Below are 230686 nucleotides of genomic sequence, written 5' to 3' on the forward strand. Positions count from 1 at the left end.
GACATATACCTTGACAGTTGTGTCTTCAGCTCAAACCTGTCATACACGTCAGAATACTGATACACCTTTCCCGTGTTGTCATATGCCAGCAATGCTCCGTCGGGCAAGTAAAGGAGCTGTATTATCCTTGCCGCAAGGTCACCGTAGTTGTGCTCGTCCGACAGTCTGTAGTTCCTCATATGCTGTCCGTTATATCGGTCTATGCCCGATTTCGTGCTTATCCATATGGCGTGATGCCTGTCTTCCACTATCGAGTAGACACGCTGGCTGCTCAGTCCGTCGGTGTTGCTCATGTGTCTTACGCTTGATACGGTGAGGCTCATGCCGTGGCATAACAGCGGTTTGCAGGCTGCGAGGACGGACATCAGTATGCAGGTTAGTAATATCTTGTTTCTCATATCAGTAAGTATTGACTTGATGTGTGTGTGATTCATGCACATAAGTAGTAATGACAAAGATAATGCAAACGAGCGGAAAGAAAGCTTGCTTTCAATTTCCCGAGTGCCGCTTATCTTATACAAAGATAATGAAAGCGAGTGCAATGAGATCTTGCTCTTGTATTGCCGTGCGCATCTTATCTTATACAAAGATAATGAAAGCGAGTGCAATGAGATCTTGCTCTTGTATTGCCGTGCGCATCTTATCTTATACAAAGATAATGAAAGCGAGTGCAATGAGATCTTGCTCTTGTATTGCCGTGCGCATCTTATCTTTGACAAAGATACAAATAAAATAATTACACAGGCTTCAATGAGCAGAATTTTTTACCCGTATGCGGCGCGGTGACGCTTTAATATGATGTTGTGAGCCGGTGACGGGTGCGTCAGTTGTCGCATCACATCGCTGTACGCGATGGCAGAGCGTATGAAAAAAAGACGGTGTTGTGAGCCGTTGTGCGATATAAAGTCTTACCTTTGCATCCGCAAGTCAGGCGCGTATGCCGTATGGTTACAATGTTTTTATTATCGTTAAAAGTTCAGATTACAGTCATATGTTAAGGGTATTGTTGTTTATAGGAGCCGGAAGCTTTGCGGGAGGAGTGGCGAGATACGTGCTCTCTCACACAGTGCAGACCGGTGTCACCTCCGGTTTCCCGTGGGGCACAATGGTTGTCAATGTGCTCGGATGTTTTGTCATAGGTCTGCTCAACGCACTGTTTGAGCGCGGACACGTCATGAACACCGACCTGCGCATGTTCCTCACCACGGGTTTCTGTGGCGGTTTCACCACCTTCTCCACCTTCATGCAGGAGAACTGCACCCTGCTTTCCGACGGCAGGTTCGTTCATTTCTCGCTCTATTCCATACTCAGTTTTGCACTCGGACTGTTCGCGGCATTTGCCGGACAGTTTGTCGTCAAGGCTGTGTGAGCGTCAGTATGCGGGACGGATGTGCGGCAGGCGGTTTTTCCCGAACATCCCTTTGCCTGCCCGTTTTTTATGTCTTTTTAACAGACAACGTCCCAAAAAGCCTTTCCCATATGTTAAAACGCTCTCCTGTTTTTCTCCTCCCGCATCTCCGTTTCAGAGATTCTGAGGGGCGAGGAATGCGCCTTGCGGTTGAATTAATGACATAAATAGACAATGCCGCTGCCCGTCCCGGTATGCGGAAAAGCCTGTTTCGTGATGCTGGACAGTGCTTGTCATGCCATGAAACAGGCTTTCCTGCGGCACGAAACGGGCTCTTCCGCGTTACAGGAACGGCTCTTCCGAGTCATAACATCGTCCTTTTTATCGTATAAAATTGCATAGTTCCTTGACTGTCAATACTATGCGTGTATTGCTGCAAAAACCGGATATTCCCGGGAGAAAAGCTCCTCCGGGTGCTCACTGCGTTAAATCGTAGTTAATGAATGTTAATCCGTGACGGCTGATAAAAGCCTTTCTTTTGATTGCCAGAAATCAGTCTGTATGTTGCGAGGGTATGTCCTATAGTACTTTTCACGCTTTATCGCGACTATGTGTTGTATTATCTATGAGTCGCTTTCTTTGTGAATTTTACCCTTTATTCATGTTCCTGTCGTACGCATGGTTCATTGCGTATGGTCAGAAGGGGGAAGATGTTTCTGGCATATATTGCAGCACTACTTCATATATGTACGTGTCTGTTTACTGGCTCAGGTATTGCCGTCGCTACACGCATGCTCGGGTGCGGAAGTGAAAAGTTATGCGTGAAATGCAATAAAAGTTAGACTGGTTGGCAATAAAAGAGAGAAAGCGACGTTATTAGTACGTGTTTAAACGCAAAATAATAACATTCATCCTCCTTGCGCTTGCCTCCTTGGGAGCGCGCGCGCAGTATGACGTGTCGTTCAGTCATTATTTCGACATGGAGCCTTCGTTCAATGCGGCGGCTGTGGGCAAGCAGTCGAAGCTGAACATCACGGCAGCCTATGCCATGGACTTTGTCGGTTTCGAGAACAATCCGCAGACAATGTATGCGGCGGCAGACCTTCCTTTCTATTTCCTGAAGGGTCTGCACGGAGCCGGTCTGCAGTTCATGAACGACAAGATAGGTCTGTTCAGCCATCAGCGTCTTACCTTGCAATATGCCTACAAGCATAAGCTCTTCGGCGGAACGATAAGTGGAGGACTGAGCGTAGGACTGCTCAGCGAGAGCTTTGACGGTACGAAGCTCGACGCGGGAGAGGCTGGCGACCCGGCTCTGCCAAGCACAAAGGTGGAGGGAAGCGGCTTCGACCTGGGCGTGGGACTGTACTACATGCGCGGTCCGTGGTATGTGGGAGTGTCGGCGCAGCATCTCAACGCGCCCCTCGTGGAGCTCGGAGAGACCAACGAGCTGCAGATTGATCCGACATATTATTTGACGGGCGGATACAATATAAAACTGCGAAATCCGTTTCTAACAATAAAACCGTCTGCGCTCGTACGCACCGACGGAGTTGCCTGGAGAGCCGACATCACAGGCAGGCTGATATACACCAACGACAAGAAAATGATGTACGGAGGCGTTGGCTACAGCCCCACCAACTCGGTGACATTCATGTTCGGAGGCATGTTCCACGGAGTGATGCTCGGCTACAGCTACGAGTTCTACACATCGGCGATAAGCCCCGGCAACGGCAGTCACGAGCTGTTCATAGGCTATCAGATGGATCTCAATCTGATAAAGAAAGGAAAGAACAAACATAAAAGTGTGAGAATATTATAGGAAATATGAATAAGAAGAACAACAGTTTGACGGCATTGCTCGCTCCGGTGTTCTGCCTCGTGCTCGCCGGATGCTTCGGCGGACGCATGGCATCGTCCGGACGGGGTGGCGAGGTGGTGGGCGTGAGCGGCAAGGCTTTCACAGAACCTACACCTTACGGCATGGTCAAGATAGACCGGGGCTACCTGCGCATGGGACTGGAGAAGGGAGACAGCCTGTGGGGTATGCAGACTCCGGTGAGAGACATCTCGGTAGACGGCTTCTGGATGGATGAGACCGAGGTGTCGAACGCAAAGTACAAGCAGTTCGTGTTATGGGTGCGCGACAGCATCGTACGCACCCGTCTGGCTGACCCCTCGTACGGAGGCGACGAGACATACATGATAACCGAGGATGAGAACGGCGACCCCGTGACTCCTCACCTCAACTGGAAGAAGCCCATACCGCGCAAGCCCAATGAGGACGAACTGCGCGCCATAGAGAGCGTATACACCACCAATCCTGTCACAGGAGAGAAGATGCTGGACTACAGACAGATGAACTATAAGTATGAGGTGTACGATTATACGGCGGCGGCACTGCGTCGCAACAGGCTCAACCCGGAGGAACGAAACCTCAACACAGACAATACGGTGAATCCGGACGAGGTGGTCATGATATCGAAAGACACGGCATACATCGACGACGAGGGACGCATCGTCAGGGAAACAATCAACCGCCCGCTGAGCGGACCGTGGGACTTCCTCAACACTTACATCGTGAACATATATCCTGACACCACATGCTGGGTGAACGATTTCCGCAACTCGGACAACGAGATTTACATGCGCAACTACTTCTCCAACCCTGCCTACAACGACTACCCGGTGGTGGGAGTCACCTGGGAGCAGGCTAATGCGTTCTGCGCGTGGCGTACCGAGTATCTGCTCAAGGGTCTCGGACCGGAGGCGCGATTCGTGCAGAGATACCGGCTTCCCACAGAAGCCGAGTGGGAATATGCCGCCAGAGGCAAGGACGGCACCGAGTTCCCGTGGGAAGATGAGGGCGTGATGAGCGGTGAAGGGTGTTTCTTCGCCAACTTCAAGCCCGACCGGGGCAACTATACAAAGGACGGCAATCTCATCACAAGCAAGACTGGAATATATGCCTCGAACAGTAACGGACTCTACGACATGGCGGGCAACGTCGCAGAATGGACGAGTACGGTCTACACCGAGGCGGGAGCGGAGGCGATGAACGACCTCAACCCGCAGCTTGAATACAACGCGGCGAAGGAAGACCCTTACAAGATGAAGAAGAAAAGCGTGCGCGGCGGCTCGTGGAAAGACCCTGAGTCGTACATCCGTTCGGCATGGCGTACGTGGGAATATCAGAACCAGCCGAGGTCGTACATCGGATTCCGGTGTGTCAGAAGCCTTGCAAGTACATCAAGTGGAAAACAGAAAAAGAAATAAACAGCAATGACTGAATACAGCAAATACAACATTGTCTATCGTCTGCAGAAGTGGATCGACAGCGTTCCGGGGCAGACTTTCCTCAACTATGCTTACAGTTGGGGAGCATCAATCGTTATTCTCGGAACATTGTTCAAGCTGACCCACCTGCCCGGAGCGAACATCATGCTGTTCGTAGGTATGGGAACTGAGGTCATCGTGTTCTTCATCTCGGCGTTCGACCGACCGTTCGACAAGACGGCGATAGGCATGGATCTGCCAACGCACGTGGAGGATGAGTATGAAGGGGACGACGCTGAGAGCGCGGAGAATGATGAGGCAGCCGCTGCCGCCGCGCCTGTACAGCCTGCCGTGCAGGGAGGTACAATCATTATAGGTACGTCCGGAACCGCACCCGCGGCGGCTGTGGCTGATGCCGGAAAAGGCGGAGCTGCGGAGGCAGGAGGCATTGCAGGCACCGCCGTCGTGGCTGGAAACTGGGTGGCAGGACAGCAGCAGAACGGTGAGGAACTGGCTGAGGCGCAGGGCAATTACATCGAAGAGCTGAACCGGCTCACGGAGACTCTGCAGAAGGTATCGGAGCAGAGCGAGCGTCTCACACGCGACAGCGAGGAGATGGAGATGCTCAACCGCACGCTCACTGGCATATGCCGGGTGTACGAGATGCAGCTTAAAGGAGCCAGCCAGCAGATTGGAACCATCGATCAGATAAACGAGCAGAGCCGCAAGATGGCACAGCTCATCGAGCAGCTCAACGGCATCTACGCACGCATGATAGAGGCGATGACGGTCAATATGCGCGCCGCCGCGCCCGACAACGCCCCAAAACAGTAACCGCAGACCGAACCGCCCGAGTCCGGAAAGGACTGCGGGACGTGATATTAAAGTAAAACATAAATGGCAATAAAGAAACGACCGATATCGCCGCGCCAGAAGATGATCAACCTGATGTACGTCGTCCTCATGGCAATGCTTGCTCTCAACATATCCACCGAGGTGCTCAACGGCTTCTCAATCGTTGAGGAAAGCCTCAACAGGACAACCTCCAACTCGTCCAAGGAGAACGATGCCATATACCGGAACTTCTCCGAACAGATGAGGGCGAACCCTCAGAAGGTGAAGGAATGGTTTGAGAAGGCGACGGCGGTGAAGCAGATGAGCGACTCGCTATATAACTTCGCGCAGCAGCTGAAGACCGAGATTGTGCGCATGGCAGACGGGAAAGACGGCGATGTGATGAACATCGTGAACAAGGAAGACCTTGAGGCTGCCAACCAGGTAATGCTCGCTCCCGGCACGGGAAAGGGCAGACGGCTCTACGATGCCATAAACAGCTTCCGCACGCGCATAGTGTCCATGGTGACCGATCCGCAACAGCGGAGCATCATTGAGAGCAACCTTACCACCAGACTGCCTAAGAACGCTGTCACAATGGGTAAGAACTGGCAGGAGTATATGTTTGAGGACATGCCCGTGGCAGCTGCTGTCACGCTGCTCTCCAAGCTTCAGAGCGACGTGCGCTACGCCGAGGGCGAGGTGCTGCATACGCTTGTCTCCAATGTGGATATGAAGGACATACGTGTCAACCAGCTCAATGCGTTCGTCATACCTGAGTCCCGCACCGTCATAAGTGGGGACCTTTTCTCCGCCCAGATAGTCATGGCGGCTGTCGACACCACCCAACATCCGGAGGTATATGTGGGAGGCAGAAGGATAGACGGCAACACTTACCGGTTCACGGCAGGCGGAGTGGGAGAGCATTCGTTCGGAGGTTACATCACGATGAAGAACGCCAACGGCGACATCATACGCCGTGACTTCACGCAGAAGTATACGGTTGTCGGTCCGAGCGCGACCGTCTCCGCCGACCTTATGAATGTACTCTACGCCGGATATGAGAATCCCATAAGCATAAGCATCCCTGGAGTGCCGCTCAGCAGTGTGTCGGCGTCGATGTCGGGAGGCTCATTCCGCTCCATCGGAATGGGACGCTACATTGCCCGTCCTACGACAGTGGGACAGGATGTCACCATCACCGTGTCAGCCAATCAGAACGGACGCACGCGCCAGATGGGCAAGTATGTGTTCAAGGTGAGGAAACTTCCCGACCCGACAGCTTATCTTCAGATTGGTACCGACCGCTTCAAGGAGGGCGGACTGCCTAAGGCTTCGCTCATGGGAGTGAACGAAGTGAAGGCTGCCATAGACGACGGCATACTCGACATACAGTTCCGTGTGCAGAGCTTCGAGACCGTGTTCTTCGACAACATGGGCAATGCCGTGCCGATGGCGTCGGACGGTGCGTCGTTCAGCAGCCGTCAGAAGGAGACCTTCAGGAAGCTTTCGAGAAACAAACGGTTCTATATCTCGCGCGTCACTGCGGTGGGACCGGACGGCATCACGCGCCGTCTGCCGGGCTCGATGGAGGTCATCGTGAAATAGAACTGAACAGGAATAACAGAAAAAGAACATACAACGAGTATATATATTATGAGAAAACTAATGTTCATATTGATTGCGGCATGCCTCGCGCAGAGCGTTTCGGCACAGCCTGAGGCACGCCGCAGGGAACAGCGGCAGGCAGCCGCGGCAAGTGCCAACGCCCTCTCCACGAGAGCGCAGATATCGTTTCCCACGCAGGCTCCTATGAACGAGGATGTCGTATGGAGACGCGACATCTACCGTGAGATAGACCTCAACGATGAAGCCAACGCCGCGCTGTATTATCCGGTTGAGCCGCTCGGGTCGCAGATGAACCTCTTCACCTATATATTCAAGCTCGTGATGCGTCGCAGCGTCACGCCATACGAGTACAGACTCGACGGCAATGAGGTGTTCGACGAGTCGGCGAAGGTGAATCTCATGTCGATTCTCGACAACTACCACATATTCTACGAGCGCACCGACAGGGGCACACGCATCGACGACAGTGACATCCCGTCGCGTGAGGTGACCGCATACTATGTCAAGGAAAGCGCATATTACGACCAGGCGACAGCGACGTTCCACACAAAGGTGACGGCTCTCTGTCCGATACTACGCCGTGAGGACGACTTCGGAGACGCCGCAACCTCCTATCCGCTCTTCTGGATGAAGTACGACGAACTGGCTCCGTTCCTCACCCGTCAGACCATCATGACGAGCAATCTCAACAACGCAGCCACCATGAGCGTGGACGATTATTTCACCCGCAACATGTATAAGGGCAAGATATACAAGACATCCAACATGCTCGGAAAGACTCTTGCGCAGTACTGTCCTACAGACTCGGCTATGTCGAAGGAGCAGAAACGCATAGAGGGAGAGCTGAAGGAGTTTGAGAAGAACATATGGGGCGACCCCGTGCGCAAGGATTCTCTCGACAGCATAGCAAAGCTCGACAAGAAGGAACTGAAGGTTGTGAAGAAGAAAAACCGCAGGTCGGGCGGAACGTCGAAGACTGTGAAGAAGAAGAGCAGAACGTCTTCAGGCTCGTCGGCTTCGTCGTCATCGGCTCGTGTCACGGTGCGCCGGCAGCGTCGCTGACATGTGTCTGACGGCAGACATGCCGTGAGTGAGACAACCATATTATTAACACCATAAACTCAAAGGCTTATGAAAAAGATTTTTATACTGGCATGCATCATGATGACAACCTTGTTTGCGACCGAGTCATCCGCACAGATCAAGTTCGGACTTAAAGGCGGTCTGAACGTCACAAGCATGAACTTCAGCAAGGAAGTACTTGATGCAGGCAACCGCACCGGATTCTTCATCGGTCCGACAGTGCTGTTCACACTGCCTGTCGTCGGTCTCGGCATCGACGCGTCGGCAGTCTACGACCAGCGTGAGGCAGAGCTGAAGTATGGCGGAAAAGAAAGCGACAAACTGAAAACCCAGGCTATCAACATCCCGATAAACCTGCGCTACGGATTCGGACTCGGCAATACCGCCAGCCTGTTTCTCTTCGCCGGACCGCAGTTCGGGTTCAACGTGGGCGACAAGCATCAGTCTCTCTACAACGACGTTGCCTCATGGAGGCTCAGCTCTTCGAACTTCAGCGTGAACGTCGGTGCCGGAGTCATGCTCATAAACCATCTGCAACTGTCTGCCAACTACAACATCGCGTGTGGAAAGACAGGCGATGTGACGGTGATTGACGCTGCAACCGCCGCCACAGAAAGCATCCTTTCGTCGAAAGGACGTTCCAATGCATGGCAGATTTCTCTGGCATATTATTTCTGAAAAAACTTTTTCTCGCATAATTGGAAGACCCGCTCATGTGGGTCTTCTTTTTTATACAGGCATGTATCATGAATTAAACGCCATCGGACTGTGCACTCTTCTGATAAGACAAGGATATTGTCGTATCCTGAAAAAATTATAATGTCGGTTAATTTGATACGGTTGCTTATAACACCGTAATAAGCATACCTCCGTCATCGGCGTGCCGTCCGGAAATAAAAAACAACACATGAGAAAACATGCCTTATATAGTTTGCCGGATTAGCCATAAATAAGTAATTTTGCAATACTTATGGTTTACGCAGACATCATACTCCCACTTCCTCTCGAAGGCGTCTTCACCTATTCCGTGCCCGACGGCATGACAGCCGCCGTGAAGCCCGGGATGAGGGTCGTTGTGCCTTTCGGACCCAGCAAGAAATACATCGGCGTCGTACTCAGGACGCACGGAGAGGAACCGTCGTTCGACGTGAAGGACATACTCTCTCTGCCCGACCAGCACCCCATTGTCACCGGTTTGCAGCTGCGGCTCTGGCAATGGATAGCCGACTACTACATGTCGCCGCTTGGCGATGTGTTCAAAGCTGCGCTGCCTGGCGGACTGAAGGACGAGGACGGATACCGTCCAAAGACGGAGCGTTGCGTCACTCTGCCCGAGAAGATGCGCTCCGGGCAGTCGCTGCATGTGGCTCTCAACATGCTCGTGCAGACACGTGCCAGAAAGCAGAGGGAACTCTTCGAGTGCTTTCTTGCCATGAGCCGATGGGACGAGGCGTGCTCCGGAGGCTCGCGCGATTCCGTGACAGAGCTTACGTGTGAGGAACTGCTGAACGAGGCGCACGCCACCACCACTATCCTGAACTCTCTTGTTACGCGCGGCTTTCTCACCATATACGAACGTGAGGTGGGGCGTGTGGGCAACGGCGGAGAGCCTCATCCCGAGAACATGAAGAAGCTCGGAGACGCCCAGCGGAAGGCTTTTGACGAGATACAGGACACGTTCAGGACAAAGAACGTGACGCTGTTGCACGGCGTGACGTCGAGCGGCAAGACCGAAATATACATCCATCTCATTGACAAGACGCTGCGCGAGGGCGGTCAGGTGCTCTATCTGCTGCCGGAGATTGCGCTCACGGTGCAGATAATGAAGCGTCTGCGCAACGTCTTCGGCGACCGCCTTGGCATATACCATTCCAAATACAGCGATGCCGAACGGGTGGAGATATGGAAGCGGCAGCTGTCCGACAATCCCTACGGGGTGATACTCGGAGCGCGCTCGGCGCTCTTCCTGCCTTTCAGCAATCTCAGACTCGTCATTGTGGATGAGGAGCACGAGACGTCGTTCAAGCAGCAGGACCCTGCTCCGCGCTACCATGCGCGCTCGGCGGCGATAATGCTCGCATCGATGTGCGGAGCCAAAGTGCTGCTCGGCTCAGCCACACCTTCGGCGGAGAGCTACAGCAACGCGCTCACAGGCAAGTACGGACTGGTGAGCATAATGACACGCTACAAGAACATACAGTTGCCGGAGATACAGGTGGTGGACGTCAAAGACCTGCGTCGCCGCAAGATGATGAACGGTCCGTTCTCGCCCGCTCTGCTCGCGGCGGTGCGCGGAGCGTTGGCTGACGGACGCCAGGCTATACTCTTCCACAACCGCCGCGGCTTCGCTCCGATGACCGAGTGCCACGTGTGCGGGTGGGTCCCGCATTGCGACAAGTGCGATGTGAGCCTCACTCTCCATAAGTCGCTCGGACGCCTTACGTGCCATTACTGCGGCAGTGTGTTCTATGTGCCCGACCGTTGTCCGTGCTGCGGCAGTACCGACCTGCGCGCTCGGGGATACGGAACGGAGAATATCGAGGACCGGGTGCGCGACATCTTCCCCGAGGCACGTATCTCGCGGATGGACCTCGACACCACACGCACGCGCAATGCGTACGAGCGCATCATCGGCGAATTCTCTTCCGGACACACCAATCTGCTCATAGGCACGCAGATGGTGAGCAAGGGTCTCGACTTCGGCAACGTCGCCGTGGTGGGCATCCTCGACGCCGACACCATGCTGAACAACCCCGATTTCCGCGCCTACGAGCACGCCTTCATGATGATGTCGCAGGTAGCCGGACGGGCGGGACGCAAGGGCAGCCGTGGAAAGGTGATTCTCCAGACACGCAATCCGGAGCTGCCCGTGATAGGAGAGGTGGTGAGAAACGACTTTAAGACGTTCTACAAGGAGCTCTTCGAGGAACGCCGCATGTTCCGCTATCCTCCGTTCAGCCATATAGTGTGTGTTTATCTGCGCCACCGCGACGCACGTGTGGCTGACGACGCTGCCGCCGACATGGCGCGTCTTCTGCGTGCCGCGCTCGGCGACAGGGTGCTCGGTCCCGACCGTCCGTCGGTAGCCCGGGTGAAGACAATGAGCATACGGAAGATTCTCATAAAGCTTGAGAACGGCATAAGTCTGCCCCGCGTGCGCGAGTGTCTGCGCTCACGGCAGTCTGTTCTGATGCAGAACAGACGCTATGCCACGCTCGAGACCTACTATGATGTGGACCCGCTGTGAGCCTTCGGTCACAGGTACGCGCCACTGACGCGGTGTCCTTTCATGCCGTTTCACGGTTTGTCGGGAGTAAAAAATTTTGACAGCACGGATTCATAAAATAGAAGTGAACGAACGTTAAAAGCGACTTTGTGGCTCACTTCAGACACTCTCCGTCAGGTGAACGGCAGCTGCTGATGCGTAAAAAATAATATACGTGGTAATGAAAAGTATATTCCTGCCATGCTGGAAAGGCTCTTCCGTCATACGGCAAAGCCCGTTCGGTAATACGAAAAAGGCTCTTTCGCATCACGAAAGAGCCTTTTTCATGTTCCGGAACAGTGTGTTTCAGTTCTTTGTTTTGTGCATTATGCTGATATACAGTGTGTTATACTGCTCTTTAATAAAAACGCTTTTATGCCGCCGTTTCGGTGTTTCTGAGTATCACGCGCATTCTCGTGAAGTTGGCGTTGCTCTTTTTCACACCCGCGCATGCTGTTTTCTCGCAATTCCGGACAGGTTTTCACTCCTGCCGTCCTGGCAGAAAGAGCATGCCGCCCGTCGGTTCACAGCTTTATGTCAACGCCCAGACCGATGACGCGGTTGGAGCGTGTGAACGAGTCGCTTATTTTCATCGATGCGCTTGCCTGCACCTTGTCATAGTCTCCGTAGAGCGTCTGGAACCATGCGGCGTTTATCTTCACCTTGTCCGTCACGTTCACCCCGACGCCCAGTCCGTACGACCATGAGCTGACGTTATAGCTTATGTCGTTCATTGCCTTGTCGTTGAAGTCGTAGCATGTGCGCTGTGCTCCCGCGCTCACCTGTATGTATCTGTTGATGTCATACTCCGCTCCGAAGAGATATTCGTTGGTGTCGCCAAGCATGTCCCGGGTGTATTGCTCCGTGTCGGTGTCGAAGTAGCGGTGATAACCAGCCATGACGCGCAGCGATGGAAGCACCTCATACTGCGCTCCCACGGTGAGAAGTGCAGGCGAGTCCTCCGCCACCTTCCTGCCGTCGGCATATTTGTCGAGCATGCTTATGTTCTCTGCGCTGAGGCTGTTTGCCGATTTGTTCTTCAGACGCATGCGGGTCTTGAACTCATACTTGGCTGCGAGGTTCAGCCTTCCAGCCTTGAAGTCCACTCCGATGATGGGTGCCACGCCCCAGCCGCTTTGGTCGCAGTTCAGCTCTATGTCCTGTGTCATCATGGCGTAGCCTGTCATCTGTGCAGCCTGAGCCCTTGCCTCGGCAGCCTTGTCGTCGAGTCCGGCAGCCTCATACATGCCCGCCGCCTGATTGAGCGAAGCCGCGAGCGACCCGAAGAAAGCCGGAGCGGCGGTCATGGAGAGCTGTCCGCCCGTGCTCTGTTGCAGTGAGATGTTCTTCACGTAGCCGTAGTAGTTGGCGGTGCCGTACAGCATCCGCAGTCCGCCATACACCGAGAGGTTGTCGCTTATCTTGTATGAGCTTCCGAGAGTGAAGCCGTAGTAGTACTGCCTTCCGCGCATAAAAGGGTCCATGGAGTAGCCTCCGGTGAGCTGTGTGCCCATCGGTTCGAGGCTGCTGTTGATGCCTGCGGCGAGCAGGGCTGCCGGAATGCCTGCCACGACACCCTCGAACGAGCCGAGACCATTGTCGAACTCACACTTTCCTCCGCCTCCTGTTATGGCGAAACCGAACTGGAATGTCCAGTCGTCCTTGACGTATGCCGCCTGGAACGACGGCACTACCGGCGCGTCGGCGACACCCTTGAACTTGTGGGCGTAGCCGTTGGCGGCTGTCGCCGGGTTGTTCACGTTGTTCTTGAACAGGTCGCCGTAGGCTGTTGTTATGGTTCGTGTCTGGTGCACGTTCTGCAGGTTTATGGACAGATGGAAACCGTTTTCGAGGAAAGCCACGCCCGCCGGATTGCTGTATACACCGTCGATGCCGATGGCGGCGTCGCGCGCCGGATTTCTCAGGAAGATTATGTTCTGGTTTGTGTTTGTGAGTATGCCGCCCGCGAATGAGCTTACGCAACATGCGGCAAAGAGAGCCGCGAGGGCTAATTTTGATTTATTCATCTTAATATTGTTTAAATGATAGGTCGCAAAGTTAATTAAATTGCTCTTTAATACAGTAAAAGATGTTTTGTGTTTAATGAATGTTAACTAAAAAGAAACGGCATGCTGCACAAATGATTGTATATGTGCAACATGCCGTTGTCTTATATGACGTATGTGTGGTCAGCCTCAGTTGTATCCCCACCTGTTCTTCCGTTTCGGACGGTCGGGCGTCTTTTCATACTTCTTCAGCTCCGGATAGGATATCCGTGTGTGGTAGATGGCTTTGAGTCTTTCTATGAGCACCTGCTTCGCCTGCTCTATGTCGTGGAACGTTATGGGGCAGTCCTTGAAGAATCCGTCAGCCATCTGGCTGTCTATTATCTTGTTTACGAGCGCGGATATGCTCTCTTCGGTGTATGTGGGGAGCGAGCGCGAGGCTGCCTCCACGCCGTCAGCCATCATGAGTATAGCCTGTTCGCGCGTGAACGGGTTGGGACCCGGATAGGTGAACGGTGTCGGGTCCACATCCTCGTCGGGGTGTTTGTTCTTATAGTTTATGTAGAAGTATTTTGCCATTCCGCATCCGTGGTGGGTCAGGATGAAGTCTTTTATTATTCCGGGCAGTCCCGCCTTCTCCGCCATCTTCACTCCCTCGGTGACGTGACTTATCACTATGCGCGCGCTTTCCTTGTCTGATATGTTCTCGTGAGGGTTCACCCCAGCCTGGTTCTCGGTGAAGAACACGGGGTCGGACATCTTTCCTATGTCATGATAGAGTGCTCCCGTGCGCACGAGAAGGCTGTTGGCGCCTATCTTGCTGGCTATTTCGGCAGCCAGATTGCCCACGGTTATGGAGTGCTGGAAGGTGCCGGGGGCTGTCGCGCTGAGGTCGTGAGGCAGTCCGCGGTTGGTGTTCGACAGCTCGAAAAGCATGACACTGGATGTGAATCCGAACGTTTTCTCGATGATGAACATAAGCGGATAGGACAGAAGCACGAGCACGCCGTTCACGCAGAAGTGGTAGTACATGTCGCCGTCAAGCATCGGGAAGTCGGTGTCCTGTATCATCTGGAGGGCGAAGTATACGGCTGAGCTGCCCGCGGTGACGAAGAGCGCCGCCTTGAAAACCTGCGAACGGTGGAGCAGTTCGCGCAGTGAGTAGATGGCTATGAGTCCTGACACTATCTGGATGATGATGAACTCATACTGGTATTTCACTGCCGTGGTGCAGATGAGAATCATCGTCACGTGTGTGACGAACGCCGTGCGCGAGTCCATGAACACCCTCACGAATATGGGGACGATGGCGAACGGAATGATGTAGACGCTCAGGAAGTTGTGCCGCATGAAGAACGACACGATGACGGGGAATATCGTTATCAGCGCGTAGAGCATGGCAATGCTTCGCGGTTTGTCGAAATAATCGCGGCGGAACAGTCCGAGATATGCCGTGAAGAGCATTATCATGATGGTCACGAATATGGTCTGACCTATCAGGATTGACGTTATCTGGTTTGCCGATGCGCCCCTCCGCTGCATCTCCCGTTCGAAAGAGCTGAGCACGCGGTATATGTGTTCGTCCACAATGTCGCCCCTGTCTATTATCTTCTGCCCGCTCATCACCATGCCGCTTGCCGACGGTATGCTGCTGAGCAAGTCGCTGCGCTCAGTCTCGTTGCGCTCCTTGTCGTATATAAGGTTCGGTTCTATGTAGTTGTTGAGGTCGCATTTCTGGAGTATCTGCCTCTGTTGGGCAAGCCGTTCGTCCATGAAAAGGAACTCATATGCCGTCATCGTGGAGAAGACATAGGTGATGCGGGTGCTCTGCGCGTTGGTTCCGTCCACTATCCTTACCATGTTCGACGAGTCCTTGTATATCTCGTTGTATTCCGGAGTGTCCATTATTCCCGACTGGTATATGCGGTGCAGCCTGTCGGCTATTATTTTCAGATAGTTCGCCGGAAGCCCCGGTATGCCGTTGCGGAAATCGTTCCACAGCTTCTTGAGCTCAGTCTGCTCCACGTTCTTGTCGTAGTTGTAGTACGGCTGATAGTTTGCGAGCACCGAGTCTTCCTGTTGTTTTATTATCTCATCGGTCTTGTAGATTGGGAAGTCGAACTTTGCTATGAACGAACTGTACATCCACGGCTTGCCGATGTCGTAGCGGTAGTGCTTGCTTTCGGTCCTCGGCAGCGACCACACTATTACAAGTACGGTCACGGCAATGAGCGAAATGCGTATTATTATGTTACGGAGGTTTTTCCCTCTGTTTTTGTTCTGTATGTTCATAATGGGTGTATTAATTTGTTTCCTTTGCGAAAGTAATAAAAAACTGACAACATTTGGAAAATTTATATTACTTTTGCAGGAAAATTATAGATAAATAATTTATTTTGCATTCAATGTCAGAGAATAAAGTCAGAGTGCGTTTTGCGCCCAGCCCAACGGGACCGCTGCACATCGGCGGAGTGCGGACCGCACTGTTTAATTATCTCTTCGCGCGTCAGCATGGCGGCGAACTTGTTTTCAGAATAGAAGATACCGACTCAAACCGGTTCGTTCCCGGAGCCGAGGAATATATCATAGAGTCGTTCCGCTGGCTCGGAATAAAGTTCGACGAGGGTGTGTCCTTCGGTGGCGAATACGGTCCTTACCGCCAGAGCGAGCGCAGGGACATCTACCGGAAGTATGTCGACATGCTGCTCGAAAAGGGCATGGCGTATGTGGCTTTCGACACTCCCGAGGAGCTGGAGAAGAAACGCAGCGAGACGGCAAACTTCCAGTATGACGCCCATACGCGCATGCAGATGACCAACTCGCTCACAATGACACCGGAGGAATGCAGCCGTCGCATAGCCGACGGGCAGCAGTATGTGGTGCGTTTCAAGGTGGAGCCGGGACAGGAGGTGCATGTGGACGACATGATACGCGGTGAGGTGGTCATAAAAAGCGACATCATCGACGACAAGGTGCTTTACAAGAGTGCCGACGAACTGCCTACATATCATCTTGCCAACATCGTGGACGACCATCTGATGAAGATAAGCCACGTCATAAGAGGTGAGGAGTGGCTGCCGAGCGCGCCGCTTCATGTGCTGCTCTACAGGGCTTTCGGCTGGGAGGACACCATGCCGAAGTTCGCTCACCTGCCGCTTCTCCTCAAGCCGGAAGGCAAGGGCAAGCTCTCCAAACGCGACGGAGACAGGCTCGGATTCCCCGTCTTTCCGCTGGAATGGCACGACCCCAAGACGGGCGACGTGTCCTCCGGATACCGCGAGAGCGGCTATTTCCCGGAGGCGGTGGTAAACTTCCTCGCTCTGCTCGGGTGGAATCCAGGCACTGAGCAGGAGCTTTTCACGCTCGACGAGCTTGTCAGTCTCTTCGACATAACAAAGTGTTCGAAAGCCGGAGCACGCTTCGACTATCAGAAAGGAATATGGTTCAACCACGAATATATACTGCGCAAGAGCAGCGAGGAGATAGCAAGGCTCTTCGCACCCATCGTTGCCAACAACGGCGTTGACGAACCGTTTGAGCGCGTGTTGAAGGTAGTGGAGATGATGAAAGACCGCGTGAGCTTCGTGAAAGAGCTGTGGCAGCTCTGCTCATTCTTCTTCATCGCACCGACGGAATATGACGCCAAGACCGTGAAAAAGCGTTGGAAAGCCGACTCAGCAAAGGTTATGGGCGAGCTGGCTGAGGTGTTGGAAGGCATCGAAGACTTCTCCGTGGAAGGTCAGGAGCATGTTGTCATGGCATGGGTGGAGTCGAAGGGCTACAAGCTCGGTGATGTGATGAACGCTTTCAGGCTCACTCTCGTGGGCGAGGGAAAGGGTCCCGGCATGTTCGACATATCCGCGTTCCTCGGCAAGGAAGAGACTCTGCGCCGTATGCGCCGTGCCATTGAGGTGCTGAAATAGGCAGAACAGTCATACCGCCTTGCGCTTGTTGCATGCTGGAAAGGTGCTTCCCGCACACAGAAAGCGGTATTGCCGCGCTACGGGAATTGACATACGAGATTATGATAAAAATGAGAATGGAGAACGTTGTCCGACGTTCTCCATTCTCATTTACGTTCTTTATTGTTGCGGAAGTTCCATTTTTCATGCATCCGGTGTCATATTCTTGTGCGTCATATGTTGAATTCTTATGCCTCGGATGCTGCATTCCCATGTCTCTGTCATGGCATTTCCGTCACCGGTAAGAGATGATGTGGAGAGCCTTACTCCACAATCACCTTGCGCGTCTTTCCGTTTTCGCGTACGATGTTCACGCCCTTCTGCGGCTCGGAAAGCCTCATTCCGCTGAGTGAGAAATACTCTTTCACACTCTCACCGGTGCTTATGCCGCCTATGCCGTCGGTAACATCCTCATTGGTTATGGGTCTTATTATAGGGTCGTCGGTCATTCTGAGCACCCTGCGTCCCGGTCTTCCGGTGAACTCCATCGTGCCTATGTACATCAGACGGTCGTGTACGGACGTTGTGGAATTGTGCGCGTGGAACGCTATGCGCATCTTTCCTTCCTTGTCGGTGAATATGGTGTGGTGTCCTGTTCCCACAAGATCCTCTACCCGGCACAGTATAGGCTTGCTGTATTTGCCCCATGTCGGATTGCTGAGAGATGACGTTGTGGCGCATCCCACGGCATAGTCCTGACTGTTGTAGTCGTTAGCCGAGTAGGTGAGATAGTATTTGTTCTCGAACTTAACCATGTTAGGTCCCTCGCATACCCTGCCGAGCAGTTTCTCCCAAGGCAGTGTTACGTTGATGCATTTCTTCAGTGTTCCGTCTATCGGAGTCATGTAGTCGTCCTCCAGCTCGCACATCCATATGCAGTTGCCGTCGGTGAACCGTACGAAGAAAAGGTAAGCCTTGCCGTCGTCATCGAAGAAAACGTGCGAGTCGATGCACTTCTCCGAGCCCAGAAGATTGTTCATCTGGTATGTGCCTTGCTGCCTGAACGGTCCGAGCGGAGAGTCTGACGTGGCTACGTAGAGATGCTCGTTGGCAGAATAATACATATAGTATTTGCCGTTCTTATGATAAACCTCCGGTGCCCAGAACCATCTTTCTTCGGTCGTCTGGTTCCTGTGCAGGGCGAGTCCCCGGTATTTCCAGACATACAGGTCGTCGGAAGTCCATACCTCGATACCGTTGGCGTTGTGCGTGCCGTAGGCATAATAAGTGTCTCCGTCGAGCAGAACGTAAGGGTCGGCAAGCGGCACCTTGCTCTTGGCTCCGTCTGCGAGGACGTTCACCGCAGACATTAACAATGTGATGAGAGTTGTGAATAAGTACTTCATAAATTAGGTTTTTTAATTTGATGTTTATATAAGATAAGCTTCGGCTCGGCAGTATCAAGTCCGGTAAGACTTTGTCTTCCCGCCTTGCTGTTGCACTCGCCTTGCATTATTTTTGGCAAATGTACGAAAAAAACGCCACAAACAGCTAACTGCCGTGGCGTTTTTACAATTATCGCATGATATTTTATCCGATGCAGGCATTTATTGTCTGTCTCACACGTTCGGCTGAGGTGACTTCCGTCGATGTCTCGTCAGCGTCTTTGCTGCCCATGAACACGCGGCTGTTGATGTAGTCCATGCCGCTTCTCACCTTTGTTCTTGCGGAGAAATGATACTCTCTGAGTGATGTGAGAGAGCGCAGATGCGCAATGTTGTTCTCGTTTACGCCGCATCCGGCGAGCAGTATTATGCGTCCGTCAGCCTGTCTGTCGAGTTCCTTCAGCAGCTGTGCACCGCTCAGGGCGTCGGGTTGCTGTCCGGAGGTAAGTATGCGGTTGAAGCCAAGAGAGATGATGTCCTCGAGAGCCTTCTGCGGATTGCGGCACATGTCGAAGGCTCTGTGAAACGTCACCGACATACCTGCAGCGCACCGTATGAGCTGTCTGTTTGCCTCAATATCCACCTCTCCGTCTTTCGTCAGACATCCGAACACCACACCGTCGGCACCGAGTTCCCTGCACACGCCTATGTCTTCTGTCATGCGCTCGAGCTCGAGCGGAGTGTAGAGAAAGTCGCCTCCGCGCGGCCGTATGATGATGTGCAGGCGTGTGGACGTGAGCAACCGGCGTGCGGTCTTTATCTCTCCGTACGACGGAGTGGTGCCTCCCTCGGGTATGCCGGCGCAGAGTTCCACACGGTCGGCGCCTCCTTCCTGTGCCGCCAGACAGCTTTCCACACCGTTGGCACACACTTCGAATCTGTAGTCCTGTCTACTGTCCATATCCGGCAAAATGTTTGCGGTGAGTGTGTCAGAGCTTTTCTATGACGCGCGCCATGCGCTCCAGTCCTTCAATCATGCGGCTGCGCGGGCACGCTATGTTTATTCTGAGGAATCCCTCTCCTGCGGTCTTGCCGTACATCGTGCCGCTGTTCATCATGACGTGTCCCTCGCTGATGAGCCTGCGGTTAAGCTCGTCGGAGCTCATTCCGGTGCTGCGGATGTCCGCCCATACCAGGTAGGTGCCTTCGAGCCGTGTTATTCCTATTGCCGGCATGCGTTCTCTGAAGAACCGGAGCAGCTCCGTGTAGTTGCCGTAAAGATATTCGTTGAGGCTGTCGAGCCATTCTCCGCCCTCGTTGTAAGCCGCCTGAAGAGCCACGACACCGAAAGGATTGACGTCGCATATCTCGTTTATGTTTATGGCACGGTCTATCGTGCGTCGCACGTCGGCGTCGCACGATATGATGTTGGCAATCTGCAGTCCTGCGATGTTGAATGCCTTCGTGGGCGAGTTGAGCGTTATGGAGTTGTGCAGGCACTCGTCGGATATTGACGCGAAGGGCGTGTAGCTGTTGCCTTTCATTATAAGCTCGCAGTGAATCTCGTCGCTTATCACCTTCACACCGTGCCTCATGCATATGTCGTTGAGGCGTCTCATGTCCTCTGGCAGCCACACCCGTCCCGCCGGATTGTGCGGGTTGCAGAGCAGGAACACCTTTGTGCGCTCGTCGGCAGCCAGCCTTTCGAATCCCTCAAAGTCTATGTGATAAGTGTTGTCCTCATATATCAGCGGATTCTCTGCTATGACGCAGCCGTTGTTGCGTATCGAAGAGAAGAAGCAGTTGTACACCGGTGTCTGTATGATGACCTTGTCTCCCGGTTCTGTAAGTGCCTTTATGGTAGCCGATATGGCAGGCACCACGCCGGTGGTGTAGATTATCCAGCTGCGGTCGATGTTCCAATTGTGGCGTCTGCCGAACCATCCTGTGATGGCGTCGTAGTAGCTTTCGGGTACGATGGTGTATCCGAACACACCGTGCTCCATTCGTTTTCTGAGAGCCTCGGCTATGCACGGCGCCGCCTTGAAGTCCATGTCTGCCACCCACATGGGCAGAACGTCGTCCTCCTTTGCCGTGTCCCACTTCACGCAGTCGGTTCCGCGGCGGTCTATAAGAGTATCGAAATCGTATGTCATAAGTTTTATTTTAGGATGAATGGTATGTCATGCGCCATACCGCCTTGTGCGTCATTGTCTTGTGCGTACGACGCAGTCGGCAGGCTTGCGTATGTTTTCGTCGATGGTGACTGAGCCTATGCTGTCGGCGACTATGAGTCCCGAAGTAGGGTTCTTTATGTTTTCTATGTGTCCTCTGATGTCTGCGCGCACTGTTGAATACTCGAACGCGCGGTCGCATGCGGCGTCGAAGGTGCAGTTCTCAAGCACCAGATTCTCCGCGTAGCACAGCGGTTGCTCGCCCGCTATGTGGCAGTTGACGAGGCGCAGGTTCTTGGAGTGCCACCCCAGATACTCTCCGTCGAGCACAGAGTCGTACACCGTGACGTTCTCCGTCTCCCAGAACGAGTCCTTGGTAGTTATGCGTGCGTTGCGTATCTCGGCGTTCCTCACATACTGGAACACATACTTAGCGTCGCTCTCCAGTCCGTCCACAACTATGTTGCGGCTGCCCATGAAGGGGTAGGTGCCCTCGTGCAGGGTGACGTTGCGTATGTTCAGACCGTCGATGTTCCAGAAAGTCTCGTCGGCATCGTTTATCTTCACGTTCTCGAGAGTGAGGTTCTTCATCTCGCGGAAGAACTTCGGACCGTCTATCACGCTGTCCTTCATGGTCATGTTATCCGAATACCAGATTGCCGATCTTGACTCCGGAGCGAAGTAGCAGCGTGTGATGAGGCTTCCCTTCACGTGCCACCACGGGTACTTGCCGTAGAACCGGCAGTTGTCAGCCTCTATGTCGCTGCAGTGTTTTATTCCCGACTCGCCGTCGGTGATTGTAACGTTCTCGAGACGCACGTTGTGTATTTCGAACAACGGGCGTTCTCCTCCGAAAGATCTGTCCTTTATTGTTTCCATGTCGTGTTGCTTGTGTTTTATGTTATGATATGTTGTTGCGGAGCCTCCGTCGTCTGGCGGCGGCGTTCCGTCTGTGTGTGTTCTCACGGGTGCAAAAATAAGAAAAAACACCGTAAGCGAACATAATTATATTACGGAAAAGGCAACCCCTATTACTGATGTGTGCCGTCGCATGAGGGCGCGGCGTCCTTTATTGGAGAAAAAAAGGTGCGGACAACGCTTCCGCGTCCACACCTTTATACTGTTGTCTGTATGTCCCGGTATTACAGGTTCGGGTTCACCTTGCTCCATTCAGCTATCGGCGGAACGATGTTAAGCGTAACAAGCTCGTCGCGCATCTTGCAAAGGTGCTCGTAGCTTGCGTCGAGCTTGGCGTTCTCCTCGGCTGTTCCCTGCGGCACTTCGTAGTGAGCGCCGGTGGTGTCGAGCGTTGTGTTCATAGCCATCATTATGTGGTTGTACTTGCCGGTGTTGACATATGTGCCTACCGGGAAGCGGAACTTCTCGCCGCCCATCACCGCGCGTATCATCTCTACAGAGAGGTATGCCGGGCTCTGGAACGAAGACCTGCCGCGCAGCTCGATGATTTTGGCGCCGCCCTGTGTCACGTCTTTCTTCATCTGCTCCCATTCAGCCTCGGGGAACTCGTCTGTTCCGATGATGTCGGTGAGCTTTCTGTCGTCTATAGTAACGTGTGAGCCGAACACTGCCATCTGCTCTCCGTGTCCGCCGTATGTGGCGCATCCCTTCACTTCGCTCTGCATAACGTTGAACTTCTTAGCCAGCGCGCTCTGCAGACGGGTTGAGTCGAGGGCAGCCAGAGTGGTTACCTGAGACGGTTTCAGACCTGAGTAGAGCAGTGTGACAAGACCTGTGAGGTCAGCAGGATTGAAGATGATGACAACGTGCTTTACGTCCGGGCAGTACTCCTTGATGTTCTTTCCCAGACCTTCTGCAATCTCGCAGTTGCCTTTGAGCAGGTCTTCGCGTGTCATGCCAGCCTTACGTGGAGCTCCGCCTGAGGATATGATGTATTTCGCATTGGTGAATGCTTCCTTGGCATCTGTGGTTGCTGTGATCTTTACATCGCCGAAACCGCTCTGGCGCATTTCCTCTGCAACACCTTCCGGAGAGAAGACGTCGTAAAGACAGATGTCACTTGTCAGACCCATTGTCAGTGCTGTCTGAACCATGTTTGAACCAATCATACCGGCTGCGCCGACGATTGTAAGTTTCTCATTAGTTAAAAATGCCATGATGAAAATTATTATTTATGTTTGTAATGTTGTTTTTTGGGGTGCTCCGTTTCCGCCTTCCCGGCACGTGTTGAGAGCCGTGCGGCAGCCCCGGTGTATCTACGTGCAAAGATAATAAAAATTGGTCTATCAGCTGTATTTATTTTGTTTTTTAATTGTTGTTTATTCTTAAAAACGGCGGGGAGCGCGGGGCTGCCGTGCCGCGTAGGCTCAGGGACGGGGCGGCAGGCTGTGAGACGGGTGTGCGGCATGCCCTCCGTAGGGATGAGGGGAGGGGTCGCGTCGAGGCAGGGGAGCTGTGCGGAAACGCCGTTATGGTGACTTCGGAGTGCCGGTCATCACTTTGCATAATTATACGGAAAACGCCTCCGCGACATGCATGAATATTCACCGCTGTTCGACGAGAATGGCTTCGCACCGCGCAGGCGACTTTCCGGCTGCAAATACGCGAGTTTTGAGCATGACGGCAAAGTGTCTGATAATAAGCCGTTTGTGCTGTATGAGATGAAAATAAAGCCAGCTCCGGTGTGCGGAACGGGCTTTATGGCGTCGCGGAAGAGGCTTTCCCGCAGTGCGGAACGGTGCTTTCGGATGCATGGACGGTGCTTTCCGGAGGTGTGAGAAAGGCTCTTCCGTGTTATTTTCACGTCGCTGCGGACGTATATCCGTGTAAAAATACGCTTTTTATACATATATTATAATATGTCAGTATCTGTTTCGCGATTTTATTTTGTCAAAACTTTTTACCGACGTTTACGTATATTTATGCGATTTGCGGAAAGGTGCCAGTGTTGCGTCAGGGTGTGTAATGGGGGAAGATTGCGGTGATGGCAGATGGTTTTTTACATCAGTTTATTGGGTATCATTGTGCCTCCTGAGTAAAAAGACGTTGTGATGGCAGGTGGATGTATGCCTTGGTTTATTGCGCATGGTTGCTTGTGAGACGCAAGATTTTGCGTCTCTACTTTGGTTGACTGCGTAAAGTGGCGTGGTGTTTTATTTAAAATGATGACGGCGTCCGCCTTGTAGAGACGCAAAATTTTGCGTCTCCCGAGGGAAAGGTGCGGTGATTGCAGGTGGGCGCATGCCTCGGTTTTATTGCGCATGGTTGCTCGTGAGACGCAAGATTTTGCGTCTCTACTTGGGTTACCTGCGTGAAGTGGCGAGGTGTTTACATGTGTGGGACGGTGCGGGTGAGGGCGGCAGTGCGGAAGAAAGATGAATAGCCGGCAATAAACATTAAATGTACAATCAGCGTACTGATGGCATGTTGGGGTTAAAATAACGTGTGGCAGTATGTCACAACCAGTCGCGCAGCCGCTCACGTATGGCGTTCGACTCGCTCAGCATTCTGAGAAACTCCTGCGCCGAACGCTTTCTGTAGACATTCTTCAGCACGTGCACACATCCTTCCATTCCGTTTCCCGGCATGTCGATGGACACGGCTTTCACGCCCTGCTCGTTGTGGATGGTGGCTTCAGAAAGTATTGTCACCATCTGGCTCTGGCGTATGAGTTTGAGCAGGATGTTCACCTCGTTCAGTTCTATGCGCACGTTGAGCCTGCCCTGAAAGGCAGACGAGATCCTGTCGAAAGCGTTGCGCGCCTGCAGTCCTTTCGAGGGCAGGGCGATGTCGTAGTGGGTGAGGTCCTCGATGGTCGCTATGTCGTGTCCGGCGAGCGGATGGTTGTCCTGCACTACAGCCGCGAGATGGTTGCCGAAGAGCACGTGCGACTCAATCTCGTCGTAGTGCTTGGTGGGCTTGAAGGCGAGTACGAAGTCGAGCTCACGGTGTCCGAGCCTCTCCATGAGGTCGGTCATCGGACCGTAGCATATGTTCAGCTTCACCTGCGGATATTGTTTCATGAACGTTATCAGCGTTTCGGTGAGAATCGGGCTGAATGTGAACGTCACGCCGATGTCCAGTGTTCCCGTGAGCAGATGCTGCAGGTCGTGAATCCGGTCGATGCATGCGTCGGCGGAGTGGAGTGTGTTGCGGGCGTAGGGCAGCAGTTCCTCTCCGGCTTCCGTAAGACTCACGTTGTGGCTGTTGCGTGTGAACAGTTGCGCGTTCATCTCCTGTTCGAGCTGCCTTATCTGCTGCGACAGCGTGCTTTGCGTTATGAACAGAGCCTTTGCGGCTTCGGAGAAGTTGAGTGTTTCGGCTGCCTTTACGAAGTATTTCAGCTGTCTTAGTTCCATGTCGGTTTCTTTTTTCGGTGAGTCTGTGTCGTGTTTGTTAAGACTTGTCTTTTACAAAGATAATGCAAGGTGAGTGCAACGGGAAGACGGGAAAACTGAGTTTTACCGTTCTTGACATTGCTGAACCGAAGCTTATCTTATACAAAGATAATGCAAACGAGCGGAAAGAGAGCTTGCTCTTTGTTTCCCGAGTGCCGCTTATCTTATACAAAGATACAATAATATTTATCTTGTCGCCTGAAAAGACATCTTTTTTAATAAGAAAACCGGTATTGTGGCACCCACCACCATACCTATGATGATGAACGTGCATGTGAATCCGTTGTACGCCAGAAGATAGAGATAATGGTTGAACACCGGCTCCTCGCTGTGGTAGAGACACATGAGCAGAGCCTCTATGGTGTGGTAGGCATACATTCCCGGAATCATGGGCAGCAGGGCGGGGAAGAAGCATGACTCCGCCGGACTCTTCGTGAAGCGCGTCAGGAACACCGCCACGATGCCGATGGCGAATGCCGCTATTGCGCTCGCGGGGATGATGTGAGTGTGGAACACGCCGTTGTTCATGAGCAGGAACCTCACAGAATGCCCCACGGCGGCTGTTATGGCACAGTAGAGATATGTGCGTCGCGGCGGATTGCTTATGCTCGAGAAGCCTATTGCCGCAATGGCTGCGAAGAATCCGTCCTGTAGTATCTGGAATAGCATAATGTTGTTTCTTGTTAAGATTTCAGTGATGTTTTCGGTCTTGTACACCGTCTTCCGGTGTCGGGATGGTCAGGCTGCGCGTGGACGGTCAGAACAGACTGAGGTTCATCAGCAGCAGTCCTGCGCACAGACCAGCCGACAGGCATGCCGTGAGCACGGCGGCGTCGGTAAGTCTGCCGAACATGCATATGTAATGGCCGTCGAGCATGTCGCTCACCGAATTGATGTAAGGAATGCCCGGAATGAGGTAGAGCACGCTCGTGCCTATGGCAATCTCCGGTGTGGCACCCCATCCGAAGAGATGGCTTCCTGTGCATATGACGGATGAGAAGAACGCCGAGCAGAAGAAAGTGAGGCGCACGTCGGCTTTCGCTCCGAGCATTATCTGCTTTAGACGGTAGCCCGCGAGCGTTGCTACGAACACCGTGAGCATTGCCGCCGCGTCGCCTCCGAAGAGACGGCAGAAGGCAGCGTTGGCGAGCGACGCGAGCAGAAGGACGAGCCATTGGTTCTCTGGCGGAGTGCGGCTTATCTCCTCAAGCTCCGTACAAGCCTTGTCGAAGTCAGCCCTTCCGTCGGCAACGTCCCAGCTGAGCTTTGAGAGCCGCGTGTTGATGTTGAAGCTTATGCCACACCTGTGTATCCTTTTTATGTTGCTGTAAGACTCGGTGTGCTCCTTGTCCCACACCGAGAGATGGATGTGTGCCGGCATCACAGCCATGTCAGACTCCATCCCGAACGTCTCCGACATGCGCCGGATGTTCTTCTCTATGCGTGCGCATGTGGCTCCGCAACCCATCAGCCATGCCGCATAGTCGGAAAGAAACATGCATACTTCCTTCGTCGATGGCAGGCTTCCGGGAAGTGCCGAAGTGTTACATACAGTCTTGCTCATCTGCCAGATATTCGTCACCGGGACAATAAAAAAGTTCTGTATCCTTGCTTATCTCAAAGAAGTGAGGGTCGCCCTCCTTGTTGCCGCATTCCTTGCGGAAGTTCTCTATAGCCCTGAAAACAAATGTAAGAGCCAGCACTCCTACGATGATGATCCATGTGATAATGTAGATATTCATAATCGTTCTGTTATTTTTACCGGTGCAAAGGTATCGCCATGAACGGGGGTACGGAATGTTTTGCTGACGGAAAAAACGATAGTCGCTATAGAGAAACGCAATGTTGGTGACTCCGCAATATTTTGCAGGTATGACGATAATATGACAAGTGAATGAGGAAAATCGTGGAACAATTGTGCTGTTTTCTGCAAATTTAAGTCCATGTTCCTCTTTTCATGGTAACAAAAGGCTGTGTCCTGTATTGTGCAAATAAGGATTGCGCATGTTTGTAATAAGAAAAAGTGAATGCCGCTAAAGGCAAAAATGAAGGGCTGGAAGCAGAATCCAGCCCTTCAAGGAGTGTTTTTTCAGAATCAGGTGTAGTCTTGTCGCGTCACAGAGTGATTTTGAGCGACATGTTCTCACCTGTGTTTCCAGCCACGCTCGCTATGTATACGCCCTTGGGAAGACTGCCGAGCGACACGTGCGACTTGTTTCTGACGCTCATTATCTCCTGCCCTGTGGAGGAATGGAGGGCGACGGATTTCAAGGTGCTTCCGTCGTGGGCGCGGAGCGTGCGCGTGGTGTTGTCGAACACTACACGGAAGTCTGCCGCGCCGGTCTTGTCTATGCCCGTCGAGAAGAAAGTGTTGTCGCGTATGCTGTGTATTTCCTCTGCAGAGAGCAGACCCTTGAAGAAGTATAGCTCGTCAATCTTTCCGTGCCAGTAGTCTTTGTTGTTCTTATGTCCTCCAATGCGGAAACCGCCCTGGCAAGCCTCGAAAGCGTTGGTGGCTACAGTGAGGTCGCGCTCACCGTCTATGTAGTAAGTCACGTTGCGGTCGACGGGATTGCACACTACAGCCACGTGCTGCCAGACACCCCGTCTGAACGATCCGTCGGACGCGGGATTGTGTCTGTTGCCGAGGAAATTGTTGAAAAACATTCTGGTGTCACCGCCAGTCTGAGGTGTCTCCAGGCGTGTGTAGAGCAGTATGCGTCCTGTTCCGTTGTGGTCTTTCTGCGCGAGCAGAATCTCGTCGCGGAAAAAATTGCCGTTCTCCGCAGTGCCGGAGGTGGGCACGGCAGTCTCCTCATCATATACCCACGCGCATATGGTGTACTGCGTGTCCTTGGTGTTCACGGTGCCGGTGGTGTTGAAATCCAGATACTGAGCGTTGCCGTTGAGCGACAGAGCCTGTCCGAACCTGCCCTCGGCAAAGCTGTGCCCGTTGGAGGACAGCGGATAGTTGTTGGGCGACTTGTCCGTGAGGTCGCCGTCGAACGGATAATAGAACAGCAGTTCTTTCTCCGTGTCAGCCATCTCCTCCTTAACCTTCAGTCCGACGCTTTTTGCCCAGTTGTTCCACAGAGTCTTCATTTCCCTCACCTTGTCGGGATGCTCGGCTGCCACGTTGTTGGTTTCGGAATAGTCTGTGGAGAGGTCGAACAACTGCCATCCGCCGTTGCGCAGTGACGTCATCTTCCAGTTGCCCACACGCACGGCGCGTCCGTTCTCATGCTCCCAGAACAGAGTGCGCTCACCGTTCCATTCACCCTCACCGCTTATCAGAGGCAGCAGACTGCGTCCCTCGGCGGCGAGCGGCTTAATGGAGTGTCCGTTGTAAGTGGACGGATATTCGGCGCCAGCCAGCGCGATGCATGTAGGCATGATGTCGATGAAGTGGCAAGGCTCGTTCACGATGGAGCCTTTTCCGCTCTTCATGCCTGCGGGCCAGTGCACAATTGTGGGCGCGGCGATGCCTCCGTGGAACGACTCCGCCTTCCAGTAACGGAAAGGCGTGTTGATGGCTCCCGCCCATCCAGTGCCGAGATAGTTGTAGGACAGCTGGTCGCCCGGCGTCCTCGAGTCGTGCGTCACCATCTGTCCGTCGCGCGTGCGGTCGTGTCTGTCGAACTCGCCTATGCCGTAATTCTCTGATGATGCGCCGTTGTCGGAGGAGAATATTATTATGGTGTTGTCGTATTCGCCTGTTTCCTTGAGCTTCTGTATGATGCGTCCCACGCCCTGGTCCACACAGTCTATCATAGCCGCGTGCACCTCCATGTTTGCCGCCTGAAACTCCTTGTCGGTCTCGTTCTCCCAAAGGCGTCCCGACTCATTGCGCGAGACGGGTGTCTGCTCAGGACTTATCAGTCCCAGTTCCACCATGCGTGCGTAGCGTTTCTCGCGCATCACGTCCCATCCTTCGTCGTACATCCCATCATATTTCTTTATGTCTTCCGGCTTGGCGTGCAGCGGCCAGTGAGGTGCGTTGTATGCCACGTACATGAAGAACGGCTCCTCCTTGGCGGAGAGGTCGTCGATGAGGTCTATGGTCTTGTCTGTGATGAAGTCGGTGGAATAGAAGTCAGACGGTATTGCGTCGGTGTATATAGGTTCTTCGTTGTGTACGAGCGAGAACGGGTCGAAGTGGTTCACGACGCCCCATATCGTTCCCCAGTGCTCGTCGAATCCGCGGTTGCACGGATAGGTCTCAATTGGAGCGAACGGCCGGTTGTTGAATGTGTTCTGATGGGAGAGCCATGCCATCTGGTCGGCATTGTTGCCTATGCCCTGCGTGAGCGACAGATGCCACTTGCCGGTCATGGCAGTGTGATAGCCGGCGGTCTTGAGAACCTCGGGTATGGTGACGCATTCGGTGTTGAGACTCTGTCCCATCGCCATGATGCCCGCCTGCTGTGCGTAGAGTCCTGTCATGAGTGCGGCTCTTGACGGACAGCTCCGTCCGGCATTGAAAAACTGTGTGAATCGCATTCCGTTGTTTGCAAGGCCGTCGAGATTGGGCGTGTGTATCTCTCCGCCGAAGCATCCGAGATCGGAATACCCCATGTCGTCCACCATGATGACCATGATGTTAGGCCGCCGGTCCTCAGCCTGTGCGGATGCCACGACAGGCAATGCGGCAGTGGCGGACAATAGCAGTTGTCTGGATTTTCTGATGTTCATAATAGATGTTATAAATTAAATGTGATACGTAGTAGCTTCAGTCAATAATCCGGTTTCGGGTCGCGGACGGTTCGTTAGCGGAATGCCCGCGTATGGTATATATTGGAATATGTATAGTATTGTATGCTATACAATGATAATGTAAGGTTATTGCAACGGCAAGATGTGAAAGCAATGCTTTACCGTACTTGACATTGCCGAGACGCAGCTTATCTTATGCAAAGATAACGAATTATTCGTATAAAAGGATTATTTTCGTATAAAAAAGAACTCAAAGAGACCGGAATTTCGGTAATGGTAGCAACAATTACGTTGTAGCAATAGGGTCATCGGTGTATGCCGTTGCGGTCGGAGGATGCCGGTCAGGGTTAAAATATATTATGCAAGTGGTGTTGATAAGAATAAATTTTGTAAGTTTGTAATTACGGTTAATCAATAAGGAGAATTTATGAAAAACGTGATAGAAGAAAGACTCAGACGACTGCGTGAGGTGATGAGGCGCGAACATCTCGCCGCGTTCGTGTTTCCCGGCACCGACCCGCACGGCAGCGAGTATGTGCCTTCGCGCTGGGAAGGACGCAAATGGGTGTCGGGGTTTGACGGGTCGGCAGGTCTTGCGGTGGTCACGACGGACGCCGCCGCGCTGTGGACAGACTCGCGCTACTTCATAGCAGCCGCAGAACAGTTGCGCGGCACGGAGTTTGTGCTGATGAAAGAGAGAGTGGAGGGCACGCCCGATCCGGCAGAGTGGATTGCCTCCAGACTGAGCGGTGCGACATCTACAGAGGTGGGAATAGACGGCATGAGCAGCAGTGCGGCAACGGTAGAGGCACTCATCGCTGACCTGCGCAAGGCGGGCGGCATCACCGTGCGGACAAATCTCGATGTGCTGGAGGAGATATGGGACGACCGTCCGGCACTGCCGGAGGGTGCCGTGTGCGAGCATTGTATGGAGTATGCGGGCGAAAGTCGTGCGGAGAAACTGCGTCGCATACGAGCCGCGTTGCGCGAGGTGCATGCCGACGGAATGCTTATGTCGGCACTTGACGACATAGCATGGACGCTAAACCTGCGCGGGAGCGACGTACACTGCAATCCGGTGTTCGTGAGCTATCTGCTCATAGCGCACGACAGGGCGACGCTGTTTGTGGACCGCAGAAAGCTCTCGCCCCGGATTGAGGCGGCTCTGAAAGCCGACGGGGTGCGTACGGACGACTATGCCAACGTGGCGCGAGGACTGAAGAAATATCCCGAATACAACATACTTATAGACCCTGATGAGACAAACTACACACTGTATAAGGCTGCGGCGGTTCACAACGTGATAAGACACACGTCACCGGTGCCGGCGATGAAGGCTGTGAAGAACGCCTCCGAGATAGAGGGGTTCCGACGCTCTATGGTGCGCGACGGTGTGGCACTGGTGAGGTTCCTTATGTGGCTGAAGCCTGCCGTGGAGCGTGGCGGGCAGACGGAGATGAGCGTGAGCGAGCGTCTGCGCGGGCTGAGGGCTGCCGACCCGATGTACAGAGACCTCTCGTTCGACACCATTGCCGGTTATCAGGAACACGGTGCCATAGTGCATTATGAGGCTGACGGAGAGAGTGACGCCGCGCTGAGACCTGAAGGTATGATACTGATAGACAGCGGGGCGCAATATGCCGACGGCACTACGGACATAACGCGCACGGTGGCGCTCGGTCCGGTGACAAACGAACAGCGGCGTGTGTATACGCTCGTGCTTAAAGGACACCTGCAACTGCAGAACATGAAGTTTCCCTACGGAGCGTCGGGCACGCAGCTCGACGCGGCGGCGCGCATGGCGATGTGGCGCGAGGGAATGAACTATCTGCACGGCACCGGTCACGGTGTGGGCTCATATCTCAACGTGCACGAGGGACCGCACCAGATACGCATGGAATGGCGTCCGGCACCGCTCGTGCCGGGAATGACCGTTACCGACGAGCCGGGACTGTATCTTCAGGGCCGCTTCGGAGTGAGGACGGAGAACATGCTGATTGTGAAAGACTATATGGAGACGGAGTTCGGACGTTTTCTGGAGTTCGAGCCGCTCACGCTATGTCCGATAGACAAGACGCCGATAATTGTCTCTATGCTTACTGACGATGAGCGGGCGTGGCTCGACGATTATCACCGTCGTGTATACGAAAGGCTTTCTCCGCATCTTCTTCCGGACGAACGCCATTGGCTTGAGAATGCTTGCTCGCCTCTCTGACAGGTATGTGGCTCAGGCAGGTCAGTCGTTTGTCGGACGTGTCTGAGCCATGTTCATACCAGTCTGCGCTTCACTACGGCAGGATTTCCGGCGGCAAGCGAGTCGTCAGGAATGTCGTGCACAACCACCGACCCGGCTCCGATGATGCACCGGCGTCCGATGGTGACGCCCGGACAGATGATGCATCCTCCGCCCAGCCATGTGTCCTCACCGATTGTTACGGGGAATGCAGATTCCTGACACTCGCGCCTCTCTATGTGGTCAATGGGGTGATGGGGAGTGTATATCTGACATGCCGGACCTATCTTCACGTTGTCTCCTATGTGTATATATGCTCCGTCGAGCATCACGCAGTTGTAGTTTATGAACACATTGCTGCCTATGATGATGCCGTTGCCGTGGTCGCAGTGGAACGGCGGGCATACTGTCGACGATTCGGGTATGCCGGGTATGAGTTCCTCTATGACACTGCGGTAGCTGTCATCGTTGATTGTCATTGTCTGCAGACGTGCGCACAGCTTTTTGGCATGAATCAGACTCTCATGTATCTCACCTTTGTCAAAGCGGTACATCTCACCGCTCCTCATCTTCTCAAATTCTGTTTTCATAGTTATGGCATGGGTTTATTATGTGGCAAAGATAATGCAAACGAGCGGAAAGAGAGCTTGCTCTCAATTTCCCGAGTGCCGCTTATCTTATACAAAGATAATGCAAACGAGCGGAAAGAAAGCTTGTTTTCAATTTCCCGAGTGCCGCTTATCTTATGCAAAGATAATGCAAACGAGTGGAAAGAAAGCTTGTTTTCAATTTCCCGAGTGCCGCTTATCTTATACAAAGATAGCGAAACTCGCCCGATTATGGATGGATTCAGGAAAAATAATGTAAACTATTGGGTTTTCAGGGAGATACGCAGCATTATTCCGCATTTGTAAACGTGTGCTTTGAAGCTGTTTTTTGAATAGTTAAGCGGAAAAATTGCTACCTATCCGTTGCCCATTCCAGTTGTATGGAGTTGTTTGAAAATCCTTTTTGCTCCGACCATAAAGAACGCAGTTTTATCATTTTGGCTTAGCGAAGGTACTTATTTTTTTGAGATATGAAAAATATAGGTTCCGGAAGTCAATGGTGATAGCTTTGTCTATGTTTGACGATATTTTACATGCCGATGATTAACTCTGTCTCCGTTAATTTTGCAAACAATGGAACAGATTATGAATCAAACAGATGTAAAGGTTTCGTTCTACCTTAAAAAGAGCGAGGCGGATGCCAAGGGAAATTGTCCCGTAATGGCACGGCTTATTGTCGGCAAGTACTCTGAAACAGCATTCAGTGTTAAGCTTCGTGTGCCACAGTCTTTGTGGTTATCTGGACGTGCCTGTGGGAAAAGCGCTGCGGCCCGAGACATAAATAACAGGCTGGATGAAATACGTGCAGCTGCTTTCAGTATCTATGCGGAACAATCCGCAAACCGTGAAGTTGTTACTGCAGAAGAAGTAAAACACCAGCTTTTGGGAATGGCTTCGGAACAGGAAACCTTGTTAAGCTATTTCAGGCTTTTCATGAGAAATTTCGAGAAACGTGTTGGGATTAACCGGACGGAAAGCAGCTTGAACGGTTATCGAAATTCCTATGATCATCTGGTTCGTTTCTTACAGTCACAATACAAGTTGTCAGACATTCCTTTTGCAGCATTAGACCGTTCTTTCATTGAAAAATTCGATTTGCATTTGCGTACGGAATGTCATTTGGCTCCAGGAACGATTGTAAATCTTACTGTAAGGCTGAAAACAATTGTCGGAGAAGCGATTGCGGACGGTATCATTACAGCGTTTCCTTTTGTGGGTTATGAACCGACGCATCCGCAATCGGAACAAAAATATCTTACAACAGAGGAATTGAACAGAATCATGACCACCCCTTTGCATAGTCGCACCCTTTATCATGTACGGGATTTGTTTTTGTTTTCCTGCTATACTGGTATTCCTTATAGCGATATGTGTATGCTGACAAATGAGAATCTTTCCCTTGCTGAAGATGGCATTTGGTGGATTAGGAGTTCACGCAAGAAAACCGGTGTAGATTTTGAAATACCGCTTATGGAATTGCCGCTTCATATCATTGAAAAGTACCGGGATGTGGCTCCTGAGGGAAAGCTTCTTCCTATGTATTCCAACAGTTCGTTGAACCATTATTTGAAACAGATAGCCGTACTCTGTGGCATAGAACGCAAGCTGGTCTTCCACGTGGCCCGTCATACCTATGCGACCGAAATCACCCTTTCCCATGGTGTACCACTTGAAACGGTCAGCAAGATGTTGGGACACAGCAGAATTGGTACTACACAGCTTTATGCAAAGGTTACAGACAATAAGATAGATACAGATACAAAAGCATTGGATAAAAAAATTGCTGAGAGGTTTTCTGTAGTTATTTGATAATGGCAAAAAATAGGATTATGAAAAGAAATACTGATAATATGGAAATCAAACGTCGCAGTACATTTGCGATATTGTTTTATATAAACCGTACCAAAATCCGTAAAGACGGAACATGTCAGCTGCTGTGCAAGATAAGCATAGATGCCAAATGGGAACAGATAGGAACGAAAGTGTCTGTCAATCCTGCCGTTTGGAATCCGGAAAAGGGACGGGCTGACGGCCGCAGTGAGAATGCTATTACCGTCAACCGGGCCATTGATGATCTGACAAAAGAAATCAAGGAGCATTATAGGCGGATTAAGAACAGTCTGGGATTTATTACGGCAGAGCAGGTAAAGAATGCTGTGATGGGAGTCGGTCAGAAACCGCTAACTCTGCTGGCTCTTTTCAGAGAGCATAACGAGGAGTTCAAGAAGCGTATCGGGGTGGATCGGATAAAGGAAAGTTATGATTCCTACTTGCGCTCATATAAGCACCTTTCTGCTTTTGTGCAGGAAAAACGTGGTATAGAGGATGTTCTTTTACGGAATCTTGATCGTGTTTTTTATGATGACTTTGAACTGTTTCTCAGGACGAACAGGAACTTAAGTCCGAAGACAGTACATGAACACCTTTATAGACTGAAGAAGATGACTATGAGGGCTGTCAGTCAGGGAACAATACGCCGCGATCCTTACTGTCGTCTTCATCCGGAATTACCCAAACGGAAAAGTCGTCATCTGAAATTGGAAGATCTGAAGACACTGCTTACAACCCCGGTCGAGAAGCCACAGCTTCAGTTTGTCCGAGACATGTTCATTTTCTCCACCTTTACCGGACTTGCCTATGCAGATTTGAAAAGACTGACTGTTAATGATATTATACAATCTGAGGATGGTTCGTGGTGGATTCATATCCAACGTCAGAAAACAGGGACATTGTCTTCTGTACGGCTGTTGGATATTCCGTTGAAGATAATTGAAAAGTATCGGGAACAGCGTCATGATGACAAGGTTTTCAATTTATACAAGCGTGAGTATTTCATTATGCTTACCCGTAAGTTAGGTGAGGTATACGGTTTTGAACTCACATTCCATAAGGCGCGACACAATTTCGGAACTCATATAACTCTTTCAATGGGCATTCCAATTGAAACGGTCGGTAAAATGATGGGCCATATGCGAATTGAAACTACGCAGCTTTATGCTAAAGTCACCGACAAGAAAGTAGATGAAGACATGAAACGTCTGAAGGCAGCTGGTCTAAGCCAAACATCCGGCTTATATGAGGAGGATATTATAGTAAGGAAACAGAGACGAAAATCCCAAAGCCAGCTATCAGAAAATAAAGAAACGACCTTGTAACGAGGCCGTTTCTTTTGCATTGTTTCATACCCATCGCTGTTCTTCCCTGCATCTTTTATATGCGTCGTCAAGAACTTTCTGTATGTCTGACTCTTTGTAAAGGGCTTTTCCCTGCACAAGGTAGTAAGGTATCACACCGAGGGTCCGGTATTCCTGCAAGGTACGCCGGCTTACTTTCAACAGCTTTGAAAGTTCCTCGTCCGTGAGGAAATAATCACTGTGGAATGCGGGTCTCGGAGCCGTCCTTATTGCGTCTATCATACGCTCCATGTTTTCCAGCCCTTTGAAAATAGTATCAATCCGCTGGTCCTTTCTGTCTATAAGATCGTAACTCATGGCTTTCTTTTTTGTGGGTGATAACTTGATTCCAACATGTTTTGCACATCTTCCGGCTTGTAGAAGAACTTGTTCTTGACCCGGGTGAAAGGCAACAGCCCTTTCTCACGATATACCTGAAGCGTTCTCTTTGATATGCGGAGAATCCCGCATACCTCCTGATTGTCCATCCATTTTTTCAGTCCTGCATCTTTGGCCGGATTGCATATACCAGTGACTTTTTTCTCTATCATGCTGAATCGGACAACCAGTTCGTCAAATGTCCGTTTGTCTATACATATAATTTCCATACTGCCGTTTTGTTAGAATTGAATACCGAGTTCCTTTTTAATTTTTGCCGGAAGTACCTTTCCTTTCCAGCTCAGGAAGTCCTGGACTTCCGAAGCCTTGTAATAGGTACGTCCGTCAATCATGTAGTAGGTGACGAGTTTCTTCTGGCGGTAGCGTGCAAGTGTACGCTTGGTAACACCAAGGAGCTCGCACATATCCTGGTTGTCAAGCAGCTTGTCACCCTCAAGAGCGGCCGTCTGCCTGTTCATGCGGTTCAGCCTGTCATCTATCCTGTCAAACCGTTCCATTATCTGATGGAGCATCATCTGGAATGTCTCCCTGTTTATCTGTATCATAATGAATTCTGTTTTTAGTGTAATAATTCCATTTTTTACACCGTGTTGCGCAACAGGTTTCATTATGATATAGGCCAAAACATAGACCAACGGAACATATCGCCACATAAAAGCATGACAAGTCATTGAGTAATAGGAAAATAAAAAATCAGCCCCATAAAAATGAGACTGATGGAAGTATTGCAAATGCAATATGTTGCAATGCCTTATTGCAATGTCTTGCAATAAACCAGGCGACAAATTCCGTTTTTGAATGTTTTGGATTTTACGGTTTTCCACTCTCCACGTGGCAGATGTTTTGAGACGGATTTATGGTTCGGACGAGTGGAAGGAAACAGGAAAATGATCATTTCATCTATGAGATGATAAACTGAGAGACCACGCAAAAGTTCTATGCTTTCTTCGTCATGTATCTCGGCTTGATAAAGGATGGATGGGTCTGACATGTCTTTCTCGCACATGAAATCCACAAGCGGATAACCCGGATAGAGCCGGCGGGTACATTTGTCGCGCCCGTATGAGAATCCGTCCTTGTCGTCTCTCATCCATTGTAATAAGGGGTCGTCTTCCGCCGGAATGGAACCGTCTAATGTCATTGCTATCAGAACCTGTAACTTGGCCATACCTTTTTTCCTCTAAATGAAAAGCGTGAAACTCACGCACTATCAGGTAGAGGCTCTGGTAAGCCCATTGTAGAATCATGCATGAGCTCACGCTATAGGACATAGCATAAGCTACACGCAAAAGCCTCTACAATATCAATTTACCAGATTTCTACCTGAGACGTCTTGCGACTTATGTTGTAATGTTCGGCAAGGCTTAAAGCAATGCCGATATTTTCTCCTTATGTTGTGACTGTCATTCCTATATTACAAGGATTTCCAATCATATGCAAATGTAGGCATTTTATTCCAAACAGAAATATGGAATGACGGTTATTTGTCATTCAATCCATATTTTTTCATTTTCCGATATAGTGTGGACGGATCAATATGCAGTATGCCTGCTGCTTGTTTGCGACTCCCATGGCTGGTTTTCAATGCCTGTATTATCGAGTGTTTCTCTTCCGCATCGTTTTCAGGAAAAAGATTGATTTCCTCGGTCGCCGCTTCCTGTTTGATATTCAGGTCGGCGGTTTCAATGAGCGGCTGTTTAGCCATAAGTACCGCCCTTCTTATCCTGTTATGCAGTTCCCGTACGTTCCCAGGCCAGCGGTAAGAGAGAAGCAATTGTTCCGCTTCAGAACTGAAGCCTTCTGTCGGTCTTTTCAGTTCTCCGGAAAACTTTTTTCTGAAATGATGAGCCAAAGACAGAATGTCATCGGGGCATTCATGCAAGGAAGGCAGGACAATCTCAAATTCGCATAGCCGGTGGTATAGGTCTTCCCTGAACCGTTTTTCTTGTATTGCAAGTTGGAGATCTTCATTGGTGGCGGCTACAATTCTTACATTAGCCCGCTTTTCTTTGTTACCACCTATTGGGATGTATGTGCCTTCTTGCAAAACCCGCAGCAGCATGGCTTGGACGTCCAGGGACAAGATTCCTATTTCATCCAGAAAGAGTGTTCCGCCTTTTGCCACTTCAAAATATCCGTCCTTGTTGGCGTCGGCACCGGTAAATGTTCCCTTTATGTGCCCGAAAAAGAGGGAGGGTGCAAGCTCCTTGGGTATGACTCCACAATTCACGGCGACAAACGGCATATCCTTCCGCTCTCCTATATAGTGGATACGCTGTGCAACCGATTCTTTTCCGGCACCGTTAGGACCAAGTATAAGCACAGAAATGTCAAATGGGGCGACTGTACTGACCAGATGTTCGACCTCCTGCATCTGAAGGCTGTTTCTGGGGAGCAAATCCTTGTTTTTGTCGCATATCACAGATTTGGGACGGAAAATATCTTTCAGTTGTCTTTGCAATTCGTCCATCTGTACCGGTTTTGCCAGATAGTCTTTGGCTCCCAGTTTTATGGCTTGTACAGCATCCGGTACTGAAGCATATCCGGTCATGATAATGAAAGGGATATCCATCCGTTCCTTCCGCATCCATTCGAGCAAAGATATACCGTCCCCTTCCGGCAGGCGTACGTCGGACAGCACAAGGTCGAAACTTTCTTTCTTGAGCAGTTTTCGTGCCCCAGGTTCATCTATTGTTATCTCTGCTTCATAACCGGATTTTTCCAACCTTTTTTTCTGTTGCCCGGCAAGCATGATGTTGTCTTCAACTATCAGTATTCTGTATTTCATTCATGTTTTCATTTAATTATGTCCGTCCATTTACGATAATCGGCTTTTTGTCTCAGATATCAGCCGGTCTATTCTTCTGACAATTCTTTCCACATCATTGCGGAATGCTGACTCATCCGTATCTTCCACATACTCTTCATAGCTGTACGATTCCAGCTCATGGGCTATTCCCAATTGCTCCCACATCGGGTACATCCTGTGCAGAGTTTCCCATATCCGCTTCCGGTCGAGCTTTTCCTGACTCAAAGAATCCAGCAAGTCAGAACTGTTCCTATTGGATTCCTCTATAAGAGTCTCCAAAGTCCAGCGTTCGTCTCCTGTAGTGACATACAGAGCCTCGAAATCTGGAGAATGATTATCCATTGTTCTGTCCTGTCCAATGAGTGACGAGAGAAATTCGAGCAGGTCCCTTGTATAGAACGGTTTGTGGATACAGCCGGCAAATCCGGCTTGAATATAGCGGTCTGCATCGCCGTCGTTACGGGCGGTCATTGCAGCTATGGGAATTGTCCGTGAATTTCCTATGTTGGAAAGGCGTAGCAGATGCAACAGGTCAAAACCTCCCGTACCACGCATCTGTATATCGGTCAGCAATAGGTCGTATTCTCCGGTTCTCAATGCCTTGACCACTTCCTGTGCATTGGTACAGGCTCGGCATGAGATACCGTTCCGTTCCATCATTTCAACTGTGTTGCGCAATTGTATCGGATCGTCATCGACTACAAGAACCCGCCGAGGAAGTCTGAGGTTTCCCGTATAAGTTTCTGGCTTGTCTCTTGCAGGCTCATTGGTCTGCCTAAGCGGAATTTCCACCTTGAATTCGCTGCCTTTACCGATCTGGCTCGAAACAGAGAGTCTTCCTCCGAACAGGTTCACCAGCCCTTTCGTAATGGAAAGTCCCAGTCCGAAGCCTTCTGAATCCAAATCAGGAGCAGCCCGTTCAAAGGGCTGAAAAATGCGTTGTGTTGTGTTCTCGCCCATTCCTATCCCCGTATCTTTGACCTTTACTGAAAGAGTATCTTCTTCATAACTTGCCAGAAATTTGATATAACCTGTACGGGTGAATTTTACAGCATTCTCCAGAATGTTGACCACTACCTGCCTTATGCGGTCTGCATCGCCAAGGACGGTGATGCCGCACCCCATAAAAGCCTTGTCAAACATCAATCCTTTGTCGTTCGCCTTGCGTGTGTATTCTTCAGCGATACTTTCCAGAAAGGATTCAAGATGGAAAGGAATTTCGTTCAGGGTTTCTTTAGCATCGTCCAGACGGGAGAGGTCAAGCAGGCTGTTGGCAAGCCGGGTGATATGACGGGATGATTCAAGGATGTTTCCGAGATAGGCATTGCGGCGTTTCCGGTCACGAGTATCCATGGCCAGTTCAGCACTGCCACTGATGGCATTGAGAGGTCCTCGTATGTCATGGGAAAGTGTGATGATTATTTTCTTGCGCATGTCGGAGAGTGTACGGTTTTGTGTTGCCGTATCTTCCAGTTCAGCCTTGTCCCTTTCCCTGCGGTTAAGGTCACGCATGATGATAAGGTGCGAAATGATGAGCAGGATGATGGCCATGCCGATTACTCCTGCCATTAAAAAGAACGACATTTTCTCTGCTTCTGCCATTTTTAACTCTCTTTGTGAGAAGGCAGTCTGTGCCTGTTCGTCAAGGTCGTTTATCAGCTTGTTCAATGTCCTGTTCAATTCCCTATTGCGCATACGCAGGCTGTCGGCATAAATGTCCATTTCGTTCGCCTGTCTTTGATGTATTGCTATCAGGCTGTCGCTGAAATCATGAAGTTCTTTTTGGGATGGCATTACTTGTATTTCTTCTTTTTTCCCGAAGAATCCTGCAATCCCTTTTTTCTTTTGTTCTATGGTACGGATATGTGTTGCACGCCTCGCCACTTCCGGCAACTGGTTTACCAGCACGCTGTCCGCTTCAGTTCGCCGTTCAAACATTTCCATTATGTGCAGCAGGTGTGTCTCCTTTTCGGCAAGCAGAGCACGAAGAGTGTCTATCTGTTCCGGGCGTACATATTCACGGCAGTGTCGTTTAAGCGAGTTCAACAAACTGTCGGCTTGAAATCGGTGGTTACGATAGTACAGATAGTCCGCTTTGTTCCAATTTACCACACCCTCACCCAATGTGGCGAGCCCCGTAATACGGCGATGAGCCGTGTTGATACCACGACGTACAAGGTTTATGTTTGCCGTCTCTGCCTCAATTTCGCGCATCCGCTGCCGTTCATATATCAAAATGGCGGCCATGCTACCGATGACCGCCATAAGTATGGCATAGCCGAAAAATATTTTATATCGCAGCGACACTGTTTGTTGATGAAAAATATAATTGGTTAACTAAATTTCCAATATCACAGGATAGTGATCCCCACCCTTCATATGATATCTTCGTACACATGTTCTTAGCTGTAATCTGCTATCGATAAGGAAATAATCTAATTCTCGACCTGAAAAATGTGTTGGCATACCACAACAAGCAAAATTAGCACTATTTCCCGGCCTACTCCTGGTACCTGTGGTCATTATTCTTAAATATTCTGATAATTCGCTTGGCGTTGAATTCATATCTCCGCCAATGATGAAAGGAGATACTGCATGNCTCTACTTCTGCGTTGGTAGTGCTTTTTACGTTTGATGTATCGGTAACCTCCATCTGGAAATCGACATCCACGCGATCTATGAGCAGGGAAGGAATAGGCACCAATCCTATAAACGGAGCCTTGACACTTTGTGACATTGTTGTCATTTTTCCATCCTGCTGTATCGGTCTTTTAATATCGAATTCCAATACACGAGCTGTTTTACCGTCTTCATCAAAAGCAATTTTCTGGTAGAAATTCCATGCTGTCGCTGCCAATTCCTGTTGWGCTTCGGCTGCTGCAATAAGCGGTGCTGCAATCAGTTCCCGCATGGGAAGCCCCTTAAAATTGTCAGTCACATTCGGATCTCCAAGTACAGGGGATGTACCGTTATTTTTAGTCTCTTCCAATGCAGCGGAYATAATTTCTTTCGCCTGTCCGCTTACATTTTCATTCAAGTTTTCCGCATTTTCTTGTTGCCCTTGGTTCTTTATTTCTTCTGCCATAACATTTGAATTTTAAAATTGTTAGATATTTTTTACAAAATCGTCAATAATTCGGGAAATGCTCTCCGGAGTCTCCTGAACCTTAAAATTGACGCAAACCTCCATGACATCATCCGCATCCGGTTTTATGTTGCTCATCTGCATCTGGAGATTGGCTCTTTGTGGGCTGGATAACAATAAGTTGTTTTCTGGAATCTGTGATTCCACGCTTCCGACCTTCGCCTTGAACTTTATCTGCACATTATCCATCGCAAGATAATGATGGGATATCAAAGCTATAAGTGGAATATCAATAGTCTTGTCTCCAACCATGATTTTTTTCGATTGGAACGTATTTGCGTTATTTGCATTTGTTCCTTCAAAAAGTCTGGTCAGATTTTGTATCTGATGATTCTGRAATGTATCTTGTGCACAGTTTACGGCGTARTGCAAACCATTCATAATATCAGAGAATGAATTGGTTTGAACACTGTCCGGCTCATCGTCATTATTTTTCTTGRCTCTGTGAAAAAGTCCCATGTTTTTTATTTAATTACTTGATTTGTTGCCTTTAATGAGCACCAATCTTGACAATGTCCGGCTTACAGCTTCCATATTTACACTGGAGTCTATATTATTATTAACAATGCCTTGATGCCAAAACCTATATGGTGGATTCTCCGTGTGTTCCATCACATCCTCCTTTTTTATTGGGGTTATACTTCGGTTTATGTTCGTTGCGGGTGGAAATTTTCCGCCCGCAACGGCTTACTGCTTCCTCAAGGTAGGCAATGCTCCTTTAAGTTCGTAACGCCACTTTGAGCCTGCGTTCTGCAAGGCGCGGTTCATGGCATCAACGGCGTTCTGCCAGGTAACGTCAGTGCCGTCCACCTTCGTGGCTCCGGTGCTTTCCCTATTGTAGCCGATGCCTTGTTCATGATTGTTCTTCCAATAGCCGGCGGTCACGGTGGTGTAGTTATTTCCCAAAAAGCCGCCGATATGTACATAGCCAGTGCTACTACCCGTACTGGTTACGTTGCCCGTGGCATAGCAGGCAAGGAGGCTGCTTCCTGCGTTCATTCCCACCAGACCGCCGCCAGCGATATTCTTTGCGGGAGCCATTTCTATGATCACGTTGCCCGTTGCATAGCAAGCGGTCAGGGTGGCACTCGAATTCGTCTGACCTGCCACGCCGCCGACATCGACCATTCCCTTCACTGTGGCAGAGGAACTGCATCCGGTGATGGAACCGTCTATTTGAGCACCCACCACACCGCCGACATACACCGTGCCGCTGACGCTGCCCGACACCGAGCAGTTTTCAATGGTGCCCCAGCTATATCCTACCACGCCGCCAATACTGCCGCCATATATTTGATTGCTTGTTATCTGTACGCCCTCCATCACCACGTTCTTCACCGTACCAGCTCTATTGAGCCAGCCGAACAGACCCGCATATTCGTCATTTGTCGTAAAGGTCAGCCCCGTGATGGTATGGCCGCCACCGTCGAAGGTGCCTTTGTATGAGTTGTCGTAGTCTGTGCCTATCGGCGTCCAGTCTTTGCCTGTGAGGTCAATGTTTTTGTCGAGGGTAATGTTAATGTCGCTCTTACCTCCGTTCACTAATTCGGCTATATTCATCAGACCGTCGGCGTTATAGACCGTGTAGCTGCCGTTGCTCTCTATGGTATAGCCCAGGTCTTTTGCCGCAGCGAGGGAGARGGTGTAGGTATATTCACCGCCCGCCTGCCAGTCGGTAGCYTTCTTCATCTTATAAACGAAGGTCTTGCCGTTAGTGAAGGTGCAGYRYATGAAGGRRGTGCCAGCTGCCACARTTTGCGGGGCTACYATGGCGGTGTAGGTGTTGCTGCCCTTGRRYTACGGGACGATTATATCCGGGTTGTCMCCTTCGGTGGAGAGGCCCGTCAGTCGCACGGATACCAGCCCCTCGGTGTAGTCCGTCAGAACGATGGTCACTCGCGCCGTGCGGTGGGTGAAGCGGAGCGTGGGGCTACCGTAGGTCACCGTCTGGTGGTCTGTCCGTGCTTCAACTGAAAGGCATAGTGGTCAAGACACTCACGGAATGCCCATTGCATTTGCGCTCCCTTGATAGGTCGTAACCCCTTGTTTGAGGTTACGACTTGCTTCTGATATTTCGTTCTTGGTTTCATAACGTGTCGAATAATGATGGTTGGTGTACTTCTGTTTCCGTTCTCTGTGAGGTGCGTTTGGCGGTATCTCTGTTACGCATCTTGTTCATCTGCTCTTGCTGATATTGGCGGATGGCTTCCTGTCTTGCCTGTACCTTCTCCTCCTCTGTGAGTTCGATGTGGTGGTTAACAGACACTTGGCAGTTCAGAGGTTTGCCGACCTCGATGTCCTTCTCCTCATAGTAGTGGATGGCTTGCCCATATATCTCGTCATCGCAAAAGCCGTTGCAACCGCTCTTCTGTACCCAATTAAGGATATAGGTGACGCAATCGTCTATGTTCTTGTCGTGGTTGTCATACTTGGCTGCAAAGAGTTCGTCCTCCATAGCACGCTCCTCCAAATAGGCTTGTATGGTTCTCTTGAAATATTCTGTAGTGTTCATATCTGATGTTGTTAAAGGGTTCGTTACTCGTGATAGATGATGTCGCAGTCCTCAACTTCTGTAGGCAGTCCGAAGAACGGATAATGGCTGAAGTAAGGTTCTGTGCACATGTCCTCGTTGTATCTTGGACTTACTATCTCTATATTGTTCTTGCGCATGGCTTCGTCCACCATACGGATTTCCTCGTCAGTCAGTCCGCTTGCATCGCCATTGATGATGTAGCAGAGTGCCCATGTAGGTATCGCTTCAATGCTTCTGTTCATATCGCTTGCCCATTAAATGGTTTGCTTGATTAGCTCAATCGTATATTTCGGGTTCACCTCGTTGAAGATGAAGTCCACAAAATCACGTCTTGCGTCCTTGTTCAACTCTCTGTAGATGTCCTTGAATGATGTGATGTTACCATTGATGTATGTGTCCACCATATACTCAAAGATGTTGTCCACCTCATAATATCTGCATTGCTGTGATGCAGTCTTTGAATGTCTTTTTGTTCCCATATTCTTGTATGCTTAAAGTGTCAATAACCAAATGAATGTTCCAATCAGTACCACCATAGAAAGAATGGAAATGATGATGCCGAAGATGAACTTCACAATTCCCAATATGACTTCACCGACCATGCAGAGAGCCATATATCCCAACCAAGCCACCAAAGTGATGAGGGTTGAGCCGACTGCGGAGAGACTACATTCTGTTTATTTCTAATTCGTAACCTCTTCTTTTTATGAGATAAAAACTTATCTCATTCTCAATCACTTATAAAAAATACGTACTTTCACATACTGGAATACTGGAGATTATTTCATATCATCCTCATTCATCCGCTTAACAAGGCTTTCTATCAGATGATGAAGATATGCCGTTCGGTCTTTTCTCTCCTTCATGGCTATGTATGAAGCGTAATAATCTCCTAAATCAATGTGGAATATCGTGCTAAGGAAATTCATCATTTCTTTTATTTCCACATTGCCATTGTTTATGTCGCCCGAAGATACAAGAGAATATCCCAGTTCGATAAGATATGACTTTTTGCCTGTGAAGCGGAACGGGTATTTGAAGCATCTTTGTAGGTTATCTTCTATCTGATTATTCGTTACCAGTTTTACCAATCGCTTATTCAAATAAATGCGCAGCATTTCATTGGCGATAATCTTTGCCACTTTATAGTCATATCCGGTTGAGAAATTAGGGTCTTTATCGAATTGTGCGCTATCGGTACATAACCGCAAATCGGCTTTTCCACGAACAAAATAATATTCATCATACACAGTGGAGTGTGAACGGTAATATTGATAACTCGCTCTAATTTGGACTTTGATTGAAAATCAAGAAGTTGGGCGTTTGCCTATATTATATAGGTAACAATATGGAAACGAGCGGACTTCTGCTCGTTTCTGTATTTTGCAATATGCAAAGAACGCCTCAATTCGGGGACAAAGATACGATATTTTTCTTAATATCCCATAATTTGCAAGAAGAGAAATATAGAAATTAGGACTTTTTTACATGAAATCTCAAACTTGTGAACATAACCCCATCATAAAATGAATAGCAAGTATTCCTGCAGAGTTTATCAAATCAGGGCCATTGTTGTTGATGATGACTCTACCAACAGCTCATATATACCTTTCCGACACAAGCATATATTGTTTTCGTTTGTACTCCGAGTGTGTACAGTTTCAAAACATGATTTACATTCTTATATAAGAAAGTGAAGCCGTGACCATTTGTGTATTTTTGCCAAACTAACTCCAGTACATACAACAGATGTAAAAGATTTCTGCAAAATCGACCAAAATCATAAGAAAAAAACACCAAATCAGCAAATTTCTTAAAGATTATATCCGTTTATTAAGATTATTTTTGTATATTTGCAGCATTAGTTTGGTGGTAAAGCCTATTGGCCTGCCACGTGACAATAGGACTTTACGGAGCAAGCCTATATCACAATTCTTCTCCGTAGTAACAGTCCGTTCTCTCTCACTGGTCTCTCCCTGCGCGGCAGAGGCATACGTTTTTATATTTTTCAAACACTCCAAATTGACAGCGCATGATAGATCAAAGTCGCCAACTTAAAATCTCTGGAGCTGAAAAAATCACCGATAAGGTAATAGAAGAAAAGGACTCTAAAAATAATAATACAAAAGATAATAAATAATGGATACGATACCTCTATGGTGCATAATATTTATTAATTGCATAACGCTCTTGAGTAGTGTATGGATACTTATATATTTATACAGAAATAGGAGTAAAAAAAGTTTTTCCACATATATATATGGAATAGCTTCATTGATAGGACTGTTCTTAGGTGTGATAAGTTTTTTTTATTACATCTGTCATGCATTTTGTGCAATATTATTTGGTATAGAAATATTCATTGATACATATATGGAACAGAAAAAGAGTCCTGTTAATAGGACTTATTTCAAAATAACAATTCCTCATCCTTATGTTCTTAAGGGCTACTATTGCGGTATTGGTTTTATGTTCTATGGGATAATGGTGATATTATATTACATGATATAAGCAAAAATATGTTCTACAGTTGCAGGTTATCAAGGATAATTATGCAACCTTTGCAGTGCCGTACAATGGCGAGGACAACAACGATTATGTCGATGGCGAGGCTTCTGCTGCAATGACGGCAGCTTGGAAGCTGCGCAGGCACGAGTTTTGTCGAGAGCTGCAAAGAATAACTTCCAAGAGGGCGACGCATACGAGAAGATGCAGTTCTACTACCACCCAAACCATTTGGGTAGCAGTAGTTACATCACCAACCTTAACGGCGAGGTGGTGCAGCATATTGAGTATGTACCTTTCGGTGAGGTTTTCGTTGAGGAACGCAATAACATTTCAAATAATCCATTAAGAAGAGAGAGAAATGGCAAAAGATAGGATGCTTTATATGAAATTATGTTTTGTAGTAATAGTCTTTGGACTATCTTTTATTACTTGTAACAAGCATTATATTAAGTATAGTGCTTGTTACAAGCTTCCGATACCTAAAACTCCATTTTATCCAGATGCTTATAAATTTGTAAATACAAAAGAAGAGTTTTTGTCAAATATGAAATTAATTAACAATGCAATAAAAGTAGAAGCCATTATTGATACAAATAAACTTGATTTTAACAATCATACATATCTCTTTGTGTTTGGCGCACCAATAAAAAAAATGTACTATAGTTTTAAGACTACATTATTTGACGATAAATCTCCGAGTTACGCAAAGGCTATAAGACATAAGAAAAAATGTGTATTTATAAATTATAATATTCCAACAGGGTACACGTATTTGTATGAAATAAAAAAAGACGAGACCCTTACTGGTTTCAATGGAATATAAGAAATTCATTGAATTGACAAAGAATAGAAATCCGTGGATTATTGTTTATCCACGGATTTCTATTTCTTCGCCTGTATATAAGTATAGGGCGTTATGTGTCTATCAATTTACAGCAAGCACATTGGGGCGCAAAAGCTCTTGATAGTATTAGTGAGAGATTGCAGCGTGAATTACCAGGATTAAGAGGCTTTTCTTCAGGCAACTTGAAGAAAATGCGTATCCTCTATGAGGAATGGCAATGCCTTTCAATTGGTTCGCCATTGGCGAACCAATTACAACAGCTTGAAAATAAGATAGAAGAAGGTGTTGAAATAGGAGAAAAGACACTCCTTTGTATTAACAGACCTATAGAGTCAGCAGACTTACGTATAGAGGATTTTGTGGGCATTAGTTTCACTCATCATATGGAAATTTTGCATAAAACTACCACTTTAGATGAGCGCATCTACTATATACATCAAGTGAACCTGTATCATTGGAACAAGTACGTATTACGGAAATACTTATCAGATGACCTATATCACCATCAAGGCAATATGCCTAACAATTTTCCGAAAGCGATACCAGACATTAAGCAATCAATGAAAACAATATCAATGTTTAAGGATGAATATTTGCTTGATTTCATCAATACTGAAAATTTGGGATTGGAGATTGAGGACATTGACGAACGTGTAGTTGAGCAAGAAATTGTAAGAAACATGCGCGATTTCATTCTTCAATTCGGAAAGGATTTTATCTTTATGGGTAACCAGTATCGTGTCGTACTTGAAGGAGAAGAAATGTTCATAGATCTTTTGTTCTTTAGTCGAGAACTTGCAGCAATGGTAGCCGTAGAACTAAAATACGGTAAGTTCAAGCCTTCATATTTGGGACAACTATGTACATATCTACAGGCATTAGACCTTACTGTTAAAAAGCCACACGAAAATCCTTCTATTGGTATTGTTTTATGCAAAGAAATGAATAAGGCTTTTGTTGACATTGTTGTAAGGAACTACGACAGCCCAATGGGAGTAGCAACATATAAAACCAAACAGGATATGCCTGAAGAATTACAGAAGGCTTTGCCTGATTTGGATAAGATGAAAGATCTGTTTTGCAAATCGTTGTAAATGTGTATTCACATTTTATAAAATACGTATTAAGGAGTAAGGCTATAATGTTCTTACTCCTTTTTTCATTTGTACAACGAGTGAAGCGATTAATAAAACTACAATCACAGCAATAAAACTATTGATTTTACGTTCTTTTCAAAGAAAGGGGTTGTGCAATAGTGACTTAAAGGCTAAAAGCACTACCTTTGCATACAATAATAAGTAACAACACGTTTAAGGTCACAAATTGTGACCTTAAAAATAAAGATAGAAATATGGCAGACATAACGGAAAAGACAGGAAACGGCGAACTGGTCACAAATCGTGACCAGTTGGTTGGTGTTGACAATATAGAGCCTCTAATAAAAATCTTTAGAGGACAACAAGTTATGCTTGACCGTGACCTTGCCACACTTTATGGCGTTGAAACAAAGCGTCTTAATGAGCAAGTAAAACGTAATATTAAACGATTTCCTGAAGATTTCATGTTTCAATTGACCAAGGACGAATGTTTAAGGTCGCAAATTGCGACCTTAAACGAAGGACGCGGGCAACATTTGAAATACATGCCTTACGTATTTACTGAAAACGGAGTCACTATGCTTAGTAGTGTTTTACGTTCTGACACTGCGATTGAGGTGAATATTCGAATAATGCGAGCTTTCACTTCAATGCGTCACTTTCTACAGAACAATGCCGAAGTGTTTCAGCGTCTCTCGACTATGGAATACCATCAATTGGAAATGCAACAACACTTGCAAGAATCCGACAAGCGTATAGAAGAAGTGTTCCGTAGATTGGATGAGGGCAACGCAAAGCCGAAGCAGGGTGTGTTCTACAGAACTATCTTTTGGAAAGGAACTAAACAAAAATTAGTAATGAGATTTTGCGCGATATTAATACTTTCTGTGATTTCAATTCTAAACAGTTTGGAATTGAAATCACAGACTGTTGTAAACATTTTAAGTAATGGTTATAAGTTAGAGAGAAGTTTATTTCTACACGGGAAAAAAATCGGGGTATATAATAAAAAGGGTAGATTGATTAAATTGTCCACAGATGACAAAACGCGTCAAAAGATATTTTTAAATCAATCTAATAGCCTAACTTCCGGATTCATCTTCTCGTCCAGGCTGATGTGTATCTCTCCGGTGGTTTGCTCAATGCCAACTATCGAAAAGTAATCCAATATCTGTGTGGGCAGTACGATACCGGCCAACATATTCAAATAATCTTTTTCCATACTGCAAAGTAAAGGACTTTTCGATTTTCTTACAAATTTATCCCCACTAAATTTCTACTGACCCGAGATTGCCCCAAATGGAGAGAACAAGAGATAGAGCCAAGCCACCAATGAAAAGAAGAACATACTTTGAAGTAGGCTCGAAGCGATGGGTTACGACTTTCTTTTGAGGTGTGTTGTCCATTGCGTTAAGTTTGTCCTGTACAAATTTTGATGTGACATTCTGCTCTTGTTTCACCTGATTAATGGTATCAAACAAGAGTTTGCTTCGCTGTTCATCTTTGCTTGCTTCTTTCTTGGTAAGGTCAACAAAGACACATATCGCCTCTCTTAATTTTGCCAATTTTCCAATAGTTTCCTCTTCTTTTGCAGATACAGAAAGGATGGCTTTTTCAAGTTTGCTTGTATCAATACTTGCAGAGCTGAGAACTGTTTCCGCTCCTGCGTTCTTTGGTGAAGCAGAAAGTTCATCGACTTTCTGCTCCAATCTCTCAACTGTGCCGTAGATGGCTTCCAATAGTTCTTCTTTCATATTTCTTTTGTTGTTTGAATGGTTTGTAACTTGCATCAAAGGCTAAAGCCTCTTCTGCGTTTCTTCTTTTTCTTCTTGGATGATTCATCCTCTGGGAATGGCTCAAAGGTCTGAGCGTTGGCTGGAGCAAAAAGTCCTATGGAAGAAATACCATTCCATGGGTTCTGGTTGCTCTCCGACATGAATGGCAACAGCTCGTCCTTGAAACTACCTTGCTCATATTGCTGAGCAGAGCTGGCTCTTGCTGATAAAAGGTTCTCCGTTCCCTCAAATCTCGCATTCAGCTTGCCAAAGCTATAGCCTCTGCTAATCTGCGTACCCTTGAAGCTATATCCATCCTTGCTGAAACAGATGCCTTGTACCTTGGTTCTCTCCTTGTCCTTATAGACAAGCTCCAAGCAAACACCTCGTTTTGCAAGTTCATTCTTGAACTTTTGCCAATTATCAGCGACTTTCAAGGCATCCTTGACAGCATTGTGAATCTCGTATTTGGCACGCTCAGCATTGCGTAACTTGCGAGTATTAGTATTGCTCTTGTCAGTTCCGTAAGTCAATCCATACTTGGATTTTAGAGCCTTGGTCACTTGCTCATTACGCCTGTAATCATTCCTGTCTGATATGAGTTTGCCCTCGTTATTGATGCGGTTGTACACGACATGACAATGTGGATTGTCCGTATTGTGATGCCTTACGATGATGAATTGGGTATCGTTGATACCCATCATCTGCATGTATTCAAGGGCTATCTTAGCCATGAAATCATCCGTCAAACGTGGCTTGTCCTCTGGTTTGAAGCTCAATGCAATGTGTCCCACAGGCTTCTTAATCCTTGGATTTAGCTGTCTTTGCAGCTCAAAACTTTGTACTATCTCGGCATTCGTGCCGAGTAACACTCCATCGGATGCAAGGATTTTCGCCTCGTCCTTGCCTGTAACATAGCGGATGCAACCACCAAATGAGCTGCCCTTCTTTAGCTTGCCTATCATGTGGTATCCTCCTTTCTGCCCATACCGCTTGGCTTCGGTTTATAACTTGCTTGGCGATACTCGCCAAGGATTTCTTTCAATCTTCTCAACAAGTCCACCACATACACATGGGTTTCATGGAAACCTCTCTGATGCGACAGCTTGGTAAGTTGGTTGAGGTTGTTCGCCATGCCAATGAGGTTCTTGGCGATGGCTACCGTCTCTGCATTGTGTCCGCTGACCACCTCGCCGTTCAAGGCGGACTCACGGATGTACTCCGCCAACTTGCGGTTGGCTTTTCTCGCCCTCAGCCTCAGTGCCTCGTAGCTTGGCTTCGAGAACTTCACCGTGACAGACTTCGACAGCTTGCGAACCCTGCCTGTGGGCGGTCTTCCGCCCTTTTTCTTGTATTGTTCATGTATGCTTGTCATTCGATATACTGTTTACAGTTGGTACACTCACTTTCTGCGACCGTCGGGAGCAAAATTCCTCCGCCCTCATGGTGGAGCGAGGCGTTTTGGGGTTCCCAAAACATAACCTCGCTCCCTCTCAGAACACGTTAGTTGGAACTACAGCCTTTCAGCTATCCACGTCCAAGGTCGCAGACCTTAATTCTCACAATTTGCGCCAAGCCTCGAAGTCCTCTTCATAAAGGCTTAGGTGATGGCGCACGATGTTCTCGATGATGCCCGATACGCTCATGCGTCTCCCTCCGAGGATGCGGACGACACGATCAAGACGGTCTCGTACATCGGAACTGACGAAGACTGGCTTGCGGTCGTCAATCCTTGGAACTTGGAGGAAGGTCTGCTGATACTCCTCCAATGTCGCCTTGCGCTGCTTGCCGCTGATGCGCTTCTGCGGATTCGGTGGCGATTGAGCCTCGTTCGTTGATGTTTCCTCACTATAGGGAGTTGTTGCAGCAACTTTCTCTACAATTGCTCTCAACTCTGGGTTCTCTACATCATCATAGAGAGAATTACAACTACTTGGATTGGCTTTGTTGTCATACGTAGATGGTTTAACAAAATCCAAATACTCTTTTTCCATCAGCTCCTTTTGCTCAGGAGCCAAGACTACATCTTTTGTTCTTGCCATAGCTTATGCTGTTTTATTTGTTAGTATAGTGGTCACGGTTTGCACCATTGACCGATTGTCGGGTGCAAAGTAAGTGTACTGAGTGCAGCCATGCAACTGATTGGGTGTAACGTGGCAATTTAGTTGTGGCTTGCTTATTTGCATACCGAGATAGTTGTGAGAACTTCAACGTATTTCTCAACTCGTCATTGTTCATGTATTCGTTGCAGCCGTGCAAGTTTTTCTTGTTGTTTTTGGCGTTGAAGTCGGCAAACCCCGGCAACATACTGCCACAGAAATTGAAAACGCTTGTTTTTAGATTGCCGTGCCTTATCTTTGCACTCACAAACGTGGAGCACAGCATATGCGTGGAGCTTTGCGACATACAACATAGTATTAACTTAGAAAAAAGAAAAGTATGGGATTCATCGTATTCGAGGAAGAGGCATTCAACTATCTTGATGCCCAGTTGGAGAACTTCGTGAAGCGCATGGACAGAATCCGTGAGCGCAGTGAGGACAAGACCATGAACAAGTGGCTCGACACGCAGGACGTGTGTCAGACGCTCAACATCTGCCCACGGACAGTGCAGACGCTTCGGGACAACGGAACTTTGGCTTATACGCAAATCAGCCACAAGACCTACTACAAGCCGGAGGACGTGATGGCTATCGTAGCAGTAGTGGAGGACAAGAAAAAGGACATGCGCTTTCGCAAGCGCACAGGTTAGGCTGTCAATATACAACAGCCACTTAATCCAAAGCAGCAAGTAAACCGAGTAACGTAAGTATCAACAATAAAACGAGACAACTATGAGCAATGAAGTAATGACAAGAAACAGCGAGTGGATGAACCACATCGTGAACCACCTCAACCGAATGGTTGACAATTTTGAACGTGCCGTGATGAACTACCGCCCCATGCTTGGCGGTGAGCGCTTCATGACGGACAAGGAGCTTTGTGCCAGACTGCAACTGAGCCGAAGAACCCTGCAGGACTACCGAAACAACGGTGTCATCCCGTATATCCAGCTTGGCGGAAAGATACTCTACCGCGAGTCCGACATTCAGAAGATTCTGATGGCTAACTATCGTGAGGCGTACAGAATGAAGGGCTTGTAGGAGAAATACATGTCCTTGATGAGTGGGGTGAAATGAACAAGGCGACAACGTATAACTTACCGAGCGTGGCTGTTATAGGTTGTCGCCTCGTTTTATTGGCTATACCGAGTTGTTCGTGTTTGCCGGGTATCATTTGTGTTACCTGTATAAATCTAATACCATGCTAAAACACACTGCGGTGGTTCGCCCAAGTGGCTGGAGGCGCAAAGCCTCCAAGGAACGTTGCTTTATGGCAGGTCTATGCCATTGCATTCTCTGTAAAGATACAGACCAGTTTAGTGCGGCTTGTCTGTCTGCCGATGACGGACTGCATGATGAACTCCCGAAAGGCTCTGCTCTCAATGCTGTCAATACGGAAGGCTACCGCAATGACGAGTTCAAGGCTATACACATCATAGCTGATGCGGTCGTTCTTCCTGACATGACGGCGTACACCCTGCTCTTTCAGAATGCCATCCTTGAATACAGCCTTGACAGCCTTGCGCACATAGCAGCCGAATACATTATACATGTCGGCAATCTCCTGCATGGTCATCCATACAGTATCGGTCGGCATGGATACCGTTCCGCTCTCGCTGATAGTTATAACACCTCTGTTCATTTTCCAATAGTTTTTTCGTTCGACAATCTGTTCCTTTCTCGCTTGGCAATAAGCTTATCCATGTCATTTGAAATCTTCTGCTCCGTCACCTGCGCATAGACCTGTGTGCTCGTAATGTCTGCGTGTCCCATCATCTTGGCTATGCTGCCGATGGGAATGTCCTCGTTGAGCATCAAGACTCCGAATGTATGGCGGCTGGCGTGGAATCCCAACTTATTACTTATGCCAAGCACCATTCCAAGGGTATGCACATCAAGATAGATGTCTTTCTTCTCACCCAGTGGAAAAACAGGCTTGCTGTCGTCCGTGGTATTGTAGAGCGAAAGAATCTTCTCGGCTATCGGATGGAGTGGCACGAAGAACTCCACGCCTGTCTTCTCTCTTTCCTTGCGGATGAACTTCCTACCATCGGAGTTCTCACTGATATGGTGAGGGTACAGTTTCTTTACATCTATATAGGATAAGGAGGTGAGCGAGGCAAAAATGAAACATCTGCGTGCAAGCTCCGTTCGCTCGTCAGCCATCGGGGTAGAGAGCATCCTGATGAAGTCTGCCTTGCTGATATGGGTCATCTTCGGGGCTGCCTTCTTCTCATACCCTATCTTGGCTATGGGATTGAAGCGGATAATGCTCCTGTCCACTGCCTTGTACATCAACATGTTCAGCCAGAGAAGGCAATGGTTCACGTAGCTGTCGATACGTCCCTGGTCTCGTTTCAGGAACAGCTTGTATTCCTCCCCGAAATTCTCGTCTATGTCCTCAAAGGCGATGTCGTCCTTATCCAACGAATGGACAAAGGCTCTCAGGTTCTTCTGCCATGTCCGCTTGTGCAGAAAGGTTTGTCTGGCTTTTGCGGTTCGATACCATTCCACGATGGTATCACCAAAGTTCAGCAAGAACCTTCCTGTCGTGTCCTTGTCCTTCAACACAGCCTTCAGCATTTCCACGGTGATGATGCCGTTGGCGGTAAGAAGTGAGTTGTATTTATCCTTGACCTCAGCAAGGAAACCTGCCAATCGTCCGTTGTCCCTTGCGTTCCGTACCTCTCCCTTCTTGGCGTTCCACTCCTGTGGTGTACAGGATATGCCTGTGGAAATGGCTGCGCTTTTGCCGTCAACGGTGATGCGGCAAAGTATGTTGGCTGTTCCGTCTGCCTTCACCTTCTGTCTGTTGATGTAAGGCAAAATTGAAAATGTACTTCTGCTCATAGTTGTTGTCCTTATAATATAATAATGTAGTTGAAACTGTAAAAAGAAAAGTTGAAAGCCTTGTTCATAATGCGAGAATAAAGTCCTTCTCGGTTGCAGCGATGAACTTGTCCATGTCCTCAAACAGCTTCTTTTGGGTTACTCTCGCATACCGCTGAGTCATCTTCACATCCTTGTGACCGAGCATCTTGCAGATGGTCTCCATCGGCACACCAGCCTCCAGCGTAATGAGGCTGGCGAACGAGTGTCGTCCCGAATGGTAGGAATAGGTCTTGCTCGTTTCCGCCAACTTGCAGATGGTGATGAGATCGATACGAACACGATTCGTGTTCAGCAATGGGAAAAGGGTATCTCTTGCCCCGTCCTCGTATTTCGCCATCAGCTCCAACGCCTCGGGCAGGAGTTTCACCCTGGCAAGTGTTCCGGTCTTCTTGCGGTTATAGATGAGCCATTTGTCGCCATCCTCCAACACCTTGACATTGGCTTTCGTGATGGAAACGGTGTCTATGAAGGCTGTTCCTGCATAGCAGGCGAAAAGAAACAGGTCACGGCTAACGGATAGTCTCGGCTTGTCTTCGGGCAGTTCCACATCACGGATTTTTATGAAATCAGACATGCTGAGAGCCTTGGGTGTCGTAACCCTTGGAGTGCCAACCCGATAATGGGCGAACAGCAGGTTCTTGCACAAGCCTCGCTCAAAGGCGATGCGGCACATCTTCTTGAAGAGCGACACATAGATGGTGATGGTTCCTGATGAAAAGCCTTTCTCGTCAAGCAGGTAATGGTGAAAGTCACTGATGAAAGGCTCGGTCAGCTGTCCGAAAGCCAAATCAGTCAACCTATACTTCTCCCCGATGAACTCAGCGAGATTCTTGCGAATCTTTCTGTAAGTCCAGACACTGCTCTTCGACATATCGATGCCCTCATGGGTGCTGAGTTCACTGATATGCTCGTCCACGAAGGAGAGAAGGGTGGTCTGTGTCTTGACGCTGCCCTGCAAAGCCTCCTTGACATCCTTAGCCTCGAAGTCCGTTCTCTTTTCCACAAGCACATCGAAAGCCTTTTGGATGGAAAGCAACAACTGCTCGATGTCCTTGTTGGTCTCCACGGCTTCCTTGCTCTTGCCTTCCAATCGGCTGGCACGAGGATTCCAAAGCGATGGAGTGCAAGACAACTTGCAGGAGAACTGCGCCATAGTCCTGTTCACCGTGATGCGTCCCATGATGGGAGCTTTTCCGTTCTTGTCCAATCCGCTCTTTTTTAGGTAGAGCAACACCTTGAATTTTTCGATTTTCATAACGCTTACATTTTGAGTGTGCAAATATAATCATTTTGTAAGCGTTCCTTGATACGCAAAACATTGAGAATCAGCGCAATAAAATCCGTTGATGCACAAAGTTGCCTTTCCGCATTGTTACCTGCTTTGCATAGGTAACTGTGGCTCACGATTTAGTAACTGAACTACTTCAATATTCCTCACTCGCTTGCTTTATGCTGATTTGGCAACTTTGTGCAAATCTGCTCATTCCCAACTGTTTACGTTCCAACCTCTCTTATTCTCCTTTGGCTGCTTTAGAGTTTTATGTTAAACGAATCTAAAAGTCTAAATTACGATTGAAAAAATAGGTCAGATTATCCAGTTCCCGATTGATATAATTTCTAATCACTTCATCACTACCATTAGGACATTGTGTTTCAATCTTATATATTTTATAGAAGAATAGCAACCGACCAAGTAATTCCGGTTTCTGTGTCTTGAAAAATAAGATTTCATCCTCTTTGGTTGGAAATATATAGGTTTGTATTTTTACCCTCAATTCATCAAGAACCGTTTGCAGCTTATGCACCATTGAAAGAGAGGTTTCGATAATATCATAGCCGTAGAGGTCGATTTCAGAAATATCAGCCTCTACTTGCTCTAATATCTTATCTACTACCTTTTTCATCGTATAAGTAGCTTATTTCATTACGCTATTATTCGATTTTACTTCTTTTTCATTCAGTTACTGTTCTTTTGATATATAAGGAGGATAATCATCTTTAGACAACCTTTTTTCCAATGTGTCAGGGGATATATCCCAAAGCGTTGGCAAATATTCAAATACGACTTTCCCGTTATCAAGATAAAAACGAACTTTAGAATTGAAAGCGACAGGTTTATATTTATCTTCTCCTATGGGATTATCTCTATATAACAACTGATTTTCTTGCCATTTCAGCTCTTTCCCGTCAAAAGTCACATCAAATATTCCGCAAACTACGGCTTCCATTGTGGAATCTTGAACTGTTGTTGAAACACAGCGCATATAACCTGTGATTTGCTTTGTGCTTTTTCGCATTGCCAATTCATAACAAAACACACTCGTTCCTGTATAATCTTTGGCTATAGTGGTTCTTGCTCCTTTATCATCCAAATTGTAAACCAATTCTTGGGTAACAGTTGTCATGTCGAACTTGAAACCGTTTCCCGTTGTCACTAAATTTGAGAATGTCATTTTGTCGTTATATACGCCTTCTAAATTTCCGTTCTCTAATTTATAGACTGCACCAGTAAACAATGTTTTACCAATGATGTTCTCTTTTAAAAATTTAATTATTTCGTCTTTCATTTTATCTTTTGTTTTACTTCAATAGGTAAATAGATTTCCGTTACCAATTCTTCCATGCTTGCTTTATCGGGAGTATTGGTATATATTTCAAAAGTCATTTGTTCTCTTAAACGATACTTGCTATTAGGTAACCAATCAAGGTAAATATCCCGATAAATTCTATTTAATTCATGGTATCTTCCTTTTATATTGAATACCGAATATAGACCTGTTTGTATGTTTAGAACACTGAAACCTTTAGGAATTTCCATTGAATAGGGAACAGTTATACCAATCAAAAATCGGCATTTATCTATTTCCGTAATATCAAGGCTATCCAAACTGATACTAACGTATTTGAAGCCTTTATCTGTCAGATTGTATTTCTTGGCAAATTCCATTATTTGCTTCCATAAAGTAGAATATGCTTGCTTATTTCTATGTGTTCGCTCAAATTTCAAATATGCAACTTTAATTTCTTTAATCCTCTTTATTGAATACTCCAGTTGTTTTATAATCTTGTTTTCATAAGCAACATTTGAATATGCTTTTCTGAAAGCAGGAATAGACATCTGAAAATGCTTCTTAAATGCCCTTGATAAAGTATGTTTGTTTTGAAAATTTATCTGTTCAAGTAGTTCCGATACCCTTGTATTCGTTGAAATAAGTTTGAAAGCAATATATTCTAACCTTAACCGCTGAATATAATCACCGACATTCTCTCCAACAACATCTTTGAATACTCTCCGGAAGTGATACATAGACATACAAGCTACATGAGATAAATTGTCACAATTTAAGTCCTCAAATAAATGCCTGTTAATATATTCTTGAACATTCATTATAAGGTCATAGTGTATATGGGCAGTGTTTATCTTTTGCTTCCACCGCTTTAGATTGGGTAACCTGTCGGATAACACATTTCTCAATTCCTCGCTTTTGTAATTCGTACCAGCAATTTGATTATAAGAATCGGGGAAAAGTCCCCAAAGGTAAATGAGGTATTCCATTGAGAAATTAAAAAGATATTTGCCGGAGTTCAAGCAACAAGAACAAAATTCCTGATTGAGTGTACCATCAGAATTTGTTCCATATTCTGTAATATCCTCAATATCTAATGGCATACCACAACTTTGGCAATATTTGGTTTCTATGTCTGTTTCCATTGCTATTTCTATTATTGAGAGCAAAGTTACTCAATCTGTTACGAAATCAGTTACCATAAATAGTCATTTTTGAAATAAGCTGCAAAATCGTAACCTGTGTATATCATTTATAGCAAACTTACTTATACTGCAAATTGTCAATTGCTCTCTGAATCCCGTCCAAAAAGCGGGAAGCGTGCGCCCCGTCCATTTGCGTGTGGTGGAACTGGAAAGAAACGGTAAGTGTCGTTTTCAGCAGGCGGCGTTTGTATTTGCCCCAAATAAGAAACGGATTATTAAAAATGCCGCTATACATCCCGACAGCACCGTCTATTTCATATTGTGCCAATGCGGAAGTTCCGATAACCATGCTTTCCGTCAAGTCGTGATTGACGCAACTTTCAGCCACTTGTTTGGTAAGTTGCAGATAGTGTTGGTTAAACAAAGATACATCATCACAGAAAGGAATATCACACGAACTTACCTCGCCTTTTCTGTTAGCTACAATGGTGTTTACTGCAATGGTATCGTACTGCATCAATTTACCGCCAACGGGCAGCGTATAAAATTCTTTCACGTCCCTTGCGGCTTTGCCGATGCACCAGCACATCAACATATTAAACTTCATGCCCGATTTCCGACTGATTTTCACAAGGCGTGACACGTTGAGTGTCTTAAAGAACGTCACCATTGGCATGGGTGCGTTCATCCACATTTCAAAGGCGTATGCCCGGCTGGTTTCTTGGGGATTTACTTCTTTCATACTTAATGCTATTTTCATTTAATGAATCAGACGGCAAAAGTAGGAGAAGCGTTTGACCCCGGATAGAACAAACGGGACATTTATACGGGATTGGTGAACAAATCGGAATATGGATTTGACACTTTCAGCAAAGACATGGGCGTATATCCGCAGAACTTCTTGAACTCCCGGATAAAGTGCGACTGGTCGGCATAACCGCTGACGTATGCTATTTGTGCCTGATTGATTTCTTTGCCCGCTTGATGCTGCATCTGCGCCAAAGCCTTTTGGAAGCGGACGATACGGGTATATTCTTTGGGATTGATGCCTACAAATGAATGAAACAACCGCTCAAACTGTTTTTTACTTAGGCAGGCAATAGAAGATAATTCGTTTACAGAGATTTGCGGAGTGATATATATTCGCTGTATGGCGGTGTCTATCCTTTCAATTCTGTATGTGGTATCAGTCAAATTATCGGCAATTTGTGACACCAGCCATTTTTCTATATAGCTTATGCAAATAGAATTATTCTCACAGTTGAATATTCGTGCAGCCAGTTCATTCAAACTCTTGTTTTCAAGACTGTAACCGGACACTTCTTGATTGTAAAAGAGTGAAGTCGGTATGTTCAGAAACATACTCATAGCGTGAGGGTGGAATACAACCACTATCATTTCTATATTTCCGTCTGCATATAGGTGTGACGAGAAATTAACTTGTCCGCTGACAGTCAATTTGTCTTGTGTAACATTCAGTTCAGGGATATATAACGGTGCTTGTTTATGGAAAATGATTTGAGGGCAACCGATAGGATAAGTAAAGGCATCCAGCGGTCGATTGCTTTTGAATACCCAATAATATCTTATATAAGGTTGCAGCAACTTACATGGCTTGTAAAATTTGAGTTCCTCTTGAATCATTTTACAAATGTACTTATTTTAGTAGTATCTTGTTTATTACAGGGTAGTTTTTAGTGCAAGGTGCAAGTATATATCTATATATAGCTTGCACCTTGCACTAACCGCAGAATATTTATTTTCAATGATTTGCATATATCAAAAGAAAGCCGTATCTTTGAACCGTAGTTTTAGGCAGACAACGAACAGCCAAAAGGTGACAGAAAAGCGTTATTCTTGTAACCTAAGTTGTACCCCCTAAGGCTTTGACATATTGATAAGAAATTGAATTTCAAGGATATTGGGGAGTAGGTTCATAACCCTCTCTCTCCGCAATAAACCCTGAAAAAACAAGGATATCACGAAATTTGTACACGAATTTGTACACGAAACGCCTGAATTTATTGGAAATTCAGGCGTTTGTTGTTCAAAAGTAAGAAGCTCTCCAAACTTTAGTTACATCTTTCCCATATTCACTTATTTTCCATAGCACTCTTTATATAAATGGTGTTTTAGCAATCTTAAATTATTTTATATCATACTCCAACATTTTCAACCAATAACAAATGCCCAAGTCATATTAATCTAATAACATCCTACATATTTCTCATTTCGAACAGTGTATAAATATAAATAAGCAAAAAACAACATATTTATTGTAGATATATGTTTTTTTATTTATATTTGCAACGAATACACAAAGATAGTTTGCTTTATGTCAAGGGCAACTTCTTTTGATGAACAAAACACACAAATTCATATCAAATAAAATGTATGAAAATCACATGTAAAGTAACATATTTTTTTTAACAAACATCTATCATATGAAAATCAATCAATTATGGATTATGGCAATGGCTGTTTGCACATTGCTTCTCAGCACATCATGCTCCAACGATGATGACTCACCCGAAGTTAAAAATTACAAGCTAGACCAAATTAACCCACTGGTCAACTTTGGCAAAACGGTGCAAGAGCTTCAAGCAATTGCAGTTGGTAAAAACGGTTCAGCCACATACGATGAGAGTTCACGCATACTCAGTGTCACACAAAACGACAATCCGGTGGTGGCAAAAACCGATTACTACTTTGACTTGGAAGGACATTATCAAATTGCTGTCTCCACGTTGAAAGATCCCGATTTGGTCAACATGGTGCTCGAAACCTATCATGCAGCCGGTTTTAAAGATGTAGCATCTGACCAGCAAAGCAAAGCGGGCACTGTGCTGCAGGATCCTACAAACAAGTATTGGGTGGAGGTAAGAAACAACTATGAATATAACCACAAAACAGGTACTATTATTGCAGCACCGATAGATGAGGGTACATGGTCGTTCACAAGACGCTCCTCACTGAGCAATAAAGACGGGTTTATGGCTCCACTGCTTGCCGTGGGTGCACAGCCAGAAGTGATTAAGCTGTTTGAGAGCAGGCTTGGGCACACCTACAACACTACATTGTCATCACCGGAAAAGGGTATAATGTATTTCAATACCTTAAATGATAAATTTCCGTACATGAAGTACTGGCTCGACTTAGACACGAAATCATACTTGGAAGAGGCAGCTGTGGTCGCACCCAAAGGAACCGAAATTAATGCCGATGACGCAGCAATTTTTGTTGAGTCATTGGGATACAAGTATGTTCCGTTGCTCGATAATGACAATGCACAAATTTATTGGAACAAAGAAATGAAGAGTGCCGTATCTCTATCGGTAAAGGCACCAGAGGGAAAAGAAAAAACTTACGAACCCAGAATACAGTTCTATCCCGCTGATTACACCGAATATCTACCATACGACAAAATTGAAATGATTTGGCCAATCACGGAGTTTGGCAAATACACCATTGCCGAAGTTGCAAAATTGTATGAAAGCAAAGACTATTTTGAGGATTATATGGAGGCAGATGAACAGATTGGTTTGCCTGTCGTAATCACCAATGGCAGGGATTTCACCAAAATTTTCCTCTTTGAAGACAAGGGGAAATACGAAGGATTGGCTATGCTGGCACGCAATGATAACGTAATTAAATCGCCAGCGTTGGTACAAGCCCTGCTTGATGCGGGCTTTGAAGCTTATCCCGAAGCAGCTATTCCCACATGGCGAAATAATAAAACCGGTGTAGAAGTACAGATTGACATGTACGACATGCTGGGTATGGGTCCGTTAGTATTTATGCAACGCATTGGTATATAACATTCAGTAATCGGCTTTAGGGAAGAGCCCTATTTTTACATTCAAAACCCGGGTTCCTTCAATCGAAAGGGATCCGGGCTGTTTTAATCAGTAGATATTAATGGCAGAAGAACACCCCAAACTATGAATATGAAAAAATTAACAACCCTTTTAGTTGTCTGCGCCCTATGCAACTGCATACATGCCGAACCGGCACAAAATGTGGTAAAAAAAGTGGTGCAACCGGATGGAACCACTCTACTTTTGACTTTAGCAGGCGATGAACGACTACATTATTATGTTACTTCCGACGGATATCCGGTGCTTGAAGAACACGGTGTGTACTACTATGCAGAACCGACAGCCGACAACCTTGTGTGCACAAAAGTGCCGGCACATGCCCCTGATACGCGCACTACATCAGAACAAAGCATGCTACAAAAGCCGGAGATGATGGCAAAGCGATTGTCTCAAGTACACACAGAGTCATGGCAAAAATATCCTATGGCAGTAGGAAAACCAATGGCAAACTTGCAGGGGACCAAGCGGGGACTGGTGATATTAATGGCATTTAAGAATATGCCATTTGTTACCCCCAACATAAAACAAGCCGTTGAGAATATGTGTAACCAGCCGGGATACAACTACAATCAAGCTTTGGGAAGCGTAAACGACTATTTTAAAGACCAAAGCAACGGAACCTTTGATTTGCAGTTCGACGTAGTGGGACCATTCACAGCCGAGGAAGACATGGAATTTTATGGCAACAACGGCGGCATGGGGAAAGACCAGAATGTCCAGTTGCTAATAACAGAAGCCATAGATGCGGCAGATGCCGACGGTGTGGATTTCAGACAATACGATTGGGATAATGACGGATATGTGGAACAGATTTATGTGCTGTATGCCGGATACTCAGAGTCAGACGGTGCCCCATCGAGCACAATCTGGCCGCACGAAAGTGTATTGCAAACTCCTCGGAAGCGGGATGGTGTGCGCATAAAGACTTATGCTTGCAGTTCGGAACTGACAGGAAGAACCGGTAACACACTTGATGGCATATCCACTATGTGTCACGAATTTTCACATTGTCTGGGACTGCCCGACTTTTACGACGTCAAGAGCAACTCATCGGGAAGTGTGGGTAACTACGGCATGAACCAATGGAGCATAATGGCATCGGGAACAAGAAATGCCGACGGAAACATACCTCCGTCATTTACGGGCTACGAAAAGGCGTTTTGTGGTTGGGATACACCTATTGAACTCAATGAGTCGACCAACATTTCACATCTGCAGCCAATTGCATCTGGAGGCAAATGCTACAAAATTGTAAACCCGAATAATCCCAACGAGTACTATTTGTTGGAAAACCGAAACGGCAATACAAATTGGGACAAGGGTCTGAACACCGATGGAACGGGGGCTGCCGTGAACGGATTGCTCGTATATCATGTAACTTATGATGAAAACATATGGGCAGTCAATGAAGTGAACGCGTCAACAAGAACCATACAAAGAATGGTGCCCATACCAGCTGACGGGAATTTGGAAAACTACTATTCAACTATAGGAGGCTATCATATCAATCCTGACGGATTGGCAGGAGACTTGTATCCATACCGGACTAACAGCGGTTCGTTTAACAATGCCCTTACAGACGGGACATCGCCTGCGGCATCGCTTAACACTCCAAATACAGACGGTACATACCTGATGCACAAAAACATTACCGATATTACAAAAAACACGGACGGGAGCATTTCTTTTTCATTTTCTTCCACCACCACAGATATAACATCGGCAACAGCGCATGAAAATTCAAAAAACAATTACTATAATTTGAAAGGAATGTTTATGGGTACGGACGCAGAGAAACTACCAAAAGGAATTTACATTCTAAATGGAAAGAAAGTGGTGATTGACCGCTGACAATGGCGTATGGCTGCGGTAGCCGTAAAAACCGGTCTAATCCGCTCCCTTGACCAACACTCATACCGGTATACAAAAAAGAAGAGAAGCATACTATAATGTCATGCTTCTCTTCTTTCCTTAACGTCGGGGCGACAGGATTCGAACCTGCGACCGCCTGGTCCCAAACCAGATGCGCTACCGGACTGCGCTACGCCCCGAAAATGCAAGCTTTCAAATTTGCGAATGCAAAATTACTCGTTTTTATTGAATCTTGCAAATTTTATATTCACTATTTTATAATGCCCTGTTCTACAAATATCTTTTTCAGAATCTGCACACCGCGCTCAACCTGCTCTTCTGTATGTGTCGCCATCAATGCGAAACGCACAAGCGTGTCCTGCGGAGCACATGCCGGAGGAATAACGGAATTGATGAACACACCGTTGTCATAAGCAAGTTTTGTAACAACAAAAGTCTTGGTAGCGTCTCTTACATATAAAGGTATAATAGGACTTTCCGTATCGCCTATTTCGAAGCCCTCTTCCCTGAAACGGCGCAAAGCGTATTTTGTTACCGCCCATAACTTCTCAATGCGCTCAGGTTCCTTCTGTATGATGTGCAACGCTTCCATAGCCGCAGCCGTTGCCGCAGGCGTATCAGACGCACTGAATATATAGGTACGGCATGTATGACGCAAATAGTTGATAGTGTCGAAGTCACCTGCGATGAAGCCACCGATGCTTGCAAGAGATTTCGAGAAAGTGCCCATAATGAGATCCACCTCATCAGTAAGACCGAAATAGTCACACACACCACGACCGTCACGCCCGAACACACCTATACCGTGAGCCTCATCAACCATTACAGAACAATTGTATTTATGCTTGAGTTCTACAATTGCGGGAAGATTGGCGAGGTCGCCCTCCATAGAGAACACTCCGTCTACAACAATAAGTTTAACGGCATCATATGGGAGTGATTTGAGAATGTTTTCCAAATCATCCATATCATTATGCTTGTAATGAAGTTGTCTGGCAAATGACAGACGACGTCCGTCTACAATGCTTGCATGATCCCGGTCGTCGCATATAATATAGTCACCACGTCCTACTACCATGGCGATGACACCCGCATTGACAGAAAAACCGGTTGAGAAGCACAAAGCATCGTCCTTGCCTACAAATTCGGCAAGTTCTTTCTCAAGCTGCACATGCAAATCTAAGGTTCCGTTAAGGAAACGGCTTCCCGCGCAACCAGAACCGTATTTGTCCAACGCCGCCTTTGCAGCATCTATCACACGCTGGTCTCCGGTAAGTCCGGTATAAGCATTCGATCCGAACATAAGCACTTTATGGCCGCCCATCTCAACCTCTGTGCCCTGCTTACTCGTAATCTGACGGAAATAAGGATACATTCCAGCCTCCATTATCTTTTGAGGCTCGCGATAACTTTTGTATCTTTCTTGTAATTGTCCCATTTTAATTTAAATAGGTATAAATCCTCTATTTTTTTATTCAGGGTGCAAAGATACAAAAAAGATATTATAATCTGATTATTTTAATAAGAAATGTGTCTGTACGTTATTTTTGTACAACAAGCAGCTTACTCATTACTATTTTTTTATTATATTTGTCCATGCTGTTTTTCGACAAGAAAATCAATGTATTATCAAATAGTACAAAATAATTTACAAATAGATTGAGATACGTCATTAATTCAGACAATAATAATGAAAAAGAAGATTGTTTTCGTAATTAATCTTACATCAGGAACGTCTGACAAGACTTCAATACCACCACTTATTGATGAACATCTCGATAAGGACAAATTCGAATACGAAATTGTAACGACTGAATATGCGGGACACGCTTCCGAAATATCCGCAAAAGCGAAAAACGACGGTGTTGACATTGTTGTGGCTGTAGGAGGTGACGGAACGGTGAACGAGGTGGCGCGCTCTATCGTACATTCGGGAACTGCCCTTGGAATAATTCCGTGCGGATCCGGCAACGGGCTTGCGCGGCATCTGCTTTTGCCCATGAACACAAGAAAGGCGATAGAAATAATCAATGCCTGTGAAATCCACGAGCTCGATTATGGTATAATAAACGAATATCCGTTTTTCTGTACATGCGGCATGGGGTTTGACGCGTTCGTAAGCATGAAATTCGCGGAAAGCGGCAAGAGAGGCCCCATCACGTATGCCGAAAACATACTGCGGGAAGGACTGAAATACAAGCCTGAGACTTACATCATAGAGGATGAGAACGGCACAAAGACATACAAGGCTTTCCTCATATCATGCGCCAACGCATCCCAATACGGGAACAATGCATACATAGCACCGCAGGCATCCATGAGCGACGGACTTATGGACGTTATCATAATGGAGCCATTCGACATGCTGGAAGCTCCTCAGATAAGCATAGACATGTTCAACAAGACACTCGACAAAAACACAAGAATAAAAACGTTCCACAGCAAAAAAATCCATATTCACAGAACGAAACCGGGCGTCATACATTATGACGGAGACCCCGTGATGGCAGGAGAGGACATCAATGTAGAGATAAAGGAGAAAGGCATAAAAATAATAATAAACCCTTATGCCAATAAGAACATGCGAAAACCGAACGCGCTGCAGAACGTTCTGTCTGAAATATTCAACGAAATAAACAGCATGCGTGAGGATATAGCCAAACACAGAGAGGCTACCTACCGGTTCATGGGTAAATCACAGAGAAAAGAAGAATGACAATATGTTTTTACAAAGAAAGCAGCAAGACGGGATGAAGAGCTTTTCTTCATCCCGTCTTGTCCGCGCTCAGGCATCATGCGACAATATTCTGAGCAGATTGCATAATACATCCGGAGCTACATTCTTTTTATTTTATTACAAGCACGAATCTCATGCAACCCTCACGACAAAGACAAACAGAATCATTTGATTCTTTGCTCCGGAAATCATGGCATACACCTTTTATTTGATATAAAAATCCTCAGTAAGACTCCTGTACCATTCAGACTTATTTCCGTCATCATCAAACAGGCACACGTTCTCAGGCACACACTCTCCTACCCTTCGTCTTGCAAACGAGAGAAGCACGCGTTTCGGTGATTTGCGCGGCACTGTCTTTACCACGCACCTCTTTATTTCAAGCATACCGTAAATGCTTGCTTCCGCACAGAAATTCTTTTCAGCTTCTGTGGGTATGACAACACTGAACACACCGTCTTCCGTAAGCAGACGCGCCACACTTCTGAACAAGTCCGAATAAGGAAGCGTGTCTGCATGACGTGCCACCGAACGCCTGGCATCAGGACACTTCAGGCTGTCTGTGAAGAACGGAGGATTTGATACTATACTGTCAAAAGAAATCCTGGCAGAAAAATCCTGCAAACGTACATGCTCTATCTCTATACGCCGCGCAAACGGACTTTCCGATATGTTCTCCTGAGCCTGCCGGCATGCATCCTCATCCGTATCAATGCCGCACACCGTGGCTTTCTCAAAACGCTGAGCCATCATCAGCGCAATAAGCCCAGTACCGGTTCCCACATCAAGAATATTCCTACCGCCTGCAGCCCACGCGCCAAGCAACACACCGTCAGTGCCTACTTTCATTGCGCACTTATCCTGACGCACACTAAAACGTCTGAATGTAAACCCTTGTCCGCTCATTCCCATTCTACGCAAAATCAAAAAAAACATATACTCCTTATTATATAAGGACAACGCCGTAAGACTATTTTTATTTTATCCGTAACGCAGATTTATCACAACTTCAGACTACACACACATCCCTCCTGAACGTCAGCCACCCTCACAATACTGTCATACGCCATCGTCGCCTCCTCATATTAATTAATTATAAATGCCCGTCCATCTGAAATCTTTTGCTTAACTTTGCAGAAAATTTAAAACATATGCGCAAATAAAATACTTTTTCAACAAGGCGCACATTATAATTTTATTCATCAAAACATTCAAAACTAAGGAACGCACTCGGAACAATCGGGAATTTCGGCACATCGTTTGCTGTATATTCACGATAAAACAACACGAATTATGAATAAGAAGCCTAGCACATCCATTCAAATGATAGCAGACTACGAAGGAGATATAACCAATTTGTTTAAAGTAGAAGTGAACGAAGAGATTCCGATTCTTGCGACACGCAATATAGTGCTTTTTCCGGGCGTAATATCACCGATTCTTGTCGGACGCAAGGTTAGTATCAACCTTATAAACCATCTGAAAGAAGCACAAGACACCACATTCGCCATATTCTGTCAGAAGGACGCAAACAACGACCATCCGCAGCAGGGCGACCTTTACGAATATGGTGTATATGCCAAACTGGTCAGAGTGCTTGAAATGCCAGGCAACGACCACAACGTGACAATTATCGTACAGGGACTGGGACGGTGCAGACTCACCGAGCTCACAGACACACGCCCGTTCCTGAAGGGAAAAACCGTCGCCGCAAACGAGGAAATGCCGGAAGAAGGTGACAGCGAGTTCAAGACGGCGCTCGACGATCTGCGCAGTACGACAGTTGATTACATAAAGCAGAACGAGGAAATACCAGATGAGTCGCAGTTCGCGCTCAACAACATACAGAACGATATCATAACCGTAGACTTCATCTGCGCGAATCTGCCGTTCACCATTCCTGACAAGTTCGCGATGCTTGCCACAGATTCCATCAAGGAGCGTGTGCTGCTTACACTGAAGACTCTCCACAAGGAGTTGCAGCTTCTCGAACTGAAACAGAACATCCGTACCAAGACCCGTGAGGACATAGACGAGCAGCAGCGTGAGTACTTCCTGCAACAGCAGATAAAAAACATAAAGGAAGAACTAGGCAACGGTGAAGGCTCACCTGAGTATCACGAGCTGGAGAAAGCCGCCAAGAACAAGAAATGGCCGGAGGAAGTGGCGAAGGTGTTCTATAAGGAACTGGACAAACTCGAGATGTTCAATCCGCAGAGTCCGGAGTTCAGCGTGCAGCTCAATTATCTGCAGACAATGATAAACCTGCCGTGGAACGAATATACAAAAGACAACCTTGACCTAAAAAGAGCACAGAAAGTGCTCGATCACGACCACTACGGCATGGAGAAGGTCAAGGAGCGCATACTTGAATATATGGCTGTACTGAAACTGCGCGGCGACCTGAAATCGCCAATCATATGCCTCTACGGACCTCCGGGAGTCGGCAAGACAAGTCTCGGAAAGAGCATCGCGGCAGCCATGAAGCGCAAATATGTGCGGATGTCGCTCGGCGGACTTCACGACGAGTCTGAGATACGCGGTCACAGACGCACATACGTCGGAGCGATGCCCGGACGCATCATCAAAAGCATACAGAAGGCTGGCTCGTCCAATCCGGTGTTCATTCTCGACGAAATAGACAAGGTCACGCAGAACACAGTAAACGGCGATCCGTCATCAGCTTTGCTCGAAGTGCTCGACCCGGAACAGAACAACGCGTTCCACGACAACTATCTCGACGTGGACTTCGACTTGTCCAAGGTGCTCTTCATCGCCACAGCCAACGACCTGAACACCATTCCACGTCCGCTGCTCGACCGCATGGAACTTATTGAAGTGAGCGGATACATCACAGAAGAAAAGATTGAGATAGCCAAACGCCACCTCATTCCAAACGAGATAGAAAACACCGGTCTGAACGAAGACGGGCACAAGCCGCAGTTCAACAAAGCCGCAATCGAGAAAATAATCGAGCAGTATACACGAGAGAGCGGAGTGCGCCAGCTCGAGAAGCAGATAAACAAGGCTCTGCGCAAACTCGCGCTCATAAAGGCGCGCGACGGAGAACTGCCTTACGAGAAGATCACACCGAGCCAGACCGAGGACCTTCTTGGCAAACCTCCTTTCTATCGCGACATATATCAGGGCAACGCATACGCCGGTGTTGTCACCGGTCTGGCATGGACAAGCGTAGGCGGAGAGATTCTCTTCATAGAGACATCTCTCAGCAAAGGCAAGGCAGGCAAGCTCACACTCACCGGAAATCTCGGAGACGTGATGAAAGAGTCAGCCGTCATAGCTCTCGAGTATGTCAAGGCACACATCGACAGTCTGGGCGTCGACTACCGCATCTTCGAACAGTGGAACATCCACATCCACGTGCCTGAGGGAGCCACGCCGAAGGACGGACCGTCTGCCGGAATAACCATAGCCACATCAATAGCCTCTGCGCTCACACAGCGCAAGGTGCGCAAGAACACAGCGATGACAGGCGAGATAACGCTCCGCGGCAAAGTGCTTCCGGTAGGCGGCATAAAGGAAAAGATTCTTGCTGCCAAGCGCGCAGGCATCACAGATATAATAATGTGTAAGGACAACAAGAAAGACATAGACGAGATTCCAGCCATCTATCTCAAAGGAGTGGAGTTCCATTATGTGGAGAATGTCCAGGACGTGTGGGACTTTGCTCTCACCGACGAGATTGTAAGCCACCCGGTGAAGTTCACCATTGAGGAGGAAAGCCACAGGCAAGACTGACCGACACATGATAAAGAGGAAAAAGAAAAGGAATGACATTCGAACTGCAACACACTGACAACGCCTCTGACGCGCGCTGCGGCATCATAACGACCGACCACGGACAGATAAAGACACCCATCTTCATGCCGGTTGGAACATGCGGCACCGTTAAAGGCGTGCATTTCTCAGAACTTCGCGAACAGGTGAAGGCACAGATAATCCTTGGCAACACCTATCATCTATATCTGCGTCCCGGACTTGAGACGCTGCGTGCCGCAGGAGGGCTTCACAGGTTCAACACGTGGGACAGACCCATCCTCACCGACTCGGGCGGTTTTCAGGTATTCTCACTCACGGGCATCAGAAAACTGCGCGAGGAAGGATGCGAGTTCCGCTCCCACATCGACGGTTCCAGACACATATTCACACCAGAGAACGTGATGGACACAGAGCGCATAATAGGAGCCGACATCATGATGGCGTTCGACGAATGTCCCCCTGGTGAGAGCGACTGGCAGTATGCCAGGAAAAGCCTCGGGCTTACACAACGATGGCTCGACCGCTGCATCAGACGTTTCAACGAGACAGAGCCGCTCTACGGTCACAGCCAGAGTCTCTTCCCCATCGTACAGGGCTGCAAATACAAGGACCTTCGCCGCGATGCCGCAAAATATGTCGCCGACAAGGGTGCCGACGGCAACGCCATAGGCGGACTGGCTGTTGGCGAGCCCACGGAAGTGATGTACGAGATGATTGAAGTGGTGAACGAGATACTGCCCAAGGACAAGCCACGCTATCTAATGGGCGTAGGCACACCGCAGAACATACTCGAGGCGATAGAACGTGGCGTCGACATGTTCGACTGTGTCATGCCTACACGCAACGGGCGCAACGCTATGCTCTTCACCTACAACGGTACGATGAACATGCGCAACAAGAAGTGGGAGAACGACTTCTCCCCCATCGACCCTGACGGATGCGACATCGACCGCATCCACTCCAAGGCATACCTGCACCACCTTTTCAAGGCGCAGGAACTGCTTGCAATGCAGATAGCAAGCATCCACAATCTGGCATTTTTCCTCCGTCTCGTGACCGATGCGCGCCACCACATCATGCAGGGCGACTTCGTCGCATGGAAACGCGGCGTCATCGACAACCTCGGCAAAAGAATCTGACACGACAGTATGGCAACAGGAATGAAAAGAAAACACCGCAGGCTTCTGGTAAGGGCAAGACACACGGCAAGACATCTTGCCTGGCTCGCCGACGCCATGCGGCGGCTCAGACAGCGGCTCGGATTTCTTTCATTTATCAGTCCGTCACGCTACATCAAACGCCTCGACTGGTATATCATAAAGAAATTCATCGGCACATACATCTATTCAATTGTTCTCATCATATCGATATCCATCATTTTCGACATCAACGAGAACCTTGCGAAGTTCACGCAGTATCACGCCCCGCTCAAGGCAATAGTGTTCGACTACTACGCCAACTTCGTGCCTTACTTCGCAAACCTGTTCAGTCCGCTGTTCGTATTCATTGCCGTAATCTTCTTCACAACCAAGATGGCAGGCAACTCCGAAATCATATCCATCCTCGCATCGGGCGTATCGTTCAAGCGTCTCATGCGTCCGTACATGATTTCGTGCGTGCTCATTTCCTCACTGTCCTTTTATCTCAATGCCGAGGTCATACCCCACGGCACCGTCGTACGCCAGAACTTCGAGACGATATACAAGAACAAGAGGAAGAACACATCTGCCGAGAACGTGATGCTGCAGGTGGGCAACGGTGTCATAGCCTACATCCAGCACTACGACAACAACATGAAGAAAGGCTACGGATTCTCTCTCGACAAGTTCGAGAACAAGAAGCTCGTGAGCCACATGACAGCCATGGAGATACAGTATGACACAATCTCCGACTCCAAGTACCACTGGACGGCTACCAACTGGAAGATAAGAGAACTGCGCGGACTGCGCGAGCACATCACGCAAGGAGCGAAGAAAGACACCCTTATACAGATGGAGCCTACAGACCTTGTGTACTCTAAAGGACAGCAGGAGACGTTCACCAGCTCGGAGCTGAAAGACTACATCTCCAAACAGATCGACCGCGGAAGCGGCAACGTGGTGCAATATCAGGTGGAGTACCACAAACGCATAGCGTCGTCTTTCGCGTCGTTCATCCTCACCACAATAGGCGTGTCGCTGTCATCACGCAAACGAAAAGGCGGAATGGGACTTTATCTCGGATTCGGACTGGCACTCAGCTTCACCTACATCATGCTCCAGACCGTATCGTCAACGTTCGCCATCAACGCCGACACTCCGCCGATACTGGCGGCGTGGATTCCTAACATCATCTTTGCCGTAGTGGCTTACTTCTGCTACCGCAAAGCTCCAAACTAAAACAACAGACATGTATTTCGATGAATTAGACTTAAACGACAACGTGCTCGACGCACTGTATGACATGCATTTCGAGACGTGCACTCCGGTACAGGAACAGTGCATACCGGAGATACTCAAGGGAAACGATGTGCTGGGAGTGGCACAGACAGGAACAGGCAAGACAGCCGCCTACCTGCTGCCCATACTCAGCAAGCTCGACGACGGAGGCTATCCCAAAGACACAATAAACTGCGTCATAATGAGTCCCACGCGCGAGCTGGCACAGCAGATAGACCAGGCAATGCAGGGATTCGGCTACTATCTCAACGGTGTGAGCAGTCTCGCCATATACGGCGGAAACGACGGCAACCGCTACGAACAGGAGCTGAGAAGCCTCAGCATGGGCGCCGACGTCATCATCGCCACCCCCGGAAGGCTCCTGAGCCACCTCACCATGGGCAACGCGGACTTCAGTAAGGTGTCGTTCTTCGTGCTCGACGAGGCAGACCGTATGCTCGACATGGGCTTCTCTGAGGACATAAAGAAGATAGCCAAGCATCTGCCGCCCACATGCCAGACCATCATGTTCTCAGCCACGATGCCCGAAAAGATAGAGGAGCTGGCAAAGACACTGCTCAAAAATCCGGTAGAGATAAAGATTGCGGTGAGCAAGCCGGCGGAGAAGATAAGACAGAGCGCATACGTGTGTTATGAGGACCAGAAGATGGGCATCATCAAGGACATTTTCAAGCAGGGCGGACTGAAGCGTGTCATCATATTCTCAGGAAAGAAGCAGAAGGTGAAGCTCATCAACCGCGCGCTGCAGAAAATGAACATAAACTGCGGAGAGATGCACTCCGACCTTGAACAGGCACAGCGCGACGAGATAATGTACAAGTTCAAGAGCGGACAGACCGATGTGCTCGTTGCCACCGACATTGTGGCACGCGGCATAGATATCGACGACATATCAATGGTAATCAACTTCGACGTCCCGCGCGACGCGGAGGACTACGTGCACCGCATAGGACGTACGGCAAGGGCTGACCGCGACGGTGTTGCCATCACATTTATCAGTGAGGCTGATATCGTGTACTTCAAGCAGATAGAGAAACTGCTGGAGAAAGAGATAGAGAAAGTGGCACTTCCGGAGGAACTCGGTAAAGGACCTGAATACCGTATGCCAGGCAAACGCGGAGCAAAAGGACGCGGCAGACAGGACGGCAGACGCGACAACCGCAGTGGCAACGAACGTAAAAAACGGGATGAGGCTGACGGTCAGGAGAGGAAAGAAAAACGCAAGGGACACGGTAACCGCGACAGACACGACAGCCGTAAAGAAAACAAAGAAAACGCAAGACCGGATGCCATCACAGGAAACACTGAGGAAAAGGCACAACAGCGCAACAGAAACAGGAAGCCGAAACGCACAGACACCGACAGGCAGAACACCGCACAGACTGCCGCTACAGCGGAAAAAGCTGTCGCACCATCCGCCACCAACGACAGCAACGCCACTACAGGCAATAAAGAACAGCGCAGACGTCAGAAACGCCGTCCGCAGAAACCTCAGGCACGACACGCACAGAACGCACGCAAGCATGGCGAAAACAAGCGTCAGAGCGAGGCTTCGGCACCCCAAAAGCCTGAGAGCATGCTTAAGGCTATAATCAGCAAACCGCTGAAATGGCTCGGGCTTAAGAAATAAGAGTCTGACTCCATCCATACAAATGCAATTCAGAACAATCCGTATGCCAACGCGGCTGCTGCCGCACAACGGGTTCTGAATTGCATTTTGATTATTAAACCCGGTATCACATATAACGCCGATGTCTCTTTTTCACATGCCTGACGTGTTCCGAGCTGCTGTCGTGTTTTTACCGCTATAGCCCGCCACATCTTCTGAAAAACGGGAGACAACATGTCTGACAGAAGCACGGAATATAGATGAAATCTGACGCGGTTCAGGTTTACTGATATCAATTCACATATCTGTTACGATATTTCCTTGCAGCTTTGCCGGATAATTTCTTTGCATTGTCAGATATAAGCATTATCTTTGCATAAATTGTCTGCAACCATGTAAAAAAGGAATACATACGCTTTTACATTTTGAACCGAGCATGTTTTATGTTCGGTGTGTTATTCCGTTTTCACTATTTTTTCACATCACAAATACTTGAAATAATTATGAGCTTACAAGTTCAAGGCTTGTCTTATGCACATCCCGATAAAGACATTCTGTTCCAAAATATAAGTTTTTCCATATCTTCGGGAGAGAAATGTGCCATCATTGGAAATAACGGCATAGGCAAATCAACTCTTTTGAAAATAATATCCGGTCTTATTGCTCCTGCAAGCGGAAGCGTGTCGTGCGACGATACTCCTTATATGATACCGCAACACTTTGGTCAATTCAATGACACCACTGTTGGAGAAGCGTTAGGCGTAGCCTCTAAAATACACGCACTTTCGGCTATTTTAGATGGCTGCGGAACTGAGGAAGATTTTACACTGCTCAATGATGAATGGGATATACAGGAACGCATCTCTGACGCATTTGTCCATTGGGAGATTGACTATGTGACTCCCGACATGATGATGAGTTCCCTTAGCGGCGGCGAAAAGACAAAGGTGTTTTTGGCTGGGCTGGATATTCATCATCCCTCCATAGTCCTGATGGACGAGCCCACCAACCATTTGGATACAAAGGGACGGACATTGCTATATGAATATATTCATCGGACAAACAGTACTATAATCGTTGTCAGTCATGACAGGACACTGCTGAATATGCTGTCGGCTACCTACGAAATGTCCCCCACAGGCATGCGATTCTATCCAATGAGTTATAGGGAATATAAAGAAACCGTCGATGCGGCTGTTGCGGTGAAAGTTGCCCGTTTGCAAAATCAGCAAAAAGAGTTGGCTAAAGCAGAAAGACTTGCACATAAAACAATGGAACGGCAGCAAAAGCACGCTTCAAGGGGTGAGAAACAGAGTGCAAAGCAATGCGTGGCACGCATTGCCATGGGAAATATGCGCAACAGGTCGGAAGCGTCAACATCGCGTCTGAACAAAGCGCAGCAGGAAAAACTGCAAGACATGCATCATGAATTAAATGAAATAAGGAAATCCATATCTGAATCTACAACGATGAAAATAAATATCGGTAACTCAAACTTGCCGAACAGAAAACGACTGGTGGAAGCCACAGACGTGACATACAGATATGACGGTAGAGAATGCCTGTGGCAGGATGCTCCTTTAAATCTATCCATTTACAGCGGTGAGCGCATCTGGCTGCAAGGCGATAACGGAAGCGGCAAAAGCACATTGCTCAAACTTGTAACCGGAATATTGCGACCTGCCGATGGGGAAATATGGCGGAGCTATCCACTTAATATTCTATACCTTGACCAGGAATATTCGTGTATTGACGGTGAAAAGACAGTGTATGGATTGTTGGAGACCTGCAACAGCAATAAGCCAGAACACGAACTGAAAATGCTTTTGAACCGTTTTCAGTTTCCTGCTCCTACATGGGACAAAAAGTGCGCAAGCCTTAGCGGAGGCGAGAGGATGAAACTTGCTTTATGCCGTTTACTCATTTTGGACAATGTGCCAGATATGATTATCGCAGACGAGCCAACCAATAATATTGATATATCAAGCATGGATATATTGGCGGATACATTGAAGAGCTATAAAGGCACATTGCTTATAGTCAGCCACGACGAGCAGTTCGTTCACGATGTCGGGTTTGAACGTATTTTAAGGATTTGAACGTTTTCGATAAGCCAAATGAGCAGAGGCAAGCTTGCTTGAGCTATGCCATGGCGAGAAAAGGTGCGCGAAAGCGAACGTTTTCGTTAAGCCAAATGAGCAGAGCCAAGCTTGCTTGAGCTATGCCATGGCGAGAAAAGGTGCGCGAAAGCGAACGTTTTCGTTAAGCCGAATGAGCAGAGCCAAGCTTGCTTGAGCTATGCCATGGCGAGAAAAGGTGCGCGAAAGCGAACGTTTTCGTTAAGCCGAATGAGCAGAGGCAAGCTTGCTTGAGCTATGCCATGGCGAGAAAAGGTGCGCGAAAGCGAACAATATAAGAACCAATGTAACTGTATACATGAAATCAAATACCGGGATAATAAGCGGCTGTTCAGAATCTACCGATTCTAATACCTCAAGCGGCATTTGGCTTCATCAGTATTCCGTACTGATGTCCGTACTGTCGGTTTATGACTTTATTTAAGATTTTGCAGCCCGCATAGGACAAAAGCGGAAAACAAGATTACGGCAGCAGAACATAATGCTGATGAAGTATGATGACCGATTCGGGATAAAAAGAAAAATAGAATTTTCCTATTACCGGTTTGTCATAAAGCAGAATGCCAAGTCCGCTCGCATTGATATTATTTAACTTTTCAACCTTCCGATTTTAACACTCAGTTTTCCCTCCTTCTGTAAACGGAATACGCATCTCACGCACAAAATGCTCCGGTTAAACGTCAACAGAAAGCGACTTTTTCGGTGTAAACAACGCGGAAGAGACCGTTCCGTATTACAAGAAAGGCTAATCAGCATGTCAGTAAAGTCTTTTCCGGAGTATGGGAAAGCACATATGGCGATGCGAAAAAGCCTTTACGGCAGTGCCGAGAGACGGTAAGGAAACAGCAGACAAGGGAAAACGGCTGAATATCAGACAGATAATGAAAACGCTGTTTTCAACGTATTTGCAGCCATTGTTCCTGTTGGAAGCCTACAGGCTGATTATGGAGCAGTTGTGGAGGAGTTTTTTAACATTTCCAACATACCTAAAGTACGCTATGAAAGCTGTCCGCGATAAAGGCTGTAGTTCAGGACTGTCGTTTTCTGTATCCGCGCTGTTCAGTGTCCGTGATGCCGTTTCTACCGTTTAACTTAGGGACGCGCCGTATCACTTACAGCGGCTGAGCCGCCGGCAGACCGTATTGTGATGAATCCGTCAGAATCTATGCTGCATGAGTTTTTCTGTATTCCAGCTTCGCTGCTTTCTCCGTCTGAAGAAGTGTATTTCTGCCATATGTCCAGCGCGAAAGGTGTGGGGTGTCCTGTTATCTCAGCCTCCCAACAGTCCCCGATACGCGCCACCGGATATACGTCAATGTTGCGTCCGTCCTTTGTGAACACCCCCACTACGCATTCCGCGTAAGGATATCCATAGCGCGGCTCACTGCAGTCTTTCAGCATAAGGAGGATGTATCTGTCAGCTGTCTCTATTTTGCGTCCTGCTGTCCACAGTGTGCGCATGGGCGCGCAGTCGCAGTCGGGCGCAGGGTTTATGAACGCGCGTACATATGCATGGTCTATCTCTTTGCCCTCCTCCCCTTCATGCAAGAACGAACTGAGTGTTATCCTGTCGCCCTTTATTGGCGTGAACAGTGCCAGCAGTGTGGCAAAATTCTCCTTTGTCGCAGTCATGGTGCTTGCCATAACGGTCTCACTGCGCGGCGCGCCGAGCAAGGTGCGCGCTATGAGTCCGTCCCTGCCAATGGTGTAGCGCGTTGTCGTGACGGTGAACGTGAGGTCTGTCTCCTCCTCTATCATCGAAGGCACAGGCAGGTCACGACGCGTCACAGTCATTATGATACCGTCCGCATCATCCACCACACCTTTCAGTTCCGTGCTCCAGGCGCGTCCGGAGCGTCCTACAATCCGGCTGTCTATAAGGTTTCCGACGGCGTTGTATGTTGCCACAACATGGTCGTAGCGAGAGAGTGCGTTGTTGTGGGAGTCGTCGCACAGCCTGTTCATGAATGCCACCGTGATGCTGTCGCCGAGCCTGACTGTGCTGCCCTTGTACCAGAAGATGTCATCCATCTCCCTGCAGTCGCACGGCAGCAGGGAGGGAACGAACGGAGAATCGCTGCTGATGGAAAGCGCGTCAGCCGTTCCGTGGATGTCAGTGTTGAATATCCCGACGTCGAAAGTCTTATCCTTATACACTATGAAATGCTTCCCGAACTCCTCGAACCGCGCGCTCCTTTCTGTCTGCGCGCAGGCTGCAAGCGGAAATATTGCAGCACAGACTGCCACCAATGCATTTATAATAACTCTCATATACAGTTTGATTTTATATGTTTTTCGTATGCTCAACGCAGAATGTACCTGTATGTAAACGCTTTCGCACATAAACAATATACAGGCAATCGCATGCATCCTATTTATCATGTATCCACGACATACAACAGGAAGGAAGTATGTGAAAAAAAGATTAGCCTCAGCGTCTGTCCCAACGTAAATTCCGGCAGACAGGTCTTTGTTATTTGTCCATAATCTTTGTACTATATCCATATTACAGGTATTAAACTAATAAGACTATGTAAATATAAGCATTATATTCTGTAATTATGATTAAATACATGTTAAATTACCCAAAATGTAACATATGTTACCGTCATAAGGACTTGTAAGGAGTATTTTTGCGGCACATACATCATAAAACAAGTAAGTATATGACAACAATAGAGAAAGCGAACGGACAAGGTCTGAACAAATCGCAGTATAAAAACAAGGTGTTTACACCGAAAGAGATGATAGACTATTCTGATGGCGGCATCGTGAGTAAGGAACTGATACACACGCAGGCAGGCAGTGTCACTCTGTTTTCTTTTGACGAGGGGCAGCAGCTGTCGGAGCACAGCGCACCATTTGATGCGATGGTGACGGTCATTGATGGCGAACCGGAGATTTTCATTGATGGCGTGGCACATTATCCCAAGGCAGGTGATGTGCTCATCATGCCTGCCAACCATCCACATGCTGTCAATGCGAAGACACGGTTCAAAATGATGTTGACGATGATTGGAGGATAGACGGTTATGGCAAAGTGTATTGATTTTAACAAGACAGTGTATGAGCTGGCAGGTGAGTACCCGGAGTTCACTGAGGTGATGGCAAGTGTTGGCTTTACGGAGATAACAAGGAAGGTGATGCTCAATTCTGTCGGGAAACTGATGACAGTCCGCCAGGGAGCCAAAATAAAGAAGATTCCGATGGAGACCGTCATAGCAGCGTTCAGAGAGCGCGGCTTCGAGGTGACGGGCATAGATGAGCCACAGGAGTCATTGCCGCAGACATCGCAGTCAACGCATGCTGCCCATGGTTCCTGCGACAACCGTACGGAACAGATAAAAGCATACTTGCGCCGTCTGTCGGACGGAGAGTCTCTGGAGGCTGTGCGGGCTGACTTTGTGCGTAACTTCAGCGATGTCTCGTCAGAAGAAATAATGCAGGCGGAACAAGGGTTGCTGAAAGACGGTATGCCGCTGAACGAGGTCAAGAAGATGTGCGACGTCCATTCAGCACTTTTCCATAACGAGAGTGTGCATGAAGAGGAGCGCAACGTCGCCATGGCTAAGGATAATGCAGACATGGCATTGAAGCTTGCCGCCATCGAGGGGCATCCCCTTCATACCTTCTACCGTGAGAACGAGCGTTTGAAGACATTGCTTGATGAGGAAGGCGCGCCCAATGATAAGATAAGGAGAGTCCGAGACATCAGGATTCACTATGCGAAGAAGGGAGACCTGCTCTACCCGTTGCTGCGTGTGAAATACGACATCAGCGGTCCTTCGCAAGTGATGTGGACAGTGGACGACGAGATACGCGACGAACTGTCCAGGCTGTCGCGTGCAACAGAGCAGGATGCCACTTGGACAGAGCGGGCAGAAGCCGTGCTGCGACGTGTCGGGGAGATGATTTTCAAGGAGAACAACATACTTTATCCTCTCTGTGCCGCAAACTTCACCACAGAAGAGTGGTATGGCATCTATCGTGACAGCAAACAATATGAGACATGTCTTGACATAGAACCGAACACATGGAAGGATGCGGAAGATTGTCTTTCAGACGACATCACAGCATCTGAAACGTATAAAGATGTTGTTAAAACAAGCGATGGAGATGAAATATCGCTGGCTGGCGGACATCTCACCATAGCACAGCTTTCCGCCATGCTTGACACAATGCCTATGGAGATAACCTTTGTTGATGCTGACAACATTAACCGTTTTTTTAATGACAACGGACATAAAAAGGTCTTCAAACGTCCTCAAATGGCGATTGACCGCGAGGTATTCTCATGTCATCCTCCCAAGATAGAGCCTATGGTACGCGCCATAATAGAGGACTTCAGGTCAGGACGTCGCGACAGCGTACCGGTATGGATGGAGAAGGAAGGTCGCACCATGCTAATCACTTACATGGCAGTGCGCGACAAACAGAGCCGATATCTCGGCACGATGGAACTGGTGCAAGACATGACCTTCGCAAAAGAACATTTTAATTTTTCAAAACAATAAACACACAACACTTTAATTATGAAATATATTGTTAATGACGCTTGCATAGGATGTGGTATGTGCGCATCCACATGCCCAGAGGTGTTTTCCATAGACGGAGATGTGGCTGTAGCCATAGACTCAGAAGTGCCTGACTTGTTGCTTGACTCCGCCGCAGAGGCTCAAGAAGGATGTCCCGTGAGTGCCATTGAGCGAATTTGACCATTCGCGTATGGTAAAGCATATTTACAGCCATGCAAGGAAGCGTAAAGCATAACATCAGACAACTTTGAGTTCCTATTGCGGATACACACTTCCGGATTCTTCTATTATGCTCCTTACGGAGTTTGCAACGGCAACGGGGTGGTGATGCGTATCAATCGAGTATGACAGTTATATGGTTCTGTCATCAGATTATAGATTAAGACCGACCAAAGAGGAGGATAAATGCCTCCTCCTTGGTTTTTCTCAAATCGCGTGAACGCGCACAACTGACAGGCTCTTAGGTGGAGAGAGAGACAACAGTGTCATATTAAATACAATCCGGTCATTAGAACGTCGATTATACATTTAAGATTGATTGTCAGCTCTTCATCCTTCTTCTGCACTGCTGTCGTCATCTTGTCTTCTGCTTTTCCCCGGTATATACCGATGCATTTTAGGTAAAGATGAATACAATATGGCTGACAGCAGCACGAAATAAGAATGTAAGTCCAATGACAAATTATGGTTAAATAATTACAGTAATGCATAAACTGAAGATAAAACGTGTATATGAACAGGTGGAAGAATCAGACGGCTTTCGCATACTGATAGACCGCATATGGCCTCGGGGCATATCAAAAGACGCTGCATGCTTAGAAGAGTGGGCAAAGGACGTCGCTCCCACTCCTGCTCTCAGAATATGGTTTGCTCATAAAGAGGAGAACTTTGAGAGTTTCAAAAAGCAATACGATGCGGAATTGTCTGCCAATCCTGCGGCGGCGTGCTTTGCCAGACATTGCAACGAACTGCTGCAGGAGGCGGACGTCACCTTGCTTTATGGGGCGCGTTCTAAAACATGCAATCATGCAGTCATTCTTAGAGACTGGATTTTAAGTAGAGAATAAACAAATGAGTTTGTCCTCAATGCTGAGGACATCTCACTTTGAGAAAAGGCAAGTATGGCACATTCTATGGATGTGCAAACTTTCCAACATGTAAGTTCATCATAAATCCGTAATGGCGGTTCTTGTTGTTTCACATAACATCAGAACATAAAACCCAAACCTTTCTTTTGTTAAACCCCAACAGGTAATCAGCCCGTCATAACGTTTTTTACCTGACTGCATACCTCTTCATCCTTCTTCCGCACTGCTGCCGTCAGATTGACTCACTTTTCCCGGTGTAGTCCGCTACATACTTGATAAAAGCAGAAAACAATCTGACTGACAGCAGTACGAAATAAGGATGAAGCCTGATAACCGATTCAGTTTTAAACCCGAATCGGTCAATCTATATAGAAACCGGTTTCTTCAACTGACATTACATAAAGTCTAAAAAACGGAAGACCGTCTTCCTCATTCCGACATTGGCACAGAGAAAGAATCCTCTTTGTTGTACGGTTTTGAGGTTTATCGGTTCCCTATGTCGGATTCATCGAAAAAAAACATATATTAACCGTTTGACGTATAGAATTATTTCGTATATTCGGGCATTATTCATAACATAATAATTTTATACTATGAAAAGATTGGAATTAAGCCTGATTTTTATTAGTAGTATACATCTTTGTTCTGCGCAGGAAATATCATTCGCTCACAACATGTATAGAGGAGGAGATGTCCTGATAAAGAAGATGGTGTCACCGGTTGACCCAGGCAGCACAGGCAATAAGAAGGTATGGAGTCTGGAGGATGTCACAATAGAACAAAAGAAATATAAACAAGCCTTTAAAGATAATCCGGATGACATCCATTCTATAAAATCTACTGAGTCAGGAAACCGCAACTACGACATTAAACGATATCCAAGAAAAGTTCGGACTCCCTCTTCCTGGGAAAACAATTGGAATACCAACGGGATTCATACCGACTCATACTATATATGAATTTTTAAAACACAAATTACCTGAGCCATGAGACGTTTATTAATAAAAAGGATGATAGTGGTAGTATCAATATTTACGCTTCTTTATACATGCAAATATGATGAAATGACACATATGAGTGATTATGAAGTTGAATGGGTGACAAACAGACATGAAGGGGAAATAATGTATTTAAAATCTCAGGATGGCGTTGTTGACACTGTAACTATATTGGAAGTTTATGTTGACAATTTGTTGGATCCTATCAACTGGGGGTACTTCAATACAAGCAGTAGAGTCTATATAGCTTCAGCAGGTGTGCGATATTCTATCAATCATGAAAGAGGAGGTATCTTGCAAATATACAAAAGAAGCAATAGCAGACCTATTTGTTTCTCTTCTGTATTAGACGTGGACGAGTGGTTGTATAACATACCGTTGAATACAACGAGTTTACGAATAAGTGGTATTACAATGAACGACATTATGTTTTTTGATATCAGTAAATCAGAAGCCGTCAATCGAAAAGATTCTAATGTCATTATAAGCTATTCATGGAGCAAGAAGTATGGACTTGTACAATACACGCTGAAAGACGGGACGGTTTTTTCAAGGGCTTTAGAAAAATGAGAATATTCATTAAAGAGAATAAAGTTACTCAAGTTTGGTGGAATATGCGCATCCGAATTAGCATAAACGACTCTATAGAATACCTGAAGGTTGTAGACAGTCCGGCAAACCGTAAAAGAATAGTGAGAAAGATATACGGTAATTGGTATATTGCAGAGGCACTGCATTTTTAGGAAGTTGCCCGAGAGTGTTCCGCCTGTATATTTGCCAAACTTACAAATAAATCTGATTAATTATGAAAAAGATTGCAATGTATTTCAAGTTCGCCATAATCTATATGCTGGTTATAATCTGTATCGATATTTTTGTTATATGCAAAAAAAATGTCAGTGATAGGAATGGCAGGGTTTCGATAGTATATCTTATGGATAAAAAAGACATTGCCTCAATGTTTATTGAGAATGTTGAGGCGTTCAGGCTGGCAATATTACAAATGGAGAGAAACCCTATATCCTCTGTAATCGCGGACACGTCATGGTGGGATCCGGCTCCTTTCTTTTCACCTTATGCAATAATATATGATGAAGATAAAAAAAGGTCTGTAGCTTTAGATGTTCCAGTATCTTCAAGACTTAAAGCATATACCGATACCATATTTTATAATAAGGACAGCTTGTTGGCTGTGGCAATAGTAACATTGGAGATGAGGGGGTATATAGGAGACACTGACAAAAAGAATATTTTACGATATGATGCAAGGGCTCTATTCTGTTGCCGTGGCTCCGTCAGTGAGAAATTCTCAATATATCCTTTTACTTTCTGGAATGTGATAGGATATAATAATAAAGAACTTGCTACAAAAGATATGATATACTTATGTACTCATAAAGTCAAGGGAATGGGTATGTCGGCAGATACAGTATGTGAGGGCGGTCTGTATTTGGGTAATGTGGATGAGCCATCTTTTTTCGATTCAATCATCTTCAACAAGAGTTATGACGGACTGTATTTGTTCCAATACTATGTTTATATGGGAGAGGTAGGGTTATATAATTACCACAGTAACATCCGCGCAAAATAATGGTTGTGCCTGCTCTTTGTTTTGCGGTTCTTGTTTCAGAATTAAGATTACAACAGTTGAAACTACAGCTGCATTTCGAGTCTGTATACAGAAACATAGTGAATAAACCACTGATGTCTATTGAGAGCAGTGCTTTTCTTGCAAAACTTGCTTATACAACATCAGTAGAGAATTTGATGAAAAGATGTCAGACCGAAGATTCAAGAATAAATATAATAAAAAATGGTGGGAAAATTATATTAATCAAAATAAATAAGTTATGAAATACAAAATAAATATTCTAATACTATTGTTCATGATATGTTCGTGCGACAATCATGACTTTGAACTCCGTTACAAGGAACAGGCTTTATACATTCATAATATGTTGCACATTTCTATTGAACCTTTAAATAACTTGGATAAAGCTTATTCATATCTTGTTTTTTTGCGTCAATATAAACCGTATGATACTATAGATACCATTCATTTAGAAAAAAGATTATCAAACTCGTTTAGAGTTGTTGAGACATCATCTGATGATTGTACAAGAGTGTATAGAAGTAACGTACACTATATAAGAGTGTATCCCAACACCAGATATAAAATAGAACATCTCGGGATGGGGGCAAGAGTAAGAATTATAAAATATTTCCAATCAGACTCTTCCGGTAAATTACATTCCGTAGAATGATACGGACATGCAGATAGAGGATGGTTTTCCAAATTCTTCATAGTTAGTGTAGCCCGCTGCATTTCCTTTATGGATTATGAAAAGCATCCCCTGAGTAACACACAATCTTACGTAAACTGATTCCGGGTATCTTATTACCGAAGTATAAATTTTAAAAATAGACATTATGAAAAAAACTGTTGCTCAATGTTTCGTGTTAACACTTTTGTTATTCACTTCTTGTATAAGAATAAGTGATGAAGGAATTCTTAAAAATATAGACAAGATATGGAATCCAAAGCTTGTTGATATTTTTGTGGCATATAGAGGTACAAACGGGATTGATGGCACTGATACATATATAATAGGAAAAGCACGTGGAGATGTTCCTCATTATTTTGTCGATTATTCTTATTTCACCGGACAAGTTGATGTTATTGAGAATGAACAGATAAAAAAAACGGGGGCTGGTGACTTTTTTTCCAAACAGGAAATTGCTGATATAATTAAATTCTTTAAAAAAGCAAGAGTTTTTTTATTGTCAATAGACAGTTTGGGGAATATGCGCATCCGGATTAACAAAAACGACTGTATAGAATACCTGAAGGTTGTAGACAGTCCAGCAAACCATAAAAGAATAGTGAAAAAGATGTACGGTAATTGGTATATTGCAGAGGCAATGCATTTTTAGGAAGTTGCCCGGGAGTGTTCCGCCTGTATATTTGCCAAACTTACAAATAAATCTGATTAGTTATGAAATTATTTAGCTTTATAATTGTTGTAATATTGTTTTCTACATCTTGTTCAAATATAGACCATCCCGTATATAAGACAAAACTTTACTATTACGATTATCGTTTGTTTCAAGGAACTCCAGTTTGGCCATTGGCTAAGGCTGCCCATTATGAAGACATGGCAAGTGTAAAAAAATATTGTCAGCCAGTCCTCAGTTAGCCAATATACCTGATTCCGTTTATGGAAATACCATGTTGATGATGGCAATTATCAATCAAGATTACGATTTGTTTAAATTGCTAATTGATAATGGGGCAAATTTCAACTACCACAATACATATGATGGAAGTTCTCCGATAATAGAGGCTTGTTCTTATAGAGAGTATGATTCCAAGTTTGTAAAGGATTTGGTTGCAAAAGGAGCGAATGTAAATGACACTACTGATAATGCTCCTTATGCACAATACAACCCTTTAATGGAGGCAGCCGGGTGTGGCAACTCCTCAATTGTAGAGTATCTCATAAAGGAAGGTGCGGATATTAATTATAGGAATAATTTTGGAGCAACACCATTAGGAGAATCAATCCTTACAGAAAAGTATGATGTCGCATTAATACTATTAAACAGTGGCGCGGATTTTTCTTCTCCAATATATAATAGTGTTGATAGACATGGAAGACCTACCGTACCCGTTAAATTGCCGAAGGCATTAAGAGATGCGATGATAGATTTATGGACTATCAAATATTATAGGAAACGGAAATTAATAAAGTTTCTAAAAACAAAAGGTATTGATTATGATTCTGTCCCAATACCAGATTATATAATCGATATGGCAAAAGAACAATATCCTTCAACATGGAAAGAATATCTTAAACAATATTAATTGTGTCATATTTGTGCTCTGCTGTACAGCCCGAAATATCGGACAACCCGGAATCAAGTGAAAAAACTGTTTTGGCGGCATAATGACTCGGGGTTAATATGAAAGCCTTCCGGTTCGGGGCCATGATAAATTTATTTATTACATAGAGCGAGAACGACACATTGCACACTTCATCCCTGTTTTACGCTACAATTATAACAACATTCATTTTTATATCCGACATAAAAGCATTAACTTTGCATCTGCTCCGGCACAACTGCATGCAGCGACATGCATTTTACAGCAACCCGAATAATATAAAACATAATAAGATTATTAACACTTTAAACAAACCCAAACAACGAAGAAAAATGTCAAACAGCTACATTGCCTCAAAACCACGTTATGAGATTCTTGACGGTCTGCGCGGAGTGGCGGCAGTCATTGTCGTATTGTTCCACATGTTCGAGTGCTATTCTCCCGGCACGTTGGAACAGATAATAAACCACGGCTACCTTGCGGTGGACTTCTTTTTCGCCCTGTCAGGATTTGTCATTTCCTATGCCTACGACAACCGATGGGACAAGATGACGATGACCGACTTTTTCAAACGACGCATCATACGCCTTCATCCGATGGTGGTCTTCGGAACTCTGTTCGGCGCATGCTTTTTCTATATCAACGCGTGCGACAGTTTCCCGGTAATAGAGACAGTGCCGTGGTACTTCTTCCTGCTCGCCATCGTATGGTGTCTCACGCTCCTGCCCATACCGGCATGGCTCGACATGCGCGGCACAGTAGTCACAAATCCGTTCACAGACCCCGTTTGGTCGCTACAGTTCGAGTATATAGCCAACATAATTTACGCCTTCATACTGCGCCACCTGTCCAAGTTGGCAATAGCAATACTGTGCGTCGTGGCTGCCTTCTTCACCGTCACGCTGACCATGAACGTCGACCTGTTCGGATTCTTGGGCACACGCACATGGGCAGCCTACACCGTCATCGGAGGATGGTCGTTTGAACTGCCGCAGATATACATTGGACTTGTGCGTCTTGCCACACCTTTCCTTCTCGGCATACTCGTGGCACGCATAGGACGCTTCATCACCATCGGCAACGCATTCTTCTGGTGCGCGCTCCTGGTAGTCGGTGTGACCGCGTGTCCGCGTCTGGGAGGCGAGGAACACATGTGGATGAACGGCATATATGAGTCGGCGGTCATAATCATCGCGTTCCCGCTCATACTCTGCATCGGCGCGGGCAGTAAGATACGCGGCAGGAAAGCATACAGGCTGTGCAACTTTCTCGGAGATATTTCATATCCGCTCTACCTGACACACATCATATACATATACATGCTGTACAACTTCAAGAACAATCATCCTGACGCACCGCTGAGCATGATAATATGCGTTTGCGCCGGACTCTTCATAGCCTCGCTCTTCACTGCTTACGCAGCTCTGAAGCTGTATGACATGCCTGTGCGCGAGTATCTGAAAAAACGCTGGTTCGGCGGTAAACGGACAGAAAAGAACATAGAAAAGAAATAAAAACAAAAACACAATATCAAAAACAACGATGAAACGAATAGTCTTTCTGGATTACGTACGCGTGTTCGCATGCTTCCTTGTCATGATAGTGCACGCAAGTGAGAACTTTTACGGTGCAGCCGGCTCTACCGACATGGCAGGTCCGCAGTCGTTCCTGGCAAACGAGGCTGACCGTCTGTGGGTGAGCGTATACGACGGATTCTCACGCATGTCTGTGCCACTGTTCATGATAGTGTCGGCGTTTCTGCTCGCCCCGATGAAGGAAGGGCAGACCACGTGGCAGTTCTACCGCAAGCGGAGCCTGCGCATACTGCCACCGTTCTTCGTGTTCATGATACTCTACTGCACGCTGCCGCTGCTCTGGGGACAGATTGACGGAGAGACGTCACTGAAAGACCTGTCGCGCATACTGCTCAACTTCCCCACCCTCGCCGGTCACCTGTGGTTCATGTATCCGCTCTTCAGCCTCTATCTGTTCATACCCTTCATATCACCGTGGCTGAGCAAGGCGACAGCGAAGGAGGAGCGTTTCTTCATCGTGCTCTTCCTCATCTCCACATGCATTCCGTTCCTCAACCGCTGGTGCGGCGAGGTGTGGGGACAGTGTTTCTGGAACCAGTATCACATGCTCTGGTACTTCTCGGGCTATCTTGGCTATCTTGTCATGGCACACTACATAAGGGTGCACCTCACATGGGACAGAAAGACACGCCTCGTCCGCGGCATGGCACTCATGGCAGCCGGAGCCGCCATCACCATATGGTCGTTCTATGTGCAGGCTGTTCCGGGCGTCACCCACTCCACCCCTGAGATTGAGATAGGCTGGGCTTTCTGCACCATCAACTGCGTGATGCTCACTGCCGGAGCGTTCCTCATGTTCACATGCATAAAGGCGAAGAAAGCTCCAAAGATCATAACCGACCTGTCCAAACTGAGCTACGGCATGTATCTCATGCACATATTCTGGCTCGGCATGTGGGCAGGTGTGTTCAAGTCTGTTCTCGCACTGCCCACCGTGGCTGCCATCCCCTGCATCGCCATATGTACGTTCGTATGCTGCTACATCACAGCGAAAGTCATATCGCTTATCCCCGGCAGCAAGTGGGTGATAGGATAGACACAAGTCAGTTAAAGTGTCAATATCTTATCTTTTTGCAGCTTATTCTATAAAAAAGTGTCTTTTTGTTTGTTTTTCAAAATAAAACATGTATCTTTGCAACCGAAAAATTTGAAAGGGAGATAAAAGGAGCCTTCTCCGGAAGGCTCCCCACATATCCGCCTTGGACGACAGGGCAATGTTTTTTCAGGTAACATAACAAATCAAATAACTAACATTAAAGAAATGAAAGCCACAGAAGTTGTAGAAAATCTGAAAAGAAGATTTCCGAATGAGCCTGAATACATACAGGCAGTAAGTCAGGTGTTAGGCACCATCGAAGAAGAGTACAACAAGCATCCGGAGTTTGAGAAAGCAAACCTCATCGAACGTCTGTGCATTCCAGATCGCCTTGTAGAGTTCCGCGTGACGTGGGTTGACGACAAAGGCAACGTGCAGACAAACATGGGATACCGTGTACAGCACAACAACGTGATTGGTCCGTACAAGGGTGGTCTGCGCTTCCACGCATCAGTAAACCTGAGCATCCTGAAGTTCCTCGCATTCGAACAGACATTCAAGAACTCGCTCACAACCCTGCCTATGGGCGGTGCCAAGGGCGGATCTGACTTCTCGCCGCGCGGCAAGAGCAACGCTGAGGTGATGCGGTTCTGTCAGGCTTTCATGAACGAGCTCTACCGCCACATAGGTCCCGACGAGGACGTTCCGGCTGGCGACATCGGTGTGGGCGGCCGTGAAGTGGGCTACATGTTCGGACAATACAAGAAACTGACACACCAGTTCTGCGGCATTCTCACAGGAAAGGGTCTGGAGTTCGGCGGTTCGCTCATACGTCCGGAGGCGACAGGATATGGCAATGTTTACTTCCTCGAGAACATGCTCAAGACACGCAACATCGACCTGAAGGGAAAGACGGTGCTTGTGAGCGGTGCAGGAAACGTGGCTCAATATACAGTGGAGAAACTCATACAGCTCGGAGCTAAGCCTGTGACACTGTCTGACTCGGACGGATACATATACGACCCGGACGGCATAGACGAGGAGAAGCTGGCTTATGTGAAGGAACTCAAGAACATAGAACGCGGACGCATAAGCGAGTATGCGGAGAAATACGGAGTGAAATATGTTGCCGGAGCCAAGCCATGGTTTGAAAAGGCTGACATAGCACTGCCCTCTGCCACACAGAACGAGATAAACGAAGAGGCTGCAAAGGCACTCGTGGCAAACGGAGTGTTCGCCGTAAGCGAAGGCGCGAACATGCCGTCCACACCTGAGGCTATCAAAGTGTTCCAGGATGCCAAGATTCTGTATTCACCCGGAAAGGCTGCGAACGCCGGCGGTGTGGCAGTGTCGGGACTTGAGATGACACAGAACTCTGAGCGTCTGCGCTGGAGCAGCGAGGAGGTTGACAGCAAACTGCACGAGATAATGAACGACATTCACGCCAACTGCGTGAAGTACGGCACCGAGCCGGACGGATACATCAACTACGTGAAGGGCGCCAACGTCGCAGGATTCCTGAAGGTAGCCAAGGCTATGATGGCGCAGGGAATAGTCTGACCCCTGCATCAGAACATAGATTACGGAAATGGAATATAGCACAGCATGGCACACCGGCTGTGCTATATTTTTTTCCAAGCACATGTTCCGAATTAACAAGGTTATGTGTTTTCGTATAAAACCTTCAGACTCATCCCTATTCTTGAAAAATATCCATATTTAAGTTTTTCAACTTTGACATCCACACATTCACTCTTTGTTTATGCCCAGAACCCTATATACATTAGCGTTGCCTGACATTATCCTGTTACCGTTTTCATCATATATGAACAGTGTCGGATAACCGTAGATATCCCATATTCCCTTTAGGCTCTTGCCATTGATGAGATAATGCTCACCGCCGATATACTTTACCATATCCTCCCATTGCGCCATATTGCTGTTGTCCGCAATATACACAAAGTCGTAACCTTGCTCACTAAGACGCTTCTTATGCTTCCTTATTATCTTATGTGAGTTTAAGCACGAACCACACCATGTGTTCCAGAAATCAACCACAACCTTGCGCCCTTTGTGACGGCTCATGATATATCTCTCCAGACCTTCAGCCATGACCGAGTCAACGTCAACTATCTCATACTTCTGTATAGCATTGTCGCTTTGCGCCCATTCGGACAGATTATCGTTGTATTCCAATATCATGTCGGCAACATCTGGGTTTTTGTTTGAATAGAAACGTTTTATATCCTCCTTCTGTTCGGAGGTCAGTGCCTGTATGCTGTCGCATATCTGTCGCACATATGCTGTTGCGAGCAGAAGGTCGAGGAAGGTGTTGTCTTTGAATCTTTTACGCGTCCGAGACTTTTACGTGCATGCTCCATCCACTCCTCAGGTGTCGTATCGGATATGGGCTTCAAGCCGAATTCCTTTATATCAAGCACCGATTTCATGAATGTGTGTATCGGGGAAGGGTCTTCTCTGAACGCTATCGAGGCATAAAGAAAGTCGGGGCTGCCGAATCCGAGACTGTCAAGAAAAGAATAATACTCTATTCCCGGTTCTTTTGGAACAATTGGTTCCGGAACGAGCGAGCGATACGGATTGTCCGGAGAACAAATGTCGTCCTGCTGTCCCTTAATCTGTGTTTGGTATAGTTGAGAAAAAGCTTCGGGACACATTTCACATTGATATAATACTTCATTATTTTCTCTATTCCCGGTGACAGATTCATGCCTAATGAAATAATGTCATAATTCAGTGCCGTGAAAGCCATGCGTTCGTCAAGAAAATCCCTTGGGGAAAGAAAGTATACCCATCTGTTGTCATCATATAAGTCTACCGCCATATCTTCAATCAGATCCGCCTCGGAATCATTTAAACCGAAACCACCCTGTGTGATAAAACGGTCGCTTGCGCCATCATATTCTACGTATGTTGGCTTTTCCTGCGACAATGAGACAATATGTTTCATCCTTAAAAAAAGGGAATCTTACGAGTGATATACAAGTGCGATAGAGATATGATTTAGAACAATTCTTATAAACGGCTTCGCTGTAATAAAAGTCAAAAGAAAACCACTATCGCTCAATTTTTCCAATATTTGAATATCCGCATTCTGTCCATACTTGCAAATATGCAACTATAAAACGCTCTGTTGTGTCCGATTCACGGTATGTGCAATGCCGTGACCTGAAAGAGGCTGTTTGGGGCTACGAAACAGGCTCTTTCAGGAGCTGAAACAGCATGTTTCAGACGCCCGAAAAGCACGTTTTGCAACCCACTGGCAATCAGACAGTTGTCTCAAACAATGTCCGTGGACGCGATTAACATAAAATGTTAACGATGCAGGCGTCCTCCAACGGTCGTCGGGCGTATGGGACATTTGCGGATATTCATATTTAAATCCAGACAGGATTGGGGTTAAATATGATGCGAAATCGATATAAGAATTATGCATAAAGATTGGAGACTGTTCGCGGAACACACCTCCACATTGATATTCCTGCCAGTTTTGGGCATACCGGAAGAATTCCGGTGAAATTCTGCAGATACAACACTCACGATGGGACTGTTCTTTGGTTAACTAAGGTTAAAGACAGTTTATAACCGGAGGGCTCGCGCGTCTTATTATCAGATAAGAATGTTAATTAGCTGTTCAAAATCAACCGATATTATAAGATTACTCATATGTCATATATATCTTTGCCGTCATCCTGTGCGCTCTTCAGGCTTTCATTCCAAAGTCTCATCGGTAGTGTAGCCCGCTACACTCACTCTTCTGACTTTGAAATGCACCACCGGTACAGCACACAACATGATGGCAACCAATTCAGAACATATACTTATAAATAAACAATACATTATTCAACGATAGACGCACTCCTATGAACAATCACAACAAGACCCTACAGGCACTCATAATGCTGACATTACTGTACGTATGTATTACGGCAAGCGGACGCGATGTGACAGTGAGAACACCTGGCACGCTGCATACGACAATAAAAAGCAATGAGAAATATAAGATAAGTGAGCTGAAGATTGAAGGCGCGCTCAACTCTGCCGACATAATGATGCTGCGCGACATGGCGGGATGCGACGCAAAGGAACAACGCACCGAAGGACGGCTGAAAAGAATAGATATGAGTGGGGTGACATTTGTCAAGGACATCACTCCGTTCATAGAAAACAACAAAAGCAGCATCATAAACGACATATACACACTGCCGGCTTACATGTTCAGCAACTGTATAATAGAGGAAGTAGTATTGCCGCACAGCATAAAGGCTATAGGCGTAAGGTCGTTCGGCTATTCTGCCCTGAGAAAAATAACTCTGCCGGAAAATATCGTTGTGAACAACGACGCGTTCAAGGGATGCAGGAAACTGTCGGAAGTGACATTCCCTTATTTCACAAAGGAACTGTGGTCTGAATGTTTCAGCGGATGCACCGGTCTGAAATCAATAACCATCAACAACATAGGACTGCTTGGCTCACGAGCCTTCAGAAACATGGAGAACCTCACCGACATAACCATAAAGGGCGTCATCGGACATGTTGACGGATGGATGTGCCGCGACCTTCCGAGTCTTAAATCCATACACTTCGAAGGTTTTATAATCAACACAGGCAGCTCGATAATAGCGCAGAACTGTCCGCAGCTGAGTGAGATTGTGTTCTCCGGAACATGCATGCCTATGGGATTCGGAAGCGTGAAGGAATGTCCGCTGATGAAAAAGTGCACCGTAACAGGATATGTCATAAAGTCAGGTGACAAGAATTTCATAGAATATGACGAGCCGGTGACATTCAGCAGGCAGATGGAGGAGGCTTGCAGGAAATGTGAGGAGCTCATAGCAAGAGACGAATACTCCAGCATCTTCGGAGTGAAGAACACACTGTACGACATGGTGGTGATACTGACGGACATCGGAGAGGAAAGAAAAGCCGCACAGTATGCCGAGATGGCTGCAAGCTATAAGTATAAGGATCCGCAACAGGAGCAGGAACAGAGCGGGAAGTCATATAGCGGTCTGAAAAGCGAAAAAGACTTTCTGGGCATCCTGAAGGCTTCGAACCATTACGGAGCACACGACCCGGACAACGACAGACGCTTCACTTACGCTTCTGCCGACGACCCCGAACTGAAAAAGATAAAGGACTTCTTCAATCTTGAACACGTAGCAGGCGACGGCGATGAGTTGTCACAGATGAGAAACATCATGTCGTGGCTGCACGACAGGATAAGACACGACGGCTCGGGAGGATTCCCTCCGGGCGCAGAACGCAACGCCATAGACCTTTACAAGGCATGCAAGGCAAGAAACTGCGGACTGAACTCACGCGGTCTGTCCATCGTTCTGACAGAGCTTTATCTTGCCATGGGATGGCAGGCGCGCTTCGTCACATGCCAGTCGATGGACCCGGGCGACAGCGAATGCCATATAGTTGTGGTGGTGTGGAGCAGGACACTGGGAAAATGGATTATGATGGATCCGACATACGACGCCTATGTATGCGACGAGAACGGACTGATACTGCATCCGGGAGAAATAAGAAAGAGTATGATAGAAGGCAGGAAGCTCGTCCTTAGCGACAATGCCAACTGGAACCATGTATTGATGTTCACCGAGAAGAACTATCTTTATGAATACATGGCAAAGAATCTGTATATTCTGAGTGCATACCTTGACAGCTATCCAAACGTCGAATCGGAGGGTAAAAGCACATACTACACTCTGAAGCCGGAAGGATTCGACGCGAATATAGGAGGCACCGCAACATACGACGAGCAATGGTTCTGGCAGAAGCCTTAAACCCGAATTATGCTCCGGACGGTCAACCGCATCATATGCACGGACATGCCCGAATGACAGATTAAGATTAGGGATAGTGCAAACGAGCGGAGTGGAAGCTTGCTCTTAAATTGTCGGGAGCAATATAACATCATAAAACATGAGTTATTATCAAAACATATAAGCAATGACTGGAAACATGAAAATCAGGTACATACTACTGGCTGTAACACTGCTGCTGCATGTTTACGGCATGGCGGCAGAGAGAAAAAGCGTGACAGTGAAAACACCGGGAACGCTGAACTCACTGATATCCGGCAGTGAGAAATATGAAATAACCGACCTGAAGATTTCGGGAAGACTGAACGCAGACGACCTTGCCCTGTTGCGCGACATGGCGGGATGCAATAAGGAAGAGGAATACACCAAAGGTCAGCTGAGACATCTGGACATGACTGCGGCGACATTAGTACCCGGCGAGACGACATACATAGGGAATGGGAAAAACCTTAAGATAACCGATAAAAACTCCATCCCCGCATATCTGTTCAGCAATTGCCGCATAGAGAGGATAGAACTGCCGCAAAACACAAAACGCATCGGGGACATGGCTTTCATGCAATCGGCTCTGAAGAAAATAAAACTTCCGGAGAACATCATTCTGGAAAACGGTGCGTTCAGAGAGTGCCGCAACCTGTCTGATGTGACCTTCCCGAAATTCACAAAGGAAATTGGCGTTGAATGTTTCAGCGGTTGCAGCAAACTGAAGAAAATCAACATAAACGACATAGGATACATTGCCTTCCATGCTTTCAAGCAAATAGAGAATGTCACGGAGATAACCATACATGGAGTGCTCGGCCATGCTGACGGGTGGATGTGCTATGACATGCCGTCGCTGAAGACTCTCAGATTTGAAGACTTTATAATAAGCACGGGCGGTCCTGACATTGCAGAGAACTGTCCCGACCTTGAAGAGATCATATTTCTGGGCGATTGCGTGTCCATGGGATTCGGAAAGGTGACCGGATGTCCGCTTACAGACAAATGCACTGTCAAAGGATATATCATCAGGTCTGCCAACAGAGACTTCATTGAATACGAAGAGCCGATAGTACAGAACGCAAAATTCAATGAGGTATGCGCGACACTTGACAGGCTGACTGACATGCCGCAGTATTCGGAGGTGTTCGGAGTGGAATACGCATTGTATGACATGGCTTGTGTCTACTCCATAACAGGAGAGAAAGAAAAAGCCGTAGCGGCACTCGAGAAAGCCATACGCAAAGGCTACGGCAACTACAAATGGCTGTGTCAGGACAAAGATCTTGACAACATAAGGAACGAAGAAGGATTCAAGAAACTGGCAGAAGAACTGCGGAAAACAAAGGATTATCTGTACGTGCTGAAGCACAGCGGACCTTACGCGACAGCATACACAACAAATAAAGAGAAGTTCACCTACGCGTCTCCTGACGATGAGGATATGAGGAAAATAAGGACTTTCTTCAATCTTGATGTGATTGCAGGAAAAGGGGACGAGATTTCCCAAATGAAGAATATCATGTATTGGCTTCACGACCAGATAAGGCACGACGGCTCCGGAGGATTTCCACGGAACACGAAACGCAACGCAATAGACCTCTACAACGCCTGCAAGGCACAGAACAGAGGACTTAACTGCCGCGGACTTGCCATCGTCCTGTCAGAGATGTACCTGGCTATGGGATGGCAGGCACGTTTCATAACCTGTCAGCCTAAGGACTACATACACGACAACGACTGCCATGTGATAGTCATGGTGTGGAGCCGGACTCTCGAAAAATGGATATGGATGGATCCGTCGTTTGCGGCGTATGTCTGCGACGAAAACGGACTTCTGCTCCACCCTGGAGAGGTAAGAAGACGCCTGATAGAAGGCAAGCCTCTCGTGCTTAACAAAGATGCCAACTGGAATCATCAGAGTATACAGACAAAAGAATACTATATCGACGAATACATGGCGAAGAACCTGTATTATCTGAGTACTTACCTGCACAACGGCTCAAATGTGGAAAGCGGCAACAGCAGCACTTACTTCACACTGAAGCCGGAAGGTTCTGATGCGGAAATAGGCAAAGATACATACGACGAGTCATGGTTCTGGCAAAAGCCATGAATATCATCGGCTAACGGTTATAAGCGGCAGTTCAAACCTGACAGGTATTATAAAAATACCCGTATGTCATATATATCCATGCCATCATTCCGTGCACTCTTTATACAAGGCAAACTGCGCCCGGCAAAAAAAGAGCAGGCTCTATTTGCACTCACTTGCATTGTCTTTGGATAAGACAAGCGGCGCTCGGCAAAAAAAGAGCAGGCTCTATTTGCACTCACTTGCATTGTCTTTGGATAAGACAAGCGGCGCTCGGCAAAAAAGAGCAGGCTCTATTTGCACTCACTTGCATTGTCTTTTACGCTGCGTTACAAAGTATCATCGGTTGTGTAGCTCGCTACACTCAACTTACGGATTTTGAAATGCACGTCTTGGGCAGGACACAATCTGATGGCAACTGATTCAGAACATCAATTTACATCTCAACATCTGTTTTTTTCATATTTAGATTGATTGTCAAAGACCGTTCCTACAACCTGACAGGCAGGAACGGTCTTTTCTGTCATATTTTCCATGCATCGCTTCATAACGTAATGTTTTGATTATAACTATTGAACACCAACCTATAATCATACCGACAAAACTGCATTTTCAACCTGATTGCCGACTCTTCAGCCCTATTATCCACTGCATAAACCATACTGTTTACAGATTATTCTCAATGTGTCACACTACATTTTCACTCAAAACGGAAAATAATATGCCAGACAGCAGTACGAATTAAGGATTAAGTGTAACGGCAGATTAGATTTAAAACACATACATCAATTGTCATACTCTATATAAAGCACACCAGATTTTCACCGCTTCCACAACCGTTAAACAAATCTAAAACAATACCCATAAAGTAAAGTTTACTTGTCTTTTAGAAAAGAATATTTTACTTTTGCAACATAGACATCGCATATTCATCAATCTGATTTAAAACTTACTGTTATGAACAAAATTAATTTATTACCTGTACATGCCAAGATATACGGCTACATATTGTTGGCTTTGTGCCTTGCTTGTTTAGCTGTTATAGTGACCAACGACGCCTGGCTGCCCGACGATTTGGTGAGTATAGCCATGCCGGGATTTGGTGGAGGTATTTTATCAAAATACCGTTTTGTATTCGAGAAAACCGGTATGACACACGAGTTGGTCTTTGTTCTCACGGCAATAGCGTTGTTTCTCATTGCATTTGCCCGCGAGAAAGACGAAGATGAGTATTGCATGACGCTCCGGCTGAAGTCGTGGGTGTGGGCAGCCAAGATTCAAATGGCATTCACCATCGGCATCTTCCTCTTTCTTTTCGACGTGCCTTTTCTCTATGCTTTAGTTGCCAACATGTTTTTGGTGTTTGTGCTGTTCCGTGCAAAGTTCGACTACGAGCTGTGGAAAAGCAGGAAGGAGGCAAGCCATGAAAAATAGAATCAGAGTATTGCGGGCTGAGTTCGACATGACCCAATCGCAATTGGCAGAGCATATAGGTGTGTCCCGCCAATCAATTGTTGCCATAGAAAACAGCAAGTATGTACCTTCCACCATTTTGGCATTGAAAATGGCAAAGCTGTTCAATACCGATGTTTCCAACATCTTCAGCCTTGAAGATACAGATTAATAGCAAACGAATAAATAGCAAAAACCATTAACAAAAGCACCCGGCTTTACATTCTTTGGTGTAAAACCGGGTGTTTAATTTGTAAAAACATTAGTTTTCAGTATTTGTTGCGGTGCGTACGGGACTCGAACCCGTGACCCCATGCGTGACAGGCATGTATTCTAACCAACTGAACTAACGCACCAAGGCTCTTATTTATTTTTGCGAGTGCAAAGTTACACATAATATTTTTTATTGCCAAATAATAAGAAGACTTTTTATAAAAAACTTTGCATCACTATTGAATTCTTATAGTTTTTACCGTCAAACAGCCAGTCGGCAAGTTCACATTGCTCCCTGAATCCCATTTTCCTGAACAACTCCACCGACGCGACATTGCTTTTGTCCACAATCACATATATCTGATGCAGATGCAGTATGTCAAGAGCATATTTCCTTATCTGGTTCACAGCAGCCGTGGCAAATCCGCACCGGCGCTTTTCCTTTTTCACTACAATGCTCAGCTCTGCCCGTCTGTGCTGTGGACTGAAATTAACAAGATCCACCATACCCACCGTAACGCCGTTCTCATCCTCTATCATCAGCCTCACCTGCTTGTCAGTATATATGTCTCCCGCCACATTCGCCACATAGTCATGCAGCACATACCTTGAGTATGGCACATTCGTAGTGCCTACATTCCATATCTCCACATCATTCTCCATCTGATACAGAGTGTCAAGATCCTCCGGCTCCATAGCCCTCAGTCTCACGGACGGCTTACAGTCATTCGCGGTGCTCATTTGAATATCTCTTCAGGAGTAATTATAATCCGGGTATGGCTGTTGTATGTTCCTATATAAACATTGTCCTCCACTCCCTTTGCAAAAATGTTGAGGATGTCATCATAAGAATAGGCATCGACGTCATACACAACATACACTATATTGTTCTTCGGAAGGTCAAGCCCCAGATGCCCCTCTGGATTATCCGTGGAATTGCGCTCATAGAACACCGCCTCAAGACCTTTCCTCCTGGCAATGTTGCGGCATTGAGCCATCGCCCTGCGCGAGCCCAGGAACACGAAAGACGGATCCTTCCTGTTGTTTACAACAAAAAAGCCGAGACTCTTTCTCAGTCTGTTCATCTGCATGCGTCCGAGCTCTACCAGAGCCTTTGCGTATATAGCAAACTTCACGGGGATGCTAAGCAGCAGTCTCATATTGCCGTAATGCTTGTTCAGGAATATAAGCATTGCGCCATAAAACACATGCACATATCGGAAAGACGACTTCTGCGTGCTCTCACCCTTATAATGCAATATGCGCGAGGGCACATACCAGTTCTCAAATCCGCCTTTTATGAGCCTGAACGACAGGTCGATGTCCTCACCATACATGAAGAAATCCTCGTCGAGCGCACCCACCTTGTCTATAGCCGAGCGTCTGAGCATGCAGAAAGCGCCGCTCACCACCTCTATCCTTTCAGGTCTGTCCCACGACAGATAACTCATATAATAATGTGCGAAGCGTCTGCTCTTGGGAAAACGCGCGCACAGACCCGACATCTTGTAGAAACCCGTCATTGGCGTCGGTATGCCCCGCCTCGACTCCATAGCGTCGGCACCGTTACACTGAGCCATCCTCACCCCCACAGCTCCCGACCTCGGATGTTCATCCATGAAGTCTATCACGTCCGCTATGGTGTGTTCGCCGACAATGGTGTCCGGATTGAGCAGCAGCACATATTCTCCGCAGCACCGCCTGATGGCAAGATTGTTCGCGCGCGCGAACCCGAGATTGCGGTTGCTGCTTATTATCCTGACCTTCGGGAAACGGCATGAGAGATAATCCACCGAACCGTCACGCGAATGGTTGTCCACCACATAAATCTCGCACTCCATGCCTTCGGTAGCTTTCCTGAGCGAGTGCAGACACTGTTCGAGATAGAACTTTACGTTGTAGCTGACTATTATTACAGACAGTTTCAATGCATCTACAGTTTTACGCTTCCGCGTTTATCTCCGACATACAGCGTTCCCTGGTCGGCACGATAAAAAACAGGCATAGAAAAAGGATTATGCCCATATATCCGAAAGCAACATTCATAAACATATAATAAAGTACGGTGTTAAGCACCATCGGCACACACAGCATGAGAAGCCGCGTCATTCCCCACACCTTCAGTGACTCTGCTGAAGTAAGCTTTCTGCCGATACGCCTGAAACGGAACAGCCTCATCGCCACCGGTATTATGCATATGGTGAGAAACTCCATCGTGAAAGCCGTCACAAACTCTATGCTTTTGTCCTCAGATATCATTATGCCGCAGGGCAGTATATCAGTCTCGAAAAGCGTCACAATGACAAGTCCCACGCCTATTGCCGTGAGAAATGTGCCCATTAGAAGTCGTTGCGTATGTCTCATTTTTCGTTAACTACTGTCGTGCGGTTGAGTATTGCCCTTCCGAGTGTCACCTCATCCGTATACTCAAGTTCGTCCCCCACGGATATGCCGCGTGCTATGACGCTCACCTTCACATTCTCACCGGCGAGCTTGCGTGATATATAGAAGTTTGTGGTGTCGCCCTCCATCGTCGAGCTGAGGGCAAGAATCACCTCCTTCACTCCGCCTGCCCTCACGCGCTCCACAAGCGAGTCAATCTCCAGATCGCCCGGTCCGATGCCGTCCATCGGTGATATGATGCCTCCGAGCACATGATACAGACCGTCATACTGCTGCGTGTTCTCCACAGCCATGACGTCGCGTATGTTCTCCACCACGCACACCGTTGACGCATCGCGGCGCTTGTCCGAGCATATCGGGCAGATGTCCTCGTCGCTGATGTTGTGGCACAGGCGGCAGTATTTTATGTCATGCCTCAGTTCCGAGAGCGACGACGCCAGTCTGTCCACATCCTCCGTGCTCTGCCTGAGCACATAAAGAGCAAGCCGCAGGGCAGTCTTTCGTCCTATGCCCGGCAGCTTTGCCAGTTCTCCCACAGCCTTGTCCAAAAGCAGGGACGGATATGAGCTGTCCATATATCAGTCTGTGAAAAGATATACGCCCAAGCCTATCTTCAGTCCTACTGTGGAAAAATCGCTGTGTTTCTTGAACGACTGGTCGTAGTATATCGCCGGCTCCACCGTAACGGTGCGGCTCAGGAAGAACGAGTATCCCACCTCAACGCCAGGCAGGACATCGTTGTAGCCATGACTGCCGTGTATGTACTTGCAGTTCACACCGAGGTATATTCCGTTCTGTTCTATATAGTAACGGCCGCCCACACCTACGCTCAGTCGGTCGTCTGACGCCTTTCCGCCTCTATGGTCATACGCCATATGTCCGAGCAGCATGAGGTTGTCGTCAAACATATATCCAGCCTGCGCCTGCAGTCCGAGGCTCAGCTCGTCTAGACCCGAGTATTTGAGGTTGAGACCGGTGAGCGAACCGCCGAGATACACTTTACCCTGCTCAAACTGAGCGTTTGCCGTAACGGCCATACAGAGGGCCGCAATCATCGCAATCAATTTCTTTCTCATAATAATAAAAATAACATTATCAATAAATATGGGGCATACCCACAAGGTGCAATACCTGCCTTACTACTCCGGCTAATGATGTGCCGGTATGCATAAGGAAGCCATTACGATGCAAAAATACACAATATATTTGAGAAACCGAAAAATATAATTATCTTTGTCAAAGATAATGCAAACGAGCGCAATGAGAGATTGCTCTCACATTGCCGAGTGCAGCTTATCTTATATAAAGATAATGCAAACGAGCGCAATGAGAGTCTGCTCTCACATTGCCGAGTGCGGCTTATCTTATGTAAAGATAAACGGCGGCTCCGCAATATCAAGCACGGTAAAACTCAGTTTCAACGTCTTGCAGCCACACCCGCCTTGAATTATCATTGTAAAGAACAAATGAATATCATTTGCAGAAACATACACAATAGCGCACGGCAGCCGCGACACCGGCATACCATTTTAAAGAACGCATCAGATGAACAGACTTTTCACCATTCTGCTGACAATAATCACTGCGGCACTCACCGCCGCCGCACAACCCAAATATGAGGTAAGAGCCGTATGGCTCACAACAATAGGCGGCATAGACTGGCCGCACAGCCATGCAGGCTCAGCACGTTCCATAGAACGGCAGAAGGACGAGCTGCGCGCCATACTCGACCGTCTGCAGCGCGCCAACATAAACACCGTTCTGCTGCAGACGCGCATCAGAGCCACGACAATCTATCCCTCGGCATACGAGCCGTGGGACGGATGTCTGTCGGGCAAGCCGGGCAAGAGTCCCGGATACGACGCACTGCAGTTCGCCATTGACGAGTGTCACAGCCGGGGCATGGAGCTTCACGCATGGGTGGTGGCAATACCGGTAGGCAAATGGAACTCCGCCGGATGTGCCAGGTTGCGCAAACGCCATCCCGGACTCGTACGTAAGATAGGAGCGGAAGGATACATGAACCCTGAGAAACAACAGACAGCCGAATATCTGGCAGACCTTTGCGCCGAGATAACAGCCAACTACGACATTGACGGCATACACCTCGACTACATCCGCTATCACGAGACGTGGCCCATGAAGGTGTCGCGTAAGCAGGGACGCGCCAACATCACAAACATAGTGAGAGCCATAAGCCACAGGGTGAAATCGATGAAGCCATGGGTAAAGATGAGCTGCTCGCCCATAGGAAAATATAAGGACCTGAGCAGGTTCAGCAGTTTCGGATGGAACGCCTACGAACGTGTCTGCCAGGACGCACAGGGCTGGCTGCGCGACGGACTTATGGACGCACTGTTCCCGATGATGTATTTCCGGGGCAACCAGTTCTATCCTTTCGCCCTCGACTGGAGCGAGCAGAGCTACGGACGCATCGTGGCTCCGGGACTTGGCATATACTTCATGTCACCGCGTGAGAAAGACTGGCCGCTCTCCGACATCACGCGCGAGATGCTCACACTGCGCCACTACGGCATGGGGCACGCCTACTTCCGCAGCAAGTTCTTCACCGACAACGTGAAAGGCATATACTCTTTCGCACGCGAGTCGTTCTGCCGCTACCCTGCCCTCATACCGCCGATGACATGGGAGAGCACCGCCCAGCCGGAACCGCCGTCGTCGCTGAGCCGCGACAGTCACGCGGGAGACGTGGAAAGACTGTCGTGGCTGCCGACAGACAGGGACACCACCAAGATAATGTATAATGTGTACTGCTCGCGCGAATATCCGGTGAACACTGATGACGCGCGCAACCTTGTCATGGTGAGACTGCGCAAGACCGGTATAATAATACCTCGCGACCCGTCGCGCTACTATGCCGTGACGGCAACAGACCGCTACGGCAACGAGAGCAAACCGCTTCAGGAGAAACACACTGACTGCGACGCGACGCCAGCAAGACTGCCCGACGGACTACTCGAATGCGACGGAAAGCGGCTCAGCCTGCCAAAGAAGAGCAACGTACTCGACGCATCTTTTGTCACCATTGAGACGCTGCAGGGCGACATCGTAGCCACGCGGCAATACAAAGGCAATACTGCCGACGTGAGCCGTCTGCCTGAGGGGATGTATGTGCTCCGCTCTCTCGGGCGCAAAGGAGTGAGCCACAGACTGGGACATTTCATCATAAGGCGTCACGACGGCATGCGGTGAGCGGTGCCCGTGCGTCAGCATCATCATCCTATAAGAAAGCCTCAACGCTTTATCATTACTGTTTTCATCGCATCTGTGGAATGCCCGATAGCAGACGTTTTATTCATAATACAAATATACAATATGTATTACCAAAGGTGAATATTATACCAACGTCAACTTCACGAGAATGCCGCAGTGGCTCACAACAATCCGATTTGTAGCAAATTCCGGAGTTTTGAGCACATATGCCAACACCCTGTTACTCAGCCGTTTACACCCTACAGATTGTTTTCCTACACTTTGCCGTCCTCTCATAAAGCCCGTTTCGCAGTCCGGTAAAGCCTTTTCCGCACCACAAAACAGGCTTTGCCACACCACAACAACGCCTTTCCTGCAATGCAGGAAAGGCTCTTCCGTGCCGCGACAGTGTTTTTCATGAGCCGAAAATGAATATGAATACGTTTTACATACACATATCACTGTTTCTCTGTCTCTCTTCTGATAATCTCAGCTGTCAATATTTTTTACTTTCATAAGTGCATAAAAATACTTGAAAGTACGCATAAGTGCAACCGTCGAACTGTCGCGGACAGAGCATTATGCGAGAAAGACAATATCTTAACATTAAAGAAAATGTTTTGAAAAAAATAATCTGTACCTTTGTATAAGATAAGCTGCGCTCGGGAAACTGAGAACAAGTTCTCTTTCCACTCACTGGCATTATCTTTGTATAAGATAAGCTGCGTTCGGGAAACTGAGAACAAGTTCTCTTTCCACTCACTGGCACTATCTTTGTATAAGATAGGCTGCACTCGGGAATTTGAAAGCAAGCTTTCATTCCGCTCGTTTGCACTATCTTTGTAAAAGATAAGCGACGCGCGGGAAAGAAAGGGAAAGTGGCACATCCACACCATGTCACCAAGCATGTGCCGGTAAAACGTGCAGGAGACCGCCATCATGTTTTCCCGAAACAGAAAAGAACACACATAAAAACATAAGGATATGAAAGAGAAACTGCTGTTATACCTTTTCCTGACTGTGGGACTCATGAGCATGAAAGCCGGAGACACCACCTCAGTGTCCATCACCGGATACGTGAAAGACGAGGCAGGACGTGGCATAAAGGGCGTAGTGGTGAACAACGGCATCAACTTCACCACAACAGACAGAAAAGGGGCATGGACCCTGCCGACAGACACACTCGCATGCAGATTCATCAGCATAAGCACACCGTCCGGATACGCGCTTCCGGCTGCAAACGGACTGGCACACGGTTTTTATAAAGACGTGCGGGCGGCTATGAGTGATGAGCAGAACGTGTTCGTGTTGCACCGGCGCGAAAAACCCGCGACGCGCTTCCACTACATCGCCATATCCGATCCGCAAGTACGGACTCACGACGACATGAAACGCTGGACGACCGAGACGATGAGGGACATCATGCACAGCGCTGACTCGCTAAGGCGAACAGGAGAGGTTGTGGCGGTGACGCTGGGCGACCTCGTATTCGACAACATGACCTTTCTCAGCAAGTTCGCCACGACCATGCTCAACGACCGGATGACCGTTTTCCAATGCATCGGCAACCACGACTTCAACAAGGCGTATGCCGGAGCGGCAAACATGCAGCCCGGGGCGACGCGCTATGCCGAACAGAACTTCTGCCGGCAGTTCGGACCACTCAACTATTCGTTCAACATAGGCAAGGCTCATGTGGTGACAATAAACAATATCAGCTACAGAGGAAGCCACAAATATGAGGAGACTATCATGCCTGCCGACATGGAATGGCTGAAGAAAGACCTCAGCTACGTGCCCGACAGCGCGCTCATCCTGATAAACATGCACGCTCCGGCATGGAACACCAACGAGAAGCAGGACAACATAACAAATGCCGAAGAGCTGAAGGAGGTGCTTGCCGGACGCAACGTGCACGTGTTCTGCGGGCACACTCATTTCTACGAGAACGTGGAGGTGACCGAACTACTCTACCAGCACAACATCGGAGCCGCGTGCGGAGCATGGTGGACAAGCAACATGAACCGCTGCGGAGCACCCAACGGCTATCTGATAGCCGACATCAGCGGGACAGCCATAAAATGGAGCTACAAGGCGACAAACCGCCCGACTGATTACCAGATGCGGCTTTACAAGCCAGGCGAGTTCCGCACGCAGAGCAAATATGTCGTTGCCAACATATGGGACTGGGACCCTCATTGCCGCGTGGCATGGTATCAGGACGGCAAGTACATGGGGCGCATGGAACAGACCAGCGACGACGATGAGATGTTCATGCGCACAAAACCTCTGCCCGCACAGATGTGCAAGACGGGACACCTCTTCAGGGCAAAGCCCAACGGAAGATACAAGACCATAAAGGTGGTCTTCACCAACCGGTTCGGCAGGAAATACTCACAGACCATCGTGAACGAGGGAAGGCGTCCGGCTATAACCGACTATGACATAAAACAGAAAAAGCCGGTCAACGCAGGGACACGTCCGTATAAGAAGTATTAAACCCAAATCGGTCATTAGAATGCTGATTGTACATTTAAGGTTTATTGTCAGCTCTTCATCCTTCTTCCGTGCTGCTGCTGTCAGCCGGATTGTATTAAGCTTTATCAAAGATGTAGCGGACTACATCAATAAAAAGCTGTCACTGGATTCTACGTACTACGTAATGACACATCCTATCCACTTTCAATACTTCACGATAACGATTCCACGTCATTGAATCAACATCAGCTTTATGTTTCTCATATAATATATTAAATTCCTCCTCTGCTTCCTTGTCCATATGCATATAATGTTTTATAATGATAAGAAACATTTTCATATGCGGATTCCCTTTGGCACTCTTCATCAATAAGGATTCCATATTCAAAATCCTGCGGTAGTAACCGTCAGCCTTAATACTGTCACCAATACCGTCATAAGTCTTACCCACATTAAACAGAACACTGGCAATTTCCTCGACATTGTCTGTTATATGCAGATATCTCTCATAAGTTCTGATAGCTTCCATCTTCCTATTCAGATTAATCAGACAATTTGCCTTGTTAAAGTAAGGAGTAATCAAAGTGGAATCGGTAGCTATAGCCTTGTCTAACAATTCAAGAGCCATCTCCAGTGTGTCCGGAACTAAAGTCATCATCAGTTCCACTCCCTTGTCGTTAAGCTCTATCGCCCGCTGACGTTTGTCTTTACATCCTCATGCCAGAACGATGACAAAGACAATGGGTAGGAGGCATTTGATTATATCAGTTTTCATCATATAAATTTAAATTTACAACATTTTACAATGCAGTCACAAGAAGCCTTTTCAGCACAGGCTCAGTGAAGAATGATTACAGGAAATGTCATTATTGGGAGTCTATCTCGCGCAATACCGCCACGGCATCACCCACAGTCCTTACGCCAGTGACAATCATTATGTGCTTGCCTGAGATTTCTTTCAGATTGCAGCGTCGCGGATTGCCTGCAATGTAACGCAGCACCTTGTCGAAAGCCCGGCTCTTGTAGTAGGCGCTTGACGTGTTGGAGACAAACTGCATACGCATGCTGTCCTGCTTCAGTATGAGCTTCTCACATCCGAGGCGTTTGCCGAGACGCCTCAGCGGCACCACATGCAGGAGTTCCTCTCCCTCATGCGGCACAGGACCGAAACGGTCGATGAGTCTCTTCCGGTAGTCGTCCAGCTCGCGGTCGTCGGCGATGTTGTCCAGCTCGCGGTAGAGAAGCATGCGCTCGCTGCTGCCCGGTACGTAGGTGTCGGGGAAATACATCTCAAGGTCGCTCTCCACGGCGCAGTCCTCCACAAAGTCGTCACCGGTGAGCTGTCTGCCTCCGGCAATCTCCTCGGCATACATGTCGGCGAACTCGTCGTTCTTCAGTTCGGTGACCGCCTGATTGAGAATCTTCTGATAGGTCTCATAGCCGAGGTCTTCCATAAATCCGCTCTGCTCGGCTCCAAGCAGATTGCCAGCACCGCGTATGTCAAGGTCCTGCATGGCAAGATTGAATCCGCTGCCGAGGTCGGAGAATGTCTCGAGAGCCTCAAGTCGGCGGCGCGCCTCCGGTGTGAGCACCGACTTGGGAGGCGCGAGCAGGTAGCAGAACGCCTTGCGGTTGGAGCGTCCCACCCTGCCCCGCATCTGGTGAAGGTCTGACAAACCGAAGCGGTGGGCGTCGTTTATTATTATCGTGTTGGCATTGGATATGTCGATGCCGTTCTCCACGATTGTGGTGGAGAGCAGCACGTCGTAGTCGTAGTTCATGAATCCCATGAGAATCTTCTCCAGCTCGTCGGGGTTCATCTGTCCGTGTCCTATCGCCACACGTGCGTCAGGCACATATTTGTGTATGAGGTTTGCAATCTCCGGCAGGTTTGATATGCGGTCGTTGACGAAATAAACCTGTCCGTTGCGGCTCATCTCGAAGTTTATGGCGTCGGCTATTATCTCATGCCCGTAAGTGGCAAGCTCTGTCTGTATGGGATAACGGTTGGGAGGCGGTGTGCGCATGATGCTCATGTCGCGCGCTCCCATGAGCGAGAACTGCAGGGTGCGCGGAATGGGTGTGGCAGACATCGTGAGCGTGTCCACATTGGTCTTGAGCTTGCGCAGCTTCTCCTTGGTAGACACTCCGAACTTCTGTTCCTCATCTATGATAAGCAGTCCGAGGTCGTGCCACTCCACCGATTTGCCTATAAGCTTGTGTGTTCCCACAAGTATGTCTATCTTTCCAGCCTTCAGGTCTTCTGTCACCTGACGTGTCTGTTTTGCCGAACGCGCACGCGAGAGATAGTCAACGCGCACAGGAAGCCCTTGCAGGCGGTCGCGGAAGGTCTGATAATGCTGGAAAGCCAGAACCGTGGTAGGCACGAGCACTGCCACCTGCTTGCTGTCGCATGCCGCCTTGAAAGCGGCGCGCACTGCCACCTCTGTCTTGCCGAAACCTACATCTCCGCACACCAGACGGTCCATGGGACGCGGACTCTCCATGTCTGCCTTTACCTCCTGCGTCGCCTTTATCTGGTCGGGAGTGTCCTCATACAGGAAACTTGCCTCAAGCTCATGCTGCATGAACGTGTCAGGACTGAACGCAAAGCCTTTCTCATGACGGCGTTTGGCATAGAGCTTTATCAGATCGCGCGCTATGTCTTTTATGCGTTTCTTGGTACGTTCTTTCAGACGTTCCCACGCTCCGGTGCCGAGTGTGCTCAGGCGTGGAGGGTCTCCGGCTCCGTTGCGACGGTATTTTGATATTTTGTAAAGCGAGTGTATAGACACATCCACAATGTCGCCGCGCTGATAGATGATGCGTATTGCCTCCTTGTATGTGTCTCCGGCAGGCACTCTGACAAGTCCACCGAACTTGCCTATGCCGAAGTCCACATGCACGATGAAGTCGCCCGGCTCCATTTCCTGAAGCTCTTTCATAGTGAGAGCCATCTTGCCGGAGCGCGCCGTGTCGCTGCGCAGGCTGTACTTGTGGAAGCGGTCGAATATCTGATGGTCGGTGAAGAAGCATGCGCGCAGGTCGTTGTCGGCGAAGCCCTCGTGCAGTGTCCTGTCCACCGGTTCGAACTTTATGTCATAGTCACGCGCCTTTATCTCGTCGCTGTCGAAGATGTCGCGCAGACGCTTTGTCTGTTTCTCGCTGTCGGCAAGGATATAGAGCTTGTAGCCCATAAGGCGGTAGTCTTCGAGCGAACGTGTGAGAAGATCGAAGTTTTTGTGGAAAAGCGGTTGCGGAGTGATGTTGAACGAGATGGTGGCATCAGGCGTGCCCGTGGCGTTATGGCCTATCTCTATGCGGCGGAAGGATGACATCTCCTCTGAGAAACGCGTACCGCTGACAAGCTGGTTGTCGCGACGCATGTCGCGCATTATCTCAGCCTGCTCAGCCTCGGTGGCTCCCTCAAGCCGCTCGGTTATTGCCTGAGACGAGAAGCCCTCCTGATATATACGCCCGACAGTCTCGCGCAGATAAAGCATATCCTTAACGACAAGAAGCGTGTCGGGGGGAAGAAACGAGGTGAAAGGCATTTTTTCGTCTGCCGTGCGTGTCAGTTCGGGCACAATCTCTACGGTGTCGCGTCTGTCGCGCGACAGCTGGTCCTGCACTTCAAACGTGCGTATTGTTTCTATCTCATTGCCGAAGAAATCTATACGGAAGGGCCATTCAGAACTGAAGGAATAGACATCCATTATGCTGCCGCGCACGGCGAACTGTCCCGGCTCATAGACATAATCGACTTCAGAAAAGCCGAACTCACGCAGCATTCGCTGTATCTCGACAAGGTCGACGGTCTGTCCGGCTGTAAGAGTAAGCGTGCGCTCGTCGAGCCGTGTCTTGGAGACCACAAGCTCGCTCACGGCTTCCGGACAGCTGACGATGTATAACGAAGTCCTCTTCCCTTCCTTCCGGCGCGACAGACGGCTGAGCACCTCAGTGCGCAATATCTCGTTTGCAGCGTCGCGCTGACCGTATTTCACCGCACGCCTATAGGAGGACGGAAAGAAAAGCACGTCGTCCTGCCCCACTATCTGCGTAAGGTCATGATAGAAATAGCCTGCCTCGTCAGCATCCTGAAGGATGAACACTACTGTCTTGCGGAGTTTCTCTGCAATGGCTGAAAACAAAACGGGAGCAGCCGAAGCCGAAAGTCCCTGTAGGAAAAGCGTACGTACAGAGTCGCCCGACAAAGCCTGAAGCACGGCACCGCACTGCGGCAATGCGCCGTATACTGACTTTATATCGTTTATCTTCATTATTCTGCTATCTTCGGATATTTTCTAAACCAGCCGTCCCAGCGCAGACGCATCACGCCGAAGAAAGCCTCGCCGAAGATTCCTCCGCTCATCTTGCTCGTCCCCTCACGGCGATTCACAAAAACGACCGGCACCTCTTTTATCCTGAAACCTATCTTATACGCCGTATATTTCATCTCTATCTGAAATCCGTATCCCTTGAAGCGCACCTCATCGAGCGGTATTGTCTGGAGCACACGACGGCGGTAGCACTTGAAGCCTGCTGTGGTGTCGTGCACCTTGAAACCTGTGACGAAACGCACATAGCGTGACGCGAAATAGCTCATGAGCACACGGCTTATAGGCCAGTTAACGACATTGACACCGCTAACGTAGCGCGAGCCGATGGCAAGATCGTAGCCCTCATCGTGGCACGCGGCATAAAGGCGCGGCAAATCGGCAGGGTCATGGCTGAAATCGGCATCCATCTCAAAGATGTATTCGTAGTCGTGACGCAGTGCCCATTTGAATCCTGTGATATAAGCAGTGCCCAGTCCGAGCTTTCCGGAACGCTCAATGATGAAAAGGCGGTCGGAAAACTCTCCATCCATAAGCCGCCTGACGATTGTCCCAGTGCCGTCCGGACTGCCGTCATCTATAACAAGTATATGGAAGAATTTCTCAAGAGCGGATATCGCCCTGATTATTTTCTCGATGTTCTCTTTCTCGTTGTATGTAGGTATAATTATTACACTGTCACTGTGACTCATCCTAATATCCTTCTTGTTGACACTGCAAACTTACACAAAAAAAACCATAGTATGTGGCTGTAGCGTCATAAAATAAGTTTATATTATGAAATAAACTGTGCGTCACCAAGGCTTTTACCGCCAGTCGGGTCACTGATCAGGATTCTCCACCGTGCCCTGATACTCCGGCACAAGCCCTGACATCACGGCATCATAGCTTGTCTCTTCCGCGTGGCGTATGTTTTCCGGTCCCTGCCCCATCGGCATGATTGGTTTATGAATGGTCAGACGCAAGGAATGGCGGCAGACCCATTTCATGTCTCGGGTGCGGGGCATGACGTTGAACGAACCGTTGATGGTGAGAGGCACGACAGGCAGCTGCAGCTCATCGGCAAGCATGAACGCACCACGGCGGAACACGCCCATATGACCGGTGAACGTGCGCGCTCCTTCCGGAAATACAACGAGCGACATGCCGTCCTTAAGAGTGTCGCGCGCCTTGTCGTAGGTCTCGCGTATCTTGCTCGGACCGCGTTTGTCCACAAATATGTGGTGGGCAGCCTCGCACGCCTTTCCTACAAACGGAACGCTGCGCAACTGGCGTTTCATCATCCACTTGAAATTGCGTCCGAGGAATCCGTAAATGAGAAAGATGTCAAACGCTCCCTGATGATTGGAAACGAACACATAAGAACTGTTCTTGTCGAGATTCTCACGCCCTTCCACCTTAACCGGAAGAAGCAAGATGCGGACAATGAACCACGACCACCACTTTCCGGGATAATAGCCCCAGAAATGTCCGTTACCGACATGACATCCTATAATCACCGTAACGGCAGTAAGCACTGTAAGAACTGCGATAAGGGGAAGTGCGACGCACAGCTGATAGACTCGATATAAATACTTCATGTATGACTTTATTGTTTACTTTATTTTATGCAAAGTTAAAACAACTATTTCGGGAGTGACCCCGAACCGGAACGGCACCAGACCGCCTACGCCTGTAGATACGTACAGGAAATGGTTGCCTTCACGGTATAGTCCGCTGTCTTCTGTGCCTGAAAGCTGCGTGGGACGATAGCCGAACATGCTTATCTGTCCGCCATGTGTGTGACCGCTGAGTGTGAGGCGTACATCCGAACATGGCAATATGTAACGTCGCCATGCGGAAGGGTCGTGCTGTAGAAGCACGATGAAGGCGTCAGACGATACTCCTGCAAGCGTCTTTTTAAGGTCGGATTTTTTAGGGAAAGGGGCTTTGCCTCCGTTTTCCTCACCTGCAATGACGATGGAATCGGAACCGCGGCGTATAACCCTGTGCTCGTTCATAAGAAGCGTCCAGCCATAACCGCGCTCAAGAGCGATGAGCCTGCGCTCGTTGGCATTGCAGACAGAAGTATCGGCTTTCACATATAAGCTGTAGTCATGATTGCCGAGCACAGAGAATACTCCGTCTTTTGCCTTCAGCGAAGACAATTCTCTGCCATAATGGCGGAGTTCGTCCGGCAGCATATTCTGCAAGTCACCGGTAAAGACCACAGCATCGGCATCAAGCGAGTTGATGGTCTCCGCAGTGCGTTCGAGGACCTCCGCCTCTACAGAACCGGCGTGGAGGTCGGTGAACTGCACTATCCTGTATCCGTCGAAAGCCGGAGGAAGATCGTCGAAATAGAGACTGACATGTCTGACAGTGAACTTGCGGACACCTACAGTGGAACCGTAGATGAGCATGTATAAAGAGAAAAGCACGAGCACTATGCCAACGAAGTTGCCCCAGTTGCGCCTAAGCGAGAACAGCCGCCGCAAAAGAAGCCCGACGGATGAGCATGTGACAAACAGCAGTTTGGGCACTATGACAAGACCGCACATGAACAGATAGACATTGAGCCACATCATATTACCAGGTGCGAAATCTCTTATGAGCGAGAGACCGACTGTATATGCCGTCATGATTATGCCCGGAACCCACCACAACATATGCTGGAAGACTCCGAGATCGGTACGGTGTCGCAGATAGCGGACATACAAGTAGACATCTGGCAACACTATTGCCAATACAATAAATATATATATCCTGGCTATCACTATAAAATCACTTTTATATAATCAACACTTCTTACATATCACAAACAGGCTGAAAGAAAACGGCGCATCATCCTTACCGGTATGCCGCGGCGTGACGCATAGTCGCGCAACTGGTCCTCACCAATGCGTCCGACATCAAAGTAGACAGCCTTGGGATGTGCCAGCATCAGACCCGATACAGACGCATGAGGCTGCATAGCTCCGCTTTCGGTCAGACGTATTCCTATCTTAGGCATATCGACAAGTTCTGACAGAATGAAATTCAGACTCATGTCCGGCATTGAAGGATAGCCCACCGCAGGGCGTATTCCGCAATATCCGGCATTCAGTATCTCACTGACGGACAGATTCTCATGCTCTGCATATCCCCAGTAACGACGCCTCACGTCTTCGTGCAGTTTCTCTGCCGTTGCCTCAGCAAGACGGTCAGCCAACGTCTGCGACATCATTTTCAGATAGTCGTCATCGCCATGATATTTCTCCATTCCCGCATCGACAGATGTAGCGAAAACACCTATTCTGTCTGATACTCCGGACGACAGAGGACGGATAAAGTCTGCCATGCACAGGTTAGGTTCACCATCCGCCTTACGGTTTTGCTGCCTCAGGAAAGGAAGGCGTACTCCGTTTATTATGATGTCATCGCCATCACTGTTGGCAGGGAACAGACCGAAAACGGCATGCGTGTGATAAAAATCACCCAAACCAGCAAGTATCGCCTCCGCCTCTGAGCGCAATGCAGCCTTCTCACTTGCCGGTTTACCGGACAGTCCCCACGCATGATAGAAATAAACCCAGTTTATGTAGGGTCTGACATCGTTTATATTATATTCAAACAATGCTGTCATCTGAACATCACCTGTTCACCGCGAATGTTGTCATAGAACGTTCCGTCATCGTAGACAACCTGTCCGTTACAGATTGTCTTCACCACACGCCAGTCGTATGTATGCCCTTCCATCGGACTCCATCCGCACTTGCTTCTGACCGTATCACCGGTCACTGTCCACCGGCGGTCGCGGGCTACGAGCACGATATCGGCTTTATAACCCTTGCGCAGATAACCTCTGCCTCTCACCTCGAATATATCCGCCGGATTATGACACATCAGCCTGACAAGCCGTTCCATGTCCAGCACACCATTATCGACAAGTTCGAGCATCGTGACAAGCGAGAACTGAATCATCGGCATACCTGATGCGGCACGCGCACATCCGCCCTCCTTGTCTTTGAGAAGATGCGGAGCATGATCAGTACCTACGGTGGATATGGCTCCTGAAGAGAGGGCTTTGCGCAGCTCACTGCGGTCGTAGGCGGTCTTTACAGCCGGATTGCACTTTATCCTTGTGCCAAGACGGGCATAGTCCTCATCGCTGAAGAACAGATGGGCAATGACTGCCTCGGCAGTGATGTTGCCGTCATGACCGAACAGTTCAAGCTCTTTCGCCGTACTGACATGAGCCACGTGCAGTCGTGTGCCGTAAGTACGCGCCATCCGGACGGCACGTGATGACGAGGCGTAACATGCCTCCTCGCTGCGGATAAGCGGATGCAGAGCCACATCAGGATCATCGCCGTAGCGCGACTTTGCCTCAGTCATATTGGCATTTACCATGCCGGTATCCTCACAATGCACCATTACCGGCATTGTGGCGTTACTGAATATCTTGCGCAAAGAGTCGTCGCTGTCAACGAGCATATTGCCTGTACTTGCCCCCATAAACAGTTTCACACCCGGCACGACATGGCGGTCGAGCGTCTGCAATGCATCTGTATTGCTGTTGGTAGCCCCGAAGAAGAAACTGTAGTTCACATGGCTTTTCTCCCTCGCAATTCTGAACTTAGCGTCGAGAGCATCAACAGATGTCGTCTGAGGCACAGTGTTGGGCATATCAAAAAACGTCGTGATCCCTCCGTATGCCGCAGCCTCGCTTTCCGTACCAATGTCAGCCTTTGCAGTAAGACCCGGTTCGCGGAAATGCACATGGCTATCTATCACCCCGGGCAAGACAAAAAGCCCTGTGGCATCTATCTTCCTATCATAGTTGCCACAGGGAATTTCCTTACCTTCTATTACCTCGGCAATAACATCGTTCTCCATCACCAGCGAGCCATAATGGCTCCTGTCTTCGTTAACGATTATGCCGCCATATATCAGTGTTTTCATTTTTTGTCTGCCGGTTTAGCCAGTTCGTTGGGTGTAGGAGCCGCGTCCGGCGCAGGCGTTTCAGACATGGCAGCCTCTGCCTCAGGCGCGTCCTTCATACCGTTCATTATCGCCTGGTTTTCCTGAGCCTTGCGATAATAGTCCTTTACATACGCATCATTCTTGAACTTATCGGTTGCCTTGCTCATGATGTCCTCTATCCATGGAGTCAGTTCCGGATAACGCTGTCCGGCAGTGACCATGAAGAACACACCCGGTCCAAGCACATTGTTGAAGTTCTCTGTCACAAATGTGGTGATAAGCTTGTCTTCCTGCACAGAAAGTTTCTGCGCCTCTACCATCAGCTTCGCATTTACCTCATCCATGTCCTTGCCGTCCATTATCGCCCTGTCGTGCGTATGGAGCAGTTCGGCTTTCTGGTTATTGAGCTGGCTGTATTTGCTGAAAAACTTGAAAAGTTCGTCATTGAGTGGTGTTCCGCTGACAGTCTGCTGTGTGGTGTTCAGCTTTATTGTTATATCTCCGTCTTCAAGAACAAGCGGCAAAATGCTTTCCTCATCCATAAAGATGTTTGCCATACACACAGAATCGAACGTTCCAGAGAATCTGAACTGCCCGTGCACCACATCGCATGAGTCAAGACTCTTGAATTCGTTGTCTTTAAGGACTTTCAGATAAAGCATCCTTCCATCCAGTGTAGAAACATTTGATGTGCCTTGAATATCGTATGTGTTCGCACAAGAAGAAAAAAGCACAATAAATAAAAAGTAAGATATCAATTTGTTCATAGAATCAGCGGTTTTACATCTGCGGAATCAAAGATAATATGTATTATTGAAGTTCAAGTTTTTTTTTACTCTATTTAAATGATATAGGTTATCTTTTATAGATTTTTTTCAGCATACTGTCATTCTTTGGATAACTCTGCAGAAATGCGGTGCATTGTATATATCTCAAGGACAGCCGCCACAAGGAGAAGCAACACCCACTTGTTGAACACATACTGGAAATACGCCACATAGTTTGTGAATACCTGTTGCATGAACCTGTATGCATTATCAACCATAAGAATACCGGACAGTACAAAGAAGATGTCTGCCGTTGTCATTATTTTCTTGAGCCTCCTCACAGTGATATTATTGCCTTCATATGTCTGCATCATCTGCATCGTGGCGAACATCACAGCACCTGCAAGATAAATCCAGCACATTACTTCCTGCTGCCACATAAAGGCGAAGCATCCTGCTCCCACCACCATCAGCAGTCCTCCGACAAGGAATATTATATTCTGAGTCCTACTCAACTGTTTCATCGTTATCTGTTTCCGGTTTACTGTCATCGCTCAGCACATATATGTCCTCATCGTCGGCTTTCATGAAATAACGCTCGCGGGCAATTTTCTCAAAGGCTTCAGGATTTGTCCTCAGCTCTCTGAGCTGTTTTGAGTCAGACTCGTATATGGAGCGGTATTTCTCAATCTCCGCATTCATATCGCTTATCTGCAATTCGAGCTGTACCCTCCTGACGAAACTGTTCTCGTCAAGAAAGCCCACGACCAACACTCCCACTACTATCGTAATGACATATTTATAGTGTCCGATGAGATTGATTATTGGTACTAAACGTTTCATTAATGATTATTTGGATGCAAACTTAATTAAAAAAAATCATTTTTGACCAGTTATGATGTAAAAAAAAACATAACTTTACATAAAACGGTTATATATATAATATGTATAAGCTGCCTTTCCAAATTAACCGATATTATAACGGTTCTCAGATGTAATCCATATCTATAGCATCAGATTATAAAGAATCAGTTATTTATTTTTCCTCTTCTGATTTGGCATAATACCGTATACAGTACAATATCTGCGAATATAGAAAAAACAACACTTTTTAATTTGCAATGCGCCAGCCTTTCACTATCTTTGCATAAGATAAGCATCGGTTCGGCAGTGTCAAGCCCAGTAAAACTGCGTTTTCCTGTCTTGACGTTGCACTCATCTTGCATTATCTTTGCATAAGATAAGCTGCACTCGGGAAATTAAGAGCAAGCTCTCTTTCCACTCATTTGCATTATCTTTGCATAAGATAAGCGGCGGTTCGACAATAAAAAGCAAGTCAGCACTGCGACAGCCCGCATCGCATTTGCACTGAATGAATACAATAAAAAAACATAATACGACATATAAAAACAAATAAAATATTTTCACTAACCGTATGGAAGAATACATTGTTTCGGCAAGAAAATACAGACCGGCAACGTTTGACTCGGTTGTAGGGCAATCCGCTCTCACCACAACTTTGAAAAACGCGGTAAAGAGCGGTAAGCTTGCACACGCCTACCTGTTCTGCGGTCCGAGAGGTGTCGGCAAGACCACATGTGCCAGAATATTCGCCAAGGCAATAAACTGCATGCACCCCACTGCCGAAGGAGAGGCTTGCAACGAGTGCGAGAGTTGCCGTGCCTTCAACGAACAGAGATCATACAACATCTTCGAACTTGACGCCGCGAGCAACAACTCTGTGGAAAACATCAAGTCGCTTATGGACCAGACACGGATACCGCCGCAGGTGGGACGCTACAAGGTGTTCATCATAGACGAGGTGCACATGCTGTCCACCGCAGCGTTCAACGCATTTCTGAAGACTCTTGAGGAACCTCCAGCACATGTGATATTCATTCTTGCCACAACAGAGAAGCACAAGATTCTGCCGACAATCATCTCCAGATGCCAGATATACGACTTTGAACGGATGACCGTACAGAACACCATCGACCATCTGAAAATGGTGGCTGAGAAGGAAGGCATAACTTATGAGGAGGAAGCTCTTGCACTCATAGCCGAGAAAGCGGACGGAGGCATGCGCGACGCACTGTCGATATTCGACCAGGCAGCGAGCTACAGTCAGGGCAACATTACATATCAGAAGATAATAGAAGACCTCAATGAGCTTGACTCCGACAACTATTTCCGCATCACCGACCTTGCTTTCGAGAACAAGGTGACAGACATAATGATGCTGCTCAACTCCATAATTGCCAAAGGATTTGACGGAGGCAACCTCATAACAGGTCTTGCCGCACACATGCGCAACGTGCTTATGGCTAAGGACAAGCAGACTGTCACTCTGCTCGAAGTAAGCGAGAAGCAGCGACAGAAATACGTGGAACAGGCGGCAAAATGTCCGATGAAATTCCTATACAAGGCACTGAAGATAATGAACGAGTGTGACATCAACTACCGTCAGAGCAGCAATAAACGGCTGCTTGTAGAACTGACACTCATACAGGTGGCACAAATAACGCAGCCCGACGACGACACACCGGGCGCGGGGCGTAGCCCCAAGCGACTGAAATCCCTGTTTAAGAACATTGTCATGTCCCGTCCAAAAGCGGCTCAGCAGGTGGCTGTGGCGGGGAAAAAGCTCAGTTATAAGACAGAACGGACTGCTGAAGCGGCTGCCATTGCCAGTGAGCCGACAGCGGAAGAGTCTGTCAAACCGAATCCGATGACAAAAAAACTGAAGCTTGACAACATCGGAATAACTTTTGCCGGAATAAAAAAAGCGGAAACCGAAATAAAAGCCGTAAAGGAACCGGAGGTAAAAAACAAAGACGAGAACGAGACTTTCGACCAGGACTTTCTCGAACTGCAATGGCTATCCATGTGCAAGCGGATGCCGCCAAAGATGATAGGTCTTGCGTCACGCATGCGCAACATGACACCACGCATCACCAGACATCCCAACATTGAGCTTACTGTAGACAATCAGAACCTGCTCGATCAGGTGAATGAGATAAAAGGGCGGATACGCGCTACGCTGGCAGAGGCCCTGCACAACGGAAACATACAGATAGAGCTGAAGCTGGCAAAGGCTGAGGAAGTCGGCCCGATGCTCACTCCTAAAGAGATGTTCGATGAAATGAGAAAGAAAAACCCCATCGTCGACAAAATGTGCGCCACACTCAATCTTGAGCTTGCCTGACAAACAGCCGACATGATAAAAGACAGCAGAAACGACGCAACGACGCACACGTTTCTGCTGTCTTTCTCATATTATATCGTACAAACACCATACATAAACAGCAGGTGTTTTCCTTGTCTCCATATAAAAATCGGGCATTGGAAAGCCAATCGTAAATCCACTTTTTATTGCCATCCGCCCATTCCTCCGGCTCTCTGCTGCCGTCATATTGTCTTTCATGTTTTACCGATGTTGTCATCCAAATCCACGATAAAAACAGAAACAAATCCGTATGACAGCAGCACAAAATGCGTATCAAGTCTGATGATTCGGCTCAAATGAGCGGCATACCTGCCTCACGGCACTCTTCACGCATATCCTCAGGCCATATGCTTGCCTGTATCTCACCTATGTGAGCCTTGTGAAGCAGCAGCATGCACAGACGGCTCTGCCCTATACCTCCGCCAATGCTGAGCGGCAGTTTCCCGCCAAGCAGCTGACGGTGGAAATACAATTGCGCTCTGTCCTCCTTGCCTTCAAGAGCAAGCTGGCGCAGCAACGCCTCTCTGTCTACTCTTATTCCCATTGACGACAATTCAAAAGAACGGCCCAACAGCGGATACCATATCAGTATGTCACCGTTCAGACCGGCATGTCTGTCGTCTGTAGGTGTAGACCAGTCGTCATAATCCGGCGCACGTCCATCGTGCTTCTTCCCGTCCGACAGTTTTCCGCCTATACCCATAAGGAACACCGCACCATATTTCCTGCATATCTCATCCTCGCGTTCCTTAGGAGAAAGAGACGGATACATTCCGAGCAAATCCTCACTATGTATGAAGTGTATCTTCTCCGGCAGAAACGGTTTCAGCTCCGGATAGGTCTCACACGTGAGATACTCTGTGCGTAGGATGGCTGAATAAATGCGCTCCACCACATTCTTCAGATACCCGACATTGCGCTGGCAGGATGTTATCACAGCTTCCCAGTCCCACTGGTCCACATAAAGCGAGTGCAGGTTGTCCAGTTCCTCATCCGCGCGTATGGCATTCATGTCGGTATAGATTCCGTATCCCGGCTCTATGCCATATTCCGCCAGAGTGAGCCGTTTCCACTTTGCCAGCGAGTGTACCACCTCTGCCTCCGCCTCACCAAGATCCTTTATGTGGAACGTGACAGGACGTTCCACTCCGTTCAAATCGTCGTTTATTCCGAGACCTTTCAAGACGAAGAGCGGTGCTGTGACACGGCTGAGGCGCAACTCAGTAGAAAGATTCTCTTGAAAAAAATCCTTTATAAGTTTTATCCCCTGCTCCGTGCGTTTCATATCAAGCAGTGCCTTATATCCTTCAGGCTTTATCAGTTTGCTCATATATATCCGTTTTTACATTAACAGATGCAAAGATAAATAATAAAAACCGAAATATGGAAAGAAAACTATAGAAATTTGATTACAAAATGACACATCACCAATACAATCAATTACACGATTACCGCTGGCGGTTACCTCTTTTCCACACAAACATACAAAGACGACAACTGTCTGTCATGAATTGTTGAAGACCTTGCTACAGCCACATAAATCCAATAATCATTATTTTGTTAATATTAATGTAATATGCGCTTATTCAATATATTAAATAACTATCTTTGCATAAGATAAGCTTCGGCTCGGCAATATCAAGCCTGGTAAAACTGCGTTTCACCGCCTTGCTGCTGCACTCGCCTTGCATTATCTTTGCACATTAATATATTTTACACATCACAATATGGTTTCAGGCTTGGCAAATACCAGAACGGACACGCAACCCGACAAGACACTCCGCGTACTTGTTGTAGACATAGTAGCCAGCACACCGACATTCGTATACTCACACGTGAAAATAATCTCGGGTGATGTAATACTGGTCAACGACATGAAAGACTGGCTGAGCAGACACCGCGACAGCGCATGGACGAGATTAGCCTTGCCATTGTGGAGGATGGCTTACAGTTTGAGACGGCGCACAAGAAACGGTCTCTCTCCTTACGACAGGTTGCTCGCAAGATGGATACAGAAAGAACGTTTTGACGTGGTGTTTGCCGAATTCGGTCCTGCTGCGGCAGCCATGCTGTCAGTATGCAAGAAAGCCGGTGTGCCCTTAGTGCCGTGCTTTCATGGATATGACATCACTAAAAGGAAAGTGGTGGAACAGCATCAGGAAATCTACCGGCAGCTCTTCGCATACGCTACGTCCGTCATCTCGGTAAGCCACTTCCTTTCCTGCCGTCTGGTTAAGGCGGGCTGTCCGCCTGAGAAGCTGGTATACTCGCCATGTTTGCCGGAAGAATCTTTTTATGAGATACAGGGACAGTCAGACAGACCGCTCCTTGTGTTCTGCGGCAGATTTGTATACAAGAAATGTCCGCAAGCGTTATTATTGGCTTTTGCCCGTATATGCAAGCAACATCCGGAGGCACAGCTGATCATGGCAGGTTCAGGCGAACTGTTGTATTACACCATGCAACTGTGCCGTTTTTTGGGAATAGACCGTCAGGTGGCATTCCCCGGACGAATCACTCAAGAGAAATTCCGCGAGCTGCTCACGCACGCCCGCGCCTATGTGCAGCATTCCATTACGGCACACGACGGTGACTCGGAAGGTTCACCCGTCGCCATCATGGAGGCACAGGCAGCAGGAGTGCCGGTCATCTCAACCAGACACAGTGACATTCCGACCATTGTAATCCATCACAAGACAGGATTTCTAGTTGAGGAGGGTGACATTGAGGGGATGGCACGACATATGGCATTCGTGCTCGAAAACCCGGATGCGGCACGCCAGATGGGAAGACTGGCTAAAGAACACATGCTAAGAAAATACCCGAAAAGGAGTGAAGCCGACATCATTAACGACACTCTGCATCAGGCTGTACAAACATACAGACAGAATAGACACTGAATGGATTTATCGACATAACATACAATTTAACGAGACATGACACCCCTGATACTTGATGAACCAACGTCCGAAGCGCCTGCTTTTTCCATAATAATCCCGCATTATAACACATCCGGACTGCTCCAACGCCTGCTTGACACCATCCCGTCACGCGACGACACGGAGATTATAGTGGTGGACGACGCAAGCCGGCAAGATGAGCTGAAGGCTGTCCGGCAATGTTGCGGGAACAGGACACGGCAAGCGCGTCTCTTATGCCGCGACACGAACGGAGGAGGCGGTGCGGCACGGAACGACGCGATGAGAGCGGCGCGTGGGCGATGGCTGATGTTTGCTGATGCGGATGATTATTTTTTACCATCATTAGGCACGGTTCTTGACCGTTACGCATGTAATGAAACATACGACGCCGTGTTTTTCCCTCCCACCGGAAAAGGGAGTCACAAAAGCACGGCGGACAAAGTGGCAGAACTGTGCATGAAATGGAAGTCCGATCCACAAAAATACGACAACAGGATGAGATACGGATTTGTGGGACCGTGGAGTAAAATGGTTAAAAGACAGTTCGCACAAGAGAATGGACTCTACTTCTACTCCACCAGAAAACAAAACGACTTTCCATTCAACATAATGCTGGGTAAAAACTTAAAACACTTCACCGTAGACGAGACACCGATATACTGTTGGGACAGGATTAATACAAGCACATCCGACCGATACGACCTACAGGCATGCCGTGACTCACTATGGGTATATGCGCAAGCCATACATTATCTTAATGATATGGACACGGAGCATTTCAAAAGAATCTACATCCATTCGCTTTGCAAATACATTCTGATGCATCCGACATTAATCATCGAAGGTCTCGAGGAACTGCAGCAAATGGGATGCCCTCCGGAAAGAGCGTGCCGTCTCATAACCGATATCTGCATGAAGGAAAACGCCACGCTCTTGAAATATATTATGATCAGCACACCTTCGGAACGTCTGAAAGCAGAGTGTGTCAAGGCGTTGACAAGAGCTAACAATCCGGATTCTGCCGGATATTAGACATGTTGCATTAAAGCCGGATCTGCCATCATACTTTATCCCGATTTTGTTCTGCCGCCATACATGTTGGTCTGCGGACAACCGACAATTGCCTTACATGAAACAAACATCCGGCAACCGGACAAAAAGAGTGTCCGATTACGGATGTATATAAATTTAGATATTATTATATATGAAACAACTTTTTCTGTACAGTATAAGTATACAAACAATACTGCCGGAAAGCAAATTGTCATAACAATGACATAAAAACATATTATGAATATCTGCATTCTGCCATACTTACAAATATGCAACTTAAAAACGTTCTCATTCATTCGGTTCACCGTATGTACCATACCGTGACGTGAAACAGCCTTTTTGGAGCTGCGAAAGAGCCTGTATCATAGGCTGAAACGGTCTGTTTCGGACGTCCGGAAAGCCCGTTTGGCAACGCACTGGAAATCAGACGGTTGACCAATGTGGCATTCCTGGGAGCTGTTAACATAAAAATGTTAACGTAACAGGCGTCTTCCTGCGGTCGTCGCGAGTATGTGTCAATTGCCGATATTCATAAACAGATTATTCAATAGCCTGAAAATACCGGCACATAGGATTTTCCTGTGGGTTTGGGTCACTGAATAGTGGCTGTTATAATATTTTATCTTGAATCATTAGAACGCTGATTATACATATAAGGTTTATTGCCATCTCTTCATCCTTCTTCCACACTACTGCCGTCAGCTTGTATTCAGTTATTTCCAATGTCGCCCGCTACATCTTCGATAAAGCTGAATAAAATCTGACTGACTGCAGCACGAAATAAGAATGGAAATCCAATGCCCTCTAAGCCGACTATATTGGTTATACAGATTAAAATCAATTAGTTTTAATAACGACAAACGTATCTGTAGGTTCAATGCCAAGAGTAAGTATATTGTATCTCTTTGGGTGTATTATTTCATTTGTGGTAATTATAAAAGGAGTAGGGGTATTATATGCAAAGCCATATGATTTTCCTGTCACAACATTTAAGACTGTCAGTCTATAAGTCCATGGTCCGAAAGTTTTGTGAATGATTTTGTAACTTCCAGTAAAATCGATTAAGTCGGGATAGCACCCATAAATATCACTGTTCTGTTTTAATAATGTGTCTTGAATGCATTTGTCTAACTCAGAGAAAGTGCGATATTTAGTGTTATTACAACTTACAGACAGCACACATATTACAAATGCGATAAATAATATATATTTCATATAGATTAACTTAAACGGTAAGAGAAGATAATTGATATGTCATGTTCAATCATTCTCTTCTCTCACCTTTATTCTATTTTTATTCACCCTCACCGCTTGACTTCACGGTACGCTCACCATCGGCATCATACCAATAGTTGGCGACAAAGCCGTTTTCATCACTTGCCAAGAGGCGGTCTCTTCATCCCAACGATACTTCTTCTCGACAGCCTGCTCATCCTCCTTTCCGTCTTTCTTCATATGGATTATATTCATTCTCTTTTGATTCCATTCTTATCTCCTCCTTTTTTGGAGTATGGTTTTGTACATTACCACAAACTTGTATTTGCAACCGGCTCTCCCTCTGAAAAATTCGTAGATGCATAATACGGGTCATAGGGATCGTATCCTCCAGAGCCAGACATGATTGAAAATGATACATTCGTAACAACAACACTTGGGCATTCGTACTTTTTCTTTTTCATAAATTTATCCTTTAATCTTTTACCAAAAACTTTGTCAGCGGACGCAAGAAGAACGTTTTCGTTAAGCCAAATGAACAGAGGCAAGCTTGCTTGTACTATGTCATGGCGAGAAAAGGTGCGCGAAAGCGAACATTTTCGATAAGCCAGATGTGCAGGACGAAGCTTGCTTCAGGCTTGCCAGGGCGAGAAAAGGTGCGCGAAAGCGAACCATTGTTCTTTGGTTTCCGGACGCCGACTTTTTATCTAAAACATGCAGACCGAACAAAAGACAGTCATAAAATGCAAGGGGCAAATATACTCAAAAAGGAGAAACAGAACACAAAAAAGATTTAAAATCCATCGGTCTTAACAAATATTTATTTCCTTTATTCGGAATAATAACAGTCAGAACGAATTACGTACCAATAACTGAGAACATATACCTCATTATAATACTCTGATTAAATAAAATTTCATGCTATTGTCAGGCATACCGGCTTCTGCCTTTTATAGAATATTCAGCGGGCTACATCGGTGAAAAACAAGATGGTGGCAGCAGCACGGAAGACTGATGAAGAAGTGAAAATAAAGTGAAAGCATACAAGCGGTGTCCTTACGGCAAATTAGCAATCAACGCAAGTACAGCCTAAGAGATGCCATCAACCCCACACTATCGCCATTCTTGTCAGAACAAAAACAAGGTAATATTTGTGCGTATCATTTTTTTTATATAATTTTGCACCAATCAAAAAGGAGGTCCCGTAGCTTAGCTGAATAGAGCGTCAGATTCCGGTTCTGAAGGTCTTGGGTTTGAATCCCAACGGGATCACTGCGGAGAAAGAGGTAAATCGCTTGATTTACCTCTTATTTTTATATTCATTCCTCAAAATACGCCATTCAGGCATCAGATTTCCAAATCCACGTTATATTATTTACCGTTTTTTCATCAAGTCACTGACCCAATTCTGTATGTTATCACGATTTTCTCCGTTCAACAACTTGCCGTCATGCCATTTCAACTCTGGATATGTATCCCTTAATTCTTTTACACTACCAGTTATTCCGCTTCCACCTGATGTGGCAAACGGAACGAGCATCTTACCTTTCAGGTCATGACTCTCGATGAATGTATTTATGATTCGCGGAGCCTGGTTCCACCAGATTGGATAGCCTATGAAAATAACATTGTAGGGAGAGACATCCAACTTTGTGTCTTTCAATGCCGGACGAGCCTGCGGATTGTTCATCTCTACAGAACTGCGCGATTGACTGTCGTTCCAGTCAAGGTCATCGGCGGTGTAGGCTTGTTGTGGAACAATCTCATACAATGTACCGCCAGTAACCTCCGCAATCGATCGTGCTGCTTTTTCTGTTGTACCGGTGGCGGAAAAGTATACGACTAATGTCTTACTATCAGTTTCAACAATCTTTTCTCCTTTGTTTTGGGCGCATGCGGCAAAGCTCATGGTCATTACCGCTGCCAGAGTCAATATAATCTTATTCATAAACCGATTATTTTTTAAATGTCACTTGGCATATTCCTCTTTGATGACGCGCAGCGCCTTGATAGCGGCGGGGAAGCCGATGTATGGCAGGCACTGGATGACGGCGGCGGTCAGCGTTTCGGGCGAGTTGCCGGCGTTGATATTGCCGTGATAGTGCGAATGGAGCTGGCTCTCGGCTTCCAATGTGGTCAGTACGCAGTAGCCCAACAGCTCGCGCGTCTGCAAGTCGAGTGCGCCACGGCTGTATATCTCACCGAATAAATAGTCTGTGAGGAACTGCTCCACATCCTTGCCCATATCACTGGGCAATCCCTTCATCACCGAGGCAATACCACCGGGATATTGCTTGTCCTGAATAGCTTTGCCTGCCTCATGGCGTGTTTCCTCCGTCACCGTGCCTTGCTTTTCCAACGGCAGGGAGATGCCCCGTTCCTTAAACACCTCGTTCACCGTAGTAACAGCGTTCAGCATCTTGGGGAAGCCGATGAACGGGGCGGTGAGATACATCACCTCGCGCAGTTCCTCCGGAGTGACGCCAACATTGAGTGCCGCACCTGCATGAGCTTTCAGTTGCGGGAGTGTCTGCATCGTGGCGAGGGTGATGCAGGTGATCATTTCGCGTTGTTTCAGCGTCAATTCGCCCGTTAGGAATACCTCACCGAAGATGAACTTCTGAAGAATGTCCATCATTTCCGGATCTGTCCCCTGTCCGGTCAGAGCTTCACCGCCGAACAGAGTGTGATAATTCTGCTTGCATACTTCAATTCTATCCATATTTTTTGTTGTTTGTGCCGTCGCGGACAGGCTTGCTGTCAGTGCGATGGCGATTATACCTATTACTTTTTTCATATTGTTATCTCGTATTTAGTTCGTAATTCTGTCTCCTTTGACCTGCTCGGACAACCCTTTCAGTATCTCCACTTCGTTATCCTCCAAGGGTATGAATGCCTCTCCGCAAAGGAAATGGCGCAAGAGTTGTTGCGGTGTTACGTGATGGCGGTCTGCGATGAAGCACACCGCCTCGTCCGCGCACAATTCTTCGGGTAATTCTGTTTTCTGTTTCATTGTATTCTCATTTTTATCTGATGCAAAGTTACACCGGAACAAGGAGGAACGTTGTAACTATAAGTGGGGGAAGCGTACCATTTTTACTGAAATTACAGTCGGCGTAACCCATTGTCAGTTAAATATTTTATCTTTGTATTTGCCAAACAGAAAGAAACTATAAATGACATTTATATACGACATACGTCCGATTACAGACCAAGACATCCCGAAATTACTGGAATTGTTCCGTTCAACAGTCCTTACTGTCAATTCCAGGGATTACACAAAAGAGGAAACAGAAGATTGGGCTTCATGCGGAGACAGCATAGAACATTGGAAAGAACTACTTGCAAAGAACGATTTCATCGGTGCACTTGACAGACAAGGCAATATCATCGGCTTCTCCTCTATGGACTGCAATGGTCATCTGCACTCTATGTTTGTACATAAAAACTGGCAAGGGTGTGGAGTAGCGACACAGCTGCTTTCGGAGGTGGAAAAGGTGGCTCAGAAATATGGCGTGGACAAGATACATTCTGAAGTGAGTATAACTGCCCGCTCTTTCTTTGAGCAACATGGATATAGGACAATGAAGGAGCAAAAACAGAAAGCCAACCAACTTTTCCTAACAAATTACAAGATGGAAAAGGTTTTGAAATAGTATAATAAATAGAATTCTCCCCCCTTATGAGCAAGATACTGAAAGTACGAAATGTCAATGACTATGCCAGCTACGTTGGATGCAAAGAACAGCACCCGTTGGTCAGCGTCATCAACTATGTCGAAGTTTCGCCCGTGCGTCACAGTCTGAACGATTATGGCGTGTACGGCATCTTCTTCCACGATGAGGCGGAGATAGACCTGGCATACGGCTGCGGCAAGTATGATTACAAGAAGGGTACGGTCATATGCGTGGCTCCCGGTCAGATAGGCGGCAAGGAGGACAACGGCGAGGAAGTGATGCTGACAGGCTGGGCGTTACTTTTTCACCCCGACCTGTTGCACGGTTTCCCGCTGGAAAGGCGCATCAAGGAATATTCCTTCTTCGATTACCGTATCAACGAAGCCCTGCACATGACCGACGAGGAGCACGACATCCTCGCCTCCCTGATGCGCCAGATGCGTGAGGAACTCGCGGGAAAACCGGATGAGCTTCAGAACGCCATCCTCGTGGGTTACATCGAACTGACGCTCAATTTCTGCCAGCGTTTCTACAACCGCCAGTTCGTCACCCGAAAGATAGAGAACTCCGATATCCTCGTCCGCTTCGACCGCCTGCTCCGCGACTATTTCGAGGATAAACTCCAAATGACCCTCGGTCTGCCCACCGTACAGTATTGCGCCGACAAGCTGTGTATGTCGCCCAACTATTTCGGTGATGTCATCAAGAAGACGACCGGCGATACGGCAAGCAGCCACATTCGCCAGTTCGTCATCCAGCTTGCCAAGAACGGGCTGGCGGCAGGAGAAACCATCTCCCAAGTGTCCGACCGCCTCGGCTTCGAATACCCCCAGCATTTCAGTCGGATGTTCAAGAAACAGGAGGGCGTCACGCCGTCGGAATACTGCCAGAGGGTACGGACATGACGCTCGTGCGTTTTGAATATCATTTCCCCAACCGGTTATATTCCTCTTCAGTCACTGGCTCCAGCCATTCGTTGGACGTGTTTTCTCCTGGCACCTCAAAGGCGAGATGCGCGAACCAGCTGTCCGCCGCAGCTCCGTGCCAGTGCTTCACATTCGCCGGGATATGGATGACATCGCCCGGAAGCATCTGCACCGCAGGCTTGCCTTCCTCCTGATACCAGCCCTTGCCCGCCACGCAGACCAGCATCTGCCCGCCTCCTTTCGTTGCGTGGTGAATGTGCCAGTTGTTGCGGCAGCCCGGCTCGAAAGTGACATTGTTGAACGGTATCTGCTCCTTGGATATGGGAGCCAGATAACTGTTGCCGATGAAATACTTGGCGTAATCGGTGTTCGGCTCACCGATGGGGAATATCATTTCCCGCTGGAAAGCAGCCTTACCGTCCCCTACTGTTTCTGCAATTTTTTCCTGTGCCATAATTCTTTGTACGTTAGTCATTGTTACCATTAATAATAAAAACAATATTCTTTTCATCTTTTCAAATGTTACTCCATAAAGTTATTGATTCTGTTTGCAGGATTGAGCGGTGTCTGATCAGTCAGTTCTAATGATTTGACCATGTACAGCGTCCTTTGCTTGTATTTCCGGAAATGCTCGGAAGCGATATGTTTGTCGTAAGCCTCATTGCTGGCGTATGTTTCAAGGATGGTTATCTTACATGGATTCTCTTTCTCACCGACGGCATACATGGTCAGCACGCCCGGTTCTGTGCGAAGGGATATTTCGCCCACTTCGGTCACATATTCTATATATTCATCGAGGAACTGCGGATAGACTTCGATTTTCGAGAGGCGCACTATGCCGTCGGCAGCCATCCGTTCTTTTTCACACATACCCGAATGTTTGGACGAATGCCCATTCCTCCCTGCCCCGCCGCATGACATAAGTCCGAGCAAGAGCAATGCGGATAATATATTCCGTGCAAAATTAAATTTCTCCATCAATATACTATTGTCTTTAAATTCTTACATTTATATTTTATGTCCCTTTCCTTAGAAGATATTCTATATTAACTGATATTATAAATTTTATCTGATTGCAATTAATTTAGAACACCTATCCAACTTAATGCCTTGCATAATCATTCCTAACCTGTTATTTTCTTTATGATTTTTGCAGGCACGCCACCCACTACCACATTGTCCGGAACGTTTTTATTGACTACCGCTCCGGCTGCGACGACAGCATTGTCACCGACGGTCACGCCTTGCAGGATAGTTGAGTTGGAGCCTACCCACACATTCTTGCCCAACACTATAGGTGCAGGGTAAGTGTGCTTGCGCTCTTCGGGTGACAAACCATGATTCAGCGTAGCGAACACGACGTTATGTCCAATCTGGCATCCGTCACCGATAACAACGCCTCCATGATCCTGAAAATGACAGCAGGCGTTTATGAATACATTCTCCCCGATGGTGATATTCTTTCCGAAATCCGTATAGAATGGCGGAAAGACACGCAACGATGAAGGCACATCACAACCGAACAGTTCTGAAAGTAACTTGCGTACTTCCGCTTGAGTGTGGTAAGCCGCATTCAGCCGGAAGGTGATGCGACGTGCAGCATCACTCATTTCATCCATAAACATATGTATGTCTTCGGTGTCAAGAGCATTACCCGTCTTTACATAATCTTTGAATTCGTTGATTGTCATACTATTTTAATATTTGTTCTTAGAATTGTCTTGTCATTTCCCCATAGTCTCCTTCACTCTCTCCAGCAAATCGGGAATATCCAGATGCTGAGGACATTTAGCCAAGCATTCACCACATGCGACACACGAGGATGCTGGGGCACCGCGCTGGACGGGCGACATCGAGACGGTGTAGTCCGCCATCGCCCTCTCCTTATTGCGGTGCAGGATGTAGTTGTTGTACACATAGGCAAAGATGTAACCGATGGCGACATTGTGCCGACATGGAATGCACTGGTAGCAACCCGTGCAGTCGATGTGTCCCGGTGCGTGACGATAGGCATAAACGGCTGCTCCCAACGCCTCGCGCTCGGCGGGTGTGAGCATGTTGGGACGGGCTTTGGAGGCGTACATCAGATTCTCCTCCACGTCCTCCATATTACCCATTCCGCTCACCGCCACGCTCACTTCGGGAATGTCCCACAGATAGTCCAACGCCCATTCGGTGTCTGGCTTATGGATTCCTGTGGAAGCAAGCGCGTCGCGCATCACTTGCGGAAGAATGGCGAGGAATCCCGTTCGGACGGGCTTCATCACCGCCAGTCCCATGCCGTTGGCAGCGGCATACTTGGGACCGAGCACACCCGCCTCGTATTCATAATCCAAATAATTATGCTGAATAAGGCAGAAGTCCCACGCGGGAGTATATTCCACCACTTTCTTGAACAGTTGCAGACTGTCGTGGAAAGAGAAGCCCATGAAGCGTATCTTGCCCTGCGACTTCAACCGCTCCATCTTCTCTATAAGCCTGTAAGGCAGCACATAGTCATTCCACGCGCGGTGCATTATCATGTGGATGTGGTAGAAGTCGATGACATCCGTGCCGATAGTACGGCGCGACTGGTCGAAGAACTTCTCGAAGTCGTCTGCCGACTGCATCTCCCACCACGGCATCTTGGACGTGACATATACCCGGTCGCGCCAGCCTCCGGCGAGGGCTTTGCCAACTGCCTGCTCACTCTCTCCACCGAGATAGACACGGCCCGTGTCTATATAGTTCACGCCTCCCTCGATGGCACGGCGCACCATCGGAGTGGTCTGGTCAAAGTCCACGTGTCCGTCCTTCATAGGCAGGCGCAGCATCCCAAAACCCAACGCAGATACATTAACTCCCGTGCGCCCCATCGGACGGTACTGCATCTGCGGGTTATAATTCAAAATATCTTTGGCAAGCTGTTCTCGCACCGCTTGCTTTTCAGCCTCCTGCGCTATGGCTTTCGTACCGCTCACGGCTCCTATAGTTGCTGCAAGAAGTCCGCTTTTGATAAAATCACGTCTGTCCATACCTTTATAAATAAATAATAAATAATGACGTATGAATAATCAATCCGGTCCTGTCAGCCGCGCAGGATTACGACGGACATACATGTGGATGTCGCACACGCTATGCAACAGCACATCATTGGTAAACTTGCCGTCGTTCTTCCTGTCTTGCAACTGATTCATCGCCTGTACCGATATTGTATTGTAAGCAGGCAAAGCTACTCTGCTCACGACGGAAGTCCTGATAAAGTATCTTCCGCTTATTTTATAATACTTATTCATACTTGTCCTCTTCTGTTGCAAAAATAGATATATATGATGCAAAAGACCTTAACTATTTCACGGAGAAATGTGACGCTTTTACTGATTTATCAACTAATGGCTCAAGCTACAACGTCAGACATTGCACACTGTGACAATACATGCCCAAGCAATGGAAAAAGTCACGAGGAATGCAAGTCAACCGGCACTTCAGATGGAGATGAATGTTCTTTACTCAGGAATGAAGAACGGCACATAACAAAGTGAGCCGAAGACTAAGACTCACACCACAACCATGTTCTTAAAGACGGATTGATTAGCAACAATTTCCAATAATCTCTATTTATTATACAAAACGTCACAAATAATAGTCTTAAAACTTCATTTTGCCAGAATATCTGTTTATATTTGCAACTGCATTAAAATAACCAAAACTTATTATATGAACAATTTTACATCTCTTGCGACAGTTTTTGTCGCCATTTCGATGAGTATTCCCTCCTTCGGGCAGGGCATAACAATCAATCCTGAGAGAGTGAACCACCAGGATGGAAGCTACGACCCAACGTCGAATACAGTCACCATCACAGCCGAGGCACCTACGATGACTGAGTATGACTGGGATACCTACACGCAGCAGGAACTTCCTTACATATCTTATATAGCCATCCATCGCCACCGCCCCGGCACCGAATGGTCCGATGAGGAACTCGGCAGGATAACGAATCCTGAACCGGGAAAAGTGATAGAGTTTGTTGACAACACGGTGGAGCCGGACAGACAGTATGAGTACGGCATAACCGTACATGTGGACGACCTGCAAAGCCAGCAGGCTTATCTGCAGATATACACCGGCATCACACCTGGCTATCTGAAATCGTTCACAGCCAGAGCCGTGCCGGGCAATCCTAACGCGGTGGAGATGACAGCCGTAGCTCCGGACACCGCCGAGACGGGCGAGTCTCTTGACGGCAGCATTCTGAGCATACACGTGCAGCAATACAGCGGCAGCTTCAGCTATTCGGACATACACACGATAGACGGTGTGAAGCCCGGACAGACCTACAGCTGGACGCTTGACAATCTTGAGAGCGACAAGCTTTACACCTTCCGCGCCATGGCATACGTGGGAAACGAGGGCAAAGGCGGCTTCTCTGAGGCTAATGTGTACTTAGGGCTTGACTATCCCGGCAGCCCGCAAAACGCGACCTGCTCACAGGAGGGTGAAGGTGTGCGCATCACATGGGAAGCACCGGCAGCAGGAGGACGCGGCGGCGACTACGACCCGGAGCACACCACATACACACTCGTGCGTGTCTACTCAGACGGCACCAGAGAGGTGGTGGCAAAGGGTATAACTTCTACGGAATATGTAGACACGCCCGATGTTGAAGAAGAAATGTCTGTCTCTTACGAAATAAGCGCAGTCAATGCGGCAGGCGAATCTACCAAGGCTGCCAGCACAGCCACTGTGAGCGTAGGCAAGGCTGCCTCACTGCCATTCACAGAGTCGTTTGCTTACGGAGCGATGAGCCACAAAGGCTGGCAGACAGAGACAACACAAGACGACGAATACTATACATACGTGGCATGGAGCTTCCCGGAAACAACGTTGATGTACTACTTCCCCACCGACAAAGATCTCACCATTGTGTCTCAGGACACAGACCGCGGAATGGCACAATGCGACTTCTACGGCTTTTCGCCCGAAGGACAGACGGAGAGCATGTCTACTCCGCACATCGACGTGGACGGCATGACCGGTATTGACATCAGCTTCTGGCTCTATTACGTGCCGGACGGAGGTACCGACAACGAACTGCGCGTGTATGCGAGCCGCGACGACAGCGACTGGGAACAGCTCTTCACCACTGACGGATTGAGCGGAAGCCAGCCCGAATGGCGCGAGATAAAACTGAAAGCCAACACCGATGGCTGCAAGAAAATAAAGTTTAAATGGAGCGCGATAGCCCACAACGGCTCGCCTACAGACGTTATAATAGACAACATCAGTATAAAGAACGGCGATACATCCGACGGCATAGCCAAGCCCGAGACCGACAACGGCGAGTCTAATCACCGCACTGAATACTTCAGACTTACAGGCGAGCGCGTGTCAACTCCTGCACACGGAATATTCATAGTGCGCAAGGACGGCAAGACCACTAAGCAGGTGTTCAAGTGATGTGACGTAAAAAAGTCGGACTGATCGAACCTCAATCGTTTAATAAAAAGAACTTGGAGGTCGTCATTCAGGCAATATTTCCATTTCATCTTATTGCCGTCTGCCAAAACTTTCTTGAAGTAAAAAAATAAGGTTGGATTCCTCGCCCAGGATTCAACCTTATTTTTTTACAGTCTGAAAGTTTTGGCAGACGGCAATAATAAAGTATAATGACATATCCGGATTTGCAAAATTCACGACCCGGTTGTGTCGTCATAATTATAAATCACAATTTGATTTTGCGTACGACATCACCCACACGTACAATATAAACATCATGAGGCAACACCTCTGAAGTGTATGTCTTTATGAGCGAACCGCGTCCAATCAACCGCCCGTCTATCCTATGTATGGAGTAAAGAACAGAAACCGAGTGTACTCCTGAATCTTCTATAACAAGCCGGCTGTCTCTTCCATATACCTTGTACCTGCCGGCATTGTCTGTCCGGGCAGATACAATCCCTGTCGGGAAACGGTCTGTCTCAATGTAATTGGTAAAATAACTCCATCCGAAGGCGTTTCTGTATTTCTTTGCCGAACCGTAAGGAACATATACGGGTATGTCTTGGCGTATAGAGCCATAAAACGTGTGACGCTCCGGATCTGACTCTACATGACCACAAACGGGAGGTTCGGGTGACAAGGAATATATTTTCTGAATACTTCCTGAGACAAATGCCGATTCTCCAAGATATTTAACCGTGGCAGGGAACACAAGCGAGTCTAATTGACAACCCTCGAAAGCCTCCGCGCCCACCCTTTCCAAATTTGGAGGAAGCGAGATGTTCTTCAATTTGTGACAGCCACTAAAAGCATACAATCCTATTTCTTTAACGGTCTTTGGAATCTGAGCTTCTTCCAGATTTGGGCAACCGGAACAGACACGGCTGGGTATAGATGTCATCCCTGCGGGAAACACTATTCGCTTCATGTTCACGTTACCATGAAAAGCCGCGCTACCTATTTTACTGACACTGTTGGGCACTATGATCTCGCTGAAACTGGTGGCATAAAGAGAAGCCGTACCTATGCTGTCCAAACCATCGGGTAGGGTCATCTCATCAACTCCTGCAGCATAAAATGCAAGATCAGCAATGGTTTTGAGCGTGGACGGCAGAACCACTTTCTTCAAACGTCTGCACCAGTTAAAGCAATTGACGGGTATTTCAGCAACACCCTCTGGTATTACGATTGATTCTATCCACGTGTCTTCAAAACTGCTGTCCGATAATTTCTTTAAGGAAGCAGGCATATTGATTTGTTGTAATGCCAACCCGAAAAAGGAAAATAATCCTATTTCCATAATGTCATCCGGAAGGATGACCCGGCGTATCGGCATATACTTCTTCTTATTTTCGTACATATCCCAATCAAAAAAAGCCTCGTCAGGAATTCTGTGTCCTTTAACTTGCGCATATTGCAGGTTTACAACCCTCACCCGTCCTTCCTTTGCACAACGGACTATGGTCTTAAAGTCAAGGCTGTCCATCGGACCATGCACTATAAGAGAATCTATACCATTCCATTTGTCACCCAAAGCCTCATCCAACTGTCCGTATTCACTGACCTTGGCATCATAGAAACTTTCCTGCCCGCAAACCTGCCGGGAAGAAACAAACAGCAGCAGAAACAAAGTTAATATAAATGTTTTTTTACACATTGTTATATATATTATGGTTGTAAGTATAAGGCGTCAAGAGACAGGATGCCTACTGACACATGTCAATCATATTTTACTTTGAGAATCATTACACTGTAATGTTTCAATTATATTCACCTGAGAGTCAACAAAAATGAAACATTGCATAACATACATGCTGTCAAAAATAAAACTCTCTTCATGATTACTGTTTTTGGTTTTACATTTCGTTTAAGTCCGTACAAGACAAAAACGGTTGTCTGAAAAGTTAATTGATTAAAGGAATTCCGTCACCTGTCAGACTTCCAAAGAAATGAACTGTAAAGTCTTTTTTATTTCATAGGCTGATGGTTTTAGATTATTAACCGTTCCAAATATATGTATATTATTTCATATATCAAAACATTTTCTGTCCTTTTTTGTATTTTCTTATATCGTGCATGTTATCGGCACATGTTGCTCTAACTTTTCTTAAACCGAATCATCAGACTTCCATTCTTATTTCATACTGCTGTCAGCCAGATTGTATTCTGCTTTATCGAACGTTTTAGTTAAGCCAGATGTGCAGGACGAAGCTTGTTTCAGCTATGCCATGGCGATACAATATCTTTCCTATATCACTCATCATAAAACTCGATACAAATATAAAAGGAGGACGCGGAAACGTCCTCCTTTTATACTCCCGGCATTATGCCTTTACCACAAAGCCACCTTGCCTGCTATTCCCAAGTCAAGCGTAGCCGTTGTTATGCCTAATGCCTTAAACACACGGCTCATCGTTGAAAGGGTTATAGAGCTTTTACCGTTCTCCAACTTGCATATCTGGGAGCGTTTCACACCGACTCTTTCGCCTAATTCCTCTTGAGTGAGATTCTGTCTGAGCCGTGCCTTTTTGATAGCCTCTCCGACAAAGTAGGCTTGTATGTCCTCTTTGAGCTGCGCTTCCATCGCGTCACGCTCCGGAGTGCCGACTTTTCCCCATACAGCATCTATTAACCCGTCTGCTGGTGTAAATTTCATCTTAGCCATACCTATTTGTTTTTATCGGCAAAATACTCTTTTCTATTTGAAACGTTCATGAAAGTTAAAAGTCCTGTCCTTGCCTGCATATTTATGTATAAGATTCCTTATTTCCGGATAAGCCTTCACTTCTCTCCTTGCGCGGTCTGCCCTTATTCCCCATCCTCGGCATTGCCGCCGGTGTGAGTCGCGCGAAACGAATCGACGATACTGATTATCTCTTCTCCGTATTTCTCAGCTCTCTTCGGTCCTATGGACGACAGTCCCACAAGCTCATCGGGCGATTTCGGCATGGTGTCGGCTATGGCTTCAAGCGATTTTGTGTGCATTATACAGTAAGCCGGCATCTTTGTCTCCAACGCTTTTTCTCTGCGCCATGCGACGAGAGCCTCAAGCACTCTGTCGCTGGCGGAACGGTGTCCTGACGCGGCGGAAGAAGCCGTCCGGACGTCAGCCGCGGCTTTCTTTCTTTTTACGGCAGGTGCCTTTCCGGCAGAGGAGCGGCTTCCTGTCCGGCGTTCAGCCGTACGTGAAGACTTGCGGCTGTCAGGCTCCGCGCCCTCCGCACCTATCCTCGTCTTCTCCCGCATATACCTGTTGGCGTCAAATCCGTTTTCCACGACAAAGCCAAGCAGGTGCCGTTTGCTGTCCAGCGATGTCTTCAGCTCGGACATATATTCTTCTATCCGCTGCGAGAGTTCTTTGTTTTCAGTGACAATATCGAGTTTTCTGACGAAGCCGTCAACTTCTGTCAGCCGTTTGAGAAAGTATGACGCGCCCTTTCTTATTCTCTCCGCAAGCGCGGAGTCTTCGGCAAAGCCGTCTGTTGTCATGACCATCCTGACATACTGCTTATGGAACTTGTCTGACACGGCAGCCACCTCCGACACGAGCCGCGCGCTGCGAGCCTTGAACTCCGTAGACGTGCGCGAATAGCGGTGCGACATGTGTTCGGTCATGATGCGTGTCATGGAGTAGAACGGCGAGATGACGGAAGTGAAGTCGAACAGTCCGTCGAGCATAGCCACATAATACTTGCGCTGCATTCCGCCAAGCGTGCGCGCGTCGGGAATGTTGCGGCGCGCGTCACTTACAAACCCGTCCACAGCCCCGTCGCGTATTATGGCGGCACGAGTGAGCGGTGCGCTGAGCACCAGTCCTTCGAGCGTCCGGCAACGGCTGAGAGCCACGTAGGTCTGCCCGTGAGCGAACGACATGGAGGCGTCTATCACGGCATGGTCGAACGTAAGTCCCTGACTCTTGTGTATGGTTATCGCCCAAGCCGTCTTCACGGGGAACTGACGGAACGCCCCGTTCACCACCTCGCTTATCTCCTTCGTGTCGTTGTCAAGCTCGTAGCGAGTATTCTCCCATGTTTCCGGCTCCACCTCTATCTCCGCGCCGCCGTCCTTAGGTCTGACGGTGAAGCCCCTGCTGCCTATCGAGCAGACGGTGCCTATCATGCCGTTATAGTAGCGTTTCTCTGGCGAAGAGTCGTTTTTGACAAACATCACCTGCGCCTTCTCCTTCAGCGTAAGCCGTTCGTCAGTGGGATACATATAGTCGGGGAACACACCCTCTATTTCGGCGTCATAGGTGTAAGCCTTTCCCGGCAGTGCTTCGAGCCTCGCGTTGTTCACCCGTTGCGCCTGGGCGTTGTGTGTTGTCAGGCGTATGCATCCCTCCACGCTGTCTGCATTGAATCCGGGTATATAACGGCTGTTCAGAGTGTCGAGCACGCTCTGGTCGGCTGTATTGTCGCGCACGCGGTTGAGCAGAGCCACAAACTGCGGGTCAGCCTGCCTGTACACCTTGTTCAGTTCCACCACCGCATATTCCGTACGTGCCAGAGCGTTGCTGCTGAAGAAATAAGGCGTGGAATAATACTGCTGCAGGATGGTCCACTCCTCGTCCTTCACCACGGGTGCAAGTTGCCCGAGGTCGCCTATCATCAGCAGCTGCACACCTCCGAAGGGACGCTTGTCGCGACGGCAGAGGCGCAGCACGTAGTCCACGGAGTCGAGCACATCCGCCCTCACCATGCTTATCTCGTCTATCACAAGAAGGTCGATGGCGCATATCACACGTTTCTTCTCCTTGCTCATGCGCACCTGAGAGCCCTGCGTGCCGAACTTGGCTCCGGGCACGTAAGGGGCAAAAGGCAGCTGGAAGAACGAGTGCATCGTCACTCCGCCAGCATTGAGGGCGGCTATGCCTGTGGGTGCCACGACGACGGCGCACTTCGATGTATGCTCCTTCAGATTGCGCAGGAAGGTGGTCTTGCCCGTCCCTGCCCTACCGGTGAGAAAAAGACTCGTACCGGTGGTCTCTATTATGTTCCACGCCAGCTGTGCTTCCTCGTTCATGATGTGCTGTGTTTTTTAAGACAGGCACAAAGTTACGCAAAATAGCTGAAAACCTGCCATCGGCACTCTAACAAAAAATAACGCGCCGCTGTAGGGCATGATACGGAAAATGAGTAATTTTGCATCAGCTTAAAGGTAAACAACATTTCACAGAGTCATGATAAAAGCACTGTTTTTCGATATAGACGGAACACTCGTGAGCTTCACCACACACGCCATACCGCAGTCAACGGTGAAGGCTCTCACACGCGCCAGAGAGAAAGGCATAAAGATATTCATCTCCACCGGACGGCCTATGCCGTTCATCAACAACCTCGGAGCGATAAGCCACCTTATAGACGGATATATCACCACCAACGGAGCATGCTGCACCATCGGCGACAGGACTGTAAGGCTCACACCTATAGCCCGCCCTGACACGGACAGACTGCTGGAGTTTGTAAGGAACGAGCGCACCGGGTGCGTGGTGATGTGCAACGAGGGCACGGCAATGCTCAACAAGACACCCGACACAGACCATGTGCTGTACGACATTCTTAACATAAGATATGACGACATGGCTATGCCGCTCGACGAAATACTGCAACGTCCGGTGTTGCAGATAACACCGTTCATCACCCGCGAACAGGAGAGCGCGCTCATGCATCAGCTCCCTGACTGCGCCTCAACACGATGGTATCCCGCCTTCTGCGACATAACGTCACGCCTTGCCGACAAGAGCCGCGGACTGGAGGCTGTGGCGGAGGCTGCCGGCATAGGCATAGAGGAGACGATGGCTTTCGGAGACGGGGGCAACGACATACCCATAATAAAACGCGCCGGCACGGGCATAGCCATGGGCAACGCCCTCGACAACGTGAAGGATGTGGCTGACTACGTCACCGACCACATCGACAACGACGGCATAGCCAAGGCTCTCGAGCACTTCGGAGTGACCGCCTGACAATGACGGTGTAAACGGACAGTGGGCAAACCGGGCACCACCAAATGTTAAAAGACACCCCTGCCAAAGCGTCTGATACACCCTGAAGTTTTCTCACGGGTGCATTGCGGCGCGAAAAAAGCATTTTTCCAACCTGCCGCGCAACACACTGACAATCAGCGGAAAACACAAAAACGTGCCACACCGGGGCTGAAACAGTCTCGCGGAAGAGCCCGTTCTGTCGTGCCGGACGGGCTCTTCCGCATGACAGAAGAGGCATTATCACATCTCCAAAAAGTCTTTCCGGCAACGCTGAAAAGGCTGAAACGGCAATTTTCCGAGCATTAAAAACCATACATAGACCATGTTCCGGCAGTTCAGGAGGGCATGAATGGGGGTAGAAAACAGGGCACTCACACCTGCTGCGACATGCCGGAAGGATGCGGAAAGTGTTAAACCGCACCGGAGTTTTCGTTAATAATTGTTTACACCGGAGAATAAGGCACGATTTATGCATCCGCATCTTCACAAGCGACATGCCCTGCCACATGCAGGAAACGCACTTCCGCCGCATCCCGACATACTGACAAAGAGAAGCCGGCAACCGTTATTTTTCGTCATTTTTTTCGTTTTTTACAACGATAATTTGTAAGTTTGCAAATACAAACACACTTTGTACGGCATGCCCGTACAGAGGCTGAACACGCACACCGGACAATCAAAAAGAAAGATAAAGACAGGAATGTGCGACAGAATGGAGGATAAACGGAGTTCCACCTTATCCCATACCGCATGACTACAACTTACATTATATAAAGAAAAAACATATTTTAGACAATAACACAAAATGGACATTACCGAACGATTTTTAAACTACACCAGATTCGACACGCAGTCGAGCGAAGAATCGGACAGCGTGCCAAGTACGTCAAAACAGCTTGTTTTTGCCGAATATCTCAAAAAAGAACTCGAGGACGAAGGCTTCAGCGATGTGGAGATGGACGAGAAGGGCTACATCTACGCTACTCTGAAATCGAACTCCAAGAAGAATATACCGACAATAGGATTCATCTCACACTATGACACAAGCCCCGACTGCAGCGGCAAGAACGTCAATCCGCGTATCATAAGAAACTACGACGGAGGAGACATTGTGCTGTCTGAAGGCATCATTTCCTCACCGGCGAAATTCCCGGAACTGCTTCAGCATAAGGGCGAGGACATCATCGTGACCGACGGCTACACCCTGCTGGGGGCTGACGACAAGGCGGGAATAGCCGAGATAGTGCAAGCCATGTGCTGGCTGCGCGACCATGACGAGATAGAGCACGGCGACATCCGTGTGGGATTCAACCCTGATGAGGAAATCGGAATGGGCGCCCACCACTTCGATGTGGAGAAATTCGGATGCGAATGGGCATACACCATGGACGGCGGAGACCTCGGAAACCTGGAGTACGAGAACTTCAACGCCGCGTCGGCTAAGATACACATAAAGGGCATAAGCGTGCACCCGGGCTATGCGAAGGACAAGATGGTGAACGCCAACAGGCTGGCGGCGGAGTTCGCGTCGATGCTGCCGGAGGACGAGACTCCCGAGACCACAGAGGCTTATGAGGGCTTCTACCACCTTCTGGGCATACAGGCAAACATAGAGAACGCTACGCTACATTACATCATACGCGACCACGACCGCGAGCGTTTTGAGGACCGCAAGGACTTCATCGAGGACTGCGTGAGGCGCATGAACGACAAGTACGGCAACGGAACGGTGACGGCAGAGCTGAAGGACCAGTACTACAACATGAAGGAGAAGATAGACCCCAACATGCATGTCATAGACATCGTGCTGAAAGCCATGCAGGACTGCGGCGTGCCGCCAAAGGTGGAGCCGATACGCGGAGGCACCGACGGCGCGCAGCTGTCGTTCAAGGGACTGCCCTGCCCCAACATCTTCGCAGGCGGTGTGAACTTCCACGGTCCGTATGAGTTTGTGAGCATACAGGTGATGGAGAAAGCCATGCAGGTGATAGTGAGGATATGCGAACTCACGGCACAGTATAACGACTGAGCCACTGCATGAGAGACACAAGGCACGGCGCATGGACATCCGCTACGACTGTCCATGCGCCGGTGCATATACAGACACTTATCAGGGAACAACAATGGCAGAGACACCTAATTTCATATCCGACCTCGCGCTGATACTTATAGTGGCAGGCGCGGTCACAATACTGTTCAAGAAACTCAGACAGCCGCTCGTGCTCGGCTATGTGGTGGCGGGATTCATCGTCAGTCCGCACATGCCGTACACCATGTCGGTCATCGACAGTTCGAGCGTAGGCACGTGGGCGGACATCGGAGTGATGTTCCTGCTCTTCTCACTCGGGCTCGACTTCTCGTTCAAGAAGATAATGAAGATGGGCGCGTCGCCCGTCATCTCCACGTGCACCATTATCTTCTGCATGATGACGCTGGGCATCATCGTGGGGCACTCGTTCGGATGGAAACGCATGGACTGCATCTTCCTCGGCGGAATGCTGGCAATGAGCTCCACCACAATAATATATAAGGCATTCAACGACATGGGTCTAAGGCAGCAGAAATTCACCGGTTCGGTGATGAGCGTGCTCATTCTCGAGGACATACTGGCTATTGTCATGATGGTGATGCTGTCGGCTATAGCCGTCGGGAGCGGCGCCGACGGAGAACAGATGGTGGGCAGCATAGCCAAGATAGTGTTCTTCCTCATCCTCTGGTTTGTGGTGGGCATAGCCTTGGTGCCGCTGTTCCTGAGGTCGGTGCGCAGGCTCGTCAACGACGAGACGCTCCTCATCGTGTCGCTCGGGCTGTGCTGTCTGATGGCTGTGCTGTCCACAAAGGTGGGCTTCAGCAGCGCTTTCGGAGCGTTCGTGATGGGTTCCATCATATCGGAGACCATCGAGGCGGACAAGATAGAACGGCTTGTCTCACCGGTGAAGGATCTCTTCGGCGCGATATTCTTCGTGTCGGTGGGCATGCTTGTCGACCCCGCGATACTCGTGGAGTATGCCCTCCCGATAGTGGTGCTCGTCATAACTATACTCGTTGGGCAGGCTGTCTTCGGCACACTCGGGTTCATGCTCGGCGGACAGTCGCTCAAGTCGGCTATGCGTTGCGGATTCTCCATGGCTCAGATAGGCGAGTTCTCGTTCATCATAGCCTCTCTTGGACTCTCGCTCGGAGTGACAGGGCACTTCCTGTATCCTGTGGTTGTGGCGGTGTCGGTCATAACCACGTTCCTCACTCCTTACATGATAAAGCTGTCGGTGCCGTGCTATGGCTACGTGGAACGCCATCTGCCTGAAAACCTGATAAACACTCTCAACAACATATCCATGAACAACGCGCCAGCACAGGAGAGCAAATGGAAGAGGCTCATCACGCAGATGGCATTCAACACACTTGTCTATTCCATCCTGTCCACGGCGTGCATAGTGCTCATGTTCACGTTTTTCCTGCCGTTCATAAGAAAGGTCATGCCCGGCATGCACTGGTGGGCGAACGGCATCTGCGGCTTGCTGACGGTGTTCGTCATATCGCCTTTCCTCAGGGCTATGATAATGAAGAAGAACCACAGCAAGGAGTTCGTGGCTCTGTGGCATGAGAACCGCATGAACAGGTTTCCTCTCATATTCACCATCATCGTGAGAGCCGTCATAGCGATAGCATTCCTTTTCTATATATGCAACTATCTGTCGCGCTTCACCAACGCCCTGATGATAAGCCTGGCAACGGCAATGGTGATGCTCATGGTGGTGTCGAGAAGGCTGAAGAAGCGTAGCATAAGGATGGAGAAGATGTTCGTGCAGAATCTCAGGTCGCGCGAGATAGAGGCACAGGTGCTCGGAATGAGAAAGCCGCTGTATGAGGGAAGACTGCTCGACAGGGACGTGCACATAAGCGACATCGACGTGCCAGCCGACACGGCATGGGCTGGCAAATCGCTGCGCGAGCTCGGACTGAGCAACCTTTACGGTGTGCACGTGAGCAGCATCCTGCGCGGACACAGACGCATAAACATCCCTGGAGGAGACGACAAGGTGTTTCCCGGCGACCGGCTGCAGGTGATTGGAAGCGACGAACAGCTCACAGCGTTCAGCAAAGCGGTGAGCGGCAACGTGGCGGAGGCTGACCCTGACGTGGAAAAAAGGGAGATGCACCTCAGGCAGATTGTGATAGACAAGAACGGAAGATTCAGCGGCAGAACGCTCGGAGAGAGTGGCATAAGAGACAAATACAACTGCATGGTGGTAGGAATAGAGGAAGGAAAGGAGAATCTTTCGGCTGTGAACGCATCCTATAGATTCCGTCCCGATGACATAGTTTGGATTGTAGGCGAGGCTCCCGACCTCGAGGCAGTGGTCAAACAGAACCATACCGCCGTCGCAGACAGACAACAGCAGCCATAAGCCCCAACCCCATAACAATAAAGCCTCACCTCTTCAGGTGGGGCTTTTTGCATCATATGATTTATAGGTAGTGCCTTAATTCCGAATCGGTCTTTATACTCCGGTCTGATTATGCGTTAATGTCGAGTGGATTGCTTGCCGTTTCGACGAGGCGAAGCGGGCTATGCCGGGACGGAACGGTAAGTAAGACGCCGACAGAAACGCATAAGCAGACCAGAGAGAATGTGGAATAATAAATTATTCAAATATATGCGTTCTAATGACCGATTGGGGTTAATACCACTGCACTGCGTTGCTGTAACCGCTGCGCTTGTCGTATTTGAGCGCGTCGGTGAGCGTCGCGGCGTTGCAGCGGAACGTGAAGTTGTAGCTCGTGTAAGGCGCAAGAACCACCGAACAGCTCATGTTGAAGCAGTGGAGGTCGCGCTGGAGCGACGCTGTTGTCATTGATATGTCCTTGCGCTCGAAGTCGTAACCGCTGGAGAAACTGATGTTCCATCCGTCGCTGATGCGTATGTTGCCGCTGCAGTTGAGCGTCTGCGTGAACTTGTAAGGGTAGCGCATGCTCTTGGTGTTGAACTTTCCGGCTGTGTTCTCGCTCATTGTTATACCATAGCCGAAGGTGAGCGACCATGGCATGGAGAACTTCATGTAGCCGTCCTCATCGGTAAGTGCCTTGCCGCCGCCCGATTTCTTTTTAGCCCCGCGCTGCCCTTCTATCATGTCGTCATCGACGTTGCTCTCAATGTCGGTGTCTATTCCTTCTTTCTCCTCGTCCTGTTCGTCACCTTCGTCATCGCCTCCGCCGAACCACTTCTTAAGCTTTTCCGGTGTGAGGGTGAACGATATGTTCTGTGACGTTCCGCGGAAACGGCCGAACCGCCCCTTGCTCCACTCCGTATGGTTTCCAACATACGGTCTGCCGTTGGCGTCGAGCTCATAGGCGTATGTGGCGAATACGGCGGTCATGTTGAAGGTGTAGTTTTTCCACCATTTGAGCCTTATGCGCATGGTAAGGTCGCTCCACGGCTGCACCTTCGCCGCCATATTGTAGCGCAGGTTTGCGCCGAGCTCGTCGATGATGCTTATCTTCTTCATGCCGGTGGAGTCCTTGTCCGACTTTATTTTCATCTCTATGTTGTTGGAGACATCAAACGTGACGCTTCCCGTCTTACCCTTTCCCGGCACACCGTAGAGCCCGTTGCTGAACGGTGAATACTCCACAAGCGACACATTTCCGTCCGCATCGGTCTTCTGATAGGTTTCCCAATAACCGTAGCGCGAGGCTCCGAAGTCCGGCGCATAACTGAAACTTACCGACGGAGTGATGACGTGGCGTATAGCCTGAATCTTGTCTCCGAATATCTTGCGGTTAGGAACCCAGAAACCGTAAAGCTTCGTTGACAGTCCGACACTGAGATTCCAGTTATACACATTATAGAATCCGTATGTGGTATCTGCCACCTCTGTCTGTCGCTCCATGTCCCATGAGCGCATTATCTTGTTGGTGTACATGCGGTCGGTGAAGCTGAACGACGGGGTGACATTGAGATAATTGAACAGCGTGAAATTGCCGCTGATGGGTATTGAATGGTTGAAGCCGTTGCGCCAGTCCTTTATAAGGTTCGACTTCATTATCATGTCTTCCTTCGTATTAATGGAGTTGGAGAGCTGTCCGGTGTAGCTCATCGATATCTTCTCATACCATCGTTCCTTGCCCACGGCGTTCTTGCGCTTGAACGGATAGAACCGGCTGAGCGATATGTTCAGGTCGGGCAGCGTCACGGCAATTGTCGAGTCGACCATGTTCTGCGACAGGTTGGCTGTGGAACTTAAAGAAAGTCCGATGCTTGAGAACGTTGTGCTCCAGCTCACCGACGACGTTCTGGTAGACTGGGTGAGCGTCTGCGGATTGTAAAGACTGCTGAGATTGTTGCGCTCATAGCTCGATGTGGCGAAGTTGACACTCGCGGAGAGCGAGCTGAAAGGGTTCGACTTGGCGTCCTGACGGTGGTTCCACTGTATCTTGAAACTCTCCTGCCGTCCGTAGTCCGGCATTCCTTTTTCTCCCGTACGGGTGTCCTGATAGCTGAAAAAGAAGCTTCCGCTGTACTTGTAGCGGTTGTTGTAGTTGCTCGCGGCAGAGACTCCCCATGAGCCTTTGGTGTAAATCTCTCCCAGAAGTTTAAGGTCCCACTTGTCGCCCATGGCAAAATAATAGCCGCCATCGCGCAGATAGAATCCCCGGTCGCTCTCATCTCCGTACGTAGGCATGATGAATCCGCTCGAATAACTCTTGGTGAAAGGAAAGAAACCGTAAGGTATGGCAAGCGGAAGCGGTACGTCTGCCACCACAAGATAGGCTGGTCCGAACGTCACATCCTTCCCGGGACGCACCTTGGCACGCGACAACGCGATGTAGAAATCAGGATGCGGGGCATCGCAAGTCGTGTAACGGCCGTGCTGAAGATACACATCACCGTTGGCACTGCGCTTCGACAGCTCGCTGCGAAGGAATCCGTCCTGCTGTTCAGTGTACACGTTGCTTATAAGACCTTTCTTCGTCTTGAAGTTGAAAGCCATAGTGTCGCTCTCGTAAGAATCCGCTCCCATGGTGAATACCGGTGTTCCCGTGAGCTTCAGTCCGGTCGTATCAGTCGTATCGCGCACACCTGTAGCATGCACAAGACTGCTGTCGATATTCATGTAAATCTTCTCGCTGGCGAGGTCCATGTTCTCGTATTTGACATTGGATTGTCCGTACAGATAAGCCGTTTTTGACGTCGCGTCATACACAAGCGAATCATCGGCACTGTACTGCACGGGCGAGTTGATGCCCTCAGACTTCTGCCGGTTGAGCGAGTCGAGCCTTATCGAGTCATCGATTGCCTTGTTGTGATGATAGATGGCAAGTTCGAGCGAGTCCATTCTGGTGGTATCCACAACGACATTGCCCAACGAATCACGCATGATAGAATCGCTTTGCACCACCGAATCGCTTACCACCGGAGCCTTTTCCTTCCTGTTCTGAAAGATTGGTATATTCGTATCTGCCATCACAAACATGATGGCAAAAAGCAGAAGGGCTATGATTGACTTTGTCCTCATTCAACCTGCAAAGTTACGTAATATATAAAGAACATGCGTGTTATTTCGTTATTTTAACGTTATTCGAACATTTCCACCCAACGGCGGAAACGTGCAAGTCCTGCCTCTCCGAATGCGGAGATGCTTTTCTCTGCCTGTGCTATCGTCTTCTCGCGCTCAAGATGCGACTTGGAATAGAACTTGTCGGCATAGCATATCACCTGTTCCTCAAGTGTTTCGGGAAGGAAATCGGTGTGCGGAAGAGGCATGTTGCGCGCGCATATCTCCTCTGACGACAACCCCGCTCCGGTGTGACGCTCACACACCCTCGCGTGTCTCGGAAAGCCTTCCGCACGGAGCATCGCTGCCCCGAGTATGCCGTGGCGGATGTAAGGCTCGTCTCCGAAGCAGCAGATGTCAGGCGCGTCACAGCGTATTATGCCTATGTCGTGCAGCATTGCCGCCTCGGCAATGAAGTCGCGGTCGAGCTTCAGCTCCGGATGTAAAGAAACAATCTGTAACGCACGATGCGTTACAGATTGACTATGTGTTAAAAGTATTTCCCTGAGTCTGCCTTCACGGGGATAATACTTGTCTATTATGGTTTTCCAATCCATGAAATATGTTTTACTCGTGAGCACGCTCGATATAGGCAACCACGTCGCCCTTGTTTATCTTCGAGCCCTGTTTCGCGCCTATCTCCACAAGTTTTCCGCCCATAGCGGCAGGCACTTCGACGAATTCGCCCCACGGAGCCTGGATGTAGCAGAACACGTCTCCCTCCTTATATTCCTTTCCTATGTAAGGCTCTACGGACGGTGCGCACTCGCCTTCTCCGTTGAACTCCCAGAACACCTGTCCTCTCACAGGAGCCACAACGGCGTCAGCCTTCGCATGCTTGAATGCCGAGAGCTGTTCCGGAGTGAGCTGGCTGCCGAGCTTGGCGTCCTTTGCCTTCTGCAGGTCTGCAAGGAAATTCTTCTTAGCCTGACCGCTCTTGTAGTTGCGGTACTGCTCCGGATGCATCGCAAGTTCGAACAGTTCCTCGTCGTCCTTGCCGTAGTCCCATCCGTTCTCGTCCATTTCCTTCTTGAATTCGTCAAGGTTGTTAGGAATGAGCGTGTGCGGGTCGGCGTCCGTAAACTCACGTCCCTGCGCCTTGGCAAGCTCAACCAGCTCCGGATCAATGGTTCCGGGAATCTTTCCGCTCTTACCGAGAATCATGCCCCACATTGCGTCGTCCATCATGACAAAGCGTCCCTTGCCCTGCTCGAGAGTAAGAAGGTTCATGAGAGCGATGTTCTTCACATACTGTGAGAACGGTGTCACGAGTGGCGGATATCCCACGCGCGGCCATACATAAGCCACCTCATCGAACAGTTTGACGAGCATATCGTCCATAGAGAGTTCCTCCTCGCCCTTCTTCTTACGTATGTTGTTGATGGTGGAACGTATTCCTCCAAGATCCGCCATCATGCTTCCCATCATTCCGCCGGGCAGTCCGCATCCGAGCAGAAGTGAAGACATGACCTTGTTCTGCGGGTTGATGAAATAGCCGAGCCATTCGTCTATGAACTCCTGAGTGAGCGAGCGGGCCTTCATGTAAGCGTTCATGTTGATTTCAGGAACGTCGAATCCCTCGTTCTTCAGCATGCTCTGGACTGAGATGATGTCCGGATGAACCTTACCCCATGACAGCGGCTCCATAGCGGTATCGATGATGTCGGCACCGTTCTTGCACACTTCAAGGATGGAAGCCATTGAAAGTCCCGGTCCGGAATGGCCGTGATACTCGATGATGATATCAGGATGCTTGTCCTTGATAGCCTTCGTAAGCTGTCCCAACATCGCCGGCTGTCCTATTCCAGCCATGTCCTTCAGGCACACTTCCTTTGCTCCGGCGGCAATCACCTTGTCGGCTATGTCGCAATAGTATTCAACAGTGTGAACCGGAGAATTGGTGATACAGAGAGTAGCCTGCGGCGTCATGCCTGCCTCTGCTGCCCATTTGATGCTCGGGATAATGTTTCTCACGTCGTTCAGTCCGCAGAATATGCGGGTGATATCCACACCCTGCGCGTGCTTCACCTTATACATAAGCTGGCGCACATCGTCAGGTACTGTGTACATGCGAAGCGCGTTCAGACCGCGGTCGAGCATGTGAGTCTTGATGCCGACCTCATTGAACGGCTTGCAGAAAGCCCTCACTGCATCATTCGGATTCTCGCCTGCGAGAAGATTGACCTGCTCGAAGGCACCGCCGTTTGTCTCGACACGGGCAAAGCATCCCATATCGATGATTACCGGAGCTATGCGCTCCAACTGGTCTTTACGCGGCTGGAACTTCCCGGAAGACTGCCACATGTCCCGGTATAAGAGACTGAACTGGATTTTCTTTTTCATATCTTGTATGTTTCTGATTTTTAACTTCGTTCTCTATTTCAAACATGCAAAAATAGACAAAAAATTCCAAATAAGCGAGCATATGCGCTTTTTTTACTTATTTTGACTACTTTCCGATTATGTCATATTCCCTCGGGAGGAGCGCTCCCGACACCAGAAAAGGCGGCGGCACATCAGAATCCGAATCCCAGATTGATGTAGAAATAAACGCCTCGCGTGCGGTTGGACCATCCCAGAGAGCCTCCGAGCGGTCCGAACATGCTGTTGTAATAATAGGCAAGCTGGCATCCCGCCGTGAGAGGCTCGCGCAACAGGTCTGCCGGTTTGTGCGATATGCACGCCGCGGCAAGCTTTAACAGCACATAGTTATTGGTGGCTATGCGCTGGTATGCGGACAGCTGCATCGCCACGAACTGGTTGTCTATATGCTCGGCATGCCCCATTCCGGCAAACGGCATCTGCTGTTCCACATAACTGCCGAATCTGTCTCCGCCTATGATGTTGGCACTGCAAAGCGGTATGGTGCCTCCGAAGAGCATGCGTCCGTACAGCATAGGCTGCAGTGTGAAGCGTCTCGTAAGAGGCAGAGCCGTGCGCCATGACGCGCTCAGTATGCTGTATCCGCGCGAGCCGCCATAACCCACGAAGTTGTCGGTGTTGTAGCTGTAGGTGGCGTTGAAGCGTGAGCCGCGTGTGGGGAAATGCCATTTGTTCTCGGAATTATATCTCACTCCAGCATAATAAGATATGAAATGACCTCCGTCCACCACGGTTTCCACCTGCTCGTTCTCGACGTTCGACAGCATGGTGGTGTAGTCGTAATAATCCCATCGCATGCCGATGTCGAGACTGAAGTTGCGTATGTTGAAATTGAAAGGCGACAGTATTGCCGAGTGTCTGTTGTATGTTATGTTGAAATCGCGGTCACCTTTATAATAAAGGTTGAGGTCGTCGTGGCGGAAGATGTACGACAGCCGCATGCGTCCCGCCTTTATCGGGTCGTAGATAAAGTCGGCACGGCCCATTATGCGCTTGCCAAGCCGCAGCGTGAGTTCGGTCGTCAGAGGTGAGCCGGAGGGCGTAAGCGAACCGTTTATCTGCAGTGCCACAATCTCTTCGGTGTCGAAGCGCACCCCCAGTCCTGCCATGAGCCTCCCCTCCCGTCTCACAGTCTGTGTGCCTGACAACGTGTCGGGAAGCATCGCTGCGGGATGGAGACTTGGTCTCCCGGGCACGAATGTGCTGTCTATCCCTATTTCCTTCTTCACCTCCATGAGCCTGTCCCACTGTCTCATTGCCGCCTCCTCGCCCCGTCTCATCAGCGTGTCGATGGCGGCGGCGGTGAAGCTGGCTGACGAGTATCCTTTTGTGTTGACACATACGGGCACGTCTGTCATAGCCAGATTCTCGTCATACTTGTTCTTACAGTTTATGTTAACAATCTGAAGCAGCACGTCCGACGTACTCTTCAGGTCGTATGCCTCCTTCAGGTCTTCCTGCACCGTTACTCCTATCACCACGTCCGCGCCCATCTGTCTGGCTATGTCGACAGGGAAATTGTTGCGCAGTCCGCCGTCCACAAGCACCATGCTGTCTTTCCTCACCGGCGAGAACACTCCCGGTATAGCCATGCTCGAGCGCATCGCCTCAGACAGCACGCCGCCGCGCATCACATATTCGGAATTGTCCACGATGTCTGTCGCCACACACGCGAAAGGAATGGGCAGCCGGTTGAAGTCAATGGAATCGTGATAGCCGGCGGTGAGTCTGTCGAACAGCTTCTCAAGATTCCTGCCCTCAATCATTCCGCCCGACTTCGTTGATATCCTGTTTCTGTCGAGCATGAACGTCTTCGACAGGAAATAGGTGTTCTGCCTCTCGCGGTTGTCGAGCAGCGGACTGTGAGCCTCCAGCTTGTCGGTGAGCAGAAACGACCAGTCCTGCACGCTCACCATAGAGTCGAGCCTGTGGGCGTCGTAGCCTATGGCGTAGAGTCCGCCCACTATCGCTCCCATCGATGTTCCGGTGATGATGTCTATCGGTATGCCCGCTTTCTCTATCACGCGCAGCGCACCTATGTGCGCCATGCCCTTGGCACCGCCTCCCGACAGCACCACAGCCACCTTCTTGCGGTGGCTGCCGTCGGAAGCGAGCGCACTGCCCTGGCACAGCAGCATCACCGCAGCCATGCCAATGAGAACATATCTCCGGAATATCTTTACCATACGTCAGCTGTTATGTATCATTGCCTTGCCTCAGACATGGGCGGCATGCCATCCGTCCATATCGTGCATGAAAAGCCGCTGTTCGGCAAGCCTCTCATATCTGGTGCCCTTGCGTCCGTAGTTGGCATAGGGATAGATGCTTATGCCTCCGCGCGGAGTGAACAGTCCGGTCACCTCTATGTATTTTGGATCCATGAGTCTGATGAGGTCTTTCATGATGATGTTCACGCAGTCCTCATGGAAGTCTCCGTGATTGCGGAAGCTGAAGAGATAGAGCTTCAGACTCTTGCTCTCCACCATTCTCACGCCGGGTATGTAGGCGATGCGTATCTCGGCGAAGTCGGGCTGACCCGTTATTGGGCACAGCGACGTGAACTCCGGGCAGTTGAACCTCACCCAATAGTCGTTGTCCGGGTGCTTGTTGGCAAACGTCTCCAGCACTTCCGGCGCATAGTCGTCGGCATATCTTGTCTTCGCTCCGAGAGACTTCAGTCCCTCGTCCTTTCTGTTTTCACTGTTGTTGCTCATATGTTGAATATCCTCCATACACTGTAGTTGATTCCTTCGTCATAAACATCGGTGTGCTCGTGAGCCTTCGTCATGCCCACCACCCTCACCGTGACGGGCAGCACCATTATCTCGTAAAGCGTCTTGAGCACCACCTGCGAGATGATGAGCGACGGCATCTCAGCCAACGGCACCACTCCGGAGAGGGCGAGCGGAAAGAATATCAGCGAGTCGGCAGTCTCACCGAACACCGTGCTGAGCACCGCGCGCAGCGAGAAATGACGCCCTCCGTGAGCCACCTTCATGCGGCTCATGACGTATGCGTTGATGAACGAACCGACAAGAAACGCCACGAACGAAGCCGCCGCGATGCGCGGAGCAAGACCGAACACGGCGTGGAATCCGGCGTCGTTGTCCCAGTAGGGCGCGCCGGGAATGGCGTCGGCAAGCGCGCCGAACATCACGAACATGAAGTTCATGGCAAAGCCCAGCCATATGAGCAGCCGCGCCTTGGCATATCCCCACACCTCACACACGCAGTCGTTTATGATGTAAGACACGGGAAACACGAGCAAGCCGCCTGTGATGTTTACCGGTCCGAAGGATATCTGCTTTGTCTCAAGCACGTTTGCCGTAATAAGACAAACGCAGAAGAGCGTGCTGAAAAGCATGAACAGCACACTCACTGTCTTCCTGTTTATGTCCATATTCTTGTTTTTTAAGAGGTTTGTCAAGCACTCTGAATACAAATTCAACGGCAAAGTTACATATTTTTAATTGATTAATTACCGCATTACGGAATAAAATATATATATTTGCGACCGGTTAATTTTTATTATTTTAAATTATAATCATTATGAAGAATACCATCATCACAGCCGCACTCGCGCTATGCAGCATGCCGCTCATGGCACAGACAGGCGGCGGAGACACAGCCTACGACATAAAAGGCACATGCCCGGCAGACATCGCCAAGGTATACATAATAGACCTCATGAAGGGCGTGAAAGACAGTACGGAGACGAAAAACGGAGCGTTCGAGATAAAGGGAACCGACAAGAAGGACGCCTTCCTCGGCATCGCAGGAAAAGGAAAGTCAAGCTACATCGTCTTCATAAACGACGGAAAGCCGCTGAGCGCGGACCTTGCCACAATGACGCTCAAAGGCTCTGAGCTCAACAACAAGCTCAACGCATACGACCGCCAGCTCGATGCCATCAACAGCGAGGCAAGAAAATACGTGGAGCAATTCAACGAGGCGCAGAAGAGCGGCAAGTCGGAAGCCGAGCTGAAGGCTCTCGCCGATGAGCTGACAAACAAATACCTGAATCCTATAATGGAACGGTCAACAGCACTCACAAAGCAGATAGTGCGCGAGAACACCGACAACATCATCCCGGCGGCGTTCATCAACAACATAGTGTACGACTGTGAACTGCCTGAGCTCAAAGAACTGCTCAATCCGGAATATGCCTACACCAAACACCCAATGGCGGCACACGCGAAGGCATACATGGCTGAGCTCGAGAAGAAGATGGCTATCATCGGAACGCAGTTCAAGGACCTCGAGATGAAGGGAACTGACGGAAAGACGCACAAGCTGAGCGAATATTGCGGCAAGGGAAACTATGTCCTGATAGACTTCTGGGCAAGCTGGTGCGGACCGTGCCGTGCGGAGATGCCCAACGTGAAAGCCAACTATGAGAAGTATCATCCCAAAGGTTTCGAGATTGTGGGACTTTCGTTCGACAATAAGGAGGACGCATGGAAGAAGGGAATGGCAGACCTCGGCATGACGTGGACCAACCTCTCCGACCTGCAGGGATGGAACTCCATCGCGGCAAAGACTTACAACATACGCTCCATACCGTCGAGCCTGCTCGTAGACCCGCAGGGAAAGATTGTGGGACTCGACCTCAGAGGCGAACAGCTGGGCAACAAACTGAAGGAGATTTACGGCTTCTGACACATGTCGGCTGACTGAAGGCCTACGCCTTGCCAGATGCTGTCTTAGCATCGGGCAAGGCGTTTTTCATTACAGGCGTAAGAGCGTGCGACCAGCTGAAGCCGTTATCAGCACGGCATTATGACACTCCGCGGAACACACCGCTGACTGGATTACGGACCGGACATCAGTCCGCCATAACTGCCTTTCACCATATTCACAGGCTTTCCCTACCTATTTCTCACCGCTGCCGTCATCATGTTTCGAGCCCTTGTCGTATGCGGCGCGCCACATCTCAGGCAAAATCTGGAGCACGTCTGCCAGATACCGGCACGGGACACGGATGAAGCCGGATGACCGTTAAGTGTCAATGAACCGACAGCCGCCAAAAACGCATGTTTATGCAATGGCTGTCGCATAAACATACACATCATGTCCTGTCAACCCGCTGAGAACAGCTTATTTCCAGCCGGAAGTGATATGGATGGCAAATACGGCAGTTTTGACGGTTTCATACAAGTATCTGACAGTCAGCCGATTGACTGTCTTTATTCATCGGAAAGGATTTCATTGTGGCGCGGAACGGGCTTTTCCGCACCGCGAAACGGTACGTTTCGTGACATAACACAGCATGTTCCGCACCATAACAAAGCCCGTTCCGCACAACAATAAAAGCCGTTTTCCTCATTAATATCCACATCCCTACCCTGCAAAACACCCGCAAAGAACGGATACCACCGCTTTTTCCATTCATATTTTAAGGCTGCGACACACGTCCGTTTCCCTGTTTCGCAATTTTATTCTGTCAAAAATTTTTACTGCGTAAAGTGTATATTTATACATCAGAAAGAATGGATTTATAACTCAGAGTGGATATAATGATGATTCAGAGTGGATATAATTGCGGTTCGTATGGAATATAATGACCTGAATAACACTATTGCATACAGCATCACATCAACGATACTCCGTCACGGCACAATACCCGACGACACCGCATACTTCCTAAGTAGAGACGAAAAATCTTGCGTCTCACAAGCAACAATGCGCCATTTATTGGGATGATGAAATACCTGCCATTGCCGCGTTTTTTGCTCGGGAGACGCAAAATCTTGCGTCTCTACTGGGGAGGATGCGCCATTTATTGAGGCAATGAAATGCCTGTCGTTGCCGCGTTTTTCTACTCGGGAGACGCAAAATCTTGCGTCTCTACTGGCTGACGCCCCAAATACATGACACTGGAAAAACACACGCAATACACCATACTGCCGTTCCCTGTCCGGCATAAAACAAAAAAAATCCCCGGACGCGGACGTCCGGGGACAGCATTTAACGCTATAACATTATGTTTTTTGCCAACCTTTATAATATAACTCTTATATGATTACTCCACTGTAATCTGTCTGCTGATTTTGTGCTCCTCCTTCTTTATCTTGGGAAGTTCCACTGTGAGCACTCCGTCGGCTACTCCCGCCTTAATCTTCTCCTTGTCTACATCGTCCGGAAGGATAAGAGTCTGCTCGAACTTAGAGTAGGCGAACTCGCGGCGCAGATAGTGAGCCTTCTTGTCCTCTTCGCGCTCCTCACGCTTGTTCTCCATCTTTATGGTGAGGTCACCCTCATCGTTTATGTGAACCATGAAGTCTTCCTTGCGCATTCCCGGAGCGGCAAGCTCTACTATGTAGCTGTCTTGTGTCTCCTTGACGTTGATGGCTGGAGCCGTGGCGTTGGTCTTTGGTGAGTTGACAAACAAGTCGTTGAACACTTCTGGTAACCATGAATTTCTGTAAACTGGCATCATAATCAATACCTCCTTATTATTTTTTTAGTTGTTTGTTTTCTTGTTATGCCTTTGTTTAAAGGCTTCACCCATATATATACAACTAACGTACCAAGAGGTGATTTATGACACATTGTCGTACAGATGTGCCATCCTGTCACACCAGCGTCATCTGTTCCACTTCTCCACGAAAGCTTTCACACGTCCGGTGTACTCCTTCTTGTGGTCGCGGTAGGACACGGCATGCGCGCTGCCCGGAGCTATCCACAACGACTTGGGCTGCGGTTTTGCCTCATAGCACGGGTAAACCATCTCCGTAGGCACAAAGTCGTCCTTGCCTCCGTGTATGAATAGCATGGGCTTATGGCTGTTCTTCAACTGTCTCACCGGCGACGCCTCACCGAAGCTCCATCCGTACTTCAGCTTGCAAAGCATGCTCGACACATACAGCAAAGGAAACTCGTGAAGGTCGAAACGCTTCTTCATCTCGTGTGCGAACTCGTCCCACGCACTGGTGTATCCGCAGTCTTCCACGAAGCACTTCACATAACCGGGCGTCCGCTCACCGGCGATGTTCATCGTGGTGGCGGCACCCATTGACACTCCGTGCACCACCATGCGCGACTCGCATCCGTCCTGCCGGAACATCCTTTCAGCCACACCCATCCAGTGCATCACGTCGAGCCGGTCTTTCCATCCCATCTGTATGTCGTCTCCGTCGCTCAGTCCGTGACCGTGAAGGTCGGGCAACAGAATGTTATAACCCATCACCTTATTATATATATAAGCTATGTGGAGCATCCCGGTGGAACGGTCCTTATAGCCGTGAACCACAACGGCGGTGCGTCCGCGAGCACTGTCGGAGCGCGCGAAGATGGCATGTGCCCTCTCGCCGTCGGGCATCACGATGAACGTGTCGCGCAGTATGCCGTTGTGTCTGAGGCTGTCGAGCCATGGGAGTGTCTCGGGATAGTTCTTCATTACATATGCATAGCTTTTCTTTTTTGACCTGTCTGCGTTGGACAGGGCATAGTCGAGCATGTAGAAGCCCGAACCTATCATGACCGCGAAGAGCGTTGACGCCACTATCACAGCCGACCATAACAGTTTCTTTTTCATATCGTCAGTCGTTTGATTGTTTCTTTTATGTTCTCGCGAGCTGTGTCGGGGCGCATGGCATATGCCGTGTCCATGTCAGCGGGCGTCACAGCCTCCACCCGCGCAAAACCGGCTTCGAGCAGACAGGAGACGTCTGCCACACTTCCGGCTATGAGCCATACGGGCACGCCTGCCGCACGTGCACGCGACAGGACACTGCCGGGCAGCTTGCCCATGAGTGTCTGGCGGTCGGCGCGCCCCTCACCGGTTATGACGCACGTGGCGTCATGGAGCATGCCGTCGAAGCCTGCCATGTCGAGCATAAGGTCGGCTCCGCCGCGCACCGTAGCACCGAGATACTGCATGAAGGCATATCCGAGTCCGCCTGCCGCACCCGCACCCGGCTCGCACGAGCGGTCGAACCCGAAGTGGCGGGCTGAAAAACCGGCAAACCGGCGGGCGCGTCCGTCGAGCAAGTCCACATCGTCAGGCGTAGCTCCTTTCTGCGGTCCGTAGACACAGGCTGCGCCTTCAGGACCGTAAAGCGGATTGCGCACATCGCAGGCAATGGTGAACCGGCACTGTCCGAGAACACTGCGGAGCGCGTTGTCGAATGTTCCTCCGTCGGCAAAGGCGTCTGTTAGGGCGCGCAGCATACCCGTTCCGGCATCACTGACGGCACTGCCGCCCAGTCCCACCACAATGTTGCGGCATCCGCGCCTCACGGCATCGGCGACAAGCTCGCCCACTCCATAGGACGTGGCTCTCACCGGACTGCGCAGCTCAGGCTCTATCAGGGTGAGTCCGCATGAGGCGGCTGACTCGATGTAGGCAGTGCCTCCGGCATCTGTCACATATCCGGCTGTGACGGGACGCATCATCGCGTCGTGCACCAAAACCGCATGCCGGCTTCCTCCTGCCGCGCTCATTACGGCATCGAGCATTCCTTCCCCGCCGTCCGACACCGTCAGTCTCGACACCTCAACGTCCGGCACGGCATCACGGAGAGCCTCCTCCGCCGCCGCTCCGGCTTCGCATGAGGACAGGCATCCTTTGAAAGAGTCGATTGCAAGAACATATTTCATATCATGAATATTATATTTATGTAAATATCAATGCAATAAAACAAGTATCTGACAAAGATACGTATTGATTGCGACTTTTAGCGTGAAAAAGGCATAAAAAAGGCACGCGGCGGACAAAATAACGCTTCATGGTGTGAAAAACATGGGATGCATGCGTTCAGAACGCATGCATCCCGGTATATCGTATGGCTGGCATCTTAAGATGTCTCAGCCGGAAACGCACCGCTGAAAGGATTATTCCTCCTTGCGGTCGTCTATATTGTCACCCTCGGTAGGAGCCAGTGCTTCCTTGAAGTCAGTTATACCGTTCTTCACAAGGAGGTTGTACCACTGTATAAGTTTCTTGATGTCACCGTCGTGCACACGGTCGCGGTCGTAGTTGGGAAGCACCTCCGCGAAGAAGGCATGCAGCTCTTCCTTGGAGCATTTTTTATAGTTGAGCCCGCACTCTTTCTTCTCTTCCTTTTCGCCAAGGCTCTCAAGCACCTGCCACAGGGGCACGTCATCGCTGTCGGTATACATCGCTATGTCGGCGAGACTCGTCACACGGTCTGACGCGAACGCCGGCATACGGTGGCGAGCCTCATCAAGAGATTCAACAATAAGATTCATTTTTCCACGCGAAACCAGACGGTAAAGACCCGGTTTGCCTGCGATTGAAAGAATTGTTTCCATTTTTATAATCTTTTGTTTATTTTGTTTATTATGGTGTTAATCTGTAAATCTATGTCATGAAAGCCGTCGTTGACTATCTCGAAATCGCTGCGTGAGACGACCTCATGCTGCGGCAGCTGGCGTCCTATCCATTCGAGTGCCTGCCCGCGCGTTATGCCGTCGCGTGTCATTATGCGCTTTATGCGCAGCTCGACGGGAGCAGTGACACACACGACAAAGTCGAAAGGCACCCGCTTGTAGAATCCGCTGTCGAAGAGAATGGCACTCTCAAGCCACTCGGTGGATGAGGACAGATAGTCGGCGGCGACGGCTGGATGCACTATATCGGCAACGGCACTGTTGTTGGCATCGCTCGCAAGGAGAAACGCGGCAAGCACCTGTTTCTGCAGCACACCGTCTTCATACACCGCGTCGCCTACAAGCCGGCGGAGCGCGTCGCGCAGTTCGGGCGATGTGCGCATCAGTCTTTTGGCGGCGGCGTCACAGTCGTAGACATCAATGCCACGGTTGTTGAGCGACCGGCACACAAAAGACTTGCCGGCACCTATGCCTCCTGTTATCGCTATTCTCATTTTTCAGTATTCTGTTTTCGGTGTCATCACAACGTCAGAAGCGCAATGCCGTTCCGCGCAGACCGCCTTTATGCAGCCTGACGGCCCGTACAACGGTCCTGTCGCGGACAAATGTCTCTACTGCTGTTCAACCAGATAGTCCACCTGATTTATCTCAAGCTGTGCGTTACGCACCATGTAAGGACTCTTTACCAGATGTAGCTCGCACTTGTCTGAAGTCTGTTTCGTCACTTCATTATAATCCACCACAACTACAAACTGATCGGCTTTCACCGTGCGGAACATGCTTGCGCCTACAATGAACTTCACGCTGACATGCGACGGGAATGTGCGCAGCACTTTCCCTTCAGGCAGATTGATGGCTCTGATAGGTACAGATACCCTCTCCTCGGTGAGAATGTCGGGATACAGTCCGATGCGTACTGTGGACGGGACACACTTCACTCCCTGCATTCTGGCTATCGGAACTTCTCTTATGACGGTGTCTTCAAAGTTGACAATGCGTATCGGCTCTGTTTTCACATAGCGTATGCTGTCGAGCATTTTCTTGCTCGCATACACTGTGACCTTATCAGGCCAGAAACGCATTGACGCCAGATAGTATGACTTTCCGGGCGTAACAGAACCGTCCATACGCACAGGAACCGTCTTGGAAGCGCCGAAATTGAAGTAAAAATCAAGTTTGTCGGGATTGACAGACAATATCTTCGACGAGCCCATAAGCTGCTGATATACAAGCTTCTGAATATCAGCCGGAGGCACAAGTCCGTATCCTGTCTGCTTGTTGGCGTATGCTCCGAAATTTATCCTTACCGGACGTATGCGCCTGCTGTACATGTATGTTACAAGCGTGAAGCCTTTATCACGCACCGTAACCTTGACTGTGGAGTCCATCTCCGTGGTAAGCACCACATTCTTCGGGACATTGGTGAGCGACATCGGCACCGTTATCTCACGCTCATAGGTCTCGTTGAGAGCCATCATAAGCCAGAAAATGGCACTGAGAGCAAGAAAAAACAAAAAAATCAGAAACTCCTTGTTCAAGAATCCGAACAAGAAGTTCCTGATGTTTTTATAGTCGTGCGACAACCGCTCCATCCCTTAATCGTTCAAGCTATCATATGTTATAGCGAATGCGCAACGTCACGCATTAGGCATCTGTGAACTGGGATCGGCGAAAACGTAACCCTTGTCTACTGTCACGACAACACCGCGTGATATCTCGACATCAACGGTGTTGGCGGTCAGATCCACACGTTTTACTGTCCCGAATATTCCTCCGCCGGTAACAACCTTTGCTCCCTCGGCAAGAGAATTCTGGAACTTGCGTATCTCTTTCTGTTTCTTCTGCTGTGGACGTATCATGAAAAGCCACATGATAACGAAGATTGCCACCATCATTACCAACATGCCCAAGCCTCCGCCCTGAGCTCCTGCTGCCTGAGCAGCCAATACCATTGTATTCATCTTTTATAGTCTTAGTGATTTTGTTTATTTTCTTTCAATTATCATTCCGCATTCACATCTTCTGCCACAGACGCGCTTCCATCACCGCTCTCCTGCACATCTGCAGCGGTCTGAGCCTTTTTCGAGCGCGGCTCGTCCATCGACTTGAACAACTTGCCCGTACTGATAAGGAAACGTGCGATGGAATCGAGCATTCCGTTAATGTATCCTCCGCTCTTCGGAGTGGAATAAAGCTTCGCCAGCTCCACGTATTCGTTGATGGTGACACTTACCGGAATGTTAGGGAATGTCATCATTTCGGCAATCGCAATCTGCATTATCACGATGTCCATATAAGCCAGACGGGAGAAGTCCCAGTTGCGTGACGTCTCACTCATGTAACGCTGATACTGCTCGGCATTCAATATTGTGGTTCTGAAAAGCTTGCATGCGAAGTTCCGGTCTTCCTCATCCTTATATTCTGGAAGAAGTTCTTGCTTCTGCTTCTTTTTCGGATCAAACCGCTTGATGGTTTTCAATACAAACGTATCGACTATTTCCTTGTCGTCGTTCCAGTACAGACTCTTCTCCTCAAGTATGGAGTCAAGGTCGTCGTTTTCCTGTATAAGCTGCTTGTAAAGCTTGCGCCACAGTTCACGGTCTGCCTCATACGAGTCGTCTTCAGACTGCATATAATTGATGTATGTCTCGCTCTGCTCTATCTGATTGCACAGTTTTCTCACAAACTCAAGGTCCTCCTCCCACGACTGTTTCTGGGTTTCGGCGAACTCGCAGAGCATTTTGTTTTCCTCAAGTTGCACTGCAAACTTGTTGTAAGCAAACTTTGTTGAAGGCAATTCCTTATCTTCACGCTGCGCGCGTTGGGTCAATATCTCGACCCGATGTCTTTCTTCCCGCGTTATGGCAACGATGAGTTCAAGCAGATAATTGTATAAATCATATGCTTTAGAAAGGCTGAACAGGAGTTCCTTCTCAGCATTATCCATATTTTTATTGCCATTCTGATAGTAAGAATAGGTTAACTGGACTATCTTTATTCTTATTAGCTCACGATTAATCATTATCCATTCTTCAAATAAAATTCACTGCAAAAATAGATAAAAATACAGTAACCGCCAAAAAAATACAGACGTTTAATGATTTTTTTTGATATGCTTTGGGCAATCAAAAGAAAAAGAGTAACTTTGCAGCGCTTTTATGAGTACATCGATACAGAAACCCTTTTCTCGTGTGATGGCGAATTAAGGCATGACAATCATCAAACTTAATTTAGAGTAACACATTTATTATGAAAGAAATTAATGTAACAGGTCAGAAGCGCACAGCCCTTGGAAAGAAAGCTTCTAAAGAATTAAGAAAAGAAGGTCTTGTTCCCTGCAACCTCTATGGAGAGGCTACAAAGGACGGCAAACCGGCTGCAATGGCTTTCGCTGTTCCAATGAGCGAACTGCGTAAAATTGTTTACACACCTCACATATACATGATAAACCTCATCATCGACGGTGAGTCTCACACTGCCGTGATGAAGGAACTGCAGTTCCATCCGGTTACAGACGCACTGCTGCACGTTGACTTCCTCGAAGTGAACGAGAACAAGCCGGTGACAATAGGTATCCCTGTGAAGCTCGTGGGTCTTGCACAAGGTGTGCGCGACGGTGGTCGCATGAACCTCTCTATTCGCAAAATAGACGTTACAGCACCTTATACTGTCATACCGGAACACCTTGACATAGACGTGACATCACTGAAGATAGGCAAGAGCATCAAGGTTGGCGACCTCAGCTTCGAGGGTCTCGAGCTCGCTACAAGCAAGGATGTTATCGTTTGCTCTGTGAAGATGACACGTGCAGCCATGTCTGCCGCAGCTGCCAGCACAGCAGAGTAATAAGTTTCCAATAGACAATCTGATGGCGGACAGCAGTGTTTACGCATCATGAGAAAGGCTTTATGACACTCCTGTCCGCAACATTACAGTAATGGACAAATATTTAATTGTAGGATTGGGAAACCCCGGTGACGAATACGCCGGCACCCGCCACAATACAGGATTTATGATATTGGACGCTTTTGCAAAGGCGTCCAATATTGTTTTTGAGGACAAGCGATACGGCTTCGTTGCCGAGACAAGCCTCAAAGGACGCAAACTTTTTCTGCTGAAACCCACAACATACATGAATCTTAGCGGCAATGCCGTGCGCTATTGGCTCAATAAAGAAAATATAGACCAGTCGCGCCTGCTTGTCATCGTAGACGACCTTTCACTTCCACTCGGCGCCTTCCGGCTGAAAGCATCAGGCAGTAACGGCGGCCATAACGGTCTTGGCAACATTCAGCAGCTGATAGGCCAGCAATACGCGCGGCTCCGCATGGGCATAGGAAACGACTTTCCACGCGGCGCGCAGGTCGACTGGGTGTTGGGAAAATACAGCGATGACGACATGAAAGTGCTTCAGCCGTCCATCGACTGCGCCGTCGACATAATAAAAAGTTTCGTTCTGGCAGGCATTGACAACACGATGAACGCCTACAACAAATTAGGGAAGAAACAATGACAGAGGAAGCAAGAATAGACAAATGGCTGTGGGCTGCACGCATATTCAAGACACGTTCCATCGCCGCCGACGCATGCAAGAACGGGCGTGTGACCATGAACAACGTCTGCGTAAAGCCGAGCCGCATGGTGAAAGTCGGAGAGGTGGTGAGCGTGAAGAAACCGCCTGTCACCTATTCGTTCCGCATTCTGAAAACCATAGAGCAGCGCGTAGGCGCAAAACTCATCCCTGAGATATATGAGAACGTCACCGATCCGAAACAATATGAGCTGCTGGAGATGAGCCGCATAAGCGGATTCGTGGACAGGGCACGCGGCACAGGGCGTCCAACAAAGAAGGAACGCAGGGCTCTCGACGCCTTCACCGATCCGGCGATGTTCGGTTTCGACGATGATTTTGACGATGAAACAGACTAACAGAATACGCATATGAAGAATATTGCAATATTCGTTTCCGGCAACGGGACCAACTGTGAGAACATTATAAAACATTTTGCAGGATCGAGAGACGTGCGCGTCGCACTTGTCGTATCAAACCGCGCCGACTCCTATGCCCTCACCCGTGCCGCCCGACACAATATTCCCACGGTGGTGATACCGAAGAGCGAATTCGGCAACGAAGCCGTTCTTATGGACACACTGCACCGCCACGACATATGCTTCATCGTACTTGCAGGCTTTCTTCTCATGATTCCAGATTTTCTTGTAAAGGCATACGACCACCGCATGGTGAACATCCATCCGGCACTGCTTCCCAAATACGGAGGCAAGGGAATGTACGGTCATCATGTGCACGAAGCCGTAAAGGCAGCCGGCGAGAAGGAAAGCGGAATAACAATACACTGGGTGAGCGACGTATGCGACGGCGGAGAAATAATCGCGCAATACTCCACTCCGCTGAGCGAAAGCGACACACCGGAAGACATAGCCGCCAAAGTGCACGCCCTGGAGATGCGCCACTATCCCGAAACAATAGAGAAAGCGCTCGCCTCACTCTGACGTCCGGCCAGACGTCAGCCGCGTGTCCGGCGTCCGGACTTCCTTCCTCCGAACATGTTCATCCTGTATTGCACCCTCAGCATGACATAACTGTTGATGGAGTTATACTCCGTGTCGTTTCTGCTGTTGGCGTTTATCGAACGTGAGAAATTGCTCTGCTCACGCAGTATATCCCTGAACTCAAGCATCAGCCTGAGCTCTTTTTTCTTAAGAAAACTCTGACTTATCTGCAGATTCCATATCAGTTCGTCAGTATTCATCGACTTTTCGTTATATCCGCGTCGGCTGTTCTGATTGATGTCCGTCCATAGCGACATGCCCCACGGAGCGTTTATGCCGACGTCCATTCCGTAAGAATATCTCCACGTGTCCATATTGTTGTTCTCCTGAAGCATGTTCCTCGTCCTGTCGTAAGTCACAGACGCGTGCACTCCCACATCCAGCCAGTCACTCCTGTAGTTGCCGCGTATATTCTCATGCACCGATGTCGAATGCGTCACATTCTTCTCTGACACCGCACTGTTGTTCAGGTTTATGTAGCTCACGAGGTGTCTGTAGTTCAGCCGTGTGTCCGCCCCCACAGTCCATACATCAGCCGTGTCTATCGACGTATTATACCCGAACCTCAGCGATCCGTTCCAGTTGCCGTTGATGTTGCACGGCTGCGTGGTGCGTGCTCCGGTTTTCTCGTCATACGTCACCATGTTGCTTATGCTGTTGCTCGTCGTGCTGAACCACGCGCCCGCGTTTATTGTGCGGTGCCGTTTCACTGAATGGGTCTTGTATTCCATATTGATATTGCTTGTGAACGACGGCTTCAGCCCCGGGTTACCCTTGCTTATGTACAGCGGATTGCTGTCGTCCGTTATGTCGAGCATGCTTGTAATGCTCGGCTGCGAGGTAGAGCCCCGGTAGGTGAGCCGCAGGTCGCTGTACTTGGAGAAACGGTATCTGAAGTTAAGTGTAGGAGATATATTCGTCACCGTACGCACCGTGTCCACGAGCTGTCCCCAATAGTCCTGCACCAGATGCGAGCGTTGCGGTCTCACCACGATGCCCGCGTTGAGGTTGTACTTCTCGTCAACCACCCTCAGCTGCACATTGATGTTGTGGTTATAATTATTGTGTTCGGCATACCTGCTCAGCTCATCGTCAAGATAATATTCCAGCGGCTGGTCAAAAAGTCCGAGCATACTGTCCCAGTCGCGGTATCCGTTCATGACGTCGTTCCACGCCTCTTCCGCAATGCGCTCGAAGTTGTAAGTCCTCCTGTCGCTCACGCTGTGACTGTAACGGTATTCATAGCTCATCTGCAGAAAGACGTTTTTAAGCAGCGGTTCGGTGTATGTGGCTCTCAGACTGTAGTTCAGGTTGTCCGACGGAGCCACGTTGTAGCGGTTGGTCTGATAGGTAGAGTCGTTGCCGTAAATGTCCTGCACCTGATAGAGATGGACGTTGGACGCCGACATACTCTTGCTGTCGCCCTTGCCATAGTTGACGCTTCCGTTGAGCGCGATGTTGCGTCCCTTGCCGTTAAGCTTGCGGAAGAACTGCAGAGACGCGCCCGCCGACCAGTTGCTGCCGTTGCTAAGCGACTTGTTGCGCCTGCGGTTCACCATCAGTCCGTTGTCCTCCATCACCCCGATACCGTCATCGCCGAGCGGGTCGTCAGTGTAGATGAAAGGGTCTTCCTTATAAGATGCCGACGAGGAGAAGCCCCTTCCGTCGTTAACGGAATAGTTGAACGACGGTCTGAAATTTATGTTTGTCATCGTGTCGGGCTTCCACTCCAGACGCATGTTGGCGTTCCATCCGTCGCTGCGCGAGTAGTTCTGGTTCACGCTGTTTGAGAAAGCGCCGGTCTTGTTTACGAAACTCTCCCTGGAACTCTTCGACCAATTGTCGCTGTTGGAGTGGTTCCACCTCACTCCCCCGTCTATTTTCAGCTTGTCGCGTTTCTCATAGCTTATGTTCAGACCGGTCATCTTAGTGTGCGTCTTTCCCCCGTTGCTCATGTTGTTCATGTTGCCTATGAGCGTATAACGGAGGTCGCCATAGAACCGCGCGCCCATGAACCGCCCCCTGTATCTGTCGTGCGAGCCGTAGCCCACGTTCGTATTGACGTTGAATCCCTTCTTCATCTCCTTCTTCACACCGAAGTCGAGCACAGTCACCTCGTTGCCGTCGTCAATGCCTGTAAGCTTGGCAAGGTCGCTCTTCTCGTCATACGACTTTATCTTGTCCACTATGTCGGCAGGCAGGTTCTTAAGTCCGGTCTGCACATCTCCGCCCATGAACTCGCGCCCGTCGAGCAGAAGCCTTGTCACCTGCTTGCCGTTTATCGTTATAGAGCCGTCCTCTTCTATCTTCGCACCGGGGAGTTTCTTCACCAGCTCCTCTATCACCGACCCCTCAGCCACTCTGTATGCCGACGCGTTATATACAAAGGTGTCCTCCTTAACCACCATTTTCGGCACGTTTGCCGTCACCACCGCCTCGCCGAGAAGCGTCACGCTCTGCTCGAGCATTATCTTTCCGGCATCCGTATTCCTGCCCGCCGACACCGTCACATCGTGCATCCGCTCGGTATAGCCCATGTTCGACACCTTCAGTATATACTTTCCCGGAGCGTCCGTCCTGATGTCAAACCGTCCACGGCTGTCGGTCAGCACGCCTCCCACAAACGTGGTGTCGCTCTTTAGCAGCTGCACGGTGGCTCTGAAGAGCACACTGTCGTTTGAGGCGTCGACAACGGTTCCTGTTACTGACGGTTTCTGTGCCGACGCGCTCACGCACGAAACCACCAATATAATATATATAATAATGAGTCGCAGATTCATAATAATAGTCGGTTTAATATTTGACGCGCGCCGCATGATAAGGTTTAAAGACAGTGTAAAAAATACCCGGACACATCGTTCACACGATACGTCCGGGCTTGCAGATATATGTTTCACTGATTACGTCACATTATTGGCATCATAGGGAATCCGCCGCGCTGAGGACGTCCGCCTCTGTTCCCTCCACGTCCGCCGGGTCTGCCCGGTCCGTCATGTCTGCCCGGTCTGTCGGGTCCGCCTCTCATTTCCCTGCGCGTGTTCTTGCCCCCGAACATATTGAAACGGTAGACAACGTGCAGCATGGCATAGCTGTTTATCGAGTTATACTCCACGTCGCTGCGCTGCATGGCGTTGATGGTGCGGCTGAAGTTGCTCTGGTTGCGCAGTATGTCGTAGAACTGAATCATCACCGACAGCGGCTTGCCTTTGAGGAAGCTTTGTGATATCTGCGCGTTCCACACGAGCTCGTCGGTGTTGAACGACTTGTCGCTGAATCCGCGCCTGCTGTTCTGATGGAGGTCTGTAGAGAGGCTTGTGCCCCACGGACAATCAAGAGTCAGCGACGCGCCGTATGCGAACCTCCATGTGTCCATGTTGCTCTGCGATTGCAGTTTGTTGCGCGCATGATTGTAATTGAACGACCCGTCAGCCTCTATCTCAAGCCAGTCGTTGCGGTAGCTCAACGCAAGGCGTTCCTGCAAAGAGAGATTTCGCGTGATGTTCTTGCGCGCCTCCTCGTTCCGGTCGAGTGTGAGGAATCCCACGTTGTTGCTGTAACTCACGTCGGTCGACGTGCTCACGTTCCAGTATCCGGTGCTGTCGATGGCTATGCTGTACATCATTCCTCCGAACATATTCCAGTTGCCGTTCACGTTTACGGGTCTCGTTATTCTTCCTCCCGTGGTATCGTCGTACGTCACTTTGCTCGCTATGCTGTTGCGTGTGGTGTTAAGATTGACGAAACCCGATATAGCCTGCTGGTGATACTCTACGAAGTTGTTGTAGTTTATGCTCAGATTGTTGGTGAACGATGGCTTCAGTCCCGGGTTACCCATCGTGATGTTGAGCGGGTCGCTGTCGTCTGTGATGTCGAGCAGGTCGCTCATTCCCGGCTGTGTTGTGTATCCGCGGTATCTCACGCGCAGGTTGCTCACCTTGCTGAAACGGTAGCGGAAGTCGAGTGTCGGCGTTATGTTGGTCACCGTGCGCGCCGTGTCCTTGAGCACGCCCAGATAGTCTTGCACGAAGTTAGAGTGCTGCGGCTGCAGGAGCACACCCACGTTGAAGTTGTATTTCTCGCCTATCATTCTGAAGGTAAGCTCGATGTCGTGCGTCCGGTTCTTGTATTCAGAATAGCGGCTTAGCCTTGTGTCAAGATAAGACTCATACGGATTGTTGAGCCGCGCGAGGTATTTGTCCCACCCTCTGTACTCTGGCGACAGTCCGGAGAAGAAGTCCTCGCCCAGATTGCTGAAGTCGTAGGTGTTCTGGTCGCTCTTGCTGAAACTGTAGTTGAACTTATAGCTCAGTTGCAGGAAGGCTCCCTTCCACAGCGGCTCGCTGTAAGTTGCCTGCAGCGCATAGTTCCAGTTGCGTGTTGGAGTGACGCGGTAGCGGTTTGTCTGATATGTCGAGTCGGCTCCGGCTTGGTTGAGCACCTGATAAAGATGCACGTTGGTGAGCGACAGACTGTTGCTGTTGCCTTCGCTGTAACGCCCTTCCCCACGCACGGTGAAGTTGCGCCCCTTGCTTCCCAGACGCCGGTTGTACTGCAGCGAACCGCCGAACTGCTTCGACTCGTTGTATCCTATGGACGAGCTGTTGTTGCTGTTCACCATCACGCCTTCCTTGTCCAGCGTCGCGATAGCGTCCTCGTCGAGCGGGTTGTCCACGTAGTTGTAGGGGTCGGAGTTGTATGATGCCGAGCGGTTTGTTGAGCGGCTGTCGTTTGCCGAGTAGCTCACCGACGGTCTGAACATGATGTTTGTCATGGTGTCGGGCTTCCATTCCAGCCTCATCTGTGCGTTCCATCTGTCACCGCGCGTGTAACTCTGGTTCAGACTGTTTGAGAACGAGCTCAGCGTACTCACGAAGTTCTCCGCCGAACTTTTCGATCGCGCGTCGCTGTTGTTGTGGTTCCAGCGCACGCTTCCGTCCAGCTTGAACTTCTCTCCGTCGTCGTAGTTGAAGTTCATACCAAGCATCTTCGACGTGTTCAGTCCGTTGCGCCCGCGTCCGAAGTTGCCCCGTCCGCCTCCACCCGGAAAGCCCTGGTTGTTCACATTGTTGGCGTTGCCCATGAACATGAGCCTCAACTTGTCCGTGAAGTATGCCCCCATGAGCCTCTCGGCATACCGGTCTTCCGTTCCGTAGCTCACGTCGGCGTTGCTGAAGAGTCCGCGGTTCATGCCGCGCTTCAGTGCGAAGTCGAGCACGGTCTCCTCGTTGCCGTCGTCAATGCCCGTCACTCTCGACAGGTCGCTCTTGTCGTTGTATGCCTTCACCTTCTCTACGATGGACGTGGGAAGGTTTTTCAGAGCCGTCTCAGTGTCTCCCGTCATGAACTCCTTGCCGTCCACCTTTATCTTCTTCACCTCCTGTCCGTTGATGGTCACCTTGCCGTCGTCGTCTATCTTTGCGCCCGGCAGACGCTTTATCAGCTCTTCTATCACCGAGCCTTCAGGCGTCCGGTAAGCCGCCGCGTTGTACACCAGCGTGTCTTCTCTCACCACCACCCTTGCGGCATGTCCCGTCACGGTGGCTCCCTTCAGCATCGTGGCTTCCGCTCCGAGCACCACCTCGCCCATGTCGGTGTCCGAGCCGTCCTTCACCTCCACGTTCTTGAAAGCCGGGATGTATCCCACGCTTGAGAATTTAAGTATGTACTTTCCGTCCGAAGGTGCCTTGAGCCTGAATTTTCCGTTTTCACCGGAAGTGGCGCCGGTGACATACGTGCTGTCGGCTGTGAGCATCTGTATCGTCACCTGTGCCAGAGTCTCCTTGGTGTCGCGGTCTGTAAGCACACCCGTTATGCTGCGTTCCTGGGCGTACATCACCGTACACGCCAGCGAGAACAGCATCATCATTACTGTCTTTTTCATCCTATGTGTATGATTGTTTTCATTATGTGTTCACGCCATTTTAGACGGAACATCATTTTTAAGGTTTAATTCTGTTACAGAAAAGTGCTGATTTTTTATTTTTTCTTACAGTCTGTGACATGGCTGTCCTTCCGTCGCTACACCGTGACTCATACATGCCGATTTGCATGAATATGCGGTTTTCGCGGTAAAAAATATTGACATCATTTTTTCATGAAACAGAAACGGGCATGGCGTATTTCATGAATAAACAATGTATATAAATTCATTCGTGCCGTATCAGAAGCCCTGAATAGGCATCGGAAAGCCCGTTCCGCATATCAGAAAAGCCCGTTCCACGCATCCGTAAAGGCATTGCCGGAACGCGAAAGAGGCTCTTCCGCACCACAGGAAAGGCTCTTCGGCAACGCGGCAGGAGACATATCGCCCGACAGAACATCCTAATCCATTGAACATGAACACGTTAACAAAACCTCTCAAAACTCGCGTATTTGCTTCCGGATATGCTTTCACAGATTCCGGCGGCATTCTCGCGAGGTTGACGATGAATGTTTATGCGTTTCCGGAAATGCCTTTGCATATTTATGCAATGCAAAATCCCGCCGCACATTTCACTGTGTTTTACATGAAATAATGATGGCATCCGCCCAGTAGAGACGCAAAATTTTGCGTCTCACGAACAAAAAACACGGCAACGAAAGGCATTCCATCACTCCAATAAATAGCGCATCCTCCCCTGTAGAGACGCAAAATCTTGCGTCTCACGAGCAAAAAACACAGCAACGAAAGGCATTTCAACACCTCAATAAATAGCATATCCATGCTTGTGAGACGCAAGATTTTGCGTCTCTACTTTAGTTTGCTGAGCATACCATCATGCAGTTTCCTATCAGTAACAACAATGGCGTCAGCCTGTAGAGACGCAAAATCTTGCGTCTCACGAACAAAAAACACGGCAACGAAAGGCATTTCAACACCCCAACAAATAGCATATACACGCTTGTGAGACGCAAAATTTTGCGTCTCTACTTTAGTTTACTGCGCATACCATCATGCAGTTTCCCATAAATAACAACAATGGCGTCAACCTGTAGAGACGCAAAATTTTGCGTCTCACGAGCAAAAAGCGCGACAACGAAAGGCATTTCATTGCCCAAACAAATAGCGAATCCTCCCCTGTAGAGACGCAAAATCTTGCGTCTCACGAACAAAAAACGCAGCAACGAAAGGCATTTCAACACCTCAATAAATAGCATATCCATGCTTGTGAGACGCAAAATTTTGCGTCTCTACTTTAATTTGCTGAGCATAATATGGCGTTATTTTCATATATAAAAACAGTGCCAACGGGCGCAATGAAAACTGCTTTCCGGCTGCCGGATGCTGCCTGTTTTGTTCAAAATATAATCCTGTCCGACAGGTTATAATATGAAAGAAAATTTTCTTTTCGCTTGCTGTTGCACTCTCCTTTCATTATCTTTGCATAAGATAACCTGCACTCGGGAAATTAAGAGCAAGCTCTCTTTCCACTCGTTTGCATTATCTTTGTATAAGATAACCTGCACTCGGGAAATTGAAAGCAAGCTCTCTTTTCCACTCGTTTGCATTATCTTTGCAAAATAAAAGCGACACTCGTGCAAACCGAAAAAGCACACTTTAAAAACCGGCAGACACCGGTCTGCCACTGCGTCACATCGCCGTGCCACTGCCGGCGGCATTCATATATACAAACATAAAGCTATGATATTATGAAACAAAGAATCATCTTATCAAAGGATATAGAGAATGAGATTGCCGAAGCAATATCAGAATGCAGACACGACAGGCTGTTCGTGCTTACCGACGAGCACACACGCGAGGCGTGCTGGCCACGGTTGCGCGACTTCCTCTCGCTCAAAGACGCCACTCTCATCACCATAAAGGCGGGCGACACTCATAAGGACATCGCGTCTGTATCAGACGTGTGGCGCAGCCTGCAAGAGGGAGGAGCCACGCGACACTCGTGCCTCATCAACCTCGGAGGAGGCATGGTGACAGACCTCGGAGGATTCGCCGCATCGACATTCAAGCGCGGCATCGACTTCATCAACATCCCAACGACACTGCTCGCCATGGTCGACGCGTCGGTGGGAGGCAAGACCGGAGTGAACTTCGGGGGACTGAAGAACGAGATAGGAGTGTTCTGCGACAGCCGGTTCGTCATTCTCGACACACTTTTCCTCAACACGCTCGACCACGACAACATCTGTTCAGGCTATGCCGAGATGCTCAAACACGGGCTTCTCAGCGACGACCGCATGTGGAGCGAACTGCTTACATTCCCTCTCTGCAACCCCGACCTGCAACGCCTGCAACTCATGCTCGCCCAATCGGTGAGGGTGAAGGAGAAAGTGGTGGAGGCTGACCCGCTGGAGAAAAACATACGCAAGGCTCTCAATCTCGGACACACCGTGGGGCACGCACTGGAGTCGCTGGCTATGTGTAAGGGGCAGCCCGTGCTGCACGGATATGCCGTAGCATGGGGACTGGCATGCGAACTGTTCATCAGTAATATAAAAGAGGGATTCCCTACAGACAAACTGCGGCAGACGGCGGCATTCATTCGCGAGAACTACTCGCTGCCGATGGTGACGTGCGACGACTACCCCGAGCTCTACAGACTGATGACTCACGACAAGAAAAACACCGCAGGCACCATCAACTTCACCCTTCTCGCCGACGTGGGCGACATACGCATAAACCGCACGGCGACAAAGGACGAGATATTCGAAGCCCTCGATTTCTATCGGGAAGGGCTATGACAATATTATATAACACATCAAATAATGGACATAGAAAAACTCAAAAGAGTAAGACTCGAGCAGGACGGACTGTCCAAGACGCTCGGAATGGACTTCATATCTACACCTGAACCCGACACGTGCATGGCACGAATGAAGGTTGGAAGACACAACAGACAGGTATTCGGATTCCTCAGCGGAGGAGCGACGCTCGCACTGGCGGAAAACCTCGCGGGCATAGGCTCGATGGCTCTGAGTCCGGGCAAGATATGCCTCGGCATCAACGTGACAGGCAACCACATGAAGGCGGTGCTCGAAGGCGACACAGTCACCGCATACGGACGGTGCATACACAAGGGGCGGACACTGCACCTGTGGCACATAGAACTGAAAAACAACGCCGGCGAACTCATCTCGTCGGTTGAGGTAACAAACTTCATACTCAACCAGAGAACGAAATGAAAAGTTATGCAATGTACCGTCTGCCGCACGGCAGAGAGATAGTAAGGATAACGCAGAGCACGGGCTTGCCCGAGGAACTGCAATCATACAGCGAGCTGAACGGGCGCAGCGGGTTTGTCTTCGCACCGTTCTGCATATCGCAGTCGTGCCCCGTACTGCTCATAAAACCTGACTCCACAGAGACAATGCCTGCTCCGGAATGCCTGCATACAAACGCTCCCTGCGTTCCGCAACATACTGACGACACGCAGGGACGGAACGTGTATGCGGCTGACTTCGCCGCCTTCCACGAGGCACTCACACGCGGGGAGTTCGACAAACTGGTGCTCGCGCGAAGCACTCAGGTGGAACACGCGCCCTCCATGCAGCCTGAAGAGATGTTCATGAGGGCGTGCCGGCTCTACCCGCGCATGTTTGTGGCACTCGTATCCACACCGCAAGGGGGCACGTGGCTTATGGCTACACCTGAGATTCTGCTCAGCGGCGACGCGCCGATATACTCCACCATGGCTCTGGCGGGCACCATGCGGCTGGACGACAGTCAGCTGTCGTTCGACACACCAGGGCACGATTCTGACACAGACAGCATCGTGTGGGACGACAAGAACACGCTCGAACAGGAATACGTGGCGGCATATATGCGCGAGCGCATAGCGCACTTCGCCTACAACATAAGCAGTAAAGGACCCTATACAGCACGCGCCGGACGGCTGGTACATCTGCGCACGGACTTCACGTTCACGCTCACCGACATGCATCTTCTGGGCGACATCATCGACAGTCTGCACCCCACGCCTGCCGTGTGCGGCATACCCAAGGACGAGGCGCGGCGGTTCATCATGACGCATGAGTCGGCTGGACGCGGATATTACAGCGGTTTCAGCGGTCCGATAAATCCCGACGGTGCCACACGGCTGTTTGTCTCGCTGCGCTGCATGAGCATCGGCGAGAGGACATGCCGTCTGTATGCCGGAGGCGGACTGCTGCGCGAGAGCGACGAACAGCATGAGTGGGAGGAGACTGAATGTAAGATGGACACCATGAGGTGTGTGATAAACAACGGTTGAAATGTACAGCAACAAGGAGAACGTCAACATCCTTACGGCACTGCTCGCCGCCTATGGGGTGCGCCATGCGGTGGTGTGCCCGGGCAGCCGCAACGCGCCCATAGTGCACAATCTCAACGAATGTCCCGGCATAGAGTGTCATCCCGTGACCGACGAACGCTCGGCTGCCTTCTGTGCCATAGGCATCAGTCTGGCGACCGGCATGAGTCCGGTGGCTGTGTGCGTCACGTCAGGCTCAGCGTTGCTCAATGTCGCGCCTGCCGTAGCAGAGGCGTTCTACCGCCACATACCGCTCATCGTCATCTCGGCAGACCGTCCGGCACAGTGGATAGGACAGCTCGACGGGCAGACACTGCCTCAGCCGGGGGCTTTCGGCATGATGGTGCGCAAGGACATAAGCCTGCCTGAGCCGCACAACGATGAGGAGCGGTGGATGTGCGGACGCATGGTGTGCGAGGCTCTCTATCTTTCCACATGCCGCACTCCTGCTCCGGTGCATATCAATGTGCCGATAACCGAACCGCTTTTCACATTCGACAGTGAGCGTCTGCCCGACGTGCGCGCCATAAGACGGTGCCAGCGCGACAGCCGGGACTGCATGTGCGACACTCTGCCCGACGGATGGTTCGTGGCACGAAAGCCGATGGTGGTGATAGGACAGATGCCTTACGGCGCGATTGACAGCCGCACGCTGAAGGAGCTGTCGCGCTCGTTCGTCACGCTGTGCGAGCCGCTCGGAGCCGAGGCTGTGCACTTCGACGAGGTCATACGCGCCATAGGCAATGACCGCGACTACATGCCCGACTACATTATATATATAGGTGACACTGTCGTAAGCAAGGCTGCACGACGCTTTCTGAGACTCTCCGGCGCGCCGTCTTGTCTGCTCACGCCGGACGCAGCGACAATATCCGACCCTCTCATGCATCTCTCCCACATCGCCCAGTACGACAGTGCGGAGGCTCTGAAGAGGCTGCCGGAGATGCTGCGTACAGGCTGCCGCGACACCGCAAAATCTCTTCCGCCAGACGCTGCAGAGGAAACCGAAGTCTCACGCACGCGGTTTCTCCGGCTGTGGAACGCCGCGCTCGACACCGCGCGACGCCATTCGGAGGACTACGAACCGGAATATTCGTCAATGGCTGCGGTGAGATACTTCGAGCAACAGCTTGCCGACATGGAATATGACTGGCACGTGCATTACGCCAACAGCTCGGCGGTGAGGCTCGCCAACATCTTCGCGGCGCACCACGTGGAGTGCAACCGCGGTGTGAACGGCATAGAGGGATGCCTGTCAACAGCGGCTGGGCACTCCATGGCTACGGCTGACATGGTGTTCTGCATCATAGGAGACCTGAGCTTCTTCTACGACCAGAACGCGCTGTGGAACACTTCGCTGAAAGGCAATCTGCGCATCATCATGCTCAACAACGGAGGCGGAAGCATCTTCCGAGGACTGCCGGGACTGAGCGACAGCGCGGCGGCTGACCGTCTGGTGGCGGCATGTCACGCCACGACAGCGGAGGGAATATGCACGCAAAACGATGTAGGCTACATTGCCGTACACAACATGGAGGAAATGCGGATAGGCATAGTGACACTGCTCACACGCCGCTCCTCACGTCCAATGCTGCTCGAAGTGAAGACCGATGCGACGACAGACAACGACGTGATTGACGCATACTTCAATTCTCTTTCACTCTGACACACCGTCCGGACACACTCCTTTCACAACAAACAATACCCGAACAACATCCTCACACTCTCTTCCATCACATCCGTCCGGTGCCGCACCATCCGACTGGCGGCACCAGATGACAGCACGCATACGTCCGTTCCGGACAATAGAAAATACTATACTTGTATACTAAAACACCTTTTAAGTTTTACAAATGTCACCAAAACACATTATAACCCAGCATTTTGCATAAAATAAACGATAAAATATTGTCATATGTAAGATGTTTTCCTTACATTTGTAAAATATTTTACAGCACGTTTAAAATTTATATTTATGAGAAAACTTTTACTTATCGCAGCTGCCCTTTTTTCTTTAGGCAGCATGGCACAAAGACCATTTGAATCACACACAACATTCAACACCCTCAACAAGAGTATGAAAGTGAACAGTCTCATGAGCCGGATGCCGGCAGCACGCATCGCAAAACCGGCGAACGCTCAAGCCAAGGCTCCGGCTAAAGCGCCCGAAGGCGAGTCCCACACTTACTACCTCGACTGCTTCAACTCATGCTTTAAAATAGGCGATATACCTGAAATACACAAAGCCATAGACATTGTGTTTGCAGCCGACAACAAGGTTTATATCAAGAATATGATGTACCCGTCGATGTTCGACACCTACATTGAGGGAGTGCTGAAGGATAATGTCATTACCATCAAAAACGGTCAGCAGATAGGAGAAGTTCAGGGACGTAATATGGTGTTATGCAACATGACATATGATAAAGCAACCAATAAGATAAATACGGACACGTCAAACGACTTCACTCTTACAATAGACAAGGACTACGGAGTAATAACAAGCGAGCCCTCAAGTTATCTCGGAATATGTACCGATGATTACCAGATAACGTTGACTGAAGCCGGAAATATGCAGTTCATACCGGCTGAGCTGTTCCCCGAAGCTGACGAATATGAATACACATACGACTATGAATCGGCAAAAACTCCGCAGCAGAAAGGCAAGAAGGGCACTGTGCAGATAATCAAATTCGGACAATACAGATACATCAAAGGGCTGATGCCGGAAGCTGCTCCGGACGCATGGGTGATGGCAGAAGACAATAACGGCACACTCACAGTCTCCTTACCGCAAGCCATCGGGGAAGACTACGCTGCTGTTTTTGTCGACTTCAGCCAGGGAGGTACCTTCATCTTCGATCCCGTCACATTCAAATATGATGCTGCCTCAGACTCTTATGTGATGTCAAAATATTCACTCATCGATCTGTTCCCGACATACGACGAGAAAACGAATACATATAGCGTTGGCTACAGCACAAGCTACAACAACCTGAAAATAAAGGCAACGACAACCGGAATAAGCAATGTCGGGAACTCTGTCGCCGATGTTGTGTCAACGGAATATTACGACCTCTCTGGCAGAAGGGTAAGCGACGCGCAGAAGGGATTGTACATTAAAGTGATGAAATATGCTGACGGAACGACAAAGAGCGTGAAGACCGTTAAGTAATAAATATGTAAAAGCAGGCAATAACATCAATTGTCCATATACAATTTTACGGCAGGCTTGTCTTATGAAAGGCAAACCTGCCTTTTTTATGTATGTAAGCAGACTCATACTTTTCCAATCCCGAGCCGGTGTGAACTATCCTGTCTCTCATACATACGGTGTCGGCGGATGTATGCAAAACACAGGATGACAGCACTCTTATGCCTTTCCCGACACACTAAAAACGCAAACCCATAAACTAAAAGCTCCGGACCGGATCAAAAAAACGTAAAAACCAGTACAAGAAAAACACAGAACTGGCACACGAAAAATACGAAAGCCATACACGAAAAATACAAAAGCCGTACACGAAAAATACAAAACCGATATTTAAGAAAGACCTAAACTCCACTCGAGAAACATAAAACAAATACTCGAAAAACGTAAAACCGATACACGAAAAACACCGAACAGGCACAAAAAAAACACAAAAGCGACACACGGAAAAGCCTTTCTCATCGTCCAAAAGCCACCAAAAAGAACAATATTTAGGCATTTTGTATAAATTAATCGGTATTTTATTGTAATTTGAAAGATATTTTATCTACTTTTGTAAAAATTTTTTCAACACTTTAAAAACTTATATTTATCCTTAATTCCGCAACACTATTATAAATTAAACTTTTTAAGTACCTGAGCAACAAAAAGTTGCTCAGGATTTTGCCATGTCGAAGAATTCACTTATCTTAGTGTTGCAAAAAATAAACAAGAAAATCCGACGATAGACATGGCAAAAATACAAATTAAATCTGAGAAACTCACTCCTTTTGGAGGAATATTTTCTATCATCTATACCTGTAATAATGCTTACGCAGACATTTTTCAGACTGATTTTGGATAACGCCTACAACTTATGGGTATGATACTGCGTATTGCCTCAAGTCGCATTGTGGGGTAAGGGAATATTGAGGGTTGCAGTGGGGATTTCTACCTCAATTTATCTGCTAATTCAGTAAGAGAGGACATGTACACGCAAGAAGGACGTTGAAGGGCTTAGTTGAGGATTTGAGGTTTATGAGAAAACTTTTACTTATCACAGCTGTCCTTTTTTCTTTAGGCAGCATGGCGCAAAGACCGCTTGACTTCACCAAAAACATCAGGACATTCAACAAGAACCTGAAACTGAACAGTCTGATGAGCCAAATGCCGACCTCACACATCGCAAAACCAGCGAAGGCACAAGCCAAAGCTCCGGCAAAAGCACCCGAAGGTGAGTCTCACACATATTACCTCGACTTCTACAATCAATGCTATGGTGTGGGCATATTTCCTGAAGTTCACAAAGCAGTCAACATCATATTCGGTTCTGAAAACAAGGTTTATATACAGAACATGATGTATCCCTCAGAATTTAATACATACATTGAAGGTGAGCTGAACGGTAACGTTATCACAATAAAGAACGGACAGCTGATCGGTGTGATACAAGGATATAACATGGTATTATGCAACATGGTTCTGGATGAAACGACAGGACAGATAAGCCTTGACACATCAAAAGACTTCACTCTTACCATAGACGAGAACTACGGAATAATAACAAGCGACATAACAGGATTCATCGAAATATTCACCGAAGATTACGAAATGGTTTACACCTGTTCAGGAATGATGCAGTTCACACCGGCAGAACTGTACCCTGAAGCAGACAAACACGAATACACATACGACTATGAAGCATACAGCACTCCGCTTCAGACAAACAAGAAAGGCACTGTCCAGATTATAAATCTCGGTCAGTACAGCTACGTTAAAGGTCTTATGCCGGAGGAAGCACCGGACGCATGGCTTATGGCAGTAAACGAAAACGGCTCGTTATCAATCACCTTACCGCAAATCATTGAGGAAGACCGGTGTGCCGCTTTCGTCGATTTCAAAGACGGAGGATCTATTATCCAGACGCCTGTAACATTCGAATATGACAAGGCGTCAGACTCTTACGTATTGTCAGAATATTCTCTTACAGATTTGTTCGCATCATATGATGAGGAGAGCGGAACCCTTGGCATAGGTTACAGCGAAAACTACGACAATCTGAAGATAAAGGCATATACTACCGGAATAAACAAGGTTGAGGACTCAGACGCCGACATTGTGTCGACAGAATACTACGACCTCTCAGGCCGCAGTCTGAACAATGCCCAGAAAGGCATCAACATCAAGGTGATGAAATATTCTGACGGAACAACCAAGACTGTGAAGGTTGCAAAGTAAGAAACAGATAAAAGCAAGCATACATTATATTATTTATATGTAATTCCGGGCAGGTTTGTCTTATGAAAGGCATGCCTGCCTTTTTTATGGACATACATTTTGTGGTGCGGGAAAGGGAAAGTCAGCCGGTGACGGTTTGCTGTTATGACAAAAAATTGATAACTTTGCGGATATGGCGGCAAAGGGACTGACGGGCGGAAAAGCGTGTCCTGTCATACGCAAGGCGGCACTACGCGGCACGGCATTTCCAAGACACCTTTGCCGACAGCGTTTTAAGACAACAAAAAAGCATAAAGACATGAATAAAAGAGAATGGAAACCGATAGAAGGTTTCGACTTCAAGGAGATTCTTTTCGACGAGTATAACGGCATAGCCCGCATAACAATCAACCGTCCGAGATGGCGCAACGCCTTCACGCCACGCACTACATGGGAGATGTCGCAGGCGTTCGCATGGTGCAGGGAGGCGCAGCGCATAGGGGTGGTGATACTCACCGGCGCGGGCGACAAGGCGTTCTGCTCTGGCGGCGACATGAACGTGAAGGGACGCGGAGGATATGTCGGCGAGGACGGAGTGCCGCGGCTAAACGTGCTGGACGTGCAGAAACAGATACGCTCGCTGCCGAAACCGGTCATAGCGATGGTGAACGGATATGCCATCGGAGGCGGACACGTGCTTCACCTGATGTGCGACCTCACCATAGCGAGCGACAACGCGATATTCGGACAGACCGGTCCCAAGGTGGGATCGTTCGACGCCGGGTTCGGCGCTTCCTATCTTGCGCGCATCGTGGGACAGAAAAAGGCGCGCGAGATATGGTTTCTATGCAGGCAGTACTCGGCGGAAGAGGCTGAGCGCATGGGCATGGTGAACAAGGTGGTGCCATTCGACGAACTGGAGGACACGTGTGTGGAATGGGCTGAAAGGATGATGGAGCACAGTCCGCTCGCACTGAGAATGATAAAGGCGGGGCTCAATGCGGAGCTCGACGGACAGGCTGGCATACAGGAACTTGCAGGCGACGCCACCATGCTCTACTACTTCCTGGACGAAGCACAAGAGGGAGGCAGGGCGTTCCTCGAGAAGCGCAAGCCCGACTTCGGCAAGTTCCCGAAACTGCCCTAAGCCTCTCTGAGAGACCGTGAGAAAGTCATCACCACAACAGAAAAGGAACGACAAGACACCATTATGAGAAAAATAAGCGTCAGACAGCGCACGCTCCACTTCAGACAACCTGCCGGAACGTCGCGCGGAACATACACCACACGCACGTCGTGGTTTCTGGAAATGACGTCAGACGACGCCCCCGGACGCTCCGGAACAGGAGAGTGCGCGCCCCTGCCCGACCTCAGCTGCGACGCCTCTCCGGCTTATGAGCAGACACTGAAGGCATTGTGCCGGATGTATGAGACGAGGCAGTCGATAGACTACAGCCTCATGCGTCCCTACCCGTCGATGCTCTTCGGCATGGAGACGGCAGAGAGAAACTTTGAGCAGGGCGGCTCTGTCATCTTCGACACACCGTTCACCCGAGGCGAGGAAGGCATACCGATAAACGGTCTGGTGTGGATGGGCTCGCTGCAGGAGATGATGAGCCGCCTGGAGGAAAAGATGCAGGCGGGATTCGCATGCGTCAAACTGAAGATAGGGGCTATTGACTTCGACGACGAGATGCGGCTGATAAGGCACATCAGAAACCGCTTCGGAAAGGAATACATAGAACTGCGAGTGGATGCCAACGGTGGTTTCTCGCCCGCCGAGGCTCCGCAAAGGCTCGAACAGCTCGCGGCATACGACATCCACTCCATAGAACAGCCGATAAGGCAACGGCAGTGGACCGAGATGGCACGGCTGTGCCGCGAGTCCCCGCTTCCGATAGCCTTGGACGAGGAACTCATCGGGGTGAACTCAAAGGAGATGAAGACGCAGATGCTCGACTTCATCCGTCCGCAATACATCATCCTCAAACCGTCACTGCACGGAGGCATGCACGGCACGCGCGAATGGAAAGAGCTGGCTGACAAGAGAGGCATAGGCTCGTGGATAACAAGCGCGCTTGAAAGCAACGTGGGGCTCAACGCGGTGGCTCAGCTCGCCGCAAGCGTCTACGGACCGGGCATCACCACGCCTCAGGGACTGGGCACCGGACTGCTCTTCACGGACAATCTGCCCATGCCGCTCGAGATAAGGAAAGACCGGCTTTGGCGCGTACCGTGACAGCCCATCACTTTTATGCCTTTAGCGAAAGGCTACAACAGGCTGACATTTCAGTCCATACAGATTTGTCATAATCAGCAGCATAATATGCCGGAACAATAAAAAAATGTGTCTGCCCGTATATAATGAAACGACAGGCACACATCCGGCAAGACATAAATACAGACAAAAATGACTCTCGAACAGTTTCTTGAAGAATGGAACAATGCCGACGACTGCATCACGGTGCACACGAGCGGCTCTACGGGCAAGCCCAAACCCATGCGCGTGGAGAAACGGCGCATGGAGGCGAGCGCACGCATCACGTGCGCCTTTCTCGGTCTGAAGCGGGGCGACACGGCTCTGCTGTGCATGCCGCTCGACTTCATCGCCGGTAAGATGGTGGTGGTTCGGGCTTTGGCGACAGGCATGCGGCTGGTGAGCGTCACGCCCGGCGGGCATCCTCTGCGCGGTCTGCGGGAGCCGCCGGTGTTCGCAGCGATGGTACCGCTTCAGGTGTACGACAGTCTCGCCGACCCTGAGGAGCGGTGTCTGCTCATGGGCATAAGGCATCTCATCATAGGCGGAGGAGCGGTGGACGACAGTCTGTGCGACTCGTTGAAAGACTTCCCCAACGCCGTGTGGAGCACCTACGGCATGACAGAGACACTGTCGCACATAGCCCTGAGACGGCTCAACGGACCGGAGGCAAGCCGGTGGTACACTCCGTTCCACAACGTAAGCGTGAGCACCGGTGCCGACGGATGCCTCGTGATAGACGCTCCCGCCGTGTGCGCGGAGAGGCTGAAGACAAACGACATAGCCGAGCTCGACACCGACGGCAGACGGTTCCGCATCATAGGACGCAAGGACAACGTGGTGTGCAGCGGAGGGATAAAGATGCAGATTGAGGAGATGGAGCGGTTGCTCAAGCCTCACGCCACATGTCCTTTCATGATAACCAAGGTGAAGGACAGGCGTCTGGGCGAGGCGGTGACGATGCTCGTCGAGGACGGCGACAGCCAGGTAATGCGCCACATATGCGAGGAGCACATGCCGCGATACAGCCGTCCGAAACATTATATATGCGTAGGGCGGCTTCCTATGACTGCCACCGGCAAACCCGCACGTGCCGAAGCGATGAGGATGGCACAGGAAGCCGTCGGAGAGGAATAGGAAGGTGGCGGAGTCAGAGGGCGCGCCGCAGCTCCTCACCTACAATATTCGTCAGTTCCACAAACTCTTCTACAGACAGCTGCTCCGGTCGCCGCGTCATGTATGCGTGCTGCCAGAAAGCGGGATCCACGGCTCTCTCGCCCGTTATCTGACGCAGACTCACGCGCAGCATCTTGCGCCTCTGTCCGAAAACAGCCTTCACTATGCGCCTGAACAACGCCTCGTCGCAACCCAGACTTTCCCTCGAGTTGCGCGTCATCCGTATCACTGCGCTCTTCACTTTGGGCGGAGGGTTGAACACGTTCTCGTTCACCGTGAACAGATATTCCACATCATACCACGCCTGTATCATCACCGACAGTATGCCGTACGACTTGTTTCCCGGCGGCGACGCAATGCGCCAAGCCACCTCGCGCTGTATCATGCCCGTGCAGCACGGTATCAGTTCCTTGTTGTCGAGCATCTTGAAGAATATCTGCGACGATATGTCGTAAGGATAGTTACCCGTCAGCACGAACGGCTTTCCGTCGAACAGGCGCGACAGGTCCATGCGTAGGAAGTCGTCGCCGATGATGTTCTCACGCAGCGAAGGATAGTGGCTGTTGAGCCATTCCACCGACTCGGCATCAATCTCCACCGCCTTCAGCACGCGGTCTTTCTGCATGAGAAACTGCGTGAGCACCCCCATGCCCGGTCCTATTTCAAGCACCGGAATGTCAGGACAGGCGTCCACCGTGTCGGCTATAGCCTTTGCTATATTCAGATCGGTCAGGAAGTGCTGCCCGAGATTTTTCTTTGGTCTTACTGTTTTCATACGGCAAAGATAATGCAAACGAGCGGAAAGAAAGTTTACTTTCACTTTCCCGAGTGCAGCTTTTCTTATGCAAAGATAGTGAAAGGTGAGTGCAATAGCAATAGGAAAAACGAAGTTTTTTAATAAATTGATATTGCCGAACCGCATCCTATCTTATTAAAAGATAGTGAAAGGTGAGTGCAAAGACAAGCGAAAAGAATATTTTCTTTTCAGAGAAGGCTTTGCCGAGCCGCATCCATATATTATAATAAGGTATCAAAACGGCATTCCCTCACTTCCTCCTCATTATTATTCCGCATTCAAACAAAAGTAGAGACGCAAAATCTTGCGTCTCACAAGCAACCCCATACCATAATATCACACAACAAACAATTGACTGTCAACTCATAAAACCATACGGGAGACGCAAAATATTGCGTCTCTACAAGCATGTCAATACCGGACTCTCACACTATAAACATTTGATTTTCAATACATAAACTGCACGGGAGACGCAAAATCTTGCGTCTCTACAGGCATTCCAACACCATACTCTCACACTACAAACGATTGATAATCAAAACATAAATCACCATAAAATCGCATCATATCCCGTCCGTACACCACTGCCGTCAGCGCAACACATCGCAACGACGGCAGTATTCATCCACAATCACACAAACTATCCGGTCACCCCAAACACCTGCCATTGCCTGACGTCATACCCCTCTCCATCGCGTTCCACCATCTCAGCGATACACATGAACAATGCGCACCGCCAACAAGGAATGCAATCGCGGAATGCATAAATATACATTTCCACAGTAAAAAATTTTGACAACAGAAAATCGCGAAACAGAAAACGAAACCGGCGCAAAACCGCTCCCGTAACACCATCCGGACTCATTCGTACATACGTTTATACCAGTATGGCAGACGTCAAGCACACTCCCGACATACCGGACGGTGTTTCCGGCATCGCCAAACAGGCATTATCAGCTCTCGGGAAAGCCTTTCCCGACATGCCGGAAAGCCTTTCCGGCAACATCAAACGGCATGTTCTGCAACGCGGATGAGGTCGTCCCGACACATCAAACAACATAAACAACTGTAACACAGTGCCTTAAACAAAGTTCATAAAAATCGCGTATTTGCATCCTGCGTCTCTGTCGCGCGTAAAAAAACGCCCTATTTCGAGTTACCATACATGGGATTGCATAAACCGTTCCGCATCCATGCATATTTATGCATTGCCTCCACCGCATCACACCATCAGCCGCACATCACGCCACAAGAGCGCAGGCAACGGCTGCGGAAATAATATCCACGCATCATTACATGCCCATTCCATAGCCATTCATACCCACATACATACCGCCCGCACCCCAAAGCAGAGACATAGTAAAAACCCAAAGAATAACGCATCCTGCCAAAGTAGAGACGCAAAATATTGCGTCTCACAAGAAGCCAAGCGCAATAAAACTGCGCAATAAAACATGATATAAACAGGCAAACCTTTACTCGGGAGATGCAAAATATTGCGTCTCTACTGGCTCACGCCATCGGAATGATGCACAAGGAACACTGACTCTGACAATCTATCAGGTCTGCACAATGTGCCATTCAACACTATACGGCGGATAAATACGGTTGTTGCTGAATAAGTGTTTTTTCTGTTCAATATATACAAAAATACATCACACCTCTACGACAGAGGTGTATACATATCGTGATATATATTGTTCTAAACATCATCAAAATTAAAACTATTGTACGAAATAGCAAAGATTACAGCAACATAATTAACCTATTTACACATATATTAACTAATGCAGCTTGGAAATAAATATAAGAATACAATACATATACAACAATACGGACAATAAATTTTGCACTAAACGAAAAACATATACACCTCTGTCGTAGAGGTGCATGGTTCTCAAAGCGGAAACGGTATGTCTTTTCAGGTCCGCAAGGCTGGATGAAGCACCGTGACGCAGAATCTCTCACACGCGTTACCTTACAATATAAGCTACGTTACTCTACATTAAGTTTCATCCATAAACAGACAAATTATCTTATTACAACGAAGCGTACCGGGTCATACGAAACGCCGGACAACCGCATGACGACACCCAAGCGACACCAGAAAGAGAATAAAGTATAAAACCAACGAAAATAAAATGGAAATGAAAAAATTGTATGAAAGACCATCCGTCAATGTGATTGCGATGGAAATGGAGCAAGTGATGGCAAGCTATTCATCAGTAAATCCCGGCAAAGGTTCAGATGATCCGGGCTGTCCAATTATCGAATCAGGAATGCCGGAAGATGATGGAACTGACTTGACAAAAGCCACTAATGAAAATCATGCAAAACCATACAATGTATGGGAATGAGAACGTGAAAGGAAAGAAGAAAACAACAAGAAAAAGAAGAAAGGAAGAACTATAATTATGAAACACTTTAATACTTTACTTACAGTGATGTTCCTGCTTGTCTGGGGAGGGAACATACAAAGTGCAAAAGCACAGAGCTCAGACATTGACTGGACTCAAAACGCAATAAACTTCAGGGATGCCGTCGACAAGAATGTTTATCTTTATAATAAGACCCACAATGGCTTCCTTAACGCCGGTGGCACATATGGCATGCAGGCGGTACTTAACCCGAGGGGTATCAGGCTGACATTGAGGCAGAACGGAGAAATTTATTATCTGGAAGGCCCTGTTAAAAACGAGTCAGAAAACAATAAAGGAAACTGCATCGGAATTATTAATCTAAACAATGATATTTATATCGACCTTGCAGTTCCTACCAAGTATTCCAGAACTGCATTGACCCTTACAGCCTCAGGAACGAATACATTCACTATAAATACAGACGGTCGCTACTACAATTATGACGAAACCAAAAGATATATAATAGCCAACGGCAGAGAATATAATGCCGACGAATGGTGTCTTGTCGAAGCAGATGACTACCAAAATGTAATCTTTAAAGAATCCGAGCAAGGACGTTACAATATCAGCGGTCTTATTCTTAACTCACGTTTCATACGTAACGTCGTTACACAGGAATCAGAGGCATTCTGGTTAACAGAAGGATTGCACTATGATACTGACGATTATTGTACATCTATAGATCCCAAAATGGGAACAGAGAAGAGTAACGACCGTTACGCATCTGAGTTCGGTGCGTTCGGCTGTCTTGAGATGGGTCGCGTGGAAGGAAGGTTCTATCAGAAAATAAGCGGTCTGAGACCGGGACTTTATGCAGTCACAGCACAAGCCTTCTTTGACACAAAAGACAAATGCACTTACAAAGGAGGCGCATATGTCACACCAAATCCTGCTGAAGCTTCTAACGCATACCTATATGCAAATGACGCAGAGACGAGAATCCCTACATTACCAGAGAATGATTATAATACATTCAAGAGATATGTGGATGAGCAATATAATAGCCTCACAAATGATGGTGAAACAAATGATAAACAATATTTCCGTCGTAATGTACCGGCAGCATACTTCCTCGCTCAGGGCAACCAGTTCTCTCCTGACGAGACATTCCACAGGGTCACAACATACGTGACAGTAACCGCTGACGAAGGAAGTGAAACCGGTTCACTTGAACTTGGCGTAAGAAAAGACGCAGTAGGCGGACGTGTATATGTGGACAACATCAGTCTTTATTACATCGGCAATGAGGACGAACATTTATCGTTCGGAGTTGACGCGTACGGAGACGAATCCTCAGTTGACACATACACATATGAAAAGGAGTATTATTTCAAACTCAGCCGTAAGTTCAATCTCAACCAGTGGAGCGCGCTCACACTTCCGGTTGACCTCACTGGACAACAGGTTAAGGAGGCTTTCGGCGATGAAGTGGAACTCTGCAAGTTGTATGGAGAGAACCCGGATAATCATAACCAGATACTTTTCGAGCCAGTAGATATCAACAACACATACAATGCGGTAATCGAAGCGAACATGTGTTACCTTGTAAAGGTTAAGGCTGATGCTAAGTTCAATGAGAACGCTCGATATACATTCAACAGAAGAAACGAAGCTGACCCACAATACGGAAGTGACCCTGAGAAGGTGATTTACGACCATGGATACATCTATGAGTTCACAGGCGTAAGCTGTCCGGGAGGAATCAAGAAACAAGAAACAAAACCATCAACCGACGGGAAACTGAATTATACATATTTCAACTATCATCCCGACTATGCACCTAAAGGCTCATACGTAATGTCCGGAGGCAAAATGTATCATCTTACAGACAATTGGTACAGCCTTATAGGTACTGCATGGTACATCACCGAAGCCAATTCGTCGACAGAATCAAAGACCTTCGTGATAGACAACGGCAACGGGACTACTGACATCAACGGCATCGTGACAGAGACACCTGCCGGGAAGGCTGCCGAGGGAGTATACACCATAAACGGTCAGAAGGTAGCTTCAGACAAGTCGCTCAACGACCTGCCGAAGGGCATATACATCGTTAACGGTAAGAAATACATCGTAAGATAAGAAAGAAATTCATCATGCGTTAATGTTCAACCGTGAGGCTGGATGTTTGCGGCCGGTAATGTGAATCCACATTACCGGTTTTTTTATGCCTCCACACCGATATCGACACATTATTATATATATAGTCAGCCGAATTACATCATGGCGTCTGACCGTATTACATTATTCCCCAGCCCAAGTCATATTATGGCGCCAGCCCAAGTAGAGACGCAAAATCTTGCGTCTCACGAGGGAATGTGCGCAATCAGGCAGTGCAATGAGATGAGGAACTGACAGCGATATGGCTGGACGGGAGACGCAAAATCTTGCGTCTCTACTGGCTGGCGCGATTGGAAGAATGAATAAGGAAAGCAGTGATAATGATGTGATTGGCAAAAGTAGAGACGCAAAATCTTGCGTCTCACGAGGGAGGTTGCGCAATTGGGCAGAGCGATGAGATGAAGGACTGATAGCGGCACGGATGGACGGGAGACGCAAAATCTTGCGTCTCTACTGGCTGGCGCGATTGGGAGGAAGGGCGGGAAAGGAATTTGGGATAAAAAAGTCAGCCACAGGCGATGGCGCGCTTCGGGGCGTCACGGACTGTGGCTGACAGCGTTTATTTCACAGGAATGTTCTCCAGAGTCTTTGTGAGCAGAGTCCAGAACGGCTCTATCGTAGATATGAGACAACGCTCACCCGTTGTGTGCGGCGAACGGATTGTCGGTCCGAACGACACGACATCGAGGTGCGGATACTTGCCCAGGATGATGGAGCACTCCAGTCCGGCATGGTCGACAACGACGTGTGCCTCCTCACCGAAGAGTTCCTTATACTCAGACGTGATGAGGTGGAGTATCTCGCTCTGCGTGTTCGGATCCCATCCGCAGTAGTCGCCGGATGTCTCCACGCGCATTCCAGCCATGTTGAACGTGCTCTGCAGCGTGGTGACGATGTACTCCTTGTAGCTCTCGCGTGAGCCGCGCGCCAGAATCTTTATGCCCGCCTTGCCTCCGCCTATCTCTATTATGGCGAGGTTGGACGACGTCTCCACCACTGTGGGGAACGACGGAATCATACGCATCACGCCGTTGTGGCATCCGTAGATGGCGTCGATGAGATTGTCCTGGATATCCTCCGGCACCTCAGTAGCAGGTGTGTCAACATCCTCCACGAACAGTTGTATGTCGTTCTCAATGCCCGCAAACTCGCTGTTGAACAGCTCGCGGTATTCCTCCGCCATAGCCTTCAGTTCGTCAACATTCTCCTTCGGCAGTGTCAGCACCGTCTCGCACTCAAACGGGATGGCGTTGCGCATGTTTCCGCCGTGCCATGTGGCGAGGCGTGCGTCAAGCTCTGCCACCGCGTCGCGCACAAGACGCACCATCAGTTTGTTGGCATTGGCGCGTCCGAGATGAATCTCCAGTCCGGAGTGTCCGCCCTTCAGACCCTTCAGCACCACACGCACTGCGGCATCGGAGCTGTCGGCAGGCACCTCCTTATACTCCAAGGTGGCAGTCACGTCCACACCTCCCGCGCTTCCGATGCAGAAGTGTCCCCAGCTCTCAGAGTCGAGATTGAGCAGAATGTCACCGTGCAGTTCTCCTTCGGGCAGGTCGTTGGCGCCGAACATGCCGGTCTCCTCGTCTGCCGTTATGAGTCCTTCCACCGGACCGTGCACAAGTGTCTTGTCCTCCATCACAGCCAATATGGCAGCCACACCCATACCGTTGTCGGCGCCGAGCGTTGTTCCTTTAGCCTTCACCCATTCCCCGTCTATCCACGTCTCAATGGGATCTGTCTCGAAGTTATGCGCACTGTCCTTACTCTTCTGTGGCACCATGTCCATGTGTGCCTGCATTATCACGCCCTTGCGGTTCTCCATTCCGGGAGTTGCGGGCTTGCGCATCACGATGTTTCCTGCCTCATCCTTGAATGCCTCAACGCCTGCTTTGGCGGCGAAGTCGAGCAGGAACTGCTGTATTTTATCACGATGTCCTGACGGACGCGGTACTTGCGTAAGCGCGTGGAAGTTTCTCCACACACACTCAGGTTTCAGGTTTTTGATTTCTGTCATAGCTTTTTTGTTGTGTTTAAACGGTTATGTTGGTTATTGTGTCATGCGGCGCATGCCACGGCATTGGTCTTCTTTGATGTGAAAGACAGCGCAATCCACGCCCACACACCCAGCAGCACGACGAGCAGCGTCTGCACCGAGTGTACTATAAGGACGAAGTAAAGCGCGTCGGTCTCGCCCACCCCGTAGAGTATGAGCATTGTCTTCACGGCGAAATGCCACGGTCCGGCTCCGTTGGGTGTGGGCACGATGACGGCTATGCTTCCCACGATGAACGTCACGAGGGCGCACGCCATGCCCAGCGATGAGGTCGCCTCGAAGCAGAAGAACGTGAGATAGTAGTGCAGGAAATAGCTCACCCATATGCCCAGGGTGAACAGAGCGTAGAGCGGCATGTTCCTCACTCCGCGCAGGGAGAACACGCCCTGCATTATGCCGCTTATGGTACACTTCACCTTATTATATATGGAGAACCTGCGCAGAAGCACCCACAGCAGCACCACAGCGGCAACGGCGCACACGGCAGTGACGATGTAGCCCGCCGTGGAGAACCGTGAGAAGAGCGTCTCGATGTTGGTCCCGGTGCGTCTGAAAAAGCTGTCGAACACGCGCAACTGGAAAAACAGCGTGACAAGCGTTATGACGAGCAAGAGCAGCGAGTCGATGATGCGCTCGGTGACCACAGTGCCCAGAGCCTTCGTGAACGACACTCCGTCGTAGCGTTTGAGCACTCCGCACCGCGCGAACTCGCCCACGCGCGGCACCACAAGGCTCACGGCATAAGAGAGGAAAATGGAGTTGACGCTTACCGACGCCCTCGCATGCTCCCCTATAGGCTCGAGGCTCATCTGCCAACGCCATCCGCGCAACATCTGGGCAAGCACGCCGAAGGGAAAGGACAGCAGCATCCAGGTCCAGTCCATTTCGTGAACGAGCACCCTGCCGACATTCTTGAAGTCGAAGTCACGATACATCCAGTAGAGTATCAGTCCGCCAAGCAAGAGCGAGAACAGGACCTTCATTATATCGTTGAATGTTTTTCTGCGTTCCAATGTTTATGTCAGTGTTCTTTATTATTGATATACATAATGCAAATGTACGAAAAAACCACCGTATAATGTAATTATATACGACGAATAAACATTTTTTAGCTTCACGGCAAAACGCTCCCGAAGCCACCTCCACACCGCCTGCATGATGCCCGTGACAAGCCAGAAAGACAGCAGCAGAAAGCATGCGGGGCATGACAAAAAGTCACACATAAGAACAAAATGTCACAATATCGGGCAAATAGTTGACATAATGTCATATTTTCGTAACGTTCAGACGGGTTTCTTTGACGTACGTCAATAAAACCCCGCTTTCATGGAGTTTTAAAGGGAAAGCCATTGTCCGGTACATAATTCGTATTACCTTTGCAGCGTCGAAAAGACAAAAAGGATAACAAATTAAAATTAAAAGAAAGGTAAAAAGACTATGGTAACATTTATCACATTTGCCATCGTGGCAGTAATCATTGCCAAGGCAGTAAGCTTAGGACATAAGATTGATTTACAGAAATAACATCAATCTGATGTCTTCTTCTTTAAGAAGAGATTATTGAACATTTTATATAGAAAGGCGGGGAACCGGCAACAGCCGGCTGCCCGTTTTTTCGTTTATGCCCCATCCTGCCACGCAGGCACTATCGCGGTCACTCCTACGACCGCATGCCACGCCACTTTCCGCGCGCCGCGCCATCCGTCGGAACGTGCCACAACGCTCTCCGAGCAAGTCAGACAAGTGTCTGCATAAATATGCATAAACACGGGCTGCAAAACGCATAAACACGCACGCCAACTCCACGAGAGCCGCGTATTTGCGCACGAACGCACTTTCCGGTGCAAATACGCAGGTATTGTGCCCTTATGATATATCACTGACAATCAATCCATTGCACAAAAACGCGCCATGACGGCAGTCTCACGGCAAGGCGAAACGGTACGTTCCGCATGACGGAAAAGCCTCTTCCGCATCCTCAAACGGTCTCTTCCGCCCCACAGAAAATGCCGTGCGGCAGCGCGAAAGAGCCTTTTCCGCACCACGGACAGCTGCCGACGGCACGTCAGAGTGGCTGAAACGGATGCGGAAAAGGCTTTTCCGCGTGCCGCGGAGGCATTTTCCACGCAACGCCGTTTTTATTTCGCTGATTTGTTTTGTCGTGTTTTTTTACCATGAAAATGTATATTTATGCGTTTTTATGCATGTATAAGATTACATCGGTAAACTTCATTCAGATTAACACGAATAGTGCCCTATGCGCATCAGTTTGATGGCGTCAGCCTGTAGAGACGCAAAATCTTGCGTCTCACGTCCAGCCATGCCGCTTTTAGTCCATCATCTCGTTGCGCTGTTTAATTGTGCTTACCTCCTTGTGAGACGCAAAATTTTGCGTCTCTACTTTGGCAGGATGCGTCAATCTCGGTGATTTTTATGTGCATCTGTTTGATGGCGCCAGCCTGTAGAGACGCAAAATTTTGCGTCTCACGAGCATCGATGTGTTTGTTTCAATCATGATTCATTGCGCTGTTTAATTGGACTTACCTCCTTGTGAGACGCAAAATTTTGCGTCTCTACTTTGGCAGTATGCGTTAATCTTGGTGATTTTTATCTGCATCAATTTGATGGCGTCAGCCTGTAGAGACGCAAGATTTTGCGTCTCACGTCCAGCCATGCCGCTTTTAGTCCATCATCTCATTGCGTTGTTTAATTGGGCTTACTTTCTTGTGAGACGCAAAATATTGCGTCTCTACTTTTGCCAGCCACTCCTTCAGCACTGCTGCCGTCATCTTGCGTTCAGCTTTTTCCCGGTGCAGACCGCCACATCTTCGATAAAGCTGAATACAATCCGGCTGACAGCAGCTCAAAATAAAAATGGAAGTATGATGACCGGTCCGGGGTTAATACAACCGTCCGTCAGCGCACCGCCACCATGCCTCCACCGCTCCGGTCTCAGCCGTACGGGCGCGCCCCGACAGACTTTCAGGGCATAAAAAAACCGGATGCATCGCCTCGATACATCCGGAACTGAGTTGGGATACTCGGACTCGAACCAAGAATGACAGGACCAGAATCTGTAGTGTTACCATTACACCATATCCCAATATGTTTGCTTCTTCATTTCTGAATTGCACTGCAAAGGTACACATTTTTTTTTAATCACAAACATTTTCAGCAACTTTTTTCTAAAAAAAACAAATAAACGGCAGTATTATCTCGTTTTTCAGATTATTAGATGTAACTTTGTGCATCATTTACTAAAGACATCATCTCACAACAGAAACGAAAAATCCGCAATCCGGAAGCCGTTGACGCACAGAAGCGGAGACACCGGTCCGGACCGGGAACAACAAAATTCGCATAAATGGAAACAACAAACAGACTGGTAGACTCAATAACAAAAGGAATTCAGGAAAAGAAAGGACAGAACATAACCATTGTAGACCTCAGAGGCATCGACGGAGCAATAACAAACTATTTCGTGATATGCCAGGGGGGCTCACCGTCGCAGGTGGAGGCTATAACAGACTCGGTGGAGGAGACAGTGAGGACGGAAACGGGCGAGAAACCCGTCAACGTGAATGGTCTGGGCAACAGCCAGTGGGTGGCAATGGACTACATCGACGCCATGGTACACGTGTTCATGCCGGAGGCGCGTGAGTTCTACAACCTTGAAAACCTGTGGGAAGACGCTCCGATGACACGTCTGCCCGACGTTGAGTGATACCGTCGGAGCATGCAAGTATCACATTATTATATATATAACAGACCGGAACAATGTAGTTTCACATAAATATGGACAACAACGAGAAGAAACGTCAGAACGACAATAACCAGCCGAAAATGCCCAAGTTCAACATGAACTGGATATACACGGTCATACTTGTATCACTCGGCATACTCTTCATCACTGGCGGAGGAGACGCCCTCGCCGTGGGAAGCTCGGCAAAACAGGAAGCCACATACACAAAGTTCAAGGAGTATGTGGAGAAAGGCTATGCCAAGAGCGTGGTGGTGAACAAGGACCGCAACATGCTTACCATGTATGTGAACGCCAAGAACATACGCGACGTATTCGGCAAGAGCGCGAAGCAGGTGGGACCTGAGCCGGCGGTGAACGTGGAGTTCGGCTCCGTGGACGAGCTTGAGAAATATCTCACCGAAATGCAGAAGGCAGGGAAGATAGCCGACTTCAGCTATGAGAACGAGAAAGGGAACTCGTTCATGAACCTGCTCATAAACCTCTCGCCATTCATCCTCGGCATCGCGCTGTGGATACTGCTCATGCGGCGCATGGGCGGAGGCAACGCGGGCGGAGGCGTGTTCAGCGTGGGCAAGAGCAAGGCGCGCATGTACGAGAAAGGCAACGACCTGGGCATAACGTTCAAGGATGTAGCCGGACAAGCGGCTGCCAAGCAGGAGGTGCAGGAGATTGTCGAGTTTCTGAAAGAACCCCAGAAATACACCGATTTGGGAGGAAAGATTCCTAAGGGCGCGCTGCTCGTGGGTCCCCCGGGAACAGGAAAGACCCTGCTGGCAAAGGCTGTCGCAGGTGAGGCGGGCGTGCCGTTCTTCTCGATGAGCGGATCTGACTTCGTGGAGATGTTCGTGGGCGTGGGAGCAAGCCGCGTGCGCGACCTCTTCAGACAGGCGAAGGAGAAGGCTCCGTGCATCATCTTCATAGACGAGATAGACGCTGTGGGACGGGCAAGAAGCAAGAACCCCGCCATGGGAGGCAACGACGAGAGGGAGAACACACTCAACGCGCTGCTCATAGAAATGGACGGTTTCGGTACCAACAGCGGCGTAATCATACTGGCGGCGACCAACCGCGCCGACATGCTCGACAAGGCATTGCTCAGAGCCGGACGCTTCGACAGGCAGATAAACGTGGACCTGCCCGACCTCAACGAGCGTAAGGAGATATTCCAGGTGCACCTCAGACCGGTGAAGACAGACGACACTGTGGACATAGACTTCCTGTCGCGGCAGACTCCGGGATTCTCCGGAGCCGACATAGCAAACGTGTGCAACGAGGCGGCTCTCATAGCGGCGCGCCACAACAAGAAGTCTGTGGGCAAGCAGGACTTCCTCGACGCCGTGGACAGAATTATAGGCGGACTGGAGAAGAAGACCAAGGTGATGACCTACGACGAGAAACGCACCATCGCGCTACATGAGGCGGGACACGCCACAGTGTCGTGGTTCTGCGAATATGCGAACCCGCTTGTCAAGGTGAGCATCGTACCGAGAGGACGCGCTCTCGGCGCCGCATGGTATCTGCCGGAGGAACGCCAGATAACGACAAAGGAGCAGATGCTCGACGAGATGTGCGCCCTGCTCGGCGGACGTGCCGCTGAGGAGCTGTGCAACGGGCAGATATCGACAGGAGCGATGAACGATCTGGAGCGCGCCACAAAGAGTGCCTACGGCATGGTGGCGTATGCAGGAATGAGCGACAAGCTCCCCAACATATGCTATTACAACAATCAGGAGTACCAGTTCCAGCGTCCTTACTCCGAGACAACGGCTAAGATAATAGACGACGAGGTGCTGAAGATGATAAACGACCAGTATGCCCGTGCCAAGGAACTGCTCACAAAGCATAAGGAAGGACACCGTGAGCTGGCTGAACTGCTGCTCAAACGGGAGGTGATATTCGCTGAGGACGTGGAGAGAATATTCGGTAAACGCCCGTGGATAAGCCGATCGGAAGAGATAATGGAGGACGACACACCGAAGCTGGAAGACATGCCCGACATTGTGAAAGAGGCACAGGCGGAGCACGAGAAGTCGCTGGAGCGGAAGAATGATGGCAAAGCCGTAACGGCACAGCCCGCAGACAGCGGCGACGGAGAAGGAAAACAAGACTGACAAACATAGAAAAAAGACAGCCCATGAGTGAGAAAATGAAAAACCTTATCACACGTTCTATTACGGGCGTGCTGTTTGTAGCGATTATCGTGACATGCTTTATGTGTCCCGAAGGAATGATAGCTGTTTTCGCACTTGTCACCGGACTGACCGTCTGGGAGTACACCGGGCTGGTGAACAGGATAGACGGCGTGACGGTGAACAGGTTCATCTCCACCGCAGCGGGAGTCTACCTCTTTTTTGCCGTCGCCGGATTCTGCAGCGGCATAACGCCCTCCGCAGTGTTCATACCCTATCTGCTGAGCGTCATATACCTTTTCATAAGCGAGCTGTATACAGAAAGCAAGAACGCCATAAACAACTGGGCATACACCATGCTCTCACAAATGTATGTGGCTCTGCCGCTGTCCACCATAAACATACTGGCATTCAGGGATTACGGCGGACAGGTGGTGTACGGCTACCTGATACCACTCAGCATATTCGTCTTTCTCTGGGCGAACGACACCGGAGCCTATTGCTTCGGCTCGCTCTTCGGCAGGCACAAGCTGTTCCCGAGAATAAGCCCAGGCAAGACATGGGAGGGAAGCGTCGGCGGAGGACTGCTCGTGCTGGCAGTGGCTGCGGTTATAGGATACGTGGAAAACCATAATGCCGACAGACAGACGCTCGGGGCAGTAATGTCCGTTACTGAATGGATAGGCATGGGACTTGTCGTGGTGCTGTTCGGAACATGGGGCGACCTTGTGGAGTCGCTCTTCAAACGCACCATGGGCATAAAGGACAGCGGGAACATACTGCCCGGACACGGAGGCATGCTCGACCGTTTTGACTCGTCGCTCATGGCTATTCCCGCAGCCGTGGTATATCTGTACACACTCACTTTGTTCTGACACGGCAATATGTCTGATGCGGAGCACACCGCATCCGCGTCAGACCTTAAACTGAAAAGACCGGTATATGCCGGAATATAATAACTCAACCTTATTACTCTATTATGAAAAAGAATCTGCTTTTTTTTCTTTTTTACGCTGCCGCGACGCTGCTGTTATGGAACTGCGCGCCGAAAAGCGTGGCAAGTTATTCACCCATTCAGGTCACCGTACCCGAACGTCCTGCCGGACAGACAGACGTGGTGGGGCTCACCGCACCGCCGCTTGACACGGTAAGAGTGGGATTCATCGGACTCGGAATGCGCGGACCGGGGGCGGTGGAACGATGGACACACATCCCTGGAACAAAGATCGTGGCTCTCTGCGACATAGTGAAGGAGCGGGCGGAGAACGCCCGCGACATCGTGACCAAGGCTGGCAGACCCGCTCCTGACATATATTACGGCAGCGAGGACGCATGGAAGAAGATGTGCGAACGCGACGACATAGACCTCATCTACATCGCTACCGACTGGAAACATCATGCCCAAATGGGTGTCTACGCCATGGAACACGGCAAGCACGCGGCAATAGAGGTGCCGGCGGCGATGACCCTCGAGGAGATATGGAAGCTCATAAACACATCCGAACGCACCCGTAAGCACTGCATACAATTGGAGAACTGCGTGTACGATTTCTTCGAACTGACCACTCTCAACATGGCGCAGCACGGCGTGTTCGGCGAGATTCTGCATGTGGAAGGGTCATACATACACAATCTCGAGGACTTCTGGCCGTACTATTGGAACAACTGGCGCCTTGACTACAACCGCAAACACAGAGGCGATGTGTATGCCACACACGGACTGGGACCGGCATGCCAGCTGCTCGACATACACCGCGGAGACCGCATGAAGACACTCGTGGCTATGGACACTAAGGCTGTCAGCGGTCCGAAACTGGTGAGAAAGCTGCAGAACGAGGACGGTTCCGACTTCCGGAACGGTGACCACACAATGACGTTCATACGCACAGAGAACGGCAAGACAATACACATACAGCACGATGTGATGAATCCCCGTCCGTACAGCCGTATGTACCAGCTCACCGGAACAGAGGGTTTTGCAAACAAATATCCGGTGGAACAGTACTGCCTGCGTCCCGAGAAGTCGGCTGCGACAGGCATTCCCGACCACGAGAAGCTTGACATGCACTCGGCTGTATCGCAGGAGGTGAAGGACATGCTGATGAAGAAATACAAGCATCCGATACACCAGGAGCTTGAGGAAACGGCAAGAAAGGTGGGCGGACACGGCGGTATGGACTTCATAATGGACTACCGTCTGGTTTACTGTCTGCACAACGGACTGCCTCTCGACATGGATGTCTACGACCTTGCGGAATGGTGCTGCATGGCGGATCTCACCAGGCTGTCTATCGAGAACGGCAGCGCGCCGGTGGCGGTGCCTGACTTCACGCGCGGGGCATGGAACAGGATAAAAGGCTACAGACACGCTTTCGCGAAATAAACGGGAGCCAGTGAAACGACAGGCGGTGCCATGTGAAGAGAAGTCTCCATGGCACCGCCTGTCCGTTTATCCTTGTCACCCTCTGCGACATCGCCTGTCTGACGTGAGCAGACGGTACATCTCCGCCGCCGCGTTCTGCGATGCGTCGTCGCTGCCGAGACGCCTTCTAACCTCGGCATAGCCGTCAAGCATACGCTGACGCCCCTCACCGCCGGGAAGGACGAGCGACAGCTCGCGCGCAATGTTACCGGTGCTGAACGTGTCGGCTACAAGTTCCGGCACGACATCCGCATCGGCTATGAGATTGACAAGCGATATGTATCTCACATGAATGAGCTTTCTGCGGAGCCATGAAATGAGCTGCGGCAGCGGTGTCTTGTAGCACACGACCTGCGGAACGCCGAAAAGAGCCGTTTCAAGCGTTGCCGTTCCGCTCGTGACCACAGCCGCGTCGGCATTGGCAAGCAGGGCGTAGGTCTCGTCGCGAACACTGTACAGAGTCCCGCCCACCGCGAAAGTGTCATAATAGGAAGACGGTATGCCGGGCGAGCATGCCAGCACCGGCTGGCAGTCAGGGAACTGCGCGAGAGCCTGAAGCATAGACGGCAGATTGTCCTTTATCTCCTGCCGGCGGCTTCCGGGCAGCAGAGCCACAACCGGCTTTGAGCTGTCCAGTCTGACACGACGGCAGAAATCCGCCTTCGTCTCCTTGTATCCGTCGAGAAACGCGCCCACTTCTCCAGCCGTGGGATTGCCCACATAATGTATGGGATAGCCGTGTTTGTCTTCGAAAAAAGGAATCTCGAACGGCAGAATCGAGAACAGTTCGTCCACATCACGCTTTATATCTTTTATCCGCCACTCCTTCCACGCCCATATCTTTGGCGATATGTAATAAAAGACAGGTATGTCCGTGGAAGCGTGCACATACCGCGCTATGCTGAGGTTGAAGCCCGGATAGTCCACAAGAATCACGACATCAGGGCTCCACTCCACTATGTCGCGCTTGCAGAGCGACATGTTGCGCATGATGACGTGCAGATGCGTGATTACCGGAACAAAGCCCATGTATGCCAGCTCACTATAATGCTTCACGCGAGTTCCGCCTACCGCCGACATCAGATCGCCTCCGAAGAAGCGGAACTCGGCATGAGTGTCCTTCTCCCTCAGTGCTCTCATAAGTCGTGATGCGTGCAGGTCGCCGCTCGCCTCGCCCACTATAAGATAATATTTCATCGCTGTCCGTATGTTCAGAAAGTCCAGTCCTTCATCTTCCCTATCATATCATATGCGGTGACATCTATCGTTGTAGGTGTTATTGCCACATATCCGTGAGTCAGAGCCCAGTTGTCCGTGTCCTCGGCTTCGGGCTCATCGTTGGTGTACTCGCCCGTCATCCAGAAATAGTCGTAGCCGTGCGGATGTGTCATGCGCACACATTCGTTGCCCCATGTGCCTTTTGCCATGCGGCATACTCTCACTCCACGGAACTTGTCTACGAGCGGGAAGTTGACGTTCAGGCACACTCCTGTAGGCAGACCGTCACGCAACACCCTCGCCGTGATGCTTCTCACAAGCGGGCGCAACGGCTCGAAATCGGCGTCATCCCGATGGTCGCACAGCGAGAAAGCCACCGACGGGATGTATTTCATGCACCCTTCCGTAGCCACACCCATCGTACCGCTGTAATGCGTATTTACGCTTGCGTTGTCTCCATGGTTTATTCCTCCGATCACCATATCGGGCTTTCTGCCGTCGCATAAGCTGTCGAGGGCAAGTTTCACACAATCAACCGGAGTGCCGTTACACGACCACACGTCAACGCCTTCCCTGCGTCTGCGCAGCTTCAGACGTAGCGGTGTGGTGGCAGAAAAAGCACACGAGAAACCCGAACGAGCCGACTCCGGAGCACACACAAGCAGATCTGCCATATCAGAAAGCATATCCATAAGACAGTTTATGCCCCGTGCATGGTATCCGTCATCGTTTGAAATGAGTATCAAAGGTCTTTTTTCATTCATAAATTTACATTTAATTTGCATGCAAAAATACGAAAAAAGGTTTAAAATATAGGTTTCTCACATAAAATATGTATCTTTGCCAATAGTTTTAACCGGATGCATCACCACGTCATGAAGCAACATTCTGCTACGTGCAAGGCATTCGTGCGACTAACTAAGCATAGGACAGAGATGGGAAAAATTATTGCATTAGCTAATCAGAAAGGCGGTGTAGGCAAAACGACGACAACCATAAACCTGGCTGCATCGCTTGCTACGCTGGAGAAGTCAGTACTCGTTGTTGACGCCGATCCGCAAGCAAACGCATCGAGCGGACTCGGTGTCGACCTCAAGGAAGTGGACTGCTCGCTCTATGAATGTATAATAGACCACGCTGACGTGCGCGACGCCATCTACACAACGGACATAAACGGTCTCGACATAATACCGAGCCACATCGACCTTGTGGGCGCAGAGATAGAAATGCTCAACCTCAACGACAGAGAGAAAATGATTAAACGGCTGCTCGACTCCATCCGCGACGAATACGACTACATCCTTATCGACTGCAGCCCGTCGCTCGGACTCATCACGGTAAACGCGCTCACGGCAGCCGACTCGGTGATTATCCCCGTGCAGTGCGAGTACTTCGCGCTCGAAGGCATCAGCAAACTGCTTAACACCATAAAGATAATAAAGAGCAAACTGAACCAGAAACTGGAAATAGAAGGATTTCTGCTGACAATGTATGACAGCCGTCTCAGACTCGCAAACCAGATTTATGACGAGGTGAAACGCCATTTCCAGGAACTTGTTTTCAAAACAGTCATACAGCGGAACGTCAAGTTGAGCGAAAGCCCGAGCCACGGACTGCCGGTAATTCTGTATGACGCTGACTCGACAGGAAGCAAGAACCATCTTGCGCTTGCAAAGGAAATAATAAACAAGAACAGATAAAGAGTCAGGCAGACAAGAGTTTTTTTTCATAGAGAAGGCACACGGTGAATGCATAAGACGTATCATGACAAGACATGCATGCTGCCGTGACGTCCTTCCGCAACAGCACAACAGACAACCCACATAATAAGAACGCCCCATGGCAGTACACAAGAAATTCAGCAAAAACGTTCTCGGACGAGGACTCGACGATATAGAAAGAGGAAAAGGACTCGATGCGCTCATCGACACAAACGGCGTGCGCACGCAAGGCACATCTACCATCAACGAGATTCCGTTAGACCAGATTGAGCCGAATCCGAACCAGCCGCGAAGGGAATTTGACAGCGAGGCACTGCAGGAACTTGCCAACAGCATACGCGAGATAGGCATCATACAGCCCATCACACTGAGGCAGACAGACGAGCACCGTTTCCAGATCATCGCTGGAGAAAGGCGGTGGCGCGCGTCACAACTGGCAGGTCTGGAGGCGATACCGGCATACATCCGCACCATAAAGGATGAGAACGTGATGGAGATGGCGCTTGTGGAGAACATCCAGCGAGAAGACCTCAACGCCATAGAGATAGCTCTTGCATACGAGCATCTGCTTGAAGCGGACGGCATGACACAGGAGAAAGTGTCTGAACGTGTGGGAAAGAGCCGCACGGCAATAACCAACTATCTGCGCCTCCTCCGCCTGCCGGCACAGGTGCAGATGGCTCTTCAGAAAAAGGAAATAGACATGGGGCATGCCAGGGCACTGCTTGCCGTGGACAGTCCGTCGCTCCAGATAAAGCTGTTCAACGAGGTTCAGAAACACGGATACTCCGTAAGAAAGGTGGAGGAACTGGCACAACAGCTGAAGAACGGTGAGGACATAGAGAGCGGAAAGAAGAAAATAGCGGCAAAGGCAAAGCTCCCAGAGGAGTTCAACATGCTTAGAAGCCGACTCTCCGACTTCCTTCACACAAAGGTTCAGATGAGTTGTTCGCCCAAAGGCAAAGGCAAGATAACCATTCCTTTCGCCAATGAGGAGGAACTGGAACGCATCATGAACATATTCGATAAAATGAAAGAGCAATAGAAGTGAGATTTCATTTATCCGACATATTGCGGGTATGCGTCATCGCATGCATGCCTGTCGCCGTACAAGCCACGGCATGCAGGACGGACACTGTCACCGCCGCAACGTCCGCCACATGGCAGGAGACAAGCCGGAACGACAGCGTCATAAGCGCAGAAAGCATACTCTCGCACGAGGACAGTCTGAGACTCGTGGCGTCAACCGACTCGGTGGCGAAGAAAGCCAGGCGCGACTGGGCAACATGGCGTCCCAATCCCAAGCGCGCGCTGTGGCTGGCTCTGGTTCTGCCGGGGGCAGGACAGATATACAACCGCAAGTATTGGAAGATACCGATTGTATACGGCGGGTTCGTAGGATGCATATACGCGATGCAGTGGAACAACCAGATGTACCGCGACTACTCGCAGGCTTATCTTGACATTATGGACGATGACCCGAACACGCAGAGCTACAACCAGTTCCTGCATCTGGGCAACAAGATAGACGATACGAACATCGAACGCTACAAAAAGCTGTTCAAAAGCCGTAAAGACCGCTACCGCCGATGGCGCGACATGAGCTTTTTCGTGCTCGTGGGCGTATACGCCCTTTCTGTCATCGACGCCTATGTGGACGCCTCCCTGTCAGAATTCGACATATCAAAGAATCTCAGTCTGAGCGTCGAACCGACCATTATGAACAACTACAACGATAACAGGATATCGCTGAAATCAAATTCCATAGGAGTGAGCTGTAGTCTGAACTTCTGACAGACAGTCATTCCACTGTTACGAAATCATCACATAACCATTCAGAAAAATTAAGACAGACATTGATGAAAAGAATAAACTTATTGATAGCCGCAATCGTTATAGGATACTGCAATCCTGCCAACGCGCAATCAGTGAATGACGATACGGAGATAACCGTAACTAACGAAAAAGGAGAAAAAGAAACCATCGAGCTGCCGGGAGGCATGACATGCGAATTCGACAGCCTACTGAGCGAATATCACATCAAGACCTATCTGAAGCCGGACACCACATGCAACATGCCCGACATTAATCCCGTATACGACAAGGAAGTATATAAGGAGAGACTGAGCAAGATGCCCACAATCATAGAAATGCCTTACAACGACGCCGTGCAGCAGATGATAGACCGCTACAGCATCAAGTTGCGCCATTCGGTAAGCATGATGCTGGGAATACAGAATTTCTATATGCCCATATTCGAGGAGGCACTCGAGGCTTACGGACTGCCGCTCGAACTGAAATATCTGCCTGTGGTGGAGTCGGCGCTCAATCCCAACGCCGTGTCGCGCGTGGGCGCAACAGGTTTGTGGCAGTTCATGATTACAACCGGAAAACGTTACGGTCTGCAGATAAACTCACTCGTTGACGAAAGGCGCGACCCCATAAAATCGTCCTACGCAGCGGCACACTACCTGAAGGACCTGTACAAGATATTCGGCGACTGGAACCTCGTGATAGCCGCATACAACTGCGGTCCGGACAACATAACGAAGGCAATGCACCGCTCGAAAGGCGAGACCGACTACTGGCAGATTTATCCTTACCTGCCGAAAGAGACAAGAGGATATGTCCCGGCGTTCATCGCGGCAAACTATATCATGACTTACTACTGCGACCACAACATTTGTCCGATGCGCGCGGACCTGCCCGTGAAGACCGACACGGTGGTGGTGAACCGCGACGTGCACTTCGAACAGATTGCAAGCGTGCTCAACATGGACGTCAGCCAGATAAAGGAGCTCAACCCGCAATACCGCCGCGACATTGTCAACGGCAACAGTCAGGCATCGGCGATAAGGCTCCCTGCCACACTCGTAAGCAGTTTCATAGACAACGAGGAACGCATCTACGCACACAATGCTGAGCAACTGCTGAGCAAGCGTACGGAGGTAGAGATAAACAAGACCGCACCCGTAGCCGCGACAAGAAGGAAGAGCACAAGACGCAGACGAACCACAAGAGCGAAGAGCGTAACCATAAGAAAGGGCGACACTTTGTCTGAGATAGCCGAGCGCAACAATACTACTGTAAGCAAACTTAAACGACTCAACAACATAAAAGGAACAAACATACGCGCCGGAAAGAAAATCAGAGTGAGATAAACCACACACAGGCATTCACCTTAAAACAACATAGTTATGGACGACCTGAATCTTAAAGACAAACAGAAAGAAGCCTCCGAGGCTAAGATGATAGACGATGCGTTCCAGCATCTGCTCGACACCTATCTGTCAACACGTCACCGCAAGAAGGTTGACATAATAACAAAGGCGTTCAACTTCGCCCGACAGGCACACAAGGGCGTGCGCCGCCTGTCGGGCGAACCGTACATACTCCACCCCATCTCCGTGGCGCAGATAGCATGCGAGGAGATGGGGCTCGGCTCTACAAGCATCTGCTCGGCACTCCTGCACGACGTTGTAGAGGACACTGACTACACGGTTGAGGACATCGAGAACATTTTCGGAAGCAAGATCGCACAGATTGTCGACGGACTGACAAAGATTTCCGGCGGCATATTCGGTGAACAGGCGTCGGCTCAGGCAGAGAACTTCAAGAAGCTGCTGCTCACGATGAGCAACGACATAAGGGTCATCCTGATAAAAATATGCGACCGCCTTCACAACATGAGGACGCTTGAGAGCCAGCCGGCAAACAAGCAGTACAAGATTGCCGGAGAGACTCTCTACATCTACGCGCCGCTTGCCAACAGGCTCGGACTGAACAAGATAAAGACCGAACTCGAGGACTTGAGCTTCAAATACGAGCATCCCGAGGAATACGCCTCTATTGAAGAGAAGCTCGCATCGACACAAGCCTCACGCGACACACTGTTCAAACAGTTCACCACTCCTATACGTGAGGCTCTCGACAAGATGGGCATCAACTACCAGATAAAGGCAAGGGTGAAGAGCCCTTACTCCATATGGAACAAGATGCAGAACAAACACGTCACGTTTGAGGAGATATACGACATTCTTGCCGTACGCATAATATACACCCCGAAGACACGCGCCGAGGAGATAAACGAATGCTTCAGGATATATGTCGCGATAAGTCAGATATACAAGTCGCACCCCGACCGCCTGCGCGACTGGGTGAACCATCCCAAGGCAAACGGCTATCAGGCGCTGCACGTCACGCTGATGTCAAAGCAGGGACAATGGATTGAGGTGCAGATAAGGAGCGACAAGATGGACGAGGTTGCCGAACAGGGGTTCGCCGCACACTGGAAATACAAGGAGGGCGACATCAATGTGGACGACGACAACGAACTGAACAACTGGCTGAGCACCATAAAGGAGATACTCGACGACCCGCAGCCGGACGCCATGGACTTCCTCGACACCATCAAACTGAACCTCTTCGCAAGCGAGATATTCGTGTTCACGCCCAAAGGGGAGATAAAGACCATGCCTGCCGGATGCACCGTGCTCGACTTCGCTTTCCTCATACACACATTCCTCGGCACACACTGCATAGGGGCGAAAGTGAACCACAAGCTCGTCCCCCTGAGCCATAAGCTGCAGAGCGGAGACCAGGTAGAGATCCTCACATCCAAGTCGCAGCACGTCCAGCCGTCGTGGATCAACTTCGTGTCTACGGCAAAGGCGCGCGGCAAGATACAGGTGACACTGCGCCGCATCAACAGAGAGAAGCAGAAAGAGGGCGAGCAGATACTCACAGAATGGCTTAAAACCAACGACAGGGAGATGGATATGGCGGTGGTCAGCAAGCTATGCGCGCTCCACGGCATTGAGAAGCCTGACGACCTGTTCCTCAACATCGGAAAGAAGACAATAACGCTCGGAAACAAGGAACTGGACGCGCTCAACGACAAGAAAAAGGAAAACGCCAAGACATGGCGTAAGTTCGTGCCTTTCCTCGGCAACTCAAACAAGGACATAAAGAAGAAGGCTCTGCTCATCGTAGAGAAAGGATTCAACAAGAAAAAGCCGGTCATCATCTCTGAAGAGACCATCGACAACTTCATATATCCGGGATGCTGCCACCCCATACCGGGCGACGACATACTGGGATATATCGACAACCAGAACCGCATAGAGATACACAAACGCGACTGCAAGGTTGCCGACAAGCTGAAGACAAGCTTCGGAAACAAGATACTCGACGCGAAATGGGACATGCACAAGCAGATGTTCTTCGACGCGACAATAGAGATAAGGGGCATCGATCGCAAAGGTATGCTGCACGATGTGGCTGATGTCATATCAGACAAAATGGACATCAACATCCACAAAGTCACAATATCGAGCGACGACGGCATATTCGACGGACTCATAGAACTGCGCGTACACGACCGCAGTGAGGTGAAAGAGATAATGAAGAGTCTAAAGAAAATAAACGGATTGCAGGAGGTTTTGCAGACACAATAAAGTCTGCGGAATGCTCCCGCAATTCCTACAAGACATCACATCTGCCGCGCCAGCCAGTAGAGACGCAAAATCTTGCGTCTCACGAGCAGATACAGCATATTTTCACCGGCACACATCCGCACCGCCATATAGCGCAAAATTCCCTCGGGAGACGCAAGATTTTGCGTCTCTACTTTATTTGTACACACTTTCATTGGCAAACATCCACACAGCCATATAGCGCAAAGCTAACTCGGGAGACGCAAGATTTTGCGTCTCTACTTTATTTGCACGCACTTTCATCGGCAAACATACGCACTGCCATATCGCGCAAAGCTAACTCGTGAGACGCAATATTTTGCGTCTCTACTTTATTTGCACACACTTTCATCGGCAAACATACGCACCGCCATATAGCGCAAAGTTCCCTCGGGAGACGCAAAATTTTGCGTCTCTACTTTATTTGTACATACTTTCATCGGCAAACATACGCGCTGCCATATAGCGCAAAGCTAACTCGGGAGACGCAAGATTTTGCGTCTCTACTTTATTTGTACACACTTTCATCAGCACACATACGCGCCGTCATATCGTGCAAAGCTAACTTGTGAGACGCAAAATCTTGCGTCTCTACTTTTACAATACACCTAAATAAACAAAACGAGGCGGCAATGAATAAACCCGCTTTAAAGCACACATAAAAACCGTATTGCACGCAATCTTACTGATGTCCGAATCGCGACCTCGGCTGACCGTATATTTATACATTCCCCACCGCCGCATGCATATTTATACACCACCAACTCCACGATACCCGTGTATTTGCCAGCCAAACGCCATCCGGGCGCAAATAAGCGATTCTCAGGCACTTCAGCCAAACCGTTGAGCGTCAGTCATTTGGCACGACAGACACCGCAGGACACACTTTATTGCCATGCGAAAGAGCCTCTTCCGTCACGCAGGAAAGGCTCTTCCATATGGCGGAACGGTCTTTCCCACCCCACCGTAAAGCCTTTCCGGGAACGCAAAACAGGCTTTTTCACACATCCTGACAGTCTGTGCTCACTCTCCACAGACATCATACGCATGCGGAAAAGGCTTTTCCGCACCGACGGACACATGGCGAACCGCCCCACCGCATTCTCTTTCACGATTTTGTTTTGTCAAAATAAAGTCAAGTCACAACTGCATATTTATGCAACTGACAGACCGTCTCAAGCGTCTTACATACTCACGTCATCCTCACGCAAAGCGCAGCCCCAACATGCGTGAACCTGCATAACGGCATGGCTATCCTCACGAATCACTCCGCCGGACAGCATCCGGCGCGACGCCACTCTGTCCGCAGCGCCCTCCTCCACAGCCTCACATAAACAAAAAACCCCGATGCCTGAGGCACCGGGGAATGATGTTACACACATTAACGATTACTCACCCTTGGTGTTGTCGTTGAATGTTGCCACGCGGTTGAACTCTACCTGCTCAAACAGTTTGTCGGTAGCGCCCATACCCTTTGTGGAGAGTCGGTTAGCCGAAATCTTATACTTCTTTACGAGAGCCTTCTTTACTGCCTCGGCACGAGCCTCAGACAGCTTCTGGTTAAGCTCAGCCGAGCCTTCCGGTGAAGCATATCCCTTGATCTCAACCTTTGCGTCCGGATGGTTCTTCATGTAGTTGGCGATGAGCTCTATCGGCGCATACTGTGCCGGGTCGATGACACTCTTGCCCTGACGGAAGAGCACTGTCGGCTGCAGGTTGGTGGCTGTCGCAGGCTTTACATATACAGGCTGCTTGCTGTTCTTGCAGTCCTGCAGAGCCTTCTCGAGGTCAGCTATCTGACGGTTCTTTGCTTCCAGCTCAGAGTCCTTGCCGCTCAGCTCACCGCGAAGACTGTTCACCTTGGCGTTGAGAGCGTCTATCTCAGACTGGTCGCGCAGCTCTGCAATCTTGAAGTTATGCGTTCCGTTCGAGTTCTTGAACTTGTATACGATACCAGCGTTGAGCTGTACAAACGAACGGTCGATATCGTATTTCACGCCATCATAGCCCGCACCGTTGAGCCCGTAGTTGATGGACGGCTCGAGATAGAACTGCCACTGCTTGTCAGAACCGAAGTTGAAGGCGAAGTCGAGAGCCACCTTCGATGTGAGCACGTCAGTCTTGTAGGCTGACGAAGGATGTCCGAAGACATGTCCCCATCCGAATCCGTAGAGTGCGGAAACCTCAAACAGACGCGGTTCACCCTTGTATCCGCCGAACCAGTTTGTGAGGTTCACCGTTCCGAGCAACGATGTGTTGAGATAGTTTACGAGCGTACCCGTTGTAGTACCGTTGGTGTTCTTGAAGTAGGCATTGCTCTCGGCAGCCAGTCCGAATACCGGTGTGAAGTTGCGTCCGATGCGGAGACCTGCATTGGGCTGGAGGTTCTTGAGCCATCCGTGTCCAGTTGTGGCAGTCGCCACACCGCCGTTTATGCCGATATAGAAGTTGTCGAATGTCTTGCTTTCAGTCACCGTCTGGGCAGAAACCGATATTGCCGATGCAATGACCGCTGCCATTAAAAATAATCTTTTCATCTTTCCAATAATTTAATTTGGTTTGTAAATAAATACTATCCGCAAATAATCAATTCACTACAAAGAAACGAAAATAATGGATACGCTCCAAGAATAAACGTCAAAAAAATACATTTAAATTCGAAAAATATTATAATTGGCACGATGCCGGAGATATTTTCGGAAAATATGAATAATCGGTATGATAATCTGAACATACGCTTTCAGCACATGCCGCACAAAAAAACAGATGCCTCCCGCAACAATTCTGTCTGCCGGAGGCATCTGAGCCGGTTAGTTCATATAAGTTTGTGAGTGTCCTGAGCACGCTCACCGGACGGTATGTCCCTCCACGCTCAGCGGAGCACTACCTTCCTTCCGTTCACCACGTACAGTCCGGACGAAAGTCCACTAACGTTGGTGCTTCCGTCCACCTTGCCCGAAAAGACCTCTTTTCCGTCCGCCGTCACCACGCGCACGTCCACAGGCGAGGAGGCAGAAAGGGTTATGGTGTGGTCTGACGTGCCGACGCTGAGCTGTCCGTCACCGTTCCCTTCCACACCGACTATGCCCGAGGAAGTGTTCTTCACAAACACAGCCGCATTGTTGCTCTGTGCCAGATTGGCTATCTCTCCGGCTTCAAGCTCTTTGAGCGGAGAGTATATCTCAAGACTCGACTTGAGCATCCGTCCGCTGACAAGAGCCTCAACCTCGTCCGGATTGAACGCCGACCGCCAGAAGAACAGTTCGCCCAGAGTGCGGCTTGCGCTGCCCGAAGCGTCGCCCACGGTCATCTTGCCCGGAGTGAGACGCTCGGCAAGCTCGCCCGCCTGACTGTCGTCCACATAGAGGATGACACGTTTCTGCGCATAATAGTGTGACACTGTCACTGTGTGCCATGCTCCGTCGTCCACAGACACATTGCCTTCAATCTGATTGCCCTGATATGACGTGTATCTAACGGTGCCGTCAGCGGTTATGTCCACCTGACCTATGACGCTTCCGGCAGAGTTCTCCACGGTGAACAGACGTCCGGCATCGCCGCCCTTGAACCTTACGCTCACCGTGAACGGATGCAGGATGTTCTCGCCACGGAACTCTATCACGTCACCTCCCGAGAGCGTTGCCCCGCCGCTCATGTCGCGTTCCGGCTGCGGCTTTCCGTCCTCGAGAGCGTCGAACAGCGACGGCGGCATGGCATAGAAGAACTCGTTGTGACCGTTGGTTGTAGGATGCGCGTTGTCCGCCATATATCCCGTCGCCCATTTGCCGGTGCCGTCGTCTATCGCTCCGAGCGTATTCACGGACGGCACATCCCACTCGTGTATCAGGAGATTCATGCGTTTGATGTACCTGTAGTCGTCAAGGGTGTAGTCTCCGCGCGTATAGTTGTTCATCACAACCGGTATCTTCCCGTCTTCGCGTACCTTTCTTATTATCTTCTGCATGTTGTCACTGAACTTCTGCATGAGTGCCTGTTTGTCGGAAGCCTCGTGAATGCCCTCATTTCCCATGGACAGACCTATGATGACATAGCGTCCGAAGTCGTGTATGAGTTCGTCGTAGCGGTCGAGCAGGTTCTGCGTGTTGTTTCCTCCTATCGACACACCCGAAACGGTGAAAGGATTGTCGCTCTGCTTTCGCTGATAACGTGTGCGCATCAGGTTACCGTAAAGATAGGCGTAGCCATGGAAGTCGGTGGCTCCCTGTCCGTTGGCTACGGATGAGCCGAACACCGAAATCTTATACTCGTCTATCGGCGCGTCGAGAGAGAATACATAATTGTTCATGTCGAGCGACACGGTGTATGTGCCACGGTTGAGACGTATGTTCTCCACGCTGTATCCCTCAGATGCCATCGCCACCTTGTCGCGGCTGCCGGACAGACGCTTCACAGCCAGCTCGTCGCTGTTGTTGAATGCGAAATAGAAATACTTGTCGGAGAAGAGGAATACATATCCTTCGTTCATGTCGACCTCCGAACGCCACACTCCGTTGCCGGCATACTCCACCGTCGTACCGTCAGGGACGATGTTGCCCTTCACATAGAGCACGAGAGGCGTTACGCTGTACTCATTCTTGCGCGAGTCATATCTCACACGCACCACCTGTGTCTCTGTCACCTCGATGGGGGCTCCGCCCTCGGCAAGACCGCCTTCTGTGTCAGCCGCACCGAGCGTCACACGCTCTCCGTTTGTGTCGGTCGCGCTGATGCTGTATGTGCCCGGCTGCATACGCAGATACGCCTCGAAGATGCCGGTACGGCTGTTGTCACGACGCAGTTCGCGCATTGCCACATCCTTGCCGTCCTCAGACGCTGTGCCGGTGATGGTCATCGACCTGTACTCTCGCGGGTCGGCGGGGCGTTCGCCACCCTCATACTCCTCTATCTTAATGATGTTGACGTGTGCCATTCCTCTCTCGCGCTTGAACGTGAAGAGAATGTTTCCGTCCTTGTCCGGATAGATGTAATCGCTCACGGCGACATTCCTCACATTGCCCTGTATGGCTTTTCCCTGAGTGTCGAAGCCACCTATGCACCGTCCTGTAGTGGTGAGCCATGTGCTCCACGAGCTCTGTCCGTCTACAGTATAGATGCTGTTGCGGTCTGTGGTCTCGTTCACGATGCGGCTTCCGAATATGTGCAGCTTGTAACAGCGGCTTTTGTCCAGTCCGGAAAAGCGTATCTGACGCTCGTTGTCGTCGTTCACCCACACATAGTCTTCGGTCGCCGTCTGTATGGCAAGGTCTCCGAGATTCTCCTCCGTAGGGTTGTTCACACCTCCGGCGTTCACCCCGTTAGTCTCCATCATCTGCAGAGTCTCTGCCGTGATGCCCGTTGCGGTGTTGTCGGAGTTGACGAGATTGAGTTTCGTTCCCTTTGGTATCTGGTTGCTCGAAGCCCTTCCCGAGGTGAGGTTGTTCCAGTAATTGCCGTTCCTGTCGGCTCCCACGGTCTGGTGTCCGCGCGAGTTGTTGTCGGTCTCGCCAAGGTCTATGTAGATGCGCTGCGCCAGACGAAGGTTTGTGTTGGGCCTTTCCAGTCCGTCAATCTCCTCTATCTTCATGGCGTTGACGTGCACCATACCGTTGATGTTCTTCTTTATTATCGTGAAAGTTATGTTTCCGTCTCTGTCGGGAAACACTATTCCGCTTTCCAGTATCTTGTTGTTGTTGCCGTTGTAACCGCCGTCTCCTATGCCCTTTCCCGACATCTGATGGAATCCGCTCCAATTGTTCTCACCCCGGAACAGGAATTCCGCAGAGCGCACTTCCTCCGTGTTGCGGCTTCCGAAAGCATGGAAACGGTAGCCTTTATTCTTGTCAAGGCCGCGGAACGTTATGAAATTGTAGTTCTGGAAAGACTCGAGGAAGATGTAGTCCTCGGTAGCCGTAGCCACGGCAAGGTCGCCGAGAAGTCCGGCAGACGGCGAGATGAGTCCGCCTCCTCCGCTCAGTCCGTTGGTCATGAAACGGGTGTTTATGAACACACTGTAACCGGTCGGCTCGTTCCTGGAGTTCACTACGTCGAACGAAGTGTTCGGATAGAGATAGTTGTTGCCCGAACTTTTCACATTCGTCCAGTAGTTTCCGTTGGCGTCCGCACCTGTTGTCTGGTGGCCGCGCGAATCGTTGTCCGGCTCCCCGAAGTCTATGTACATTGTCTGGGTGGTGTTCTGCGCACCGACATAACTGAACAATGGAAGCATGGCCATTGCTCCGCAAATGAGTAATTTCTTATACATGTATAGCAGGTTTTTGGTTATGTTATTATCAGATTGGACTCTACAAAGTTATAACTTTTTGTCATTACGGCAATATAAAAGCCACATTATTATATTTATTTTATTACCCGCGCATAACACATCGATGACAACCGCAGGCACACAGAGTCAATCCGCGCATGTGAACATCCGCAGGCTACGACGCCGGAAAACGTCTGTCATGGCAAAAAAAAGGTGCCGGAACAGACATACCGCACAACAACCGTATGCCGTATGCTGTTCTGACACCTTATTATATATATGTCTCTGCCTGTCAGACAGGCGTCGTCCGTCAGACAAGAGACACCTTACAGTTTCTCAATCAGCTTCATTCCTTCATCCACAGCCTGCATGTTGAGGGGGATGAGGGCGTGATGCCGTTCGGGCAAAGTCTTGTAAAGAGCCGAGTTAAGACCCTCCGTGCTCACTACAGGACAAACCTTCAGCAGACCGCCGAGAATTATCATGTTGAACACCTTGGCGTTTTTCATCTCCGCAGATTTCTCCATCGCGTTGATGCGATACACAGAGATGTCCTTGCGGGTTGGCGGATTGATTATTCCGAAAGAATCGTATATCAATATGCCACCGGGCTTCACCTTCGGCTCAAACTTGTCGAGAGAAGGCTGGTTGAGCACTATCGCCACGTCGTAATGGCTGAGAATGGGTGATGAAATGCGCTCTTCGCTCACAATGACAGTGACGTTTGCCGTTCCGCCACGCTGTTCCGGACCGTACGCCGGCATCCAAGTGACCTCCTTGCCTTCCATCAGTCCCGAGTAAGCAAGTATCTTGCCCATTGACAAGACACCCTGTCCTCCGAATCCGGATATTATTATTTCTGCTTTCATTCGTTTGTCGTGTCTTTTAAATCACCCTTTGGATACTGTTTGAACATGTTCTCTTCCATCCACTCGTTTGCCTTCACCGGTGTGAGCTTCCAGCCGCTGTTGCATGTCGCGACAATCTCAACCAATGACGAGCCCTTGCCTGCCATGGATGCCTCGAAAGCCTTTCTGATGGCTTTCTTCGCCTGTTTTATCGCCCCGACAGTGTGCACGCTCTGGCGCGAGACGTAGCAAGTGCCGCGCAGAGTGGCGGCAATCTCGGTCATGTTGAGCGGATAGCCGTGCAGCTCAGGGTCACGTCCATAAGGACAGGTACTTGTCTTCTGACCTATGAGAGTGGTTGGAGCCATCTGTCCGCCGGTCATTCCGTATATGGCGTTGTTGATGAATATTATGACGATATTCTCTCCGCGGTTGAGCGCGTGGATGGTCTCGGCTGTTCCGATGCAGGCAAGGTCGCCGTCGCCCTGATAGGTGAAGACCATCCGGTCGGGCCAAAGCCGCTTGATAGCTGTGGCAAGCGCCGGTGCGCGACCGTGCGGAGCTTCCTGCCAGTCGATGTCAAGATAACGGTAGGCGAACACCGCGCAGCCCACCGGACACACTCCGACAGTCTTGTTCTCCATCCCCATCTCCTCAATAACCTCTGCCACCAGCTTGTGCACAACGCCGTGCGAGCAACCCGCACAGTAGTGCATCTGGGTGTCGTTCATGAGCTTCGGTTTGCTGTAAACCAGATTCTCAGGTGATATTATGTCATTCATGCCAACTTCTCCTTTATTGCGTTAACTATTTCCTCCGGCTCGGGAACAATACCGCCAAGACGGCCGTAATGCTCAACCTTCACCGTTCCATTCAATGCGAGACGCACATCCTCTACCATCTGACCGGCGTTTATCTCTGCGACAAGCACTCCCTTGCAGTCTTTAGCGACCGAGCAGAGAGGCTTCTTCGGGAATGGCCATAAGGTGATGGGGCGGAACAGACCGGCTTTGATGCCCTGTTCACGCGCCAGCTCGATGGCTTTCTCCGCCACGCGCGCGGCACTTCCGAACGCCACTATGACATAATCCGCATCGTCGGTCATCAATGTCTCGTATCTGACTTCGTTCTCCTCTATCTGCCTGTACTTCTCCTGGAGATGCAGGTTGCGCTGTTCCATTATCTCAGACTTCAGCTCGAGCGACGTGAGAATGTTTGGCTTACGGTCCGCGCTGCGTCCTGTCGTCGCCCAAGGACATTCCTTCAGAATCTGCTCCTCTGTGCGTCTGGGCTTCTGCGGAGGCAGAACCACCTTCTCCATCATCTGTCCGATCACTCCGTCGGAGAGAATCATGGCAGGATTACGATATTTGAACGCCAGTTCGAAAGCAAGGTCCACAAAGTCAGCCATTTCCTGAACCGAGTTCGGAGCGAGCACAATGACATAATAGTCACCGTTTCCTCCGCCCCTCGTTGACTGGAAATAGTCGCTCTGCGACGGCTGTATTGTCCCCAGTCCGGGACCTCCGCGCTGCACGTTTACAAACACTCCGGGTATCTCCGCGCCCGCCATATATGATATACCTTCCTGCATGAGTGCCACGCCCGGGCTTGACGAGGAGGTCATAACCCTCTTTCCGGCTCCTGCCCCGCCGTAAACCATATTGATGGCAGCCACCTCGCTTTCCGCCTGAATGACCACCATGCCGGTCGTTTCCCATGGTTTCATTACCGACAACGTCTCGATTATCTCGCTCTGAGGAGTTATCGGATAGCCAAAGAAGCCATCTACGCCGCATCTGACGGCAGCGTGGGCAATGGCCTCATTGCCTTTCATAAGTGTTACTTCATGTTGTGCCATAGAACTCAATCCTCCATTTTTTTCTTATAAACCGTTATACATCCGTCGGGACAGACTATTCCGCACGACGCACAACCGATGCAGTCGTCCGGACTCACCACCTCGGCGAACGGATAACCATGCACATTCACCTTCTTGCGTGCCAAAGCAATAACGTCTTTCGGGCAAGCCTCCACGCAGAGCGAGCAGCCCTTGCACCGGTCGGTATTTACAACAATAGCACCTCTAAATTTTCCCATTGTCCTTATGTTTTTAATATGTGGCAAAACCGCCAACGCCATTCACCTGTGCAGTCAGGGCGCAAGAAGTCCGCCACATGGTTTTTCCTCATGGATTATATATATCCTTACAGTAGAAGTCAAGGATATTCTCAACCATCTGTTTTGCCTCTACCGCAGGCGACTGAGGGTCAAGCTCTATTGCCTCATTATAATTCTCGATGGCATGCTTCCAGTCGCCGCGCTGCCGGCACTCGTTACCGAGCCTGTAATACTCTTCTGCCGTCACTGTCTGTAATACTCTTTTTTGCCTGCGGCAAGGGTGTTCTTCATGAGCGAGCATATCGTCATGGGACCCACTCCACCCGGAACAGGCGTTATGAATGAACATTTCGGAGCCACCTCATCGAACTTCACGTCTCCGTTGAGTCTGAATCCGCTTTTGCGTGAAGCGTCCGGCACACGTGTCGTTCCTACGTCGATGACAACCGCGCCCTCCTTCACCATGTCGGCGGTGACAAAGTCCGGCTGTCCTATAGCAGCGATGATAATGTCAGCCTCACGGCATTCCTCCTTCAGAGTCTTCGACCGTGAATGGCACACCGTGACCGTTGAGTCGCCATACTGCTTCTGCATCATCAGCTGCGCCATGGGTTTTCCCACGATGTTGCTGCGTCCGAGGATGACGCACTTCTTGCCCGAAGTCCTGATGTCATACCTCCGGAGCAGTGTCAGGATGCCCAGTGGAGTGGCTGAGATGAAGCAAGGAAGCCCTATCGCCATGCGTCCCACGTTTATCGGATGGAACCCGTCAACGTCCTTGCGATAGTCTATCGCCTCTATTATCTTCTGCTCGTCGATGTGCGCGGGGAGCGGCAGCTGCACGATGAATCCGTCCACATCCTCATCCCTGTTGAGTCTGTCTACGCACCCGAGAAGCTCCTCCTCCGTCACGTTGTCCTCATAACGTATGAGTGTCGACTTGAATCCGCACTGCTCGCAGGCAATGACCTTGTTCCTGACATAAGTCTCCGAACCACCGTCATGCCCCACGAGCACTGCCGCCAGATGCGGTTGCTTGCCGCCTCCGGCAACTATATTCTTAACCTCTTCGGCTATTTCGGCTTTTATAGCCGCCGCCGTTGCCTTTCCGTCTATCAGTTGCATAATGATTATTTAAAATTTAGGCATACCCTTCATACGTCCCATCATGCCAGCCATTTTACTCATAGAGCCACCTGTCACCATCTTCATCATCTTGCGGGTCTGGTCGAACTGCTTGATGAGACGGTTCACATCCTGGATGCTCGTGCCGCTTCCCTTAGCTATGCGCATACGTCTGCTCTGGTTGAGAATCTCCGGATTGGTGCGCTCTTTAGGCGTCATGCTCCGTATGATAGCCTCGATGCCCTTAAAAGCGTTATTGTCTATGTCAACATCTTTCAGAGCCTTGCCCACTCCCGGAATCATCGCGGCAAGGTCCTTTATGTTTCCCATCTTCTTTATCTGTTCTATCTGACCGAGGAAGTCATTGAAGTCGAACTTGTTCTTCTGTATCTTTTTCTGCAGCCTGCGGGCTTCCTCCTCGTCGAACTGTTCCTGTGCGCGCTCCACAAGACTCACGATGTCGCCCATGCCAAGTATGCGGTCAGCCATTCGTGAGGGGTGGAACACGTCCACGGCATCCATCTTCTCGCCCGTACCTACGAACTTTATAGGCTTCGTGACAACCGAGCGTATGGACAGCGCGGCACCTCCGCGTGTGTCGCCGTCGAGCTTGGTGAGAACCACTCCGTCGAAATCGAGACGGTCGTTGAACTCCTTCGCCGTGTTCACGGCGTCCTGACCCGTCATTGAGTCGACCACGAACAGAGTCTCGTCCGGATTGAGTTTTTCCTTCAGATTGGATATCTCGTCCATCATCGCCTCGTCCACTGCGAGTCGTCCGGCTGTATCCACAATCACCACATCGTTGCCTTTTGCCTTCGCCTCGGCTATGGCGTGCATGGCAATCTCCACAACATCGGTGTTGCCCGGTTCCGAATAGACAGGCACTCCCACCTGCTCGCCCACCACCTTCAGCTGTTCTACGGCAGCCGGACGGTAAACGTCGCACGCCACGAGCAGCGGTTTGCGGTGCTGTTTGTTGCTCAGCATGTTGGCGAGTTTTCCGCTGAAGGTGGTCTTACCCGAACCCTGCAGACCGCTCATGAGTATTATCGCCGGTTTGCCTGTGAGGTGCAGCTCCGCCGCCTCGCCTCCCATGAGCTCGGCAAGTTCGTCGTGCACAATCTTCACCATGAGCTGGCTGGGCTTCACAGCCGTCAGTACATTCATTCCGAGTGCCTTCTTTTTCACCTCGTCGGTGAAGCTTTTTGCCACTTTGTAGTTCACGTCGGCATCGAGCAACGCTCTTCTCACGTCCTTAAGAGTTTCGGCTACGTTTATTTCGGTTATCTTTCCTTCACCCTTGAGAATCTTGAAACTGCGTTCAAGTCTGTCGCTTAGATTTTCAAACATATTTGTTCCGGTGTTGTTATTTTTTCATTGATGTTTATCAGCCTGTCAATCCCCGCCGCTCCAAAAAGCCCGGAAAGTGACACGGCTGATTACAAAATTAAGTAATTATAATGAAAAAGACCAACTAAAACAGGGTATTTAAAATATTTTAAAACACTGCCGGTGAAATTGCGCACACATGTGCTTGCGGTGTGCATAAAAAAGCCGTCAACTCACTGCAATACACCGTTTTGACCGCCGGACTACCGCCGTCACGGGAATGCGGTGACGCTCACGGTCCGGAACTGAATCTCACCACCAGAGGCAGATGGTCGCTGTAGCCGTCGAGCCACCGCGGTCCGAGATAGTTGCGGCGCGGCTTCACACCACCGTAACGTCCGTCCTCCTCTATCAGAAACGCCGCGTCCTCCACCCTGCAACCGGCAAACCGCCGTGCGAGCGTGCCGCTCACGAGCACATGATCAAGACTGCCCCAGCCTCCATGATAGCGGTAGGTGCCTTCCGCTCCGTTGCGTCCCACAGCACCGTCGGACACGTCTGTGAACCCTGCCCCGCACACTGTCGCCACACATCCCTTACCCGCATACTCGTTGAAGTCGCCCGCAACAATGACGGGCGCGTCCGGAGACAGAAGGCGCACAGAGTCAGCCAACGCCACGACAGAACGCGCCACAAGATTCCGGTAGCGGTCGGTCACACGCACACCCGACCTCCGGCTCGGCATGTGAGTCACAATAACGTGGAGCGTATCGCCGTCTGCCGTCATTCCGCAGACATAGAGCAGGTCGCGCGTAGGGCGCATGCCGTCTGGCGGAGAAATCCTTACGGTGCGGTGGTTTATCATCGCGAACGAGAAGGGAGAGTACATCAGAGCCACGTCTATGCCACGCTCGTCGGGCGAGTCGGTCATGACATACTCGTAGCGTGCGCTTCGCAGGAGCGAGCGTCGGGTCAGATCGCGCATCACAGTGTCGTTCTCCACCTCGCACAGAGCCACCATGTCGGGCAGCTGCCACCCGTCCTGTCCGTCGCCACACGCAAGCACAGCCTGCCCGATGTGGTTGAGCTTGCGCCAGTAGCGTGTGCGTGTCCAGCGGTAAGAGCCGTCGGGCAGAAACTCGGTATCATTCTTCAGGGAGTCGTGATTGCAGTCGAACAGATTCTCGCAATTAAGCTCGACAAATGTGAAAAAGGTAGAAAAGAGCAGCAGTAACGACATAGTGTGATCATTCAGGTTTTATTTTGATGCTTGCGACCGCAGCGGAATGCGTTTGCCGCACGGCTCCGCGAGTCACCGCAACAGTGTTTTTAATTTTGCAGATATAGTGAGAGGCGAGAGCAGCAGCAATACGGGAAAACATCGTTTTACCGGAATTGATGATGCCGAGCCGAATCCTATATTATGCAAATATAGTGAGAGGCGAGAGCAACGACAAAGAGGGAAAAACTTGTTTTTACATCTTTGGCACTGCCGAGCCGAATCCTACATTATGCAAATATAGTGAGAGGCGAGAGCAACGACAAAGAAGGAAAAACAAGTTTTTACGTCTTTGGCACTGCCGAGCCGAATCCTACATTATGCAAATGTAGTGAGAGGCGAGAGCAACGACAAAGAGGGAAAAACTTGTTTTTACATCTTTGGCACTGCCGAGCCGAATCCTACATTATGCAAATGTAGTAAAAATAACTCTTCACTACCCTTTCCCCGCCCTGTTTTTTTTATAAAAATAATGATGGCGTCAGCCCTGTAGAGACGCAAAATCTTGCGTCTCCCGATTAAAAAACATGGCTATATCAGGCATATATTCACATCAGTTCATTGCGCACACTTGCGTCTCCCGATTAAAAAACGCGGCTATGTCAGGCATATGTTCACATCTGTTCATTGCGCATACTTGCCCGTGAGACGCAAAATTTTGCGTCTCTACTTTGGATAGTCCACGTATAATGCCACATTGTTTTCATGTATAGGACAGTGTCGGTGAGTGTAATGGGAACCCGCATACAGATTGTCCGGCAAATCCTTTATTAAAAAACATTCTTCCGGAAAAAAACCGCAGGCGTACCGCACACACATCCTTCGGAACAACAGTATGTACACATCATCATATAACACCGCCACCGTTTCCGCCATACTATCCCGATTCTGATAAACAACATAACAGACATTACACTCCCACAAAACAAAAAAGGCGGCGCCCGCAACGTATGCGGACACCGCCCTAAGCCTTATACGACAGCCGTAAGATTACTCAATCTCTATCCTGCGACCCTCGTTCTTCTTCTCACAGCCCTCAGTCTTGGGCAGGCATACCGTCAGAACACCGTCATTGACGTTAGCCGTGATGTGCTCCTTGTCGACATTCTCGGGCAATGTGAACGACTGTTTGAACTGAGAATAAGAAAACTCGCGATGCAGATATTTCCTGTTCTTAGCATCCTTATCGTTTTTCTCCGTCTTCTTCTCCATGCCGACCACAAGCTCGTTGTCCTCGCTCAGATGCACATCGAAGTCATCCTTAGTCATTCCCGGAGCGGCTACCTCAATCTTGTAATCCTTCTCCTCCTCCACGATGTTTACCGATGGAGCTGTTGTGCTCGCCCTGAACAACCGGTCGTTGGAAAAGAAATCGTTAAACAAATCGGGAAACCAACTCTGTTCTGAAAATCTTCTGATAGGCATCATAACTAATCCTCCTGTTTTTATTTTTATGTTACACTATGCTTTGCCTGCGTCCTCCGTCGTCCTGACTTCAGACGTTCAACCTACTATATGCAACAAGCGTGCCCGCATGACACAGTGTCAGCCGTCGCGGCGGAGTTTTTAACACTCGCGAAAACATCGTTAAACATTGCGCCGGAGTATTTTAAACATACGAAAACTTTTTTCAACTTACGGGGCAGTGGTGACGTGACAACGGTATGACATATTGTCACGCGAGAGACGCGGACAACCGTGAGAATGCATAAAAATGCAGTTGTGGAAGTAAAAAATCTTTACAAAAGAAAATCGGAAAAGAGAATGCGGAGAAAACGTATTATTGGTATGAAACCGAAGGAAAATGGCAGCAAGCGCACAGCTCCGCCATGCCGGGGATGCGGAAGAGGCCTTATTGTAACACGAAAAAGGCACTCCGGCGGTGTGAAACGCACCTTACGGCTGCACGGAAGAGGCTTTTCGGACATACGAAACAGGCTTTTCCGCACGGTGGAAACACGAGGCTTGCAATACAAAAAGACGTATACCACTGTATATCAAAGAGTTGTAAAAACGCTCAAAACTCGCGTATTTGCGCACAGGAACACTCACGCTGGAAAATAAGACGGCTATGGCGGGTTGACGGCAAAGGAGGAATGAATAAATATGCGGAGCAATGTATATTTATGCGGAAAGCCATGCAGGCAGGATGAGGAGCTGTATACGGCACACGGAACACCCCGTGCTCACTCTACGGAACGCAGGAGAGCCTCCACCTCGAGACGTATCTCAGCCATGCCGTCGGCAACATACGTGCAGCGTGCGGCGAATTCCTGGTCGGAGAGAGAGGCAGAGCCTGACGACGACAGACCGCCGAGCGCACCGGTGATGGCGGCATTTATCATTGTGAGCACGGGCAGTGCCTTGTGCGACACGCGTGCCGCCTCGGCACGGTCGGATTCCTCAGCCGCCTTGCGCAGAGCCTTTTCTTGGGCTGAGAGTTCTGAGGCGAAGGTGGTGAGAATCTCGCGTTCAGCCCCGGCGTCGCCTGCCGCGAATGCCGTGAGGGGAGCGAAACGTCCCGCGTCACCGCTCTGCGCGGCATCTGGCGCGTCAGCCTTTCGTCCCGAGACCGACATTATGACTCCTGCGAGAGTGTCCATGTCGAACGGCTTGAACAGGCATCCGTCGAAGCCAGCCTCCTCGAGCAGCGGGCGCACACTGCGGTCGTGGGCGGTCATAGCCACCACCGCCATGCCGCCGCGGTCGATGGAACGGATGAAGTCGGCGCCGTTCATCTCGGGCATCTCAATGTCGGTTATCAGAATGTCATACGCAGACGAGGCGAGCATACGGCGCGCCTCATCTATGCGGCGGCACACGGTGAGACGCCATTTTCCGCCGGAAAGGCGCGAGAGCATCTCCGTGAGAAGCTGCAACTGAAGCTTGTCGTCGTCCACGATGATGATGTCAAGACTGCCGCACGGAGGCATGGCAGGCTTGTCTGCGGCGGCATTCCGCTCCGGCTCACCGTCTGATGCGTGAGACACGTCCACCGGAAGAGTGACCGTGAATGTGGTGCCCTGTCCCTTGACCGACCTTAAAGAGACATTTCCTCCGAGCAGAGTGACGAGCTCGCGCGTGATGGACAGTCCCAGTCCGACGCCCTCTATGCCCTGCGCCCCGTCCAGACGGGTGAAGGCGTCGAACACACGCCGGCTCTCCTCCGGGGTCATCCCCTGCCCTGTGTCAGACACCTTGAGCAGCAGACGTCCGCCGCCCACTTCCGCCGTGACACGCACCTCACCCGTAAAGGTGTACTTAATGGCATTGCTGAGCAGATTGTCCAGAATCTGGCGTATGCGGAAAGCATCGCCCAGACACACGGCTGTGCCGCAGCCCGACGTGGCGCACACGAGTCTCAGTCCCTTCTCCGCAGCCTGCGGACGCATCTCCTCCACGCATCCTGAGACGAGCCGCGACGGACGGAAACTGATGTTTTTCACCTCCACGCGCCCTTTCTCCAGCTGATGATAGTCGAGCAGTGCGCCGACAAGACGCAGCAGATGAGAGGCAGAGCTACGTATGTTCTTCAGATAGAGCGCAGGCTTTCCGCCATCCACATATTCTTCCAGAAGACCTATGAATCCGGAGATGGACGCGGCGGGAGCCTTTATGTCGTGCGTGATGGTGAGCAGCAGACGCTCCCGTTGCCGCATGAGCTGTTCGCTGCGGTTCTTCGCCCTCTCCAGGTTAAGGCTGTACTCTCTGTCGCGGCGCACGTCGCGGCGTATGTTGAAGAGCAGCACCACGGCGGAGAGCAGCACCACGGCAGAGAGCAGTATTATCTTGTTGAGCACAGCCCGCCGCCCTGCCACGTCGTTGTCGAAGGAAGCCTGCACCGACAGATAGGCGTCGGTGCGTATGTCTTTCAGCAGCTGGTCTATGCGCCTCGCGAGCTGCATGCCCACCGCCTGCATGTCCTTCTCGCTGCGGTCAAGGTATGCCATGCGCTCGATGTGGTCCTCCGTCTCGGCTTTCTTTATCTCTGCGAGCACTCCAGCCACGGTGTCGCCTATGTTGACACTGCGTGTCAGGCTGTCGGCAACGAGCGTTCCGCTGTCCGAACGCACGCTCACCGTGTCGTTGCGCGACTTCCGGAAGGCGTCGGCAAGGCGTCCGAAGAAGTTCTTCCTTGTCTTCACCACCTCATACACCGTCTCGCGTCTCTCCCTCACTCCGGTGCCTTCGGGATGGATGATGAGCGAGTCTCTGCCCGAATGCAGGTCGTGCAGCTTGCTGTCGAGATGTGAGCCGCCCTTTCCGCGCGACATCATGCCCATCATGACGCGCGTGTTCTCGCGCTTGCGCTCGAGCAGTCTGACAAGCTCGTCGGTCTTTACGCCGAGCAGGGAGTCGCCCGCAAGCGTCTTGAGAGAGTCGGCTATGTGCTGCGTGAGCGTCACCGAACGGTCGAACTCCTGCCAGCTTCCGTCCATGCCGAAGTATACGGCACTCTCGTTATTGTTCATTTCGAGAAAGCTGTAGACAAGACTGTCGGCTACGCTGCGTCTTTGCATGAGTACGCGCTCGGCTGCGTTCGTGGTGGCATACGTGCGTGTGTTGTCATAGACAAGCCATGCCGACACACCCAGAATGGACACTACGAACACATATCCCAAGGCAACCTTTATCGGTACGCTTATTCTTACCATCAGGTATATGCTTCGTTGTTTACAGCTGCAAAAATAACAATATAATGAAAAATGCGGAAAACCGCATCATTAAAAAAAGACAACGCTGACAAAGAAAAGACCGGAGGAATGCGCGGAAAACAAAAGTTCCGGCAACCCTCAATGCGGGCAACCGGAACAGGGTTCTGCTAATGCTTTCTCAAAACCTCCATGTCAGAAAAATGTTTTCTATATAGCTGATGCTCCGTCGGGCTTATCGCAGGACGATGGCAGCAGGAGCTGTCTGTGCAGTGCTGTCGCTTACGCTGCTGCTGTCGGCAGGAACAACCGGAGTGGCTACACTGTCAGGCGTGTCCTGAAGGGAAACAGGAACCTGTGCCGAAGAACCGTAACCTGCGAATGCGTTGCTTACCGAAACCATCATTGTTGCCGCAAGGGCTGCAAAAAATAACTTTCTCATAATCTTATTGTTTTTAAATTTATAACTGTTGTTCTCGTTTATCCGCAAAATAATAGTACAACGTGTGTGCCAGAACATGCCATACAGACTTATCATACTGATAATGAGGTCAGTACGAAAAATATTGATTAAAAACAAAAATGGGGAAAGTGTGGAGACGGTGTGGAATTTTTCCACAGATAATTGTGGAACGGTCTACAACGGGAGACCGTATTTCTGCATTTTGTTATATAGGGTCTTGCGGTCGATGGCAAGCAGACGCGCCGTCTTGCTCTTGTTTCCTCCCGTGGCACGAAGGGCTGCCTTGATGCGCTGAAGCTCGTCGTTCTCGTCGTGCAACGCCATGTTTCCCTCACTCACCGGACCGAGCGCGCGCGACAGTTCGTCGACACCTATATATTCTCCGCGCGTGAGCAGCGTGGCACGCTTCACCACATTGTTGAGCTCGCGCAGGTTTCCGGGCCAGTCGTAGCGCGCCAACATCTCCGAGGCTTTGTCGTCGAAGCCGAGCACATTGCGCCCAAGCTCCTCGTCAGCCTGCTTCACAAAGAGGTCGGCAAAGAGGAAAAGGTCGTTTCCGCGCTCCTTCAGCTCAGGCATGCGGATGGTGAACTCGCTTATGCGATGGTAGAGATCCTCACGGAATCCGCCGTCGGCGACACGCCCGGCAAGGTTCTCGTTGGTGGCGCATATGAGCCGTATGTCCACCTCTATCTCCTTTGTCGAGCCGAGAGGACGCACGCGCCGCTCCTGAAGGGCGCGCAACAGCTGCACCTGAACGTCGTAGGCAAGATTGCCGACCTCATCGAGAAAAAGCGTGCCTCCGTCAGCCTCCTCGAACGCTCCCTTCTTGTCGGTCACGGCACCCGTATATGCTCCCTTCACATGTCCGAAGAACTCAGACGCCGCAACGTCCTTGGGTATGGCTCCGCAGTCTATGGC

Annotated in this window: 186 protein-coding genes, 4 tRNA genes and 8 pseudogenes (2 of these 198 only partly in view); 84 read left to right on the plus strand and 114 right to left on the minus strand. The window is 49.1% G+C overall.

Annotation, left to right across the window (positions count from 1 at the left end):
* Window positions 1-398, minus strand: partial view of a hybrid sensor histidine kinase/response regulator transcription factor gene (locus BN4609_RS06035; RefSeq protein ID WP_068856336.1) — the start only. 3577 nt of this gene lie to the left of the window's left edge; only the first 398 of its 3975 coding nucleotides appear in the window; it begins with the start codon at window positions 396-398; its stop codon lies off the left edge, out of view.
* Between the two features lie 593 nt (window positions 399-991).
* Here BN4609_RS06035 and crcB point away from each other — a divergent pair.
* From crcB to priA, 8 genes are all read left to right on the plus strand, one after another.
* Complete coding sequence (gene crcB, locus BN4609_RS06045; protein WP_068855698.1) at window positions 992-1369, plus strand: fluoride efflux transporter CrcB; 378 nt, start codon at window positions 992-994, stop codon at window positions 1367-1369.
* Window positions 1370-2231: 862 nt separating this feature from the next.
* Window positions 2232-3170: a PorP/SprF family type IX secretion system membrane protein gene (locus tag BN4609_RS06050; protein WP_021992423.1), complete on the plus strand. Its 939-nt coding sequence runs from the start codon at window positions 2232-2234 to the stop codon at window positions 3168-3170.
* A 5-nt stretch (window positions 3171-3175) separates the two neighbouring features.
* Window positions 3176-4624 (plus strand): T9SS ring complex lipoprotein PorK/GldK, encoded by a 1449-nt coding sequence (porK, locus tag BN4609_RS06055; RefSeq protein ID WP_021992422.1) that lies wholly within the window; start codon window positions 3176-3178, stop codon window positions 4622-4624.
* 6 nt (window positions 4625-4630) lie between these two features.
* On the plus strand, window positions 4631-5458 hold the full coding sequence (gene porL, locus BN4609_RS06060) for a type IX secretion system motor protein PorL/GldL (RefSeq protein WP_068855699.1): 828 nt from the start codon (window positions 4631-4633) through the stop codon (window positions 5456-5458).
* Window positions 5459-5521: 63 nt separating this feature from the next.
* Window positions 5522-7066: a type IX secretion system motor protein PorM/GldM gene (gene porM, locus BN4609_RS06065; RefSeq protein ID WP_068855700.1), complete on the plus strand. Its 1545-nt coding sequence runs from the start codon at window positions 5522-5524 to the stop codon at window positions 7064-7066.
* A 48-nt stretch (window positions 7067-7114) separates the two neighbouring features.
* Complete coding sequence (gene porN, locus BN4609_RS06070) at window positions 7115-8149, plus strand: type IX secretion system ring subunit PorN/GldN (RefSeq protein WP_068855701.1); 1035 nt, start codon at window positions 7115-7117, stop codon at window positions 8147-8149.
* A gap of 69 nt (window positions 8150-8218) precedes the next feature.
* Complete coding sequence (locus BN4609_RS06075; protein WP_021993878.1) at window positions 8219-8848, plus strand: porin family protein; 630 nt, start codon at window positions 8219-8221, stop codon at window positions 8846-8848.
* A gap of 292 nt (window positions 8849-9140) precedes the next feature.
* Entirely contained in the window at window positions 9141-11417 is a 2277-nt protein-coding gene (gene priA, locus BN4609_RS06080; protein ID WP_068855702.1) for a replication restart helicase PriA, read from the plus strand.
* Window positions 11418-11959: 542 nt separating this feature from the next.
* On the opposite strand, the gene BN4609_RS06085 is transcribed toward priA, so the two are convergent.
* On the minus strand, window positions 11960-13462 hold the full coding sequence (locus tag BN4609_RS06085) for an OmpP1/FadL family transporter (RefSeq protein ID WP_068855703.1): 1503 nt from the start codon (window positions 13460-13462) through the stop codon (window positions 11960-11962).
* Window positions 13463-13630: 168 nt separating this feature from the next.
* Window positions 13631-15733, minus strand: a complete 2103-nt coding sequence (locus BN4609_RS06090) for an HD family phosphohydrolase (protein ID WP_068855704.1) — start codon at window positions 15731-15733, stop codon at window positions 13631-13633.
* A 113-nt stretch (window positions 15734-15846) separates the two neighbouring features.
* Here BN4609_RS06090 and gltX point away from each other — a divergent pair, with 113 nt between their 5' ends.
* Window positions 15847-17364 (plus strand): glutamate--tRNA ligase, encoded by a 1518-nt coding sequence (gltX, locus tag BN4609_RS06095; protein WP_068855705.1) that lies wholly within the window; start codon window positions 15847-15849, stop codon window positions 17362-17364.
* A gap of 302 nt (window positions 17365-17666) precedes the next feature.
* Here gltX and BN4609_RS06100 read toward each other — a convergent pair whose 3' ends face one another.
* The 5 genes from BN4609_RS06100 to BN4609_RS06120 form a co-directional block, all read right to left on the minus strand.
* On the minus strand, window positions 17667-18749 hold the full coding sequence (locus tag BN4609_RS06100; RefSeq protein WP_084791384.1) for a glycoside hydrolase family 43 protein: 1083 nt from the start codon (window positions 18747-18749) through the stop codon (window positions 17667-17669).
* A gap of 184 nt (window positions 18750-18933) precedes the next feature.
* Window positions 18934-19689, minus strand: coding sequence for a copper homeostasis protein CutC (locus BN4609_RS06105; protein WP_068855707.1), 756 nt, complete (start codon window positions 19687-19689; stop codon window positions 18934-18936).
* A 28-nt stretch (window positions 19690-19717) separates the two neighbouring features.
* A complete protein-coding gene (locus tag BN4609_RS06110; RefSeq protein WP_068855708.1) occupies window positions 19718-20884 on the minus strand; it encodes a MalY/PatB family protein in 1167 nt (388 codons plus the stop codon).
* Window positions 20885-20935: 51 nt separating this feature from the next.
* On the minus strand, window positions 20936-21781 hold the full coding sequence (locus tag BN4609_RS06115; RefSeq protein ID WP_068856338.1) for a DUF3737 family protein: 846 nt from the start codon (window positions 21779-21781) through the stop codon (window positions 20936-20938).
* Window positions 21782-22044: 263 nt separating this feature from the next.
* Window positions 22045-23037, minus strand: a complete 993-nt coding sequence (locus BN4609_RS06120; protein WP_068855709.1) for a malate dehydrogenase — start codon at window positions 23035-23037, stop codon at window positions 22045-22047.
* A gap of 375 nt (window positions 23038-23412) precedes the next feature.
* On the opposite strand from BN4609_RS06120, the gene BN4609_RS06125 reads away from it, so the two are divergent.
* Window positions 23413-23658, plus strand: coding sequence for a hypothetical protein (locus BN4609_RS06125; RefSeq protein WP_068855710.1), 246 nt, complete (start codon window positions 23413-23415; stop codon window positions 23656-23658).
* Between the two features lie 678 nt (window positions 23659-24336).
* Here BN4609_RS06125 and BN4609_RS06130 read toward each other — a convergent pair.
* The 5 genes from BN4609_RS06130 to BN4609_RS06150 form a co-directional block, all read right to left on the minus strand.
* Window positions 24337-25239 (minus strand): LysR substrate-binding domain-containing protein, encoded by a 903-nt coding sequence (locus BN4609_RS06130; RefSeq protein ID WP_068855711.1) that lies wholly within the window; start codon window positions 25237-25239, stop codon window positions 24337-24339.
* A gap of 225 nt (window positions 25240-25464) precedes the next feature.
* Window positions 25465-25947 carry a threonine/serine exporter family protein gene (locus BN4609_RS06135; RefSeq protein ID WP_021993864.1) on the minus strand — a complete coding sequence of 161 codons (483 nt, stop codon included), beginning with the start codon at window positions 25945-25947 and terminating at the stop codon, window positions 25465-25467.
* 88 nt (window positions 25948-26035) lie between these two features.
* Window positions 26036-26842 carry a threonine/serine exporter family protein gene (locus tag BN4609_RS06140; RefSeq protein WP_068855712.1) on the minus strand — a complete coding sequence of 269 codons (807 nt, stop codon included), beginning with the start codon at window positions 26840-26842 and terminating at the stop codon, window positions 26036-26038.
* The gene (locus BN4609_RS06145) at window positions 26823-27020 is read right to left on the minus strand and encodes a hypothetical protein (protein ID WP_021993862.1); all 198 of its coding nucleotides are present in this window, start codon (window positions 27018-27020) and stop codon (window positions 26823-26825) included. Before BN4609_RS06145 ends, BN4609_RS06140 begins: the two co-directional genes overlap by 20 nt.
* Window positions 27021-27393: 373 nt before the next feature.
* A complete protein-coding gene (locus BN4609_RS06150; protein WP_084791385.1) occupies window positions 27394-29970 on the minus strand; it encodes a sulfatase-like hydrolase/transferase in 2577 nt (858 codons plus the stop codon).
* A 448-nt stretch (window positions 29971-30418) separates the two neighbouring features.
* Between BN4609_RS06150 and BN4609_RS06155 the strand changes: the two genes are divergently transcribed.
* Window positions 30419-32206 (plus strand): aminopeptidase P family protein, encoded by a 1788-nt coding sequence (locus BN4609_RS06155; RefSeq protein ID WP_068855714.1) that lies wholly within the window; start codon window positions 30419-30421, stop codon window positions 32204-32206.
* A 53-nt stretch (window positions 32207-32259) separates the two neighbouring features.
* Here the strand turns inward: BN4609_RS06155 and BN4609_RS06160 are convergent, their stop codons facing one another.
* On the minus strand, window positions 32260-32814 hold the full coding sequence (locus BN4609_RS06160) for a sugar O-acetyltransferase (RefSeq protein ID WP_068855715.1): 555 nt from the start codon (window positions 32812-32814) through the stop codon (window positions 32260-32262).
* Window positions 32815-33417: 603 nt separating this feature from the next.
* Here BN4609_RS06160 and BN4609_RS06165 point away from each other — a divergent pair.
* Entirely contained in the window at window positions 33418-34641 is a 1224-nt protein-coding gene (locus BN4609_RS06165; RefSeq protein WP_032840875.1) for a site-specific integrase, read from the plus strand.
* A 20-nt stretch (window positions 34642-34661) separates the two neighbouring features.
* Entirely contained in the window at window positions 34662-35987 is a 1326-nt protein-coding gene (locus BN4609_RS06170; protein ID WP_004311809.1) for a site-specific integrase, read from the plus strand.
* Window positions 35988-36011: 24 nt separating this feature from the next.
* Here the strand turns inward: BN4609_RS06170 and BN4609_RS06175 are convergent, their stop codons facing one another.
* From BN4609_RS06175 to BN4609_RS06230, 13 genes and pseudogenes are all read right to left on the minus strand, one after another.
* The gene (locus tag BN4609_RS06175) at window positions 36012-36323 is read right to left on the minus strand and encodes a helix-turn-helix domain-containing protein (protein WP_004311808.1); all 312 of its coding nucleotides are present in this window, start codon (window positions 36321-36323) and stop codon (window positions 36012-36014) included.
* Window positions 36320-36613 carry a helix-turn-helix domain-containing protein gene (locus tag BN4609_RS06180; protein ID WP_004311807.1) on the minus strand — a complete coding sequence of 98 codons (294 nt, stop codon included), beginning with the start codon at window positions 36611-36613 and terminating at the stop codon, window positions 36320-36322. Before BN4609_RS06180 ends, BN4609_RS06175 begins: the two co-directional genes overlap by 4 nt.
* Window positions 36614-36625: 12 nt before the next feature.
* Entirely contained in the window at window positions 36626-36949 is a 324-nt protein-coding gene (locus BN4609_RS06185; protein ID WP_068855716.1) for a helix-turn-helix domain-containing protein, read from the minus strand.
* Window positions 36950-37155: 206 nt separating this feature from the next.
* Entirely contained in the window at window positions 37156-37572 is a 417-nt protein-coding gene (locus BN4609_RS06190) for a hypothetical protein (protein WP_004311805.1), read from the minus strand.
* Between the two features lie 312 nt (window positions 37573-37884).
* On the minus strand, window positions 37885-39192 hold the full coding sequence (locus tag BN4609_RS06195) for a sigma-54-dependent transcriptional regulator (protein WP_008765500.1): 1308 nt from the start codon (window positions 39190-39192) through the stop codon (window positions 37885-37887).
* Between the two features lie 30 nt (window positions 39193-39222).
* Complete coding sequence (locus BN4609_RS06200; RefSeq protein ID WP_241033218.1) at window positions 39223-41427, minus strand: ATP-binding response regulator; 2205 nt, start codon at window positions 41425-41427, stop codon at window positions 39223-39225.
* Between the two features lie 358 nt (window positions 41428-41785).
* A pseudogene (locus tag BN4609_RS06205) lies at window positions 41786-42298 on the minus strand (DUF2589 domain-containing protein); the annotation flags it as partial.
* A gap of 21 nt (window positions 42299-42319) precedes the next feature.
* Window positions 42320-42817 (minus strand): DUF2589 domain-containing protein, encoded by a 498-nt coding sequence (locus tag BN4609_RS06210; protein ID WP_068855717.1) that lies wholly within the window; start codon window positions 42815-42817, stop codon window positions 42320-42322.
* Between the two features lie 228 nt (window positions 42818-43045).
* Window positions 43046-44314, minus strand: a pseudogene (locus BN4609_RS06215) (GLUG motif-containing protein); the annotation flags it as partial.
* Window positions 44299-44448, minus strand: a complete 150-nt coding sequence (locus BN4609_RS16445) for a hypothetical protein (protein WP_164071588.1) — start codon at window positions 44446-44448, stop codon at window positions 44299-44301. The pseudogene BN4609_RS06215 and the gene BN4609_RS16445, both read right to left, overlap by 16 nt.
* Entirely contained in the window at window positions 44445-44870 is a 426-nt protein-coding gene (locus BN4609_RS06220; RefSeq protein WP_068855718.1) for a PcfK-like family protein, read from the minus strand. The genes BN4609_RS16445 and BN4609_RS06220 overlap by 4 nt, the downstream gene beginning before the upstream one ends.
* A 23-nt stretch (window positions 44871-44893) precedes the next feature.
* Window positions 44894-45133 carry a DUF6926 domain-containing protein gene (locus tag BN4609_RS06225; protein WP_022159259.1) on the minus strand — a complete coding sequence of 80 codons (240 nt, stop codon included), beginning with the start codon at window positions 45131-45133 and terminating at the stop codon, window positions 44894-44896.
* Between the two features lie 12 nt (window positions 45134-45145).
* A complete protein-coding gene (locus tag BN4609_RS06230; RefSeq protein ID WP_068855719.1) occupies window positions 45146-45370 on the minus strand; it encodes a hypothetical protein in 225 nt (74 codons plus the stop codon).
* 31 nt (window positions 45371-45401) lie between these two features.
* Between BN4609_RS06230 and BN4609_RS16450 the strand changes: the two genes are divergently transcribed.
* Window positions 45402-45578, plus strand: a complete 177-nt coding sequence (locus BN4609_RS16450; RefSeq protein WP_164071592.1) for a hypothetical protein — start codon at window positions 45402-45404, stop codon at window positions 45576-45578.
* A gap of 92 nt (window positions 45579-45670) precedes the next feature.
* Here the strand turns inward: BN4609_RS16450 and BN4609_RS06235 are convergent.
* A pseudogene (locus tag BN4609_RS06235) lies at window positions 45671-46168 on the minus strand (RteC domain-containing protein); the annotation flags it as partial.
* 1229 nt (window positions 46169-47397) lie between these two features.
* Here BN4609_RS06235 and BN4609_RS06245 point away from each other — a divergent pair.
* The 4 genes and pseudogenes from BN4609_RS06245 to BN4609_RS16950 all read left to right on the plus strand — a co-directional run.
* Window positions 47398-47741, plus strand: a pseudogene (locus BN4609_RS06245) (RHS repeat-associated core domain-containing protein); the annotation flags it as partial.
* A gap of 16 nt (window positions 47742-47757) precedes the next feature.
* Window positions 47758-48222 (plus strand): hypothetical protein, encoded by a 465-nt coding sequence (locus BN4609_RS06250; protein ID WP_164071593.1) that lies wholly within the window; start codon window positions 47758-47760, stop codon window positions 48220-48222.
* A 41-nt stretch (window positions 48223-48263) separates the two neighbouring features.
* Window positions 48264-49337, plus strand: a complete 1074-nt coding sequence (locus tag BN4609_RS06255) for a PDDEXK nuclease domain-containing protein (RefSeq protein ID WP_262503279.1) — start codon at window positions 48264-48266, stop codon at window positions 49335-49337.
* Between the two features lie 257 nt (window positions 49338-49594).
* Window positions 49595-50503 carry an ORF6N domain-containing protein gene (locus BN4609_RS16950; RefSeq protein WP_241033220.1) on the plus strand — a complete coding sequence of 303 codons (909 nt, stop codon included), beginning with the start codon at window positions 49595-49597 and terminating at the stop codon, window positions 50501-50503.
* A gap of 123 nt (window positions 50504-50626) precedes the next feature.
* On the opposite strand, the pseudogene BN4609_RS06265 reads toward BN4609_RS16950, so the two are convergent.
* The 4 genes and pseudogenes from BN4609_RS06265 to BN4609_RS06280 form a co-directional block, all read right to left on the minus strand.
* A pseudogene (locus BN4609_RS06265) lies at window positions 50627-51094 on the minus strand (hypothetical protein); the annotation flags it as partial.
* A 35-nt stretch (window positions 51095-51129) separates the two neighbouring features.
* A complete protein-coding gene (locus tag BN4609_RS06270) occupies window positions 51130-52080 on the minus strand; it encodes a relaxase/mobilization nuclease domain-containing protein (protein WP_068855723.1) in 951 nt (316 codons plus the stop codon).
* A complete protein-coding gene (locus tag BN4609_RS06275) occupies window positions 52077-52490 on the minus strand; it encodes a plasmid mobilization protein (RefSeq protein WP_068855724.1) in 414 nt (137 codons plus the stop codon). The genes BN4609_RS06270 and BN4609_RS06275 overlap by 4 nt, the downstream gene beginning before the upstream one ends.
* 184 nt (window positions 52491-52674) lie before the next feature.
* Window positions 52675-53157 carry a DUF3408 domain-containing protein gene (locus tag BN4609_RS06280; RefSeq protein WP_068855725.1) on the minus strand — a complete coding sequence of 161 codons (483 nt, stop codon included), beginning with the start codon at window positions 53155-53157 and terminating at the stop codon, window positions 52675-52677.
* Between the two features lie 397 nt (window positions 53158-53554).
* On the opposite strand from BN4609_RS06280, the gene BN4609_RS06285 reads away from it, so the two are divergent.
* Window positions 53555-53866, plus strand: a complete 312-nt coding sequence (locus BN4609_RS06285) for a helix-turn-helix domain-containing protein (RefSeq protein WP_008656559.1) — start codon at window positions 53555-53557, stop codon at window positions 53864-53866.
* 82 nt (window positions 53867-53948) lie between these two features.
* Window positions 53949-54257, plus strand: coding sequence for a helix-turn-helix domain-containing protein (locus BN4609_RS06290; RefSeq protein ID WP_008145366.1), 309 nt, complete (start codon window positions 53949-53951; stop codon window positions 54255-54257).
* Between the two features lie 238 nt (window positions 54258-54495).
* On the opposite strand, the gene BN4609_RS06295 is transcribed toward BN4609_RS06290, so the two are convergent.
* From BN4609_RS06295 to BN4609_RS06330, 8 genes and pseudogenes are all read right to left on the minus strand, one after another.
* On the minus strand, window positions 54496-54858 hold the full coding sequence (locus BN4609_RS06295) for a virulence RhuM family protein (protein ID WP_008628592.1): 363 nt from the start codon (window positions 54856-54858) through the stop codon (window positions 54496-54498).
* Window positions 54855-56066 carry a site-specific integrase gene (locus BN4609_RS06300; protein ID WP_068855726.1) on the minus strand — a complete coding sequence of 404 codons (1212 nt, stop codon included), beginning with the start codon at window positions 56064-56066 and terminating at the stop codon, window positions 54855-54857. Before BN4609_RS06300 ends, BN4609_RS06295 begins: the two co-directional genes overlap by 4 nt.
* 64 nt (window positions 56067-56130) lie before the next feature.
* A complete protein-coding gene (locus tag BN4609_RS06305; protein WP_068855727.1) occupies window positions 56131-57363 on the minus strand; it encodes a site-specific integrase in 1233 nt (410 codons plus the stop codon).
* Window positions 57364-57664: 301 nt separating this feature from the next.
* Window positions 57665-58012, minus strand: a pseudogene (locus BN4609_RS06310) (RteC domain-containing protein); the annotation flags it as partial.
* Window positions 58013-58069: 57 nt separating this feature from the next.
* On the minus strand, window positions 58070-58675 hold the full coding sequence (locus BN4609_RS06315; protein ID WP_068855728.1) for a hypothetical protein: 606 nt from the start codon (window positions 58673-58675) through the stop codon (window positions 58070-58072).
* On the minus strand, window positions 58672-59820 hold the full coding sequence (locus BN4609_RS06320) for a GyrI-like domain-containing protein (RefSeq protein ID WP_068855729.1): 1149 nt from the start codon (window positions 59818-59820) through the stop codon (window positions 58672-58674). Before BN4609_RS06320 ends, BN4609_RS06315 begins: the two co-directional genes overlap by 4 nt.
* Window positions 59821-59938: 118 nt before the next feature.
* The gene (locus tag BN4609_RS06325) at window positions 59939-60562 is read right to left on the minus strand and encodes a CatA-like O-acetyltransferase, family 2 (RefSeq protein ID WP_068855730.1); all 624 of its coding nucleotides are present in this window, start codon (window positions 60560-60562) and stop codon (window positions 59939-59941) included.
* Between the two features lie 80 nt (window positions 60563-60642).
* Window positions 60643-61464 carry a response regulator transcription factor gene (locus BN4609_RS06330; RefSeq protein ID WP_068855731.1) on the minus strand — a complete coding sequence of 274 codons (822 nt, stop codon included), beginning with the start codon at window positions 61462-61464 and terminating at the stop codon, window positions 60643-60645.
* An 800-nt stretch (window positions 61465-62264) separates the two neighbouring features.
* Here BN4609_RS06330 and BN4609_RS06335 point away from each other — a divergent pair.
* Together BN4609_RS06335 and BN4609_RS06340 are read left to right on the plus strand one after the other, a co-directional pair.
* On the plus strand, window positions 62265-63638 hold the full coding sequence (locus BN4609_RS06335) for a hypothetical protein (RefSeq protein ID WP_068855732.1): 1374 nt from the start codon (window positions 62265-62267) through the stop codon (window positions 63636-63638).
* Window positions 63639-63767: 129 nt separating this feature from the next.
* On the plus strand, window positions 63768-65549 hold the full coding sequence (locus tag BN4609_RS06340) for a M6 family metalloprotease domain-containing protein (protein WP_068856340.1): 1782 nt from the start codon (window positions 63768-63770) through the stop codon (window positions 65547-65549).
* A gap of 126 nt (window positions 65550-65675) precedes the next feature.
* Here the strand turns inward: BN4609_RS06340 and BN4609_RS06345 are convergent.
* A tRNA-Pro gene (locus BN4609_RS06345) sits at window positions 65676-65749 on the minus strand.
* Between the two features lie 71 nt (window positions 65750-65820).
* Entirely contained in the window at window positions 65821-67008 is a 1188-nt protein-coding gene (gene spt, locus BN4609_RS06350; RefSeq protein WP_021992112.1) for a serine palmitoyltransferase, read from the minus strand.
* 252 nt (window positions 67009-67260) lie between these two features.
* On the opposite strand from spt, the gene BN4609_RS06355 reads away from it, so the two are divergent.
* A complete protein-coding gene (locus BN4609_RS06355) occupies window positions 67261-68286 on the plus strand; it encodes a diacylglycerol/lipid kinase family protein (protein ID WP_068855733.1) in 1026 nt (341 codons plus the stop codon).
* Between the two features lie 225 nt (window positions 68287-68511).
* Here BN4609_RS06355 and BN4609_RS06360 read toward each other — a convergent pair whose 3' ends face one another.
* Window positions 68512-69213 (minus strand): tRNA1(Val) (adenine(37)-N6)-methyltransferase, encoded by a 702-nt coding sequence (locus BN4609_RS06360; protein ID WP_068856342.1) that lies wholly within the window; start codon window positions 69211-69213, stop codon window positions 68512-68514.
* A 387-nt stretch (window positions 69214-69600) separates the two neighbouring features.
* On the opposite strand from BN4609_RS06360, the gene lon reads away from it, so the two are divergent.
* The 5 genes from lon to BN4609_RS06385 all read left to right on the plus strand — a co-directional run bounded on the left by lon (window position 69601) and on the right by BN4609_RS06385 (window position 78233).
* Window positions 69601-72066, plus strand: coding sequence for an endopeptidase La (lon, locus tag BN4609_RS06365; RefSeq protein ID WP_068855734.1), 2466 nt, complete (start codon window positions 69601-69603; stop codon window positions 72064-72066).
* Between the two features lie 32 nt (window positions 72067-72098).
* Window positions 72099-73226 (plus strand): tRNA guanosine(34) transglycosylase Tgt, encoded by a 1128-nt coding sequence (gene tgt, locus BN4609_RS06370; protein ID WP_068855735.1) that lies wholly within the window; start codon window positions 72099-72101, stop codon window positions 73224-73226.
* A 96-nt stretch (window positions 73227-73322) separates the two neighbouring features.
* The gene (locus BN4609_RS06375; protein ID WP_241033234.1) at window positions 73323-74465 is read left to right on the plus strand and encodes an LptF/LptG family permease; all 1143 of its coding nucleotides are present in this window, start codon (window positions 73323-73325) and stop codon (window positions 74463-74465) included.
* A 10-nt stretch (window positions 74466-74475) separates the two neighbouring features.
* Window positions 74476-76155: a DEAD/DEAH box helicase gene (locus BN4609_RS06380; RefSeq protein ID WP_068855736.1), complete on the plus strand. Its 1680-nt coding sequence runs from the start codon at window positions 74476-74478 to the stop codon at window positions 76153-76155.
* A gap of 482 nt (window positions 76156-76637) precedes the next feature.
* Window positions 76638-78233, plus strand: coding sequence for an ABC-F family ATP-binding cassette domain-containing protein (locus BN4609_RS06385; protein WP_068856346.1), 1596 nt, complete (start codon window positions 76638-76640; stop codon window positions 78231-78233).
* A 1131-nt stretch (window positions 78234-79364) separates the two neighbouring features.
* On the opposite strand, the gene BN4609_RS06395 is transcribed toward BN4609_RS06385, so the two are convergent.
* Complete coding sequence (locus BN4609_RS06395) at window positions 79365-80543, minus strand: hypothetical protein (RefSeq protein WP_068855738.1); 1179 nt, start codon at window positions 80541-80543, stop codon at window positions 79365-79367.
* Window positions 80544-81016: 473 nt separating this feature from the next.
* On the opposite strand from BN4609_RS06395, the gene BN4609_RS06400 reads away from it, so the two are divergent.
* The 14 genes from BN4609_RS06400 (at window position 81017) to BN4609_RS06455 (ending at window position 92967) form a co-directional block, all read left to right on the plus strand.
* On the plus strand, window positions 81017-81298 hold the full coding sequence (locus BN4609_RS06400) for a cupin domain-containing protein (RefSeq protein ID WP_084791453.1): 282 nt from the start codon (window positions 81017-81019) through the stop codon (window positions 81296-81298).
* 6 nt (window positions 81299-81304) lie between these two features.
* Window positions 81305-82786, plus strand: a complete 1482-nt coding sequence (locus BN4609_RS06405) for a DUF438 domain-containing protein (RefSeq protein WP_068855739.1) — start codon at window positions 81305-81307, stop codon at window positions 82784-82786.
* Between the two features lie 18 nt (window positions 82787-82804).
* The gene (locus BN4609_RS15675) at window positions 82805-82987 is read left to right on the plus strand and encodes a ferredoxin (protein ID WP_084791391.1); all 183 of its coding nucleotides are present in this window, start codon (window positions 82805-82807) and stop codon (window positions 82985-82987) included.
* 524 nt (window positions 82988-83511) lie between these two features.
* Window positions 83512-83874 carry a DUF488 domain-containing protein gene (locus BN4609_RS06410; protein ID WP_068855740.1) on the plus strand — a complete coding sequence of 121 codons (363 nt, stop codon included), beginning with the start codon at window positions 83512-83514 and terminating at the stop codon, window positions 83872-83874.
* Between the two features lie 38 nt (window positions 83875-83912).
* Window positions 83913-83987, plus strand: coding sequence for a topoisomerase DNA-binding C4 zinc finger domain-containing protein (locus tag BN4609_RS17310; protein WP_241033235.1), 75 nt, complete (start codon window positions 83913-83915; stop codon window positions 83985-83987).
* 501 nt (window positions 83988-84488) lie between these two features.
* Window positions 84489-84854 carry a hypothetical protein gene (locus BN4609_RS06415; RefSeq protein ID WP_068855741.1) on the plus strand — a complete coding sequence of 122 codons (366 nt, stop codon included), beginning with the start codon at window positions 84489-84491 and terminating at the stop codon, window positions 84852-84854.
* A 51-nt stretch (window positions 84855-84905) separates the two neighbouring features.
* Complete coding sequence (locus BN4609_RS06420) at window positions 84906-85463, plus strand: hypothetical protein (RefSeq protein ID WP_206196541.1); 558 nt, start codon at window positions 84906-84908, stop codon at window positions 85461-85463.
* A 44-nt stretch (window positions 85464-85507) separates the two neighbouring features.
* Complete coding sequence (locus BN4609_RS17075) at window positions 85508-85636, plus strand: hypothetical protein (protein ID WP_262503280.1); 129 nt, start codon at window positions 85508-85510, stop codon at window positions 85634-85636.
* Window positions 85637-85698: 62 nt separating this feature from the next.
* A complete protein-coding gene (locus BN4609_RS06425; protein ID WP_068855743.1) occupies window positions 85699-86484 on the plus strand; it encodes a hypothetical protein in 786 nt (261 codons plus the stop codon).
* A gap of 839 nt (window positions 86485-87323) precedes the next feature.
* On the plus strand, window positions 87324-87827 hold the full coding sequence (locus tag BN4609_RS06435; RefSeq protein ID WP_068855745.1) for a hypothetical protein: 504 nt from the start codon (window positions 87324-87326) through the stop codon (window positions 87825-87827).
* 241 nt (window positions 87828-88068) lie between these two features.
* Window positions 88069-88758 carry an ankyrin repeat domain-containing protein gene (locus BN4609_RS06440; RefSeq protein ID WP_262503281.1) on the plus strand — a complete coding sequence of 230 codons (690 nt, stop codon included), beginning with the start codon at window positions 88069-88071 and terminating at the stop codon, window positions 88756-88758.
* A gap of 350 nt (window positions 88759-89108) precedes the next feature.
* Window positions 89109-90290 (plus strand): acyltransferase family protein, encoded by a 1182-nt coding sequence (locus tag BN4609_RS06445; protein ID WP_068855747.1) that lies wholly within the window; start codon window positions 89109-89111, stop codon window positions 90288-90290.
* A 28-nt stretch (window positions 90291-90318) separates the two neighbouring features.
* Window positions 90319-91407 carry an acyltransferase gene (locus BN4609_RS06450; RefSeq protein ID WP_021992194.1) on the plus strand — a complete coding sequence of 363 codons (1089 nt, stop codon included), beginning with the start codon at window positions 90319-90321 and terminating at the stop codon, window positions 91405-91407.
* A 225-nt stretch (window positions 91408-91632) separates the two neighbouring features.
* A complete protein-coding gene (locus BN4609_RS06455; protein ID WP_068855748.1) occupies window positions 91633-92967 on the plus strand; it encodes an NADP-specific glutamate dehydrogenase in 1335 nt (444 codons plus the stop codon).
* 189 nt (window positions 92968-93156) lie between these two features.
* Here the strand turns inward: BN4609_RS06455 and BN4609_RS06460 are convergent, their stop codons facing one another.
* Both BN4609_RS06460 and BN4609_RS16455 read right to left on the minus strand, forming a co-directional pair.
* Window positions 93157-93705, minus strand: a complete 549-nt coding sequence (locus tag BN4609_RS06460) for a TlpA family protein disulfide reductase (RefSeq protein ID WP_068855749.1) — start codon at window positions 93703-93705, stop codon at window positions 93157-93159.
* Window positions 93672-94085 (minus strand): hypothetical protein, encoded by a 414-nt coding sequence (locus BN4609_RS16455; protein ID WP_164071598.1) that lies wholly within the window; start codon window positions 94083-94085, stop codon window positions 93672-93674. The genes BN4609_RS06460 and BN4609_RS16455 overlap by 34 nt, the downstream gene beginning before the upstream one ends.
* A gap of 1206 nt (window positions 94086-95291) precedes the next feature.
* Between BN4609_RS16455 and BN4609_RS06470 the strand changes: the two genes are divergently transcribed.
* The 4 genes from BN4609_RS06470 to BN4609_RS06485 all read left to right on the plus strand — a co-directional run bounded on the left by BN4609_RS06470 (window position 95292) and on the right by BN4609_RS06485 (window position 100963).
* Window positions 95292-97223, plus strand: a complete 1932-nt coding sequence (locus BN4609_RS06470; RefSeq protein WP_068855751.1) for a leucine-rich repeat protein — start codon at window positions 95292-95294, stop codon at window positions 97221-97223.
* Window positions 97224-97389: 166 nt separating this feature from the next.
* On the plus strand, window positions 97390-99360 hold the full coding sequence (locus tag BN4609_RS06475; protein ID WP_068855752.1) for a leucine-rich repeat protein: 1971 nt from the start codon (window positions 97390-97392) through the stop codon (window positions 99358-99360).
* A 936-nt stretch (window positions 99361-100296) separates the two neighbouring features.
* A complete protein-coding gene (locus BN4609_RS06480) occupies window positions 100297-100773 on the plus strand; it encodes a hypothetical protein (protein ID WP_068855753.1) in 477 nt (158 codons plus the stop codon).
* Window positions 100763-100963, plus strand: coding sequence for a helix-turn-helix transcriptional regulator (locus BN4609_RS06485; RefSeq protein ID WP_068855754.1), 201 nt, complete (start codon window positions 100763-100765; stop codon window positions 100961-100963). The genes BN4609_RS06480 and BN4609_RS06485 overlap by 11 nt, the downstream gene beginning before the upstream one ends.
* A gap of 110 nt (window positions 100964-101073) precedes the next feature.
* Here BN4609_RS06485 and BN4609_RS06490 read toward each other — a convergent pair.
* The 6 genes from BN4609_RS06490 to BN4609_RS06515 form a co-directional block, all read right to left on the minus strand.
* Window positions 101074-101147: transfer RNA gene (locus tag BN4609_RS06490), tRNA-Asp, on the minus strand.
* 73 nt (window positions 101148-101220) lie between these two features.
* Window positions 101221-101745, minus strand: a complete 525-nt coding sequence (locus tag BN4609_RS06495; protein WP_068855755.1) for a GNAT family N-acetyltransferase — start codon at window positions 101743-101745, stop codon at window positions 101221-101223.
* Complete coding sequence (locus BN4609_RS06500) at window positions 101742-102932, minus strand: glycosyltransferase family 2 protein (RefSeq protein WP_068855756.1); 1191 nt, start codon at window positions 102930-102932, stop codon at window positions 101742-101744. The genes BN4609_RS06495 and BN4609_RS06500 overlap by 4 nt, the downstream gene beginning before the upstream one ends.
* A gap of 13 nt (window positions 102933-102945) precedes the next feature.
* Window positions 102946-103344: a hypothetical protein gene (locus tag BN4609_RS06505; protein WP_241033222.1), complete on the minus strand. Its 399-nt coding sequence runs from the start codon at window positions 103342-103344 to the stop codon at window positions 102946-102948.
* A 20-nt stretch (window positions 103345-103364) separates the two neighbouring features.
* Complete coding sequence (gene recR / locus BN4609_RS06510) at window positions 103365-103982, minus strand: recombination mediator RecR (RefSeq protein ID WP_068855758.1); 618 nt, start codon at window positions 103980-103982, stop codon at window positions 103365-103367.
* A 3-nt stretch (window positions 103983-103985) separates the two neighbouring features.
* Window positions 103986-104483 carry an outer membrane beta-barrel protein gene (locus BN4609_RS06515; RefSeq protein WP_068855759.1) on the minus strand — a complete coding sequence of 166 codons (498 nt, stop codon included), beginning with the start codon at window positions 104481-104483 and terminating at the stop codon, window positions 103986-103988.
* 469 nt (window positions 104484-104952) lie between these two features.
* Here BN4609_RS06515 and BN4609_RS06520 point away from each other — a divergent pair, with 469 nt between their 5' ends.
* On the plus strand, window positions 104953-106620 hold the full coding sequence (locus BN4609_RS06520) for a glycoside hydrolase family 10-like protein (RefSeq protein WP_068855760.1): 1668 nt from the start codon (window positions 104953-104955) through the stop codon (window positions 106618-106620).
* A gap of 984 nt (window positions 106621-107604) precedes the next feature.
* Window positions 107605-109119, plus strand: coding sequence for a calcineurin-like phosphoesterase C-terminal domain-containing protein (locus BN4609_RS06530; RefSeq protein WP_068855762.1), 1515 nt, complete (start codon window positions 107605-107607; stop codon window positions 109117-109119).
* A gap of 139 nt (window positions 109120-109258) precedes the next feature.
* Here BN4609_RS06530 and BN4609_RS06535 read toward each other — a convergent pair whose 3' ends face one another.
* From BN4609_RS06535 to BN4609_RS06580, 10 genes are all read right to left on the minus strand, one after another.
* The gene (locus BN4609_RS06535; protein ID WP_068855763.1) at window positions 109259-109765 is read right to left on the minus strand and encodes a tetratricopeptide repeat protein; all 507 of its coding nucleotides are present in this window, start codon (window positions 109763-109765) and stop codon (window positions 109259-109261) included.
* Window positions 109766-109964: 199 nt separating this feature from the next.
* Window positions 109965-113378, minus strand: coding sequence for a transcription-repair coupling factor (mfd, locus tag BN4609_RS06540; protein WP_068855764.1), 3414 nt, complete (start codon window positions 113376-113378; stop codon window positions 109965-109967).
* Window positions 113378-114127 (minus strand): polyprenol monophosphomannose synthase, encoded by a 750-nt coding sequence (locus BN4609_RS06545; RefSeq protein WP_068855765.1) that lies wholly within the window; start codon window positions 114125-114127, stop codon window positions 113378-113380. The genes mfd and BN4609_RS06545 overlap by 1 nt, the downstream gene beginning before the upstream one ends.
* A 129-nt stretch (window positions 114128-114256) precedes the next feature.
* Window positions 114257-115015, minus strand: coding sequence for a lysophospholipid acyltransferase family protein (locus BN4609_RS06550; protein ID WP_068855766.1), 759 nt, complete (start codon window positions 115013-115015; stop codon window positions 114257-114259).
* A gap of 15 nt (window positions 115016-115030) precedes the next feature.
* On the minus strand, window positions 115031-116191 hold the full coding sequence (locus tag BN4609_RS06555) for a metallophosphoesterase (RefSeq protein ID WP_068855767.1): 1161 nt from the start codon (window positions 116189-116191) through the stop codon (window positions 115031-115033).
* A gap of 38 nt (window positions 116192-116229) precedes the next feature.
* A complete protein-coding gene (locus BN4609_RS06560; protein WP_068855768.1) occupies window positions 116230-117039 on the minus strand; it encodes a vitamin B12 dependent-methionine synthase activation domain-containing protein in 810 nt (269 codons plus the stop codon).
* The gene (locus tag BN4609_RS06565) at window positions 117036-118358 is read right to left on the minus strand and encodes a dihydroorotase (protein WP_068855769.1); all 1323 of its coding nucleotides are present in this window, start codon (window positions 118356-118358) and stop codon (window positions 117036-117038) included. The genes BN4609_RS06560 and BN4609_RS06565 overlap by 4 nt, the downstream gene beginning before the upstream one ends.
* The gene (locus tag BN4609_RS06570) at window positions 118355-119146 is read right to left on the minus strand and encodes a DUF4369 domain-containing protein (protein WP_068855770.1); all 792 of its coding nucleotides are present in this window, start codon (window positions 119144-119146) and stop codon (window positions 118355-118357) included. The genes BN4609_RS06565 and BN4609_RS06570 overlap by 4 nt, the downstream gene beginning before the upstream one ends.
* Window positions 119147-119265: 119 nt before the next feature.
* On the minus strand, window positions 119266-119670 hold the full coding sequence (locus BN4609_RS06575; protein ID WP_068855771.1) for a hypothetical protein: 405 nt from the start codon (window positions 119668-119670) through the stop codon (window positions 119266-119268).
* Window positions 119654-119989, minus strand: coding sequence for an FtsB family cell division protein (locus BN4609_RS06580; RefSeq protein WP_021993885.1), 336 nt, complete (start codon window positions 119987-119989; stop codon window positions 119654-119656). Before BN4609_RS06580 ends, BN4609_RS06575 begins: the two co-directional genes overlap by 17 nt.
* A 592-nt stretch (window positions 119990-120581) precedes the next feature.
* Here BN4609_RS06580 and BN4609_RS06590 point away from each other — a divergent pair.
* A complete protein-coding gene (locus BN4609_RS06590) occupies window positions 120582-122351 on the plus strand; it encodes a DNA polymerase III subunit gamma/tau (protein WP_068855773.1) in 1770 nt (589 codons plus the stop codon).
* A gap of 313 nt (window positions 122352-122664) precedes the next feature.
* On the opposite strand, the gene asnA is transcribed toward BN4609_RS06590, so the two are convergent.
* Window positions 122665-123702, minus strand: coding sequence for an aspartate--ammonia ligase (gene asnA / locus BN4609_RS06595; protein WP_068855774.1), 1038 nt, complete (start codon window positions 123700-123702; stop codon window positions 122665-122667).
* A gap of 409 nt (window positions 123703-124111) precedes the next feature.
* On the opposite strand from asnA, the gene BN4609_RS06600 reads away from it, so the two are divergent.
* Both BN4609_RS06600 and BN4609_RS06605 read left to right on the plus strand, forming a co-directional pair.
* Complete coding sequence (locus BN4609_RS06600) at window positions 124112-125272, plus strand: glycosyltransferase (RefSeq protein ID WP_164071599.1); 1161 nt, start codon at window positions 124112-124114, stop codon at window positions 125270-125272.
* A gap of 36 nt (window positions 125273-125308) precedes the next feature.
* The gene (locus BN4609_RS06605) at window positions 125309-126325 is read left to right on the plus strand and encodes a glycosyltransferase family 2 protein (protein WP_068855776.1); all 1017 of its coding nucleotides are present in this window, start codon (window positions 125309-125311) and stop codon (window positions 126323-126325) included.
* Between the two features lie 1338 nt (window positions 126326-127663).
* Here BN4609_RS06605 and BN4609_RS16460 read toward each other — a convergent pair.
* Window positions 127664-127816, minus strand: a complete 153-nt coding sequence (locus BN4609_RS16460) for a hypothetical protein (protein WP_164071589.1) — start codon at window positions 127814-127816, stop codon at window positions 127664-127666.
* Between the two features lie 53 nt (window positions 127817-127869).
* Window positions 127870-128025: a hypothetical protein gene (locus tag BN4609_RS16465; protein ID WP_164071600.1), complete on the minus strand. Its 156-nt coding sequence runs from the start codon at window positions 128023-128025 to the stop codon at window positions 127870-127872.
* Between the two features lie 734 nt (window positions 128026-128759).
* Here BN4609_RS16465 and BN4609_RS06615 point away from each other — a divergent pair.
* Window positions 128760-128833, plus strand: a tRNA-Arg gene (locus BN4609_RS06615).
* A 103-nt stretch (window positions 128834-128936) separates the two neighbouring features.
* Here the strand turns inward: BN4609_RS06615 and BN4609_RS06620 are convergent.
* From BN4609_RS06620 to BN4609_RS06630, 3 genes are read right to left on the minus strand one after another with little or no spacing between them, the layout of a single operon-like run.
* On the minus strand, window positions 128937-129509 hold the full coding sequence (locus tag BN4609_RS06620) for a flavodoxin (protein WP_068855778.1): 573 nt from the start codon (window positions 129507-129509) through the stop codon (window positions 128937-128939).
* A gap of 21 nt (window positions 129510-129530) precedes the next feature.
* Window positions 129531-130358 (minus strand): carboxymuconolactone decarboxylase family protein, encoded by an 828-nt coding sequence (locus tag BN4609_RS06625; protein WP_068855779.1) that lies wholly within the window; start codon window positions 130356-130358, stop codon window positions 129531-129533.
* 15 nt (window positions 130359-130373) lie between these two features.
* Window positions 130374-130574 (minus strand): hypothetical protein, encoded by a 201-nt coding sequence (locus tag BN4609_RS06630; protein ID WP_021993895.1) that lies wholly within the window; start codon window positions 130572-130574, stop codon window positions 130374-130376.
* Window positions 130575-130737: 163 nt separating this feature from the next.
* On the opposite strand from BN4609_RS06630, the gene BN4609_RS06635 reads away from it, so the two are divergent.
* Both BN4609_RS06635 and BN4609_RS06640 read left to right on the plus strand, forming a co-directional pair.
* Window positions 130738-131217, plus strand: coding sequence for a GNAT family N-acetyltransferase (locus BN4609_RS06635; protein WP_068855780.1), 480 nt, complete (start codon window positions 130738-130740; stop codon window positions 131215-131217).
* 26 nt (window positions 131218-131243) lie between these two features.
* Window positions 131244-132143: a helix-turn-helix domain-containing protein gene (locus BN4609_RS06640; RefSeq protein ID WP_068855781.1), complete on the plus strand. Its 900-nt coding sequence runs from the start codon at window positions 131244-131246 to the stop codon at window positions 132141-132143.
* Window positions 132144-132162: 19 nt separating this feature from the next.
* Here the strand turns inward: BN4609_RS06640 and BN4609_RS06645 are convergent.
* From BN4609_RS06645 to BN4609_RS06665, 5 genes and pseudogenes are all read right to left on the minus strand, one after another.
* Window positions 132163-132585, minus strand: a pseudogene (locus BN4609_RS06645) (cupin domain-containing protein); the annotation flags it as partial.
* Between the two features lie 101 nt (window positions 132586-132686).
* Window positions 132687-133037, minus strand: a pseudogene (locus tag BN4609_RS06650) (putative quinol monooxygenase); the annotation flags it as partial.
* 251 nt (window positions 133038-133288) lie between these two features.
* Entirely contained in the window at window positions 133289-133855 is a 567-nt protein-coding gene (locus tag BN4609_RS06655; RefSeq protein WP_068855783.1) for a DapH/DapD/GlmU-related protein, read from the minus strand.
* A 33-nt stretch (window positions 133856-133888) separates the two neighbouring features.
* A complete protein-coding gene (locus BN4609_RS06660) occupies window positions 133889-135178 on the minus strand; it encodes an aldo/keto reductase (protein ID WP_084791401.1) in 1290 nt (429 codons plus the stop codon).
* A 39-nt stretch (window positions 135179-135217) separates the two neighbouring features.
* Window positions 135218-135439 carry a hypothetical protein gene (locus BN4609_RS06665; RefSeq protein ID WP_068855784.1) on the minus strand — a complete coding sequence of 74 codons (222 nt, stop codon included), beginning with the start codon at window positions 135437-135439 and terminating at the stop codon, window positions 135218-135220.
* 421 nt (window positions 135440-135860) lie between these two features.
* Between BN4609_RS06665 and BN4609_RS06670 the strand changes: the two genes are divergently transcribed.
* A complete protein-coding gene (locus tag BN4609_RS06670) occupies window positions 135861-137603 on the plus strand; it encodes a fibronectin type III domain-containing protein (protein WP_068855785.1) in 1743 nt (580 codons plus the stop codon).
* Between the two features lie 265 nt (window positions 137604-137868).
* Here BN4609_RS06670 and BN4609_RS06675 read toward each other — a convergent pair whose 3' ends face one another.
* From BN4609_RS06675 to BN4609_RS06685, 3 genes are all read right to left on the minus strand, one after another.
* Complete coding sequence (locus BN4609_RS06675) at window positions 137869-139302, minus strand: leucine-rich repeat domain-containing protein (RefSeq protein WP_068855786.1); 1434 nt, start codon at window positions 139300-139302, stop codon at window positions 137869-137871.
* Window positions 139303-139977: 675 nt separating this feature from the next.
* Window positions 139978-140310: a helix-turn-helix domain-containing protein gene (locus BN4609_RS06680; protein ID WP_068855787.1), complete on the minus strand. Its 333-nt coding sequence runs from the start codon at window positions 140308-140310 to the stop codon at window positions 139978-139980.
* A 143-nt stretch (window positions 140311-140453) separates the two neighbouring features.
* The gene (locus BN4609_RS06685) at window positions 140454-142667 is read right to left on the minus strand and encodes an HRDC domain-containing protein (protein WP_068855788.1); all 2214 of its coding nucleotides are present in this window, start codon (window positions 142665-142667) and stop codon (window positions 140454-140456) included.
* 157 nt (window positions 142668-142824) lie between these two features.
* Here BN4609_RS06685 and BN4609_RS06690 point away from each other — a divergent pair, with 157 nt between their 5' ends.
* From BN4609_RS06690 to BN4609_RS06700, 3 genes are all read left to right on the plus strand, one after another.
* Entirely contained in the window at window positions 142825-143610 is a 786-nt protein-coding gene (locus tag BN4609_RS06690) for a Cof-type HAD-IIB family hydrolase (RefSeq protein WP_068855789.1), read from the plus strand.
* An 826-nt stretch (window positions 143611-144436) separates the two neighbouring features.
* Entirely contained in the window at window positions 144437-145660 is a 1224-nt protein-coding gene (gene pepT / locus BN4609_RS06695) for a peptidase T (protein WP_068855790.1), read from the plus strand.
* A 94-nt stretch (window positions 145661-145754) separates the two neighbouring features.
* A complete protein-coding gene (locus BN4609_RS06700; protein ID WP_068856352.1) occupies window positions 145755-148040 on the plus strand; it encodes a cation:proton antiporter in 2286 nt (761 codons plus the stop codon).
* A 273-nt stretch (window positions 148041-148313) separates the two neighbouring features.
* Here BN4609_RS06700 and BN4609_RS06705 read toward each other — a convergent pair whose 3' ends face one another.
* From BN4609_RS06705 to BN4609_RS06730, 6 genes are all read right to left on the minus strand, one after another.
* A complete protein-coding gene (locus tag BN4609_RS06705) occupies window positions 148314-151148 on the minus strand; it encodes a putative LPS assembly protein LptD (RefSeq protein WP_068855791.1) in 2835 nt (944 codons plus the stop codon).
* Between the two features lie 59 nt (window positions 151149-151207).
* Window positions 151208-151744, minus strand: coding sequence for an HDIG domain-containing metalloprotein (locus BN4609_RS06710; RefSeq protein WP_068855792.1), 537 nt, complete (start codon window positions 151742-151744; stop codon window positions 151208-151210).
* Between the two features lie 10 nt (window positions 151745-151754).
* Window positions 151755-153530 carry a hydroxymethylglutaryl-CoA lyase-like TIM-barrel protein gene (locus BN4609_RS06715; RefSeq protein ID WP_068855793.1) on the minus strand — a complete coding sequence of 592 codons (1776 nt, stop codon included), beginning with the start codon at window positions 153528-153530 and terminating at the stop codon, window positions 151755-151757.
* A 173-nt stretch (window positions 153531-153703) separates the two neighbouring features.
* On the minus strand, window positions 153704-155719 hold the full coding sequence (locus tag BN4609_RS06720) for a patatin-like phospholipase family protein (protein ID WP_438501684.1): 2016 nt from the start codon (window positions 155717-155719) through the stop codon (window positions 153704-153706).
* Between the two features lie 66 nt (window positions 155720-155785).
* Window positions 155786-156283 carry a preQ(1) synthase gene (gene queF, locus BN4609_RS06725; protein WP_021993915.1) on the minus strand — a complete coding sequence of 166 codons (498 nt, stop codon included), beginning with the start codon at window positions 156281-156283 and terminating at the stop codon, window positions 155786-155788.
* Window positions 156280-156969 (minus strand): queuosine precursor transporter, encoded by a 690-nt coding sequence (locus BN4609_RS06730; protein ID WP_068855795.1) that lies wholly within the window; start codon window positions 156967-156969, stop codon window positions 156280-156282. The genes queF and BN4609_RS06730 overlap by 4 nt, the downstream gene beginning before the upstream one ends.
* A gap of 149 nt (window positions 156970-157118) precedes the next feature.
* On the opposite strand from BN4609_RS06730, the gene BN4609_RS06735 reads away from it, so the two are divergent.
* Complete coding sequence (locus tag BN4609_RS06735) at window positions 157119-158228, plus strand: TlpA disulfide reductase family protein (protein WP_068855796.1); 1110 nt, start codon at window positions 157119-157121, stop codon at window positions 158226-158228.
* 1363 nt (window positions 158229-159591) lie between these two features.
* On the opposite strand, the gene BN4609_RS06740 is transcribed toward BN4609_RS06735, so the two are convergent.
* The 8 genes from BN4609_RS06740 to nusB all read right to left on the minus strand — a co-directional run bounded on the left by BN4609_RS06740 (window position 159592) and on the right by nusB (window position 165945).
* Complete coding sequence (locus BN4609_RS06740; RefSeq protein WP_021992288.1) at window positions 159592-160008, minus strand: Hsp20/alpha crystallin family protein; 417 nt, start codon at window positions 160006-160008, stop codon at window positions 159592-159594.
* Window positions 160009-160155: 147 nt separating this feature from the next.
* The gene (locus BN4609_RS06745; protein WP_068855797.1) at window positions 160156-161106 is read right to left on the minus strand and encodes an alpha/beta hydrolase; all 951 of its coding nucleotides are present in this window, start codon (window positions 161104-161106) and stop codon (window positions 160156-160158) included.
* Window positions 161103-162170, minus strand: coding sequence for a glycerate kinase family protein (locus BN4609_RS06750; RefSeq protein ID WP_068855798.1), 1068 nt, complete (start codon window positions 162168-162170; stop codon window positions 161103-161105). The genes BN4609_RS06745 and BN4609_RS06750 overlap by 4 nt, the downstream gene beginning before the upstream one ends.
* Window positions 162171-162404: 234 nt before the next feature.
* The gene (locus tag BN4609_RS06755) at window positions 162405-162845 is read right to left on the minus strand and encodes a DUF5606 family protein (RefSeq protein ID WP_021992285.1); all 441 of its coding nucleotides are present in this window, start codon (window positions 162843-162845) and stop codon (window positions 162405-162407) included.
* 2 nt (window positions 162846-162847) lie between these two features.
* Window positions 162848-163417: a dephospho-CoA kinase gene (locus BN4609_RS06760; RefSeq protein WP_068855799.1), complete on the minus strand. Its 570-nt coding sequence runs from the start codon at window positions 163415-163417 to the stop codon at window positions 162848-162850.
* 117 nt (window positions 163418-163534) lie between these two features.
* Entirely contained in the window at window positions 163535-164515 is a 981-nt protein-coding gene (locus BN4609_RS06765; RefSeq protein WP_068855800.1) for a CdaR family protein, read from the minus strand.
* Between the two features lie 45 nt (window positions 164516-164560).
* Window positions 164561-164884: a preprotein translocase subunit YajC gene (yajC, locus tag BN4609_RS06770; protein ID WP_068855801.1), complete on the minus strand. Its 324-nt coding sequence runs from the start codon at window positions 164882-164884 to the stop codon at window positions 164561-164563.
* 41 nt (window positions 164885-164925) lie between these two features.
* Window positions 164926-165945 (minus strand): transcription antitermination factor NusB, encoded by a 1020-nt coding sequence (gene nusB, locus BN4609_RS06775; protein ID WP_068855802.1) that lies wholly within the window; start codon window positions 165943-165945, stop codon window positions 164926-164928.
* A 227-nt stretch (window positions 165946-166172) separates the two neighbouring features.
* Here nusB and BN4609_RS06780 point away from each other — a divergent pair, with 227 nt between their 5' ends.
* The 4 genes from BN4609_RS06780 (at window position 166173) to purN (ending at window position 168434) form a co-directional block, all read left to right on the plus strand.
* Window positions 166173-166769, plus strand: a complete 597-nt coding sequence (locus BN4609_RS06780) for a 50S ribosomal protein L25/general stress protein Ctc (RefSeq protein WP_068855803.1) — start codon at window positions 166173-166175, stop codon at window positions 166767-166769.
* Between the two features lie 91 nt (window positions 166770-166860).
* A complete protein-coding gene (gene pth / locus BN4609_RS06785) occupies window positions 166861-167436 on the plus strand; it encodes an aminoacyl-tRNA hydrolase (RefSeq protein ID WP_021992278.1) in 576 nt (191 codons plus the stop codon).
* A complete protein-coding gene (locus tag BN4609_RS06790) occupies window positions 167433-167852 on the plus strand; it encodes an RNA-binding S4 domain-containing protein (RefSeq protein WP_068855804.1) in 420 nt (139 codons plus the stop codon). Before pth ends, BN4609_RS06790 begins: the two co-directional genes overlap by 4 nt.
* A 12-nt stretch (window positions 167853-167864) precedes the next feature.
* Complete coding sequence (gene purN, locus BN4609_RS06795; RefSeq protein WP_021992276.1) at window positions 167865-168434, plus strand: phosphoribosylglycinamide formyltransferase; 570 nt, start codon at window positions 167865-167867, stop codon at window positions 168432-168434.
* Window positions 168435-168448: 14 nt separating this feature from the next.
* On the opposite strand, the gene BN4609_RS06800 is transcribed toward purN, so the two are convergent.
* Window positions 168449-171274 carry an outer membrane beta-barrel protein gene (locus BN4609_RS06800; protein WP_068855805.1) on the minus strand — a complete coding sequence of 942 codons (2826 nt, stop codon included), beginning with the start codon at window positions 171272-171274 and terminating at the stop codon, window positions 168449-168451.
* Window positions 171275-171399: 125 nt separating this feature from the next.
* Entirely contained in the window at window positions 171400-174375 is a 2976-nt protein-coding gene (locus BN4609_RS06805) for a TonB-dependent receptor (protein WP_068855806.1), read from the minus strand.
* 1748 nt (window positions 174376-176123) lie between these two features.
* Here BN4609_RS06805 and aroB point away from each other — a divergent pair.
* From aroB to BN4609_RS06865, 9 genes are all read left to right on the plus strand, one after another.
* Window positions 176124-177176 (plus strand): 3-dehydroquinate synthase, encoded by a 1053-nt coding sequence (gene aroB / locus BN4609_RS06825; protein ID WP_068855810.1) that lies wholly within the window; start codon window positions 176124-176126, stop codon window positions 177174-177176.
* A 24-nt stretch (window positions 177177-177200) separates the two neighbouring features.
* A complete protein-coding gene (locus BN4609_RS06830) occupies window positions 177201-177617 on the plus strand; it encodes a PaaI family thioesterase (RefSeq protein ID WP_021992100.1) in 417 nt (138 codons plus the stop codon).
* Entirely contained in the window at window positions 177614-178684 is a 1071-nt protein-coding gene (locus tag BN4609_RS06835; protein ID WP_068855811.1) for an isochorismate synthase, read from the plus strand. The genes BN4609_RS06830 and BN4609_RS06835 overlap by 4 nt, the downstream gene beginning before the upstream one ends.
* A gap of 1 nt (window position 178685) precedes the next feature.
* Entirely contained in the window at window positions 178686-180389 is a 1704-nt protein-coding gene (gene menD / locus BN4609_RS06840) for a 2-succinyl-5-enolpyruvyl-6-hydroxy-3-cyclohexene-1-carboxylic-acid synthase (protein WP_068855812.1), read from the plus strand.
* A 309-nt stretch (window positions 180390-180698) separates the two neighbouring features.
* Window positions 180699-181898: a hypothetical protein gene (locus BN4609_RS06845; protein ID WP_164071601.1), complete on the plus strand. Its 1200-nt coding sequence runs from the start codon at window positions 180699-180701 to the stop codon at window positions 181896-181898.
* Between the two features lie 1053 nt (window positions 181899-182951).
* The gene (locus BN4609_RS06850) at window positions 182952-184151 is read left to right on the plus strand and encodes a hypothetical protein (protein WP_164071602.1); all 1200 of its coding nucleotides are present in this window, start codon (window positions 182952-182954) and stop codon (window positions 184149-184151) included.
* Window positions 184152-184449: 298 nt separating this feature from the next.
* Window positions 184450-185277, plus strand: a complete 828-nt coding sequence (menB, locus tag BN4609_RS06855) for a 1,4-dihydroxy-2-naphthoyl-CoA synthase (protein WP_021992262.1) — start codon at window positions 184450-184452, stop codon at window positions 185275-185277.
* A gap of 63 nt (window positions 185278-185340) precedes the next feature.
* Window positions 185341-186369, plus strand: a complete 1029-nt coding sequence (menC, locus tag BN4609_RS06860) for an o-succinylbenzoate synthase (RefSeq protein ID WP_068855815.1) — start codon at window positions 185341-185343, stop codon at window positions 186367-186369.
* A gap of 171 nt (window positions 186370-186540) precedes the next feature.
* Window positions 186541-187524 carry an AMP-binding protein gene (locus tag BN4609_RS06865; RefSeq protein WP_068855816.1) on the plus strand — a complete coding sequence of 328 codons (984 nt, stop codon included), beginning with the start codon at window positions 186541-186543 and terminating at the stop codon, window positions 187522-187524.
* Window positions 187525-187537: 13 nt separating this feature from the next.
* Here BN4609_RS06865 and rsmA read toward each other — a convergent pair whose 3' ends face one another.
* The gene (rsmA, locus tag BN4609_RS06870) at window positions 187538-188338 is read right to left on the minus strand and encodes a 16S rRNA (adenine(1518)-N(6)/adenine(1519)-N(6))-dimethyltransferase RsmA (RefSeq protein ID WP_068855817.1); all 801 of its coding nucleotides are present in this window, start codon (window positions 188336-188338) and stop codon (window positions 187538-187540) included.
* Window positions 188339-189246: 908 nt separating this feature from the next.
* Here rsmA and BN4609_RS16470 point away from each other — a divergent pair.
* The 3 genes from BN4609_RS16470 (at window position 189247) to BN4609_RS06880 (ending at window position 192861) form a co-directional block, all read left to right on the plus strand.
* A complete protein-coding gene (locus BN4609_RS16470; RefSeq protein ID WP_164071603.1) occupies window positions 189247-189393 on the plus strand; it encodes a hypothetical protein in 147 nt (48 codons plus the stop codon).
* 1107 nt (window positions 189394-190500) lie between these two features.
* Window positions 190501-190716 (plus strand): hypothetical protein, encoded by a 216-nt coding sequence (locus BN4609_RS06875; protein WP_068855818.1) that lies wholly within the window; start codon window positions 190501-190503, stop codon window positions 190714-190716.
* 57 nt (window positions 190717-190773) lie between these two features.
* Window positions 190774-192861, plus strand: a complete 2088-nt coding sequence (locus tag BN4609_RS06880; RefSeq protein ID WP_164071604.1) for a hypothetical protein — start codon at window positions 190774-190776, stop codon at window positions 192859-192861.
* A 598-nt stretch (window positions 192862-193459) separates the two neighbouring features.
* Here BN4609_RS06880 and BN4609_RS06885 read toward each other — a convergent pair.
* The 4 genes from BN4609_RS06885 to BN4609_RS06900 all read right to left on the minus strand — a co-directional run bounded on the left by BN4609_RS06885 (window position 193460) and on the right by BN4609_RS06900 (window position 198059).
* Window positions 193460-194917, minus strand: a complete 1458-nt coding sequence (locus BN4609_RS06885; protein WP_068855820.1) for an aminoacyl-histidine dipeptidase — start codon at window positions 194915-194917, stop codon at window positions 193460-193462.
* Between the two features lie 41 nt (window positions 194918-194958).
* Window positions 194959-195939 carry a lysylphosphatidylglycerol synthase transmembrane domain-containing protein gene (locus tag BN4609_RS06890; protein WP_206196544.1) on the minus strand — a complete coding sequence of 327 codons (981 nt, stop codon included), beginning with the start codon at window positions 195937-195939 and terminating at the stop codon, window positions 194959-194961.
* 636 nt (window positions 195940-196575) lie between these two features.
* Window positions 196576-196719: a hypothetical protein gene (locus tag BN4609_RS16475; RefSeq protein WP_164071605.1), complete on the minus strand. Its 144-nt coding sequence runs from the start codon at window positions 196717-196719 to the stop codon at window positions 196576-196578.
* A 1269-nt stretch (window positions 196720-197988) separates the two neighbouring features.
* A tRNA-Gln gene (locus BN4609_RS06900) sits at window positions 197989-198059 on the minus strand.
* Window positions 198060-198320: 261 nt separating this feature from the next.
* Between BN4609_RS06900 and rsfS the strand changes: the two genes are divergently transcribed.
* The 4 genes from rsfS (at window position 198321) to BN4609_RS06920 (ending at window position 203231) form a co-directional block, all read left to right on the plus strand.
* On the plus strand, window positions 198321-198680 hold the full coding sequence (gene rsfS / locus BN4609_RS06905) for a ribosome silencing factor (protein WP_021994174.1): 360 nt from the start codon (window positions 198321-198323) through the stop codon (window positions 198678-198680).
* Window positions 198681-198751: 71 nt separating this feature from the next.
* On the plus strand, window positions 198752-200830 hold the full coding sequence (ftsH, locus tag BN4609_RS06910; RefSeq protein ID WP_068855823.1) for an ATP-dependent zinc metalloprotease FtsH: 2079 nt from the start codon (window positions 198752-198754) through the stop codon (window positions 200828-200830).
* Between the two features lie 23 nt (window positions 200831-200853).
* A complete protein-coding gene (locus BN4609_RS06915; protein WP_068855824.1) occupies window positions 200854-201723 on the plus strand; it encodes a phosphatidate cytidylyltransferase in 870 nt (289 codons plus the stop codon).
* Window positions 201724-201827: 104 nt separating this feature from the next.
* Entirely contained in the window at window positions 201828-203231 is a 1404-nt protein-coding gene (locus BN4609_RS06920; protein WP_068855825.1) for a Gfo/Idh/MocA family protein, read from the plus strand.
* Window positions 203232-203306: 75 nt separating this feature from the next.
* Here BN4609_RS06920 and lpxB read toward each other — a convergent pair whose 3' ends face one another.
* Together lpxB and surE are read right to left on the minus strand one after the other, a co-directional pair.
* Entirely contained in the window at window positions 203307-204467 is a 1161-nt protein-coding gene (lpxB, locus tag BN4609_RS06925; RefSeq protein ID WP_068855826.1) for a lipid-A-disaccharide synthase, read from the minus strand.
* Between the two features lie 14 nt (window positions 204468-204481).
* Window positions 204482-205252: a 5'/3'-nucleotidase SurE gene (surE, locus tag BN4609_RS06930; RefSeq protein WP_068855827.1), complete on the minus strand. Its 771-nt coding sequence runs from the start codon at window positions 205250-205252 to the stop codon at window positions 204482-204484.
* 171 nt (window positions 205253-205423) lie between these two features.
* Between surE and BN4609_RS06935 the strand changes: the two genes are divergently transcribed.
* The 5 genes from BN4609_RS06935 to BN4609_RS06955 all read left to right on the plus strand — a co-directional run bounded on the left by BN4609_RS06935 (window position 205424) and on the right by BN4609_RS06955 (window position 211665).
* Window positions 205424-206188, plus strand: a complete 765-nt coding sequence (locus BN4609_RS06935) for a ParA family protein (protein WP_021993192.1) — start codon at window positions 205424-205426, stop codon at window positions 206186-206188.
* 139 nt (window positions 206189-206327) lie between these two features.
* Entirely contained in the window at window positions 206328-207254 is a 927-nt protein-coding gene (locus tag BN4609_RS06940; RefSeq protein ID WP_021993193.1) for a ParB/RepB/Spo0J family partition protein, read from the plus strand.
* Between the two features lie 50 nt (window positions 207255-207304).
* Window positions 207305-208003 carry a DUF5683 domain-containing protein gene (locus BN4609_RS06945; protein ID WP_084791404.1) on the plus strand — a complete coding sequence of 233 codons (699 nt, stop codon included), beginning with the start codon at window positions 207305-207307 and terminating at the stop codon, window positions 208001-208003.
* 65 nt (window positions 208004-208068) lie between these two features.
* Window positions 208069-209370: a lytic transglycosylase domain-containing protein gene (locus BN4609_RS06950; protein ID WP_068855828.1), complete on the plus strand. Its 1302-nt coding sequence runs from the start codon at window positions 208069-208071 to the stop codon at window positions 209368-209370.
* A gap of 36 nt (window positions 209371-209406) precedes the next feature.
* Window positions 209407-211665, plus strand: a complete 2259-nt coding sequence (locus BN4609_RS06955) for a RelA/SpoT family protein (RefSeq protein ID WP_068855829.1) — start codon at window positions 209407-209409, stop codon at window positions 211663-211665.
* Between the two features lie 905 nt (window positions 211666-212570).
* Here BN4609_RS06955 and BN4609_RS06960 read toward each other — a convergent pair.
* From BN4609_RS06960 to BN4609_RS07030, 15 genes are all read right to left on the minus strand, one after another.
* Window positions 212571-212795: a hypothetical protein gene (locus tag BN4609_RS06960; protein ID WP_068855830.1), complete on the minus strand. Its 225-nt coding sequence runs from the start codon at window positions 212793-212795 to the stop codon at window positions 212571-212573.
* 276 nt (window positions 212796-213071) lie between these two features.
* Window positions 213072-214220: an OmpA family protein gene (locus BN4609_RS06965; protein ID WP_068855831.1), complete on the minus strand. Its 1149-nt coding sequence runs from the start codon at window positions 214218-214220 to the stop codon at window positions 213072-213074.
* Between the two features lie 335 nt (window positions 214221-214555).
* Entirely contained in the window at window positions 214556-217945 is a 3390-nt protein-coding gene (locus BN4609_RS06970; protein WP_084791405.1) for an SGNH/GDSL hydrolase family protein, read from the minus strand.
* A 326-nt stretch (window positions 217946-218271) separates the two neighbouring features.
* On the minus strand, window positions 218272-218814 hold the full coding sequence (locus BN4609_RS06975; RefSeq protein ID WP_021993200.1) for a 2-oxoacid:ferredoxin oxidoreductase subunit gamma family protein: 543 nt from the start codon (window positions 218812-218814) through the stop codon (window positions 218272-218274).
* Window positions 218811-219575, minus strand: a complete 765-nt coding sequence (locus BN4609_RS06980) for a thiamine pyrophosphate-dependent enzyme (RefSeq protein WP_021993201.1) — start codon at window positions 219573-219575, stop codon at window positions 218811-218813. The genes BN4609_RS06975 and BN4609_RS06980 overlap by 4 nt, the downstream gene beginning before the upstream one ends.
* Window positions 219572-220654, minus strand: coding sequence for a 3-methyl-2-oxobutanoate dehydrogenase subunit VorB (locus BN4609_RS06985; protein WP_068855833.1), 1083 nt, complete (start codon window positions 220652-220654; stop codon window positions 219572-219574). The genes BN4609_RS06980 and BN4609_RS06985 overlap by 4 nt, the downstream gene beginning before the upstream one ends.
* A 5-nt stretch (window positions 220655-220659) precedes the next feature.
* Window positions 220660-220893: a 4Fe-4S binding protein gene (locus BN4609_RS06990; RefSeq protein ID WP_021993203.1), complete on the minus strand. Its 234-nt coding sequence runs from the start codon at window positions 220891-220893 to the stop codon at window positions 220660-220662.
* Window positions 220894-220981: 88 nt separating this feature from the next.
* Window positions 220982-221161, minus strand: coding sequence for a tetratricopeptide repeat protein (locus BN4609_RS06995; protein ID WP_021993204.1), 180 nt, complete (start codon window positions 221159-221161; stop codon window positions 220982-220984).
* Window positions 221158-222039 carry a bifunctional methylenetetrahydrofolate dehydrogenase/methenyltetrahydrofolate cyclohydrolase FolD gene (gene folD, locus BN4609_RS07000; protein WP_068855834.1) on the minus strand — a complete coding sequence of 294 codons (882 nt, stop codon included), beginning with the start codon at window positions 222037-222039 and terminating at the stop codon, window positions 221158-221160. The genes BN4609_RS06995 and folD overlap by 4 nt, the downstream gene beginning before the upstream one ends.
* A 9-nt stretch (window positions 222040-222048) precedes the next feature.
* Window positions 222049-223392: a signal recognition particle protein gene (ffh, locus tag BN4609_RS07005; RefSeq protein WP_021992564.1), complete on the minus strand. Its 1344-nt coding sequence runs from the start codon at window positions 223390-223392 to the stop codon at window positions 222049-222051.
* A 271-nt stretch (window positions 223393-223663) separates the two neighbouring features.
* Window positions 223664-224611 (minus strand): endonuclease/exonuclease/phosphatase family protein, encoded by a 948-nt coding sequence (locus tag BN4609_RS07010; RefSeq protein ID WP_068855835.1) that lies wholly within the window; start codon window positions 224609-224611, stop codon window positions 223664-223666.
* Window positions 224612-225640: 1029 nt separating this feature from the next.
* On the minus strand, window positions 225641-226078 hold the full coding sequence (locus BN4609_RS07015; RefSeq protein ID WP_021992566.1) for an Hsp20/alpha crystallin family protein: 438 nt from the start codon (window positions 226076-226078) through the stop codon (window positions 225641-225643).
* Window positions 226079-226836: 758 nt separating this feature from the next.
* On the minus strand, window positions 226837-229305 hold the full coding sequence (locus BN4609_RS07025) for a hybrid sensor histidine kinase/response regulator (RefSeq protein WP_068855839.1): 2469 nt from the start codon (window positions 229303-229305) through the stop codon (window positions 226837-226839).
* Window positions 229306-229537: 232 nt separating this feature from the next.
* Window positions 229538-229744 (minus strand): hypothetical protein, encoded by a 207-nt coding sequence (locus BN4609_RS16480; RefSeq protein WP_164071606.1) that lies wholly within the window; start codon window positions 229742-229744, stop codon window positions 229538-229540.
* A gap of 195 nt (window positions 229745-229939) precedes the next feature.
* A protein-coding gene (locus BN4609_RS07030; RefSeq protein WP_068855841.1) for a sigma-54-dependent transcriptional regulator crosses the window boundary here: on the minus strand, window positions 229940-230686 show its 3' portion. 597 nt of this gene lie beyond the right edge of the window; 747 of the gene's 1344 nt are visible here — the last part of the coding sequence; its start codon lies beyond the right edge, outside the window; its stop codon occupies window positions 229940-229942.

Source organism: Leyella lascolaii (assembly GCF_900079775.1).
In the GTDB taxonomy this organism is placed as follows: Bacteria; Bacteroidota; Bacteroidia; order Bacteroidales; family Bacteroidaceae; genus Prevotella; species Prevotella lascolaii.

Coding starts and splice junctions, on each gene's coding strand:
- BN4609_RS06175 (WP_004311808.1), bottom strand. CDS start 36,323: ATGAGTTACGATCTTATAGACAGAAAGGACCAGCGGATTGATACTATT.
- BN4609_RS06685 (WP_068855788.1), bottom strand. CDS start 142,667: ATGAACGAGGAAGCACAGCTGGCGTGGAACATAATAGAGACCACCGGT.
- BN4609_RS06560 (WP_068855768.1), bottom strand. CDS start 117,039: ATGACAGCATTGTTTGAATATAATATAAACGATGTCAGACCCTACATA.
- BN4609_RS06270 (WP_068855723.1), bottom strand. CDS start 52,080: ATGATAGGCAAGCTAAAGAAGGGCAGCTCATTTGGTGGTTGCATCCGC.
- BN4609_RS06520 (WP_068855760.1), top strand. CDS start 104,953: ATGAACAGACTTTTCACCATTCTGCTGACAATAATCACTGCGGCACTC.
- BN4609_RS06550 (WP_068855766.1), bottom strand. CDS start 115,015: ATGAAGTATTTATATCGAGTCTATCAGCTGTGCGTCGCACTTCCCCTT.
- porK (WP_021992422.1), top strand. CDS start 3,176: ATGAATAAGAAGAACAACAGTTTGACGGCATTGCTCGCTCCGGTGTTC.
- BN4609_RS06485 (WP_068855754.1), top strand. CDS start 100,763: ATGAAAAATAGAATCAGAGTATTGCGGGCTGAGTTCGACATGACCCAA.
- purN (WP_021992276.1), top strand. CDS start 167,865: ATGAAGAATATTGCAATATTCGTTTCCGGCAACGGGACCAACTGTGAG.
- BN4609_RS06655 (WP_068855783.1), bottom strand. CDS start 133,855: ATGACAATCAACGAATTCAAAGATTATGTAAAGACGGGTAATGCTCTT.
- rsmA (WP_068855817.1), bottom strand. CDS start 188,338: ATGAAAACAGTAAGACCAAAGAAAAATCTCGGGCAGCACTTCCTGACC.
- BN4609_RS06735 (WP_068855796.1), top strand. CDS start 157,119: ATGAAGAATACCATCATCACAGCCGCACTCGCGCTATGCAGCATGCCG.
- gltX (WP_068855705.1), top strand. CDS start 15,847: ATGTCAGAGAATAAAGTCAGAGTGCGTTTTGCGCCCAGCCCAACGGGA.
- porL (WP_068855699.1), top strand. CDS start 4,631: ATGACTGAATACAGCAAATACAACATTGTCTATCGTCTGCAGAAGTGG.
- BN4609_RS06100 (WP_084791384.1), bottom strand. CDS start 18,749: ATGAAGTACTTATTCACAACTCTCATCACATTGTTAATGTCTGCGGTG.
- BN4609_RS06750 (WP_068855798.1), bottom strand. CDS start 162,170: ATGAAATATGTTCTTGCAATCGACTCTTTCAAAGGATGCCTGTCCTCA.
- BN4609_RS06740 (WP_021992288.1), bottom strand. CDS start 160,008: ATGATGCCAGTTTACAGAAATTCATGGTTACCAGAAGTGTTCAACGAC.
- BN4609_RS16950 (WP_241033220.1), top strand. CDS start 49,595: ATGGCAGACATAACGGAAAAGACAGGAAACGGCGAACTGGTCACAAAT.
- BN4609_RS06625 (WP_068855779.1), bottom strand. CDS start 130,358: ATGAAAAAAGTAATAGGTATAATCGCCATCGCACTGACAGCAAGCCTG.
- BN4609_RS06880 (WP_164071604.1), top strand. CDS start 190,774: ATGAAACACTTTAATACTTTACTTACAGTGATGTTCCTGCTTGTCTGG.
- crcB (WP_068855698.1), top strand. CDS start 992: ATGTTAAGGGTATTGTTGTTTATAGGAGCCGGAAGCTTTGCGGGAGGA.
- BN4609_RS06945 (WP_084791404.1), top strand. CDS start 207,305: ATGCCTGTCGCCGTACAAGCCACGGCATGCAGGACGGACACTGTCACC.
- BN4609_RS06955 (WP_068855829.1), top strand. CDS start 209,407: ATGGACGACCTGAATCTTAAAGACAAACAGAAAGAAGCCTCCGAGGCT.
- BN4609_RS06805 (WP_068855806.1), bottom strand. CDS start 174,375: ATGAAAAAGACAGTAATGATGATGCTGTTCTCGCTGGCGTGTACGGTG.
- BN4609_RS06180 (WP_004311807.1), bottom strand. CDS start 36,613: ATGGAAATTATATGTATAGACAAACGGACATTTGACGAACTGGTTGTC.
- BN4609_RS06130 (WP_068855711.1), bottom strand. CDS start 25,239: ATGGAACTAAGACAGCTGAAATACTTCGTAAAGGCAGCCGAAACACTC.
- BN4609_RS06865 (WP_068855816.1), top strand. CDS start 186,541: ATGACTCTCGAACAGTTTCTTGAAGAATGGAACAATGCCGACGACTGC.
- BN4609_RS06125 (WP_068855710.1), top strand. CDS start 23,413: ATGCATGAATATTCACCGCTGTTCGACGAGAATGGCTTCGCACCGCGC.
- lpxB (WP_068855826.1), bottom strand. CDS start 204,467: ATGAAATATTATCTTATAGTGGGCGAGGCGAGCGGCGACCTGCACGCA.
- BN4609_RS06920 (WP_068855825.1), top strand. CDS start 201,828: ATGAAAAAGAATCTGCTTTTTTTTCTTTTTTACGCTGCCGCGACGCTG.
- BN4609_RS06450 (WP_021992194.1), top strand. CDS start 90,319: ATGAAACGAATAGTCTTTCTGGATTACGTACGCGTGTTCGCATGCTTC.
- tgt (WP_068855735.1), top strand. CDS start 72,099: ATGACATTCGAACTGCAACACACTGACAACGCCTCTGACGCGCGCTGC.
- BN4609_RS06085 (WP_068855703.1), bottom strand. CDS start 13,462: ATGAATAAATCAAAATTAGCCCTCGCGGCTCTCTTTGCCGCATGTTGC.
- porM (WP_068855700.1), top strand. CDS start 5,522: ATGGCAATAAAGAAACGACCGATATCGCCGCGCCAGAAGATGATCAAC.
- BN4609_RS06165 (WP_032840875.1), top strand. CDS start 33,418: ATGAATCAAACAGATGTAAAGGTTTCGTTCTACCTTAAAAAGAGCGAG.
- BN4609_RS06640 (WP_068855781.1), top strand. CDS start 131,244: ATGAGCAAGATACTGAAAGTACGAAATGTCAATGACTATGCCAGCTAC.
- spt (WP_021992112.1), bottom strand. CDS start 67,008: ATGGGACAATTACAAGAAAGATACAAAAGTTATCGCGAGCCTCAAAAG.
- BN4609_RS06455 (WP_068855748.1), top strand. CDS start 91,633: ATGAAAGCCACAGAAGTTGTAGAAAATCTGAAAAGAAGATTTCCGAAT.
- BN4609_RS06580 (WP_021993885.1), bottom strand. CDS start 119,989: ATGAAACGTTTAGTACCAATAATCAATCTCATCGGACACTATAAATAT.
- BN4609_RS06530 (WP_068855762.1), top strand. CDS start 107,605: ATGAAAGAGAAACTGCTGTTATACCTTTTCCTGACTGTGGGACTCATG.
- pepT (WP_068855790.1), top strand. CDS start 144,437: ATGGACATTACCGAACGATTTTTAAACTACACCAGATTCGACACGCAG.
- BN4609_RS06275 (WP_068855724.1), bottom strand. CDS start 52,490: ATGACAAGCATACATGAACAATACAAGAAAAAGGGCGGAAGACCGCCC.
- BN4609_RS06385 (WP_068856346.1), top strand. CDS start 76,638: ATGAGCTTACAAGTTCAAGGCTTGTCTTATGCACATCCCGATAAAGAC.
- BN4609_RS06570 (WP_068855770.1), bottom strand. CDS start 119,146: ATGAACAAATTGATATCTTACTTTTTATTTATTGTGCTTTTTTCTTCT.
- BN4609_RS06970 (WP_084791405.1), bottom strand. CDS start 217,945: ATGTATAAGAAATTACTCATTTGCGGAGCAATGGCCATGCTTCCATTG.
- BN4609_RS06885 (WP_068855820.1), bottom strand. CDS start 194,917: ATGACAGAAATCAAAAACCTGAAACCTGAGTGTGTGTGGAGAAACTTC.
- BN4609_RS06620 (WP_068855778.1), bottom strand. CDS start 129,509: ATGAATAAGATTATATTGACTCTGGCAGCGGTAATGACCATGAGCTTT.
- surE (WP_068855827.1), bottom strand. CDS start 205,252: ATGAATGAAAAAAGACCTTTGATACTCATTTCAAACGATGACGGATAC.
- BN4609_RS06605 (WP_068855776.1), top strand. CDS start 125,309: ATGACACCCCTGATACTTGATGAACCAACGTCCGAAGCGCCTGCTTTT.
- BN4609_RS15675 (WP_084791391.1), top strand. CDS start 82,805: ATGAAATATATTGTTAATGACGCTTGCATAGGATGTGGTATGTGCGCA.
- porN (WP_068855701.1), top strand. CDS start 7,115: ATGAGAAAACTAATGTTCATATTGATTGCGGCATGCCTCGCGCAGAGC.
- BN4609_RS06505 (WP_241033222.1), bottom strand. CDS start 103,344: ATGGGCACATTTCTCACGGCAATAGGCGTGGGACTTGTCATTGTGACG.
- BN4609_RS06290 (WP_008145366.1), top strand. CDS start 53,949: ATGAGCAATGAAGTAATGACAAGAAACAGCGAGTGGATGAACCACATC.
- BN4609_RS06850 (WP_164071602.1), top strand. CDS start 182,952: ATGAGAAAACTTTTACTTATCACAGCTGTCCTTTTTTCTTTAGGCAGC.
- queF (WP_021993915.1), bottom strand. CDS start 156,283: ATGAGCAACAACAGTGAAAACAGAAAGGACGAGGGACTGAAGTCTCTC.
- BN4609_RS06160 (WP_068855715.1), bottom strand. CDS start 32,814: ATGAAAACAGAATTTGAGAAGATGAGGAGCGGTGAGATGTACCGCTTT.
- BN4609_RS06765 (WP_068855800.1), bottom strand. CDS start 164,515: ATGGAGCGGTTGTCGCACGACTATAAAAACATCAGGAACTTCTTGTTC.
- BN4609_RS06300 (WP_068855726.1), bottom strand. CDS start 56,066: ATGAGCAGAAGTACATTTTCAATTTTGCCTTACATCAACAGACAGAAG.
- BN4609_RS16460 (WP_164071589.1), bottom strand. CDS start 127,816: ATGAATATAATCCATATGAAGAAAGACGGAAAGGAGGATGAGCAGGCT.
- BN4609_RS06140 (WP_068855712.1), bottom strand. CDS start 26,842: ATGAGCAAGACTGTATGTAACACTTCGGCACTTCCCGGAAGCCTGCCA.
- asnA (WP_068855774.1), bottom strand. CDS start 123,702: ATGAGCAAACTGATAAAGCCTGAAGGATATAAGGCACTGCTTGATATG.
- BN4609_RS06565 (WP_068855769.1), bottom strand. CDS start 118,358: ATGAAAACACTGATATATGGCGGCATAATCGTTAACGAAGACAGGAGC.
- ffh (WP_021992564.1), bottom strand. CDS start 223,392: ATGTTTGAAAATCTAAGCGACAGACTTGAACGCAGTTTCAAGATTCTC.
- BN4609_RS06985 (WP_068855833.1), bottom strand. CDS start 220,654: ATGGCACAACATGAAGTAACACTTATGAAAGGCAATGAGGCCATTGCC.
- BN4609_RS06170 (WP_004311809.1), top strand. CDS start 34,662: ATGAAAAGAAATACTGATAATATGGAAATCAAACGTCGCAGTACATTT.
- BN4609_RS16450 (WP_164071592.1), top strand. CDS start 45,402: ATGAATGTTCCAATCAGTACCACCATAGAAAGAATGGAAATGATGATG.
- BN4609_RS06915 (WP_068855824.1), top strand. CDS start 200,854: ATGAGTGAGAAAATGAAAAACCTTATCACACGTTCTATTACGGGCGTG.
- ftsH (WP_068855823.1), top strand. CDS start 198,752: ATGGACAACAACGAGAAGAAACGTCAGAACGACAATAACCAGCCGAAA.
- BN4609_RS06975 (WP_021993200.1), bottom strand. CDS start 218,814: ATGAAAGCAGAAATAATAATATCCGGATTCGGAGGACAGGGTGTCTTG.
- folD (WP_068855834.1), bottom strand. CDS start 222,039: ATGCAACTGATAGACGGAAAGGCAACGGCGGCGGCTATAAAAGCCGAA.
- BN4609_RS06800 (WP_068855805.1), bottom strand. CDS start 171,274: ATGAATCTGCGACTCATTATTATATATATTATATTGGTGGTTTCGTGC.
- pth (WP_021992278.1), top strand. CDS start 166,861: ATGGACAAATATTTAATTGTAGGATTGGGAAACCCCGGTGACGAATAC.
- BN4609_RS06470 (WP_068855751.1), top strand. CDS start 95,292: ATGAACAATCACAACAAGACCCTACAGGCACTCATAATGCTGACATTA.
- BN4609_RS06665 (WP_068855784.1), bottom strand. CDS start 135,439: ATGAATAAGTATTATAAAATAAGCGGAAGATACTTTATCAGGACTTCC.
- mfd (WP_068855764.1), bottom strand. CDS start 113,378: ATGAAGATAAACGATATAAAGTCAGTATACGGCGCATTGCCGCAGTGC.
- rsfS (WP_021994174.1), top strand. CDS start 198,321: ATGGAAACAACAAACAGACTGGTAGACTCAATAACAAAAGGAATTCAG.
- BN4609_RS06670 (WP_068855785.1), top strand. CDS start 135,861: ATGAACAATTTTACATCTCTTGCGACAGTTTTTGTCGCCATTTCGATG.
- BN4609_RS06220 (WP_068855718.1), bottom strand. CDS start 44,870: ATGAACACTACAGAATATTTCAAGAGAACCATACAAGCCTATTTGGAG.
- BN4609_RS06690 (WP_068855789.1), top strand. CDS start 142,825: ATGATAAAAGCACTGTTTTTCGATATAGACGGAACACTCGTGAGCTTC.
- BN4609_RS06400 (WP_084791453.1), top strand. CDS start 81,017: ATGATAGACTATTCTGATGGCGGCATCGTGAGTAAGGAACTGATACAC.
- BN4609_RS06380 (WP_068855736.1), top strand. CDS start 74,476: ATGTATTTCGATGAATTAGACTTAAACGACAACGTGCTCGACGCACTG.
- BN4609_RS06395 (WP_068855738.1), bottom strand. CDS start 80,543: ATGAGAGTTATTATAAATGCATTGGTGGCAGTCTGTGCTGCAATATTT.
- BN4609_RS06415 (WP_068855741.1), top strand. CDS start 84,489: ATGAAAAGATTGGAATTAAGCCTGATTTTTATTAGTAGTATACATCTT.
- BN4609_RS06675 (WP_068855786.1), bottom strand. CDS start 139,302: ATGTGTAAAAAAACATTTATATTAACTTTGTTTCTGCTGCTGTTTGTT.
- BN4609_RS06190 (WP_004311805.1), bottom strand. CDS start 37,572: ATGGCCAAGTTACAGGTTCTGATAGCAATGACATTAGACGGTTCCATT.
- BN4609_RS06845 (WP_164071601.1), top strand. CDS start 180,699: ATGAGAAAACTTTTACTTATCGCAGCTGCCCTTTTTTCTTTAGGCAGC.
- BN4609_RS06890 (WP_206196544.1), bottom strand. CDS start 195,939: ATGAAGGTCCTGTTCTCGCTCTTGCTTGGCGGACTGATACTCTACTGG.
- BN4609_RS06700 (WP_068856352.1), top strand. CDS start 145,755: ATGGCAGAGACACCTAATTTCATATCCGACCTCGCGCTGATACTTATA.
- BN4609_RS06420 (WP_206196541.1), top strand. CDS start 84,906: ATGATAGTGGTAGTATCAATATTTACGCTTCTTTATACATGCAAATAT.
- BN4609_RS06355 (WP_068855733.1), top strand. CDS start 67,261: ATGAAAAAGAAGATTGTTTTCGTAATTAATCTTACATCAGGAACGTCT.
- BN4609_RS16465 (WP_164071600.1), bottom strand. CDS start 128,025: ATGAAAAAGAAAAAGTACGAATGCCCAAGTGTTGTTGTTACGAATGTA.
- BN4609_RS06335 (WP_068855732.1), top strand. CDS start 62,265: ATGAAAATCAATCAATTATGGATTATGGCAATGGCTGTTTGCACATTG.
- BN4609_RS06635 (WP_068855780.1), top strand. CDS start 130,738: ATGACATTTATATACGACATACGTCCGATTACAGACCAAGACATCCCG.
- BN4609_RS06120 (WP_068855709.1), bottom strand. CDS start 23,037: ATGGCATTTTTAACTAATGAGAAACTTACAATCGTCGGCGCAGCCGGT.
- aroB (WP_068855810.1), top strand. CDS start 176,124: ATGAAACAAAGAATCATCTTATCAAAGGATATAGAGAATGAGATTGCC.
- BN4609_RS06110 (WP_068855708.1), bottom strand. CDS start 20,884: ATGACATACGATTTCGATACTCTTATAGACCGCCGCGGAACCGACTGC.
- BN4609_RS06705 (WP_068855791.1), bottom strand. CDS start 151,148: ATGAGGACAAAGTCAATCATAGCCCTTCTGCTTTTTGCCATCATGTTT.
- BN4609_RS06115 (WP_068856338.1), bottom strand. CDS start 21,781: ATGGAAACAATAAAGGACAGATCTTTCGGAGGAGAACGCCCGTTGTTC.
- BN4609_RS06780 (WP_068855803.1), top strand. CDS start 166,173: ATGAAAGAAATTAATGTAACAGGTCAGAAGCGCACAGCCCTTGGAAAG.
- lon (WP_068855734.1), top strand. CDS start 69,601: ATGAATAAGAAGCCTAGCACATCCATTCAAATGATAGCAGACTACGAA.
- menC (WP_068855815.1), top strand. CDS start 185,341: ATGAGAAAAATAAGCGTCAGACAGCGCACGCTCCACTTCAGACAACCT.
- BN4609_RS06755 (WP_021992285.1), bottom strand. CDS start 162,845: ATGGAAACAATTCTTTCAATCGCAGGCAAACCGGGTCTTTACCGTCTG.
- BN4609_RS06150 (WP_084791385.1), bottom strand. CDS start 29,970: ATGAACATCAGAAAATCCAGACAACTGCTATTGTCCGCCACTGCCGCA.
- BN4609_RS06515 (WP_068855759.1), bottom strand. CDS start 104,483: ATGAGAAAGAAATTGATTGCGATGATTGCGGCCCTCTGTATGGCCGTT.
- BN4609_RS06135 (WP_021993864.1), bottom strand. CDS start 25,947: ATGCTATTCCAGATACTACAGGACGGATTCTTCGCAGCCATTGCGGCA.
- BN4609_RS06155 (WP_068855714.1), top strand. CDS start 30,419: ATGAAAAACGTGATAGAAGAAAGACTCAGACGACTGCGTGAGGTGATG.
- BN4609_RS06830 (WP_021992100.1), top strand. CDS start 177,201: ATGGACATAGAAAAACTCAAAAGAGTAAGACTCGAGCAGGACGGACTG.
- BN4609_RS06330 (WP_068855731.1), bottom strand. CDS start 61,464: ATGATTCAAGAGGAACTCAAATTTTACAAGCCATGTAAGTTGCTGCAA.
- BN4609_RS06075 (WP_021993878.1), top strand. CDS start 8,219: ATGAAAAAGATTTTTATACTGGCATGCATCATGATGACAACCTTGTTT.
- menD (WP_068855812.1), top strand. CDS start 178,686: ATGTACAGCAACAAGGAGAACGTCAACATCCTTACGGCACTGCTCGCC.
- BN4609_RS06710 (WP_068855792.1), bottom strand. CDS start 151,744: ATGGATTGGAAAACCATAATAGACAAGTATTATCCCCGTGAAGGCAGA.
- recR (WP_068855758.1), bottom strand. CDS start 103,982: ATGGACAGCTCATATCCGTCCCTGCTTTTGGACAAGGCTGTGGGAGAA.
- BN4609_RS16475 (WP_164071605.1), bottom strand. CDS start 196,719: ATGCATATTTATGCAGACACTTGTCTGACTTGCTCGGAGAGCGTTGTG.
- BN4609_RS06445 (WP_068855747.1), top strand. CDS start 89,109: ATGTCAAACAGCTACATTGCCTCAAAACCACGTTATGAGATTCTTGAC.
- BN4609_RS06305 (WP_068855727.1), bottom strand. CDS start 57,363: ATGAAAATCGAAAAATTCAAGGTGTTGCTCTACCTAAAAAAGAGCGGA.
- BN4609_RS06630 (WP_021993895.1), bottom strand. CDS start 130,574: ATGAAACAGAAAACAGAATTACCCGAAGAATTGTGCGCGGACGAGGCG.
- BN4609_RS06835 (WP_068855811.1), top strand. CDS start 177,614: ATGAAAAGTTATGCAATGTACCGTCTGCCGCACGGCAGAGAGATAGTA.
- BN4609_RS06875 (WP_068855818.1), top strand. CDS start 190,501: ATGGAAATGAAAAAATTGTATGAAAGACCATCCGTCAATGTGATTGCG.
- BN4609_RS06405 (WP_068855739.1), top strand. CDS start 81,305: ATGGCAAAGTGTATTGATTTTAACAAGACAGTGTATGAGCTGGCAGGT.
- BN4609_RS06980 (WP_021993201.1), bottom strand. CDS start 219,575: ATGAATGACATAATATCACCTGAGAATCTGGTTTACAGCAAACCGAAG.
- BN4609_RS06340 (WP_068856340.1), top strand. CDS start 63,768: ATGAAAAAATTAACAACCCTTTTAGTTGTCTGCGCCCTATGCAACTGC.
- BN4609_RS06965 (WP_068855831.1), bottom strand. CDS start 214,220: ATGAAAAGATTATTTTTAATGGCAGCGGTCATTGCATCGGCAATATCG.
- BN4609_RS17075 (WP_262503280.1), top strand. CDS start 85,508: ATGCGCATCCGAATTAGCATAAACGACTCTATAGAATACCTGAAGGTT.
- BN4609_RS06480 (WP_068855753.1), top strand. CDS start 100,297: ATGAACAAAATTAATTTATTACCTGTACATGCCAAGATATACGGCTAC.
- BN4609_RS06715 (WP_068855793.1), bottom strand. CDS start 153,530: ATGAAAAAGAAAATCCAGTTCAGTCTCTTATACCGGGACATGTGGCAG.
- BN4609_RS16480 (WP_164071606.1), bottom strand. CDS start 229,744: ATGAGAAAGTTATTTTTTGCAGCCCTTGCGGCAACAATGATGGTTTCG.
- BN4609_RS06410 (WP_068855740.1), top strand. CDS start 83,512: ATGCATAAACTGAAGATAAAACGTGTATATGAACAGGTGGAAGAATCA.
- BN4609_RS06295 (WP_008628592.1), bottom strand. CDS start 54,858: ATGAACAGAGGTGTTATAACTATCAGCGAGAGCGGAACGGTATCCATG.
- BN4609_RS06680 (WP_068855787.1), bottom strand. CDS start 140,310: ATGGCTAAGATGAAATTTACACCAGCAGACGGGTTAATAGATGCTGTA.
- BN4609_RS06285 (WP_008656559.1), top strand. CDS start 53,555: ATGGGATTCATCGTATTCGAGGAAGAGGCATTCAACTATCTTGATGCC.
- BN4609_RS16445 (WP_164071588.1), bottom strand. CDS start 44,448: ATGAAACCAAGAACGAAATATCAGAAGCAAGTCGTAACCTCAAACAAG.
- BN4609_RS07025 (WP_068855839.1), bottom strand. CDS start 229,305: ATGGTAAGAATAAGCGTACCGATAAAGGTTGCCTTGGGATATGTGTTC.
- BN4609_RS06730 (WP_068855795.1), bottom strand. CDS start 156,969: ATGGACATAAACAGGAAGACAGTGAGTGTGCTGTTCATGCTTTTCAGC.
- BN4609_RS06230 (WP_068855719.1), bottom strand. CDS start 45,370: ATGGGAACAAAAAGACATTCAAAGACTGCATCACAGCAATGCAGATAT.
- BN4609_RS06375 (WP_241033234.1), top strand. CDS start 73,323: ATGCGGCGGCTCAGACAGCGGCTCGGATTTCTTTCATTTATCAGTCCG.
- BN4609_RS06325 (WP_068855730.1), bottom strand. CDS start 60,562: ATGAAAGAAGTAAATCCCCAAGAAACCAGCCGGGCATACGCCTTTGAA.
- BN4609_RS06990 (WP_021993203.1), bottom strand. CDS start 220,893: ATGGGAAAATTTAGAGGTGCTATTGTTGTAAATACCGACCGGTGCAAG.
- priA (WP_068855702.1), top strand. CDS start 9,141: ATGGTTTACGCAGACATCATACTCCCACTTCCTCTCGAAGGCGTCTTC.
- BN4609_RS06790 (WP_068855804.1), top strand. CDS start 167,433: ATGACAGAGGAAGCAAGAATAGACAAATGGCTGTGGGCTGCACGCATA.
- BN4609_RS06575 (WP_068855771.1), bottom strand. CDS start 119,670: ATGAAACAGTTGAGTAGGACTCAGAATATAATATTCCTTGTCGGAGGA.
- BN4609_RS06495 (WP_068855755.1), bottom strand. CDS start 101,745: ATGAGCACCGCGAATGACTGTAAGCCGTCCGTGAGACTGAGGGCTATG.
- BN4609_RS06590 (WP_068855773.1), top strand. CDS start 120,582: ATGGAAGAATACATTGTTTCGGCAAGAAAATACAGACCGGCAACGTTT.
- BN4609_RS16455 (WP_164071598.1), bottom strand. CDS start 94,085: ATGTGTCCCGAAGCTTTTTCTCAACTATACCAAACACAGATTAAGGGA.
- BN4609_RS06475 (WP_068855752.1), top strand. CDS start 97,390: ATGACTGGAAACATGAAAATCAGGTACATACTACTGGCTGTAACACTG.
- yajC (WP_068855801.1), bottom strand. CDS start 164,884: ATGAATACAATGGTATTGGCTGCTCAGGCAGCAGGAGCTCAGGGCGGA.
- nusB (WP_068855802.1), bottom strand. CDS start 165,945: ATGATTAATCGTGAGCTAATAAGAATAAAGATAGTCCAGTTAACCTAT.
- BN4609_RS06145 (WP_021993862.1), bottom strand. CDS start 27,020: ATGAATATCTACATTATCACATGGATCATCATCGTAGGAGTGCTGGCT.
- menB (WP_021992262.1), top strand. CDS start 184,450: ATGAATAAAAGAGAATGGAAACCGATAGAAGGTTTCGACTTCAAGGAG.
- BN4609_RS06090 (WP_068855704.1), bottom strand. CDS start 15,733: ATGAACATACAGAACAAAAACAGAGGGAAAAACCTCCGTAACATAATA.
- BN4609_RS06225 (WP_022159259.1), bottom strand. CDS start 45,133: ATGAACAGAAGCATTGAAGCGATACCTACATGGGCACTCTGCTACATC.
- BN4609_RS06950 (WP_068855828.1), top strand. CDS start 208,069: ATGAAAAGAATAAACTTATTGATAGCCGCAATCGTTATAGGATACTGC.
- BN4609_RS07010 (WP_068855835.1), bottom strand. CDS start 224,611: ATGTCGTTACTGCTGCTCTTTTCTACCTTTTTCACATTTGTCGAGCTT.
- BN4609_RS06195 (WP_008765500.1), bottom strand. CDS start 39,192: ATGAAATACAGAATACTGATAGTTGAAGACAACATCATGCTTGCCGGG.
- BN4609_RS06200 (WP_241033218.1), bottom strand. CDS start 41,427: ATGCGCGAAATTGAGGCAGAGACGGCAAACATAAACCTTGTACGTCGT.
- BN4609_RS06660 (WP_084791401.1), bottom strand. CDS start 135,178: ATGGACAGACGTGATTTTATCAAAAGCGGACTTCTTGCAGCAACTATA.
- BN4609_RS06545 (WP_068855765.1), bottom strand. CDS start 114,127: ATGAGTCACAGTGACAGTGTAATAATTATACCTACATACAACGAGAAA.
- BN4609_RS06720 (WP_438501684.1), bottom strand. CDS start 155,719: ATGGCTGCGGTGATGCTGCTGTGCCAGGGCAGTGCGCTCGCTTCCGAC.
- BN4609_RS06435 (WP_068855745.1), top strand. CDS start 87,324: ATGAAAAAAACTGTTGCTCAATGTTTCGTGTTAACACTTTTGTTATTC.
- BN4609_RS06360 (WP_068856342.1), bottom strand. CDS start 69,213: ATGAGCGGACAAGGGTTTACATTCAGACGTTTTAGTGTGCGTCAGGAT.
- BN4609_RS06425 (WP_068855743.1), top strand. CDS start 85,699: ATGAAAAAGATTGCAATGTATTTCAAGTTCGCCATAATCTATATGCTG.
- BN4609_RS06105 (WP_068855707.1), bottom strand. CDS start 19,689: ATGGACAGTAGACAGGACTACAGATTCGAAGTGTGTGCCAACGGTGTG.
- BN4609_RS16470 (WP_164071603.1), top strand. CDS start 189,247: ATGGCAGACGTCAAGCACACTCCCGACATACCGGACGGTGTTTCCGGC.
- BN4609_RS06280 (WP_068855725.1), bottom strand. CDS start 53,157: ATGGCAAGAACAAAAGATGTAGTCTTGGCTCCTGAGCAAAAGGAGCTG.
- BN4609_RS06760 (WP_068855799.1), bottom strand. CDS start 163,417: ATGAGAATAGCGATAACAGGAGGCATAGGTGCCGGCAAGTCTTTTGTG.
- BN4609_RS06940 (WP_021993193.1), top strand. CDS start 206,328: ATGGCAGTACACAAGAAATTCAGCAAAAACGTTCTCGGACGAGGACTC.
- BN4609_RS06320 (WP_068855729.1), bottom strand. CDS start 59,820: ATGGAAACAGACATAGAAACCAAATATTGCCAAAGTTGTGGTATGCCA.
- BN4609_RS06935 (WP_021993192.1), top strand. CDS start 205,424: ATGGGAAAAATTATTGCATTAGCTAATCAGAAAGGCGGTGTAGGCAAA.
- BN4609_RS06250 (WP_164071593.1), top strand. CDS start 47,758: ATGGCAAAAGATAGGATGCTTTATATGAAATTATGTTTTGTAGTAATA.
- BN4609_RS06315 (WP_068855728.1), bottom strand. CDS start 58,675: ATGAAAGACGAAATAATTAAATTTTTAAAAGAGAACATCATTGGTAAA.
- BN4609_RS07015 (WP_021992566.1), bottom strand. CDS start 226,078: ATGATGCCTATCAGAAGATTTTCAGAACAGAGTTGGTTTCCCGATTTG.
- BN4609_RS06745 (WP_068855797.1), bottom strand. CDS start 161,106: ATGAAAAAGAAACTGTTATGGTCGGCTGTGATAGTGGCGTCAACGCTC.
- BN4609_RS06185 (WP_068855716.1), bottom strand. CDS start 36,949: ATGATACAGATAAACAGGGAGACATTCCAGATGATGCTCCATCAGATA.